Below are 225,771 nucleotides of genomic sequence, written 5' to 3'. Positions count from 1 at the left end.
TCCGTTCGCAGTTCCTGCAAAACATTAAAGAAGCGTATGACAAAGATGCAGCACTGAAAAACCTGCTTCTGGATCCATACTTCCAAAACATTGTAGAATCCTACCAAGGTGCGTGGCGTGAAGTGGTAGCTGCTGCGGTAACTCAAGGCGTTCCGGTTCCTGGGTTCTCCAGTGCCTTGTCCTACTACGATAGCTACCGTACAGAGCGTTTGCCTGCGAACCTGCTGCAAGCACAACGTGACTACTTCGGTGCTCATACGTTCAAACGTCTAGACAAAGAAGGCAGCTTCCACCACAACTGGATGGAATAGTAGTGTATAACGCAAGTCCGTGAGATTAGGCTAAATTGTCCTGAATCAAGGACTTTGGCTGGAACAGAAGCTTGGAAAGGGGACTTGGAGAGTCGGTACATATACCGATGAGCTCCAGGTCTCTTTTTTTACGTATACTTAAGCTGGTCCTACATCGAGATTCGTTAGAATTTTAAAATCGCCTATATTTCCAAAATAGGCTGATTTGAGTTCTTTAAAATCGTTTGAAGTACATGGACGTGCTTCGATATGATCTGGAAGTGTTTGCGGATGTTTGGAGGGAAGCCAGTCATACTATGGCCTTCCCCCGTCCGCAGGGCTGTGTTATGATAGGACAAAAGTGCTCACGAATTGCTTGAATTAAAGGAGTGTACACCTTGAGCAAGTCTAACAATATTATTCTCATCGGCATGATGGGAACTGGCAAATCAACCGTCGCTGACATGCTCGCGCGCGAGTTAGGTTACCGACTGATTGATGTGGACGCCGCGGTGGAAAAAGAGGAAGGCTGTACGATTCCTGAGTTGTTCACAGGCAAGGGAGAAACGTATTTCCGCGATGCCGAGAGTCGCATGTTGTGCTCGGTGTTAGAGAAAAAGGCGCAGGTGATTGCGACCGGAGGCGGTGTGGTACTACGTTCGGACAACTGTGATGTCATGTCGAAGAACGGCTGGGTGGTTGCCCTGACAGCTGATCCTGCAGTGATAGTAGAACGCGTCAGCGGCTGTGATAACCGTCCGCTCTTGGCAGGCAATGCGGAGGAACGCATTCAGACCATTATGCAGGAACGGAAGGACGCATATCGGTTTGCGCATTACACGGTGGATACAACCGAGTTATCCGCTTCTGAAGTGACTCGTTTAATTTTAGCGCATTACCGCGTCTAAGCTTGTAATTATTTCATTTTCTCGTCAGTGAGAGTAGGGATAGAACGTACAAATGAGTGTAGGGTCGATGCGTGGAGAGGGATACATTTCGTATGTGGAAGAAGATATGTTGAAGGATTTAAAGTGGTGAATGGGGATGTATGATCGTGAGAGATCGATGTGAAAAACGGGCCGATTGGCCCGTTTGACTGATGGTAAGAATCAGGGTGCATGATGCATGGTGGTTATCGAGAACTGCTGATTGCAGCTAGCTATCCTAACCATATAACCTCGATCCTGATGTTACTTAGTTTTCCTCTTGCCATTGCAGCATGCCGCCAACCATATTGGTGCAGCCATCATATCCGAGCTGCTGTAAGTACTCACAGGCACGTTCGCTACGGTATCCACTGCGGCAGATCAAAACAATTTCACCGGACTTTTGAATTTCGGACAGTCTGTCCGGAATCTGTCCAAGCGGGATGTGTTTCGCTCCCTCGATCATGCCTTGTGCGACTTCATCGTCCTCACGGACGTCTATCATCTGCAGCTTCTCTCCCGCCAGTAAACGGCGGCGTAGCTCAGAAGTTTCAATTTCAGCAATTTGTGTCATATTCAGGTCCTCTTTTCTGTATGGACTTAACGCCTATAATGATACCCAAGCGATGTATGGAATGTCAATTTGGCAGTACAGCATTACCGCATGGATCCTGAGCCAAATACGTAACAGGATCATCTAACGAAGCACATTATAATCAATGAAGGAGAATTTCATCCATGGACGTTATCGTTAAACCGACCCCATCCCTGAACGGGGAAATTGGAGCTTTGTCTTCCAAAAACTACACCACACGCTACTTGCTAGCTGCTGCTCTGGCAGAAGGCACGAGTACGATCCATTACCCGGCTCACAGTGAAGATAGTGACGCTATGCGCAGATGTATTCGCGATCTTGGAGCAGTGCTTGAAGAAGATGACAGCAAAATTGTTATCCAGGGCTTTGGCAGCCATCCACATGATGTGCGTGAATTAAATGTAGGAAATGCGGGTGCAGTGTTGCGTTTCCTAATGGGGGTAACGGCACTTTGTCCTGAGGTGACGTTTGTAAATACGTACCCGGATTCTCTTGGCAAACGCCCACATGATGACCTGATCGATGCGCTTGGTCAGCTCGGTGTTGAGGTACAGCACGAACAAGGACGCTTGCCAATCACGATCAAAGGTGGTCAGGCTAAGGGCGGACATATCCGTGTATCCGGTTCTGTCAGCTCCCAGTATTTGAGCGCGTTGCTGTTTGTAACTCCGCTTCTGGCCGAAGACAGCACAATTGAAGTATTGAATGACTTGAAATCCAAAGTGGTTATTGGTCAGACGCTGGAAGTACTGGAACAAGCGGGTATCGTCATTCATGCGAGTGATGATTACATGTCCTTCCGCGTACCTGGCGGCCAAGCCTATAAACCGCAAACATATACGGTTCAAGGAGACTATCCGGGTTCAGCAGCTGTCCTCGCGGCTGCGGCGGTCACTCAATCCGATGTTAAAATTTTGCGATTGATGGAACAGAGTAAACAAGGTGAGCGTGCTATTGTTGACGTTCTGCGCATGATGGAAGTGCCGTTGACGCATGAGAACGATGTGGTTCACGTGCAAGGTAACGGTACTTTGAAAGCCGTGGAATTCGATGGAGATGCCGCGACAGACGCGGTTTTGGCCATGGTAGCGGCAGCAGTGTTTGCGGAAGGCACCTCACGGTTCTATAATGTAGAGAACTTACGTTACAAGGAATGTGACCGAATTACGGATTATTTGAACGAACTGCGGAAGGCAGGAGCCAACGTAGAAGAACGTCAGGCCGAGATTATCGTACATGGTCGTCCGGAAGGCGTTGAAGGCGGCGTTGAGATTAACGCTCACTACGATCATCGCGTAATTATGGCACTGACCGTTGTCGGTCTGCGTTCCAAAGAACCGCTTCGTATTCGGGATGCACACCATGTAGCCAAGTCTTATCCGCAATATTTCGATCATTTGCAGGCGCTTGGCGCCTCGGTTCAATGGGTAAAAGAGTAAAATAACACGTTAAGCAGAAAAGGATGGTGCTTGAACATGGAATTTAACAATCCTACTCGTGAAGAAATTGGACAACTTTTGCGCAAGGCAGGCAACATCGCAGTCGTCGGCTTATCGGACAAATCAGATCGCACTTCCTATATGGTAGCGGAAGCCATGCAAAGCAGAGGTTATCGCATCATCCCGGTAAATCCGCAGGTACAAGGTGAGATTCTCGGGGAGACGGTATATGCGACTCTTGCAGATATCCCTGAGCCGGTAGATATCGTGAATGTATTCCGCCGTGATGAATATTGTGCCGATGTGGCTCGTGAAGCTGCGGCGATCAAAGCGAATGTATTGTGGCTTCAGCTTGGTATCCATAGTGATGAAGCCGTACAGATTGCTGCTGAGAACGGCATGACAGCGGTAACGAATCGTTGTATCAAGGTAGAGGATTCCATCGTTCTGCGCGGTGCTGGACGCGGTTAAATCTCAATCACTTAAAATCCCGTTAACCTCGAGTTGACGGGATTTTTCTGTTACATACTTGGAATATAGAATAAATTACCAACAGGTTACTGTTTTGCTTTGACAAAACGTTGCGTAAAGCTTACCATCTAGGATAGAAAGGAGAGGTCGCCATGAATTGGCTCGGATCCTTGCAGCAGCTCGGACGAGCGGTAATGCTGCCTACAATGGTCCTGCCCGCCGCCGCAATTTTGCTGAGTGTTGGCAGTTTGCCCTGGGACGCCTGGGGATTGAAAGTTGTTGGTGAAGTGTCTACCGTGGCCGGACACGGTATTTTTTATTTTTTGCCGTATTTGTTCGCTGTCGGTGTAGCGCTGGGACTCTCCAACCAGGCCGGACAAGCGGGACTCGCTGCTCTGGCTGGTATTGTGATATATGATCAGGTGACTCGCAATTTCGGGGATGGCACCGTTCAACCTGCTTCCTTAATCGGAATTATTCTCGGTGCACTTGCCGGGGTGACGCATAATCGCTTCAAAAGTATTAAACTGCCCGAAATCTTACAATTTTTCGGTGGTTCAAGGTTTGTTTTGCTCATCGTAGGGCTGTGCTCGGCACTGTTCTCTTTCTTTATGTTATGGATCGCACCCATTCTACAACATGCATTGAACGCCATCGCCACCTGGGAATACAGTCTCGGCGGTTTTGGGCTGTTTATATATGGGGTCTTGTACAGGGTGCTGGTGGCATTCGGCCTGCATCATCTGCTTAACAATGTGTTCTGGTTCCAACTGGGGACGTATGAAACAGCAGACGGCAATATTGTGCAAGGGGATTTGCCGCGATTTTTTGCGGGTGATCCGACAGCAGGGTATTTTATGGCCGGGTTATTCCCGATCATGATGTTTGCGATTCCAGCGATTGCCTTTGCGATTATTCAGGAGGCAAGGGAAGACCTGAAGCCGAAAATCAAAAAAACATTTCTCACTTCCGCACTTGTTTGTTTTCTGACAGGGGTATCGGAGCAGATTGAGTTTGCCTTTTTGTTTGCGGCACCTTATCTGTTCATCGTGCATGCAGTCATGTCAGGACTTGCGATGTGGATCAGTTATTGGCTTGATATACGTCATGGATTCTCCTACTCGGCTGGCATTATTGACTACATACTCAATTTCCATCTATCGGAAAATGCTTGGAAGCTCATACCGATTGGCATACTATATGGGTTGGTCTATTATTTCCTGTTTAGGTGGGCGATTCGTACGTTCAAGATTCCAACTCCAGGACGCGAAGAGGGGTCCATGCTGGAAGATTGGGTAGGTAACATTCCTTATCAAGCTCCTCTCATTTTGGAAGCATTGGGCGGGAAAGAAAACATTGTACAGGTAGAGGCCTGTATTACACGACTTCGACTCACCGTGCATAATGATCGGTTAATCGATACAGGTGCAATGAAGAGTATGGGGTCGGCAGGGCTCATTAAGCTGGGTGGCGGTAACGTACAAGTGGTATTCGGCACCTATTCGGAATTAATCCGGGAAGAGATTGCGAAGCTGCTCGAACGGGATCTGCAACAAGTTCTGTTCTGTGCTCCTGTGCAGGGCAAAATGCTGCCAATTGAAGAGGTGCCGGATCAGATATTTGCAGCCAAGCTTGTGGGTGATGGAGTAGCCTTTGTTCCGGAAAAAGGAGAGCTGGTCTCACCCGTATATGGAACGATTATGCACATGTATCCGACGATGCACGCACTGGGCATATCAACCCGGGAGGGACTTGAGGTTCTGTTGCATATCGGTATTGACACATCCCAACTGAAAGGCCACTTTGAAGCCTTTGTTCAGGAAGGGGATACGGTGGAGCCGGGTCAGTTGTTAATCAAGTTTGACCTGGCTGTATTGCGAGCGGAGGCGGCATCGCTGACGACACCGATGGTTATCACGAATCCCGATCGTGTCAAATCATGGAGCTTTGCTCCATTTAAGCAAGTTAAGAAAGGTCAGGCATCCGTTATGTCCGTGGTGCTCTATGACAGGAACGTTGGAGGGGTAGAATGAAGATACAAGGCATCAACGGAGCTGCAGGCATAGCCATCGGCAAAGCATTTGTCCTGCCCAGTTGGGAATGGGATCTGCCGGATCAAAAGATGGATTCGGTGGATCTCGCCCAAGAGTTCGAACGGCTGTACGAGGGCATACGGACATCCAAGGATGAGATTGAATATATCAAGAACGAGTTCAAGGAAGTGGTCGGTCCTGAAGAGTCCAGCATCTTTGATGCGCATCTGGCCATTCTGGAAGATCCGGTATTCATGAACGAAATTCGAGGCATTATTGAACGGCAGTACAAAGCGGCAGAAGTAGCCGTCAAAGAGGCTATTGATCATTTTGTCACCATGTTTGATCTGCTCGAAGACGAGTATATGAAGGAGCGGGCCATTGACATCAAGGACGTGGGGAACCGTCTATTAAAGCATCTGCTGGGTGCACCGGAAATTACGCTTCCATCGGATACCCAGCCTTATATACTCGTGGCCAAAGAGCTGTCTCCCTCTCAATTGGCGCATTTGAATCCAAGCCACGTGCTGGGCATTGTGACACTTATCGGAGGCAAAACATCACATTCGGCAATTATGGCTCGTGCTCTTGGCATTCCTCTCGTTTCCGGTTTGGAAGCGAGTCTTGGCATGCCGGTGGAGACCGGAGATATGCTGGTTGTCGACGGAGATAATGGCCTCGTATTTACGGAGCCGGATCGGAAGACAATTGAACGGTACACGATGATTCGTAGCAAACAATTGAAGAAAAAAGAACAGCTGCAGGTACTTGCAACAGTGGATGCCGTAACCAAAGATGGTTCCGTGCTGCATCTGGCTTCTAACATCAGTTCCGTCAAGGAATTGGATATGGCGCTGAAACATGGGGCAAAAGGTGTGGGGTTGTTCCGGACAGAGTTCCTATACATGGACCGTGCTACGTTCCCGGGTGAGCAGGAACAGTATGAGGTCTATCGTCTTGTTGCTGAGAAAACTGCTGGTCAGTCTGTCGTTATTCGTACGCTCGATATCGGTGGTGACAAGCAGCTGGACTATTTTGAACTGCCAGAAGAAGATAATCCATTTTTGGGATATCGTGCGATTCGGATCAGTCTGGACCGCAAAGATCTGTTCAAAACACAGCTCACAGCCATTCTTCGGGCCAGTGCTGCGTGCAATGTCAAAATTATGTATCCGATGATCTCTTCGGTAGAAGAACTTCAGGAGGCCAATGAAATCCTGCGTGAAGCGATGTCTGATCTGGACGAGCGCAAATTGCCGTACGATCCGCATATTCAGGTGGGCATCATGATTGAGGTTCCGGCAGCGGTGATGATCGCCGATTTGCTTGCCGAAGAAGCTGATTTCTTCAGCATAGGTACCAATGATCTAGTACAATATGTACTGGCTGTCGATCGAATGAATGAGCAGATCGCACATATGTACCATCCGTATCACCCGGCTGTACTTCGCATGCTTCGCGCAACAGTCGATGCGGCACATACGGCAGGCATTGATGTCAGTGTTTGCGGAGAGATGGCAGGAGATGAGCGTTCGATTCCCCTATGGCTGGAGCTGGGGATTAGCAATCTGAGTATGTCTCCACAATCCTTGCTGCGTGTGAAGCACAGGGTATTGAATACGACGGCTGCGGCTGCCAAAGAGGCAGCCCATGATTGCTTCACTCTGCGGACAAGTGCAGACATCGAAGAGCGCCTACAAGTCTTCAATGATTCGATGGGCAGTCCAGATGAACAGAGTGGATCGAATGCATCTTGAATGGAATATTTTCAAATAAATACCTTTAAGTGAAAATATTAACTTTTGTACAATTTTGGAAAAAAGTCTTATTTTAACGATAAAAACCCCACGCCATTGGCGCGGGGGTTTGTTTTATTTTTCAGCAAGTGCATCGCAGAATGTTTTGCCATATGGCGGAAGGTCAGGTGGACGACGAGCTGAAATGATGTGTCCATCCACAACAACGGCTTCATCTTTCCAGATGGCTCCGGCATTTTCCATATCATCCCGGATACCCGGTGTAGATGTGACCGTAACCCCGTCCAGTATTTTGGCGGATATCAGTACCCAGCCTGCGTGACAGATCTGTCCAATCGGCTTACGATCCGCATGCATTTCCTTGACGAGCTCAAGTACTTTGGGGTAGCGACGAAGCTTGTCTGGTGCCCAGCCCCCGGGTACAAGAATACCATCATAGTTTGAACTATCCAATTCATCAAAACTGTATTCCGCTTCGGCAGGAACACCATATTTACCAATGTAGGTTTTGCCTTTTTTCTCTCCGGCGAGATGCACCTCAGCACCTTCTTCACGGACACGATGCACCGGATACCACAGTTCTAGATCTTCGAATTCTTCATCGACCAGGGCGATGACTTTTTTGCCTGTTAATCTCATCATCATCTCTCCTTTTGCGGTAATTAGCACATAGCGTCTTTATTGTAACAGATTCTCATGGTGACTTCATCGTCATGCAATCTCGCCAGAAGGGAAGCGATTACAACTCTATGAATGCCTACATTCGACAACCTTCTTCTGGAGACGGTGGTAATTTGTGCAACCTATGGTTTATAGCAGGATTTGAGCGGAAATAGGTCGAATGGTATCTATATAAGAGTATAGAACGAATGAGGTGATGACTGTGCGTAAGACGTGCAGATGCGGACATGTAATGGAATTGGAATTAAGAACGGTGGTATATGCCAAAAAGGTGGAGATTCGTAACGTACCTGTATTTGCTTGTACAGATTGTGTTTCCTATGAGGTACTTCAGCCGGTCAAGCCGGATTTGAAAGAGTGCATCAGTACACTCGGCGAACAGCCAGCGAAACAGGATGTATCGTTTGGAGCGCGTAATGAACTTGCGGACCTCTTCCATGAACAATTGTTGGCCTGGCCGGACGCTTCGGATCGTGAGATGGAGCATCGGATGCAACGTGCTGTGGAGGAGAGAATTAACCTTCTGCTGGATATTATGGGCTATGCTCAGAAATCTAATGATCAAGAATGGATCGAGACAACACAGCGCAGATTAGGTCAATTATCCGGCTTTGTATGGCAGGCGCACTTCTCGAATGCTGTCTAATTTTGACGTGCAAAATGCTTGTTTTCATGAAAATTGGCTTTTTCGCCCGCTTTTTGTTAAGATATCGTAGAGTGAAAACGCTCAACATAGCGGTAATCCTGGTAAAGGGGGATGTATATCAAATGGCTGACATGACTAAAATGACAAGTATTGAACAGCTAAACTCCGCAGTGGAGGCTACCGAGGATCAACCCTTGCTTCTGTTTAAGCACAGTACACGCTGCCCGATCAGCGCGAATGCTTATCAGGAGATGAACGATTATTTGCAAAATAGTCCAAGTGAACAAGTGAAATACGGTATCATTTATGTAGTGGAAGATCGCCCTGTGTCCAATGAAGCAGCGGACAAGCTGGGTGTTAAGCACGAATCTCCGCAGGCGATTCTAGTCAAAAAGGGAATTCCTGTATGGCATACTTCCCACTCGAATATTACTTCAACCACAATCACGAATGCACTGCGTGAGTCCTAAAGCCTATTTTAATTGATTAATGCATAAATTTGTCGTAATATAAATCTTAATGAAAATGGTATGAAAATTTACTGGTAATGGAGAGAAGTACTGTGACGGTAACCATTTATGATGTGGCACGTGAGGCCGGTGTCTCTATGGCAACGGTATCACGGGTTGTTAATAATAACCCTAATGTTAAGCCACAGACACGCAAAAAAGTATATGAAGCCATCGATCGGTTGGGATATCGTCCGAATGCGGTAGCCAGAGGCTTGGCGAGCAAGAAGACAACCACGGTCGGGGTCGTTATTCCGGACATTTCGAACTCAACCTTTGCAGAGATTGCCCGCGGAATTGAAGATATTGCGAATATGTATCACTACAACATTATTTTGTGTAACGCGGATAAGAAGAAAGAAAAAGAAATTCGTGTAATTAACACGTTGCTCGAGAAACAAGTGGACGGTCTGCTCTTCATGGGTGGAACTGTGACGGACGAGCATATTCAGGCGTTCCAATCAGCGGCTGTGCCGATTGTTCTCTGTGCAACAAGTGACGAGAAGGGCACGTACCCTTCTGTAGATATCGATCATGAAGCAGCGGCATTTGACGCTGTAAATACGTTGATCCGTCATGGACACAAGGAAATCGCAATGATCAGTGGTACACTGCAAGATCCTGCCAACGGTTATGCTCGTTTCCAAGGGTACAAGAAAGCGCTTGAAGCAGCAGGTATGGAATATCAGGAGGATCTCGTACGCATTGGTAACTATCGTTATGAGTCTGGTGTGGAAGCGATGAAGTATTTCCTCGGTTTGAAGAAAAAACCATCGGCAATCTTTGCTGCAACAGATGAGATGGCAATTGGTGCTATTCACAGCATTCAGGATGAAGGTCTGAAGGTACCGGATGACTTCTCCATCATCAGTGTGGATAACATTCGTATGGCTTCCATGGTCCGCCCTCAGTTGACTACTGTAGCTCAACCGATGTATGACCTGGGCGCTGTAGCGATGCGTTTGCTGACCAAGCTTATGAAGAAAGAAAATGTGGAAAACCCACGGGTTATTTTGCCGCATGAAACGATTCTTCGTCTGTCTGTAAGCCATGCAGACGTAGTTTAAATACAGGCTTGGATGATTCATCGTCATTTCCGATTGAAATGGAAATGGTTTAAGAAAGGGAGAAGGCATTCTCTCTACATAGTGGAATGACGGAAGCTCCGGAAACGGAGCTTTTGTGCTGAATGGGTTTTGGACGTAGACTAAAAACATACTTGGAGGGAAACGAGTCCAGGTTTGCATGCAGAATGCTATATAGGAGGTCATAACATGCGTGAAACGATCGGTATCATTGGTGCAATGGATGAGGAAGTAGAACTTCTCTTAGCTGGTATGAAGCAACTAGAGACCGTAAAACAAACCGGTATTACCTATGTCGCAGGTGAATGGCTGGGTAAACAGATTGTGGTCTGCAAATCAGGCGTGGGTAAAGTAAATGCAGCTGTGACGACACAGATTTTAATTGATCGTTTTCAGGTTAACCGTATTATTTTCACGGGTGTTGCGGGTGCAGTTAATCCGGAGTTGAACATTGGAGATATGGTCATCTCGTCCGAATGTGTACAGCATGATATGGATGTGACTCCACTTGGATTTGAGCGCGGGGTTATTCCTTACCAGGAGACGTCCGCCTTTCCGGCGGAAGCATCCCTTATTGCGTTAGCTGAAGAAGCCTGCAAAGCGCAAGGAGCGAACTATCTGATCGGCAAAGTGCTGTCAGGAGATCAATTCATTGCAAACAAGGATACGGTGAAAATGCTGTATACCGAAATGAATGGGGCATGTGCGGAGATGGAGGGAGCTGCCGTAGCGCAAGTAAGCTTCATGAACCGTGTTCCGTTCGTTATACTTCGCGCAATGTCTGACAAAGCAGATGGATCAGCACATGTGAACTTTGCCGAGTTTACTGTGGAGTCTTCCCAGCGCTCTCACCGTATTGTGGAACATATGCTGGAACATATGTAACCCCATAAGGTATACGCATGTTGAGCATGGTATAGGCTTAAAAACAACAAAAACCGCTTCCTCCTTTCAGATCATCCATGATGAACCTGTTCGCGAAGAGGCGGTTTTTCTATGTATACGCATTCGGAAATCATCCATGTGAGTTCGTGATTAGTACATAAACCGATGGCGGAATCGAACGCGGTCGAACTGTTCTTCCGATTCCAAGGGTACTTGGCTGCCAATGCGGACCATGAGGCAGTTCGCTGGATGTGAACAAATCTCGGGATCATCGGTGGCGTACCAAGTCATGTCTACGGTTTGCATCAATTTTTCCATCATCTTGCGGTAATCCCATACGGAAAGGGCACTGCCCTTCAAATCCCAATGCCAGTAATATTCCGTTGTGAATATGATATATTTCTCCATCTGTCCATTTTCAAACGCGGTGAGCAGCATTTCGCGCCCGATCCCGAGAGAGCGATAGGAATCCGCAACCTCAATGGCGCCCAGCTCAATTAGATCGGTCATATTGCCTTCCGACCAACGTTCGCATTCATCTGCATAATGGAAAGTCACATAACCGACAATGGTTTCATTCTCCCGTGCAATGATGATTCGACCTTCAGGCAAAGCGGCAATTTCGGCCAATGCCTCCTGTTGTTCCGAAGGGCGCCGGAAGGCATCCAGATCGGAATGAAATTCAAGCTGCGTAATCGTCTCGGCCTGAACTGGTCCCTCAATGATGATTCGGTGGCCGGACTTGAAGATGGAACGCATATGATGCTCCTTAATATGCTCCATAGTTCATGCTCCTCTCTCCCCCTACTTATAGCAAAAAACCAAAAATTTGAAAAGCCATAGACGATGATTGAAAAGATTTGCTATAATTGCGTAGACAAAAAATGTTCACAATTCAACTGCAGTTTGGGTTCATCGGTTTGGCCTGGGCAAGTACATGATGAGAAGTTCTCTCTACTAATGTAAGCGCTAACTGGAAGTTCAGTCAACACAAAGGCAATCAGAAGTGACCCATATTGGGAATCGAAATGTCGAGTTGAAGGAGGCTGGCAAGCATGAGTCAAGCACATGGTGAGATGCTGCAAACGGTTGTGTCTGAATCTAATCTGGGCGATTACACGGAGGCCCGAAGCCGGTTTGATTGGGAATCGGTTGAAAAGCACTTTACGTGGCACGCCAGCGGGAAAGTCAACATGGCGCATGAAGCGATAGATCGTCATGTGCTGGAAGGAAGAGGCGGGAGAACGGCGCTATTATACAGTGATGCTTCGCGTGAAGAGGCATACACGTTTGCTGACTTGAGTGAGCAGTCGAGTCGCTTCGGTAACGTCCTGCGTAAATATGGCATTGCTAAAAGTGATCGGGTATTTATTTTTATGCCACGCAGTCCTGAGCTCTATTTTAGTCTGTTGGGCATATTGAAGGTTGGGGCTGTTGCAGGTCCGCTATTTGAAGCCTTTATGGAAACTGCGGTGAAAGACCGACTGGAGGATAGCGGAGCTGTAGCCCTGGTGACGACCCCTCAATTGCTGGGACGAATCAAACGTTCCGAGTTGCCGGAACTGAAGCATATCTTTGTTGTGGGTGGTGGTCCACAGACGGAAGAAGGACTCATCGACTTTGATGCAGAGATGTCGGCAGCTTCGGATGATATGGAAGTGGAGTGGCTGACTCGCGAAGACGGTCTGCTGATTCACTATACATCCGGCTCTACAGGTAAACCGAAAGGTGTATATCATGTGCAGAATGCGATGATTCAGCATTATTACACCGGCAAGGTTGTACTCGATTTGCGCGAGGATGACGTATACTGGTGCACAGCTGATCCGGGTTGGGTCACAGGTACATCCTACGGGATCTTTGCACCCTGGTTGAATGGGGTGACCAACGTTATTCGTGGAGGACGTTTCAGTCCGCAAGACTGGTACAGCACCATTGAGAAAAATAAAGTTAGCGTATGGTACAGTGCGCCGACGGCTTTCCGAATGTTGATGGGGGCGGGCGAAGAGACCATTGCCCAGCATGATCTGAGCAGTCTCCGTCACGTCATGTCTGTTGGCGAACCGCTTAATCCCGAGGTGGTCCGTTGGGGCTGGAAAGCCTATGGACAGCGAATTCATGATACATGGTGGATGACGGAGACGGGTGGACAGTTAATCTGTAACTACCCGGGCATGCCAATTAAACCAGGTTCCATGGGTCGTCCATTACCGGGGATTGAAGCCGCCATTATTGACGATCGAGGACAGGAACTGCCGCCTTACAGTATGGGTAACCTGGCTATTCGTACTTCCTGGCCGTCCATGATGGCGAAGATCTGGAATAATCCGGCCAAATACGAGGAGTACTTCCGACTTTCTGGCTGGTATGTATCCGGTGATTCCGCTTATATGGACGAAGATGGCTACTTTTGGTTCCAGGGCCGGATTGATGATGTCATTAACTCTTCAGGCGAACGCATTGGCCCCTTTGAAGTGGAGAGCAAGCTCGTAGAGCACCCTGCGGTAGCAGAGGCGGGCGTTATCGGCAAACCGGATGTAACTCGCGGAGAGATCATTAAGGCCTTTGTGGCACTGCGTGAGGGGTATGAGCCGACACCGGAGCTGAAGGAAGAGATCTATCGATTTGTAAAAGAAGGCTTGTCTGCTCATGCCGCTCCGCGTGAGATTGAGTTCAAGGATAAACTGCCCAAGACCCGCTCCGGCAAGATTATGCGCCGTGTGTTGAAAGCTTGGGAGTTGGATCTGCCGACAGGCGATCTATCGACCATTGAAGACTAAAGTATAAACCAGCAGATGCTACGTGTCTGCTTGCCCCATGATTCCAATAAAAAGCCTGATCCGTGTCTCACTTACGGATCAGGCTTTTTTACTTTGGATTATGCACGAATAACAAAACCCCATCCTCATGATGCGAGAATGGGGTTAAGAGTGGAGCTATGGTAACTCTGTATTACGGTTGGAAATGCACGGCTCCGGACGGCTCGGATTCGCCTATGCTGTTGCTGGCGGATACCTTGAACCATCCACTGGTGGATGCAGGCACTCCGTAGTCCATGGAGGTACCTGAAGTTGTGCCAATTTTGGTGTAAGGGGCTGTCCCTGTTTCACTAAAATATACAGCATAACTTTGAACGCCATCCGATTCCGGATTGGAGGCCCACTGAATGCGCAGTCCTTGGGAAAGCGCCGACACGGTCACTTGGCCCGGCGTAGCCGGAGCCGTAGATGCGGTATTCTCATTCTGAGAGTCTTCCGGTGTAACGACTGTTCCCGGAACATTAATCGGTTCATTTATTTCTTCATCTGCAGGAGGCTCTACCATTCCCGCACTGCTAACTGCTGCGCTAGGAGCAGACTCACGACCCGCTACATCTACTGCTGTGACGTAGAACGCAAAGTTTCCACCCTGTGCATATGCGGTAAATGATCTGGACTCACCTGTCAGGACAACCTGCCCCTGATTCTGGAATCCGGCGCCATTTACTGAGCGATACAGGCGATAACCAACCACATCACTTTCTGGTGTTGCATTAAACGTAATCACGGCGTTTCCATTGGCAACGGAAATTCTCACATTGCCTGGTGCATCCGGTGCTTTGCCGTTATCGGTTCTTGGATCGATCTGTGTCGGCATGTCTGCATCGGCATCTTCCGGCAGGTAATATGCAAGTGATTCGTGACGACTCATGCGTGAGAATGCACTTTGCAGTTCCTTGATGAGATCAGAGATCGGTTTCTTGCGCTTAACGACCGTTTTCTCTTTTGTCATATCTCCAGGTGTTTCATCACGCGGAATGTAGTTGACACCATTGTAAGTGATATATTTGGCTTTTGCGACGCCATCATCGCTATCCTTCGGCACAAACTTGCTATTGAAAATATCAGTGACAAATCTGTCAGTCAGAGATGTTGGCAATTTGCCGCTATAAGCGGATACGGTTCGTGTCTCGATCCCGGATGGTTTCTTGAACGAATCGGTTACGAACATCTCTTTGTCAGTAGCGATGACTTGATTCATGATTTGCGTCCACAGCTGCTGTGCACGTTTCTTCTGTGATCTTGTCTCCAGCGTGTTTACCGGCTGTTTGTATCCAACCCATACACCCAACGTGACATCCGGTGTATAGCCTTCAAACCAAACATCGGCGTAGTTTTGAGTTGAACCCGTTTTGCCTACGATAGGCACACTCTTGGAGTACTTGTAATTTTCACGAACTTTATCGGCTGTACCTTCCGTAATAACGGTGCGAAGCATATCTGTCATCAGGTAAGCCGTCTGTTCTGAGAAAGCTTGAACAGGTTCTGCATCGTGTTTATATACGATATTCCCTTTTGAGTCTACAATTTTGCTAATCATATAGGAATCATTGTACACACCATTGTTGGCAATGGCTCCATAGGCATTGGTGAGCTCTTCAACGGTAACACCGTACTGAAGTCCTCCAAGTACACCAGTCTGGGCTTGGTAGTCAATCGGTTGGATGGTGGTAATCCCAAGCTTCTTGGCGAAGGCCCATGATTTGTCGATACCAACATCTTCGTTGAACAGCTTCAGCGCAGGAACATTCAGCGAGTAGTTGAGTGCTCTACGGGCAGTCACAAGTCCCTGGTAGCGATTGTTGGCATTTTTCGGAATATGGAATCCAGTCTGGCCGTCCTTCAGAATTATCGGTGAATCATCAATAATGGAAGCTGGTTGAACAAGCCCTTCATCCAGTGCAGGCAGATAAGCAGCAATAGGTTTCATAGTTGAACCTGGCTGACGCACCATCTGGGTTGCATAGTTCATCTGTTCATCCTGGAAATCACGGCCTTCAATCATGCCGAGAATGGCGCCTGTTTTGTGATTGATCAACATGGCAGCAGTCTGTTCTTTTCCCTTCACGGGATCGTCAGCAGCGAAATTACTGTCATCTTCGGCAATAGTACGCATCGTTTTGTAGATACTCTTGTTGATCGTCGTGTAGATACGATATCCACCTGTACGCAATTGCTGCTGAGCTTCTTCCAGCAGGACACTGCTTTCTTTTTGCGGTGTAGCTGTATCCGTATCCTTGGCTGTATCCGCTTTGGCATCCGTGCCTTCAGCTTTATCCGAATTGAGTTGCATTAGAATCTGTGCAGCTTGACGCTCTGTTTCCATCATAAGGTATGGATAAGTATTGTAAGCTTTGATGGTTTTGGGTGCGAGTGAACTCTTGATGTCAAAAGCAAGAGCTTCGTCATACTCGGATTGATTAATTTTGCCCAGTTCCAGCATACGGCGCAAGACCAGATGCTGACGATTGATTGCACGCTCAAAATTGTCCTCAACAAAGTCACCTTTTCCATTAAAGGCAGAATAAGAGGAGGGGAGCTGAGGCAATCCTGCCAGATAAGCAGCCTGAGCTGTGTTTAATGTGCTCAAATCATTAATATTGAACAGTCCTTTGGCAGCTGCCTTGACTCCATATACATTATATCCACTGGAGCCGTTACCAAAAGGAACCTTGTTCAGATACGCTGTCATAATTTCGTCTTTGGTCAGGAAACGTTCGAGTCGGAGCGAAAGTAATATTTCTTTCACTTTCCGGTCCTCGGTTCGATCCAGATTGAGGAATACACGCCGGGCCAATTGCTGAGTCAGTGTGCTACCGCCAGTTTGAACAGATTCTTTTAACACTTTCTGTTTCACGGCACGGAGCGTTCCGCTCATGTCTACACCTTTATGTTCGTAAAAATGATTGTCTTCAATCGAAATGACTGCATCAATAACGTTCTGCGGAATCTGGTCAAAGGTGACCGGACGCCTGTCTTCTTCTGTTCGTAATTGACCGATCGGGCTGCCGTCGGCAAAGTAAGCAAAGCCTGTGATGGAGTTTTCGCTGACTTTTTGTTCAATCAGCGCCCTTGAACGGACAGGTTCGTCTTTCACAATGGAACTGACGTATCCCATCAGAGCACCGCCTACAAATAGTACCCCCATGAATCCCAGGACAACCATCCATTTGACGAAACTACCCAGTCTGCGGGCGAAGCTGCGCTTGCGGGCAGGCTGTTCATCGGGCTTTTTCTTATTAACATCAACCATTCAGTGTCTTCCTCCTTTTAACAGCACTTATTATAGCATAAAAAGGCTGGTTTGCATGCCTGAGAAATACAAGCAATGGTCGAAAATTGCCATACTTTCTTGGTTTATGATATATATCATGCGGAATTGAATTACATATCATGAGAAGTCATGGAGAATTTCAGTAAAACGTGGAAGTCTTGAGCATTCGAGTATGGATAAAATAGATGACTATTTATAGGAAGGAGGCCATTCCATGCATTTGATACAGGGGGCATGAACTCCATTTTTTTGTTCTTTGTTTCTCTTATAATAAAAAAAACAGCTGCCGAGAAAATCTCGGACAGCTGTTTTAATGAAATTCCAACGATTAACGGTTGTAGAACTCGACGATTTGTTTTTCGTCGATGTCTTGGGACAATTCCGAACGCTCAGGCAAACGAATAAATTTACCTTCCAGAGCAGTATCGTTGAATTCTACGTATGCCGGAAGATGCGAACGGTTTTCCAAAGCTTCCTTAACGGAAGAAAGACCGCGGCTTCTTTCACGCAGGCTGATAACGTCGCCAGTGCTTACTTGGTAAGAAGCGATGTCAACTTTTTTGCCGTTTACAGTTACGTGACCGTGGGATACCAACTGACGCGAACCAGCGCGGGAGTTAGCGAATCCAAGGCGATATACGAGGTTATCAAGGCGGCTCTCAAGCAAGAACATGAAGTTTTCACCCGCGATACCTTGCATTTTTTGCGCTTTAGCAAAGAGAGTGCGGAATTGCTTCTCGCCCAAACCGTACATGTGACGCAGTTTTTGTTTTTCTTGCAATTGCATACCGTAGTTGCTCATTTTTCTCCGTTGGTTAGCTCCGTGCTGACCTGGAGGGAAAGGACGTTTCAATTCTTTGCCTGTTCCGCTCAGGGAAATGCCGAGGCGACGGCTCAATTTAAATTTAGGACCAGTGTAACGTGCCATGTTTAAAGTAGCTCCTTTTTAGTTAAAGTTCATATAGGGCTCTGTTTGCGCTCCAATTTGTTGATGCGGGCTAAGCCACGCATAAGACGATCAGAAAAGTTCAGCCGCTGTCCTGAAAGCAACAAAAAGAATGAGGGTGACACAACCGGTAATGCCCAAATTTAAAGACCCATTAGTAGTCTTCATCAACAATTTATTTTACAGTTTACTAGAACCAAAGTCAAGCGTGTGATAAAAGCAAAAAAACGTCTAAATTTGTCGATAGGTCCTTAGGCCCAAAATAATGGGACAATTTTCTGAAATATGGATGCAAAAATGCTTTAAAGAGAGTAAAATAGATTGTATCTTAACTTTAAATGATCTTGTACATTAAGGTTATCGCATAGGATTTGCAGGTTTGCGATAACGTCTGCAGATTAATGCATCCGAGTGGATGCAAAAACGGTGCAAAGGAGCGCCTGACATGTTAGAACATCTAAGAAGTAAACCAGCCAGCTTGGATTCGCGAAGTTCGGGCGATTCCGCATCTTCTGCCGCTCCTCACGAAGCGCATGTATTCTGGATGCAAAAAATGGACATCACACCTTTTGATTTTTCATATTTGGAAACCCTGCTGCAGCAAGCATACACCGACTGGCACGCCCAACGGCGGCCGCACTCGGACAGATCATCGATAATATACAACGTATGGAATACAGAAGGGATCTGTATGGGGCAAGGCAATGAAGGGGCTCCATTGCTCGATGTACATTCGACTGTGATGCAATGCCTTGAAACGGGACAGGCCCAGTCGTTACGTGGAACCACTGAAAATGGAGAGTACCATCTAATGGCTGAACCTTTATTCTCCAGGACAAATAAGGATATGTTTGCTGTCTTCACTGCTGTAACCTACGAGCAACATCGAGATGACACGTCTGAAGCCGTTGTTCGATCGGAGGCATTGCATTATCGTACCTGCTTTTACCGAAGATTTGAATACATATTTATGACGGATCTATTACATGCTCATGAACAAACGGCACGTGAAGAACACCGAAGGTCGATTCTCTTCCAAATCGTTCAACGGATGCATGACAAAATGGATGTGGACGCGATATTGGATGAAGTCTTCGACAGCATTGACTACTTATATCCAACAACTCGTATGACATTGTATATGTCTCAGGATCAGAGCAGCCTCAACCCACGTATCAAACCGTTGCTTGTAAATGAACGGGGAGAAGACATCTGTGTACAATCGTTCATGGAGGGCAAGCTCATAGTTGTTCGATCGGATGAAGGTGAACATCGCATTCTGGAGGTTGGCCTTCCTCTAAAAGGTAAACAAGGGATCTATGGTGTATTTCATATTGAGATGAATGAGGAGTTAATGGAAGATTCCGATCTCCAACTCATTACGATGATGGCGGATACAGCAGGAACTGCCTTTGAAAATGCCAAACTGCACGAGCAATCGAATATGTTGATCCAGGAACTTCGTCTAATCAACGATCTGACACAACGTTTGAACAAAAGCCTACAGCTGATGGAGATCTATCAATTCTCCGAGCAGGAGTTAAAGGACATCTTTCAGGCTGAATCATGTTGTATTCTTCAACTGAATGACAGTACGGATCACTTTGAAGTGATGTCTTCCAATGTGAATGAGTTAGGTCGCAAATCGTTTCCAATGGATTATGGAATCGCAGGGTTACTGTATCAAACCGAAGAACCGCTCATTCTATCCAATTATGCGAAATACGATAGAGTGTCATCGGTCTTCATGGATCTTACTGGTTCTATGTCATTGATTGCTTCACCCCTTCGGGTGAATGGTGAAGTGAAGGGTGCCATTTTGCTGGGACATCCCAAAAAGCAGTATTTTTCGTATGACAATTACCGTCTGTTGCAGATGTTGTCCATTCATATTGGACTTGCTCTCTCCAATGCAACGCTTCACGCCGAGGTACGACGTTTGGCTAACCTGGATATGCTGACAGGACTGTATGTGAGGCATTATCTGGATAGTGTGATCCATGAACGTCAGGCTCATGAATTCTGTGGTTCACTCATTGTCGTGGATATTGACCAGTTTAAACAGGTGAATGATACGTTTGGGCACCAAACAGGTGATCAGGTATTAAAACAGGTGAGCGACATTGTGACGAGTTCCGTCCGGCCTGAGGATATCTGTGCCAGATGGGGTGGAGAAGAACTGGCTATTTATATGCCTCAGATTGGTGCTCGTCAGGCACTGGAATATGCAGAAATCATTCGTACCAGAGTCGCTGAGGAGACAAGGCCTTCCGTGACCGTATCCAGCGGTATTGCCGAATGGAACTGGATGGATGAGAAGGTTAGTGTGGAATCGTTATTTTACCGGGCTGATATGGCCTTGTATGATGCGAAGCATGGTGGTCGAAATCGGATCGTCATGGAAGAACAGGAAGTTACACGTTAAGAGAGGACTATTCCGATTGCGGAGTCGTCCTCTCTTTATTTTTTTGATAAGGCGATGCCAAAGGAAGGAAGTATAAGCAAATAAGGGAGGGGCAGGCTATGGAGAAAGTTTGATGGAAAGGTGGAATAGAACATGTTGAACCGTCGGTATATACGTGGGCTATTGTTGTTTCTGAGCATTGTTGTGTTGTGTGCTCCTGGTTGTGGATTGTTAGAGCGAGATCGAACCCCCGAGGAATTATTTTCACTGGCTTTATCCGGAATTGCAGGCAAAGAAAAGCTGAGTTTTGACGGGGAAGCGGGATTACGACGCGAAAGCAGCGGGCTGTTCGAAAATCAGTTTAAATTTGAAGGCAAGCTGGAGAATCATGATCGTTTGACCTTGCAAACGAGGCTGCCTGGAGCTGTGACTGCTGCCGGAGCGGGAATAAAAGGAGTAAATGCCGCTGCTGTTAACAATAACGGGCAACCGAGCGGATTCAGTGCATCATTTGAACGAAAACAAGGACAGTGGATGGCTTTAACTGCCCAACATGAGCCCCTGCGTGGTTCGTTGTCCCGTTTTAATCCTATCGCTCAAATGGAAAGTATCGATCGTATGGAAAAAACGATAAAGTCCGAGTACGGTTCAGGCCGTCGAACAAAAATACTGCGAATTGAACTCGCGCCAAAAGACGCCAAAACTTGGGCACTCGCGCAGCTTAACGACGAGATGAATGCGATTCGGGCGGAGTATATGCACAAGGCTGCTACGGTTAAGGGAGGTAGTCAGGAGAAACTGGAGAAGGATTTGAACAAAGTGTGGGAGCAAGGGGAAACATCAATGCAAGAGATGATGAAACAGGCCGAGGTACAGACGGTGTATCATCTAACCGTAGATCGGAAAACTAGCTTGCCCTTGCGACTTTCCTCGGAAAGCCAGGTGAGCTATAAGGACATGAACAGCAAAAGAAATAAAGAAGCTCTTGTCACAGATGTAAACTTCAGGGCCTATGAATAGATAAGTTGTGGGGCTGCCTGCTGACGGGATCGTTGCAGCGTGCTACAATAGTATCGTAATTTACCGTTGTTCAATTCAGGGGATGGCGGATGACAGGAGGAGTTTACAAGATGAAGGACCCAAGAATTCAGAAGCTCGCAGCCAATCTGGTGGGCTACTCTGTAGATGTACAGCCCGGCGAGAATGTGCTGGTTGAGATGATTGGCACAGAACGGGATCTGATTAATGCAATTATTGAAGAAGTAGGCAAAAAAGGCGGTAACGTCTTTGTACAGCTGACTGACAAAACAGTACAGCGTGCCATGCTCAAAAATGCGACAGAAGAAATGGTGAAAACCTGGGCAGAGATCGATCTGAACCGGATGAAGCAAATGGATTGTTACATTGGCATCCGTGCAGGGGAGAATGTGAATGATCTGTCCGATGTACCGGAAGAGAAAATGAAAATGTACAATTCACTTTATTCCCATCCGGTACATAGCGAGCAACGGGTAAAACATACAAAATGGGTTGTGCTTCGTTACCCGAATGCAAGTATGGCACAGCTGGCGAATACAAGCACAGAAGCGTTTGAAAATTTCTACTTCGACGTATGTAATCTGGATTACGCTAAAATGGACAAAGCACAGGATTCATTGGCTAATCTGATGAAACGTACGGACAAAGTGCGCATCACTGGACCGGGAACAGACCTGAGCTTCTCCATTAAAGATATCGGTGCAGAGAAATGTTCTGGCCAAAAAAATATTCCGGATGGCGAAGTGTACAGTGCCCCTGTACGTAATTCCGTGAACGGAACGATTAGTTATAACGCGCCAACGTTGTATAACGGCATTACTTTTGAAAATATTAAATTCACGTTTAAAGACGGTAAAATTGTTGAAGCAACAAGCAACGATACAGACCGCATCAATGAAATTCTGAATTCAGATGAGGGCGCTCGTCATATCGGAGAATTCGCAATTGGATTTAATCCACATATCCTGCACCCAATGAAGGACATTCTGTTTGATGAAAAAATTGCAGGCAGCTTGCACTTTACGCCAGGCCAGGCATATGAAGAAACAGATAACGGAAACCGTTCCTCCATTCACTGGGATCTGGTGTTGATCCAGCGTCCAGACTACGGTGGTGGCGAAATTTATTTTGATGATGTATTGATCCGTAAAGACGGGATTTTCGTTATTCCTGAGCTGGAATGCCTCAATCCGGATCGTCTGAAGTAGGAACAGTATTTTGCTGTTGCTAGGAAAGCGGATTCACGGTATCATGTAGTGGTAATTAATAGATGATACCAAAAGTGAAAAGACGGAGGGATTCCTATGTCGAGTAATAACGCAGCGGTAGTGGAAATTGCTCAAACAGCGAGCAAGTTTACTTCTTCAATCGTGCTTCATTCAGAGAACAAGTATATCGATGTAAAAAGTATTCTCGGACTGTTTACAACGCTGATCAGCACGCACAGCTATGAACTGCATGTTCATGGCCCGGATGCAGCTGAAGCCAAAGCAGCTATGTCAGAAGTATTTGCCAAACATGGACTGAACGTAAGTATCGCATCCGAGTAATGGCACTAAGAAGCATCTCTGCCTATTATGGCAGAGGTGCTTTTTTTGCATGAGATAATTCAGGTGTAAGGCAAGACCTCCGTAAAATAGGGGGATTAGGCAGGAATAAAGCTCTTCAAGATCTATGGTTATTTTGGTCAGGTTCTTGTATTAGCTCCTGATTTCGTCTAATATTAGAGGTAGAACGTCTTTACGCGATTTTTGGGACATAGGGGGGAAAAATGCATGACTTCATCTGATCTGCAGGACCAGTTGCACTTGAAAGCGATCAGTCTTCTTCAAGAAGATGCAGATAAAATACAGAAGCTTATTGAAGTACAGATGGAGAATCTGGCTACCCGCTACTGCCCTCTCTATGAGGAAGTATTGGATACACAGATGTATGGGTTCTCCAAGGAAGTCGATTTTGCTGTTCGTGCAGGGCTTCTTCCAGAAGGTGCTGGTAAGCAGCTGGTAAGCGCGCTTGAGCGGAATCTGGCGATTCTATATGAAGCTTTGAACAAGAAGAATGAGCAATAGCCTGCAATAGCGTGGGTCAGAATAGAAGGCATGCAGGTGTTTGCATGCTTTTTTTGTGCGCCTGGATCGGAACAGCTCATCTGATGTGGTTCAGGCAGAGGCAGAAAAGAAAAAAGCAGTCTGGAAATGCGATTTCCAGGCTGCCTTTTACGCGCTAATTTTTTTGACTATCAATTAGGATGATCGGAGTACTGTTATACCAAGAAGAACGATACACCCAAAATAACATACACAACCATTAGGAGCAGACCTTCGTACCAGTTGGTTGAACCGTCCTGGGTGATGGACTTGGCGATAAATACGGCTACGCCTATGGCGACCAGCTCAATCGTTGTAAATACAATGTCCATCGTTCTGCCAGTGAAGAAACTGACAAAAACAAGTACAGGAGCAACGAAGAGTGCGATTTGCAAACTGCTGCCAACTGCGATCTCCACGGCGGCACCGATTTTGTTTTTCATGGCAAGCATGATGGCTGCACTATGCTCTGCGGCGTTACCGATAATGGCTACGAGGAACGCACCGACGAACAGTTCGCTGAGTCCGAATTGTTCAGTAAACACCTCAAGGGTACCAACGAGCCATTCACTGACGAAGGCAACCATGACGGTCGCAAGAACGAGATAGAGAATTGATTTTTTCTTGGACCACTCGGGTGCATGTTCATGCGGCAATTCTTCATCTTCATCCACTGTGACATCTGCGAGATAGTTCTTGTGTGTAACCATGGAGAATACCAACCACGCTATGTAGGCAAGGATCAGCAAACCTGCGACAATGAGACTGAGTGTGTTCGTATCCTTCTGTGTGATGGAATGGGTATTCAGGAAGACGGCTGGGATAAACAGGGCAATGATGGCTACAATCATCAGGGAGCCGTTTAAACCGGCAAGCGATACGTTATAATTCTGAATTTTGAACTTGAGTCCTCCGGCAAAGATACTTAGACCTAGCACCAGCAGCAGGTTACCGATAATGGAGCCTGTCAAACTGGCCTTAACCATGTCGAACAATCCTTCTTTGACGAGGAAAATGGCGATGATCAATTCGGCGGCATTGCCGAATGTAGCATTCAAAAAACCGCCTAACCGCTGTCCAGCATAATGGGCTACATTTTCGGTGGCTTTGCCTAAAAAACCGGCCACAAAAATAACCGAAATGGCTGAAATGACGAATTGCAGAATCGAATCCCATTTCAAGTAGTGGGCGACGGCGCTGAGTGCAAAGGTGGCAATCAGCAAAATGGATGAAATTCGGTTTCTCACAACAAACACCTCGGTAACGTATTATTTTGTTTTAAACGATATGACTAAACACTTATGAGATTATTTTCATATTTCAATATAACCAAATCGTGGTAGGTTGTAAACGCATCTTTTTGAGTTTAATTTGCTTTTTGGGGTGGAAAGGATTTAAAATACGAGTAACGAAGTGAAGGAGGATGTGGCATGGCAGAACAACTTCAACTAGAGGGCGGAAACATCCGGATTGCCGATGACGTAGTGGCGAAAATTGCCGGAATGGCTGCGATGGAGACACCCGGAATTGCCGCAATGTCTGGAGGATTGTCAGAGGGCTGGGCCAAGCGCCTGAGCGGTAAAAACGTACAGAAAGGCGTAGGCGTGGAAGTCGGCCAGCTGGAAGCAGCCATTGATCTGCGCATCATCGTCCTGTACGAGACACCGATTCATGAAGTTTCCCGCATGCTCCAGCAGAATGTAAGAGAAGCGGTAGAGACCATGACCGGGTTACGTGTTGTTGAAGTCAATGTAAAGGTAGAAGGCGTATCTTTCAGAGGCGACGATCTGTAAACTTGAGCAATCCGTGATGGAAGAACAGCGGTATGTTGACCTGGTTCTTCATCTAGATAGACAACAGCNACGATCTGTAAACTTGAGCAATCCGTGATGGAAGAACAGCGGTATGTTGACCTGGTTCTTCATCTAGATAGACAACAGCAAAAAGACTTGGCATCGAATTCGATGCCAAGTCTTTTTCTGTTTCCAATTCATTTTGTTTCAATACCATTCGTATCACGTTTGCTTCGCATTACCGAATTCGACGAATAGATTCACGTGAACGAAGTGCGGGAGAGGTACGGGATGTCTGAACCGTCACCGACTTCGTTTTCTCTTCCTTGATGACGTCCAAATTATTGGTACGCGAAATGCTAAGCAGAATTCCCATGGCCACCATCATCACAAAGAGTGAGGTGCCGCCATAACTGATGAACGGAAGGGTAACCCCTGTCACCGGAATGGTCTGGGTCACACCCCCAATATTGATAAAAGCCTGGATTGCAATTAATCCCATAATACCAATCCCAACCAGCGTCCCAAATGGATCGGGACAGCGAAGGGAGACGATAATGCCTCGCCAAATGAAGTATAGGTAGACCAACAGAAACAGGGCAGTTCCAACAAAGCCAAGCTCTTCCCCAATGACGGAGAAAATAAAGTCATTATAAGCATTTGGCAAATAATGCAGCTTCATCGTACCTTGTCCGATCCCGGAGCCGGTGATGCCTCCATCTCCAATTGCAACAAGGGAGCGATAGAGGTTAAGGCTTCCGCCTGTCGTATCGGATAATGGATCAAGGAACGCCTGTATCCGCCCGATTTTGTAGTTCTGTGTAGCTTCCGTAGCTGTAGTGCTGGCAGTATCTGAAGAAGACATGGAAGAAAACAGGGCATTCGCTCCAAGTGCTAATGCTGCTCCCAGCACAACCAACAGGATGGAAGCCAGAATATGTTTCATGCTAGCGCCACCTGCGTAGATGACAAGACCGCAAGTAGCCACAAGAATGAAGCATGTACCAAAGTCGGGTTGCAGCATGATTAACCCGGCAATGAACCCAACAATAACCAATACCGGAATATATCCTGTCTTAAGATCCCTGAACCGTTCACCTTTTTTGGTAATCAGTGCAGCGAGGTACAGAATAATAGCGATTTTGGCAAACTCGGCGGGCTGAATACTGAATCCAAAGATGCGAATCCAGCTTCGTGCACCATTCAACATCGCGCCTGAAACCAAAACGACCAATAGCAATACCGTCGTGAACAAGAAAAATGGTGCATAAAGTTTTTTGTATTTGTTAAATCGGATATTCATGGCAAAAAACATGCCCACTAAACCGATAACCGCCCACATAAGTTGTTTTTTCGTGAAGAACAGGGCATCATTGTTAAAACTTTTATTTGCAATTGCAATGCTGGAACTGGAGCTGAACACCATCACCAGTCCGAAGCCCACCAACAATAAAGTGAGGATTAGCAGTTGGAAATCCGGCGTGCCTCTCTTCGTTTTCGTTTGGGCCGTTTGTTGTTTCATGGTTCGGCCCAGCCTAAGCTTCCAGCAGTTCTTTAAGCTGCTGTAATTTTTGGGCCGCCAGCTTCACGACTGGCTGCGGTACGGTAGAGTCATAATCCAGACCATGTGGAAAGGTTGCTTTTCCAAGATAAACAGCTTCAACTGCGAGAACCGTATCCGGTTTTTCGAGTTTGCCGTCTATCGCACGGGTATTAATACGTACAAAGTATTCCGATTTGGTTTGTTCATCTTCAATTTTGTAGTCATATGTAGCACGATAATATTCCCATTGCCACCGGACAAATCCGACTTTCTCGGCGCTCTCATCCAGGTATGCCAAGTCGCTCTTCAAGCCATCCAAGCCTGTATTCTCAAAAATCATAAGCGTCTGATCCTCCTCATAAGCTTCCGAGAGTATAAATCTCGTTCTTTTCTCTATTTTATGATAGTATGTTTCCCCTTCCCGTGCAAGCTTTCAAGCGGTCATTCGTATCGGTTTTCTTCCAATTCTGCTACAATATACAGCAATAGGTTTCAAGAGGAAGGTTCGGGCTTGATGAAAGTCCCGTATAGAGAGCGAAAGGATGGAGAGACATGACAAATAATATATGGTGGAATGACCTGCAAATCCACATGGTAGAATGGCGTCGTCATCTTCATCGGAATCCTGAGGTTTCCTTTCATGAGGAGAAGACATCCTCTTTTGTAGCGGGTATGCTGGAGAGCTTTGGCGTTGAAGTGAAACGGCACGTTGGCGGACACGGGGTTATAGGTAGTCTTCGTGGGGACGAGCCAGGGCCTGTCGTAATGCTTCGTGCAGATATGGATGCACTTCCGATCCAGGACGAGAAGGACGTTGAATATGCATCACAACAAGCAGGAGCCATGCATGCCTGTGGTCATGATGGTCACATATCCATTTTGCTAGGCACGGCATTGTACTTCAGCCGTCATAAACATGAGATCAAGGGTGAGATTCGCTTTTTGTTCCAACCTGCAGAAGAATTGCTTCCAGGTGGGGCTCTCAAGGTCATTGCAGACGGAGGACTGGAAGGGGTAGATGTCATCTATGGTATTCATCTATGGACCCCGCTTCCTGTAGGCGTGGCAGCAAGTACTCCGGGGCCGATGATGGCAGCGGCAGATGACTTTTATATTGAGATCAAAGGAAAAGGTGGACATGGCGGCATGCCGCAATCCACAGTGGACAGCCTCGTGGCAGGTTCCGCCCTAGTAATGCAATTGCAGACGGTTGTCAGTCGCTCAGTAGATCCTTTGCGTCCCGCAGTATTGACAATTGGCACGATGCAGGCAGGGTCAGCACAGAATATCATCGCCGAGTTATGCAAAATGACGGGTACGGTGAGAACCTTTGATGAAGAGACACGCAGTATGATGAAGGAACGTGTGCATACGATCGTGGCTCAGACCGGAGAGATCTATGGTGCTGAGACGAAGTTGAATTATATTATGGGATATCCTCCAGTCGTGAATGATGAGCAGGAAACGGCGCGTTTCTTCAAGGAAGCGGTAGATGTATTTGGTGCAGACCAGGTACAGAAGTCACCGATGTTGATGCCAGCTGAAGATTTCGCTTATTACCTGCAACAGATTCCTGGCTGCTTTATGTTTGTCGGAGCAGGCAACCCGGAGAAGAATGCCATCTATCCGCATCACCATCCAAAGTTTGACTTTGATGAGGATGCCATGCAAAATGCTGTAAAACTATTTATAGCAATGGCTAAAGGATATACAGCCGAATGATTTGATTATAGTTGGGCATCCTATTCATACCAAGGTATGGGCAGGGTGCTTTTTTTGTTAGGTCTTTATAAAGCTAAAATTAAGGTCGAACTGTTGTATTATACAGGTTCAATTTCGGAAGAAACCGAAACTGGACTTTTTGTGATGCCTGTTATTCAGAAAAACATATAGACATTTTTAAATTAGGGAGGAAGCGGAATGGAGAAAACGGGCGCCTGTATTGTGCAGCGTGATTTTACAGTATTGCTTGAAGTGGGTCATCCCGGATTTGATCAGGCCAGAGCTCAATTAGGGATGTATGCGGAACTGGTGAAGACACCTGCGGCTTTTCATACATATCGTATTACTGCATTATCACTGTGGAATGCGGCTGCACTCGGATGGAGTGCTGATCAAGTGATAGCAAGTCTGGAATCAGTGTCTCGTTGGAATGTTCCTGCGGCCCTGATTCAAGATATTCAGAGAATTATCTATCAATATGGGAAGCTGCAATTGAAGCCAGAGGCAGTTCATGGGAGAATGCGTCTCGTGAGCGAAGACGAACGATTGCTGGATGAATTAAGCAGTATGAAAACCATCTCGGCTTTTCGGATGGAGCGTGTCGATCCCCATGAGCTTTTACTTGGCGGTGAGCAACGCGGATTGCTGAAACGGGAGTTGACCCGCTTGGGTTATCCAGTGCTGGATTATGCGGGATATCGAGAAGGAACAAGTCTTCCGTTTGAATGGAAAGCGAATACTCAAAGTGACAGTTCGGACAGCTTCCAGTTGCGACCGTACCAACGAGATGCTGTGGATGCTTTTGAAGGTAGCGAAGGCATGGGAGGAAGTGGCCTGCTTGTTCTCCCTTGCGGTGCAGGCAAAACAGTTATTGGGATGGCGGTATTGGAACGTTTGCAATGTGAATGCCTTATCTTGACCTCAAACACCACATCCGTACGGCAATGGATTCAGGAATTGCAGGACAAAACAACGATAACGAGTGAACAAATTGGTGAGTATTCCGGTCAGAAAAAACAGGTTAAACCTGTGACTGTGGCTACTTATCAAATTCTTACACATCGAAAATCGAAAGATGCTGATTTTACTCATATCAAATTGCTCAGTGAACGTCAGTGGGGGCTCATCATTTATGATGAGGTCCATCTGCTGCCAGCACCTGTATTTCGGGCTACTGCAGATATTCAGGCTACGAGAAGACTGGGATTGACAGCAACATTGGTGCGTGAGGATGGCTGTGAACAGGATGTATTTTCACTAATTGGTCCAAAATTATATGACATGCCATGGAAAGAATTGGAGCAGCAAGGATGGATAGCTAATGTACAGTGCCAGGAGATACGCATCCCGTTTACTCCGGAACTACGATCCAACTATTTAGAAGCAGAGGTGAAGCATCAATTTCGCCTTGCAGCCGAAAATCCGGCCAAATTAGCTGTGATCAGACGGATATTGGACCATCATGAGGGGATGCCAGCGCTTGTCATCGGACAGTATTTGGATCAGCTCGAGAGCATTGCCCGGGAAATTGAAGCGCCGCTTATATCGGGTACAATGTCCCAACAAGAACGAGTGAAATGGTTTGCAGCGTTCCGACGTGGAGAAATCAAAACAATTGTAGTATCCAAAGTTGCCAATTTTGCCGTAGATCTGCCGGATGCTGCTGTTGCACTTGAAATATCCGGAAGTTTCGGTTCAAGGCAGGAAGAAGCCCAGCGATTGGGTCGGATCTTAAGGCCGAAGTCCGGAGAAAATAAAGCTTATTTCTATGCCTTGGTATCCGAGGACAGTAAGGAACAGGAGTTTGCATTACGTCGTCAGATGTTCCTGGTCGAACAAGGATATGAGTACAAAATCATTCATGAATTGCAATGAAAAAGGGTGTACACCTTTACTTAAAATAATGGGAAAGGCATGATAAGCAATGCATACACAAGGTAATCTGGATATAAAATCATTAAAAGAGCTTTCATGCGTTGAAAGAACGGTACTCGGTGTGATTTTCTGCAAATTTGCCGGACAACCCTTTTCCAACATGTTGACATCAGCAGAGTGGGCTATGGATGGTCTTAGCAGAGCTGAAGCAGTAACCGCGTTTATAGCGCTTCGGCATAAAGGCTGGATCAAAGCTGTGCGCAAGTCTTGGGGAGAACGCCTGTATTACATACCAGAATCACTACTTTCTTTGTTAACTATTGCCTATGTGGCACGGGTCGAACAGTTCGTTCAGCAGAAAGTGCATGTATTACAGGATGAAATGACACAAGCTAAGTCCATATCCATTAGTGAAGTCCAACACGTGAAGATTATTCGAGAGGCTAAGCCAGATATTGCTGCAGAGCTTCTGCATGTATTGGCTTGGATGGTAAGAGAAGGTCAAGCCCAAGGAGGACTTCCATTAACAAGTAAGGGAACGATCCACAAGAAAATAGTGCAGCGATTAAGCCGAATGACAGTTCTGGGCCCTGAAGACTTTGCCGAACTAGGTATTTGCTACGATCATGAAGATGTGTACCCGGTCCATGTGGCCCTTGTGATTGATTTGCTGCTCAGTCTGGGTTTGATTGAACAGACGCATAATCGGATGAATGTGTCACCTGACCGTCTTTCTCACTGGTTAACGATGCCGTGGTCTTCAATGCACCGAGAAATTTATAGCGTATGCATGGACCGATATGGTATAGCGGAGCCTAAACTTCAGCATTTTCGTCAGCAATTGCTAATGTTTGCTTCACGGGGAAATGAATGGTTGAGTATTCCAGCAGGAACTTTAGACCACGATGGGCAGGAAGATGTAATTGAAAGCAGAGAGAGTGGAGGTTTTTCAAGATTAAACTTCTTAAAACATATCCGGGGGTGGCTCAATGTTCTGGCAGGTTTAGGATATGGGGAGGTGGGTGAGTCAGCAGCAAGAGAGCTTTTTTTTCGCTGGCAGATTGATCCTGAAATCTTACTGAACTTGGCGAATGATGAAGCGGAACATGCCGAAAAGAATACCATTTTTGTGCAGCCTGACTTTGAAATTATGGTCCCGCCAGATGTAACCCCCAAGGTCCGCTGGAATCTGGACATTGGTGCAGAACTTATGAGTCGTGATCGAATGTCCATATATCGGATTACGAAGGAACGAATCGTTGTAGCATCCGAGATCGGTCTTACAGCGGATGTAATGATAAACTTCCTTAAACGCTATGCTGGCTCGGGAGTACCTGAGCATGTGGAGCTAGCAATCCAGCAGTGGGGACAGGAGGCAGAGAGACTTCACATGGATGCTGGACAGAACGTTAATCAGGATGAAGCAACGGATGAAGTCAAGAAAAAGGATACATGGATATATGAATCGAGAAGTGAATTACTTGAGAAGTTGAACCGCACAGAGTTGGAAGTCATTGCAGATGAATCCATTGTCGGAGCAGATGAGTTCAAAGACGAACTTAAGGTACCGAAGGAACTCTTTTATATTCGTGGGAGAGTTGGGCTCATTCAAGACGACTCCAAACTTCACACGTATGAACAGGATCATTCCATCACGGAACAATCGGGTCTTTATCCCGGATACGGAGAGATTCCGGAGATGTGGCATAACGAGTGGCGAGGGTATCATGTGTCTACGGCTCGTCAGATTGCTGCAAAAGCCATTGAATGGCAGACAAAACTGGGTCTGAAGCTGGACAGCAGTATCATTTATGTTATCCCCGATCAGATTCAGGGTCATGAAGATTGGACTCTAACGGGCTGGTACATATCTGATGGTGGAACAGATCCCGCAGAACGCCGTACTTTTTCGCCTAACGAATGGAACCAGATTCGCCTTATTATTCCGAACCATGCATAAACTTGATCGACTTTGCCAAAGCAGATCGCCTGTTCCCTTTATTTCTATTTGCAGGAAAAACTCTTCTTAACTTTTCGGGGATATGATATGATGAAGTAGTCTACGTTAAGTAGAACTTTATATATAGATAGGATGAATTTCATGAGCGTAGCGGAAATGAACACGGTCGATATGGCCCAAGTGTTAACGGGCGCATATGAACTGGGCGACATGATTAACCAATCAGCCGAAGTATCGGATTATTTATATTGGAAGCAGCAAGTGGAGACGAACCCTGAAATTCAGGCGGGAATACGCAAGCTGGACGCCAAAAAGGAACTATTCGAAGAAACCCAGCGTTTTGGGCATTTTCACCCGGACTATCACGCCGCAAAAGATCAGGTTCAGGCTTTAGAGCTTGAATTGGAACATTTCGAGGCGGTAGCCCGCTTCAAACAGGCGGAGAAGGCATTGGACGATATGTTGTTCCAGATGTCGGAGACGATTGCATTCGCCGTGTCAACGACCATTAAGGTACCGAGCAATGATCCGAATCCGAAGGGCGGCTGCGGTAGCGGAGGCAAGTGTGGTTGTAGCTAAGATTTGATCAGAAAAAAATTCATGACAGACCGGACCTTTCCAAGGCTCCGGTCTCCATTATAGAAAGGCGGGGAAAATGATGTTTGCGGAAAGGACAGGATTCATTATTTGGGTCAGTGATTTGAAAGCGGCTCGTAATCTCGAAAAATATGGTACCGTTCATTACATCTCCCGCCGTATGCATTATGTCGTCATGTATGTTAATGCAGAGCGGGCTGAAGATACGATGAAAAATGTGAACAGACTTTCCTATGTGCGCAAGGTCGAACGTTCCTACCGGAATGAGATCAAAACAGAGTATGCTAGCAAAACGATGGACAAAACGAGTTTTTACGGGATATAACAAAATGGTTTGGAAATGTACAGTGAACTTGTTGCCACTGTATATTTCCAAACGATTAACCAGAGGGGCCCTTCGGGGCCGCTCTTTTATTGAATTATGCATAAACTGGATTTTGTGAAAAATACTGAAGTTACGCCTTGAGATTGCGGGACTTATGTTGTAATATATTGGGTAAACAAATAGATAGAAAGTCCTATCTGGTGGAGAGTGATTCCCATGCGTGATAAGGTGATGCAACGTTGGAGCACGTACGAGCCTTTTTTCGTGGCTCTTGGAGACAAAAAAGTGGCCGACATCGTCATTACCAATCATGCCAAGATGCGGTATGCAGACCGTATTGAGCCGGCACGTAATGATGATGACCATATTGCGGCATGGTTATGGGAGTGTCTGAAGCAGGACCGTATTACACCATACTACCGTAATGAGCAGGATGTTTACCTGATTGACGAAGATCTGGTCGTGGTTGCTGAATTTTCTGAACTTGAAGGGGAATATGATATCGCTGGCAATCCGCTTCATAAGATGATTGTTGTTACGTTTCTGGGAAAAATGTCCGAGACAATTGAACTGCGGGATTTAAAATCGTATTATTCTTGGCTAAGACATTCAAGACGAATGACTCTTGTCAAGAACAGTCGTAAGCATAAGTAAGTTTGGAATAATCCATATTTTCGAATTGATAGATTCAGGTTACATCGCATGCAGACAAGCTGCATGCTTTTTTTGTTGGAAATCATGAAATCGGCTACAATGGGGTAAGCGTACAGAAGAGGGGCGAAGATATGAATTTTCATCAATTGCATATTTTTTATACCGTAGCAGAGAAGGGAAGTTTTTCAGCGGCTGCGCAAGCACTACATATGACACAACCTGCGGTGACGATGCAGATTCAATCGCTTGAGGATTATTTTGGGACCAAGCTGCTGCATCGTTCTACCAAGAAAATAGAATTATCCGAGGCGGGTCGGACATTACTGCCTCACGCCAAACGCAGTGTAGAGTTGGTCAGACAAACAGATGAAGCGATGTCTGCGTTTACACAGATGCTCCAAGGCAGATTGCAGCTCGGGGCAAGTTTGACGATTGGTGAGTATGTGTTGCCACGAATGCTGGGCCCTTTTGCTCGCCAATACCCGGATATTTCGATCGTTATGAAAGTGATGAATACTACGCAAATTATGGACGATATCCTAAAACATCAGCTTAACTTTGGACTGATTGAAGCGCCAGTTCACCACCCGGATATGATTGTAGAGCCGGTCATGCAGGATGAATTGAAGCTGGTTGTCCCGGCAGGACATGCACTGGCAGATCGTGGTGAAGTAGAGCTGGAAGATGTGCTGAGCTACGCATTTGTACTGCGGGAGAAAGGCTCAGGCACCCGTCAGGTGATGGAAGATCAGTTGCAGAAGAGAAATATAGATCCGCAGGACATGAATGTGGTGATGGAACTTGGCAGTACAGGTGCTGTGAAATCCGCCGTGGAAGCGGGTGTGGGTATCACGATGTTATCCCCGTCGTCGGTTCAGCATGAACTAGCTCTTGGACTGGTTCATATCGTGGATATTCGTGGGCTTGAGTTCAAACGACAATTCTATGCTATACATCTGAAATCTTCATTACTTCCCTTATCGGCAGTAGCTTTCCTGAATTATTTACGTCAGCATGAGCAGACAACATCAGAAGGACGAGCGGAATAAGAGGATTATATAATGTGAAAATTAGTTCAGCTAATCATTTGATATAAGAAGGAGCTGTTATTCATGCATCAATCTAACGGACGTTGTGATCTTCATACGCATAGCCAAGCGTCGGACGGAATGCAGCCACCTGCCGAGAATGTAAAGCTTGCCAAACAAAGAGGACTGTCTGCGGTTGCGCTGACGGATCACGATACTGTAGCGGGGGTAGCCGAGGCACAGCGGGCTGGCCGTGAGTATGGAATTGACGTTGTGGCAGGGGTAGAGATAAGTACCCGAGCGGATGGCAAGGATATTCATGTGCTGGGGTATTATGTGAATACAGAAGATGAGAAATTTCTGGAACGACTGCGCGGGCTTCGAGAAGCGAGGGAAGAACGCAATCATCTGATCATCGCCAAACTGCAGGAGCTTGGACTTGAAATCAGTTGGCAGGAGGTCATTGATGGCTTGGGCCGACCACTGGAACCAGATGAAAGCATCGGTAGACCTCATATGGCCGATGTGTTGGTACGGAAAGGTTATGCAGCTGATATGAGGGATGCGTTCAATCGTTATCTGGCTGAAGGTCAACCGGGCTATGTGTCGGTTCCCCGAGTTGCACCGGAAGATGCATGTCAGTGGATTAAAGATGCAGGTGGTGCTGCTGTTATTGCTCATCCTGGTTTATACGCAGACGATGAATTGGTTCGTCGTATTCTGGTGGACGCCCAACCTGACGGTATTGAAGTGGTTCATTCGGATCATGGACCAGAAGAGGAACTCAGATATGCGGAGTTGGCACGGGAATTTGGGCTCATTCAAACAGGTGGTTCAGATTACCATGGTGTAAGACAAGGGGTAGTATTCCATGGGGATCTAGGTAGCAAAACGGTAACCATTGATGTACTCGATAAACTCCGGGCTGCAGCCGGGAAGTCTTGATTCGGAAACTCTCTTCATTTGTTGCATGAGACTGGGGGAGAAGAGATCGGTTGTCATCGTGCTAAAATTGAATATGAAATAAAGAAGGACATAGAGATGGGGTGAGTGTTAGTCGCTATCCATGTCTTTATGTCCTTTTTGATTGCATATAATTAGGCTAGGTGATGGAATAATTCACCCATGTGCCGCGAGCAGCTCCAAGACGTTCAAATAACTGCTGTGCCCGCTCGTTGGTTGCTGCTGTGATCCAGGACATGTAAGCACATCCAATCACCAGTTTAAGTCCATGGTTTTTTGAGAAACAAAGAAAATCCCCCCCCCGAACAGTCTATTGTTCTGGGGGATTTTACGTTGTTTTACAGGATTGAAGCAAACAACTTATCCATTTTTGATCGTGGATGGCAAACTTTTAACCAGCTCTTCGTTCGGCGTCACAAACAGGGTCTTCTGGTGGTCATAAATGACAAAGCCTGGTTTGGAGCCACTTGGTTTGCGGACATGTCGGATAAAGGTGTAATCCACCGGAACGCTGCTGGATTCTTTGGCCTGACTGAAGTAAGCCGCGAGTTGTGCAGCTTCCTCCAGGGTTGCTTCGCCAAAATCAGTGCTGCGAATGACGACATGTGAACCCGGGATGTCTTTGGTGTGCAACCAAGTGTCATTGGAAGAAGCCAGACGGTTGGTGACGTACTCATTTTGCAGATTGTTTTTACCTACGAGAAGTTCAATTCCCTCTGAAGAAGTAAACTGATGCACGGTAGGGCGGTCGTTTTTCTTTTTCTTTTTGCCTTTTTTGTTGCGGTCACGAAGATAACCCTGTTGCACAAGCTCATCGCGAATTTCCTCGATGTCGTTCATGGATGCGATAGACAGTTGCTGGAGCAGATTGTCGAGATAGTCAATCTCGTCTTTCGTTTTTCCAAGTTGCTCATGAATAACAGCCAGACTGTTCTTGTATTTGTTATATCGTTTGAAATAACGTTGAGCGTTGTCAGACGGTGTAAGTAATGGGTCAAGCTGAATGGTAATGTTCGCTTGATCTTCATCATAGAAGTTCACAAGCTCCACACTTTTGTCCCCTTTACTAACCTGATGCAGGGAGGCAAACAGCAGCTCACCCCATAATCTGAATTTATCCGCATCGTCAGCTTCCAGCAGATCCTTGTTCAGGTTGTCGAGCTTTTTGATGTTTTTGCTGCGCTCATTTTGCAGGAAACGAAGCAGATCGCTCACTCTTTGCTTGACAGTGTCCCGCTCGGCCTTGTCTCCGAAATAATCCTCCATACACTTGCTCATCGTGTCATAGGTTTTCTCTGCGTCCTGAATGCTCTGAAGCTGAACGGCCGAGAAAATCATTTTGCCTTTGGCGTTCTGCCCAGTCACAGGTGTATAACTATTATCTCTTACTGGTCCCATGACGGACTCAAAAGCAGTCCAAAGTGCATCGGCTTCGATTCGAACCTCACCTTCACTTGCAGCTTGATCGTCACCTTTAATAGCAGACACCCGAGAGGTAATCTCCCCTGCAATCAGGGGACTAAGACCGCTGAATGAATTTACCAGCCAGCGAGAAGCTTCTTCTTCAGCAGCAGTATAGCTATTTTGGAATTCAGTGCTGCTCACTTCTAGTGGATTGCTTTTATGTTGCTCTGGTGGTTCGGTGTACGAAAATCCAGGCATAATGACCCGGTAGCTACTGATGGACGGGGTTACGTGATGAATTCCATCCAGAATCGTTCCTGTTATCGGATCGACCAAAACAATATTACTGTGACGCCCCATCAGTTCAATGATGATCCGTTTGACCGAAACATCACCCAGTTCATCACGTTGACGCACGTCAATATGAATAATCCGCTCCATGCCAATCTGACGGATCTCCTCGATGATCGCTCCCTCACAGTGTTTGCGCAGCAGCATGCAAAACATTGGAGCTTCAGTAGGGTTAATAAACGTCTTTTCGGTAAAATGCACACGCGGATAAGTCGGGCTAGCCGAAATAAGCAATTTGCTATTTCCACGCTGAGCACGGAGGGTCAGTACAACATCATGCCCGTTAGGTTGATGTATTTTGCTGATGCGTCCGCCCTTGCAGCCTTGCAGTTCATGTACGATAGCTCGTGTTACGATGCCGTCCAATGCCATTTTTTTCAACGTCCTCTCTATCTATAACTGAAATGAACACCGGGATATGTAAAAAGAACCCGTTGCAGATTCGTATTCGTTTACATAGCAAAAACTCGGATTGCAACTGCGTGTATGACCGCAGACCTTTATTTTAGCTTATTCTGCCCATCAGGGAAAGGATTCGCCATCGGGTGCTAATTAGGGTCCTGTCCGAATACATATAGAGCAGGTAGTTTGTCCGGCATCGCGTACAACCTGTTGATTAGCATAGCCGGTGAAGTAGGTGTGACGTTTTACAGAGGAAATACAGACTGGGAGGGAATTTTGAAGCATGGAACATACCAAGTGGCACCAACTAAGCGTTGAAGAGCTTCGTAACACTCTTGGCGTCAGTCTTGAGGAAGGGTTAACCGAAGAAACTGCAACAGAAAAGAGGAAGGCCGCCGGTTCGAATGAGCTGAGCGAAGGAAAGCGCATATCTCCAATTACATTATTGCTTAATCAATTTAAGGACTTCATGGTTCTGGTGTTGATGGGGGCCACACTGGTGTCCGGATTGCTTGGAGAATACTTGGATGCTGTAACGATTGTTGCCATCATCGTCCTTAATGCCATTCTTGGATTCGTACAAGAATTCCGGGCGGAGCGTTCTCTTCGTGCATTGAAACAATTGTCGGCTCCACTGGCCAAAGTGTTAAGGTCGGGTCAGGAAGCTCATCTTGCAGCCAAACTTCTGGTGCCAGGGGATATCGTGCTTGTGGAGAGTGGTGATCGTATTCCTGCCGATGTGCGCTGGCTGTCCACAAATAGCCTCGATGTGGAGGAATCTGCGCTCACTGGTGAATCAGTTCCTGTAAGCAAACATTGCCGTCCCATAGCAGCGGATGACGTACCGCTAGGAGATCAGAAGAACATTGGATTCATGGGGACGATGGTCACTCGCGGTACAGCCAAGGGCGTTGTGATCCGGACAGGCATGGATACCGAGATGGGCAAAATCGCCGACCTGATCCAGAATACGGAGGAACAGGAAACACCGCTGCAACACAGGCTGGAACAGCTGGGTAAAATTTTGATTTTTGTGGCGCTCGGATTAACAGTCATGGTTGTTGTTGCAGGAATTCTGCATGGACAACCGGCAGTAGGCATGTTTCTGGCAGGGGTCAGTCTTGCAGTTGCCGCCATACCAGAGGGTTTACCAGCGATTGTAACGATTGCGCTTGCCCTGGGTGTACAGCGTATGATCAAGCGAAAAGCGATTGTGCGCAAGCTTCCTTCCGTCGAAACCCTTGGTTGTGCCTCGGTCATCTGTTCGGATAAAACGGGCACGTTGACCCAGAACAAGATGACGGTTACGGACGTGTGGCTGGAGGGACGCAGCATCAAGGTCACCGGGGATGGTTATGCACCGGAAGGACAGATGCTGGAGAATGGTCGTACCTTGGAACTGAAGAGTGACCAGACATTGCGGAGAATGCTTCAGATCAGCGCACTATGTAACAATGCCAGTATTATCGAGAGTGTTGCAGATGAGATGCGGAATAAAAAGAAAGGCAAAGAGACAAATAAGGATAGTAAGAAAGAAGCGAAGAAAAGTACAAAGAAAGATCATGTTAATGAAACGGTCAAGGAAGACAGCGTGGTATGGGAGCTGAAAGGCGACCCTACGGAAGGGGCACTCGTAACACTGGCCTCCAAAATGGGGCTTACCCCAGCTGGTCTCAAAGAGTTATATGCACGTGAGCAGGAATTTCCGTTCGATTCTGATCGGAAGCGGATGTCCGTTCTGGTTCATCATCAGGGTGGGCGCACGATCTACACTAAAGGTGCACCGGATGTGCTGATTGGGCAATGCAGCTACATTTTGTGGGAAGGCAATGTTGTACCTTTCACAGGAACGCTGCGGCAGAAAGTCATGGCGGCGAACGAGAATATGGCGGGTTCTGCACTGCGGGTTCTCGGGATGGCTTACCGCGATGTACGGCCAGATGAAAAAGTAGAGAATGAACATGCTGCCGAGAGCCAACTCGTCTTTGTCGGGCTTGCAGGCATGATTGATCCACCGCGGCGTGAGGCACGGGATGCAATTGCGACTTGTCGCAGAGCAGGCATACGTACCGTTATGATTACCGGTGATCATGGCACAACCGCAGAGGCTATCGCCCAGCAGTTGGGTATCCTTCCACGAGGTGGGGCTTCACTTAGCGGCCAGCAATTGGCGGGCATGACGGATGAGCAACTGGATAAACAGGTGGAGGGCATTTACGTGTTCTCACGAGTATCACCTGAGCACAAACTGCGGATTGTAAAATCATTGCAGCGCAAAGGACATGTCGTAGCGATGACTGGAGATGGCGTGAACGACGCACCAGCCATTAAAGCAGCAGACATCGGTATTGCGATGGGAATTACCGGCACGGATGTGACGAAGGAAGCATCGGCGTTAATTCTGAGTGACGATAATTTCTCTACTATAGTAGCTGCAATTGAAGAAGGACGTAATATTTATGAGAACATCCGCAAGTTTATCCGGTATTTGCTGGCATCCAATGTTGGCGAGATTTTAACGATGTTTTTCGCGATGATGATGGGATTACCTTTGCCACTCGTGCCGATCCAGATTCTGTGGGTCAACCTGGTGACGGATGGATTGCCAGCAATGGCGCTCGGTGTGGATCAGCCGGAAAAAGATCTGATGGAACACAAGCCGCGTGGTTCCAAAGAAAATATTTTTGCCAGACGACTGGGCTGGAAAATTGTCAGTCGGGGTGTGTTGATCGGGCTTTGTACACTTGGGGCCTTCTGGCTTACCCTACAGGCGGCGCCAGATCAACCAGGTCAGCTCATTAAAGCTCAATCTGTTGCCTTTGCAACGCTCGTTTTGGCACAGCTCATTCATGTATTTGACTGCCGTAGTTCCCGTTCCATTTTCCACCGGAATCCATTGCAGAATAAATATTTGGTGTTTGCCGTCATTTCATCTATCGTGCTAATGCTGGCGGTCATGTATGTAGAGCCGTTGCAGCCTATCTTCAAAACCGTACCCCTGGGTATGCGTGAATGGGCCATTTCCATCGTTGCCGCAGGTATTCCAACCTTCCTTATGGGAGTGGGCAGTGTGTGGGGAGGTCATCGCAACCGTCGCCGCATGGGCCCTGGGCGCTTCGTACCGAAAAGTACAAAGTTTTCGGCATAAAATCAATAGCAATTGCTTATCGTTTTCGTTATGCTATCCTCAAAATGATTCGAGGCGAGATTCCTCGGCATTTTGCAGGATAGCTTTTTTTATTGGGAATGTTGGATATGAATATCCAGGGTATCCTGTAGAGAGAAGCAAGAATAACGCTTTGGCAGCAGACTGCCAAAAGGAGTGGGCAAGGTTATGGAATTTACAAAAATGCACGGACTCGGCAACGATTTTATTGTTGTGTTTGGAGAACAACAGCTTCCGGCTGATGCCGCAGAATTGGCTGTAAAATGGTGCAACCGTTTCTTCGGCATCGGTGCGGATGGCCTGGTTTATATACTTCCTTCAGAGAAGGCGGATTTTCAGATGCGCATCATGAACTCGGACGGCTCGGAAGCAGAGCAATGTGGCAATGCCATACGCTGTGTATCCAAATATGTATATGATCACGGCCATGTGACCCAAGAACAGATTACGATAGAAACCATCGGTGCGGGTGTACAACCAGTAAGCTTGAACATTCGTGATGGTAAAGTGGAAACCGTTCGTGTGGATATGGGAGAGCCTATCCTGAATGGACTTCAGGTTCCAACCACCGTGGATGCCAATCCGGTGGTGGATCATTCCATCGAAGCAAATGGACAGGAGTTCAAATTTACGGCAGTCTCCATGGGTAATCCTCATGCAGTCATTTATGTGGATGATGCTGTGAATTTTGATCTCTCGACATGGGGGCCACTACTTGAGGTTCATCCCATGTTTCCGAAAAAAATCAATGTAGAGTTCGCAACGGTTCGCGATCGCGGCTATGTGGACATGCGTGTGTGGGAACGCGGTGCTGGACCAACACTTGCCTGTGGAACCGGAGCTTGCGCAACACTAGTATCATCCGTTCTGAACGGACATACGGATCGTACAGCGGTGATCAGCCTCAAGGGTGGCGATCTTCATATTGAGTGGAACGAAGCCGACAACCACGTGTACATGACGGGACCTGCTGAAGTTGTTTTCAAGGGAGTCACTTCGTAAAGAATACGTTTAAATGAGGAGGCCTTAGGGCCTCTTTTTTTGCAATTATATGAATTCCTACTAGTCTAGAGGGTTATAGAAACTGAATTTCACGAAAAACCTGTGTTTTTCTTCGTTTTCAGATGTTTTTTGTGTTACATTAGTATGAAATGATCAGTCAGGCGGGGGGAAAAGGGATGAAGGCGGATTTACGCAGTGTAATGCAGGAACGGGTCCTCATAGGGGATGGGGCGATGGGAACTTTCCTGTATCAGATGGGATTCCCGGTAGGGATTTCTTATGAAGAGTTGAACTTGATATCACCTGAAGTGGTGGCAGATGTGCATCGTCGTTACCGCGATGCAGGTACGGAAATTCATGAAACCAATACGTACTCTGCCAATTACGATAAGTTGTCCAAGTTTGGTCTGGAGTCCAAGGTCGAGGATGTCAACCGTGCCGGTGTGCGTATCGCCAAAGAAGTAGCTGGCGCAAACGGTTATGTTCTTGGCGCGGTTGGCTCCATTCGTGGAGGAAAGCGGACGAACGTATCAACAAGTGAATTGAAGCGTTTCTATCAGCAACAGATTTTTGCACTGCTCGATGAAGGAGTCGACGGTATTCTGCTCGAAACCTTCTATGATATCGAGGAGATGGATATCGCCCTCCTGCAGGCTCGCAAGCTGAGTGATCTGCCCGTGATTGGACAGTTCGCTGTTGAGGATGTAGGGCACACACTGGATGGATATACGATGCCAGAAGCTTTCCGAATCATGCGTGAGCAAGGGGCAGACGTCATTGGTTTTAACTGCCGTTCCGGTCCAAACGGAATTATGCGGGCGATGGAGACGGTGTCAGGCCGTATCGGTGTCCCAATGTCTGTTTATCCGAATGCGGGTGCAGCGGATTACGTCGATGGTCAGTTCCGTTATGGAGCGTCCCCGGAATACTTCGGACAGACGGCAGTGCAATTCGCTGATCTGGGCGCACGTATCATCGGAGGTTGCTGTGGTACGACACCTGATCATATTGCGGCAATTGCCCAGGCTCTTGTTGAATACACACCTGTTCCAATATTGGAACCTGACCCATCCGAGTCGAAACCGCGTATTATCCTGCATGAGAATGTAGATGAACGGTCTGGACGGGGTGGGCAGCCTACGATTGTGGATCTAGTCAAACAACGCCATACGGTCATCGTCGAACTTGACCCACCACGTGATCTCGACATTGCGAAGTTTATGAAAGGTGCCGAGACATTGAAAGCGGCTGGTGCAGATGCGTTAACATTGGCTGATAATTCCCTAGCGGTTACCCGGATGAGTAATATGGCTCTCGGCCATCTTGTTCAGGATCGTACAGGTTTGCGCCCGCTGGTGCATATTGCATGTCGAGACCGGAATCTGATCGGGACACAATCGCACATGATGGGATTTGATGCTCTAGGCATTAATCATGTACTCGCTGTAACAGGTGACCCTGCACGATTTGGAGACTTGCCCGGATCAAGCTCGGTATATGATCTAACTTCTTTTGAAATTATACGTATGATCAAGCAGTTGAACGACGGCGTATCCTTCTCCGGTAAACCGCTCAAGCAGAAGGCGGGATTTGTTATCGGTGCCGCATTTAACCCAAATGTGAAACATCTGGATAAGGCTGTACAGCGGCTTGAGAAAAAGATTGCTTCCGGAGCCGATTATATTATGACGCAGCCGATATACGATCCTGAACTAATCGTAGCCATGCATGAAGCGACCAAGCATCTGGAAGTGCCGATCTTTGTAGGGGTAATGCCCTTAGCCAGCGGACGAAATGCCGAATATCTACATAATGAGGTTCCGGGTATTCATCTGTCGGATGAAGTGCGTTCCCGGATGGCTGGTCTTGAAGGCGAAGAAGGTCGAGCGATGGGTGTGAAGATCGCTAAGGAGCTTCTGGATGTAGCAACAAAACATTTCAAAGGAATCTATTTAATGACTCCATTTATGTTCTATAGTATGACGGCCGAACTGACCCAATATGTGTGGGAGAAGTCGGAGCATCAATGTCCTACTTGTTTCAACCCTAATAATCAATTACAATAGTGTAACGGATGTGATGCCGATGTCATTCAGTATGACCGGATACGGTCAATCCGCCTTTCATTTTGGAGGCTATAAGGTACAATTGGAAATCAAGTCTGTCAATCATCGTTATTGCGAAGTGATGATGCGTCTCCCAAGAGAATGGACGTGTTATGAAGACGGATTGAGAAAAAAGGTACAGAGCCGCTTAAAACGTGGGCGGATTGATGTTTATGTAATGAAAGAAAAAGATGAAGACCAGGCTCTTCCCGCTGTTCTGAATGAGCAGGCGGTCAGGGCCTATCTTCAGGCCGCAGAGCAATTGGAGAGCCGCTATGGTATGCAGGGCAAACCGAGTATTATGGATATGCTGGCACTTCCAGATGTCATGGTTCATTCGGATGGGACGAGTTCGCTTCCGGAAGAGCAGAAAGACGAATGGGAGCGTGTCCTGCAGCAGGGGTTGGAAGAGGCTTTATCCGGTCTGGAGCAGATGCGCGCCCGCGAGGGTCTTCATCTGGCCAGTGATCTGGAACGACGTGTCAGTCGTCTGGAATCACTGCATACCGAGATGCTTGCTCTTGCGCCGACTGTGGTGAGTGATCATCGCAACAAGTTAAGACAAAGGCTTACGGAAATGCAGGAAGAAGGCTCTTTCCCTTTTGACGAGCATAAATTGGGTATGGAAATTGCTATGTTTGCCGATCGTTCTAACATAGAGGAAGAGCTTACGCGTCTACTGAGTCACTTTGGACAGAGCAGGGAGCTGCTGAAAAGTGATGAGCCAGTAGGCCGCAAGTTGGACTTTCTTATTCAGGAGATGAATAGGGAAGTCAATACGATTGGATCAAAAGCCAACCATTTGGCTCTGGTGAACCGTGTTGTCGAGATGAAGGCGGAACTGGAGAAAATTCGTGAGCAAGCGGCGAATATCGAATGAACGGTCATATTTCGGCAAAAGAGTCGCATGTATAGGGGGAAGAACCTGATTATGGCAATCAAACTCATTAACATTGGATTCGGTAACATCGTATCGGCGAACCGGATTATATCCATCGTGAGTCCGGAATCGGCGCCGATCAAGAGAATTATACAAGAGGCAAGAGACCGTCATATGCTGATAGACGCAACATACGGAAGACGTACTCGTGCCGTTATTATTACGGATAGCGATCATGTCATTCTGTCTGCAGTTCAGCCAGAAACGGTCGCCCATCGTCTTTCTTCGAAAGATGATGACAACGACGAATAAAATGGAGTGTAATATGTCTAAGGGATTACTGGTAGTGTTGTCCGGCCCATCAGGGGTCGGGAAGGGTACAGTATGCAGCGCTTTGCGCAAACGGGTGCCGGAATTGATTTATTCTGTATCGGCAACGACTCGTCAGCCACGTCTGGGTGAGGAACATGGCGTCAATTATTTCTTTAGAAGCCATGAAGAATTCCTGAACATGATTGCTGAAGATCAATTGTTGGAACACGCAGAATATGTAGGGAATTATTACGGAACACCGCGTGATTTTGTGGAGAAAACGATTAACGAGGGCCGGGACATCATTCTTGAGATTGAAGTTCAAGGCGCGTTGAAAGTGAAAGAAAAGTTCCCGGAAGGGATCTTTGTATTTCTGTTGCCTCCTTCATTGGACGAGCTTAAAGATCGCATTCAGGGCCGTGGTACGGAAAGTCAGGCGACGATTGATCATCGGATGTCCGTCGCGGTAGATGAGATCAGTCTGCTGGAGCAGTACGATTACGCTGTCGTTAATGATGAAATTGATTTGGCGTGTAAACGAATAGAAAGCATCATTATCGCCGAACATTGTAAGATCAATAAATAATCCAATTGCCGCCGCAAAATGCGATAATCAGTGGAGCTGCTGTCATAGTATATATGTAGAGCAGCTCCAGTCTGGTTAGTGTATCCAGCGGTGCACCATGATTCCGTCAGGCGGCGAATTGTGATTATACTAATGCAAAGAGGTGTTTTGTAAATATGCTGTATCCTTCTATTGATGAAATGATGAACAAAGTCGACAGCAAGTATTCCCTTGTTGTTGCCGCTTCCCGCCGGGCAAGACAGCTTCGTGAAGGTGAGAAAACGGATTTGAGAAATGCCAGATCCCATAAACAGGTTGGCGTTGCACTTGAAGAAATTTATGGTGATCTGCTCGTTGTCATCAAAGGACAGGACGAAGAGGAAGAAGAGTAAGCCGCCTGCGGCTGCTCTTCAACTGCATACGGCGCAAGCCGGATTTATTTGACAACCGCGAGGTTGTTATTTTTTTCTCTATTCATCATTATAAACGTCGTATATCGGGGGGATAACCATGTTGAACGGTAAAAAAATCGTGCTTGGTGTGACTGGCGGCATAGCCGCATACAAAGCGGCTACATTATGCAGCAGGCTGGTGCAAAAAGGAGCGGACGTTCATGTCATTATGACGAATTCCGCGAAACAGTTTATTACCGAATTAACGCTGCAAACCTTGACCCGAAATGTGGTATATAGTGATACATTTGATGAGCGGGAGCCTTCGGTCGTCTCGCATATCCATCTGGCTGATATGGCCGATCTTGTTTTGGTTGCTCCGGCAACAGCCAATGTGATTGCCAAAATGGCACATGGGATGGCTGATGATATGCTCTCTACAACCTTGCTTGCAACCACTGCACCGGTGATGATTGCGCCAGCGATGAATGTACATATGTATGATCATCCGGCTGTGCAGCATAATATGTGCCTGTTAACGGAGCGCGGAACTATGATGATTGAACCGGGTGAAGGTCAACTGGCGTGCGGGTACGTGGGCAAAGGACGTTTGGAAGAACCAGAGACAATTGTCGATGTGGTGGAACGATTTTTTGAACAGCAGGAGTCTGCCAAACGGGAACGTAACGAACAGCTTTCCTTGTTGAGCGGGAAGAAGGTTGTGGTCACTGCAGGAGGTACCATTGAACGCATTGATCCGGTGAGATATATTACCAATGATTCCTCTGGAAAAATGGGTTTTGCCATTGCAGCGACAGCGCGTGATCTGGGGGCAGATGTGACTTTGGTTATGGGGAATACCCAGGTTCAGCCGCCAGCCAATGTAAAGGTGATCCCGGTACAGTCTGCGCAGGATATGTATGATGCGGTAGCAGGTGAGTGGGATGATGCAGATATCGTGGTTAAGGCCGCGGCTGTTGCGGATTATCGCCCCAAGGAAGTGTACACGGAGAAAATCAAGAAGAAAGGCGATACATTATCGCTTGAACTTATTAAAAATATAGATATTCTTGAAACGCTGGGCAAGCAGAAGAGCCATCAATTTTTGATTGGTTTTGCTGCGGAGACAAATTCATTAGAAATGTATGCACGTGAGAAACTGGAACGGAAAAACTGTGATCTGATCGTAGCCAATGATGTCACGCAGACGGGTGCCGGATTTGGAACAGATACCAACGCGGTGCACATCTATGACCGTGAAGGTTTGGTGGAAGAGCTTCAGGTGGTGGCCAAGGAAGAGGTGGCCCGCCGGTTGCTTTCGATTGCGGCGGAGCGCATTGCCGGGAGGAATTAATATGGAGATCGCCAAGGTTATTGTCGATGTTCCTGTGAAGGAAACGGACCGGCCGTTTGATTATCTGGTGCCGGAATCCATGCGTGAATGGATTGAGATTGGCAGCAGGGTAGGTGTACCTTTTGGTCATCGGACGGTGCAAGGTTTCGTAATTGATCTGGTGCCTCGCACGGGTACGGAGACTTTCAAACTCAAACCGATTCAGGAATTGCTGGATATCGTTCCACCGTTGTCTGAAGATTTGGTGGAATTAGCCGAGTGGATGAGTGAACGTTATGCCAGCAACCGTATTTTGTCTTTGCAGGTGATGGTACCGACTGCGCTGAAAGGGAAAGCAGAACGGTATATCTCACTTGGAGATGCTCTGGATGGACAAATGGCAGGTTCTGCGTCAGGCGAAGAAGTTCTTTTTGTATGGGGAGAAGAATCGACTTCAGAAAAAGTGCAGCAAGATATTATTCGTTTTGTGAAGAGTCGTGGGCAGGTTCCCCTGCAACAATTGAGTCGTAAATACCCCAATCATGCTGCGCTGATCAAGAAGTTGTTGCTCAGTGGTGTCCTGCTGGAAAGTCAGGCAATTAAGGACAAGCTGAATAAAAAAACGATGAAATCCATTAATCTAGCTGTGGATGCAGCGGCTGCGGAAGAGGCATTGACTTCATTCCCGGCAAAGGCGCAACGGCAGAAAGAAGTTTTGGCTTTCTTGCTGGAAATGAAAGAACTGTTGCCGATGGCGATGAAAGAATTGTTGTCCACACTTCAGGTATCAGCGGCTACAGTCAAAGGGCTTGAGGAGAAGGGGTTAGTTGTGACGGAGGACGTCGAAGTCTTTCGTGACCCTTATCAGGGACGTAAGTTTCGTGCGACCGAGCCACTGAATCTGACCGACGAGCAGCAGCTAGTCTATAACAATATCAATGGTCGATTACAGGAAAGGCGCCATGGCGTCTTTTTGCTTCATGGTGTAACAGGCAGTGGCAAGACGGAAGTATACCTCCAGACCATTCAGCGCTGTATTGAACAGGATCGGCAGGCAATTGTACTTGTACCCGAGATTGCATTGACACCGCAGATGGTAGAGCGTTTTAAAGGACGTTTTGGTGATCAGGTTGCTGTGATGCACAGTCGTTTGTCTGGTGGAGAGCGTTATGATGAGTGGCGCAAAATTAGGGAAGGCCAGGTGAAAGTTGCCATTGGCGCCCGTTCAGCAGTCTTTGCTCCGTTTAGTCGTCTTGGTCTGATCATTATGGACGAGGAGCACGAGACTTCATATAAACAGGAAGAAACCCCGAAATATCATGCCCGTGATGTAGCGGTAAAAAGAGCACAGCAGCACCAGGCGGTCGTTGTCCTGGGTTCAGCGACACCTTCGCTGGAAAGTTACTATGCTGCTCGTTCGCAGAGCAATGATGATTTTGCACCACTTTTGTTGGAGATGCCTACCCGCGCACTTGGAAATAAGCTGCCGGAGGTACGAATTGTTGATATGCGTGAAGAGTTGAAGGACGGAAATCGCTCGATGTTCAGCCGTGCCTTGCATAAAGGGCTGGAAGAGCGGTTGGAGCGTGGGGAACAGACCGTGCTTTTGCTGAATCGACGTGGCTATTCTACCTTTGTGATGTGTCGCAGTTGTGGATACGTTGCAGGCTGTCCCGAGTGTGATATTTCATTAACCTATCATCAGCGCTCAAACAATCTTCGTTGTCATTATTGTGGTTATGCGGAAGCAGCACCAGAAGTGTGTCCGGATTGCGGCAGTGAGCATATTCGATATTTCGGTACAGGTACACAGCGGGTAGAGGAAGAATTGGCTAAGCTGTTCCCGGGTATTCGTGTTATTCGAATGGACGTGGATACAACGAGCGAAAAAGGTTCGCATGAGAAGTTATTGAAGCAGTTTCGTGAGAAAAAGGCTGACGTATTGCTGGGCACCCAGATGGTTGCCAAAGGGCTTGATTTTCCTGATGTCACTCTGGTTGGTGTCATCACCGCAGACTCCGCACTCAATTTGCCTGATTTCAGGGCTGCCGAAAAAACATTTCAGCTGCTCACCCAGGTGGCCGGCCGTGCTGGTCGACATCAACTGCCAGGCGAGGTATTCGTACAGTCCTATACACCAGAGCACTATTCGATTGGGCATGCGAGCCAGCATGACTATGTTTCGTTTGTCCGTGAGGAATTATTGCATCGGCGCAATTTGCAGTATCCGCCTTACTGTCGCCTGATTTTGGTGACTTTCTCACATGAGCAGCTTCCGGTACTGATCCGGTTGGCTGAGAACTACACACGAATACTGAAAGAAAAGGCAAATGCTGCTGGCTGGTTAGGTAGTTTGGACCGTTTCAGTAATGATGCCTTTGATGTGCTTGGCCCGGTAGCATCACCGATTCCTCGGATCAAGAATAGATACAGATTCCAATGTATGATAAAATGGCGGGGGGATGTCGACGCCATTGGACTGGCGCTCGCGACCGCCCGGCGCATGGACGACGATGTTCAGGCGCAGAAGCTGCAAATTAGTCTGGATGTAGACCCGCAAATGTTAATGTGAGCATTTGTAGTAAAATGCGGATGTAAACAAGCGGTATAAACATAGATTAAAAACAACATGAATGATGGCTCGATCTTAAAATCAGTTTTTGATACCTGCTACATAGCAGAAAATCAGTACTTATTTTTGAAATGAGCTTGATGTCCTGAAATTATGATGAGGATTAGGAAGGTGCTTACAACATGTCTATTCGTATTATCGTGAAAGAACCGGATGAGGTACTACACAAAAGAGCTAAAGAAGTAACCAAAGTTACACCCAATGTACAGAAACTGCTGGATGATATGGCAGATACGATGTATGACGCAGAAGGCGTAGGTTTGGCTGCGCCACAGGTTGGTATTTTGAAACGCCTGATTGTGATCGATTGCGGAGATGAACAGGGGCTGATCAAGATGATCAATCCGGAGATTATTTCGAGCGAGGGAGAGCAATTTGGACCCGAAGGATGCTTGAGTATTCCTGGCATTAACGGTGATGTGCGTCGTTTTGAGACAGTTACAGTCAAAGGGCTGGACCGTGAAGGCAAGGAACTGATTATTACGGGCAGCGGATTGTTGTCACGTGCATTCCAACATGAGATTGACCACTTGGATGGTGTACTCTTTACGGATATTGCTGAAAAGGTATACGAAATTGCAGCCGATCAAACCGGGCCGCGTCGTAACTAAGGAGTGATTGATTTGAATATTGTTTTTATGGGAACGCCTGAATTTGCAGTTCCGTCTCTCGATATGCTTATAGCCGAGGGATATAACGTGGTTGGGGTAGTAACACAGCCAGATAAACCACAGGGCCGTAAAAAGGTACTTACACCAACACCAGTCAAGGCTGCGGCAGAACGCCACGGCCTGCCTGTATTTCAACCAGTGAAACTGCGTGCTCCAGAAGCTGTAGCCCAATTGGCTGAATGGAAACCGGACCTGATTGTGACTGCGGCATTTGGGCAGATTCTGCCCAAAGCTGTGCTGGATATGCCCGTTCGTGGATGTGTGAACGTGCATGGCTCTCTTTTGCCAAAATATCGCGGTGGTGCCCCGATTCAACGCTCCATTATTAATGGAGAGCCAGTGACGGGAGTTACACTGATGTTTATGGCGGAAGGCTTGGATACGGGAGATATGATCTCACGTGTGGAAGTAGCGATTACGGATGAAGATACGTCAGGGTCCATGTTTGTAAAGCTCAGTGAAGCAGGCTCCAAATTGCTTCAGGAAGAAATGCCGCGGCTGGTAGCAGGCGAAACAACGGCTGTCCCACAGGATGAAGCCGAGGCTTCGTATGCTCGTAATCTGACTCGGGATGACGAGAAGATGGACTGGAATCGCACGTCGCGTGAATTGTTTAATCAAATTCGCGGTCTTGTGCCGTTCTCGGGTGCATTTACGATGTGGGATGAGCAGGTCTTCAAGGTCTGGGCAGCAGCAAATCCGAAGCAGGCGGATGTACTCTCTTCTTCGGATGCTGGACAAGCTGAGCCGGGAACGGTATTACAATTGGGCAGAAATGGCATTGAAGTTCGCACAGGTGACGGTTCTCTCTGGCTTACTGAGGTTCAGCCCGCAGGCAAAAAAGTGATGCAAGCTGCTGACTTTGCCCGTGGTGGCACTCTGAAACCAGGAACGGTGCTGCAATGAGCGGAAATACACCGGGCCGTCCGTCAGGAAATGGTCATAAAGTCGCAGGAAATACGTCCGGGCGTGGAGGAAATAAACCACGTCCCAACCAGGGGAGATCGGGTCGAGCAGGAAATGCATCTGCGTCCCCAGCTTCGGTCAACGGTACATCACGCTCGGAGCGGCCTAAAACATCTGCTCGTGCACTCGCTGTAAAGGTACTCAGCGCCGTTGAGCAAGAGGGAGCTTACAGCAACCTTGAGCTGAATAGGCGTCTGAAAGAGGCCGAGCTGAGTCCGGCAGATGCCGGACTAGCTACAGAGTTGGTATATGGTACGATCGCAAGACGGAATACCCTTGATTATTTTCTGGAACGCTATGTAGCCAAAGGTGTATCCAAGTTGCAACCTTGGGTTCGTAGCCTGCTGCGCATCAGCGTGTACCAGATGTTATATCTGGACCGTATTCCGGAACACGCGGTGGTGAGTGAAGCCGTCAACTTGGCTAAGAAATTAGGTCATCAGGGCATCTCCGGTATGGTGAATGGCGTTCTACGGAACATGATTCGCAATCGTGATGAACTGCGCATTCCCGAACATTTGCCTGCAGCTAAACGTATCTCACTGGAACATTCACACCCGCTGTGGATGGTCGAACGCTGGATCAGCCAATATGGCGAAGAGACAGCGGAAGCGATTTGCCGTGCAAATAATGAACCGCCAGCGGTTAGTGTTCGTGTGAACACAACAATGACTACACGTGAGAAATTAATGCTGGAGATGGAGAGCATGGGTGCTATCGTGGAACCTTCCCGGCTTAGTCCGGACGGTATTCTCGTTCGCAGTGGTGGCAATATGGCACTTACGACCTGGTATCGGGATGGCTTGCTGTCCGTTCAGGATGAAAGTTCCATGCTTGTAGCCGAGGCAGTTGGGCCTGAAGATGGTCAGACTGTACTGGACTGCTGTGCAGCTCCTGGCGGAAAGACAGCCCATATGGCGGAGAAAATGCAGGACCGTGGACGAATTGTGGCCAATGATGTACATGCCCACAAACGTCAGTTGATCATGGATCAGGCAGATCGTCTGGGACTTAGCTGTATTGATGCTGTAACAGGAGATGCACTTGATTTGGATGAGCGTTATCCTGAGGCGTCATTTGACCGCATTTTGCTGGATGCGCCATGTTCTGGTCTAGGTGTTATTCGCCGCAAGCCGGATGTCAAATGGACGAAAACTGCTGAAGATATCCACGATATCTCCAATCTGCAACGTGAACTGCTGGATCGGGTTGCACCGCTATTAAAGCCGGGGGGTATTCTGGTGTACAGTACGTGTACAATCGAGCCTGCGGAGAACGAGCATAGAGTCGCTGACTTTTTGGACCGGCATCCGGAATACAAGGCGGCTGAAGAGTCTGCCTGGTCTGGTCTGGAGACAGCAGAGTGGAAGGTTGTGAACGGTGGTGTGCAGATCCTGCCACAGTACGCTCACAGTGACGGATTTTTCATTGCCAGGTTGACAAGGATAGCGGATTAACAGTTTAATAGAGCACTGAAGGATAGCCGCCGAGGGGAACTTCGGCGGATTTCTTTGTGATTAGACTGAAGGTGTTCAACATCAGTAAAATGTGATGATAGGGTGCGATGCAGGCACTGAGGTGTTATAATGCATGAAGTACAGGCATCAAGGGTATACATGGATGTAAAGTGGTCTTTGTGATAGAATAGGAAGAATGAAAAGAAAAGAAGGAATAGGTGTTGACAACAAAATGAAACCTTTTATATATGATTATTCCCTGGAGGAGCTGCAACAGTGGGCTGTTGAGAACGGGGAGCCGGCTTTTCGCGGTGGTCAGATCTTCGACTGGATTTATGTGAAACGTGTCAATGATTTCAGTGAAATGACGAACTTGTCCAAAGCGCTGCGTGAAAAACTGACTGAACAATTTGAATTCGTTACACTTACTGAAATTACGAAGTTTGAATCCAAGGATGGAACTGTGAAATTCCTGTTCGGTCTGCACGATGATCATGCGATTGAAACAGTTATTATGAAGCACAACTATGGTAACAGCATCTGTGTAACAACACAGGTTGGCTGCCGGATTGGCTGCACGTTCTGTGCATCCACGCTGGGTGGACTGAAACGTAACCTTACAGCTGGCGAAATTGTCGCTCAGGTTGTGCAAGCCCAGAAAATTTTGGACGAACGCGGTGAGCGGGTCAGCAGCATCGTAATCATGGGTTCAGGTGAACCTTTTGAGAACTATGAAGCAACAATGACGTTCCTGCGTATCATGATTCACGAAAAAGGGCTGAATATTGGTCAGCGCCATATCACGGTGTCCACAAGTGGAATCGTACCAAACATTTACAAGTTTGCAGATGAAGATACACAGATTAACCTGGCGATTTCCATCCATGCTCCAAATGATGCATTGCGTTCCAAATTGATGCCGGTAAACCGCCGTTTTCCTTTTGACGATGTAATGGAGTCATTGCGTTATTACTTGGCGAAAACGGGCCGCAGAATTACGTTTGAGTATGCACTTATCGGTGGTGTGAATGATCAGCCGGAACATGCGGCAGAACTGGCAAGCGTGCTTAAGAACATGTTGTGCCACGTGAACCTGATTCCGGTCAACCATGTACCTGAGCGCAAGTACGTAAGAACATCCAGAAGCGATATTTTCAATTTCCAGAAGATTCTCTCGGAGCAGGGTGTTAATGTAACCATTCGTCGTGAACAGGGACATGATATTGCTGCCGCTTGCGGTCAGCTTCGTGCAAAGCATATGGAGTTGAGGTGAGAACGTTTTGATCAAAACAGTTCATGTGAGCCATATCGGACGGGTGCGTTCGGTGAATGAAGATTCATCCTGGATTCGAAATCTCGATACAGGTTATATTCTGGGTATTGTTGCCGATGGTATGGGCGGACATCTTGCAGGAGATACGGCAAGCCGTCTGGCGGTAGAGACGTTGGTGCAGGATCTGGGAACGCTTGAGCCGGGTCTTTCACATGCGTCTTTGTCAGCCGCATTGAGCGATGCTATTTTGCATGCCAACGAAGTGATCTTCCGTACTGCCTCCTCGGATGATAATTACCACAACATGGGAACTACCGTGGTTGCGGCGTTATTAAATGATACGGAAGGCGTTATTGGTCACATCGGTGATAGCAGAGCATACAAAATTGCAAACAAACATGTGATCCAGTTGACCGAGGACCATACACTGGTCAATGAATTGTTCAAAAATGGTCAGATCAGCAAAGAAGATGTCTCTCATCATCCGCGTCGAAATGTGCTGACACGTGCTCTTGGGACAGATGCTGAAGTGAAGGTGGATCTGGATACCGTCAAGCTGGAAGAAGGCGAAGTTCTTCTCCTGTGCAGTGATGGGCTTAGTAATCTGGTCAGCAATGAGCAGATCATTCAGGTCGCAGGTAATCTGGAACTGGCATTGGAAGATCGTGCGGATCGCCTGCTTCAGCTGGCTTTGCTTGCTGGAGGAGATGACAATATTACGGTGGCATTATTCGAACTGCAAAAGGAAGGTTCCGTGATATCGGAAACGGGGTGTGAGTCATGATTGGGCACCAGCTAGGCGGACGCTATGAAGTGATCGAGCGTGTCGGCGGTGGCGGCATGGCTCTTGTGTATAAGGCCCAGGACCTGTTGCTCAACCGGAACGTTGCCATCAAAGTGTTACGGCAGCAATTTGTGCATGACGAAGAGTTTATCCGCCGTTTCCGCAGAGAAGCACAATCAGCAGCTTCGCTGTCACATCCTAACGTAGTTAGTGTTTATGATGTCGGACAGGAAGATGATGTTCATTATATTGTCATGGAATATGTCGAAGGTAAAAACCTGAATGAAATTATCAAAGAGCGGGCGCCTTTGCAGGTGGACGAAGCAGTTCGGATCGCCTCCCAGATTGCAGACGCTCTCGATCATGCACATCATAATCAGATCATTCATCGGGATATTAAACCGCATAATATATTGATTGGTCGTAATGGCCGTGTGAAAGTAACGGATTTCGGGATTGCCCGTGCGGTTACGTCCACAACGATTACACAGACCGGCTCAGTAGTCGGTTCTGTACATTACTTCTCACCTGAGCATGCCAAAGGCATCGTGACTGGTGAGAAGTCGGACTTATATTCTCTTGGTATAGTACTCTATCAAATGCTGACTGGTCAGCTTCCGTTCCTGGGAGAGAGTCCAATTAGCGTTGCTTTGAAGCATTTGCAGGAAGAGTTTGATGAACCTCGCAAATTTAATCCGCTTATCCCGCAAAGCGTGGAGAACGTTATTCTTAAATCCATGCGCAAAAATCCGCAGGAGCGTTACCAATCTGCTAAAGAAATGCAGACGGATCTGGAAACCTGCCTGATGCCGGAAAGACGTAATGAAACGAAAATTGATTTTCCGGATGAGGATGATATCGATCAGACCCGTGTTATGCCGGCGATCAAGCCGGAGCCACGTGGAGTTACATCCACAGGTGCTATACCCGTGATGGAGTCTGACCAAGATAACAACAAGGGCAAAACCAAAACAAAGAACTGGAAGAAGCCAGCGCTACTGATCTCGTTGACAGTGCTTATTCTTATCGCGATGGTTGGAGTTGTATGGTACGTGAAAGGCATGCTTGTTGTGCCTGATGTTAAGGTGCCCAATGTCATTGGCCAAACCGAAGAAAAGGCTCGTCAAATGTTGCAGGATCAAGGGCTTGTGGTCAGTGATAATGTCATCCGGGAGTACAAGGAGGATGTGGACCCAGGTATTGTATTTGACCAGACCCGAAATGAAGGCGATGTGGTCAAAGAAGGCTCTGAGGTCCAGCTGAGTGTTGGGGCGGAAAAAGAGTTGTTGAAGATGATTGATCTCAAAGATCTTTCATACGATGAGGCGGTCAAACAACTCACCGAACTGGATATCAAAGAGGATCAGATCCAGCGAAAAGATGAATATTCAAATGATAAATCCGCGGGGACGGTACTATCCCAAACTCCTGGGGTGAATGTAGAATACGATCCGGCAGAGGTTCAGATTGTTCTGACCGTGAGCAAAGGCTCCGAAACAATAAAAATGCCGGACTTGAAAAACCGTACTCGAAGTGAGGCAGAGAGTATGCTCAAATCCGCCGGTTTAATCCTTGCTCAGGTTCAGGAAGAGTCGAGCTACACCGTAGATGAAGGCAAAGTGACACAGCAATGGCCTGTAGAAGCCGGTGCAGACGTGAATCCTGGTGACAAAATTACCATTTTCATTAGTACAGGTTATCCGCCAGAGGCATTGAACTACGCCTATAACATTAACGTTTCGCCAAAAGAAGAAGGTAAGAACAGCAAAATTCGAATTACTTTCGAGGATGCTCGTGGTAAAAGTCAGGAATGGGGGACCCGGACAATCAAGTCTGCCCAAACGCTGACAATTCCGCTTATTCTGGCTCCAAACGTCGATGGTGTTGTCTCTGTCTACCGGGATGGCCAGTTCCTGGATACGTATCTGGTGTCCTACAGTGATGCCAAGAACGGAACGGTAGTTGTGCCTACCATTGAGCCTGAGAAGGGTGCAGAGCCGCCTCCAACAACGGAGGAGCCTGAACAAGGCGGTGGTAGTGATGAAGGCACCGTGGATACACAACAGGAAGGTGAACCGGATACACCTGTTGAGGGTGAAGGGGAGCATGACGAAGCAGATACTTCTGCGATGAAGAACGGAAATGGTCTCGCCAAAGGAAAAGATAAGAAAAAGGAAGTCGTTAACGCATCAAGCCGTCCATAAGGGCGGCTTATTGCCGACGTTCAGGGTAAATGTACTGTAAATTAAAGGAGGGCGACGGAGCTATGCCAGAAGGTATCATCGTTAAAGCGCTAAGCGGTTACTATTATGTCATGCCACTGGAAGACAGCGGGGTGCCTTCGGTTGAAGGCTCCGCCGTTCAATGTCGGGCCAGAGGTATCTTCAGAAAACGGGGTACTTCACCACTTGTGGGTGACCGTGTCAGCTATATGCTGACAGAGAATGGAGAAGGAACAGTAGATGAGATTCGCAAACGTGAAACGGAGTTAATTCGTCCACCTGTTGCCAATGTAAGTCTGGCTGTTCTGTTATTTTCCGTTAAGGAACCGGACATGAATCTCAATCTGTTGGACAAATTCCTGGTACATATCGAACAAGCTGGACTGGATGCACTGATTGTGCTCACGAAGCAGGACCTGGCTGATCCAGAAAATGATGCCCGTGATACAGTGGCTGAAGTAAAAGCTATGTACGAGCAAATTGGATATGAAGTTATCTCTACCAGTTCACGAACCGGTGAAGGCAATGAACTGCTCAAGGAGCGTCTTGCCGGCAAGATTAGCGTATTCTCCGGGCAATCCGGTGTAGGTAAATCTTCGATGCTGAATGCCTTGATGCCAGGTCTAACCCTGGAGACCAGTGCAATCAGCATGCGCCTTGGCCGAGGGAAACACACCACCAGGCACGTGGAGCTCATACCTCTGGATAATGGTGGCTTTGTCGCCGATACGCCGGGATTCAGCCAACTGGACTTCCTAGAGATTGGTGTGGAGGAGTTATCCACTTGTTTCCGGGAGTTCGCTCAATATGCGGATCAATGTAAGTTCCGAGGTTGTACCCATACGCACGAACCAGGTTGCCGGGTGCTTGCAGCCAAGGCGGAGGGAATGATCTCCGAAAGCCGTTATCAGCATTACGAACAATTCCTTACAGAAATGAAAGACAAAAAGCGGAGGTATTAATATGATTAAAATTGCCCCATCTATTTTATCTGCGGATTTTGCCCGTCTCGGCGCGGAAGTGGCGGAAGCCCAAGCTGCTGGCGGAGACTGGATTCATGTTGATGTCATGGACGGTCATTTCGTCCCTAATATTACGCTTGGACCTGCGATTGTAAAAGCGATCGCTCCACATACAAGCTTGCCTCTTGATGTGCATTTGATGATTGAGAATCCAGAGCGTTATGTGGAGGAATTTGCGAAAGCTGGCGCGGCTGTTATTACGGTTCATGCCGAGGCTTGTGTGCATCTGCACCGCGTTATTCATCTGATCAAGGAACAGGGAGTTAAGGCAGGAGTTGCTCTTAATCCGGGAACTCCGGCTAGTGCTATTCAGGAAGTGCTGGACGATGTGGATATGGTGCTTGTCATGACCGTAAATCCCGGTTTTGGTGGACAGGCTTTCATCTCTGGCACGATGAACAAAATCAAGCAAATTCGTAGCTGGCTTAACGAAAAAGGACGTCATGACGTGCATATTGAAGTGGATGGCGGTATTGCTGCCGACACGGCTCCGCTTGTGGTTGAAGCTGGCGCGGATGTGCTTGTTGCGGGAAGTGCTGTATTTGGACGTGAAGATCGCGCTGCCGCGATTGCCGAAATTCGCAGTAGTTACGGAGGCTGAGCATGAACCTCAAGGAGACGCTGTGGACAATGGCTGCGAGTCTCGTTACGGGACTGGTGCTTGCAATGTTTGCGGTTATTCAATCCCCATACAATGCGATTACGTCATTGATCGGGGTTGGTGTTGTCATTATGTACTTCCGCAAATTTGACCGTACAGGACTTCGGGTTACTTTTGTGATATTCAGCATACTGTATTACTTATTGAGTGTATTCATGATCGCTGTCTATCAATATATCCCTACCCAAACCTAAATGACCTGATAACAGGCTCGTCATTGTGGAATAGGGACAGAGGGTTCCGCATAAATATGGTTACATGAGCAGGTTTCTCATGTAGCCTTTTTTGTCGTGTTTAAGGCAAGGAAGGCCTGGAGCATAGGATACGGCGGATGCATGAGCATGATGGGGAGGGTGAAGTATGAAATTTTACACATTCAAACTGCCGAAGTTTTTGGGAGGGTTTGTAAAGGCGATTCTTAATACGTTTCAAAAGAACTGACATGATTAAAAGGTTCCATTGGCGAATACCGCCGCTTTGGCTACAGGATCATCTGGAATTCGGACCTGCGAAGCGCCATGCGGCGGCCATTCACATGCTGATGTGTGTATTCATGATTTTATTTCTGAATACCAAAAAAGCACCTGCAAGGAACAAGGTGCTTTTTGCTTACCCGATTTATAGTAGCTTTGCGTGATTATACGCGAGTCACTTTACCGGCTTTCAGTGCACGGGTGCTTACGTATACACGTTTTGGTTTACCGTTCACGAGAATGCGGACCTTCTGAACGTTTACGCCCCAAGAACGACGGTTACGGTTGTTAGCGTGGGATACGTGGTTACCGGTGCCCGGTTTCTTACCTGTCACATAACATTTGCGAGACATAGATTACACCTCCTATCCTAAAATAACCAGTTGCCCTAAGGAGACACGAATGCCATTCCAAACGGGCTAAATTGTTCTTCCTGACCGCAATGGTCAGGTTCCAGTAGCTAATGGCGTTGTTCAAACCGGCATAGCCGGATCATTTCCATTACTAAACCTGCATAAAACAATACTTGAATATAATATCATATTGAAAAAAGCTTCGTCAACTGATCCAAAAACTTTATTTATTTCTCCTGTCTAATATAGTACAATGTTGAATAGTCCATAATACAGCGGTGAACAGGCTGTTGCCGCGGGGAAGCCGGAGAAAAAACCGGCCTTAAAGGTCGGTGGTCTGCTTTTTTGGCAACGCTGTGAGCTGCGGCATTCCATCATTGGCACCAGTCTCCATGCGGCATTCATGCCGGCTCTTGATACCGGTGCATATCCGTATGCCCCGAGTTAGGGGTTACAGAGCAATTGCAGGATATCGGTTGCCCGGCCGCCCAGACCGTTAATCCGGCTGACATTATGTATTATTATGCCTGTGCCGGACAAGGTATGGACGAAGAATAACGCGATAAGCGTTTGCGCATGAACAGACCAGATAACATCTTGGTGCAAGATGTTCGTGTATCAAGCTAGGAAGGGGAATTCTCACTTGAGTATACGTTCTTTAAATGGAACAGATTTCACCGCAATGGTACTTGCCGGAGCGGAACAACTTGGACAGCATGCAGAGCACGTCAATTCCCTGAATGTTTTCCCTGTGCCGGATGGTGACACGGGAACGAACATGAATTTGACAATGAGTGCAGGAGTGGCAGAGATTAAACGTAAGAGTTCTGCCTCCATCGGAGAAGCTGCCGGTATTTTATCAAAAGGCCTGCTTATGGGTGCACGGGGGAATTCCGGAGTAATATTATCGCAATTGTTCCGCGGATTCAGTCGTTCAGCTGCTCCTTACGAGGAACTGAATACACTCCAGTTCGCCGCAGCCCTGCAGAACGGTGTGGACGCAGCTTATAAAGCCGTAGTGAAGCCCGTTGAAGGGACCATTCTTACCGTAGCCAAGGAAGCGGCGAAACATGCCAGCTACTACGCAAGACGGACGAATGATATAACTGAATTAATGAATGAAGTATTGTTAAAAGCAAAAGAAGCACTGGCAATGACTCCGGAATTGCTGCCTGTATTGAAACAGGTCGGTGTTGTGGATTCGGGCGGTCAGGGGCTTGTATATATTTACGAAGGCTTTATGGACGTTCTGCTGCAAACGGATGGGGCAAGTCGTACATCCTTCCAGAGAGACGTGCAACCAACCGTAGCGGCATCTGCATTGAAACCAGCTGCACCGTCAGAAGTGGTTTCTGCGAAGCCTGCACAGCAGGTAATCGTGCCGGAGATGCCAATGTCTGCCCAAGCACGACTGGAAACGGAAGATATTGAGTTCCTATATGACATGGAGTTCTTTATTAACCGTGAGCTTGGAGAGAACGCAGGTGTTGCATTTGATGACGAAGCATTCCGGAAAGCGTTGTCAGTTAACGGGGACTCCATCATTATTATTGCTGACGATGAAGTGATTAAGGTTCATGTGCATTCCAAGACACCTGGGGATGTATTAAATCTGGCTCTCCGTTATGGAGAAATCACACAAATTCACATTCTCAATATGCGTGAGCAGCATCGTGATCTGCTGACTGCAGGTATGGACATTGCGCCTTCGCCTGAGCTGTTCGCAGAGATTCCTCCTGAAGCGACGCGTAGCGTGGAAAAAGCTGTGCTCCCAGCAGACGAGATGGCACCATATGGTTTCATCGCGGTATCTTCTGGTGAAGGCATTGCGGAGATTTTCCAGAGTCTCGGCGTGGATGTTGTTCTGTCTGGTGGACAGACGATGAATCCGAGCACTGAAGATTTTGTGAAAGCGGTGCGTTCGATCGCGGCAGAACAGGTATTTATTTTGCCGAACAACTCCAATATTGTACTTGCTGCGCAGCAGGCTCGCGAGTTGCTTGAAGATGAGCGTCGAATTATTGTGATTCCGAGCAAGACGATCCCTCAGGGCATGGCAGCGGCTTTTGCTTTCCAGGAGGATGAATCTGCGGAAACCAATCGTGACCATATGCTTGAGGCGATTAGCCGGGTACAGTCCGGTCAAGTGACTCATGCGGTCAGAGATACACAATATGACGAGCTTGATATCAAAGCTGGACACTATATCGGTATCCATAATTCCAAGATCGTGGCAACGGATGAAAGCATGCTGCACGCATGTGAAGGCCTGCTGCAACAGATGATGGAGAGCGGAGATGAAGTAGTGACCATCCTTGAAGGGGACGAGGCCACCCCTGAGATTACCGCTGCGCTTGTCGCATGGCTTGAAGAACAATATCCTGATGCTGAGGTAGAGGTGCATCTTGGAGGACAGCCGGTTTATTATTATTTGTTCTCTGTAGAGTCCTAATAGAGGTTGTTCAAAAAGTTCCCAGTTAACTTTTTGAACATGCACTAATAGCACTTAAGCAAAGAGGAGGAAATCTGATGAGCCACAAGGTTGCGATCGTAACCGATAGCACGGCAGATATACCGGAAGAACTGATCCATAAATACGGGATTTATGTTGTTCCGCTGCGTGTTTTGTTCGGGGAGGAAGCTTATGCAGACGGCGTTGATCTGACTTCGGAACAGTTCTATGCAAAATTGGAGAAGGTATCCGTGCTGCCTACAACCTCACAGCCTTCTCCCACCGATTTTATGAATATCTATAACACATTGTTGGATGAGGACCCAGAGCGGCCCATTGTATCGATTCATTTGTCTTCCGGCATGAGTGGTACCTATCAATCGGCACTGCTTGGCAAATCGTTGCTGGAACGTGAGGGAGACATAACGGTACTGGATTCGAAGTCTGCATCCTATGGATATGGTTTATTGGTCGTACAGGCTGCCGAGCTTGCTGAACAAGGCAAGTCCGCTGCGGAGATCGCTGCGGCTGTAGCAGCCATGCAGCAGAGCCGCAAGCTGTTCTTTCTTGTAGATACATTAGAGTATCTGCAGAAAGGCGGTCGGATAGGCAAGGCTGCGGCCATCTTGGGAACACTGTTGAATATTAAACCGATCTTGTCCATTGATGAGGAAGGCGTTATTTACGCAGTGGAGAAAGTCAGAGGTCACAAAAAAGCCATGGCACGCATTATTGAGCTGTTTCAGCAGGATCTGGCGGGTCAACGTGTTAATCTTGCGGTAGGTCATACCGCAGACCCTGGATCGGCGATCGCTTGTGCAGAGCAATTACGCGGGCATTTTACACTGAATGAAGTGGTATATACCAATATTGGGGCCGTCATTGGCAGCCATGTTGGGCCAGGCGTAATTGCCATCTTTATGTGGCCTGTTCCGGAATGAGGGATTAGACATGAAATGGGAAGAAATATCGGTAAAACAAATTAGCGGCGTGAGTGCTCTCAAAGAGGGAGAGCTTCACGCCTTTGGCATCTCTACTGTAAAAGACTTGCTTGAATATTACCCGTTTCGTTATGAGGATTATCGGCTGCGTTCGCTCAGTGAAGTGAAGGACGGGGATAAAATTACGGTACAGGGTAAAGTGATGGGTATCCCGGTGTTGCAACGTTATGGCAAAAAGTCACGTCTTACCTGTAAAGTGATGACGGAAGAATGGATGATCTCAGCCACCTGGTTCAATCGGCATTTTCTGAAGGAGCAGCTTACGCCCAATCGGGAGATTGTCATTACAGGGAAATGGGAACAGAAACGTATGCAGATGACCGTAACGGATTCGGAATTCCCGGATAAAGGGGAAGGGCGTTCGGGCACGCTGCAGCCTGTGTACTCCGTAACCGGCAAGCTTACGCAGTCCTGGATGCGCAAAACGATTAATCAGGGGTTAGTCCAATTCGGGGAAATGATCCCCGAAATTCTGCCTCAATCACTCATGAAGAAATATGGATTCATGGCTCGCAAACAGGCGATTGCCGGGATTCACCGTCCGCAGGATAACCGGGAAGGCCAGCAGGCCAGACAACGGATGGTGTATGAGGAGTTATTTTTGTTTCAACTCAAGATGCAGGCCTATCGTGCATTGAACCGGGATCGTATGGATGGTGTAGTACACACAACGGATAATACGACGATTCGGGAGTTCGTTCGCAGTTTGCCATTTGAACTGACGGATGCGCAGAAGAAGGTAGAGCTTGAAATTCTGCATGATATGCGTTCACCGTATTCGATGAACCGGTTGCTGCAGGGAGATGTAGGCTCAGGTAAAACGGTTATTGCAGCGATTGCGCTGTATACGACCGTTCGTTCCGGTTTTCAGGGGGCTCTGATGGTCCCTACGGAGATTCTGGCAGAACAGCATATGCGCTCACTGCAAAAGCTGTTTGAACCCTTTGGCGTAACTGTGGGTCTGTTAACGGGCAGTGTGAATGGACGGAAGCGCAAAGATCTGATTGCATCCTTGCAGATGGGGATGATCGATATCGTTGTCGGTACACACGCTCTGATCCAGGAGGATGTATTTTTCCGCGATCTGGGTCTTGTCGTTACGGATGAACAGCATCGCTTCGGTGTGAATCAGCGCAGCGTTTTGCGGCGTAAAGGCTATAACCCGGATGTGTTAACGATGACGGCGACGCCGATACCGCGAACACTGGCGATTACGGCTTTTGGTGATATTGAGGTATCGACCATCTCGGAACGTCCAAAGGGACGGATTCCAATCTCAACGTACTGGGTCAAGCACGACATGATGGACCGGGTACTTGGTTTTATTTCGCGAGAAGTGGACCAGGGACGTCAGGCCTATCTGATCTGTCCGCTCATTGAAGAGTCGGAGAAGCTAGATGTACAGAATGCGATTGACCTGCATATCCAGATGCAGCAGAACTTTCCGAAGTACCGTGTAGGTCTGCTGCATGGACGGATGACAGCTGGCGAGAAAGAAGAGATGATGCGGGACTTCTATAGCAACGAAATTCAGCTCCTGGTCTCCACAACGGTTGTGGAGGTCGGGGTCGATGTGCCTAACGCAACGCTGATGGTTATTATGGATGCGGACCGCTTCGGTCTGTCGCAGCTGCATCAGCTTCGTGGCCGGGTGGGTCGGGGCGCTCATGCCTCCTATTGTGTGCTTATTGCTGATCCCAAGACAGAAGTTGGGCAGGAGCGCATGAAGGTCATGACGGAAACTGAAGATGGATTCGAAGTATCCCGTCGAGATCTGGATCTGCGGGGACCGGGGGATTTCTTTGGCACCAAGCAAAGTGGATTACCCGAGTTCCGTCTTGCCGACATGGTTGCGGATTTTGCCGTATTGGAGCAGGCCCGAGATGATGTGTCCAGCCTGATTGCGGATGCGAACTTCTGGACGTCTGTTGACTACGCTCCTTTACGTGACTTTTTACAGCAGCAGCAAGTATTCCAGGGTGATCTGATCGATTAATCGGGGCTGTAGATGTGTGGTTTTCCACATTTTCCGTGGGAAAATGTCAAGTGTACAGGCCCTCCTGTCATATGAATAAGAAGTGAGTTCATTATTCAGGAGGTGCTGTACGTTTTGGGTTACCAACAATATGGAATCAGTCCGCAGCTGGTGGAGCGGATCAAAACAAAGATGAAAAATCCCGCTGTCAAAGAGCGTATCAAAAAGTTGATAGATGGGGTCACCAAGTCTGATTTGCAGGATAAGGCCAAGGTGAGAAGGTTGGTCAAGTCGTCAGCGCTCATTTTGAATGAGAATTTTTCTACGACTCAGGAGGAACAATTTGTTGCTTTTGTTCTTGCGCAGAAGATTGATCCAAACAATACGTTTCATTTGATTAAGTTGTGGGGCATGTTTAGGTAGGGATTCGATGGAATGTTGGGTGGTATAAAATGAACTACTGGGTGTTACACGTGGCCACTCCGAGTGCAGTACCATCTTCCAATCGCTGTTATCCCCGGATTTTTTTGAATTACCCTTTGAAAGGGTAAAATCCGGTGATAAAGGCGAGCGCTTCGCTTCTCCAGATTGGTTCTGCACTCTCCGTTACTGTGTAACTGGAAGTTCATTTTATAAAAACCAAATTACATCGAATGTGAATGTGTATGAAGTAATTATAGTGGATGGGCGGTTCATAAGTCAGCAAGATGACTTATGAACCGCCCTTTTGTTTGTTTAAGGCAGTGAGAGCCATATGGTATTGTGAATATTAAGGAGGATTTATGGATTTATGCAGAAATGGAGTGCTAGAAATCGTCAATCAATGGTAGATAAATATGGAGTACTGAGGCATGTCCGAGGGAATTAGAGGATAATTGACGATATAGAAATATATTCCAACATATGGTACCATGAGCTTTGCTCCTTTAAAAATGGAATGTATTGAACAGGTGATTACATAGAGAAGCGAAGAACTGCTTTACAGGAGGTTAAATATGATTGATCCACTTTTCCAAACTCAAACAGAGTCACAATTAAATTTATTAAGTGAAATCAGTACAATATCTGCAACAATGAAAATTGATTTTTGGTTACGTGGCGGATGGGCAATTGATTTTTTACTAGGTAAGGTCACCCGTCTACATGACGATATAGACTTGATAACTTGGATACAATACCGAGATCAGTTAGAGTCGGCTCTTGTCGAAGCTGGATATGAACAGGTTACCGTCAAAGAAGAATTTCGAGGTAGGCAATCCGATTTCCAGAAGGATGGCGTAGACATCACTTTTTGCTATATAACCACATCGGAGGATAGAAGCATTATTATGAACGGCTTACCTGAGTGGGTCTGGCGGTTTGATTCCTTGTTACCACAACGTTTTATGTTGAACGGAATATCAGCTTATGTCTTGAACCCTAGGCAGCTCTTGGAAGAGAAAGAGGTTTACGAACAGATTGGCAGGATACCACGGCCAAAAGACGTAGAAAGCAAAAAGGTTTTACATCGTATCATAGCAGAGTTAAATTGACTGTTCGAACCAAAGGTTTAGTTCTAACTTTCAGAAAACCACTCCATTTTGTGAGGAGTGGTTTCTTCTTTATATTTGCCGGGGAAAAGTTGCTTATGAAACACCTATTTGCAGATTCTAAACGGATTTTATTTGAATTATCATCTAAATTGTTCTATGAGCTGTCGATAGGAGCTGCTTGATAAATAGTTCTCCATGAATTGTAGATCCAGATTTTTCAACTTAATGACCTCGCTGATTGCTTTGACGCGATCTGAATTCTTTTGTTCATAACTGGAGTTCAGCTGCAATCCTAAGGTGACCACGGGAATCAGCATTCCAGAAAACTCCTCATATCTTTTTAATTCCCAGACTACAGGGCTTAATTCAAGGTATTCGTCCTACACGGTGTTGGCAATTTCAATAATGACACTATAAATGTTAGTCGGGCAAAAGCCCATTTCTCTCTATCGTTATTTATCATAAAGGTTGGTAAGCGCTTTGTAGAAACCTAATTTTTGTTGAATAGAAGGGAGGGATTTGTTTCGGGCAAATAATCTATAAATAAGTTGGCGATTTTATCAACATCACAGTTTTGTTTGACCAAGATATCAATATCATTCGGCCGGAAATTGTTACAACCTTGAATCAAAGAAGCTGTTGAACCAGCTATAATCCAATCCAGATCTGTATAAACTGAAACTCGGTCAGAGATAACTTTCAAAACCTGCTGGATTGTTGTTATCATTTTATCCTCCGTTGATTGCTGAACTAGTTATAAATAATCCTTATTAACAAAATCTTTTGCAGGTCCTCTAGTGTCATCCCATCACTCTTTATTCTTAACAAAAAAAGGGCTCGTAGCTATTAAGGATGCAATAAATACTAAAATTAAAATGGCATTAGAAGGTACTGTTTCGTATATGTAGTTTTCAACTATTAGTACGAGGATCGAAATACTTAAAATCACTCTCAGCCCATGAGCAGACGAGCGATTAGGGTTTTGGGTACGTTTCGAGATAAAGTAAATGATGTACCACAAACCACTAAAAAGCAGGAGTAAGCCTAACAGTAGCATTACAAACATTTAAATACACCTTTCTTAAATAAATTTCAGTTAATTAATTAGCATAAAGTTCCAATTAATTATAACACAGTGGATTTCTGGAAGTAGAGTTTTATGTGTAGGAAAGTGAAGCTTTGTTGGCAGGGAAGAGAAAGGTTTGGAGAAAAATGAATTCCGTATTGTCTGTTCAATAGGTTAGCGACTTTAGTCATCTTATTTTCACAGGATCGACTTTGCTTTCCTCCTATTGGAGCGGTAAACTGTTGCATACAAGCTTATATGGAAATCAAAGTGAGGAAAACGCTGCTGCGATGAGGGGCGTTTATTTTTGACGGATGTGGAGGAAGTCAGATTGACGGAGATGTTTACGATGCTGCTGGGGCTGTTTGAACGGGCGGCACTGCTGATTATATTTTTATTCTTTCTATCGAGGATACCGCGGTTTAGACAGATTTTGCAAAAGGGAAAATTGAGATGGCAGGAGTACATTGCGGTTACGTTGTTATTCTGTGCATTTGCCATCTTTGGTACGTATACCGGTATTAATGTGGAAGGCTCGCTGGTGAATGTGCGCATTATTGCGATCATGTCTGGCGGCATTCTGTTTGGAGCGCCTGTGGGCATCATTACGGGGATTGTCTCCGGGGTGCATCGGTATTTGATCGATATGGATGGTGTCACGGCGATTCCGTGTCTGATTACGAGTATCCTTGCAGGTCTGGTCTCCGGGTATATACATAAGTATACGCCTAAGTCGAAGCGTTGGATGATCGGTATTGCGGCGGGAATGATCTGTGAGGCGCTTACGATGCTGCTTATCCTGCTGTATTCCTATCCCGATCCTCTGGGTGCCGATATTGTCTCGAAGATTGCGCTGCCGATGATATTGGGTGAGGTGAACATTGGACTGATTGTGCTGCTGGTGCAGAGTGTAGAAGGGGAAAAGGAAATGATTGCAGCTCGTCAGGCTAAGCTGGCGCTGGAGATTGCTAACAAGACCTTGCCGTACTTCCGTTCCATTGATGAAGACTCTCTGCGGAAGATCTGTCGGATTATTCAGGAGGATATTCAGGCGGATGCGGTTGCGATTACGGATACTCGAAATGTACTGGCTTATGTGGGATTTGGTGAGGAACGATATCACATCGGTAATGAAATTATTAGTGAGATGACGAAGAAGACAATCTCCAGCGGAGAGATTACGATCAGCAATGATGTCATTGACGAGAAAACGCCAGATATCCACTCCCTGCTCATCATTCCGCTCAAAGAGCGGGGCGAAGTGACGGGTGCCCTGAAAATCTATTACCGCAAAGCGTACAAGATTACGTATCCGTTGCAAACGATGGCTGTGGGCCTGTCCCAGATTATTTCCACCCAGATGGAAGTATCACGTGTGGAGGAGATCAAGGCTGCCGCCAATAAAGCGGAGCTTCGTGCATTACAGACCACAATTCATCCTCATTTTCTATTCAATGCGCTGAACGCGATTGCCTCATCGATTCGAACCAAGCCGGATCGGGCGCGCGAGCTGATTGTGAATCTGTCTGGATATATGCGTTATAACCTGGAGCTATCGGATGAGCTTATTGATATCCACAAAGAGCTGGAGCAAGTCCGCAATTATGTGGAAATCGAGAAGGCGCGCTTCGGCAGCAGGCTTAACGTGATCTATGATATTGATGAGGTGGCTGTGCACATTCCAAGTCTGGTCATTCAGCCGCTTGTGGAAAATGCCATTATTCACGGTATTCTCAAGGTAAAGGGACCCGGGACCGTACGGATTCGGGTACAGGACTATCCTGACTTTGTGCGAATTGGGGTCAGTGACACAGGAGCAGGCATTGGAGCCGACATTATTGAGCGTGTATACCATGACCGGATGCCAGCCAACCAGATCGGGTTGTACAACGTGCATCGGCGGGTGAAGCTCATTTATGGACAAGGGTTAACGATTACTCGGCTGGATCAAGGAACTGATATTTTATTTGATGTACCCAAAGGAGATGTAGTGACAAGGTGATGAACTGTTAATGAGAGCTCTTATTGTTGAAGATGAAATTCCGGCCAGTGAGGAACTGAATTACTTGATACAGGAACATAGCCAAATTGAAGTGGTGGATTGTTTGGAAGATGGACTGGATGTGCTGAAGTTTCTGCAGGAGCAGGAAGTCGACGTTATTTTTCTGGATATAAATATCCCTTCGCTGGATGGCATGATGCTGGCACATCATATTGGGAAGTTTGCGAGCAAGCCATATATCGTATTCACAACGGCGTACAAGGAACATGCCGCTGAAGCGTTTGAGCTGGAGGCGTTTGACTATATTCTGAAGCCCTATGATGAGAAACGAATTGCCACGATGCTGCATAAACTCGAAACGGCGTTCAAACGAGATCATGAGCAGGACGAACGTGAACGTGGCAGTGATGATGGACCGATTCACAATACGGCTCAAACAAACGATGAATGGTCTGCATCAAATCTGCAGGCGCGGGAATCCAATGCCCAGACGCGACGACGCATCAATCTGCTGCGCAATGACAATATTATTGTGACTGACACCGCCGATATTTATTATGCGGAAGCTCAAGAGAAAGTGACAAAGGTGTATACCAAAAACGGTGAGTTTACGATGCCGGTCAGCATTTCGGATTTTCACGGTCGATTGCCGCAGGAAACCTTTTTCCGCTGCCATCGTTCTTACGTGGTGAATTTGTCTCAAATTCGTGAAATTGTGCCCTGGTTTAACAATACGTACCTGCTTCGTTTACGTGATCTGGAGGCTGAAGTGCCCGTTAGCCGGGGCAAAGTCAAAGAATTCAGGCAGCTCATGCGCATCTAGAGGCATTTCATTCCGCATCTGATGCAACTCATGCTCAAATCGGTGTAATGAATCCCCTTTCATGTATGATTAGCTTGTGAACGCATTCATATATATGACATCGGCAAAGGGGAGATCACGATGAAAGCAGCTATTTCATCCGCACCTAATTCAGCATCTACAACTATGAAAATGAACCGCTGGCTTATTGTACTGGGTACCATTATTGTACAAATGGGTCTCGGAACCATCTACACCTGGAGTTTATTTAATCAACCGTTGTCTGATCGTTTCGGATGGGACGTCAGCTCGGTCGCGATAACTTTTTCGATTACCAGCTTTGCTTTGGCATTTGCCACACTATTTGCAGGTCGACTGCAAGAACGATGGGGGCTTCGTCGCCTGATTCGGGTAGCCGGAGTTGTGCTGGGTCTGGGACTCGTGCTCAGTTCTCAAGTGAGTTCGTTGACACTGCTCTATATTCTGGCCGGATTTGTGGTTGGATTCGCGGATGGTACGGCGTACATTACTTCCCTGTCCAACCTGATCAAGTGGTTCCCTGAACGAAAAGGTCTGATCTCAGGTATTTCGGTCGGGGCCTTTGGTACAGGCAGTCTGTTGTTCAAATACGTGAACTCGGCATTAATCGGTGCTGTTGGTCCTGCTCAAGCTTTTATGTACTGGGGCATTATTGTACTGGTATTAATTGTAGGCGGCTCGTTCCTAATCCGTGAAGCGGTTGTACGTGAACAAGCTCCGGCTGCAAGCAGCACGGACGGTGGGAAGCAACAAGTAACACGTCATGATTATACGGTCAAAGAAATGCTGCGTACGAAAGAAGCTTATATGCTGTTCGTTATTTTCTTCACGGCATGTATGAGTGGACTGTATCTGATTGGTATTGTGAAAGACATCGGTGTTCAGTTGGCAGGTCTTAATGTGGCTACAGCTGCGAATGCGGTGGCGATGGTTGCCATCTTTAACACCGCTGGACGTATCATTCTGGGCGCGCTGTCGGATAAAGTAGGACGGATGAAAGTTATTGCCGGAGCACTGCTGGTTACGGCTGTTGCCGTAATGACGCTGAGTCTGGTACCGCTGAGCTTTGGCATCTTCTTCGCCTGTGTGGCCGCTATCGCGTTCTGCTTTGGTGGGAATATCACGGTCTTCCCGGCGATTGTGGCAGATTACTTTGGACTGAAAAATCAGAGCAAAAACTACGGCGTGATCTATCAGGGATTTGGATTTGGTGCCCTGGCTGGATCGTTTATCAGCGCCCTGCTGGGTGGATTCCATCTTACCTTTATTGTGATCGCTGTACTGTGTGCCGTCTCGCTCTTGCTGGCGTTGATTATTACGCCTCCGGGTCAAGGACGTCGTACACGCCAACGGGAACAGCAGATGAATCTTAACCCTTCATCCCGGGCAAGCTGATCGTAGTGGGGATTAGTTCTATTTTATAAAAAGCAAGCTGGCGGTCTCTACGGAGGCCGCTTTTTTGGTACCGGCTCAACCTGAGAGGGATGAGACTTCTGTACATGAAGTGGTTGTGTGCAATGCATACTTTGCTTCTGGTATACTCTAGGTGAAATAAAAAGAGCAAGTCCTTATTAGCCATTTGGAGGAGGTATGTACGTCATGAATTTCTTGAAATATGCACCATCTGATTTTGCTGATTATTATGCACTTGTGTCCAATATTGAAGTCATGCAACAGATTACCGAACGTGCTCTGCCTGAGCATGAAGCTACGGCGGAATTTGAATCCATGCTGAACTATAATCTCGGCAACAATTGTGGCTATTATCGGATATCTGGTGAAGATGGGGTAGGCATGGCCTACGCGAAACTGATCCCGGATGAATCCGATCCGTCCCGGGCGGAGATGGGTTACATGATTCTGCCGGAGCATTGGGGGAAAGGACATGGGACTTCCATCGCAGCTCGGCTGATTATTCAGGCACAGGCAGCGGGAATTGGTGTACTCTATGCGGTTATCGATCCGTCCAATGCGGCATCACGTCGAATATTGCTCAGACAGAACTTTGTATCCACATGGGTTGGGGATTATCATGGGTTACCCGGCGAGATTCTGGAGCTGAATCTTCAGGTGAAGCGGTAAGGGATCAGGCTTGCGGGTAATACATACTATACCGGGCATTTTGCATCACTTCGATGGGAAACTGTCATTCAGATGCGTGTGAAATGCTCATACAGAGATTTGGAGGAGATGGAGATGAGCAATGCTGCAATGGAACGTCTGAACCAGTTGCTGCCGGAATGGCTGGAGACCAGCCGTCTGCACACTGGACAGGGGAAAGTCGCTTCTTATATTCCCGAGTTGTTCAAGGCTTCACAGGATGAACTGGGTATACATATCATGAACGCCGAAGGCAATCATGTATCAGCCGGAGACTGTGGTGTCCCGTTTACGATGCAAAGTATCTCCAAGGTATTTACACTCATTCTGGCCCTGATGGATCATGGGGAGGAAGCGGTCTTCTTTAATGTAGGAAAAGAACCTACCGGGGATGATTATGATTCCATGATCAAGCTCGAACTGGTCGAACCGGGCATTCCGTTTAATCCATTGATCAATGCGGGCGCGATTACGGTATCGTCCCTGATTGCTGGGGATTGTAAAGAGGAGAAGTCACGGCGCATTTTGGAATTTTTTCGCAAGCTGGCTAATAATGATCGGCTGGACTATAACGAGTCGGTATACCAGTCCGAATCGGAGACAGGCCATCTGAACCGCTCGCTTGGTTATTTTCTGAAGCACAATGGTGTGCTCAAGGATGACGTCGAAGATGTGCTTGCCGTCTATTTCCGCCATTGCTCCATCGAGGTGACTTGTGCGGACCTAGCCCGTATGGCACTGGTGCTTGCTTATGATGGGACAGATCCCATCACCGGGATTGAGCTTATTCCTCGTCGTTATGTACAGATCGCCAAGACATTCATGACTACCTGCGGTATGTATAATGCATCAGGCGAATTCGCGATTCAGGTCGGGTTGCCTGCCAAGAGTGGAGTGTCGGGTGGGATTCTGACTCTGGTTCCAGGCCAGTTTGGCATCGGTCTTGTAGGTCCGGCTCTGAATCGGAAAGGAAACAGTATTGCAGGTGTGCATCTGCTTGAGCGTCTTTCCAAGGAATTTGACTGGAGTTTCTTCTAATTAAGTCATCTCTATACCCTTCCAAGTAGCCGATGAAACACCAATCCGTCCTTTTGCTTCTTTGGAACGACATGGTCTAATAGGAATGGGCTTATCGGCTGCTTCAGTCTTGGTTCAGAATGTGTAGGAAAAGGGTCCTGCATAGCAATGGCCATGCTGCATCTATTCCGGTATACCCGCAACCCCAGACCGCATCATTCATTCGCGAGTACCACATCCGTAATAAGATTCATCTGAATGTCCCGGGTTCCGCTCTCCATCAGCAGCTTAAGGGTACGAGCAGGGGAGTCCAATCGAAGCACCTGTCCGGTAAAACAGATATCATCATGTTCATGGAACAGGGTGATGGTGACTGCATCCCCAAGCAGCATGGAGTTACTAAGTAAACGGGACATTTCTTCCGCTGCCTGGGCATCCAGGGATGGACGGGTACGGGGAGCAAGCTGCTCCTGATGAATGATGTAGGCTTCCCGATGTTCGGGAAGCATCATGCGCGATGACTCAAAAATCCCGTTTTGCTGTAATTTTTTACTCATTTATAGTGACCTCCAATTTTATGAGAACGGTCCTGTGCCTGCGCGGACGAGCAGAGCGAGGAGGCCCGCATGATCGCGGTTTCTCCGAACTTTCGCTTGATGTCATCCGTGGCACGTTCCAGTTCTCTTTTGCGTTCGCGGTCATCGAACCAGGACAGCTGTACCTCGGAATCAGGCACGAGCCCAGTCAATGACACGCTGATGCGGCGAATGGGTAATCCGTCCCAATGGCGCAGAAACAGAGCTGTTGCCGCATCGTACACTTCATCCGTGATATTGGTTGGTTCATTGACCTTCATCTGGCGGGAGAAGCCGGTTGGACGATCGTAATCCTGCCCCCGGCATCCTACAGAGACGACATGGCCCATGAGCGATTTGTCCCGGGAACGCCGGCTGACCAGCTCTGCCAGTTCGAGCAGCACCACCTTGATATCTGCCCACGATTCATAGTCCCGAGGCAATGTCATTTGATGTCCAATGCCCTGCTGCTGGTGAGCATATGTCCCGGGTTTTACTGGAGAATCATCGATTCCGCGGGCAATACGCCACAATACCTCACCATTTACACCCCAACGTTCTCTAAGCCGGGACAATGGAGTCTGCGCCAAATCACCGATCGTATGAATCCCCATCTTATAGAGATGCTGCCCCATCCGGGAACCGACCATAAACATGTCTCGAACAGGTTTATTCCACAACGTTGTCTGCATGTCCTTGCGGGGCAGTGTATAGATGCCTCCTGGGACTTTTTTGGCATACAGATCACAGGCCATCTTGCTGACAACCTTGGTGTCGCTGATGCCGACGCGGATATAGACGCCAGTCTCATCCATGACCCTGTCCTGGATGCTGCGGGCAATCGTTTCAGGACTGCCGAACAGATCTAAACTTCCGGTGACATCGAGAAACTGTTCGTCAATGCTATACGGTTCAACCAGATCGGTATAGGACTGAAGAATACGGGTAATGTGTAGGGAAACACGAATATATTCGGCCATCCGGGGACGAATGACGACAACATCGGGGCATTTGGCAAGAGCCTCACCCAGCCGTTCTGCTGTAGTAATTCCATAGGACTTGGCAAGTGGGCAGGCTGCCAGAATAATGCCTGAACGGCGTGCAGGATCTCCCGCAACAACAAGCGGACGGTCTCTGTATTCAGGATGTGCAGACTTCTCCACACTGGCATAAAATGACTGGCAATCGGCCAGCATAATGACACGTCCGTCTTTGCGGGGCATAGTACTTCTCTCCTTTTATTCATGATTCGGCTGCTTCTGTACAGCGATGGGGTTCATTCAGCCAACGTTATTTTACAGTTTATTTACAGTATGGAACAAGTGTTCCTATTTTATAAGCATATCCGACAATGCCAGATGCGGCAACCGGAATTATTTTGCAATTTGGACACAAATATTGGATGGACCTAATAGAGTCAAAATTTAGGAAATAAGATGTATTTTTTTACATTTCATGTAAGAGATCCGTGACTTCCGGGTGATGACCGGGTGTTCATTGGGCTTTATGTAAAAGTAATATAAATGGGCACAGTCCTATAGGGGGGGACTGATGTCCTTTTTTCATTTTCTGCACTTTTCAGAAAACCTTGATAGGGCGCGGGTTTTCGAGGATACGTTATCGGACTATAGTATCAATTTTGTAATCTTTATGGTTAATACTGTAAAAATGTCCGCAACTTTAAAATATCATTAGCGTTTAATGGGGTAAGCGTTCAAGCGGAAACAGATCTCGCAATCCGCGTTGCATATAACAATAACGGGTAGAGATGTGCAAGGCTGGAAGAACTTCAAAGGACGGTTAAAGTGACATATATTCGTGCCCATGGAACATAAGAGCAAGAAGGGCTCCTGAATGCTAGTTGATGGCGCATTTTACGAATTATGGGCAGAATGTTGCAGTTCACGTTTGCTTCCATCAGCCTAGTTACAAATGCAGACACTTAGAGCTATAGTGAGAACTACACCGCTGACATCTCTACCCAAAGCGGACATCCGATGCGGCATTTCCCGTAGACCTTCATGTCATTTAAGATCCGCAGATGAAGCAGGATGCATACTAGAGAGGTGAGCAATTAAGAGCCATGAGCAGACGAAGACGAAGACGCTGGTTGCTAACGATGTTTGCAGGAGCGGCCGTAGTGACAGGCGGAATATTTGCCGGCTGGCACTATATGCAACCCCAGCTCGTTACGTACACAGCGGATAATGGCACGGAGATGAAATTCAAGACCGATGGAGACCGGTTCATGGAATATGGACCCGATGGTGCATGGCGGGAGATGTTCGTGAAAGGTGTGAACCTGGGCGCAACATCACCAGGACATTACCCAGGCGAGTTTCCGTTGACCAAAGAGGATTACTTAAAGTGGTTCCAGCAGATTGAGGATCTGGGGGCCAATGTCATCCGGGTGTACACGGTACATGAGCCGATTTTTTACAACGCATTGGTTGAGTATAACCGTGGCCGGGAGCAACCGTTATATTTTATACAGGGCATATGGTCGCCGGAAGAAGAGTTGATCGAGAAGCAGGATGCCTATGCTGACCATATTGAGCAGACGTTCAAGCAGGAGATTGAAAAGGCGGTATCGGCTGTATATGGGGATGCGGACATTCCCGATAAACCGGGAGAGTCAAGCGGCAAATACAAGACGAATGCCGGGAAATATCTAATGGCTTGGCATGTGGGGACCGAGTGGGACCCTTCGATGGTGAACAACACGAATGAGAGTCACCCCGATGTGCCGCAGTACAAAGGCGCTCATTTTTCCGGGACGCAGGATGCATCACCGTTCGAGAATTGGCTGGCAGAGCTGCTGGACTATACTGCCGTGTTGGAGAAGAAATATGGATGGGAGCATCCGATGACCTTCACCAATTGGGTTACCACCGATGTGCTGGATCATCCGGGTGAGCCGCTGTTTGAAGAGGATTTGGTGAGTGTGGATGCGCGACATATTCAACCGGAAGAGTGGCAGGGCGGATATTTTGCAGCATACCATGTGTACCCTTATTACCCGGACTTGTTCCATACGGACCAGACACTCCAGACGATCAAGGATGAGAACGGCGAGTACAACACGTACAAAAGTTATCTGCGCAAGCTCAAAGCCGAGTTTTCCGATATGCCTGTAATGATTACAGAGTACGGTGTACCGTCTTCGCTTGGAATCTCCCATCTGGGTATGGGAGGTCGGGATCAGGGCGGACATAACGAGGCCGAGCAGGGCGAGATCGACGCATCGCTGACTCAAGATATTTATGATGAAGGGTATGCGGGAGCGATTTTGTTCATGTGGCAGGATGAGTGGTTCAAAAAAACCTGGAACACGATGCCGCTCGAAATTCCTGCTGATCGGCGGGCCTACTGGCTGAACGTGCTGACGAATGAGAAGATGTTCGGTCTGCTCGCTATGGACCCCGGTAAGCAGGAACAGCTGACCATCGACGGGAGGCTGGATGACTGGAATGCGCTGAAGAAGGAAGAGGTCACCGTCTGGCAAGGTAAGGTAGACGGCATCAAGGAAATGAAAATGACCCATGATGAAGCCTACCTGTACATTGGCATGACGCTCGATCAACCTTTTGATCCAGACCAGACCTTGCTGCGCATCGGAACGGATACGCTGGATGGTGGGAATCAGCCGGGTACGAGACTTCCGGATCGAACGCTGAGTGATGGACTCGAAACAGTGATTACATTGGGGCAGGATGATGAATCACAAGTGGAGATCGCCAAGGACTATGACTTTAACCAGCGCCTCTACGGCAAGGACGGTTACGGGATGCTGCCCGAGGAGCAAGAGAATGCAGCAGATCCATTCCATCCATGGAACCTGGCGGTCAGCTTACGGATGACCCCACCGGATACCCGGTCCGCCCAACCGTTCATGAATGAGAAGGTTGGCACATTGAAACGGGGAACAACAGCTCCAGATCAATCCGATACCGATTCGTTAACCGCCTGGCAGTATAACGGTAATCAGGTCGAGATACGTATTCCATGGATGCTGCTTGGATTCGGTGACCCAAGTTCACTGCAAGCGATCAAGTATGGAGCGCTGAAAGGTGGGCGGGAATTCGAAACCGTCGCAGTCAAAGGTGTGACCCTGATTCCGTGGCTAATGGATCGTTCTACTGGAAATATTTCTTGGCCTGGTGGTGAACAGAAGACACTGGATGTGAAGACATTGCCTATATACAGCTGGCAGCCCTGGGAGCAGGTACAGTACAGTGAGCGACTGAAACTGAGCTACGAGGAAATGAAGAAACGGTATGAACAAATTCCAAGTTTTCAGACCGAATAAATGAGTATAAAGGAGGACCTTTTCACATGTTTCCGAATTTGGCTTTGGCTTATCTATTTCTATACATCTGTACGGCGCTCGTCGCTGTGGGGGTAATCCTGCTGTTTGCCATGAAAATGTCCCACAACGGCAAACGGCGCAAGATTGAGTTTTATAAATTAAAGCAGCGTGACTACTTTACGTATCTGCAGACGGCGTTGACAGAGGACAGTCCCTTGAGATTGCCACCTGGGAAGCTGGCCCCACTTGAGCGTCGGGTCATCCAGAGCAAACTTATTGAATGGATTGATCAGTTCAAGGGCGAGTATCGCAATAAATTGATTGTACTCTGCCGTGAATCCGGATTTGTTGAGCATGATCTGAAGGAACTGAGTCGTATTCGTTATGGACGCCAGATTGATGCGGCTTATCGCTTGGGCGGTATGCGTTGTCCAGAGGCCGTTCCAGGATTGATGGAATTGCTTAAGGATGAAAAGCCTGGCCCGATGGCCATTATGATTGGCCGTTCCATTGCAAGATGTACCACCCGTCAGGGTGAACTGAAAGACATGCTCGCGCTGCTGTTGACCAAAGGAAAATCGATTCATCATCTGGCAGCAGATATTTTGCTCGAAACCAGTCTGGATACAAGCAGAATTCTGATTGAACTACTGGAAGATCGCAATCCTGATTTTGTCAAAGTGGGATTGGTTGCGATGTGGGGACAAGCTGTGCCGGAAGTGATGCCTGCACTCGACAGACTCGTTGGCGCAGAACATCAGGATGTACGGGCAGAAGCAGTGAAGCTGTATCTTAGCGCAAGTCCAGCACTTCAGGACGAAACCATTCTGAAGCTCATGCAGGATTCGGACCCGGAGGTACGTGCCGAAGTGGTGCAGGCGCTCGGTTCGAAACATGCGGCAGGCAGCATTCCACTGCTGCGCAAAGCGCTGCGTGATGAAGATTGGGGAGTACGCTATAACAGTGCGGAGAGCCTGGGCAAGCTGGGTGAACCGGGATTTGAAGCCTTGTGTCAGGCCGCTGTGGAGGGCACAGGTGCTGAACGGGAAATTGCAATGCAGCAGATTGAGAGTACGATGCAGCACTCAGGAACAGACCACAAAGCCGTTGACCAGATGATTGCACATAACAAAAAAAGGCTGCTGTATGATCGGTACTTCGGTCCCGTACGTGGGAACCGGATAACAAGCAAGAAACGTACAGGTGTGGCTGCGGTAGGAGGGGATTACACTGCTTAGAGATCTACTATTAATCTACGGCATGGTCGCAATCTATTATGTCGTTGCCGTAAATACGCTTTACTTTTCCATTCTGGCCTTATCATTCCGTAACATTTGGACGATCTTCAGGCGATCGCATTATTCCAAATACAATACGTTGTCAGGCTCGGAGCTGGTACCATCGGTTTCCTTGCTGGTTCCCGCATATAACGAGGAACTGACGATTATTGAAAATGTGAACTGCCTGATGACGCTGAATTATCCAACATATGAAGTCATCGTGGTGAATGATGGTTCGAGCGATACCACCTTAAAGGTGTTGCTGGAAGAATATCGTCTAAAGCCGGTACCCAACACGAAGATTCGGGGCAAGATTTCCTGTCAGAAAATTCGCGGGATCTACCACAATCCGGAATTCCCCGACCTGTATGTCATTGACAAGGAGAATGGTGGTAAGGCCGATTCCCTCAATGCCGGAATTAACCTGTCTCATTATCCGTTGATTTCTTCCATCGATGCTGACTCTTTGCTGGAGAAGGATGCCCTGATTCGTATGGCTCGCATGTATATGGAGAATCCGGAAGAGACGGTTGCTATTGGCGGGGATGTACGGATAGCTAACGGCTGCAAAATCGAGAATGGGGCAGTGCAGGACGTTTCACTGCCTCGCAAGATTTGGCCGATGTTCCAGTCTATCGAGTATCTCAAAGCTTTTCTCGGCGGACGGATCGGCTGGAGTCACATGAATGGTCTGATTATCGTTTCTGGTGCCTTCGGCATGTTCCGCAAGGATGCGGTTATCGCGGTTGGGGGATACCGGGACGGTTATCCGGGTGAAGACATGAACATTATCATCAAGCTTCACCGTTATATGCTGGAGAACAAATTGAAATACCGCGTAGCTTTCTGCCCTGAAGCCGTGTGCTGGACACAGGCACCGGATTCCTATCGGATCTTGTCCAGTCAGCGCAAGCGCTGGGGACGTGGAAATCTGAAGAACATGATCGAGAATCGCGGCATGTTGTTCAACCCGAAATATAAAGTCATGGGCATGCTGACCATGCCGTACAACATCCTTTTTGAAGCGCTGAATCCGTATTTCCGCATTACCGGACTTCTCGCTCTCACGGGATATGTACTGATGGATATGACCCAGTGGCCGATACTTGTGCTCTTTGGATCGCTTAACATTGTGAGTGGTTATCTGCTCAGTGTGGGAGCCCTTGTGCTCGAGGAAATTGCATTCAAGCGGTATAACAAGCTATCGGATCTGGTCAAAATGCTGTTCTACTCCGCTCTAAAATTCGTCGGCTATCATCAGCTCGGCGTGCTGTGGAGATTGCAGGGGCATATCCAGTTCATGCAAAACAACAACTCATGGGGTACCATGACACGCCAGAGCTGGTCCGAGGAAGAAAAAACAAGCGAGGCGGCTTAAGCACAGCGTAATCAAAGTAATACAGCAGAAACAATATAGATAACCGAGGGAGAAGGGTGGAAAAGAACATGCCAAATACGGCGACATTGCAGCGTGAGGCTGCCGTTAATGTGTACCGCAGTGTAGAACAGGGATTGAAAGAAACGGGTGCCGAAACATGCGGCTTAATGTTCATCCATTGTGCAGGGCAGTCTCAGCCGGAGCAGCAGGTCAGGACACATCTGGAACAGACCAGTGAGTCTGCATTTCAGGTTTGGAAGGATGGAGCCACACAGGCGATTGCTGTCCTGCTGCCAGGGTTGACACTGGATGAGGTTCATTATGAAGGGCTTCGCATCAAGCATGAATTGCAGGAGACGGTACCTGGTGCCGATCCACAAATCACGCTGGCAAGTTTCCCGGCAGGTGAACGTCCTTCAAAGGCAACCATTCAACATATGGCTGAGTCCGCCAAGCTGGTAGACCCGTCGGAGATTCATATCTACACGCTGGACAAGACGGCAGACGAGCCGGAACGAATTTTGATTGTGGATAACGATCCGACGGTACGCGAGTTTCTGCAATTGCGTCTGAAGATGCAGGGGTACGAAACCTATGAAGCGGTGGATGGACTGGCTGCACTGGAATTGATTGAGAAAATCACACCTGACCTGGTACTGACCGAATTGAACCTATATGGCATTGATGGCCTGCCGTTCATTCAACATATCCAGAACCTGGATGTGGCTCAGCCGCCCAAAATCGTCGTATTGACGGAACAGCGTGTGGAACAAACGATCAGTCAATGCTTCCGCAGCGGAGTCGATGATTATATGACCAAACCGTTCTCACCTGTGGAACTGGATGCCCGAATCAGGCGTTGCCTGCATTAAACGCAACCACATAGCAAAGCGAAGAGAAACAGCTATCCTTCATTAATCTTTATTAGACAAACAAGTACATCTACAGACAAACATCTATCAAATGGATTCGTCAATCAACCAAACAAATACACTGCCCGGAGGGAATATCATGGAGAATCAACAATTCCACACATTACTGAATGCGATCGAAAATAAAGAAGCGGTGCTCGGCGTGGTCGGGCTCGGTTACGTAGGATTACCACTTGCGGTGGAAATGGTCAATCAGGGTTTCACGGTAATCGGGATTGATCTGGATGCATCCAAAGTGGAGAGCATCTATCAGGGAGATTCCTATATTCACGATATTTCGTCCGATGAATTGAAAAAAGTGATGCAAAGCGGCCGCTTCCAGCCTACAACGGATTACAGCATGCTGCGCGTGATCGACGCGTTGAGCATCTGTGTACCTACACCACTTAGTGAAAATCAGGACCCAGATACGTCTTATATCGAGACAGTGGTGGATCAGATTAAACTGCACATGAAACCAGGCATGCTAATTACACTGGAGAGCACTACTTATCCGGGTACAACGGAAGAACTGATCCAGGATGAGCTAGACAAAATCGGACACGAAGCAGGTAAAGACTACTTCTTGTGCTTCTCGCCTGAACGTGTGGACCCGTCCAACGGACGATTCACTACTTTTAATACACCAAAAGTAATCGGGGGCACAACTGAAGCTTGCCTCAAGCTGGGAACAGCGTTGTACAGTAAATACGTTGAAACGGTTGTACCTGTATCTTCACCAAAAGTGGCAGAAATGTCCAAACTGCTGGAAAATACGTTCCGCAGCGTCAACATTGCCTTTGTTAATGAAATGGCCATGATGTGTGACCGTATGGGCATCGATATCTGGGAAGTTATCGACGCAGCTGCGACGAAGCCGTTTGGATTCATGCCTTTCTATCCGGGCCCTGGCATCGGCGGTCACTGCATCCCGCTTGATCCGATGTACCTGTCCTGGAAGGCTAAAGGATTCCGTTTCTACAGCAAGTTCATTGAGCTGGCGCAATCCACCAATGACAATATGCCATATTATGTACTGAACAAAACATCAACCATTCTGAATGAGTACGCGAAATCGGTACGTAAATCCAACATTCTGTTGCTCGGTATGTCGTACAAGCCAAATATTGCCGATTTGCGTGAATCTCCAGGACTGGAAATCTATGAACAGTTCAAGGAAGGTGGAGCCAATGTCAGCTATTATGATCCACATGCTGAATCGTTCCGGGACAAACATGGCGAGACGGTTTATAGCGAAGCGTTCAATCTGGAGCAGTTCAAGAAGTACGATTGCATCGTGCTGATCACCAACCACAGCGATTTGCCTTACTTTGATATTGCCGAGATGGGTGTGCCAATTCTGGATACACGTAATGCGTTCAAAACGTATTCACATCCGCACATTTACAAGATTGGTCATTCGGTACAGCACCCTGTGCTTGAGCCAAGTGAAGCGTTGCTCGTCTGAGGAATATAACGAACAAGTGGGGCAAACTGTCGGTGAAGGCAAAATGGGCCATCTTGGCCCTGCTGTTCTGCCTGCTTCTTCTGCCCTGGCTACTCAAATGGTTTTCACATGAGGAACACAAAGCGACCTGGCTGTGGGACGCTTCCATTATTGCAGAGCAGACGCCTGAGATTATCTCCTTCTCCAAAGCGCAGGGTGTAGACACCATTTTCCTGCAAATTCAGGATGAGGTACCCGATGCGACATACCGCAAATTCATCGCGGCTGCGCGGCAGGCTGAGATCGAAGTACATGCCCTTAACGGTCATGCCGACTGGGCCTATACGGAGAAGCAGGAAGAGGGACTTGCGTTTATTGAAAAAGTACGGGCATATAATGCAGCTTCCGCCAAAAATGAACGCTTTGAGGGAATTCAGCTGGATGTTGAGCCTTATCAGCTAAAACGCTGGGAGAACGAGCAGAATAGCGTTATTGCGGAGTGGAGCGACAACATGAAGGCATGGACCAAAGCTGGTAAGGATGCCGGACTCTACATGAGCGCCGCGATCCCTTTCTGGCTGGATGTACGCGAATCGGCAGAAGGCGGAGGTACATTCAGCCGCTGGGTGATTGATCACTTTGATGCGGTAGCCATCATGGCCTATCGGGATAGTGGTCAGCAGATGTATGATCTGTCCAAGGAAGAGCTGGATGAAGCGGATGAGCTTGGCAAGAAGGTATGGGTTGGAGCCGAACTGGCTGATACGCATGAGGGTGATCATCTAACCTTTTTCAGCAAATCTATCACCAATATGGACGAAGAAATGAAGAAAGTGTTTGATCTCGGTGCTTCTCATTCCTCTTTTGCAGGTGTCGCAGTGCATCATTATGAAGCATGGTATGCAAAGGAAAACGGAATTCCGCTGGCTCGAAAGAGCGAGGAGAAGAAGTAGCGGCTGTATATATTAGGTATATGCAGTTTAAGAAAGAGCACTGTAATATGTAATGAGGAAAAGGCAAGTCTCCGATCAAGGAGGCTTGCCTTTTTTGCTATTCGTTAGCATGCGGCTGGCGACAAATCAGCTTTTATTGTTCTCGGCGGTTCGATATCTGTTGGGTGGCAGACCCACCTGCTTTTTGAACGCTTTGGAGAAAGAAAACAGATCAGGGTAACCCACCGAATGCGCTACTTCAGTTAACGTTAACGGGGTCTGAACAAGCAGCCGTTTGGCCTGATTCATTTTGAGACGTTGAATATACTGGACAGGAGACAGGCCGTAGGCTTTACGGAATTGTTTGGCAAAATGGGTCCGATCCACGCCAGCGTGAGAAGATACACCTTCCACGGTAATGCCGCCGGCAAAGTGAATATCCATGTACTCCTTGCCCTTTTGCAGCCAGGGTGTGGCAGAGTCTGGTTGAAGCACTCGGGTAGCAGGGGATTTGGCAATCCGGTCAAACAATCCGAGAAAACGGGTAAGTCGTCCCAGGTCGCTTGCGCCTCCCTGAGGTTTGCGAACCTCTTCCATAAAAGCACGCATGCCACTTGCCGTCTCTGGAGTAAGTACGCCTGAGCGATGCGGTGCGTCCGGAGTAAGCCCGATTCGTGCCAAAAGTTCAGCCGCATGTTTTCCATCAAAGGCAATGAAAATTTTGTGCAAAGATTCTTTTGGGTCAGACCAGTACTCATGGGTAACCTGTGGATACAGGCAGAAAGCATCACGGGCACGCAGGGAGTAACGATGTCCGTTCTGTATGAAAGTTCCCTCGCCCTCCAGAACAAAAATCAAATAATGAAAAGGGGTCGTTCGCGGGCCGATATGATAGTTGCTCTTGGCTATATTACGACCGATTCGAATCGGCCATGCTCCCCCGGCTTTCTCGAATTCAGACGGAGTAAAAAAAATAATATCCAAAAACTCGTGGTGGTCCTCCTTCATGCTCTCGATCATCAGGAACACCTCTTTAATATAAGTATAGTTTGTAATCTCTGAAAGTTTCTCTTATAACCTATTATACAGGTGGGTTTTGTAAATATTCAAGATCGAGAAGACCTATTCCTGTGAATTCACCACAAAATGACAAAATAAAATTACCGCGAAATGACATTGCTCACAGACAAATCAATTGTTATGATGTCCATACCTATTAAACCAAGTTAATTAATCGGCATTTGGGAGTGTACGTACTTATAAAATGATTAGAAATTAGGCGTACTTAAAAATAAGGTTTAACGAGTGCGAACGTAGTGAAGGGGACGAAATCGATTCTGAAGAAGCAACGCGTTCACCTTTATCTCCGGATTTTCCCCTTTGAAAAGGGAATCAAAAAAATCTGGAGATAACAGTGATCGAAAGAACGATTCGTAACCGGAACGGCCAATGTGCACAACACCGATCTTATTTTTAACATGAGACTTTATTTATAGAAGGGATTGACTTGCGTGAGCGAACAGGAAGAGATGAAGTTTGGTTGGTTTTTGCCTACAGCAGGAGACGGAAAATATGTAGGGGTTGCCCCGGAGCGTGAACCGAGCCTGGATTATTTGGTTCAAGTAGCGCAGACAGCGGAGACGGCAGGTTTTGAATTTGTATTGATTCCGACAGGTGGAGCCTGTCTGGATGCGTGGCTTGTGGGTTCGGCTGTCATGAGTCACACGAAAACACTGCGTCCGCTTGTGGCCATTCGCCCAGGTCTGGTCACCCCTGTATTGGCGGCACGAATGGGAGCGGCACTGGATCAACTGTCTGGCGGTCGTGCCATGATCAATGTGGTGACAGGCAGCTCGGTTCGGGATTTGGAGGAACTGGGAGATCCACTGGCTCATGCCCATGATGAACGTTATGAACGGGCGAGCGAGTACATGGAAGTGATGAAGCGTTCATGGACACAATCGGCCGGGCTCAATCTGACCGAGTTTGCTGGAAGTGGTGCTCAGTCGAATCAGGAAGCATCCGAAGACAAATCGGAGTTTAATGGTAAGTATTACAATTTCAAAGGTCCGGTAGGCATGCCTGAAACGGTGCAAAAGCCGTATCCGCCGTTCTACCTGGGTGGAAGTTCACCGATTGCCAAACGGGTCGCTGTTGAACACGCAGATACATTCCTCATGTGGGGCGAGCCTCATGACTGGATTCAGGAGCAGATCGAAGAAATTGAAGTCATTCGCGAACAGATCCAAGAGGAAACCGGACAAGATCGCCAGTTGCGTTACGGCATGCGGGCACAAGTACTCATCCGGGATACGGAAGAAGAAGCATGGTCGGCGGCTTGGGAGATTATTAGCAAAGTCCCACCAGAGGCCATCGAAAAAGCCAAAGCAGCCTTCGCAGAGACGGATGCAACCAACCAACGCAGACAGAATGAGCTGCGGGAGCTGTCCGAGAAACAGCAGTTCGTTGTAGGGCCAAACCTGTGGACAGGGTTATCCGTTGTTCGTTCAGGCGGAGCGATCCTCATTGTCGGTACAGCGGAACAGGTCGCAGAACGATTGATGGAATATGGAGATCTGGGCGTGACCACATTTATATTATCCGGGTACCCGCATTTGGAAGAAGCCGAAATTTTCGGACGCACGGTTATGCCCATCATTCGTGAGAAGTGGAAAACAAGACAGAAGAAGCATTCAGTTACTACCAACTAAGTTACTACCAACTAAGTTACTACCAATTCTAAGTAAGTGCCCCTTTTTTACACTTTAACGGAGAGGGCAGAACCGATCTGAAGAAGCGGAGCTAAAAGCTTTCTGAAAGAAAGCTACTTCGTAAGCATCATCTCGCCTGAAAGCTTTCTGGAAGAAAGCTACATCGGAAGCATACGCTATCCCGAGATTTTAACCATTTATAGAGATGATTCAAAGAAATTCGGTGATAACAGCGATCGGAAGATGGTACTGCACTCGGAGTGCCCAGTGTAAAATCATTGTTTAACTTATATAACATCCTTCAGGAGGCCTTTTTTCATGAGAAAAAAACAGAAATATATCCTTCCCCTTGTCAGTATGCTGGTGATGTCCATCCTGCTGTCTGCCTGCGGCGCCGAGGATAACGCGGCATCAGGAGGGAACGATTCCTCCGGTTCGGGCAAAGTAACGATCAGCTTCATGCACTGGCGTGGAGAGGATGTGGAAGCATTGAACAAGACGATTGATGCGTTTGAAAAGGAAAATCCGAACATCCATGTGGAAATGCAGACTCTTCCTTCGGACCAATATCAATCCACTGTACAATCCAAAATCAGTGATGGTTCAGTTGGAGATGTATTTGCTTCCTTCCCTGGTGCACAGTTCGAAGCCTTCACCAAAGCCGGATTGTTCACCGATCTGACCGGGTCATCGTTTCTGTCGGCCTACAATTCAAAGCTGATTGAAGCAGGCCAGCACGATGGCAAGCAATATGCAATTCCCTATCAACTCGTATACAACGATCCAATCTATAATGTGAAGCTGTTCGAAAAATATGGACTGACACCACCGACGGATTGGGAAGGCTTCTTGGCACTCTGCCAGACGCTGAAAGACAACGGCATTATTCCGATTGCATTTGCTGGAGCGGATATTGGTCCGGGCCAATTCATGAATACGATGGTGATGAACAATGCACCAAGTGACGACATTTTTACCAAAGTGGAAGCCGGAGAGGCCAAACTGACGGATGAGTTTTGGGTGAAAACATTAACCCAGATCAAAGAACTGAACGACAAAGGATACTTCCAGCAGGACGCACTGGGAACGAAAGACCCGGCAGCGGGAGCACTCTTTATCCAGGAGAAAGCAGCCATGCTGGCAAGCGGATCTTATCAGCTGGCTCAGAACAAACAGCAGAACCCGAATCTGGAGCAGAAGCTGCTTGCACCGATTACGGTGAGTGCCGATCAGGCGAAGTATGAAGGCGTTCATACCACGACATTTATGCTTGCGGTGAACAGCAAGTCCAAACACCCCGAAGAAGCGAAGAAGTTCATCGAATTTCTGAGCAATCCGGAAGTGGCTGGCGAATATGCGAACCAGACGGGACAGAATGTAACAGTGAATGATGTGAAGTACGATACACCTGAGCTCCAGGTTGCCGGAGATTGGGCGAGCAAAAAGACCGTGTTCCAGCCACGGTTCACTATCCTGAACGGAGATAATCAGAAAGCAGTAACCAACTCCATTCAGGCTGTACTGAGCGGCACTTCTCCTGAAGAAGCAGCGCAGCAGGCACAGGCGATCATTGATCAGCATATCGGGAAATAAACAATGAAGAACCGTATTCAGCTATCCCTGTTTTTGTTACCCGGGTTGCTGCTGTACGTTGCACTGTTCGTATTTCCTACATTGACGGGGCTGTTCTACTCCTTTACGGATTGGGACGGGGTATCCCCGTCGTATGCATTTGTAGGGCTGGATAATTACAAGGACAGTCTCAGCAGCATCGTATTTCGCAAAGCCTTTGGCAACAACGTCGAGTTCATGTTAACGGTTGTCATTGCGCAAACCTTTATTTCACTTGTTCTGGCGCTGCTCCTGGTACGTAACACCAAGACACGCATCGCACTCCGGGCGCTCTATTTTCTGCCTGCGATTCTGTCCTCTGTATCGGTGGGTCTGATCTGGGCATTTATGTACGATCCTTCGATCGGGCTGATTAACTATGGATTGAACGAGGCAGGTATGGGGAGCATGGCCCACAACTGGATTGGTGATCCGAAGATCGCCATCTACTCGATTGCAGCTGTACAAGTCTGGGCGCATGCCGGGCAGATGATGATCGTGTTTATCGCAGGTCTGCAAGGTATTCCGGCAGAGCTGTATGAAGCAGCACGTATGGATGGCGGCAGCAAATGGCAGGTATTCCGTACCGTGACCTGGCCGCTGCTGGCACCTTCGGCAACGATTGTTGTGGCCTATACGACGATTCAATCGTTCAAGGCGTTTGACCTCATTTTCACCATGACAGACGGAGGACCGAACTACGCTACTGAAATTTTGACGACATATATCTATCACACCGCCTTTGGCAGCTATTCATTTGGCCTCGCTTCTGCGGGTTCGATGATCTTCCTGGTTCTGCTCGCTTTGCTGACGTTATTGCAGTTCAAAGCGCTGCGTGCCGACCGGGTAAGCTATTAACGATTGGACGGATTGATATGTTCGTGAATAGGTGAGTCGTGAGTATTCTAATTGTTAAACGAATTATTGAACGAGTTCCGGATTTCATTACGTTGAAATGACTTTAGGGCAGAAAACTTGAATGAGAACGATGCCTGAGCAGACCTAAAAGACTTAAAGAAGAAGGGAGGGGGTTCCTATGGTTTTAAAATGGTTCAATCGACTGATCCTATTGGTGTACGCCCTGTTAATTCTTGTGCCGCTGTACTTTGTATTTGTGTCATCGTTCAAAACGAGCAGCAACTTCTTCATCAGTCCATTTAGCTGGCCGGACCCGTTTACGTGGGATAATCTCACTGGCATGTTTCGCAATCAGCCGATGTGGCAGTATTTCGGGAACAGTCTGGTCGTGACGCTGGGCACGGTTGCGATTGAGTTATTGCTCAGCAGCATGATTGCGTATGCCATTGTCCGCTGGGGTGGCAGCGTGGGCAAAATTGTGTTTGCTTTGTTTGTTGCAGGTCTAATCGTTCCTTCCCAAGTGAGCATGCTGCCGATCTATTCTCTGACGCGTACGCTCGGGTGGTCGGACAGTCTGACAGGACTCATTGTAGTATCAGCCGCGATGTTAATGCCGGTCTCCGTATTTATGCTGACGGGTTTTATGCGTATGCTGAATGCGGAAATACTGGAAGCTGGCAGTATGGATGGAGCAAGCGAGTGGAGGCTCTATACACGAATTGCGCTACCACTCGCTGCACCTTCTCTGGCAGCTACAGCCACGTTCCTGCTCGTGATGGTCTGGAATGACTTGCTCATTCCGATGCTAATGCTCAGCAGTAAGTCCAAGCTAACGTTACCACTCGCACTCATGCAGTTCCGCGGGGAATACGTGACGAACTATCCGATGATGCTCACCGGTGTGCTGGTAACAGCCATTCCGATGATCGTGCTGTTCATTCTGCTTCAGCGTTATTTTGTAGCAGGCCTGACAGCGGGTTCACTCAAGGGGTAAGGTATGGGAAGAAGATCAACGGATATGCGTATTTTACATTGATTTCTGGATCATTCTGCATAATAATGGTTTAGTGTCAGAATGACTACATAGAGATCAAGGGAGCTATAAGACATGAGCAAACTGGAAGTATTGCGGAATCCCAAGCAGCGCAAGCTGCTGTTCAGTGCCGGCATGAGCTGGCTGTTTGATGCAATGGAAGTCGGCATGATTTCCTTCATCGTGGCTGCACTCGCCAAGGAATGGAGTCTCAGTCCCGGACAAGTCGGGGTGCTTACGAGTATCAACTCCATCGGTATGGCGCTAGGTGCATTGCTTGCGGGGGCACTCGCGGACCGTTTCGGCCGAAAGGCAATTTTGATGTGGACCCTACTGGTATTTACAATTGCTAGTGGCCTGTCAGCATTGGCGACCGGATTCGCCGTATTGTGTGTACTACGTCTGATTGCAGGTATCGGCCTCGGCGGGGAGCTGCCCGTTGCATCTACGTTGGTATCGGAGTCGATGCCTACAGCAGAACGTGGACGTGCAGTTGTACTGTTGGAGAGTTTCTGGGCAGGTGGCTGGATTGTATCGGCACTCATTGCCAACTTTGTTATCCCGGAATATGGCTGGAGAATTGCTTTTGCCATTGGTGCCGTTCCAGCGTTCTATGCGCTGTATCTGCGCCGTGCCATTCAGGACCCGCCTCGTTACAAGAACAATACCAAGATTAAGAAAATCACGTTCCGCGAAAAGGTTGCGACCGTATGGTCAGCACCGCATCGCCGCACAACGTTGATGCTCTGGATCTTGTGGTTTACCGTCATTTTCTCTTATTATGGTATGTTCCTCTGGTTGCCGTCGGTTGTTATGGCAAAAGGCTTTACGCTGGTCAAAAGCTTCCAGTACGTGCTGATTATGACGATCGCACAGCTGCCAGGTTACTTCACAGCGGCGTACTTCATTGAGCGGTTTGGCCGCAAATTTGTACTTGTCGTTTATCTTACATTGACAGCAGTAAGTGCGATTGCTTTTGGACTGGCAACAACGGAAGCGACGATTCTGACCGCAGGTATCTGTCTTTCCTTTTTCAATCTGGGAGCTTGGGGCGGTCTATACGCGTATAGTCCGGAATTGTACCCCACTTCCGTTCGTTCAACAGGTGTGGGTCTTGCCACATCGGTAGGCCGGATTGGGGGCGTGCTTGCTCCATTAATGGTTGGTATGCTGGTTCAGCGTGAGGTTGCAATCAGCCTGATTTTCACGATTTTCTTCGTGACCATCCTTATTGGGGCAGCGGCTGTGCTGTTCCTGGGCCGGGAAACCAAGGGTCTGGAACTTGCAGAATAAATGTCAATAAATACAACGCAACTTTTGTGCGGGTCTGCCTGCCTACGCCTATAATGGGCTGGACAAGCGGCAGAAGGTTGATACAAGAAGAGGCATGACCATGGCGTGACCATGGGCTCATGCCTCTTTTTGCTGTGTGTGGAGTGGATTTTCGCCTGCGCCATCGGTCCGATAGACGTCACTTTTTCTATATCCTATAATGACACTCGGGATGTAGGGCCGTGAGGATTCAGGGGGAAGAAGTGGGATCTGGATTCAGAAAAGTGGAGGTTAATCTAATCATGAAGAACATTAATGAAATGGATCAAACGTATGAAATGATTGAAAAGAATATGATGAATGAGAAGAATAAAATGAATGAAAAGCAAATGATGAGTGGACAGAATAGCGTGTGTGAACGGATACGTGTGATAGAGAATGCCGGGATGAATGTGATGTACAGCTATAATGCCAACGATAGGATGAGTGAGATAAATGGGAGATATGATGTGATTGATCTTACTCCTGTTAGAGAGATGAAAGAAATGAACCAGATGAAGATGACGAGCTATATCTACAGCCTTGATGAAGAGTTTAGATTAGATAGCGGGGATGAGAGGCTTGATCTGCATGATTTGCACACAAGCACTGACCACATGGAACCTATTAACGTCAGCCGAAAAGTCACCCATCGCAGGGGGAGAAAGGCTGGCAAAAGAGCAGGACGAGTCAGTGTGCTTCTCGGTGCCTTCGCGATGGTTCTTGGACTTACGATGGCAGCTCCGTCTGCCGGGGCGCAGAAGCTGGAACAGGGCGTTCGCGGTGAACATGTGCTGCAATTGCAGGAGCAATTAAACGAACTGGGGTATTTCAAAGCTGGATTGACCGGATATTACGGTTCTATTACCAAAGGGGCTGTCCGTAAGTTTCAGCAGGCTCAGGGGTTGAGTGCGGATGGAATTGCAGGTCCAGCAACACTGAACAGACTGAACAAGAAGGCTGCAGCACAAGGTAATACGCTGCGCCAGCTCGCAAAGCTGATCCATGGGGAAGCGCGCGGAGAATCCTTTGAAGGACAGGTTGCTGTAGGCGCGGTTGTCTTGAACCGAGTGCATTCAAATGCATTCCCGTCATCAATTCCGAAAGTAATTTTCCAAAAAGGGCAGTTCACGGCCATAGACGATGGACAGTTTAATACAAAACCAACCCAGACTTCCTATCAGGCAGCTCGTAAAGCCTTGAATGGCACCGACCCGACACACGGAGCGCTCTATTATTATAATCCGAAAATTGCCACTTCGTTGTGGAGTAAGAGCAGACCAACGTTGCTGACGATTGGGCAGCATGATTTTACAAGGTGAGTTAGGTTAAGAGATAAATAATGTATTATATGAAATGAAAATGATGAACCTCGGCTGTACGCTGCTGAATGCAGACGTGCTACCGGGGTTTCTTTTATATTTTGGTTGTGCAGGCGAGGGGATTGGGGAAAGCTTCCGTATTATTATGTCCCTCTTTTTCAATTGACAGCGGTAGAAGAATATTGGAATGGTGTCTGAATATCATTGAAACCGAATACGAATTTACAAAGTATATATAAAGGAGGATATAATTAGTTGCTATTTATAAATTTGTACTCGGTTACATCCATAGAGGGGAGGATGAATATGCCATTTATTGGGGGAATCATTTTAATCTTTATCCTAGCATTTATTCTATGGGCATTAATGATCCCGCTATTCAATAAAATAGGTAGTAGAGTTCTGAAGAAATATAATAAATTCAAACAAGAGGAGAATGATGATGAAAAATTCAAAGACTTTTAGGGTAGGGGCGATCACGGTTGCCTTGGTTATTATTGTGGGAGTGTTACTGGTGACTTTCTTTTTAACACGAATTCCTAATGGATATGTTGGGGTCGTTTATTCACCCAATGGAGGCGTAAAAGATAGTACACTGAGTCAAGGATGGAAACTCGTTGGAGCGTTTGATAAAGTAACGAAATATCCGATCCGAATTCAAACGGTTGAATACAGAGATATTCAGATTGCCACTTCTGACGGGAAAAACATCACAATTGATTTTGCTTACAACTACCAAGTAGAACCAAGTAAAGTATCTTCTATTTTCAATACATTTGGGCCAATTAGCATTCAAGAAATTGAGGATACATATCTCAAAACACGTTTCCGTGACGCAGCTCGTAAAGGTATTTCCAAGTTTACAGTCATTGATGTTTATGGTGAGAAGTCATCCGAAGCAGGAGTGGATGTCCAACAACGTTTTTCTGATGACGTTAAAGAGTTAGGCTTTATTGTATCTAACGTTACCGTAGGTGTTCCTCAACCTGATGCTAAGACTCAGGAAGCAATCGATAAGCGTGTTGAAGCCTCTCAAGAACTGGAACGTAAAACGACTGAACTTGAGATCGCCAAGAAAGAAGCAGAACGTAAGCGCGTGGAAGCGCAAGGTAATGCAGACAAACTATTGATTGAAGCAGAGGGTCAAGCTAAAGCCAATAAAGAGCTCCAACAATCATTATCGAGTCAACTCGTTGAATATGAAACCATCAAGAAATGGGATGGAGCCCTTCCATATGTAAGTGGGTCAAATACGCCAATGATTCAATTACCGACTACTAAAGTAGAGCAAAATAGCGGCGCGGGGAGCGTATCTCCCTAATAGCAGTTTGAAATGCACGCCTTACTTTTTCAACAATTTAATCTGTTGAATTCTAATGAACAAGCCAGTCCAATCGTGGGCTGACTTGTTCATTTTTGAGTCTTTTCAAAGGAAACATGAGGGATTTAGTTAAGCCTAGACATTGGATTCACCTGTCCAATCCTGTACAATGAATAACGACAAAAACAACGGTAGATTAAGGATGGATCAGCACGATGAGAATTATTATATCACCAGCTAAAAAGATGAAGATCGATACCGATTTTATGGCGATCGCGCAGATGCCGCAGTTTATAAAAGAGTCAGAAAAGCTGTTGAGTCTGCTTCAAAAGTTATCCTATGACGAACTCAAAGCGATGTGGAAGTGTAACGATGCAATCGCCGAACAGAACGTGGAGCGGATTCGGAATATGAATATAAAAGCAAATCTTACCCCAGCCATCTATGCCTATGAGGGTATTCAGTATCAGTATATGGCGCCAGGTGTTTTTCAAAATGAGGAACTGGCGTATCTTCAGGAGCATTTACGCATATTATCCGGTTTTTATGGCATGTTACGGCCTTTGGATGGGGTTACCCCTTATCGTTTGGAGATGCAGGGCAAGCTGCAAGGTCCAGGTTTCAAGTCACTCTATCAATTCTGGGGCAGCAAATTGGCAGATCAGCTTCAATCGGAAAGCGACTGTATCCTGAATTTGGCTTCCAAAGAGTATAGCAAAAACATCACGCCTTTTCTGAGCGAGGAAACCCGGTTCATTACATGTGTATTCGGACAAATGGTCGATGGGAAGCTTGTTGAAAAGGCAACGCGGGCCAAAATGGCTAGAGGTGAGATGGTACGGTATATGGCAGAGCGTAAGATTACAGATGTGGAGGATATTAGAAACTTTGATCGGTTAGACTTTGTTTTTTCAGAAGAGAAGTCGGATGGGAGTAATTATGTATTCATATATTGATTAATAGCCAGCCATTAAAATATAACCGTTGAAAAGTTCGCTACGTTTGTGGCAACTATTAAGGTTTACAATAGAAAGATAAGATATCATTTTATGTTAGAAACGTGATTAAACTTAAACATCGATTCAACCTAGTTATAAACTATAAAACAGTACTAGCGGATTTCCCGCTAAAAGCTCACCTTGCTTCTTTCCTTCATGTACAATTTTCCTGAGGTGACCTTACTATGAAGGATAACATGCCAAACCTGATCGAAGATTTGTTTTACGGGAACCTGCGGTTGGACGAGTCGATTCATCCTGAGCATGCCGAGTATCAGAAGATCAATCGCCGGATCTCGGATTTTATGCAGAACTATAAGATACAGCATAGCGAGAATGAATATGATGCATTGGAAGGATTGGTAGACTTGATCGGGCAATCCACGTCCATGTACGTGGAAGCAGCGTTTGAGCAAGGTTTCCGTACAGGCGGTAGGTTGATGATCGAGGTTTTGTGCAGAGCATGAGCGCAAACGATTAGCCTTACCTAGAAGCGAGCAGGGCAGATCTCAACTTTCAAAACCAGGCCCACAAAAGTCAAAAACATAAGCAACTAGCACTGTGACTGCCCGATCATTCAAAAACCATAAATCCCCTAATCCATCACCAGCAATCAGACTGGAATGGAAAGGGGATTTTGTGTTTAATCCTGAACTTTTCAACTACAGCTGTCTAACTAATCTACCGCGCACCAATATTCGTACCTGATGGCGTACCCGAGCCGATTAGATCACTGCCTGTGGCAAGCTTCAAGAAGTTACCCAATACAGGGGCTCCATCCGCGCTGCGTGTCACCGAAGGTACGAGGGAGACAAAGTCGGCTGCGCTGGCGAGCAGGCCTTTGTCGTTGACGCTTTTTTTGTTTTTCCACCAGACGTTGGTGCTGCTGACGTCGGTTCCGCTGGTTTTGTCGCTGGCGCCGCCTTCGAAGGACAGGTTGTTGGTGAAGATATGTGTGCCTACATCAAAGGCAAAGTTACTTTGACCATTTTGCCAGGATGTATTGTTTTTCATCTGAATGGAACCTGGATTGCTGTTATAGGTGAAGCCGTGCTTTTTATTTTGAAAAGCAATGCTGTTCTCCACAATATGATTCACCGCAATTTTCTCGCCGCCCAGTTTGAAGCCGTTGCCGTCACTGTTGGTTGTGGATGTGCCGTCTGAAGTCTGCCCGTTGTGATGGGAGATGCTGTTGCGGATCGTTACGACGCCAATGGCGCCCGTATCTGTTTTGCTGTACAGATCCCAGCCATCGTCTACATTATAGGCAGCGATACAACCGTCGAACAGGTTGCCTGGGCCAACCGTCAATTTGGCGGCAAAGCCGTCCGCATCTTCTCCGTCATCCGGATCATAGTTATCATGGGAATAGGAGCGAATAATTTCATTATAGGCAGGCCATTCGCTGTTTGCCGCAGTCGAAGCATAACGCCCCAGTTGGATCCCGGTATCCCGGTTATGGTGAGCCTCGATCTGTTCCAGACGATTGTAGCTGCCCCCGATAAAGATACCGTTGTCGCCCGCACCCTTCACTTCAAGCCCTTTGACGAGCCAGTAGTCTCCGAACATTTGCAGCCCACGATTGGTGGAAGCGAAGGCTTGGGCCGAGAAATCAAAGACAGGCTTTTCCGATCCATATGCCACCAGATTTTTGCGTTGTCCCGATGTACCACTATTGCCTCGCTCAATCGTAACCGTTTCCGAGAAGCTGTAGGTGCCACCGCGCAGATATATTGTTTTACCCGGTGCGATTTGTGTCAGCGCGTTAGCCAGTGATGTAGGACTCGCAAGGGTTCCGGGATTGCTGGCCGAGCCGCCAGGAGCGACATATAGATCACCTGCAGCGAGTGTAGTACTGGAGGCAGCTACAGAATCAGAGGGATTTTGCAGTCCACTCTCGATCAATTCCGCCGCACCAGCCGATCCACCGCCGAGCAATAATAGAGGGAACGCGGCACTTAGGCAGATGTGAGTCATTTTCGATTTCAGCGAACGTTGAGATGATGCATGAACAGAAGTAATTGGGAATAATTTCATTAAGCAAACCTCCTTAGTAATTGGGAAATGAAGTCCTAAAGGACACAGGTTCATGGTAAATGTTGTAAACGTTATCATCAATAATCATTTGATCAGATGGACTCAACCTGCTGACAAGCCTTGAATAACTGGTCGGAAATGGAAATTTATATGAGTAGCGCATAATCTTGCGCTCAGTTCATGTCCCTCATTTAACAGGGGATCATCTGAAATGAACGTAGAAAGAGCCCCTTTTCCTAGCAAACATCATGATCCATATCTCCAATCTGCTGAAATCAACTTTATAAATATAAAAATAGAAGGGCCTCACGCGAACAGCTCACAGGCTGCTCAGGTTGGAACGCCAAATACCCCCGATAGCAAGCTGCACAAGCAGTCTTTGCTACCGAGGGTTAATTAACGAACCTATACGTTCCTATATAACATGTCCGTTACCTTAAAATATGCCTTAACCTATCAGCCAGTGCTTAATACGGATCTGCTTCATGGCTGCGCTTAGCGGCCTGTTCCACTGTGGGCTCATGCTTGGGCTGAACCGTAGCACTGTCATCCGTTGAGACGGACGATAATCCTTCCGCTACCCTGCGTCCATAATCAGCATCCGCTTGTGTGAAATGGGAGATCATGCGCTCGCGGATATCCGGTTTGCATGTGGCTAAGGCATCTACCAGATTGCTGATCAGCTCGTCTCGCTCCCAATCTTCAAACGAACGGTAGGTATCTCCGGCTTGTCCGAAGTCATTGGTACGCTCAATTTTTTCACGAACAAGACGCCCCTCAATCAGAGGTTCATGTTCCTTGCCGCGTGGAGTTGCCTCCTTCAAGCCACCCAACGAGGAAGGTTCATAGTTGACGTGTGGATTCTGACCTGGCGCCCGATCGACCTGATATTGCATCTGCCCGCCGCTCTGATTGGTGGCTACCCGCTTTTTCGGTGCATTAACTGGCAGTTGCAGATAGTTCGCACCCACCCGGTGACGCTGGGTATCCGAATAGGAGAAGGTGCGTCCTTGCAGCAGTTTATCATCCGAGAAATCCAGTCCATCCACCAGTACACCTGTGCCAAACGCTGCTTGTTCCACTTCATTGAAGTAATCCTCTGGATTGCGGTTTAGTGTCATTTTCCCAACCGGCAAAAATGGAAACTGCTCTGGCGGCCACAGCTTGGTTGGGTCCAGCGGATCGAAATCCAGTTCGGGATGCTCGCCGTCCTCCATAACCTGAACGCACAATTCCCATTCCGGATAGTCTCCTTGTTCAATGGCGTGATACAGGTCGAGTGTGGCGTGGTTAAAGTTCTGTCCCTGAATATCGCTAGCGTCCTTCTGGAGCAGGTTGCGTATGCCTTGATTGAGCGGCTCCCAGTGATATTTAATGAGCACGCCAGTGCCTTCCTGATTCACCCATTTGTATGTATTGACGCCCGACCCCTGCATTTGTCGATAGTTGGCCGGAATTCCCCAAGGGGAGAAGAGAAACGTAATCATATGGGTGGCTTCAGGACTGAGAGAAACGAAATCGAAAAACCGTTCCATATCCTGTGCATTGGTCAACGGGTCGGGCTTGAAGGCATGTACCATATCCGGAAACTTGAGCGGATCTCGTATGAAAAAGATTTTCAGATTGTTGCCCACCAGATCCCAGTTGCCGTCCTCGGTATAGAATTTTACAGCAAATCCGCGCGGGTCCCGAAGTGTCTCCGGTGAATGTCCACCGTGAATAACCGTAGAGAAGCGAACGAATACGGGCGTTTCTTTACCTTTTTCCTGAAACAGACGTGCGCGAGTATACTTCGATACCGGTTCATCCCCGGCCGTTCCATACGCCTGAAATACACCATGAGCGCCAGCTCCGCGGGCATGGACAACCCTTTCCGGGGTGCGTTCACGGTCAAAATGGGTGATCTTTTCGAGAAAATGATAGTTCTCCAGCGTAGTCGGTCCTCGACTGCCGACGGTTCGAACATTCTGATTGTCCGTGATGGGATGGCCTTGCCGATCCGTTAATGTCTCGGGTGCCTTGTCTGAGGAATGATCAGGTTGTGAAGAATGGTTATCCATAGAGACCACCTTTCCTTAAGTTGGATTTCTGTATATATTTTCCCTGTGGTCCGGTTCTATACATAAAATTTCGCAAAAAAAGCTTGTCACCCACCTCATGGCGTGGGATAATTAACTTTTGCCCTATGGACGGTTTTTAGATAAAAATGCACCACTTATAGAAGAATGGAGGCTGACTTAGGATTGTCTACACAACGTTATCCTTTTGCATATGATCCGGCAGAGCCCTTTGTAACCCGTTTAGGGGAATGGGTTGCCGATGTTTTTTACGATATTTTGCCTGAGTCCGGCTTCGAGGTACGAGATGAACAGATTTTTATGGCGTACCAGCTTGAACGGGCCTATGGAGATAAAAAGACCATTATGGCTGAGGCTGGTGTGGGAACAGGAAAGACATTAGTCTATCTGCTCTATGCGGTCTGTTATGCACGTTATACGGGGAAACCGGCGGTGATTGCCTGTGCAGATGAGTCCTTGATTGAACAGCTCGTGAAGCCGGGCGGAGATATTGCAAAGCTGGCTGCACATCTGGACTTGGAAGTAGACGCACGTCTGGGCAAGTCACCTGACCAATACGTCTGTCTGAATAAATTAAGTGCGATGAGATTTGCGGATGAGGATGCGCCTGTCATTGAAGAAGTGCATGAGAGCCTTCCGGATTTTGTGAATACGCCGGGTACGCTTCAGGCCTTCCATCCGTATGGTGACCGCAAACAGTATCCACATCTGAATGATCGCCAGTGGAATAAAATTAACTGGGACCCTTTTCAAGACTGCTTTGTTTGTCCCAAACGTCAACGCTGTGGTCTGACGCTATCTCGTGACCATTACCGTCGTTCCAAGGACATTATCATCTGTTCCCATGATTACTACATGGAGCATGTGTGGACCTATGAAGCGCGCAAACGCGAGGGCCAACTGCCCCTGCTGCCTGACCACAGTTCGGTTGTATTTGACGAAGGACATTTGCTGGAAGAAGCGGCCTTGAATGCACTGAGCTACAAACTGAAACACCGCATCTTCGAGGAACTGGTGACTCGTCTGCTTGAAGGCGAGATTCGTGAATCCCTCGCGGAGCGTGTGGATGAAGCGATTGAGAGCAGTGAACGATTGTTTGCGCTGCTGGATACGTATACGGTAGCCATTCCGGGATCGGAACGGAAAGAAGTGCGGGTAGAACCGCCGCTGCTGCGTGAGATTGAACGTCTGACCAGCGTATTGGATGCGATTGGCGAAGAATTGGTATTTGAGAGCGGATTGTTCTCGCTGGATGGCTATCAGATGCGTGTAGTGGAAGAACATCTGGACATGATTCAGTCTGCCCTTGCGTTGTTCCGTAAGGAAGATGGGTACATCTGCTGGGCTGAAGAGAGCGAAGACGAGACAACCTTATCGATCATGCCGCGTACCGTGAAGGAAATTCTGAACGAGCGTGTGTTCAATACAGGCATTCCAATTGTCTTCTCATCGGCAACGTTATCTGTGGACAGTTCATTCCGTTATGTGGCAGACAGTCTGGGGATTGATGATTTTGTATCGTTCTCCGTGGCTTCTCCATATGACTACGCGGACAAAATGCAGATGAAGATTACCGATGAAACCGTACCTGGTCACCCGGAAAATGAGAATCGGTTGCGTGACGCCGTGACGCTGCTTCAGGAGAGTGGGGGCCGTGCCCTGATTCTGTTCCGTACGATGGAGGAGCTGCGTGCATTCAAGCAGGACATCGTTCATGTCCCTGAGGCTCAAGGGTTACGTTTTATGTATGAGGGAGATCGGGAGATTAGTGACCTGATTGCCGCTTTCCAGGAGGATGAGGAAAGTGTGCTATGCTCCGTCAATCTGTGGGAAGGTCTGGACGTTCCAGGACCGTCATTATCCAATGTCATGATCTGGTCGCTCCCGTATCCACCACAGGACCCTGTATTTAATGCAAAACGCACAGCATCAGCGGCACCTTATGAAGAGATCGATCTTCCATACATGTTGCTGCGCGTGAAGCAAGGTCTGGGACGTTTGATTCGGACCAGCAGTGATTCGGGTACCGCCGCGATTCTCGATGAATCGTTGTACAGCAAAAAGGAAGCCAAAGACCGCATTGCGGCTCTGCTTCCCGAAGGTGTAGAATGGACAACCCTGACACACTAGTTCACATTCATATTTAGAATATTTAACTTAACTGGCTCCCTTTCAAGAATAAGTACTTGTACGCTGCGGATTCAACGTGCAGCTGTGATCAAGCGCTCATTTTGGAGGGGAGCCTTTAACTTGTGTAAGAGTTTTTCTTTGTTAAAAAATACCCATGCTTAAATACCGTTCCCCGGTATCGGGCGCAATGCAGAGCACTCGGTGACCCGGCCCCAGTTCCTTTGCGATGCGAAGGGAGGCCCACACCGAAGCGCCAGAGGAAGGGCCGAGCAGCAGCCCTTCCCGGGCAGCAAGCTGCCGCATCGTATCCAGTGCATCCTCATCGGACACCTGGATAATGGCATCCCACACGTCGGTATTCAGAATGTCCGGAATGAATCCCGGACTTGTACCGACGAGCTTGTGGGGTCCGGGCTCGCCACCGGACAGCACAGGTGAACCTTTCGGCTCTACCGCATAGATGCGAATGTTCGGCAGCTGCTTGCGCAGTTCTTCTCCCGTTCCGGTAATTGTACCGCCAGTTCCCGCTGTGGCAATGAAGGCGTCCAGCTTGCCTTCCATCTGCTGCATAATTTCGGGAGCCGTGGTGATCCGGTGGATGTCCGGGTTCGCCTGGTTCTCAAATTGCTGGGGAATGAAACTTCCTGGAATGTCGGCCTGAAGCTCTTTGGCCTTGCGAATCGCACCAGGCATCCGTTCCGCAGCAGGGGTAAGTACGACATCTGCACCATAGGCTTTCAGGATGTTGATGCGTTCCTTGGACATGTTGTCCGGCATGATCAGAATGGCCTTATATCCCTTGGCAGCAGCATTCATCGCAAGACCGATGCCGGTATTGCCGCTGGTCGGTTCGATAATGGTTGCGCCGGGAAGCAGCACTCCTGCCCGTTCAGCCTGAACGATCAGGTTATAGGCGGCACGGTCTTTGACGCTGCCGCTGGGGTTGAAATATTCCAGCTTAACGTATACGTCAGCGGAATCGCTGCCTGTAAGTCGGTTCAGTCTGACGGCAGGTGTCTGGCCGATCAGTTCGGTAACATCTGCGGCAATGCCTGTATGTGCGGGTTTTTGATTTTTAATTAAATGCGAATTCAAGTCCATGAAGTACAACTCCTTGATTGATAAGACATTGAAAGCAATTCCAATGAACAAGTCTGTCCGCCGTTAATGGCAGGCAGGCTTGTTGCTTATAGGAATCCATTTTCATTGCAAGTCTGAACGGAATGTACAGACATGTCTATTCCATCTTAATGAACGCAGCCTCCTGGGGTCAACCTGTTTCGATTAGGCAGAAGGGTGAGGATTCTGAGGAGTAAGCGAACTAAGTGGACTAAGAGTTGTGAATTCAAACGATGACGGGTACATTAAGCAGATGAATCAGCTATAACGGCTGGGTCAAGTCCATATCCAGATGCCGACTAAGCTCTTTTTTGACTTCATTCCGTGCGAACGTCCACAGCATATAGAAGCGCTGTAAATATCCTCTGCACAGATACTGGGTTTCGATTCCATCAACTTGCCGTTTCTCCTCCAGAACCTTGACGCCACGAGTTCTCATCTGTTTGCGAAGCGTCAGCATTTCCTTAAGTACATCATTTTGAATGCGGGTTAGAGACAGAATGTACACCTCTGGCATTTTGAGCTGCAACGTATCCAGTGTGCGAATATCCCGTTCAAGCACATCCAGCAGCAGAGTGCGTACAACCATGCTTTTAATCAATCGGTGGTCTTCATCCGCAGGGGATGGGGCGGAAGGGGATGATGACATACTTTCACTTCCTTAACCTTGAATTCGGACATGTTCTTATTTACAGAACGTATGTTCTTATATTATAATCAATATATGCAATGCTGATACACAATACAACCGAGAAATATTGGAAGTAGCCCATATTCGGTTTATGCTGAGGTTGTAGGCGATGAAATAGGGACAGGCCTTCTCCAAAATAAGGTATAATATTTGGGTTTTGCAGGAAACCTAAGGGCATAAAGAAAACGACTTAATGCATCAGAGAAAGAGATGAAGAGCTTTTGGTTGGTACTAGCGAAGGTTAGTAAGAGTTGTCAAAGTGTTGCAACAAAAAAGCCCCTGCCTTGGGAGGCGGGGCCAGATGATCTGCCGAACCAGACGGCAGAGTTGTATATGAGCATAAAGCGGTTAAGCCAGATACTGAGGCTTCTCATAAAGAGCCTCTTTTTCCAGAATCACTTTGTAAGGTCTTTCCTTACCCTTCAGTGAAGGGCCAATCGTAGTCAGCGGTACGGCCGGTTTGTGGAAACGATCTTCTTCCTTGGGTTCCGGAACCGGTCGTGATGATTCGGGCGCAGAACTGAGGCGTACCTTTTTCTCGCTGCCCCAGCGCTTGCTTATTTTTTTCGTTTCCGGTTTCATTCCGGTTCGCCTCCTAACAAATCGTTGATGGCGTTGAACAGATGACGATTCTCCAAATCCATCTGCTGAAATATCGCCTCATCCGCTTCAATATGTCCAATAATATGGACTGTGATTACATACCTCTTGGCTACAGGATAGCATAGCAGATACTCTTTCTCAAGGTAGTCGTCGTAGAGATTGATCTTGATTTTGTTCTCCCGGTAAGAATCAATAACCAGAATTCGCTTCGGATCATCAGGCTGTTTGTCGTCGTTGGCGGACAAGTTATATTTTCTCCCCGGTTCCCCAACATTACCACATAATTGTTCAATATGACCACTGTCATCTGTACGGTATATGGCAGTTCCACGCACGGCAAATGGAGGAAGGGATACAAATGCACTTCGAAGTGCATCGCTCATTCGCTCCAACATAACCGAATCTGCTTTGCGGGTACGCAGTAACTCCCTGAAGAATCGCAGCAGCTTGAGCAACTGTAATCGGGCTTCGCCCTCAGACCTTTTATGTTTCTCGATGATTTTTTCCACTTCGGGATCGCTCCATCGTCCCTGTTCTTCGATGCTGTATGCGATTTTGGAACAGGCCACCGAGACGGCTGGCGCCCATTTCCCGTCTGAACGAATTTCATAAACGAGTGGATTTAATCCCAGCAGGTCTGTAGGCATGCGTAAACCTTCGATCTTGGAAGCGTCTTTGATGTCCGTAATATCTTCAGGGAGAATGAAAAAAATACGCTTTCGTCCTAGCCGACCCATAAACAAACCCATTTCCAGCATTGTATTATCACGGACAGAGGCATAGTACTTCCCGCGAATTTTCGATATATCATCCGGATGAAAAATAAAAATGGCAAAGTCAGTCGTACGCACTTCTGTTTCCAAATCGTCCATGGTATAACTGCTTGGATTAAAAACTCCGGAGTACCAAGGGGTAACTTCGGCCGAGAAACGCAAGTTTTCGTGTACTGCGGCTGCAATCGGCTTCGCTTCCAGCGAGCAGCCAATAAAGACTCTTGGCTTTAACGTTTTCATTAATCCGCCTCGCTTAAACGGGTAGTGGGAATCAATTGTTATATTATACCATAAACAGCAGAGTAAGTCTGGAAACGTTTAGCTGGACCAAGATAAGCCGATTACATTTGCTATAGTGTATGTGCAAGAGGGAAATGATTCCTTTAAAATCCGCGGAAAAATAAAAAATGGACCCAAATTGTCACAGTTGGGTGACTGGATAGTTATATTTGGAAGCTTCAGTCATAGAATGAAGGAGCAGGTAGCACCATTAGTTAGAGAAGCTTGTCCTGGTGTGGCTGTTTGACGGCTTATGCAGGCCAGAGTGTGCTTTTTGCGCATATTTGAAGGGTCTGCTGTTTCGACCCAATCACATCGGTGTTATATAATAGAAGAACAAGCAAGTTAGCTTTGATGTTTAAACTAAATCTTTACACGGTAACGGAGAGTGTAGACCCGTCTGAAGAAACGAAGTGTTCGCCTTTATCACAGGATTTTTCCCTTAGAAAAAGGGAATCAAAAAAATCCGGGGATAACAGCGATCGGAAGAGGGTGCTACAATCGAAGTGATTAGTGGAAAGTATACGTTTAACCAAGCATAGCTAACCACCAACAGACAGAAAGGATCAGGATACCATGAGTTCCCGAAGGATAATCTCCCCAAGGACGATCTGGAAACGTTACGATCTCTCTTACACTTAGCGCCCCTTGTAGAGTACACCACCGTAAAGAAAAAAACGGCTGACTCTGCGAAAGAGGGGATTGGAATGAATAATATTCGAAGGACAAATACGATGATTTCTTCCAGGCTTGCCTTTTGCAGGGTACGGTCGGTGCAAACCAACCTTTACAAACTGCGAGGGAACCTGAATGAAGAGAACATCGTTAACCTTACAACAAGTTAAGACCGAGGCGGGAAAGTTCGCCATTATGCTGCTCGGAACATTTATTTTGGCATTTGCCTACTATCACATTAATTTTCAGAATCATTTATCGGAGGGCGGATTTGTCGGTCTGGCCCTGCTTGGAAAGTACGCGACAGGCTTATCACCTGCAATCGGCATGCTGCTGCTGGATATTCCAGTCATGATTCTGGCCTGGTTCCTCAAGGGCTGGAAATTCATGATTCAGGCGCTGCTGGGTGTGGCCGCATTCTCATTGTTCTATGACGGGTTTGAGCGGTACTCTACCCTGGTCATTCCGTTTCATGGTAATCTGTGGATTCCGGCAGTCCTGTCCGGTGTTATTACCGGCGTGGGAGCTGGCATGGTGCTACGATTCGGAGGAGCGACAGGTGGAGATGACATTCTGGCGGTGCTCATTAGCCGTTGGAAGGGCTGGAAGCTGGGAACGGTTTTCTTTGTCAGCGATGCGTTTGTACTCGGATTGTCGCTTTTCTTTCTACCGGTAAAAGAAACTTTATATACCATTCTGGCCGTATGGATTGCCAGTAAAGTGATTACGTACATGGTCAGTTTCCCGGCTCGCCGGACGGTTACCACTTCAGCTGTGAAACTGCCCGTGTCGACTGCAGCCAAAGTAGTCAGCGGTGCTTCACAACGAGTTCCAGTGGCTAGAGGGGTTTCGCATTAAACGTAACGACCACCCTATTCGAAATGAAATTTGTTTGAATAAGGTGGGCTTGCCTCATACCACACACAAAGCCCTTTTGCATGCTTGATGGGAATCATTCCATTAGCGGCGAAAGGGCTTTTTTGCTTGCCTAAAAAAATTAACGTAATACATTCACGATATATCCTATTTTAGAACAGATTCACTTAAGGCTTAATGGAAGAGGCAATTTGTCCATCTTCATTATGGATAATAGCCCGAATGTTCTGTTTTTCACTCTTTTCTTTGGCAGCATCCACAGCTTCGGCTTTGGTTCGGAACGTAGCCAGAGATTTGGATTGACCTTCTTCCTTGATGGCCCAGCCAGAGTCGGTAGGAACCACATGAATATTATCATGGCTTTTGGAAGAAGAGACAGGTTCGGAATGACGGCGTGGAGATGAAGATTTTCCATGTTCTGATTTGCTGTCTGATGAAGGTTGTTTCGTACCCTGCTTCGAATGCTTCGATGTGGGATGGTTCTCATCCCATTCTTCCGCTTTGGCAGTAGCGATCGCAATGGAGCGTCCTTCCTCATAACCGTCATCCAGCAGTGCATTGGCAATTTCAATGGCCTTATGTCTGACACGAGGCTCCAGATTTTTCATGGAAACGGGATAATCCTGTTTGTTCCACGGCATATTGATTCCCTCCTGTACAATATAAGTTATTTGTATATTACCCTGTACCCGGATGAATAAACGATTATTGTGGAGAACCTTGAAGCACACGCTGTAGTTTTGGTGCATTCTACTGTTTAGCTTCTCTGCCCTTTTCTATACTTTTATATGGATGAGGAGTATAATGCTTCCATACTTGAAATTACAATAGAAGCCCATTAGGAAAAAGAAAAAGATAAGGAGATTTACATATGTTTAGTTTGAGCCTAGCCATTCCTATGTTGTTTACGATGCTTATTCATGCCGCTGACAGTCTGTCCTATGCGCTGCGCCTTGGGGGATTACGTACTCGCAGAATCGCGCTGGCCTTGTCCCTGTCTGGAATTTTGCTGCTGGTGTCGCGTACCTCCAATATGGCCCAAGGGCCGATGGTAGGTAATCTCGTGGATACGGCAACGAATGGAGGGAATCCACACTTTGCAGCGCAATTGCACTGGCTAATGGGTGCGGCTACGATAGGAACAGCCCTGGCTATTCTAAGTTTTCCAACGATGGTTAAGCTCGCTTCCCGAATGGTCGTTCATTTTGAGGCGGCAGGATCGATTCCATCCATGATTCGAGGTCTGCTGAAGCGCAGCAAGTTCAAAAATGCGATGTATTACATTACCCCGCCATCATGGAAAATGGCAAAGCTATTGGTACACAATGGAATGCCCAGACGTCTAATGACGTTGAACAAAGCGGTGACAGCGATCTATACGACTGGAGTTCTGTCCAGTCTGTACGCTGCGTATCTTTATCCGGGGCAGGCTGTAGCTGCTTCGCAATCCACAGGACTCATTAATGGAGTAGCAACCATTCTGTTAACCATTCTGATTGATCCTCGCATTTCGTTGCTCAGTGACAAATCTCTGCGCGGTGAAATCCGGCTGGATCGAATGAATCAGATCTATGGCTGTATGCTTGTATCCCGTTTATTTGGCACATTGTTGGCTCAGTTGTTATTGATTCCATTTGCCTACTGGATCGGCTGGATTGTGAGTATGATGTAAGCTAATTCCAATCTATATACAACAAAAGAAAAATAAAAAGGGGACTTCCCATGCGTCATGAAGATGACGGGAAGTCCCTTTTTTAGTCTTACTTAATGTCTAACGAACGGAGCACAAGTTAATAGCTCCAGTTCCCTCAAGTCTGCGGTTTAACGAGTCGTAGAGACATTATGTCATCGCTTTACATGTGCTGCTTCAGGCTGTTCCGCGGTTTCACCGGAATAACGTGACTGAAATTCGTTAAAATTAGCATTCCAAGTGAATTGTCCTCTTAAGATGCGATCGATTCGCTAGCGCTTCTTAAATACGTACTTCAATGAACCATTACTTAATTAAACAGTACCGCGTATTCGGCATATCCTTCTTTTTCAAGATCTTCTTTGGGTACAAAACGAAGGGCTGCGGAATTGATACAATAACGCATTCCACCAGCTTCGGCAGGGCCATCATTGAACAGGTGACCCAGATGGGAATCCCCTTCACGACTTCTCACTTCGGTACGAATCATGAAGTGGCTGAGATCCGTTTTTTCCTTCACATTGTAGTCACGTAGTGGACGGGTGAAGCTTGGCCAGCCGCAGCCTGAATCGTATTTGTCGGTGGAACTGAACAGTGGCTCACCGGATACGATGTCAACGTAAATTCCGTCACCGTGGTGATCCCAGAACTCGTTATGGAACGCTGGTTCGGTTGCGTTGTTTTGGGTAACCTCATATTGCAGCGGCGTCAGACGCTCCTTCAGGCCGTCTTTATCCACTTTGCCGGACCAGTTGCGTTCGATAAAGTCTTCACGTCCAGAACCTTTACGGTACCGTTTGTAGTGCGCTGGGTTTTTGTGATGGTAACCTTGGTGATGCTCCTCTGCTTCATAGAACGTTTTCGCTGGCAAAATCGGTGTGAAGATTGGTTTGTCAAAACGTCCGCTTTGTGCCAAAGCTGCTTTGGAAGCTTCTGCGATCTGGCGTTGTTCTTCACTATGATAGAAGATGGCTGTCTGATAAGATGATCCACGGTCATGGAATTGTCCACCCGTATCTGTTGGGTCGATCTGTTGCCAGAACAATTCAATGAGTTTCTCATATGGGAAGATGGCAGGGTCGAATGTAATTTGAACGGCCTCTACGTGACCTGTCGTTTCCGAGCAGACCTCCTCATATGTTGGGTTCTCCGTATGTCCTCCTGTATATCCCGATACAATCTTATGAATACCGGGTAGTTCCTCGAAGGGGGATACCATACACCAGAAGCACCCGCCTGCAAAAGTTGCTTTTTCACTAGTATGTTGTTCCATGCTATAGTCACTCCATTTCTGATGAAGAATGATATTTTGGCTTACTCTTCTATTATATCCCGAATTGGCAAGCCAACCAAGCAGGATCGTAAAGAGGATGAGTCTGAAATGTTTCTGACTGTTTCGACTTAGACTTTTTTACGAGAGCGTAAGCGAAACAAGAGCAATATTATCGTCATGAACACGAGATAACCGGCAAGGATTAACAGGCTCACCCAGATTGATGATTCTGCTTGTGCACCCACATAGGCAAAAACAAAAATCGCAGGCAATTTGCCAATCGCTGTCGCAACTATGAACACCCAGAATGGGGTGTAGGTAATGCCCGCATAGATATTAACCGCCATTTGGGGCACGATGGGCAGCAGCCGCATAGACATGATACCCATGAAGGGATGAGCCTCCATCCATGTCGTAAATCGATTCAAACCTCGAATGCGTTCAAGATAGGTTCTGGCCTGATTTCGGAATATCGTTCTTGCTCCAGTGTATACCAGCAGTGCAGCAAATGTGGTTCCAAGCCAGCATATCCAGGCTGCTGTTGCAGTGCCGTAACTGTAGCCAAAGGCAATAATGACGATTTTGTACGGAATTACGGGTACAAGAGCAAACAACGTCGCCATGGCGAGTAAAAGTGGTATGGACTGATGCAGATCGGTCCAGGCCAGTAGTTCATATCTGTAAATAAACGTGACTCCGGCAACTAAAACATATAAGAGGAGCCATAACCATTTTCGCAAAATCCCAAACGCTCCTTTCAGACCAGGAAGGTCTTACCGTATCCCAACCCGTATTACTATCTCTCTAAAGTTTACCACGTTCAACCAAAGGATGGACAATTCGTGCCGGTTCTAGCTGCAATCACTGGCATGTTGCTGTCTGAAGGGTTACACTATAGGACGTAGAAATATAGAACTCATCTGAAGGTGGAATGATCATAATGGAAACAACCAAGCGAACCCGTGCTGCGATCATCGGACTCGGGGATATTGCACGTAAAGTATATTTGCCGCTGTTGACTGCCCACGCTAACGTGGAAATTACGGGGATTATGAACCGTTCTCCCGAGCCGGTGAAGGAAATACAGCATACCTATAGATTGAACAATGGAACAACGGACATAAAAGCATTGTTGTCCTGGGATCTGGATGCGGTGTTTGTACATACAGCGACAGAAGCTCATTTTGACATCGTTATGCAATGTTTGGAGCGCGGGCTGGCAGTATACGTGGACAAACCGCTGTCCTATACGTTAAGGGAGTCGGAAGAAATGACCGCATTTGCTGAAGCACAGGGTCTTCTTTTGGCGGTAGGTTTTAACCGGAGATTTGCACCGTTGTATCAAAATGCGAAGGAATGGATGCAGGCTGGACAGGGTTTTGAATCGCTGACAGTTACTAAACATCGGACAGGAATTCAGGATCGTTCCGCTGCAGAAACCATCTATGATGATCTCATTCATATCCTTGACCTGATGTTATGGTATTCGGATCACAATGTGCAGCTGCTCCATCAGTGGATACGTAAAAATGATCTGGACCGACTGTTGCATGCGGCTGGATCAGCCAAGCTGGGCAAAACGGCATTTGGCAGATTCGATATGGTACGCCAAGCAGGAGCGAATCTGGAGAAGCTTGAGCTGTATGGCGGGGGAAGATCGGTAGAAGTGCTGAACATGGAAATAGCGAAGTATGAGGAACGTGGTGCACAGGAACGCAAGGAAACCTTTGGCAGCTGGGAAAGTATTTTGACCCGAAGAGGATTCACAGGAGCAATTGATCAATTCTTGGCAAATCTTGAAACCCCGGATGACTGTGCCATCAGTGCAAGTCATGTCATGGACAGTCATGACCTGGCCGAACAGCTTATTCGCGGTTAATCTTGAAGAAGGTCGTGCGGGAGTGTGAATGAAGCCTTCCGCACCAATGATTCATTAAACGATATTGGAGGAAGTATAATACCATGGATGAATATGAAAAAGAACGCAACAAACAGATTGAGGAAGCTGTAATTGAGACGTATAAACAGGAAGAGGAAATGATGATTCTGGTATTTGCCCAGTGGTGTGTCAATCATGGACTGGATCCGGAAGAGATGTACCAGCAAGCCTACCCGGAACAACTGAGCAACGAGCGTTTGCAGCAGGTGCTGAAGCTAGTTGTATCCAAGGAGGAAGCCGGTGACATTCCGGACGACACTGTATTGGGCGTGTTATCCATGTTTGGCAATGAAGATCTGGCTATGGTTGTATCCGAGGCGATTGCCAAGCGCAAATAAGTTTCGGTTACGAATAATACGTATACGTATTAATGAAGCGATTACATCTGTTCCCGGTGAATGACGCGGAATTCCTTGGGCGACATTCCGAACCGGGAGCGGAATACCCGGTGGAAATACGTATAATTGTTAAAGCCGGAAGATTCGGCTACATGTTCGAGTGTCATTGGACTAAAAATGATCCGTTCCCTGGCCATGTTCAGTCGTACATCCAGTGTATATTGCATAATACTTTTACCAAACGCTTCTTTGAAGAGATGAACTCCCCTTGATACACTGATTCCAATATGGGTAGCTATATCTTCAAGCTTGAATAGAGAAGAAGCGTTTTCCTCGATGTAACTTTTAATCTCATATGCCACATAGTTGGTATTAGTAATCGTCGGATGCTCCGAGAGCATACGATCCACTTCAAGACAAAGAATTCGCATATAATAACTGGCGATTTCAGGATAAGGATTGGAAATACGGCGCTGCTCCAGTACGAGCTGACGAAACAGGGTAAGCAGGCTTTCGGTTAGCTGCACCTTGATCCGGTTCGGCCTCTTGTGATGTTTCCACCACTCATCCACCCAGTCCCCATTGAAGAAAATATGGTAATCACCACTCTCCACAAGTCGTTCGCCCATCGGATTTTGCTCTTTGTCTATTCTTAGTTCATACGGCTCATCTGGACTAAACAGAAGCAGATCACCCGCATCAACAAGCGACATCTCGCCGTCTACACGGGCTCGACAACGTCCGTCCGTCTGGAGCCTCAACAAGTAATTCTTTACTCCCTCAGGGTGCAAGCCTATATAAGGTTTGCGATGAAACGAGAAGCCTGCTGTAAGAACCTGGCAGGAATAATCAGTCGGCATTGGCATACTCCTTGCAATTTGAAAATTATGACCAGATAGTTCATGTTTCGATCATATTATTCATTTTAATTGAAGCCGAAACGGAATACCATAGTATTAAATTCAAGTGCAACACTTAAGCGTAAAACCTTCAATTACAAATATGCAAATTTACAGGTTCTCACCATTCATAAGGAGATGAACATCACTGTGGAGAAAATGAAAGCGGGCATTATTGGTTGCGGTAACATTAGCGCCATTTATCTTGAGAATTTTAAAGATAATCCTCTCATTGAAGTGGTGGCTGTTGCGGATTTGATCCGTGAACGGGCACAAGAACGAGCTGATGAATTCAATATCGCAAACGTTTACAATGTAGATGAGTTGCTGCAAGATAACGAAATTGAGCTTGTGCTAAACCTCACGGTTCCTGGCAGTCATGCCATGACTGATCTGGCTGTGCTTGAAGCAGGCAAACATGTGTATGCCGAGAAACCGTTGGCAATCTCTCTTGAGGATGGTCGCAAGGTAATCGAACTGGCTGAGGAAAAAGGATTGTATGTTGGTTCAGCACCGGATACATTCCTTGGATCAGGCATTCAGACTGCCCGCAAGGCTATTGAAGAAGGACTGATCGGTAAACCGATTGCGGCAACTTCATTCTTCATGGGTGGAGGGCCGGAAGCTTGGCATCCGAATCCGGAGTTCTTTTATGTCGCTGGTGGCGGACCGATGTTTGATATGGGGCCTTACTATTTGACCGCGCTGATCACCCTTCTTGGACCGATTCGCAGAATCAGTTCCTCAGCAGGTGTACAGATCACAGATCGCGTTATTGGTTCCGGGCCGAAGGAAGGTACACCTATTGAGGTACAGACGCCAACACACTTGGCAGGAACGATTGATTTTGAGGAAGGTGCCATTGCAACCATGATCACCAGCTTCGATATCCGGGGTACTTCGGATTTGCCACGGATTGAAATCTACGGTACCGAAGGTACGATGAGCATACCGGATCCCAACTTTTTTAACGGGGAAGTGAAGCTGCGCAGATTCGGTCAGGACACATGGGAGACTGTGACGCCTGCTTTTGAAAGCAGACAGAACGAGCGCGGAATCGGCGTTACCGAAATGGTTGAATCCATTCGAGCCGGACGCGAACACAAGGCCAGCGGTAAGCTCGCCTACCATGTGCTTGAAGCTATGCATGCGTTCCAGCGCTCCTCGCTTGAGGGCAAACACATCCAAATGGAGAGCACTTATCAAGCAGGAGCAAAAAACAATACAGATGAAAATCAGTCAGAGGCTGTACAGTCACACTAATTGATCTCGGATGAGGTGAACCGGTAAATGTTGAAGGTTGGATTACAGCTATATACGGTACGTGATGAACTGGAACGCGATTTCAAAGGTACACTCGCTAAGGTTGCAGAGCTTGGATATCAAGGCGTAGAGTTCCATAACTTTTACGGACATAGCCCGGAAGAAGTAAGGGCCATTCTGGATGAATTCGGTCTGGAGATTGTGGGTACCCATGTTCAGTACAATAGTCTGCTTGAGGATCTTGATGGCGTGATCGCTTATCACAAAGCCATCGGAAACAAAAACCTGATTGTTCCTTATCTGTCGGAAGAACAAAGGCAGTGGGATAACGTATTTGCTTCCCTGAATGATATTGGTGAGAAATGTGCAGCGCAGGATATGGTGTTAATGTATCACAATCATGATTTTGAATTTACAGAGCAGGTTGAGGGGCAGCCGGCGTTATACGCGATGTATGATACCGTAACCGCTTCCCATCTGCAAGTGGAGTTGGATTCGTGTTGGGCTCACGCCGCAGGATACCCGCCAACGGAAGTCATCGCGAAGTATGCGGGACGTCTGCCACTGGTCCACTGGAAAGACATGCGCCGTTCAGAAGGTCAAGTCCTTACAGTGGAATTCGGTCAAGGTGAGGTAGATCTGGGGGCTGTAGCTACAGCGTCAGATCAGGCGGGAGCCGAGTGGCTTGTTGTGGAGCAGGATGTATGTCAGAATCCTCCACTGCAAAGCATCGAGAGCAGTATGAACTGGATTAGAAAATATGCCGCTAATGGAGGACTTGTTCATGTCTAAAGTACTTAATATCGCCATCGTAGGTTGTGGCGGAATCGCCAAAGGTAAACATATGCCCAGCCTGTCCAAACAATCTCAGGGCCGTATGGTCGCTTTCTGCGACATTGTGAAAGAACGTGCGGAGGAGGCAGCAGCTGAATTCGGTGCTGAGGGAGCCAAAGTATATACGGATTATAACGAGATGCTGAAGGATGAAAGCATTGATGTGGTACACGTGTGTACACCAAACGACTCCCACTCCGTGATCACTGTCGCTTCTCTTGAGGCGGGCAAACATGTAATGTGTGAAAAGCCAATGGCGAAGACGTCTGCACAAGCGCAGGCTATGCTGGAAGCCGCACAACGTACAGGCAAAAAGTTGTCCATTGCGTATCAGAACCGATTCCGCAATGATAGCCAATACCTGAAACAAATGTGTGAAGAAGGCGAGCTGGGCGATATTTATTTCGGTAAGGCAATTGCACTTCGCCGCCGTGCTGTACCTACCTGGGGTGTGTTTCTTGATGAGGAAAAGCAGGGCGGAGGGCCGTTGATTGATATCGGTACACATGCGCTGGACCTGACTCTTTGGTTGATGGATAATTACAAACCGAAGAGTGTAATGGGCTCAACGTTCCACAAGCTGGGTCAACGTGAGAATGCGGCCAATGCTTTTGGTCCGTGGGACCCGGAACAATTCAAGGTAGAGGATTCTGCATTCGGCTTTGTGACGATGGAGAATGGGGCTACAATTATTATCGAGTCCAGCTGGGCACTGAATGTTGCTGAGTTCGGCGAAGCCAAATCACTGCTTTGCGGAACAGAAGGTGGCGCGGATATGAAGGATGGTCTGCGTATCAATGGCGAGAAACGCAGCCGTCTGTTTGAAACTAAGGTAGATCTGGATGCAGGTGGAGTTGCTTTTTATTCTGGTAGTGCAGAAAATGAAGCGGATCGTGAAGCTAGAATGTGGCTTGAAGCGATCATTGAAGACAAAGATCCAGTTGTAAAACCTGAACAAGCCATCGTGGTTACTCAGATCCTTGAAGCGATCTACGAGTCTGCTCAGACAGGCAAAGCGGTTTATTTCGACTAAACCGACCAGATATCATTTCCAATGAAATAACCAGTATTCTTACGTTTAATTTCAGGATAGAATAGCTCTTGATTTTCCACAATAACGATACAATCATGTGATCTGAACGGTATTTTTAGGCAGTTCATGGTTCATAAAACCAGCAAATAATATGATATTTAATCTAGGGAGGAATCGCACTTGAAACTCGGCGTATTTTTGGTACTATTCGGAGGACGTAAATTGGAGGATGCACTCGACTATGTTGCATCCAAGGGCTTGAAAGCAGTAGAAATCGGAACTGGTGGACATCCAGGTAATGCTCATTGTAAACCCGATGAGCTTCTGAGCAATCCGACAGCATTGAAAAACTTCAAAAATGCAGTAGAATCCCGTGGCCTGACTATCAGCGCATTGAGCTGTCACGGTAACCCGCTTCATCCACAAAAGGATATTGCAAAAGGATTCCACGATGATTTCGTTAAGACGGTAGAACTGGCTGAGAAACTGGAAGTGCCTGTTGTAAACACATTCTCCGGTTGTCCCGGAGACCATGAGGATGCCAAATATCCGAACTGGCCTGTTGCACCATGGCCGAATGACTTCCAGGAAGTACTTAAATGGCAATGGGACAACAAAGTTATCCCTTACTGGACAGAGTGGGGCAAGTTCGCTGCAGATCACAATGTGAAAGTGGGACTGGAGCTGCACGGTGGGTTCTCGGTGCATACACCAGCTACCTTGCTGAGACTGCGTGAAGCAGCAGGCGAAGTGATTGGCGCTAACTTGGACCCAAGCCACATGTGGTGGCAAGGTATTGATCCGGTGCAAGCAATCCACATTCTGGGACGTGAAGGCGCGATTCATCACTTCCATGCGAAAGACACAACTATTGATCCAATTAACGTGAACAAATATGGTGTAACAGATATGCAGGATTATACAAACATGCTTGATCGTGCTTGGCAATTCCGCTCGGTCGGTTATGGTCACGATAACAAAACTTGGGCTGATATTATTAGCGCTCTGCGTCTGGTTGGATATGATTATGTCGTAAGTATTGAACACGAAGATGGTCTGATGTCGGTAGAAGAAGGATTCTCTAAAGCTGTGCAAAATCTCCAACAAGTATTGATTGAAGAGCCGCTGGGAGATATGTGGTGGGTTTAGAGTTACACTAGGGGGAAATTGAATATGATTAACGTCACCATTTGGAATGAATTTGTCCATGAGAAAATTCACGATGAAGTAAGGGAAGTCTACCCAGACGGTTTGCATATGGCTTTGGCAAACGGACTGGGAGGCGAAGGCTTTGCCATTCGGACTGCAACACTGGATCAGCCTGAACATGGATTAACTGATGAGGTGCTGAATTCTACAGATGTGCTTATATGGTGGGGACATATGGCGCATGATCGTGTGAGCGACGAGATTACACAGAAGGTTGCACAGCGGGTCCTGGATGGTATGGGGTTGATTGTGCTGCACTCCGGTCACTTCTCCAAGCCATTCAAAGCGCTGATGGGCACAAGTTGTGACCTGAAATGGCGTGAAGCCAATGAGCAGGAGATTATCTGGTGTGTGAATCCGTCCCATCCGATTGCAGAGGGCATCAACAGCAAGATAATTCTGGAAAAAGAAGAAATGTACGGGGAATTCTTCGATATTCCAGTACCGGATGAGCTGGTGTTTGTAAGCAATTTCCAAGGTGGAGAGGTATTCCGGAGCGGATGTACATTCCTCCGCGGTTCAGGTAAAATCTTCTATTTCCGTCCAGGTCATGAAACATACCCGACCTTCTATAATCCGGAAATTTTAAAAGTGATCAGCAATGGAGTGAAGTGGGCATATCCTACGCGCAACGTTAAGCCTGAATTTGGCTTCAGCGAGCCTGTGAGATCCCTTGGTAACGTGCTGGTTTAAGCTGCAAATTGGCTGTATGAACGCATAAAATAAACGATATACCAGAGAACCCTTCTCCAAGTCAAGTATGACTGTGGCAGCGGGGTTCTTTTTGGGTAAGATAGCTACATGGGAGTTAGACGATATTTTCCCATGGTTCCGTTGTCCCATGTGATGTATACTGAGTTGTATCATCGAAGTTGAGTTATGCTCTAAAAATTTAACTTTTTAGCGGCAGACGTTTTCTTTGAGACTTAAATATGTTATTATGAAATATACTAACTAAACGTAAGTTGAGTGATCTCTAAAGAGGTGATTAATGTGGAAGGCCAAGATTTGCGGATGTGTCCGCGCTTTGAGACGGCGTTTTCTTTTCTGGGTAAGCGCTGGAACGGTCTGATTATTCAAACGTTGATGAGTGGTTCGAAGCGATTCAAGGATATCTCCAACCTGATACCATCCATGAGTGATAAGATGTTGTCAGAACGGATGAAAGATCTGGAAAGCGAAGGAATTCTGATCCGTCATGTCTATCCGGAGACGCCAGTTCGTATTGAATATGAACTGACAGAGAAAGGCAAGGCGCTACAGCCTGTTATGAATCAAATTCAAGACTGGGCAGAGCAGTGGGTTGAGTAGTAACAGCTTCCCCGGCTCAAACTAAGTGAACTGTTGGGATAAAGGCTCTTGGTTTCCAGTGGAAATCAGGAGTTTTTGTCTTCACGGTCCTGCACATGTTGTCGCGAGTTGTAGTATAATTGTAAATAAAATGGCCGCAGGCGGCCGGAGCGAGGAGGCCACTTGTCATGAGAGAAGAAAGCTTATCCCGTGAAGTACGCTACGGCAAGCAAGATATTGCAGAACTTGAGAGCGCATCCATCCAGGTACATCTAATCTACAAAAAAGCTGCGGAGCTATTTAAACGAACTTCATATTCCGCGTCGGTTAAGGATGATGTTGCAGGAGAGAAGACTCATTCCACGAATAGCAATGGTCAGGTAATGGCTCCGGCGGTACTGCAAAAATGGATTCAGACAGCAAGAGGCTGGAAATGTATCGGATGTGAACTGAGACAACCCGATTCCATCGGAGCACAGACTGAAGCCAACTTTCATGAAGAACGTGTGTATCTGGATGTGGGTGAAGGTCGTTTTGTTCAAGCGGAGATGCTGATTCAGGCGATTGTATGGTCACAATATGAGAAGATCCGCCTGTTCGCACCTTGGCTGGGTGATGACACCTTCTACACTGTACAGGAGCTGGATGTGATTGCCCGTTATATTGTACCTACCTATTTCTCCGAACGGCCGCTGCATGAGCAGGGCAAGGTATCCAAGGTACACCATTCATATGGTCAGATTCCGTTCTATCAGGAATATGTGGATGCACCTTCGTTCTGTGTACAGGTGGACGGTGGATTACTTGAAGGGCGTTTGCTGACAGGTGTTTATGTGTCGGAGGAACAGTTCTTTGGGCTCAATCCGTATCTGAAGGATGGAGACGGGGGCCGTACCTACATGCAGGCTTGTGTCCAGTAACCATGTTATTCAATAACCTTAAAGATAATTAGGAGCCAAAGGGCCTGCTTGCAGGCTCTTTGTGCTGTACAAACCAGTTATGGACGCTACTGGATGAAAAGTAACGGCATTGACACTTTTTTTGCATGAATTTTGTGCCATAATAGAGGTTATGGACAACAGGGTGAATGATTTTACGCAGGGTGGTGTTACCTACATGAAGAAGAGAATCCCCGGTTACATAGGTATATGTCTGCTTATTCTGGTTATATTAGCCGGTTGTAGCGAGACACAGCCTTCCGAACAGCCAATCGTCAAAGAGACCGAATCGCAGAATACGATCACTGTGGCAGTGGATGGCAGCACTTTTTTGCCTGACGCAACGAAGTCCATTAAGAGAGATTTTAGTGAAGGTCTGACGCTCAAGAAAGCACTGTTGAACAGTGGACTTGTCGATTTTACAGCAGATGGAAAGCGGATCCAATCCGTGGGGGAAGTTTCTCTGGACTCCTCACTTAGCTGGGCAGTCAAACTGAATGGCAAGGATATTGACCCGGAAAATTGGGACATGGAACTTCATGTCAAAGATGAAGTGATCATATATGTAAAAGCCGCTGACAGTGGGGGAGACGATGTTGTTTACCAAACAACATTACTCAAGGTGAGCGGTGGAAATATTATGCCAAATCTCAATCGTCAATATGCCGGGGTGTATGTTCAGGAATGTACTGTGCGTGATGTATTGAAGTCCAGTGGGATTGTAAGAATGTCGGAAAACAACAAGTTCGTCGTTTCCGTTGAAAATGTAATTCCCCGGATGAACCAACGCTGGATGATCATGGTGAATGATAAGGAACTGATGGAAAACGGTTTGGACATGAAATTGAATCCACGTGATGCAGTAAAGCTTGAGTTGACTACTGTATCTTAAGTATAACAAAAGCCCAATCTTCGTTATAGAAGATGGGCTTTTTTCATCTGCGTATCAAATGTTTACAAGATGGGGAAAGCGTCAAATTCGGCAAATCTCGTTAGGACACAATTCACAGTGACAGATGCCCTGGAGCATGTGCAGATCCTTGATGACAATCATGCCGTTGTCGTATTCAATGGCGTCTTTTTTACGCAGATCGCTTAACATGCGGTTGACACTTTCACGGGTCGCTCCAATCATATTGGACAGATCCGTGTGCGTTATTTTTTTATGAATCATGACATGCTCTCCATGGGGTTCGCCGTAGGAATTGGACAATCGAATTAGCGTGGAGCAGAGTGCACCTGGTTTCCCATATAACATCAGATCACGGAATTTGGTTTGGGTTAACCGGTGATGGATACCCATCCATTTCATAAAGTCGATCGCAAAGTCACAGTGTTGGCAGATCAGCATCTCCAGGTCTTTATGCTCCAGTACACCGATCTCACTATCCTCCAGCACTTCCGCCGAAAAGCTGTGTTTCGATCCGAAGAACGGATCAGCCTGCCCAATCATATCACCGGATTGATACATGTACATAATCAGTTCCTTGCCTTCATCCGTGGATTTGGTGATCTGAGCACGGCCCCGTTTCATATAATAAAGTTTGTCAGAGACATCTCCTTCCCAATACAGATGGGTTCCTTCCGGATAGGTTCTGTCCTTCATCGTTACGAGCAGATGGTTGAAATTGGCTTCCGAGAAACAGTTGGTATTTCCGCGTTTTTCCAGTACACTCAGTTGTTCTCTCATAAGTCTATCTCCCCTTTGTGTCCATCGGACGGCCTTCTGCAGCTTGGACTGGCCCCCGTGGTTCGCCGCAAACCGTTGCCGTCCTGATCAGGGTCATCTCTCGGCCGGAAAGGACGGTACAAATTGCGGTGGTTCAATTTTTAAGTTCAGTATATACCTTATCTTGCCGTTTGAGGGGCGTGGAAAGGGGGCAAAAATGGCGAAATTTCAAACATTGTGATTAAATTCACTTTCTGAAGGGGAGGATGAATCTGACAGCCCTATAATTTAAATAGGAAGTGTAAATGGCTAAGTGAGGGACACTAAAAAACTTAAATTAAATTTGTTATACTTTGTGAAAAAAATCACATAATTAACTCTTTCCCCATGATACGATGTGAATGTAAAGAAGAGAGACAAACCAATACGAACCTTTAGGAGGATGAGGGAGATGGCTGTAAAGAACGAAGTCGCCCCAGTAAAAGAACCGACAGCAGGTCAGTATATTCAAACGTTAATTGACAAAGCGAATAAAGCACATGCAGCATTCATGTCCATGGATCAGAAACAGATTGACCGCATCGTGCAAGCGATGGCGCTGGCAGGTCTCGACAAACATATGATGCTCGCCAAGATGGCCGTGGAAGAAACAGGCCGGGGTGTGTATGAGGATAAAATCACCAAAAATATATTTGCAACAGAGTATGTATATCATAGCATCAAATATGACAAAACAGTAGGGGTTATTGAAGATAATGAGTACGAAAGTTTCCAGAAAATTGCTGAGCCTGTCGGCATTATCATGGGGATTACCCCGGTAACGAATCCGACATCCACCACAATGTTCAAAGCACTGATTTCCATCAAAACGCGTAACCCGATCATCTTCGGTTTCCACCCATCTGCACAGAACTGTAGCCGGGAAGCTGCCAAAATTTTGCGAGATGCTGCAGTGAAGCATGGTGCTCCAGCGGATTGTATCCAGTGGATAGATGATCCTTCCATGGATCGTACAAACGCGCTGATGAATCATAACGATGTGGCGCTCATTCTGGCAACAGGCGGATCAGGCATGGTACGGGCGGCATACAGCTGTGGTAAACCGGCACTGGGCGTAGGGCCAGGGAACGTACCTTGCTTTATTGAGAAAAGCGCAGATATCAATCAAGCGGTAACGGATCTGATTTTGTCCAAATCGTTTGATAACGGCATGATTTGTGCTTCCGAGCAAGCAGTCATCATCGAAGAACCGATCTTCGATCAGGTGAAAAAGAAAATGATCGCGAACGGCTGTTACTTCGTCAACAAGGATGAGGCTGCGAAACTGACCGCAGGTGCGATTAATGCTGAGAAATGTGCGGTGAACCCGGCGATAGTTGGTCAATCTGCAGTCAGCATTGCGCAAATGTGCGGTATCGAGGTCCCTGCTAACACCAAAATTCTCGTAGCCGAGATTGAAGGGGTAGGTACAAAATTCCCGTTGTCGGCTGAAAAACTAAGCCCGGTACTGGCTTGTTACAAAGTGAAAACGGCAGCTGAAGGGATTGAGCGTGCAGCAGAAGTGGTTGCTTTTGGCGGCATGGGTCACTCCTCTGTTATTCATTCGACGAACGAAGAAGTCATTGGCAAATTCGCAGATCGTCTGCAAACAGGACGGATTATCGTGAATTCGCCATCCACACACGGTGCCATCGGTGACATCTACAACACCAACATGCCGTCACTGACGTTGGGCTGCGGATCGTATGGACGTAACTCGACTTCTTCCAACGTAACCGCTGTGAACTTAATCAACGTGAAAAGGGTGGCTCGCCGTACCGTGAATATGCAGTGGTTCAAAGTGCCGAACAAAGTCTACTTCGAAAAAGGTGCAACACAGTATCTTGCCAAAATGCCGGACATCACACGCGTAGCCATTATTACGGATGCGATGATGGTCAAACTCGGTTATGTGGAAAAAGTAGAGCACTATCTGCGTCAACGTCAAATGCCAGTAGCTATTGAAGTGTTCTCTGATGTCGAACCCGATCCATCGACAACAACGGTAGATCGCGGTACAGAAATGATGCGCCGCTTCCAGCCAGACTGCATTATCGCACTCGGTGGGGGATCACCGATGGATGCTGCAAAAGCGATGTGGCTGTTCTATGAATATCCTGACACAGACTTTAACGACTTGAAGCAGAAATTCATGGATATCCGCAAACGGATCTACAAATATCCACGTCTCGGCGTGAAAGCGAAATTCGTAGCGATTCCGACAACTTCGGGCACAGGTTCGGAAGTAACATCGTTCGCGGTTATTACAGATAAAAATCAAGGAAATACCAAATATCCGCTGGCAGACTACGAGTTGACACCAGACGTGGCGATCGTGGATCCTGAGTTTGTATATACTCTGCCTAAAACGGCTGTCGCAGACACAGGTATGGACGTACTGACGCATGCGATCGAAGCGTATGTCTCCGTTATGGCGAATGATTACACGGATGGACTCGCGATCAAAGCGATTCAACTGGTATTCCAATACCTCGAGCAATCGGCGCTGCAAGGTGACAAATTGGCTCGTGAGAAAATGCATAACGCTTCGACGATTGCCGGTATGGCTTTTGCCAACGCATTCCTGGGCATTAACCACAGCTTGGCGCACAAATGGGGCGGTCAGTACCACACTGCACATGGACGTACCAATGCGATCCTGATGCCGCACGTCATTCGCTACAATGCGAAAAAACCGACGAAGTTTGCATCGTTCCCGAAATATTCGCACTTTGTGGCAGATGAGCGTTATGCCGAAATTGCCCGCATTCTGGGATTGCCTGCACGTACGACAGAAGAAGGGGTTACCAGCCTCATCAATGCCATTCGCAAACTGAACAAAACATTGGGTATTGAAGAGTCGTTCCAGGAAATCGGATTCGATGCCAAAGACTTTGAGGCACATGTCGATTATCTGGCAGACCGCGCATTCGAGGACCAATGTACAACAGCCAATCCAAAACTGCCGCTGGTGACTGAACTGGCAGATGTGTACCGCAACGCTTTCTACGGCAAGTTTGAATAACAACTAAAGCAGCAGTATGATTCAGGCATATAGTCAGGGTTCCCCGTAAGGGGAGCCCCGATTGCCGTCTTTGCTGTAAAAAAAGGTATAACGTAATCCTTGCAGTTGTCTTTTTTAAAAGAGGTTACACGGAATCCGTGTTGTTACTTTTTGAACCAGGTATTCACACCATAACGAAGAGGGAAGAAAGAACTGAAGAAGCGAAGCGTTCTCTTTCAAGCACGATTTCATCCTTCTATGCTATATAGTTTGAATCATAAATGTACACGATAACGGAGAGGGCAGAAAAAACTGAAGAAGCGAAGCGCTCGCCTTTATCCCCGTATTTTACCCTTAAAAAATGGAATCAATAAAATTCGGGGGTAACAGCGATCGGAAGTTGTTCTGTCCGCGCAGTGGCTAAGTGTGAATTTGCAGGGTTCACCATGACACAGCACAGGTGGAGTGAGGATGGTCACAAACTTTGTGATAAAAATCACAGATGATGAAAGAACGAAGTCGTATACTGAAAATGTAAGAAAAACATTCATCCGCGGTTCCGGTTCCCAAGTAGAGAGAACATGTTCCGGCTTACATGTGAAAAATATCACATTAATCGCGGCTCTGGGCACAGATGAGACGAGTGAAGCATCCTGTCATGTGTCCGGAAATCCAAATTTGTGGAGGGATTACTATGTCGGTGATCGAAAAAGATGTCAAACAACAAACAGGTTGGAGAAACTTTACCAAAGGAACATGGACGAAATCCGTAGATGTGAATGATTTTCTAGTACGCAACTTATCACCTTACTATGGCGACGAAGCATTTCTTGCAGGTGCAACTCAGAATACAAAAGAGTTATGGGATATCGTATCCGATCTGACCAAAAAAGAGCGCGATAATGGCGGGGTACTCGATGTTGACGTAAACACGCCAGCAACGATTGTTTCTCACCAACCCGGTTATCTGGATAAATCCAAAGAGCAGATTGTTGGTGTTCAAACGGATGCTCCATTCAAACGTTCCATTCAGCCATTCGGTGGAATTCGCATGATGATTGATGCTTGTGAAGCTTATGGTTTTGAAATGCCTCAAGGCGTCATTGATATATTTACGAACATCCGCAAAACACATAATCAGGGCGTATTTGATGCTTATACATCCGAAATGCGTGCAGCACGTAAAGCAGGGATTATTACCGGTCTGCCTGATGCTTACGGCCGTGGCCGGATCATCGGTGACTATCGCCGGGTAGCTCTGTATGGCGTGGACTTCCTGATTCGAAATAAAAAAGGTGAGCTGAATGCACTTGAAGTCGATGTGATTGATGAAGATGTCATTCGCCTGCGTGAAGAACTGTCTGAGCAGATTCGTGCATTGCAAGAATTGAAACAACTGGGTGAGATGCACGGTTTCGATATTTCGTTGCCAGCCACAACCGCAAAAGAAGCGTTCCAATGGCTCTACTTCGGTTACCTGGCTGCGATCAAAGAGCAAAATGGTGCGGCAATGTCGCTCGGACGTGTTTCTTCGTTCCTTGATATTTACATTGAACGTGATTTGCAAGAAGGCTTGCTAACTGAAGAACAGGCTCAAGAACTGGTTGACCATTTTGTTATGAAACTTCGGATCGTCAAATTCCTGCGTACGCCAGATTATAATGAATTGTTCAGTGGAGACCCAACATGGGTAACTGAATCCATCGGTGGCATGTCCGTAAATGGAGAAACCCGTGTTACGAAAAACAGCTTCCGTTTCCTGCACACCCTGAACAACCTTGGTCCTGCACCTGAGCCGAACCTGACTGTACTTTGGTCCACAAAGCTTCCGGAGGCTTTCAAACAATACTGTACGAAAGTATCCATAGAAACGAGCTCCATCCAGTATGAAAATGATGATCTGATGCGTCCGATCTACGGAGACGATTATGGTATTGCTTGCTGCGTATCTGCGATGAAAATCGGGAAACAAATGCAGTTCTTCGGCGCTCGTGCGAACCTGGCAAAAGCATTGCTGTATGCAATCAACGGCGGTCGTGATGAGAAATCGGGAGCACAAGTTGGACCTGAATATCCGGCGATCACAAGCGAAGTGCTGGAGTACAATGAAGTTATGAAACGTTTCAAACCGATGATGGAATGGCTCGCCAAACTGTATATGAACTCACTCAACGTCATTCATTACATGCATGACAAATACAGCTATGAGCGTATTGAAATGGCCCTACATGACCGTGACATTGTACGTACGATGGCTTGTGGTATTGCTGGTCTCTCGGTTGCAGCAGACTCTCTGAGTGCCATCAAGTATGCGAAAGTCAAACCGATCCGCAACGAACAAGGCATCGCAATTGATTTTGAAATTGAAGGCGACTTCCCTTGTTACGGTAACAATGAAGACAGTGTCGATAGCATTGCAGTTGAACTGGTGGAAAGCTTCATGGGCATGATTCGCAAACACAAAGCGTATCGTAATGCGATCCCAACACAGTCTGTACTGACGATCACATCGAACGTAGTGTATGGCAAAAAAACAGGTACAACACCTGATGGCCGTAAAGCAGGCGAACCGTTTGCTCCAGGGGCGAACCCAATGCATGGTCGGGATAAAAAAGGTGCACTGGCATCCCTTGGCTCAGTAGCCAAACTGCCGTACGAACACAGCCTTGACGGGATCTCTAACACATTCTCCATCGTGCCTAAAGCACTCGGAAAAGAGTCAGACACACGTAAATCCAATCTGGTTGCCATGATGGACGGTTATTTTGGTCAAGGGGCACACCATCTGAACGTGAACGTATTTGATCGCCAGCAGTTGATTGACGCGATGGATCACCCGGAAAACTATCCGCAGTTGACTGTACGGGTATCCGGTTACGCGGTTAACTTCATCAAACTGACACGTGAGCAACAACTCGATGTCATTAACCGGACCTTCCACGGTTCGATGTAACACGGGCTTAACTTAACAGTTCATAGGAGATAGGAGTAGAACCTCCATATTAAACGCACAGCGGATGCGATACAGAAAGGAAGAGGCAGCATGGTTAATGGACATATTCATTCACTCGAAACTTTCGGGACGGTTGACGGCCCAGGCATCCGCTTCGTGCTTTTTATGCAGGGATGTCTGCTCAAATGCCAGTATTGTCACAATCCGGATACATGGGCACTGGATGGTGGCAGGGAAATGAGTGTGGAGGAGGTACTGGCTGAAATCGAGCCATACCTGTCCTACTATCGCAGTTCCGGCGGAGGACTTACGGTATCCGGTGGGGAGCCAACATTACAGGCTCATTTTGTAGCCGAAGTTTTCAAAGAAGCGAAACGCCGCTGGGGATTGCATACTACGCTGGACAGCAACGGTTTCAATGAACCGGATCGGATTCATGATTTGTTAGATAACACGGACCTGGTTTTGTTGGATCTGAAGCACATTAATGATGAGAAACATATCAAGCTGACAGGTAAATCCAACGAGAGAACATTGCGCACCGCACAATGGTTATCGGACAATGGACGAAAAATGTGGATTCGCCACGTGTATGTGCCAGGGATTCACAATGAGGAAGAAGACTTGCTCAATCTGGGGCGGTTTATTGGAACGCTAAACGGAGTCGAGAAGTTCGAAATCCTGCCTTATCATCAGATGGGTATTTACAAATGGCAGGCGCTGGGGAAAGCCTATCCGCTTGACGGTGTTCCTTCTCCGAGTGATGAGGAAGTAGAACGAGCGTATCGTTTGATTGAACAAGGTCGTACGGAAACAGCTGTCGTGGCATGTTCCAATAAGTAAACATTTATATACAGATCTTCCAACCAAGCAGTCTTTGCGAACATGTTTCGCAGGGGCTGTTTTTTTACTGTTATCAATTGTAAATGCAAGATTATTTGTCCAGTGAAGGATTTTATCCCTCTATTGATGAATTGTCATCCTTACGATGTAAGCTACAACTTTTTATAATCAGAGTGTAAAGCCAAATGCTCAATATCTTGAGGGGGGTCATACGAATGAAAAAAGGAATGACATTACTGCTTTCATTATTGCTTATCGCATCATGGACATTGGCAGGTTGTTCGAGCTCAACTAACGAACCACAACAGGGAGCAGGCAATACGCCTGCGGAGCCAAGCAAGGAACCGGTTGAGATGCTTCTCCGTCACACTCAGGTGGGTGCCGACAAACAAAAAAGGCTGGCCATTCTGCAGGACGTTGTGGCCAAAGTGGAGAGCGAAGTACCTAACCTGACCTTTACACTGGACGGAGTTGAATCCGATGTAAACCGTAAGGAGAAGCTTCGTGGTGAGATGGCAGCAGGAAATCCGCCGGATATCTTCGAATTGTTCGGTAGTCCGGACTCCAAAGTATATGCCAAGGAAGGCATGTTGTTAGATCTCACGCCGATCTTGCAAGAACTGGGCATTCAGGACCAATTCTCATCACTTGAACCATTTACCTATGAAGGCAAAGTGTACGGACTGCCTATTGGCGGATCGGGTGAAGGATTCTTCTACAATAAAGAGTACTTTACGCAAAAAGGTTGGAAAGCGCCTTCAACAATGGCTGAGCTGGATAATATGCTCGCTGAGATCAAGGCTGATGGCAAAGTGCCACTTGCTTCTGCTTCCAAAGCAGGCTGGGTTCCACTCATGTTAACAAACCATCTGTGGTCCCGTTACGCTGGACCTGATATTACGGCGAAGTTTGCTACAGGCGAAGCCAAGTGGACTGATCCAGGCGTTGTCGCAGGATTCGCGAAGCATAAGGAATGGGTGGATAAAGGTTACTTCAAAAAAGGCGAGCTTGGCTTTGAGTATGCAGAATATACAACTCAATTTACGAGTGGTGAAGCGATTCTGATGTACGACGGTACATGGAAATCGTCTGTATTCAAGGAAGGGCAGAGCGGTGAGTCACTCATTGGCAAGGTTGGTTTCTTCAATATGCCTCCAGTAGAGAACGGTGCAGGAGATCAAACAGCCCTGATGCGTGACGTCAATAACGGATACGGCTTCTCCGCAGCGGTTGCGGATGATCCTCAGAAGCTTGCGGCTGTTAAAGCCTTTATCAAAAACTTCTACAACGAAGATATGCAAGTTCGTGGACTCGTAGAAGACGGTGTGTTACCAGCAATGAAATTGGATGAAAAAGTGCTGACAGACAGCATTACTGACGATTTGATGAAAGAAATCGTAGCTGTTCTGAATGCATCGCAGACTTCATTCCCGGCTTTCGATGCACTCGTTCAAGCCGATGTAACGACAGAGATCAGTAACTTGCAAATTCAGAAGCTGGTTGGTGGACAGACGACACCAGAGAAAATGGCTGAAGAATTGCAGAAGGTTCAGGAAGAGGCTAATGCTTCAGTAGAATAAACGATCTTTAAGCGAAGAAGAGTACCTGCTAACACCATGCTGGTTTACCCCGGTTGGAACACTGCCGGGGTAAAACCCTTGGTCCTATCTAGAGAATTATACTGCTGAGGAATCTGCTCTATATACGAGCATAAGAAGTTGAAGTCACTGAAGGAGGTAGATCATGAATACTTCACTCCGCAGCCCGCTGATCTATACGTTGTTTGTGTTGCCGGCACTGATCTTGTTTATCATGTTTTTCCTGTATCCTATCGGCAGTTCACTCTATTACAGTCTGACCAGTTGGAACGGTGTATCCGCAGAGCCGCGTTTTGTGGGACTGTCCAACTATGCAAAAGCATTGACAGATGAACGTTTTTGGATTTCTACGCGCAATAACGGTTTCTTTATCGCATTTTCGGTTTTGATCCAGGTGCCTCTCATTGTGTTGTTTTCCCTGCTCATTGCAAACGTGAAGAGATTGAAGGGATTATACAAAACAGCCGTCTTTTTGCCGTCCATTATGTCAACGGCAGTCATCGGTATTCTGTGGGGATTCATCTACGAACCTAACATCGGCCTGTTGAATCAATTACTTGAAACGGTAGGAATCTCGCCGGTCTATTGGTTGTCTGATAACCGATTCGCAATGATATCCATTCTCGTAACCAATGCGTGGCAGTGGACGGGATTTTATATTGTCATGGTTTTGGCGGCCATTCTGGCTATTCCCAAGGATCTGGATGAAGCGGCAGCCATTGATGGAGCAACAGCCGTACAAAGAGCTTTCAAAATTACATTGCCACTTATCAGACCTATTATTTCCGTCGTCATCATGTTATCCATTGCCGGGGCGATGAAGGCAGCAGATATTGTTCTGGTTATGACCAAAGGTGGACCCGCAGGCTCTACCGAAGTGCTTGCTACGTATATGATCAAATATGCGATTACCAATTTCAAATACGGTTATGGCAATACGATTGCTGTTCTGATCTTTGCTCTGACGCTTGTGCTCACCGCGGTATATCAGTTGCTGGTGGCGAGACGCAACGAAAGGGTGGAATATTGATGGTAAAAAACATAAAAGGCAGTATACCTCATGTTTTGTTAATGTTGTATCTACTTGCGATTCTGTTTCCCTTTTTATTCGTAATTTTTTCTTCATTTAAGCAGGATAACAACGAAATTGCACTGAATCCGTTCGGTCTGCCTTCCACTTGGGTGTTTAATAACTACGTTGAGGCTTGGGTAAATGCCAAGATTGGAACGTATTTCTGGAACAGCATGTATATTTCGGTCTTGTCCTCAGTCGGAACCATTGTGCTTGGTGCTATGTTTGCTTTTGCTATAACGCGGATGAGACACCGCAAATGGAGCATGTTACTGTACAGTCTCATTCTGGCGGGCATGCTGATTCCAAATAATGCGCTCATGCTGCCAATTTATTTGCTTGTCCGCAAGCTCGGCATTTTGGATACTCATTTGGCGCTGATCATTCCTTATGTTGCGAATGCAATTCCGTTCACAATTATTATTTTGGCTGCTTTTATGCGGTCACTCCCTGGAGAAATTGAGGAAGCCGCGGTTATGGATGGGTTGAGGGCTCCGGGTATCTTTGCTAGAATAGTGATACCCCTTACAGTTCCAGCCATTGTTACGGTGTTTATCGTGAATTTCCTCGGCAACTGGAACGAATTTTTACTCGCCAACTATTTCTTATCCACCGATAAACTGCGTACATTGCCTGTCGGCATGGTCCAGTTTCGTGATCAGTATCAAATGAATTATGCCCAGATGTCAGCAGGCATTGTATACAGTGTTGTACCGGTTGTTGTAATCTACGCCATATTGCAGGAGAAAATCATTGAAGGCGTAACGGCAGGTAGTGTTAAAGGTTAATTAACGATGCGTTATATAGGGAGAACGGGAAATGAACTTGCGGATGAAGCTGGCCATGGCATTTCTGTTGCTCATCATTGTACCGATGTGCACGCTTGGAATCGGCATGTTCTTGGTCACATCACATACGATTGAGAAAAAATACAATCAGCAGTCTGAATATGCACTCCAGGCGATCAGCTATAATATCGAGAATGTTTTTCAGCAGATCAACAATGTCACGGACAACGGCATTGCCACATCGGTATTCCAGATGGCTTTGAACGCCAAAGATCCTAGCAAACAGGACCTTGGAATCGGTAATCAATTGTCGCTGAATGCCAGCCAGCGTAATTTCCGTTCCCTTTTATACAACTACCCGTTTATTAGTTATGCCTTCTTGTATGATTTGCGTCCGCGTTCGTCTCAGGATAACCAGATCGTTTCTATATTTACGAAAGAAAATTTTCAAGCGCTTCCTTTCCAACAATTTAAGGTTCATCCAATATTCAAAGAAATCCAGGAACTCAACGGCGTGCCCAAATGGCTGGCCCCTCTGGAATATCCTGAACTGACGGGCGTAGAGCCTGTCTTTACTCAGATTCGGTTGGTCAAGGAACTCAGTTATTTTCAGAATATTGGGGTCCTTGTCGTTCAGATTAAAAAAGGGGAGATGGACCGCATCTTCCGCCATCTGCAGATAAGTGATCCTGCACAGGATACTTCGTTCCTGCTCATCAATGAAGAGGGTCTGATCGTATACGATCCTTCCGGACGCTACAGCGGAGAGAAGATGGAGAATCTGGGTGTGCGTTCTGGAATTTACGGACCAGGGTTCAGCAGCACCAGAGCAGTGTTCGATGGCAGTGAAAGCATCATTTCACAATATCATCTGAAAAACTATAACTGGAGTCTGGTCAGTGTCACTTCATGGGAAGCATTATCGGCAGAGACGAATGTGTTTGCTGGCTGGTCGATTATTATCATTCTGCTGTGCCTGCTTGCTGCGATGGTTTTCAATGTGTTCTTCATGAACCGGATTACCGGCAATATTGCGGTACTCGTACGATTCATGAGGCGTGTAGATGACGGGGACTTTAATGCCCGGGTCGAAGGAAGTGGCTTTGACGAGATGCAGCTGCTTGCCCAAGGGTTCAACGAATTGCTGGATCGCATCGGCGGTCTGTTCCGACGTGTTCGTGCAGAGCAGGAACAGAAGGCCAAGGCAGAACTACGCGTGCTTCAAGCCCAGATCAAACCTCATTTTCTATTTAACACGCTGGAATCCATTAACGGACTAGCCATGAGGGGAGAAGGGCGTAAAGTAAGTGAAATGGTGACACGTCTTGGCAATATGCTGCGGATCAGTATCCAGGATCAGGAGGAGATCTCGCTTAGTGAGGAGTTAAGGCACTTGCAGAGTTATCTTGAGATCCAGCATTACAGGTTTAGTGATTTGTTCCGGTACGAGATTGACATTCCATCTCATCTCTACACCTCATCTATACTCAAGCTAACCCTCCAACCTCTTGTGGAAAATAGTATTCAGCATGGGTTCGAGGGAATCGAATATCAGGGTGTACTTCGGATCAGTGCATTTGTGGAAAGGAATAACTTGGTGCTTCGAGTTGAGGATAATGGTATCGGTATTCCCCAGGAAATGTTGGCTCGATTCGAATACATGGCAGAAGACCCGCCTGAATACATCATGGCTGAGGGAACGAAGCAGCTGTCTTCAATGGCAGAGCGTCGAGGGCTGGGTTTAAGAAGTGTTGCAGATCGGATAAGGATTCAATATGGGGCCGGATACGGGGTGTTTATATGTTCCTCTCCGGGACATGGCACTATCATTCAATGTATTATTCCACAATATGAGCAGGGGGAAGATGAATGAATCTAACCGCGTTGTTGGTTGACGATGAGCTGCCGATTTTGGAGAATTTGAGTTTTATCTTGCCATGGGAAGACATGGGCATTGAAATTGTAGGTACGGCCAGAAGCGGGTCCGAAGCACTGGATAAAGTTGCTGAATGTCACCCTGACATCATGTTATGTGATATTCGCATGCCCTCTATGGATGGTCTGGAACTAATTCAAATATTGCGGGAACAAGGTGAAACTTGCGAGATTATTTTGCTGACAGGATATCAGCAGTTTGAGTATGCTCGTACGGCCATTCGTTACAATGTCCATGAATACATATGCAAACCAATCGATTACCTGGATCTGGAACAGAAATTGCGTGAGCTTGCTAGTCAGATTCAGAAGAAACGGTTGGAAGTGGAGGCTGAACGCCACCGCAAATCGGAGATGGAAGTATGGGTAAGGCACAAACATATCATTGACCTGATGCGAAAAGAGGAAGATTCATTATATTCTTCCCCTCCTTCTTCCTCCGAACCACAGGCATCTTCGTTACAATATATCCTGCTACTTATCGATGTGTCAGGTTATTTTAAACATTCGATCGGATGGTCTGGGGCTCGGCACCAAAGCTGGCATGGAATGGTCCGTTCCAAACTTAGGGAGATTACAGACCGGATTTGTGAAGGAACTCTGCTGATTTCGGCCCGTAAGGGAGAATGGTGCATGTTGGTGGAGGCGTCAGATGAATGGAGACTGCGAGCAGATGCACTGGCTCAACAGGTCCAGTTGGAACTAGATACGACATTTGAGATAGGTTCAGGCATGAAGACAAGGGTCATTCAGGATGTTATGCCTGTGAAACTGAATGATCAGATGGCTGAGCGATACCGGCACTGTCAGCGATTACTAATCATGAATGATTCTAATCAGCGCAGCGATGCGCAGGAACAAGAATCTGCTGAGCACTCTATCATGTCATCCAAAGAACCTTCCAGCAGGACAACAATGTGGATTACAAAAGAGGATTTGGACTTGATCACCCGCTGGATCAGACAGGGAAATAAACAAGGATTGATAGACCTGCTAGTGAGGCTCAAACATCAGATGAGCGAGCATAAAAGTACGCTGGATGGCGTAGCCGAAAATAGTCTGCGTTTTCTGCTGGTACATATGCTTCGTGAATTGCGCGAAGTACATGTCATGGCTGAACAGGACGAAATGCACTTCTGGAGCGCATTGCATTCAGCAACCTCCATCAAGGAATTAATCGAACTGGCGGAGGCACTTGCTTATGTTTGTCATGATAAGAAAAGTGTACCTCGCCCCTCTGTGTCTGAGCTGATCAGTTCTGCGTGCGAGTATATGAACGCCAGATTGGAATGTGATCTGGGCATTGATGAGGTAGCTGATTGGCTGGGCATCAGTCCGGGCTACTTTTGCCAGCTGTTCAAAAATCAGATGGGTGTAACCTTTGTTGAATATATGACCCATAAGCGAATGGAGAGTGCGGCCTTATTATTGAGTACAACGGAATGGAGTATTACAGCCATTGGAGAAGCGACGGGGTATAAGGAACGGCGATATTTCTCCAAGGTGTTCCATAAACATTTTCACATGAAACCATCAGAATTCAGGTCAAACCAAAGAGCAGGTTCATAATGGGGAGGAAAGCATGCGTATGAATTCGATCGATCAGCTTTCGTTGGAACAGCGGGTAGGACAGATGTTTATGTGTGGATTCCATGGACAGCATGCTGATGAACAGATCAATCAACTGATCCGTGATTATCATGTTGGAGGCGTCATTTATTTCAGGCGGAATGTGGAAAGCGTAGACCAGTTAAAACGACTGTCTGCCGACTTGCAAGCGATCGCAGCTGAAGCCGGAGATTTACCTCTGATGATCTCCGTGGATCAAGAGGGTGGGATGGTGGCCCGGATTGACAAAGAGGGAGTGACCCAGGTACCTGGAAACATGGCGCTTGGAGCGACGGGGAATCCGGACTATACCCTTGAATGCGCACAGATTCTAGGTCAAGAGTTAAAAAGCATCGGTATCGATATGAACCTCGCTCCAGTGTTGGATGTGAATAATAACGTTCTTAATCCGGTCATCGGGGTGCGCTCCTATGGCGAGAATGCGGAGAGCGTAGCTTCTCACGGTGCAGCAGCCATCAAAGGATATCAATCCCAAGGCGTTGCTGCAACAGCCAAACATTTCCCTGGACATGGAGATACAGCGGTGGATTCACATCTCGGTATGGTCACTGTACCTCATGAACGTAACAGGCTGAATGAGGTGGAACTTCTGCCGTTCCATCGCGCTATTGAGGCCGGAGTGGATGCCATCATGACTGCTCACGTCGTCTTCCCGGCGATTGAACCGGAGCCGATTCCAGCTACATTGTCCCGTAAAGTGTTGACGGGGCTGTTACGCGAAGAAATGGGCTTTGACGGCATTATTATTACAGACTGTCTGGAAATGCATGCGATATCCAAGCCATATGGTATGGCCGAAGCAGCCATTCGTGCCGTGGAGGCAGGTGCTGATCTAATTCTGGTCAGTCACACACTGCAAGATCAAGTCTCTGCTGTGGAAGCCGTTGTGGAAGCCGTTCGCACTGGGCGAATTGAAGAAGCTACCATTAACCAGGCATTGGAACGTATTATTTCATGGAAGGCAGCGCGTTGTGGTCAGTGGGAGCATACGTTTGTCTCCATGGAAGAGGATGATACTGTATCGGATGGATCTGATGAGGATGGGATCACGTTCTCAACAAAAGAGAAAGATGAATCATCAAGGTCGCTGGCTTCCATCGAATCCAGGTTGGATGAGATTGCCTCCAATAGTATTACTGTAGTTCAGAATGATGGATTGCTTCCCTTAAACCCTGAAAAGAATGTGTATGTCATCTGGCCGGAGGTTGTGCAACGCACAGAAGTGGATGAACCATGGTCTCATACAGATTCGCTTGGCGTGGCGTTATCGCAGCTGAGAGCCGGAGTTCGGGAGCACAAAATAACGACACAGCCTTCTTATGATGAAGCGGACGAGATACTCAAGAATGTGTCGGAGGAAGATCAAATCATCGTATGTACTTACACTTCCGCAGGCCATCTTCCGAAAGGGCAACATCATTTGGTTCAAAAACTTAGTGAGAAGCATTCCCTGATTGTAGTCGCTCTGCGTAATCCATACGATCTATTGGAGATTCCGACGCCGGGAAGTTATGTATGTACGTACGAGAACACTCCTGCAGTGGTTCGCGCATTGTCCCTCGTTTTAACAGGTGAATTGCAGCCAACAGGACGCTTGCCCGTCAGTTTGCGTTAGCAAATTCGAAAACTCTATATCTCTAAATCTCTCTGTGGCATGGTGCTTATTCAACCATGTCTTGAGGGATTTTTTTATTGGAAAATGCGGCCGGTTTTAATACAGATTTCACTCCAAGTCGAAGGTGTGATAGATAACTATTTTCATAGTATTTTCGCTCTATTAAATGTTTACAATTCTTATCAAATATTTTTAGCAACTTTTCCCGGTACTAAGCGTCTAATAGTATGACTTTTTGAGGGGGATATTTATAAAATGGGAGCAGAAGGAGCCAAAGACAAAGAATGAATTTGAAGAAGAAATTATCCATACTTACCGCTTTAGCTGTATTCCAAGCGTTTGCAGCGATTCCAGCGAATGCACTAGCAGCCGATCAAAGTGATACAACAACAACAAATACAGCCAATGTAAAATCCGTGGAGGTTCTGAAGAAAGAACAAACAATCTCGGAATCGGATGTAAAGTCTGGGTCAGATACAAAACAGCCTGATAACAATGATAACAATGAAGTCGAAGGAACAAACCCTGTGACGAATGAACCTACCGGTACAGATGTTACTCCGATTGACCCTGTTACAGACCCTGCTGATGGAGAGGATGCGGAAGAGGAAACAACAGTTCCGACAGCTCCAGTTGAGGTTGAGCAACCATCTACAAGCGGTCAATCTGTAGCCGGAAGTAAAGGCGGAGATCTGACACTTTATATGAACAGCAACAAAATGGTGCAAGACGGCAAAACATATCTTGCCGGACAGCCGATGGCTGTTAAAAATGGAGTATCTTATGTAGCGATCCGCGCACTGGTTGATCGGGTTGGTTATGAAGTGAAATATGACAATACAACCAAAGAAACCATTATTATTAGTGGCGAAGATGAGCTTCGCTTCAAAACAAATAGTAGCATTTACACTGTTAACGGTGAATCCAGAACGATGAAAGGCCCTGCCTATCAACAAAAAAATACGTTCATGGTGCCACTGACGTCGATTACTCAGGCACTTAATATTACTTATAAAGTTAATCAGTCTGCCAAGACTGTTGTACTGAACCTGAATACCAAACCTGTAGCCAGCTTCACAGTACAAAAAGAGATCTTTGTAGGAGACACGGTGACATACAACACCAAATCCAGCTCTCCAAAGGGATTTGATATCGTAGACGAGCGCTGGACTGGCCGTCAGGATTCGTTTGACCAACCAGGTACATATACGGTAACGTATGCTGTCCAGGATTCGAGCGGACAATGGAGTGATTCGTACTCTGTTACGATTCAAGTTCAGAAACCGAATCTTCCCCCTGTAGCGATGTTTACGACAGACAAGGAAGAATACAAAATGGGTGAAAAGATCACGTACATTGATCAGAGCACTGATGATGAAAATGCTATTGTAAAAACTGAATGGGAAAACAATGCTCTGGCATTCTTTGTTCCGGGTCCAAAAACAGTAACAATTACCGTTACGGACAAACATGGTGCTAGTAACAGCTATACCAAGAATGTCAATATCACAAATGAAACTCTGTATACTATCTCTGATTTTAATCAGTTGTTCACGCCGGTAGGTGATAAGTTCAGCTTCAACGGCAGTGAAGTTCCTGCCATGGAGAAAGTTCCGTACACTTATTACGATGAGCAAAGTGTTCTGATTCGTAGTAACAGTCCGGAAACCGTTAATTCGGAAGGGATTGTGTACAAAGAGTCTTCAATCGGTCAGACCCGTTTCATGATTCACCATGTAAATAACACCGGTAAAAACGTGAAAATGTACGTTGTTGCTACGAATAATAATATGTACGCAGCAACATTAGAACAGCAAAATATGGGCTTCGCTGGTCCTTCACCATTCGCAACAGTAGCCGGAAGGTTATCGATTGAGCGTTGGTTCCAGTCCATGCAAGATGGCACTGGAAAATTGAATGTTGTGCTGCAGCCAGGCGAGAGCAAATTGATTCTTACTGAGCTCAATGCTCTTCCTATGAAGCAAGGGCAAGTAATTTCACTGTATTCTGATGTTTTCAGCGACTACAGGCTGGATTACAACATTATCATGATCGAAGAAAATAAAGATCCGATGGCTGTATGGTCCACACTGCCTGTTCTGGATCGTGACGGTGTGCACAACCGTGGTACGTACCCGAATGCAACACGTGTCATCACGTATGACCAAGAAGTAGGTTCGAAGCCCGCTCGTCTGCCACTTGGGGATAATGCAAGTGATCCGAATCTGGTCGGCACAGACCCTATGGCCTATACGGAAGCTTCTAACGCGGGTAACTTCGGCGTACTTTACAAAATTACACTGAACAATGTGGCTCCGCGCACGCTGATCTCATTCAACCCTCGTGGTGGTAGATACTCGGGTGTAGCACTTGTTAATGGTCAGGTTGTGCAGATTTCGAATGGCAGCAAATCGTTAAGTGCACCAAATGAACAAAGTGTACTCTACCGCACAGGTTCGTACGGCGAAGCTGTAACAATTGTGTTCTCGGCTGCACCAGGAAGCAATTTGCCGGTTAACCTGCTGTTCACACCGCTTCCGACAGAGAAGTAATTGTTTCACCTGTTACCTAGGACGGACGGTTTGGTGTGAAGTTATATGGTATTATCCTGTCACCCCCAAAGTCGCCCGAAGGATTGATCATCTGAACCGTCAGAAGAACGAGTTGTCCCCAAGTCATGCAAATGACCGGGGGCAGCTCTTTTTTAGTCACGCTTGTAATTAGCGGTATCCAAGCGCTTTCGTTGACTATGAACTTCATTTAAGGCATTATTAGTAGTATATAAATCAAGCATAAGTATCAGCATTTGCATAATTTGATTCCACAGGCTAACGGGTACAATACCTAGACGAATAAAACCATTTCGATCTAAGTATTGCTAGAAATGAAGTTGCTCTTTGGGGGTTATGCAGAATGCTCAAATGACAGGAGGTGCTTTAGATCATGCTGTCGACAGAACAGATTATTACTACCATGTCCTCGCAGGGGCTCCGCATTACGGATCAGCGGAAGACACTGGCCCGGTTATTTGCCGAATCCCCTGGGTATTTGACACCCAAGGACGTCTATGAATATATGGGTAAGACTTACAGCGGACTGAGTTTTGACACGGTGTACCGGAATTTGCGTGTCATGCAAGAATTGGGTGTGCTGGAGCAGGTCATCTTTGAAGATGGGGTGAAGTTCAGAGCACATTGCAGCGAGGATCACCATCACCACCATATGATTTGTTTGAAATGCCAAAAGACATATCCAATCGTTTTTTGCCCAATGCAGCTTGCAGATGCGCCTGAGCAATTCCAGGTTGTCGATCATAAATTTGAAGTTTTCGGGTACTGTAAGGACTGTGCTGAACATGTGCCAGCCAAAGTGTCATCTGGTCATCAGCACACTCACGGGAAGCACTGACGATGAAGTTATCCCGCAGACTGGTTCAGGCTCCCATTCGGGTGTATCGTAGCTATATCTCTCCTTTGAAGCCGCCGACATGTCGTTTCTATCCTACTTGTTCGGCTTACGCGATGGAGGCGATTGAGGTGCACGGTGCGTTCAAAGGATCACTGCTTGCGGCAAAGCGTATTGCGAAATGCCATCCATTTCATCCAGGCGGAGTGGATCTGGTGCCGCCCAAGGCTGAAAAGACTGTGATGGTATCGGATTAACAATCCAATGGTCGATTTTACCGGTTTGAGTTGAATCAAGATTACTGTCCACTTGACAAAGGAGGCAGTATTTCAGTATATTTTTGGTATGTATATCTGATCCAAAAGTTTGGTTTTCAGTAGTTCTATATGATTTCCAGTGAAGGGATAAGTACAGACACACCCCCAGTGCAGAGAGCCGGATGAGCTGAGAACCGGTCTGGGAGGAGGATGGAATATGGTCCCGGAGGAACCTCTTTCGAGCGTGCAGACGTTGATTAGAACGGCTGTCGTAAGGCCGAGGCGTGATCCAGCGTTAATGGGCGGTCGAAGGACCGGCAGAGCCTGTGGTTTGTGAAAAGCACGGGGAATTTGGGTGGTAACACGTGAGAGCAACTCTCGTCCCATACAGGGACGGGAGTTTTTTGTGTTCTTTTTTAGGCAAATGCAATGAAAAAGCACGACTATATGAAGGAGGAGAAGTCATCTATGGCTGATCAAAAAACATTTTATCTGACAACACCGATTTATTATCCGAGTGACAAACTGCATATCGGGCACGCTTACACGACTGTAGCGGGTGACGCTATGGTTCGTTACAAACGTCTGCGTGGCTATGCAGTTCGTTATTTAACAGGAACCGATGAACACGGACAGAAGATTGAACGCAAGGCACAGGAGAAAGGACAGTCACCGCAGGCTTTTGTAGACGACATCGTGGTTGGCATCAAGGAACTGTGGAACAAACTGGATATTTCCAATGACGACTTCATTCGTACGACGGAGGAGCGCCACAAAACAGTGGTACAGGATATCTTTGACCGTTTGCTGAAACAAGGGGATATCTACAAGGGTGAGTACGAAGGTTGGTACAGTATCCCGGATGAGACGTATTACACGGAAACCCAACTGGTTGATGTGGAGAAGAATGACAAAGGCGAAATTATCTCGGCCAAAAGTCCGGATAGCGGACATCCGGTTGAGCTGGTAAAAGAAGAATCCTACTTCTTCCGGATGAGCAAGTATGCGGATCGTTTGCTGAGATATTATGAAGAGAATCCGGGTTTTATTCAGCCGGAGTCCCGCAAAAATGAAATGATCAACAACTTCATCAAGCCAGGTTTGGAAGATTTGGCCGTATCCCGGACAACTTTCGAATGGGGTGTCAAAGTTAAAGGCGATCCCAAACACGTTGTATACGTATGGATTGATGCGTTGTCCAACTACATTACAGCTCTGGGCTATGGTTCATCCGACGAATCGCTTTACAACAAATTCTGGCCTGCGGACGTGCATCTGGTAGGGAAAGAAATTGTTCGTTTCCATACGATTTACTGGCCGATTATGCTGATGGCATTGGACCTACCTTTACCGAAGAAAGTATTCGCACACGGTTGGCTGTTGATGAAAGACGGCAAAATGTCAAAATCAAAAGGCAATGTCGTTGATCCGGTAACTCTGATTGACCGTTATGGTCTGGATGCACTGCGTTATTACCTGCTGCGTGAAGTTCCATTTGGTTCAGATGGTACATTTACTCCAGAAAGCTTTGTAGAACGTGTGAACTCCGACCTGGCCAATGACCTTGGAAACCTGTTGAACCGTACGGTAGCCATGGTGGACAAATATTTCGAAGGCAAAGCGCCTGAGTTTACTTCTGGTGTGACCGAATTTGATGCATCTCTTGAAGAAGCGGGTCTTGCTGCTGTGGAGAAAGTGGAGCAGGCTATGGAAAACTTGCAATTTTCCGTAGCGTTGACAGCGATCAGTCAGTTTGTTAGCCGCAGTAACAAATACATTGACGAGACTCAGCCTTGGGCTCTGGCTCGTGATGAAGCAAAACGCAATGAATTGGCATCGGTAATGTCGCATCTGATTGAAAGCTTGCGGATTGCTTCTATCCTCTTGCAGCCGTTCCTGACACGTGCTCCGCGCAAGATTTGGGAACAACTCGGCATTCAGGAAGGTGAACTGACGGCTTGGGATACAGCGAAGCAATGGGGTGTTATTCCAACTGGCAACGCATTGCAGAAGGGTGACCCGATCTTCCCACGTCTGGACTCTGAACAGGAGATTGCTTATATTGCTGAAGCGATGACTGGAGGCAAAAAAGCTGAAGCGCAGCCTGAGGCAGCTCAAGCTGATGCTGGAGGCTCTTCTGAAGCCGCTCAACCCGTCACAGCACCAGAAGGTAAAGAAGAGATCAGTATTGACGATTTCGCCAAAGTGGAACTGCGTGTCGCTCAAGTAATTGCTTGTGAACCGGTCAAGAAAGCCGATAAATTGCTGAAGTTGCAGTTGGATCTTGGCTATGAGCAACGTCAGGTTGTATCGGGAATCGCGAAGTTTTATTCACCTGAAGATATGGTTGGACGCAAAGTCATCTGTGTGACGAACCTCAAACCTGTGAAATTGCGCGGTGAACTGTCCCAGGGCATGATCCTGGCCGCATCTCATGGCGACCAGCTTACTCTGGCAACGGTACCGGATAATATGCCTAATGGTGCACAAGTAAAATAATACTTTGAGGGTGCAACAAGGTTTTGATTTATATAGTTGTAATAGAAGGTGGCTCGATGAGAATCGGGTCACTTTTTATTTTGGGATGAAATCAGATCTGATAGGAAGAAAACAAGCATATACTGTTATGAACTCCGTGCTCAAGGAAAGAATGGATAGGACAGAGCGGCTTGACAAGTTCGAGCAGGTTACCTATAATTCTTTCAGTAATGTTTACGATTAAGAGATGCGGAGTGAATACTAGTGAAACTTTATTATGGAAGAAATCTAGACCAGTTAAAACGGACTCTAGTGACAGGTAGAAGAATGCATATGAAATTGTTGCTCAGCGGTCTGCTTGTTCTTAGTTTGCTCATATTGTCGGCATGCGGTCAGAATAATTCGGATAGTGCCAAGCTGGTGGAAGGTAAAGTGAATGTGATCACGAGCTTCTATCCTGTCTATGCGTTTACTTCCACTATTGGCGGGGAAGATGCAAATGTCATTAATTTGCTGCCCACAGGTGTTGAACCACATGACTGGACGCCGAAGAGCCAAGATATTGTGAATACATCCAAAGCCGAGTTGTTTCTATACAATGGTGCAGGTCTAGAAGGATGGGTCCCCAACTTCCTGAAGTCACTGAATAGCGATACCAAGGTGAAGTCAGTTGCAGTAAGTGAAGGGGTTACTCTATTGACTGCTGAAGGTGATGATGGACACGGTCATGGTGAAGAACAGGTGGATGAACATAGCGACGAACATGCTGATGAAGCTAATGCAGAGGACATCGCAGACCATCATGTGGACCCTCATACGTGGGTAAGTCCAAAATCGGCAATGGTAATGGCTGAAAATATCAAAAACAGCCTGGTTGAAGTAGACCCTGCACATAAAGAAGGATATGAACAACGTTACGAAGAGCTGCGGACCAAGCTGGAAACACTGGATCAGCACTTTACGGATGAATTGTCTAAAGTACCCAACAAGGAAATTGTCGTATCACACCAAGCCTTTGGGTACCTTGCACGTGACTATGGGTTGACCCAGCATGCCATTATGGGACTTTCTCCCGATGCGGAGCCTACAGGACAAGATATTGTGAAGTTGGCCAAGTTGGTGAAGGATGAAGGGATTAAATACATTTTCTTCGAAGAGTTGGTATCTGACAAACTGGCGAAAACTCTTGCCAATGAAGCGGGTGTAGAGACCATGGTCCTGAATCCGGTAGAAGGTTTAACCAAAGAACAGGCTACCAACGGGGATGATTATTTCACTCTGATGGAGAAAAATTTGCAAAATCTGCTGATCGCATTAAAATAAGATAGACTGAAGGATTCGATTGCAATCCTTATATATAATGAAGGGCGGCTTTGCCATGCAGCAAATCATGCCATTGTGTCATGATCCAATCATAGAGATCGAGAAACTATCATTTTCCTACGGTGACCAGCGAGTAATTGAAAATCTCGATTTTATGGTCCAGGAAAGGGATTTTGTCGGAATTATCGGTTCAAACGGGGCGGGCAAAACGACATTGCTGCGGATGTTGGTTGGACTTTTGCCTCCAGCCGAGGGAGATATCAAGCTATTCGGACAGTCGATCCGCCGATTTAAGGATTGGGAACGGATTGGTTATGTTCCGCAAAAAAATGCGTTTAACCCATTGTTTCCTGCGACGGTAAGGGAAGTTGTGATGTCTGGCTTGTACAACAATAAGAATATGTTTCGCCGAATGTCGCGTAAATGTCAGCAGCAGTGCACAGATGCTATGCAGGTGATGCGGATTGAGGATTTGGCGAACAAACGGATTGGACAACTGTCAGGCGGACAGCAACAGCGTGTGTTTTTGGCACGGGCGCTTATTAATCACCCTGACCTCTTGATTCTGGATGAACCGACGGTGGGTATCGACGCTGAATCCCAGGCCAGTTTTTTCGAATTGATTACCCATATGCATGAACACCACCGGATGACATTCCTGATGGTATCACATGATATGGACCGGATGGAGAGTTATCTCGGTTCCAAAGCAGCGGTGACAAACGGAAAGATACATTTCCATGTCCGTCATTCCCATGAGGTGGAAGACTGCGCCGAGACTAATTTGCAGCATACCACCACCCAGGTACGTTAGACGCGAGTACGCAACCAGATTAGAGCAAGGCCGAAGGAGTCGTGTGTGTTTTGGAAATTTTAATGAGTGATTTTTTTCAGCGGGCGCTTGCGGGGGGATTGTTAATCGGCATCACCGCACCGTTGATCGGATTGTTTCTGGTGCTGCGGCGTTTATCCATGATCGGGGATACCCTGTCTCATGTGACTATAGCCGGGGTTGCACTCGGATTCCTGATTGAAGTGTATCCGATTGCGGTGGGGCTTATTTTCGCCGTGCTCGCATCCTTTGCGATCGAGAAACTGCGCAAGGCGTACAAAAGTTATGCCGAGTTATCGATCGCGATTATCATGTCCGGTGGGGTAGCGCTGGCTTCATTGTTCTTCACGCTGGGCAAAGGTTATAATACAGATGTTATGAGTTATCTGTTCGGCAGTATTTATACACTTGACTCCACAGATTTGAAGCTGGTCGGTGTGGTTACGTTGATCGTGGTCATCGTTGTAGCACTGTTACATAAGGAGTTTTTCCTGCTCAGCTTTGAAGAGGATGCCGCAGCGGTAACCGGATTGCCTGTGAAATTGCTTAACATGCTGATTACCGTGATGACAGCCCTTGTCATTAGTACGGCGATCAAAATCGTGGGTGCATTGCTGGTATCCGCACTGCTGACCATTCCGGTAGCTGTAAGCTTGCTGATGGCACGAAGTTTCAAATCGGCGATTATATTGTCCGTAGTCATTGGCGAAATTGCCGTGGTCATTGGGCTGGTTGTGGCCGGGATCTGGAACCTTGCACCAGGAGCAACAATTGTACTTTTGCTTATCATGATGCTGATTCTAACGATGATTGGAAAAAAAGGGTTCCGAGCCTGAGTCTGAACGAGAGCAAGTGAGCCCCCAGGGAAGGGAGATATCCGCTTCATGCCTGATGTTAATGTGTGGCTGGCTTTTGTAGCAGGATTAGCTTCGTTTATATCGCCATGCTGTCTACCGCTGTATCCATCGTATCTTTCCTACATTACGGGGATGACGGTACAACGGTTGAAGGATGAGCGCAATCAGCGTGAAGTTCGCTTCAAGACATTGACTCATACGCTGGCGTTTATTATGGGCTTCTCAGCTGTGTTTTATTCGCTCGGACTGGGAGCCGGATTGTTTGGCCAATTTTTCAATGATAACCGAGATCTCATTCGTCAATTATCCGCGATCTTAATCATGTTAATGGGTTTATTTTTGCTTGGTTTGTTCAAACCTCAGTTTCTAATGAAAGAGCGCAAAATGGATATGAAATGGAAACCAGCGGGGTACTTAGGCTCATTTATTTTTGGCATTGGTTTCTCGGCAGGATGGTCGCCTTGTATTGGGCCGATATTGACTGCTATCATCGCGATGGCTGCGAGCGAACCAACAACCTGGTTGGCTTTAATTACGGGTTACACGGCTGGATTTGCGTTACCGTTCTTCATTTTGGCCTTTTTCATCGGTTCTACACGCTGGATCTTGCGTTATTCCAATATCATGATGAAAGCTGGAGGCGCATTAATGTTGTTCCTCGGAGTGTTGTTGTTCACGGATCAGATGACGAAAATTACGATTTGGCTACAGCAAATTACACCAGACTGGATGATTATCTAGCACAGAGTAACGACGATTTTTATTTTACTCAAGGGTTATTTTAAATAAGAACAAAGCAGGCTACATGGAAACCAGAATGATTCTGGGCTCATGTAACCTGCTTTTTTAATCAATGGCTCTTTAATATTAGGTATCAGCTCTACGCTTAAGTGAAGTAATCAATGTTGGCCAGTGGGAAATGTTCAAAAATGCGTTCAGTAATAAACTCGCGCAGGGCATCCTGCTGATCATCTTTATACACATATTTGTACTGGCCCCAGCGGCCCCATTTCATTTTCCGTTTTTCGATATCCATCTCCAGTTTGGTTTTGGGGTATCGCTTCTCAATGGTGGCTTTTGCCGTTTTGGTAAAACGGTGCTGGATCATCTCAAAAGTTAGATCCTTGGTTGCTTCTTCGGGAAGTGTATCGGCAAGTTTTTGTAAAAGCTCGCTATATCCTTCTTCCCAGCCGTCGTACCACATAATTGGGGCAATAATGAATCCGAGCGGATATCCGGCATGAGCAATTTTGCCTGCGGCTTCAATTCGCTCTTCAAATCGTGAGGTGGCTGGCTCAAAATTTTTGATCACATAATCCGAATTCACACTGAAACGGATTCGAGTGTGTCCGTTATGCTTGATGTTTAATAAAGGATCAACATGATGATATTTGGTTACAAAGCGAAGTCGCCCGTGTTCCTCATCCGCCATAAAACGAATTAGGTCACCGAGATTTCCTGTAATATGCTCCAAACCTACGGGATCAGATGTACAGGCTGCTTCAAAACGAGTAAGTTCAGGTGCACGTTCCTCAATGTATCCCTTGGCAGCCTCAATGATTTCTTCGGTGTTTACATAGACACGGACATAGGGCTTGGCCCCAAGTGTCGTTTGAAGATAACAATAATGACAGTGGCCCATACAACCTGTGGAGATGGGAATGGCATATTCCGCCGAAGGCTTCGATTGGTCAAACTTGAGTGTTTTACGCACGCCGACGACAAGGGTGCGCTTGGCCATTCGGTATTTTTCCTGTTCCGTTTCACCAGGGAGATTGGTAATTCGATTATGGGATGTCGTCATCTGATATGGGATATCTCTAGAGGTAACCCATTCCATAATTCGTTTACCTTTCTCATATTCCAGCGCACCGGGTTCAAAATACACCAAATCGGGAATAAAGGGTTTAGTGCCTTTTGCTTTGCGAACGGGTGGCTGCGCTACACTTGTACTCACGAAATCACTCCTTTCAATACGGAACCTGCTTAGTTTGCCTCGTTTAGAGATAAGTCACCCTTGCCAATACTTGCGTGACGGTGAAGGAATTCAAGCCCCGAGAAGTGTTTTATGGACTGTAAATAGTGAATGAATTGTGCAGGACTTGCCAATGCGTATTGATAACATGTATCATTATAAGATAGTGACCAGGCAAGAATATTGCAGGTCAGAGAGAAGAGAGGGAAGCAGATGCCAACGCCCAGTATGGAAGATTATTTGGAGCGTATATACAAATTAATTGATGAAAAGGGCTATGCTCGTGTGTCTGATATAGCTGAAGGTTTGGAAGTACATCCTTCATCGGTGACGAAGATGATCCAAAAGCTGGACAAAGACGAGTACCTGATCTATGAGAAGTACCGCGGGCTGGTGCTTACGCCAAAAGGTAAAAAGATGGGCAAACGGTTGATGGAGCGCCATCATCTGCTTGAACAATTTTTGACGACGATAGGTGTTCAAGAAGAAAATATTTACCAGGATGTTGAAGGGATAGAACACCATTTGAGCTGGGATTCCATTACCTGCATCGAATCTTTGGTTGAATATTTCCGCCAGGATGAGACTCGACTGCGTGATCTCAAAAGTATTCAGGATGTCATGAGCAATACAGAATCTTAAGTTTTTAAGCCAGACTTAACTGAAAAATTACAATGAATATCCATTCAAAATCAGAGGATGCACCTGCCGCTAAAACGGTAGGGAGCGTCCTTTTGCATTTTTCTGACCAAAATTTGGCGATTATTCGCAACTTAACAATCATTAGGAGCGTCTATTAAACTAGCAGAATTTGCCGCGAATTTATAATTATTTTGGAGGATTGCACTGATGAAGCTTCGTAAAGGATTAATCCTGCTGCTCATTTTTGTTCTGGGTTTACAAACGTCAGGACTGACGGCGCAGGCAGCTAGTCAAAAGGAAATTGTTATTTATTTGGATGGACAGCGTTTGGAGTCTGATGTTTCACCTTACATTTTGCCCAAAGTAAATGTAACGATGGTTCCCTTGCGTGTTATTAGTGAAGGACTGGGTGCATCTGTGCTTTGGTCACAGGCTACCCGCACAGTTACGATCAAGAAATCCGATTCAGTCATTACGATGACGAGTGGACGCCAGCAGGCAACGGTGGATAGTGCTGTGGTTGATCTTGATGCATCGGTAGAACTGAAGCAAGGCCGCGTTATGGTACCGATTCGATTCGTCAGTGAGAACTTGGGAATTCAGGTCACCTGGAACCAGTCTGAGCAGACGATTAATCTGGCCACAGGCAATGCTCCCAATCCTATTCCAGTGACACCAGCAGAGCCTGGAGGCACGGGAACTACGCCAAACACAGATGAGATGCGAGGAGCCTGGATCTCGACTGTAAACGGAGACTGGCCTTCATCTAGTGCCAAAGGAAATGTAGAAAAACAAAAGTTGGAGTTCATTCAGCAGCTTGATACGTTGAAGGATATGGGGATCAATGCCGTATTTGTTCAAGTACGAGCCAATGGGGATGCGATCTATCCATCAGGTCTTGTGCCGTGGAATAGTGTACTGACAGGCACACAGGGGAAAGATCCTGGGTATGATCCACTTGCATTTATGATCGAGGAAGCTCATAAACGTGGCCTTGAGTTCCATGCTTGGTTCAACCCGTTCCGGGCTACCAACTCGGCAACGACAACTGGGCTTGCTGCCAATCATGTATCCAAGCTTCACCCGGACTGGATTGTTAACGCATCAGGCAAGCTGTATATTAATCCAGGCATACCGGAAGCGAGACAGCATATTATTGATTCCATCATGGAAGTGGTTAACCAGTATGATGTTGATGGCGTACATTTGGATGATTATTTCTATCCTTCCAATGTAACGTTTAATGATGATGCGGCTTTCAAAGCATACAACACATTGAATACGAGTGACCGCGCAGAATGGCGCCGGGACAATATCAATCAATTCGTCAAGCAGCTCGGAGAGAGCATTCACAAGGTGAAAGCTGGCGTTGAATACGGCATTAGCCCATTTGGTGTATGGCGTAACAAATCGGTTGATATGACAGGTTCTGATACAAAAGCCGGAGTAACCGCTTATGATAGCATGAATGCGGATGTGCGGACTTGGATCAAGCAGGAGTGGATTGACTATGTTGCACCCCAAGTGTACTGGAGCATGACACTAAGTGCTGCCAGATATGACAAGGTGGTTGACTGGTGGGCCAATGAAGTGGCAAATACCGATGTGAAATTGTATATTGGTCACTCTCCTTATAAGCTTGGTACACCAGAAATCGGGTGGCAGACATCCCAAGAAATCATTGATCAGCTTATATATAATGAGAAATATGATACGGTGAAAGGGGATATTTTCTTCAGCTCACAGTACCTGACGAAAAACCCGCTCGGCTTAATCGCCAAATTAAAAGCCTATTATGGACTGTAAAACATTTTAACGTAATATGACCAACCCCTGTTCTCATACAGTGGCAGTAGTAGCATGGACTGCCTGGAGAACGGGGGTTTTATTGTGTTGATTAACGGAGTATTTGAAGGTGGCGGCGTAAAGGGAATTTCACTTGCTGGCGCCGTAAAGGGTGCAGAGGATCACGGTGTTGAGTTCAATCGCGTAGCGGGCACGTCATCGGGTTCCATCGTTGCTGCTTTGCTGGCGGCTGGGTATTCGGCGGAAGAGATGAAAGGCATTATCGAGAATACGCCGTTTGCTTCGTTGCTGCGACGTTCTCCCATATTTGATACGAAGTGGATCGGACCCGCAGCGAGGCTATTCTTGAAGAAAGGACTATATTCTGGGGAAGCGCTGGAATGCTGGATTCGGGATATGCTGAAAAAAAAGGGGGTTAGGACGTTTGCTGATCTGCCTCCAGGTAAATTGCTAATCATTGCATCCGACATTTCCAATGGCACCATTTTGGTGCTTCCAGACGATATCAAACGATTCGGGATTGATCCTTCGAAACTGGAAGTAGCCAAGGCCGTACGCATGAGCTGCAGTATCCCCTATTTCTTCGACCCCGTTGCCATTCGCAGATCCCCGATTCTATCCAAAGGTTTACGTTTTGCGGACCAGTTTGTTTACATCGTGGATGGCGCATTACTGAGCAATTTTCCGCTCTGGCTGTTTGATGGAGAGCGTACAGAACGTGGAGGAGACATCATCCCTGTAGTCGGTTTTAAGATGGTTGGCAAAACCGAAGGAGAGCCAGCTAGAATCAGAGGGCCTCTAAGTATGCTTCAGGCATTGGTTGAAACGATGCTTACTGCTCATGATGAGCGATATATCGAACAGGTTAATCGATTCCGTACTGTAAAAATTCCTACCCTTGGAATTAAACCGACTGAATTTCACCTTTCTGTACAAGACAGTACAGCTTTATATCAATCTGGTGTTACCGCTGGTACTGAATTTTTCAGTGGGTGGAATACCAAGATATATGGTGAACAGCTGGACAAACAGAGAAGAGAGCTTAGAAAGAAACAGACGGAGATATCACCGCTGACTCCTGTATAAAAATGAAAAAGCAATTCTCCGCATGTTTGGAGAATTGCTTTTCTGTGTGTTTCGTCTGTATTAGCGTTTTAATGATACTTGGGAACGTCTTCATCACTTTTACCCTTTTGTCCCTGAATGACTTGGAAAGGATAATCCTTGCGTTTTTTGGAAGCACCGCTACTTTTTCGGGCACCAGACTGTGCATTAACTTTAGCCATGGTTTTAGCCGAGGGTTTAATCTTTGGTGATGATGTCTTGCGTGCCCAACGGCGGGGCGGATATTTATAGAGCAGGAACACAACTCCGAACACGACGAGGGGGATGATAATTTGGGATATACCTCCACTTCCCAGCCTAGCCAAGATTCCAATAGCAGCGAGTGCGATGAACGTCCAAAATATGATTGCCTGCTTCTTCATATCATTCACCCTTTCACAGGATCAAGTGTTGCAACAGGAACTTCCGACGTGGCCGAAACGTTTGCGAGTTTGGCATCCAATTCACGCATACGGTTAAACGAAGCGATGGATACTTCTACCTGTTCATTCGTTGGCTCTTTGGTTGTCAGCAATTGCAGCCACAGCCCCGGATATCCGAGATAACGAAGTACAGGGATGTCACGTACCGAGTTGGTCATCTTCAACAATTCGAATGAAATACCGAGTACTACTGGCAACAACAGCAACCGCTGTCCCATACGTTCCCAAAGGTTATCGTATGTGAAGAGCGAGTACAAAAATATGCCGATAATGACAGTTAACATAATAAAACTGCTTCCGCAACGATAATGCAGACGGCTATACTTCTGCACATTCTCTGGTGTAAGCTCTTCTCCGGCTTCATGAGCACTAATGACTTTATGTTCAGCACCATGGTATTGGAACAGACGTTTAATCATTGGTGTCTGAGAAATCAGCCACAGATAGGCAAGCAACAGAATCAGCTTAATTCCGCCTTCCAGTAAATTATGCAAAAACTGATTGTCGAATGCATTTTTAAATAGAAAATTTTCAATGACAACCGGCAACAATGTAAGCACAATTTTACCAAAGAGGAACGAAAGAATAGCTACTGCAGTAACGCCGATAATCATGCTAAGGCTCCAACCTGAGCCTTCTTTTTCTTTTTGCTTTGCTTTTTCTTCAGGTTCCAGTTCATCATCAGCATATGCGTCAGCAGAATAATTGAGATGTTTGCTTCCTTTGACGCTCGAATCTATAATGCTGACAATCCCGCGCAGTAGTGGAATCCGCCGCAATTTCATGACCCAGGACTTGTCTTGCTTGGGAACTTCCAGATACGTAATTTCGCCGTCTTTTCTTCGCACAGCTGTAACGTTGACATGTTTACCGCCAAACATTACGCCCTCAATGACAGCTTGCCCCCCGTAGCTGACAGGCTTGGATTGTTGAGGCAAATTATTCACCTTCCTATTCTGTTCTAGGCCTTCATGGTCGAAGGCAGTTTTATAACCCTATTGTATCGAATTTTGAGAGCAATTTCTAGTTTACGAGTCGATACAGGGTCGATGTTGTTAACTTTGTCCTGATTTGTACATACTACCCGGTAGAGTTAGGACGAAAATGGAGATTTATTCACAGTTTTGCAAACTGAACGTGAAGGAGAATATCGATGACAGAGCACACGAGCGAACAAACATCCCATAAGGAAAATCAGCGTGCTGACAAAGGAGAGCAAAAGGACCGGGGTAGACGTCCTACCCAGCGTCAAGGGCAGGCACATTATTTCACCAAGCCCTTCCCTTTTGCAGTGGAGCTAGGTTTTTTCGCAGGTTTTATCTGGGGAGGTTTGCATTGGTTATTCTATCTGCTTCATTTTACGACTGTGCCACTGGGATTTTTGGCTGAACCGTTTTTCAAGCACAATTTTATCTATACTGCAGCAGGGCATTTGACTGGGTGGCTGTTTTTTATTGTCTTTTCCGTTCTCACCTCTCTGATTTACACGTTCACTTTGAAAAAATGGAAAGGGCCGCTTCCAGGCATGGGTTACGGAATTTTTTGGTGGCTCATTATCTTTGTTCTGGTAGGTCCCAAACTGGATATGGTGAAGCCCTTAAACCGGTTAACCTGGGATTCAATCATTACAGAATTTTGTTTCTTTTTGTTATGGGGACTGTTTATTGGCTACACCGTAGCCATGGAGTTCACGGATGAACGAAAACGTGAGCCAGAGCAAGCGGGAGCATAGCCGCAAAAAAGCTTCTCAATCCGGCAATAGCTGTGTTAAAATAGCAGATGGTTATTTGCAGAAAGGGTGGAGCAGCTATGAAACGGATTGTTGTAATCAATGGCCCGAACCTGAACATGCTCGGAGTACGTGAACCCGGCATCTATGGAACGCTTAGTCTGAAGGATATTGAGGACAAAATTCGCAGACAGGCGGAGGAGCTGGGCGTCTCCATCGCTTTTTATCAATCCAATCACGAAGGGGACATCATTGATCGAATTCATGCAGCGATGGGCGATGCAGACGGAATCATGCTTAATGCCGGAGCGCTGACCCATTACAGCTATGCTGTGCGTGATGCCATCAATGCCGTAAAAGTTCCTACAGTAGAAGTACATCTATCCAACATTCATGCACGCGAAGCGTTCAGACATCATTCAGTTATTGCTGCAGAAACAATCGGGCAAATTGCCGGATTTGGCGAAGTAAGCTACGAACTGGGGCTGCTGGCTCTCGTGCGTCATCTGGACAAACAAACCTGAGCCGGGGACCCGGGAATGTGAGAGAAAGAAGGGTTACCGATGGAAAACAAACGAGTAAATAAGTTGCGTGAGGCCATGCATGAACATGAACTCACGGCTATGCTGATTACAAATCCGATTAACCGTCGTTATATGACGGGTTTTACAGGTTCAGCAGGATATGTACTGATTACGGAACAGGAAGCTTATCTGCTTACCGATTTCCGTTACATGACACAGGCGCCGCAACAAGCCAAAGGATTTACCGTTGTGGAACATGGACCAAAACCGTTGGAATCCGTACGCGAATTGCTTGCATCGGCGAATATCAAACAGGTTGGCTTTGAGCAGGATCATGTCACTTATGGCACGCATACTGCTTATGCCCAAGCGCTTCAGTCCATTGAATTGAAAGCTGTATCCGGTATAGTGGAGCAACTTCGCATGTTCAAGGACGAAGATGAGATCGCTGTAATGCAAAGAGCTGCGGATCTGGCAGATGCAACATTCAGTCACGTTTTGCAATTCGCAAAACCGGGTATGACTGAACGTGAAGTGGATTTGGAGATGGAGTTTTTCATGCGCAAACATGGAGCAACCTCCTCTTCATTCGACACCATTGTGGCATCGGGTGAACGTTCTGCTATGCCTCACGGTGTAGCAAGTGGCAAAGTCATCGGACAAAATGAGTTAATTACATTTGACTTTGGTGCGCTTTTGGATGGATACTGTTCAGATCTGACACGTACCATCGCAACGGGCACACCTGTACCTGAACTGCGTAAAATTTACGATATCGTACTGGAAGCCCAGTTACATACGCTGGCGAACCTGAAACCGGGCATGACCGGACGGGAAGCAGATGCATTGGCACGTGATATCATTGCAGGGCACGGATACGGAGAGCAATTCGGACACAGCACGGGCCACGGTCTGGGTATGGAAGTCCATGAGGCTCCTCGTTTGTCCAAGCTTAGCGACGATGTATTGAAACCGGGCATGGTGGTAACCGTTGAACCGGGTATCTACATTGACGGCCTTGGCGGCGTGCGTATCGAGGATGACGTGGTGATTACCGAGACAGGTATTCACATTTTGACGAATTCGGACAAGAAGTTCACCGTTATTGGCTAAATTACAGCCAACGGTGATATAAGACGATTTTTAATTTATGCTTTTGAATGAAGTAAACATGGAATTACACAATAACGGAGAGGGCAGAAAAAACCTGTAGAAGCGAAGCGCTCGCCTTTATCCCCGGATTTCTCCCTATTAGGATAGGGATTAAAAGAAATCTGGGGATAACAGCGATCGGAAGGTTGTTCTGCCATCGTAGTGGTCTGTGTAATATGACGGTTTGACTTGTTCAAACTTAAATTAACCCATCGTCTTATATCACCTACTTTTCAACCATATCAGGAGGGATTTTTTGTGATTTCAGTAAACGATTTTAAAACAGGCTTGACCGTACAAGTAGACAACGACATCTATACCGTACTTGATTTCCAACATGTTAAACCAGGTAAAGGTGCTGCCTTCGTACGCTCCAAACTGAAAAACTTGCGTAACGGTAACACCGTTGAGAAAACATTCCGTGCAGGTGAAACCATTGGCCGTGCCATCATTGAAAACCGTGGTGTATCCTACCTGTATGCTAGTGGTACAGAGCACACGTTCATGGACAACGAAACATATGATCAGTTCACACTCACAAGTGACCAACTGGAGTGGGAATTGAACTTCCTCAAAGAAAACATGAACGTAAAAATCGTTAGCTACCAAGGTGAAATCCTCGGAATTGACTTGCCTACAAGTGTAGAGTTGAAAGTTATCGAGACAGAGCCAAGCGTAAAAGGTAACACAGCACAAGGAGCTACTAAAAACGCTAAAGTTGAAACAGGCTTGAATGTACAAGTGCCATTGTTCATCAATGAAGGCGATGTCCTGCTGATCGATACTCGTGAAGGTAAATACTCTTCCCGCGCGTAACGTTCACATGGTGTAAGCTAAATAAAGCGTTAATTCAACCCTTTGCCGCTTCTGTGGCAAAGGGTTTTTTCGAAAAAAGATTAGCCTATCAGACGCTTTCGTAATATACTGGGTTAAAGTCATTTTTCGGAGAGAATAATGACGATGGACATCAATTATGCATACTGCACAAGGTAGGGAGTGGATTTGCGTTGTCATTGTACGTCATGAAATTTGGGGGCAGCTCGGTCGGAGATACAGAACGCATGAAGCGTGTAGCCGGACGTGTTGTAGAAAAAGCGGATGAAGGACATCAGTGTGTAGTCGTGGTTTCGGCCATGGGGGATACCACGGATGATTTGATTGATCAGGCGAAACAGCTGAACAGTGAACTGCCTGCACGTGAGATGGATATGCTTTTGACTACGGGAGAACAGATCTCGATTTCATTGTTATCTATGGCGATTCAGGCGCTGGGACGCAAAGCCATTTCATTTACAGGCTGGCAAGCGGGATTCCGAACAGAGTCGGTACACGGCAAAGCACGGATTAACGATATTCATCCGGAACGGGTGAACCAGGCGTTGGCAGAAGGCAACATTGTAATCGTTGCAGGCTTCCAGGGAATGACGGAAGACGGCGAGATTACGACGCTAGGCCGCGGCGGATCGGATACAACAGCAGTAGCTTTGGCAGCAGCCATCAAGGCTGACGCTTGTGAGATTTACACGGATGTAGACGGTATCTATTCCACCGATCCGCGTATCGTGAAGGTTGCACGCAAGCTTAAGGAAATTTCGTACGACGAGATGCTGGAACTGGCCAACCTGGGAGCAGCGGTATTGCATCCGCGTGCAGTTGAATACGCGAAGCATTCCGGTGTACCTTTGATTGTAAGATCCAGCTTTAACCATAATGAAGGAACGGTTGTGAAGGAGGAAGCAACAATGGAACAAGGTGTGGTAGTTAGTGGAATTGCCTATGACAAAAATGTGGCTCGCATCAGTATTCTGGGTGTACCAGACGTACCAGGAGTTCTTGCTGAAGTATTTGGTGCCCTTGCATCAGAACAGCTGGATGTCGACATTATCGTTCAGAGCGGTGTGATGGACGGTAAAGCAGACTTCTCGTTCTCTGTTGCGCTATCTGACCGGGAGAACGCACTGCGTGTCATTGAAGCTCTTCATAGCCGCCTGCCTTACCGTGAAGTTACTTCTGAAGAAAACCTGGTTAAAGTCTCGATCGTTGGTGCAGGCATGGTTAGCCATCCTGGTGTTGCTGCGAAGATGTTCAAAGTCATCTCGGGCGAAGGCGTTAGCATTAAGATGGTAAGCACTTCCGAAATCAAGGTATCTTGTGTAATTGATGGAGAGAAGCTTCATGACGTAATCAAGGCGCTGCATACAGCGTATGATTTGGATACAGCTGAGCAAGCCGTAATTGGCGGACCGCAAGTTCGTAGATAAAAAGAGAAAATGGCAAAGAAACACCAAAGGTGTACTGTGTATTCCCATTCGGGATCGCAGTACACCTTTTTAGATTGATCACAGTAACTTAAACAGCGGTTCCTTACGCGTTCCTCTGAATGGTTGCATTCGGTTCCCTTCACCCATCTCTGGAACGCAGTCCAGCAAGTTCAATTGGGTACAATACGTTACGTCATGCACCCTCCCTAACCTCTCCAACCTTCGGCCACCAGCGGATACTCTAATCAGATCGGGTAATTTGTCCTCGGCATGAGTAGCAGCCTGATGAAGAGCCAGCCCCAAATCGTTCAGCATAATGGGAAAAGGAGATTGTCGGTACAACTCCTCGATAATGCTGCCTGCACATAAACCATCTTCCAGCGCGAACTCATCCTGATCCCCGGCGCATAACAATAAGATATCCCTGCGCAGCTCGCACAGAACAGCCGCCACCGCTTTCACATTGAGAAATGAGCCTGCAAACACATGTCTAGCCTTGGAGGCCTTGATAAGGGCACGCGTACCATCTGTTGTAGTCAGAATAATGGTTTTCCCCGCAATATTCGGAGTCATATATTCATAGGGGGAATTGCCCACCTCGAATCCTGTAATTTTTTTATCAAAACGCTCCCCGCCACGAATGGCATCTTTCAAGTTCAATTGTTTCGCTTGAGGAACTGTTTCTACAGCAATGATGTCGGCTGCATCGTATGCCAGTGCCGTAACAATAGTACTGGTTGTTCGCAACACATCGATAACGACCACACATCGTCCTGCGATATCCATTTTTCGAACTTCATTCACATTGCCTACTACATCGACTCGCACTCCCCACAACTCCTTTCTATATTTGGGGATAGTTGGTTCTGTCCTTTTTTATCCCGGAATGTTTATCACCTGTCTGCAAGCACTATATGCACTTGGATCTAGACAGGTGCCTAGAACTGGAATAGTAGGCTGATCTATGATTTTTAACTCTCCTCCCTATTTTGAAGAAAATGATAGATTTCAGCGTCATAAATTCAATGTACACACATAAACTTGAGATATGAACAAGCACCAGGAACGCAATAAAACCGAATTCAAGGTTGGAGGGGCCTATTCATGATGGTGAACTGGAAGGATCTCTTTCCGGAACCGATTCGAACCATTCTGGGAAGAATGCCGCCCGCTTTATTAGATAAAGTGGAGGAAGTACGTATCCGTGAAGGAAGACCACTGGAAATCAATGCAGGAGACACCTATCACTTCCTCACACCCCAGGGCAGTCCGACTTCGAAGCCTGATGAAGCCTATATTCCCTTAAAAGAGGTAACACACAGGCTGCTGGATCTGATCAGCAATCATTCGCTTTATACATTGGAAGAGGAGCTGCGTAAAGGGTTCATCACCATTCCTGGCGGGCACAGAATCGGACTGGCTGGCCGGACGGTGTTAAGTGGAGGCCGGGTCGAATACCTGCGCGACATCAATGGATTTAATGTCAGGGTGGCCCGAGAGATTCACGGAGTCGCTGATCGGATTCTACCGTATCTGCTGGACATGAAAAGTGGACAGGTCATGCACACCTTAATTCTTTCACCTCCGCAGCAAGGCAAGACCACATTACTGCGGGATCTGGCAAGACAGATTAGCAGTGGTACCAAACTTACGGGTGTCAATGAACTTGTTCAGGGCATACGTCCACGTTTAAAGGTTGGCATCGTTGATGAGCGGTCCGAAATCGCTGGAAGTTATAAGGGCGTACCCGGATTTGACGTAGGACCTCGCACCGATGTCATGGACGGATGTCCAAAGGCTGAGGGCATGATGATGATGCTTCGCTCCATGTCTCCCGATGTCCTGATCGTGGACGAGATAGGCCGACCGGAAGATGCGGAGGCGGTCATGGAAGCACTCCATGCAGGCGTATCTGTCATCGCTACTGCGCATGGTCGTGATCTGGCCGAGCTTTCTTCCAGACCTGCACTGAGAACCCTGATCGTCGAGCAGATGTTTCAACGCTATGTACAGCTGCAACGGACGAGCCGGGGCATGACCTTTCGATTGGCCGATGGCAAAATGCGTGGTCTCCAGCAGGCGGAAGTGGGAGGTGAGGCCTTTGGTTAACATGCTCGGTGCCGTTATCATTCTGCTGGCCAGTACCCTCGCGGGATTCTACAAGGCAAGGCAGTATGCCTTGAGGCCAAGACAACTGCGAGAATTAATCGCTGCTCTCCAGCGGTTGATGACAGAGATTAACTACGGGCTGACCCCGTTACCTGATGCCATGGGGAAAATGGGAGCCCAGACAAAAGAGCCTGTTCGGACGCTGTTTCTCCACGCAGCCAAACAGATGGAACCACCTCATGGACACACTGCTCGTGAGAGTCTTCAGTCTGGTATAGCAGAGGCGTGGGGGAGATCAGCCATGAAGGCGGACGAGCGGGAAGTCATGCTGCAATTGAGCTTCAGCCTTGGCACCAGCGATCGTCAGGATCAGACCAAGCACATCTCGTTAGCCATTCAGCAACTTATGCATGAGGAATCCCGTGCCCAAGCCGATCAAATGAAATATGAACGAATGTGCCGCAGTCTCGGGATGCTTGTCGGAGCGTTAATCGTCATTCTGATCTTCTGAAATAGCCGGGATAGTGAGGTGCCAAGGTCATGAATTTAGAAGTGAACGCAATCTTTCAAATTGCGGGCATCGGAATCATCATTGCGATGATTCATACGGTGCTGAAACAAATGGGAAAGGAAGATATGGCTCACTGGGTGACCGTGATCGGATTTGTCGTTGTATTGTTCATGGTGGTCCGTATGCTGGACAGCCTGCTGCAAGAGATCAAATCGATATTTCTTTTTCAATGAAAACGGTCATGAAGCCGGGATGGTGGTGACCTGTGGAAATTATCCAAGTTGTAGGTCTGGCGCTCATCGCAACGGTGCTCATTCTAGTTATCAAAGAACAGAAGCCGATGTTCGCTTTTCTGATTGCGGCTGCAACCGGCATCGTGATCTTCATGCTGCTGATTGGCAAGATTGGCGCGGTAATCGAGGTGTTGAAACGGCTTGCCGAAAATTCAGGCATGGAGAGCATTTATCTGAAAACTGTACTGAAAATTATAGGCATAGCGTACATTGCTGAATTCGGAGCACAGATTGTCAGGGATGCAGGCCAGGAGAGCATTGCTTCCAAAATTGAACTTGCTGGCAAGGTGCTGATCCTTGTACTCGCGATACCGATCATCAGCATTATTATCGAAACCGTCATGAAGCTGATGCCGGTGTAGAGGGAGGCGTGCGGACTTCATATGAAAATGATGCATCATAAGCCGCAGTGGCGCCTTACCTTCGTGCTGACGCTGTGTTTTCTGTTTGCGATCATGGGACAGGTATTCGCAGGTTCTCCCTCGGGAGAGTGGATGCAGCAGCAGGCTGACCAGCTTCCCAAGGATCAGGTAGAAAAATATTGGGACCAACTCATGCAACAATACGGTGGTTTTTTCCCGGAAGGAAAAACACCTTCCTTTATGGATATGTTAATGCCCGGCAATGAAGGGTTCAGCCTGAAGTCGGTGTTTATAGCAATTGGAACCTTCATGCTGCATGAGATTTTATATAACGGCAAACTCCTAGTCACGATTGTGATGCTAAGTGTGCTGAGCATGATTCTGGAGACATTGCAGACTGCTTTCGAGAAAAATAACATTAGCAAAATCGCTTACTCCATCTGTTACATGGTCATTATTATCATCGCCATCAATAGCTTCAGTGTGGCGATTGGATACGCCAAGGATGCCATAGCCAGCATGATCAACTTTATGATGGCCATGGTGCCCCTGTTGTTTACGCTGCTGGCTTCAATGGGGAATGTCATTACCGTTTCTGTTACCCATCCGCTGATCATTTTCATGATTCATCTGGTCGGTACATTGATCCACCTGCTGGTGTTCCCGCTACTCTTTTTCTCAGCCGTATTACATCTCGTCAGTTCCTTGTCCGACAAGTACAAGCTTACACAGCTGGCAGATCTCTTACGGAACATTAGTGTGGCTCTGCTGGGTATACTGCTTACGATGTTCCTGGGCGTAATTTCGGTGCAGGGAGCATCGGGCTCCGTGGCAGATGGTGTCAGTCTGAAAGCGGCGAAGTACATCGCAGGCAACTTTGTCCCCATTGTCGGTAGAACGTTTGCGGATGCAACGGACACGGTTATCACAGCGTCACTGCTGGTGAAAAATGCAATCGGACTAACGGGTGTCATCATCATCTTGTTTCTATGTGCGTTTCCTGCACTTAAAATTCTGACGTTAGCCCTGATCTACAACATAACTGGCGCGATCATGCAACCGCTGGGGGATACGCCAATTGTAGGATGTCTGCAGGCGATAGGCAAAAGCATGCTTTACGTATTTGCGGCACTGGCAGCAGTCGGACTGATGTTTTTTCTGGCAATCACGATCCTGCTAACCGCAGGCAATCTGACCGTCATGATGAGATGAGGCATGCTCGATAGAAAGGGGCTGGAAGGATGGGGTGGCTGAGCAGCTGGCTCCGGGAATTGATCATGATCGTTCTGTTGGCGACTTTCGTGGATATGCTGTTGCCCAACCGATCCATGGAACGCTATGTCAAGCTTGTGCTGAGCCTTCTTATCCTGCTGACCCTGTTATCGCCCATAACGAAGCTTTTGAAAAGTGATCCGGTTGGCGAGCTTAAGCGAGCGATGACCGCCATGGATTCGCCATCTGATGGAAATGCAACACTTGAACAGATTTTGGCTCAGGGCAGGCGGCTGCAATCCAATGAACAGGAACAATCGCTGCAATGGACAGCCAAAGAGCTGGCTAACGTAATGAAAGGGCAAATCGAAGAAACAACTGGGGAGCGAGTGCAGTCTGTTGAGGTAAAGCTCGCCATGGATACAAGCAAGCTGGAGACGGATTTGGCCTCTTCGGTGGAACTTCCGGTGATCCAGTATGTTTTGGTGGAGATGTCAGGGGAGACAGCAGCTGGGAAAGTCAACTCCAATACAGCTCAACAGGAAGCAACGGCAACGACAAAACCGATATTCGACTCTGACCCGGAATCCCAAACCACTGAATCTCCTCCAGTTCAGGAGCCAATCGAGATTGGTCAGATTGAGGTGCCTGATGTACAGATCGAGGTGAACAGCGTTAGCAAAAGTGAAAGTAACATGGGTAACGGTAACTCTGGCGAACCCCAAAATGGACAGGTAGCAGACTCCACACCTGTGTCGGGTGAGCAGGCAGAGACAAACACTCAGCAAGGACAGACATCCTCCCGATCTGAACGAGCAGTACAAATTATTACGTTGTTGACAGAGAAGTGGGATATTGATGCAAACAAAGTACAGGTGAAAGAAAAGAAGAGCGCTTCAACGCTGTAAGAAGGAGGGTATCCGATGAGGCAATGGCTCAAAAAGATGGAAAGCTGGTTCGGCGGAGGAGAAGGTGGGCAACGGCGCAGTCAAACCTTTCGCTGGCTGATTATCCTTGGATTGATCGGAGTCGGAATTATGCTGTTCAACTCTTTCGTCAATGTCAAAAAGATTGATTCTGAAAATATCGGTCGTGAGCCTCCTGATCCGGCTACATCCATGGCATCCATACAGACGGATCCGACAGATCAGAATCCATTTCAGGCGATAGAGGTCGCATTTGAGGACAAGATCAAGGGTGTGCTGGAAAATATCGTAGGTGTGGGAACTGTTGATGTGATGGTTACCGTTGATTCTACAGAGGAACTTGTTGTACAGCGTAATGTGAAGGATTCGCAGCAGCTCACCGAAGAAACGGATGCAAGCGGGGGCAAGCGACATATGACGCAATATACCCGGGATGGCGAGATTATTACGTATGAAATATCAGGGGATCAGACACCGATTGTCACGAAAAAGCTCAAACCGCAGATCCGGGGCGTGCTTGTCGTTGCCAGAGGTGCAGAGAATAAGGTTGTGAAGGACCTGATTACAGATGCTGTGGAAAAAGGACTGAATGTTGCGGCCTACCGGATTTCGGTTGTTCCGCGTAAGCAGGATTAGTCCGAAACCATGAAACACAAGATTTGATGTCATAAGAATGAAGCCAATTCGAGGAGGAAGTTCTAATGAATAATAAACGTCAAACGGTATGGCTCGTATCCATGCTGAGTCTGATGGTCATTTTGTCCGCCTATTACCTGTTCACTGAAGATTCCGGTCCGGTTAATACACCTGTAGCTGAGAGCACGCAGGTGGATGGTATGAAACAGGGAGAAGCGAAGGAAACGGCTGGAATCCTTGATCCGACAGAAGGTCTGGTTGTGAATGAAGTGGTGAATGGCGGCGAAGTTACAGGGACTGAAGGAGATCAAACGGCAACTGAATCTGTGGATAATCCTGCGGTTGTAGATGGTAAAGAAGCTGGAGACACCGAGAAATCACCGGCTGCGGAATCCGGAGAGAAACAAGGTGAAGCAGGCAAAGACAGCGAGAAAGGGACCGACAAAGGCGCTGCAACCACTCCTGATGCAGGTTCCGGAACAGACAGCAGTGCAACGAAAACCGATGAGGACGTTCTCAAGGAGATGGAAGAACAGAATACCGCGGCGTCGGCGAGTAGCCAGTTCCAGAACTACCAGTGGCAGCGTGAGGAGAGCAACAATCGAAAGTATGAAGAACTTATGACCGTTGCGGGTGATCTGAGCAAAACACCAGAAGAAAATGCCAAAGCAACAGAGCAGCTTCGTACGCTGGAAGAAAAAGAAGCCAAAATCAATGGTATTGAAGAAACCTTGTCGCAGCAGTTTGCCAATGCCATCGTTCAAGAGGATGCCGATAAGTATAAAGTCGTTGTTCTCAGTGACAAACTGGATGTAAAACAAGCGGTTTCCATTGTGGATCTGGTTATGAAAGAACTGGCTGTATCCCAAAATAAAATCAGCGTGCAATACGTGACAGAACAGTAATCTAAAATATGGAAAAGTAGCCCCGAGAGCTGGATTAGATCTCGGGCTCTTTCCATTTTTAATGATTATGATATAATACATAAAGCCATATGACCGTCCTAGTGAGACTGGCATGATGCCGAAGGAGTGAATAATGGAAATGTTTAAATTGAGTGAGATCAAAGAGCTGATCAAACTGGTAGATGAAAGTTCCGTTCAAGAGTTGGAAATTGAAAATGAAGGATCACGGTTGTCGATTCGCAAACCGGGTAAAACCGAGTATGTTCAGGCAACTGCTATTCAACCGCAAATGATTGCTGCACCACAGGTGCAACCGGCTGCAGTTGTAGCTGAGGCTGCTCCGCAAGTCGATACTACAAGTCATTTACATAAAATTGTATCTCCGATGGTAGGTACTTTTTACAGAGCTTCCTCGCCGGAAGCAGGTCCTTTTGTAAGCGCTGGTGATAAAGTTGTTGAGAAAACAACGGTATGTATCATTGAGGCGATGAAGCTGATGAACGAGCTTGATGCAGACATCAAGGGAGAAATCGTTGAAGTGCTGGTTGAGAACGGACAGCTGGTTGAGTATGGACAACCCCTGTTCCTGGTAAAACCGGAATAACGGTTACAGCCGCATAACGTCAACTGCATGAGCTTCGAAGGAGGACAATAACGAAATGAAATTTCAAAAAATACTGATTGCGAACCGTGGCGAAATTGCGGTACGTATTATTCGTGCCTGTCGTGAAATCGGCATTTCGACGGTAGCAGTCTATTCGGAAGCGGATAAAGACTCCCTGCATGTTCGTCTTGCAGATGAAGCGTATTGTATCGGGCCTACACTTTCGAAAGACAGTTATCTAAACTTCACAAACCTGATGAGTGTAGCTACACTGACGGAATGTGATGCGATCCACCCAGGCTACGGATTCCTGGCAGAGAACGCTGATTTTGCAGAAATCTGTGGTTCCTGCAATATTACGTTCATCGGCCCATCTCCGGAAGCCATTACTAAAATGGGGGATAAGGCTGTTGCCAAACAGACGATGAAGGATGCAGGTGTACCTGTCATTCCGGGGTCCGACGGTTTGGTTGAAAATATGAATGAAGCCATTATGATTGCTAGAGATATTGGATATCCTGTCATTATCAAAGCTACCGCTGGTGGTGGAGGTAAAGGGATTCGTATTGCTGAAGATGAAGAAACACTGATCAAGCAAATAACAGCTGCCCAGCAGGAAGCACAGAAAGCTTTCGGTAATGCCGGAGTATATCTGGAGAAATTCCTGACAGGCATGAAGCACGTGGAGATTCAGATCATTGCAGACAAACATGGAAATGCAGTGCATCTGGGCGAGCGTGATTGTTCCGTTCAGCGTCGACGTCAAAAGCTGGTGGAAGAAGCACCTTGTCCAATCATCTCCGAAGATGTGCGTACATTGATGGGAGAAGCCGCAGTACGGGCGGCGCTTGCCGTGGATTACTCGGGAGCAGGTACACTTGAGTTCTTGCTCAGCCCTAACGGTGAATTCTATTTCATGGAAATGAATACACGTATTCAGGTTGAACACCCTGTAACAGAGATGGTCACAGGAGTGGATCTGATCCGCGAAATGATCTCGGTAGCTGAAGGCAATCCACTTTCTTTCCGTCAGGAAGATGTTGTGATCAATGGCTGGTCCATTGAGTGCCGTATTAACGCAGAAGATCCGGACCGCAACTTTATGCCGTCACCAGGCAAAATTGGTTTCTACCTTGCACCAGGAGGACCGGGTGTACGTGTAGATAGTGCAGCTTATCCGGGATACACGATCTCTCCTTATTACGACTCCATGATCGCTAAATTGATCGTATGGGGAGCAAACCGGGAAGAGGCCATCGCGAAGATGAAGCGTGCATTGGCTGAGTTCGCGATTGAAGGCATCTCCACAACGATTCCTTTTCATCAGAAATTGCTGGATCATCCAACGTTTGTTCGGGGTGACTTTGATATCAAATTTCTTGAGGAAAATGAGATTTAAAAGGTATATTGGGCTTGTTTGTCATAATGTAGCCCAAATGATATAGTATGTAATAATAAGAGCGCATGTCTCCTGCAGAGGATAAGCCGCCGCACATACGCGGATGAAGGTTGCAGGAGTTCCGGTAAAGCCGGACCGGAAGGGTTCTGAAGGCCAGATTGGCCTGAGTACCAGCGCCCTGACGGATGGCCGCAAACTTATTTCGCGAAAGGTGTGTTGAACAGTTATGAGTACACTGCCGACAGAATTTGAACGAACGGATATCGGTGAAATCCAGATCGCACCTGAAGTTATTGAAGTGATCGCTGGACTGGCTACAGTTGAAGTCAAAGGTGTTGCAGGCATGAGCGGCGGATTCGCTGGTGGATTTGCTGAATTGCTTGGTCGCAAAAACCTTTCCAAAGGCGTTAAGGTTGAAGTAGGTCAGCGTGAAGCTGCAGTGGATGTTTCCGTAATTATTGAATATGGTTACCGTCTGCCACAGGTGGCTACCGAAATTCAACAGAACGTGAAACGCTCCATCGAGAACATGACAGGATTGAATGTGAATGAAGTTAATGTGCACATTCATGATGTTCAGTTCAAGAGCACCGAGAAAGTGGAAGAAATCGACCTGAACAGTCAGCGCGTAAAATAAAAGAAGACAGATTCCCCCGGCATCACTGCCGGGGGTTATCCCGTCTTGGACAGGTCTTCATAAAAAGCAGAAGCTTACACCTGAGGATCATTTTTTTGCCAAAGGGCAGGTTAAGCCATGTTAGTGAGCAAGGGAGGCTGTGCAGTTCGTGGCTAAAATACTGGATCGGCTTCTGTTGTTTATATACAGCATAAGCGTTGGAGCAATATCGGCAGCAGTCATACTTCTTATCAGTGGTGTGCTGCCTTACGAATTGAATTACCAGCAGGAACAAAACGTCATTATTGCAGCAGTTGTTGCAGCAGCGATTTTGTTTATCCTGAGTTTGCGATTTTTCTACATCTCGGTTCGGCGTGATCGTGCTTCATTGCCGTCTGTAGATCAGCGTACTGAGTATGGTGATGTGCAGATTTCGATGGAAACGATTGAAAATCTCTGTCTGAAAGCGACTTCCCGATTCCGGGGAGTACGTGATGTCAAAGCTCGTATTCGTGTGGTTGAATCCGGACTGGAGATTATGATCCGTGCAGTAGTGGATGGCGAGACGCCAATCCCGACGCTGACAGCCGATCTGCAGAAGGCAATACATGATCATGTACAGGAGATTACGGGTATCCCGGTTTCTTTTGTCACCGTGTATATTGCCAACGTTACCCAGTCGCCTAACTACAAGAGTCGAGTGGAATGAGGTGAGTTTCACTGATGCTGTGGAGAGAGATTTGGGATAGTCACAGAGGCCGAATTACCGGGATTGTCGGCGGCATCTTTTTTGGATTTCTTTATGTATGGATCGGTTTTTGGGATATGTTGTTCTTTGCACTCTTGGTGTTCATCGGTTATACGTTAGGCAGACGAAGCGACTCGAAGCTGGGCTCGTTCATTCCCTGGAGGGAATGGGGGCAATGGCTTGGCGATCGCTGGCGTCCCTTTAAGTGAGCCACCTGAACCCTGCAATATGTTTCTTCCGAAAATAGAGCTGTAGTTTAGGTTGCCCGTTTTTTGGAGGAAACGATTGCAGGTTTTTTTGTGAAAAGGGATAACAATATAATAAGATCTCTGATTCCATCAAAGATTTTATATTTTAAAATAAGCATGATGACGCTCCACAGGGAGCGCTGCAGGAGGCAGGACATGAAAAGACGTTTGGCAAGGGAAATTGCAGTACAAAGTCTGTATCAGATGGAAATGAATGAAGTGGGCGCAGCTGAAGCCGTGAATATGCTGATTAATGAAGCCGCTGAAGACAATGAAACCGAAGTGGTTATTCATGATGCAGATGTAATGCGTACCTACGTGACCGAAATGGTACAGGGCGCATGGAACAATAAAGAAGCGATTGACGGATTATTGGTCGATTATTTGAAAGGCTGGCAGATTAGCCGTCTGTCACGTGTAGACCGCCAGATTTTACGGCTTTCCACGTATGAAATGGTGTTCCGTGATGATATTCCGGCAAAAGTATCCGTCAATGAAGCGATTGAATTGTCCAAATATTTTGGTACAGATGAATCCGGTAAGTTCGTTAACGGCGTACTTGGGCGCATGATTCAGGAAGTCAGCACCATCAAAGCAAAACTGTCTTAAGTTACAATTAACTACAGTGCGTGTTCAAAAAGACCGATTTTCAGTACCGAGAAGATGGGATGAAGCTAGAAATGGAGTAGCGGAGCGTAGGGAAAACTACGTGAGCAACGGACATTTCGGCTGAATTTCATATTCGATGCTGATGATGCCGATGCCGATGCCGATAGGCATCCTTCGTAATCAAAAGCGGACTTTTTGAACAACCTCTAAAAATATGTTCACATAAGGGAGAGAGAGTACAGTGACAGCATCTATTATTAACGGAAAAGAAGTATCCCAAGAAATGCGCGCAAGCATGACAACAGAAGTGAAACAGCTTAGCGAACAGGGGGTAGTACCTGGTCTGGCTGTTGTGCTCGTCGGTGAAGATCCGGCATCCCAAGTATATGTGCGTAACAAAGAAAAAGCATGTCATGACCTCGGTTTCTATTCCGAAGTTCATCGTTTGGATGCAAGCACGTCCCAAGAGGATTTGCTCGCGCTGGTGGACAAGCTGAACAAACAGGAATCCATTAACGGTATTTTGGTTCAGCTCCCATTGCCGAAACATATCGAAGAGAAAGCGGTGATTGATGCAATCGCCGTGGATAAGGATGTGGACGGATTCCATCCAGTTAATGTGGGGAACCTCGTCATTGGAGACGATAGTTTATTGCCATGTACCCCTGCGGGCGTAATTGAGCTGATCAAGCGTGCCGGTCTTGAAATGTCAGGCAAACATGCCGTAGTTATCGGACGCAGCAATATTGTCGGTAAACCGGTATCCTTGCTGCTACAACGTGAGAACGCAACGGTAACGATGTGTCATTCCCGTACAGCGAACATGAAAGAGATCACGCGTCAGGCAGACATTCTTGTGGTTGCTATCGGACGTGCAAACTTTGTGGATGCCGATTTCGTCAAACCGGGTGCCGTTGTAATTGATGTTGGGATGAACCGTCTAGATAACGGCAAACTGGCAGGGGATGTGGATTTCGAAAGCGTGAAGACAGTATCTGGTCCAATTACACCCGTTCCTGGTGGCGTTGGTCCAATGACGATTACCATGTTGATGCAAAATACACTGATCGCTGCCAAACGCGCTCACGGATTGGCGTAGGTTGAATCTGTGGCAGATCAAAAGATCTACTCCATCAAAGATCTGAACCGATACATCCGGATGAAACTGGAATCAGATCAGGTACTGTCGGATGTATGGCTGCGCGGAGAGATCTCCAATTTTACACATCACTCCAGCGGTCATATGTATTTTACATTGAAGGACAAGGACAGCCGAATTAAGTCCATTATGTTTGCTTCCCACAATCAACGATTGCCCTTTGTACCGAAGGAGGGTGCAAGGGTTATAGCTCGTGGTAATGTCTCGGTGTATGAGCGGGATGGACAATATCAGTTCTACGCTACACACATGCAACCGGACGGTATTGGAAGTCTGTACTTGGCCTATGAGCAGCTGAAAAAAAAGCTGGAGGACGAGGGACTGTTCTCTACATCACGGAAAAGACAGATTCCCCGTTTTCCACAGACGATTGGTGTGGTTACTTCACCTACAGGTGCAGCGGTAAGGGATATCATGATTACATTGCAACGCAGATATCCTTCTGCCCAAGTGATTCTGTATCCAGTACTCGTTCAAGGTAAAGGTGCGGCTCCTTCCATTGTGAAGGCCATCAACAACCTGAACCGAATGGGCGAAGCCGATGTGCTGATTGTCGGAAGAGGTGGCGGATCACTGGAGGAGTTATGGGCTTTTAATGAGGAGATCGTGGCAAGAGCGATTGTGGGTTCGGCCATTCCTGTGATTTCAGCGGTTGGGCATGAAACGGATTTTACAATTGCCGATTTTGCTGCTGATTTACGTGCGGCAACGCCTACGGCTGCTGCTGAACTGGCAGTACCCAATCGAGCTGAGTTGCTTGATCAGATCGCTCAGCGTCAGCGTCAGCTGCAGCACAGTTTACGTCAGCGTGCTGTTCATAATCGGGAGCGACTGGCCAGATTGCAACGATCGCCTGTGCTTGTGCATCCTAGACGTACCTTAATGCAGCATACGGAGCGACTGGATATGCTGCAGCAGCGTCTTCTGCGAACTGTAGATACACGTATGAAATGGACAACTGAGAAACAGGAGCGTTTGCGTGCAGCGCTACAACGGTTCAATCCTCGTGAACAGGTGAACGCAGCAAGACGTGAGAATGCATCAGCTCGGCGTCAGCTGGAGATTGCAATCCGATCTATTACGAGAGCGAAGCAGCAGCAGTGGAAATCATCTGTACGTCATCTCGATGCGCTTAGCCCGCTCAAAGTAATGTCACGTGGATACAGCCTTGTCTATGACGAACAGGAACAACGATTGATCAAATCGATGAAGGATGTACAACCTGGAGATTCGATAAAGATTAAATTAACAGACGGACAGCTGGACTGTCAGGTTTGGGGAATGAAGGAGGACGACAATACCCATGGCGAATGAACCGGAATTGAATTTTGAAGAGGCAATGGCGGCATTGGAAGACATCGTAGGTCAGCTTGAGCATGGTGATGTTCCACTGGAACAGGCCATCGATTTGTTTCAGCGCGGAATGAAACTTTCCCAACTTTGTGGTTTGAAGCTGGAACAAGTGGAACGTAAGATCGAGATGATCGTAGAAGAGGATGGGGAACTTCGCAAAAAACCGTTCGGCGCTGCCGTCGACGAAAGCGGTGAAGTCAATGAGTAATCGTCCTTCGTTTGAAACGTATCTTGAGGAAGTTACAGCTGAAGTGACGGGAGAGTTGAAGCAGACTCTTCCTGTGCACTGGGATGTACCTCAGTCACTGGTTGACGCGATGCAGTATTCACTTATGGCCGGGGGCAAACGCCTTCGTCCACTTCTGGTCGTTGCTGCGGCGGAAGCCTTCGGTGCACAGCGTACAGCTGCATTGCCGGTAGCCTGCGCCGTGGAGATGGTTCATACGTATTCGTTGATCCACGATGACTTGCCTGCCATGGATAATGACGACTATCGCAGGGGAAAATTAACGAACCACAAAGTATTTGGTGAAGCGACAGCAATATTGGCTGGCGATGCACTGTTAACGCATGCTTTTTATAGTATCGTTCAGTCTGGTCGTCGCAGCGGTGTGTCTGCAGATGCATTGTTGTCCATTGTGGAGGAGTTGTCCGAACTGGCTGGAGCAAGAGGTATGGTTGGCGGACAAGTGGCTGATATGGAAGGCGAGCAGGGCATGACAGATCTTGCCCAATTGCAATACATTCATCTGCACAAGACTGGAGATTTAATTGTGTTTTCCCTCATTGCCGGCGCTCGTATTGGTGGTGCGACAGAAGGACAGTTGGAGGCGCTGCGTGTATTTGGTAGAGACCTGGGGCTAGCTTTCCAGATTCAGGATGATATTCTGGATTTGACGGGTGACGAGCAGAAAATGGGCAAGAAAACGCAAAGTGATGTGAATCAGCAAAAGGTTACTTACCCTTATTTTATTGGTATGGATGCCTCTCTTCAAGAGGTGAAGTCCCTGACGCAATCTGCGAAAGATGCACTCGGCAGAGCGGAGTTACCAGACCCTTCCAGACTGATGGAGATCGCAGATTATCTGATGAGTCGAGATCATTAGTTTTGGTTGAGCGTCACTGTTTCAAATCACCCAGAATCGTGTAATCAATTTAATGTGCTTTTTCTGGGTTTCATGAAGAGGGTCTGTTCCAACTGGAGATAGAAATACATATTGAGGAAGATCATACGAACCTTGCTGGCGAAAATGCTCGTTATCTGGAGTATGGTGCCGTAAATTATGATTCTTGTTCTTTTATGTTATAATGTTTTAATGTCATTTAATAAACTGTGTATATATGGATTACACCAAATCAAACAATCTAGGAAAGCGGGGAGATTCTCGTGCTGCTTCCACAAATTAAACAACCCAGTGATCTAAAGTCGATGTCTCAGGATGATCTCGTTCTTTTGTCGGCAGAGATCCGGCAGTTTCTGATTGAGAAGCTGTCCGTTACAGGGGGCCATCTCGCACCCAACTTAGGAGTGGTTGAGCTCACGGTAGCCCTGCATTACTGCTATAACAGTCCAGTGGACAAAATGATCTTTGATGTAGGGCATCAGGCATACGTACACAAGGTGCTAACGGGGCGAATGGATCGCTTCGATACACTGCGTCAGCATAATGGCCTATGCGGATTTGTTAAACGTAACGAGAGTGAACATGATGTATGGGAAGCGGGCCACAGCAGTACATCATTATCTGCTGCGATGGGTATGGCGCTTGCCCGTGATCTCAAGGGTGAAGACAATCAGGTGATCGCGATGATCGGGGATGGAGCGCTTACAGGTGGTATGGCCTTTGAAGCTCTCAATCACATCGGTCATGAGCAGAAAAAACTGATGGTTATCCTCAATGATAATGAAATGTCCATTGCTCCGAATGTCGGGGCTATGCATAAATATTTGAGCAAAATTCGTTCCGATCGCCATTATTTGAAAGCCAAGGATGACGTGGAAGGAATGCTCAAGAAAATTCCTGCCATCGGGGATCGTTTGGCCAAATCGGCGAGCTGGATTAAAGATAGTGTCAAATACATGATGGTTCCAGGAGTTTTGTTCGAAGAGTTGGGCTTTACCTATTTAGGCCCCATTGATGGACACGACATTCCGAAATTGATTGAAACGTTCAAACAGGCGGATAATGTGGATGGACCTGTAATGGTTCATGTGCTGACAACCAAAGGTAAAGGCTATCAGCCAGCTGAGGCGGATTCACACAAATGGCACGGAATTTCTCCGTACAAAATTGAATCAGGTCAAGTGCTTAAAGCTGTAGGAAAACCGATGTACACGGAAGTGTTTGGTAAAACGTTGATTGATCTTGCCAAGCAGGATAAACGAATTGTAGCGGTAACACCAGCCATGCCAACAGGTTCAGGTCTCATTCCTTTCAGTAAGGAATTCCCTGATCGCATGATTGATGTGGGTATTGCCGAACAACATGCAGCAACCATGTGTGCAGCACTGGCAATGGAAGGCTTAAAACCTGTTTTTGCCGTCTATTCGACGTTTATGCAACGTGCGTATGATCAGATTGTACATGATATTTGTCGTCATAACGCCAATGTCATGTTCGCCATTGACCGTGCCGGATTTGTCGGTCCAGATGGTGAAACGCATCAAGGTGTGTACGATGTGGCGTTTATGCGTCATATTCCGAATATCGTTCTGATGATGCCTAAGGATGAGAATGAACTGCGCCATATGATGAAGACGGCGCTTGAATATAATGAAGGTCCAATTGCTTATCGTTATCCACGAAACAATGTTGTAGGCGTGCCTCTTGATGATGAACTCATTCCGATTCCAATCGGTACATGGGAACAGCTTCGTCCATCTGAAGGTTATGCTATCGTCGCTTCAGGATCAATGGTACAGCTTGCTGAAGAAGCTGCAGAGACGGTTAAAAGAGAAGGCATTACGGTTGGCGTAATTAACGCCCGCTTCCTTAAGCCGCTTGATGAGCAGATGCTGCGTGATCTGGCAGTTCGAGGCACGAAGTTAATTGTGCTTGAAGAAGCATCACAAGCAGGCAGTATGGGCAGTGCAGTTCTGGAGTTTTATGCAGAACAAGGGCTACACGATGTTCATGTGCAACTGATGGGCATTCCGGATCGATTCATTGAACATGGCAGTATTGAGGATCAAAGAGCTGAAGTGGGACTCACGGTTGAGAATGTGAGCTCAGAGCTGCGTAGTATGGCAGCCCAATCTTCATATGGTATGTCCAGAACTCGGTTCCCTTCATAGAATGGAACAATCAGAGGAACTGGAGCACATTATTGATTAATCAGGATTACTACATGATAGGAGAAAGACATGTCACTCCCGAAAGAACGAATTGATGTTCTGCTGGTTGAGCAAGGATATTACGAAAGTCGTGAGAAGGCAAAAGCTGCAATCATGGCTGGACTGGTATATGCAAACAATGAGCGGATTGAAAAAGCGGGCATGAAGATTCCACGGGAAGCCGAACTTAAAGTAAAGGGTTCAGTACATCCCTATGTCGGTAGAGGCGGATTAAAGCTTGAAAAAGCGATCCGTCACTTCGATCTCGATATGAATGGACTTGTGATGCTCGATATCGGTTCATCCACAGGTGGATTTACCGATTGTGCCTTACAACATGGTGCCTCTCATGTATATGCCATTGATGTAGGTTATAACCAGCTAGATTGGTCACTCCGTAACGATGAACGGGTTACTGTAATGGAAAGAACCAATTTCCGTTATGTGACTCCCGAAGATCTACATGGACCTGTGCCGAATTTTGCCAGTATCGATGTATCCTTTATTTCGCTTAGAATTATTTTGCCGCCGCTGCTGGCACTTCTAAAGCAACCGGCAGACATTGTGGCGTTAATTAAACCTCAGTTCGAAGCAGGCCGTGAGAAAGTCGGCAAGTCCGGCGTCGTTCGTGATACTAAGGTTCACAAGGACGTTTTGCAGACGATGCTTCGTTTCGCCAATGAGCTTGGATTAAAGCTAAAAGGTTTAACATTCTCGCCGATCACAGGCGGAGAAGGAAATATTGAATTTCTCGCTCACTGGCGTCTGGAAGAACCAGAGGCAACACAACAAGAGAACGTTGAGGCTTCACTTGATGCACTTGCAGATCAAGTTGCAATGGAAGCTGCCCATACATTTACAGGAAACTCATCATAAGATGAGTTTCTTTTCGCTGGAAAGGTGACATTCTAAAAGGAAATCGGTTGTCGAATCTCGAATATGTCTTCGAGGTGAGCGATGATGGATGGGCAATATGACACAATTGTTATTGGTGTACTTGCTGTCTGCTTGATTTTATGGCTGTTCTTTGGCTTTCGGAATTGGGTTAATCGTCCGATTCCAGTAAGCTTGTCGGGTATGCAACTGAATTTAGAAATTCAGGATTCACCGGCAGTGGATCTGCTTGAAGCGGAAGGATATGAAGTCATCGGAGGTAAAATGAAAATCCCTTTAGCCTTTGAAGCGGATGAATCCGTTTATTACAGCAGGCTTTTCATTGATTATGTAGCAGAGCGGGATGATGAGAGATATCTGGTGAAGACGTCCCGTCGCAGGCAACCTCTTGAACTTACTGGACCCTCCCTGCGAGATCGCTTCCTGTATTATTTATTGTTATATCCCGGTTGTGAAGGGTTGCTGTATGTGGACATGGAGGAATCGAATATCAAGGTAATCAGGCTCATGGATTATCAGGAAGACGTGTACGATGGAGATGATCTGGACTAAGGGTATTTATGAAACCTGAGAGTTGTTTATATAACGAATGACGAATTGCAGGATGACAAACTTTAAGGAAATAAGAATTAGCCGTTTTATGTAATACATTGAACTATTTTAACTGGAGGCATGTATGAAAGGACAACGACACATTAAGATACGTGAAATCATTAGTCAAAACGAAATTGAAACCCAGGATGATCTGGTTGAAGCATTGCGTAAATCCGGATTTCAGGTGACTCAAGCCACTGTATCACGGGATATTAAGGAGCTTCTTTTAATCAAGATCCCCATGGATGATGGACGATATAAATATTCACTGCCTACAGACCAACGATATAATCCGATTCAGAAACTGAAACGTGCCCTCGTGGACAACTTCTTACACATCGATCATACAAACAATCTGGTCGTGATGAAATGTTTGCCTGGCACAGCTAATTCCATTGCTGCCTTGCTCGATAATATTGAGTGGACGGAAGTGATGGGAACCATCTGTGGAGATGATACCATACTCATCATCTGCCGGACGGAAAGTAACAGCGTGACCGTAATCGAGCGGATTATGGGTTATATTTCTTAGAATATAATGGTTCAAAAACATAATTTCTGAGTGAGTCATCCGGAGGTGTTTTTGCAGATGTTAGTTACATTATCGATTCGTAATCTGGCTGTTGTAGAAGAAGTTGATGTTGTTTTCCACCCGGGCTTCCATGTATTGTCTGGTGAAACGGGAGCGGGTAAGTCAATCATTATTGATGCCTTGGGTCTAATTGCTGGTGGACGAAGCTCTGCCGATCTGATCCGCTATGGATGTGAGAAGGCCGAGATGGAGGCTCTGTTTGAAATGGAGCCAAGCCATCCGGTATGGGAAACGCTGGAGAAGCTTGGCATCCATTGTGAGCCGGAGGAGCATCTGGTGATTCGCCGTGAACTGAATACTCAAGGTAAAAGTACATCTCGTATTAATGGCCAATTGGTCAATTTGACGATGCTCCGTGAAGTCGGAGAAAAATTAATTAATATTCACGGACAGCATGAACATCAAAGTTTGTTGCGCGCAGAAAGCCATCTGGGGCTTCTGGATACATACGGGGCAGCAATCATCGGTCCAGTCAAAACGGAATATCAGGAACGCTACAGTAAGTTTATTACTGCGGAAAAAGAACTACGTGCACTTCAGGAGTCAAGTCAACGTGCGTATCAATTGCTGGACATGTACCGGTTTCAACTTGAAGAGATTGCAGCTGCTTCTCTAACACAGGGCGAGGATGAATTACTCGGAGAAGAACGGGTCAAACTATCCCATAGTGAGAAAATGATGGACAGTGTTGCTGGCGCATATGATCTGCTTAGCGGTCAACGTGGGTTAGAAGCAGTAAGTATTGCATTGTCACGGATTGAAGATATATCGGGATATGACAGCAAAGGGCTACAGCCTATAGTTGAACAGCTACAGTCTGCATTTTATCAGTTGGAAGACGCGACGTTTCAGTTGCGTGATTATCGGGAGAAAATTGAATTTAACCCGGGTAGATTGGAAGAAGTGGAACAGCGACTGAATCTGATTTCTGGCCTCAGACGGAAATACGGAGACAGTGTGGAACTTATTTTGAATTATTATGAACAGATTAGCCATGAAACCGATCAGCTGGAGAACAAGGATGAACGTCTGGAGAAGCTGCGTAATGAACGTGACAAATTGCTCAAATTAGTCATGGAGTCTGCCGAGGAACTTAGCCGTGTTCGTAAACAATGTGCCGAGGAACTTGCAGCGCAGGTGGAGAGTGAGCTGAAGGATCTGCAGATGGAGAGAACGACGTTACGAGTTCAGATTACGCCTTTTGAAGATGCAAAAGGGATTGAGTGGAATGGGCGTCGTATTCGTCTCACGCGTCAAGGTGCAGATAATGCGGAATTCTTGATTTCTCCGAATCCAGGTGAGCCTTTACGTCCGCTCGGCAAGATTGCTTCCGGTGGTGAGTTGTCCCGAATGATGCTCGCGATGAAGAGTATTTTCGCACGCCATGACCGGATTCCAGTTTTAATCTTTGATGAGGTGGATACAGGTGTGAGCGGAAGAGCAGCACAATCCATTGCGGAAAAATTATACCGTCTGTCTTCTACTTGCCAAGTTTTCTCTATTACTCACTTGCCACAGGTCGCTTGTATGGCCGATCATCAGTATCTCATCGAAAAGCATGTGTACGACGGACGCACGATGACACAAGTGGAATCGCTGTCAGACGAAGGCAGAGTGAAGGAATTGGCACGTATGCTGGGCGGTGTGGAAATTACAGAAAAAACGCTGCATCATGCACAGGAAATGCTGAATTTGGCGGAAGCCAAAAAAGGGTGAAACGAGCGGCTGGCGTAATGATTGACAGTAATAAAAGCCTGGGGGCGAGGTTATCTTATAGGTACGCAATTGGCGACCACCTTTCGTCAAGCGAAAGAAGCAAAGGGAGTGTGACAGCCATTGAATTCCCCCCTCAGGAAGAAATTGCTAGGTCTTTTATTTGCCTTCTTTCTATGTGTGATTAGCCAGGCCATTCAGCCTGTGCAAAGTTATGCTTCATTGCCTGATGAACTCCAGGTATTTGCAGGCAGGCAGGCAGACGTTCATCTCGCTGTACCGGCTGCTTCAAGCGCTGTCGTGGATCGTCCTGACATCGTCGGTTTTGATGGAAAGGAAACTGCGGTTCACGTAACGAAGCAACAACCTTTGCATCTTCATCCCCAACAAACGGGACGTGCCAAATTAACGTTGAAGTTGTGGGGCAAAATTCCGGTAAAAACGGTTAACGTAAACGTGATTCCGGATTTGCGTGTAGTACCCGGGGGACAAACCATTGGCGTCAAAGTAAAATCCGCAGGCATTCTCGTTGTAGGGCACCATCTGGTTCGTTCTGGACAAGATGAACGTGTATCCCCTGGAGAATCAGCAGGCATTAAGCTTGGAGATCTGATTACCCATATGGACGGTAAACGCCTTGATGGTGTATCGGGTGTAGCTGAAGCGGTTGAGCTTGCAGGCAAGAGCAAAAAAGGAATTGATGTCGTTTTAAAACGCGGTAAAGAAACGGTTAAAACCCGTTTGACACCTGCTTATGACGCTGAAGACAAAGCCTGGAGGCTGGGTTTGTACATTCGTGACTCCGCCGCAGGTGTAGGAACATTAACCTTCTACGCTCCGGATCAAGGCGTATATGGCGCTCTGGGACATGTCATTACGGATATGAACACGCAGACCTCCATCGTTGTCGGTAGTGGTCAGATTGTTCAGTCCAATGTAACGTCAATCTCTAAGAGTGAATCCGGTGATCCGGGTGAAAAACGAGCTCATTTCCTGAAAGAAAGCAAAATTTTGGGCAATATTGAACGTAATACGGCTTTTGGTATCTTTGGTAAAATGTCCGGAAATCCTGAACATAGTTTGTATTCAAAAGGGATTCCTGTTGCTTTCTCTCATGAAGTAAAAGAAGGTCCGGCAGAAATTCTCACAGTTGTTGAAGGTCAGCAGGTTGAGCGTTTCTCAATTGATATTGTTCACGTAGCAGACCAATCCGAACCGGCGACCAAAGGTCTGGTGCTTCGTATCACAGATCCGAAGCTGCTGGATAAGACCGGGGGCATTGTACAAGGCATGAGTGGCAGCCCCATTGTTCAAAACGGAAAACTGATTGGAGCTGTGACGCATGTGTTCGTCAATGATCCGAAATCAGGTTATGGCTGCTTCATTGAGTGGATGTTACAAGATGCAGGAGTCATGATGAAAAAGGAACATGCAAAAAACCTTAAGGCGGGTTAACCTCCTTAAGGTTTTTTTGTCGAATGCAAACATATAATATCGGATAATGAAATAAATTATTTATTATATAGCAATGAGAAAAAAAAATAAAGAAAAATAATTTTCGACAGAAGGAATTTCCTCTCCTATGTCGAAAATTTAACCTGTAAGGAAATGTACGAAACGATGTTTAAATTAAAGGAGGATACCGTTTTGCAAAAAATTGAGGTATTGCTGGCCGATGATAATCGTGAATTTACGAATTTGCTTGCCGAATATATATCCGAACAGGAAGATATGGAAGTAACCGGAATTGCTTACAATGGAGAAGAAGTGCTGCAGTTGCTGGAGCAGACTCGCGATGTACCGGATGTACTCATTCTGGATATTATTATGCCTCACCTGGATGGACTGGGTGTACTGGAGCGTCTGCGCAACCTGAATCTGTCTCCACAGCCCAAAGTCATTATGCTTACGGCTTTCGGACAAGAGAATATCACGCAGCGTGCCGTGCAACTCGGAGCTTCTTATTACATCCTGAAACCCTTTGACATGGAAGTACTCGCGAATCGTGTACGTCAACTGGTTGGCACGCAAACTACGATCTCCACAGGTGGTGGTGGCGGTTCATCGATGTTCATGAACAAGTCCAACGTGGTGCCGATGGGTAAACACAAAAATTTGGATGCAAGCATTACGTCCATCATACATGAAATCGGCGTTCCTGCGCATATTAAAGGATATCAGTATTTACGCGAAGCCATTACTATGGTGTATAACAATATCGAAATTTTGGGTGCTATCACGAAAACCTTGTACCCAGCGATTGCCGAAAAGTTCAAAACAACACCGTCTCGCGTCGAACGTGCCATCCGTCATGCCATTGAAGTGGCTTGGACACGTGGCAACATCGACAGCATCAGCCACCTGTTTGGCTATACAATCAATATCAGCAAGTCGAAACCGACGAACTCTGAGTTCATCGCGATGGTTGCTGACAAGCTGAGAATTGAGCATAAGGTGTCCTGAAAGGATCAGGAATAGTGATTATCTAAACAAATAAATTTAACTTATTTACACATAAGGAACACCACGTTTTTGTTGAGTTTTTCAAGACCAATAAAAACGTGGTGTTTTTTTGCGCGAAAAATATGTAAATCATTTTTAGAATAATGAAGCATCCTTTATTAAACAGGAGCGATTGGAATGAATCTTTATCAGATATATATTTGGAATGATGAAATTTTTTACAAACTTTTACTTGCAGTTAACGCTTTCTCAGCAAGAAAGTGGTACGATGTGACCACTGACAAGATACACATTATAGGTATAAAGGATGAATTATATGAGGAGAACGGCTTTTTTCAGTAAATACATAAATGAACTATACAATTCTTTGAAATATGTAAATAAATCATTTCAACAATCCATGCTTAGTTACAGGCAATTCACCGGACTGCAAAAAATTATGCGTAATAGAATGCTTACTACATATTTTCAACCAATCTTGAATCTGCAGAATGGGAGCTGTCTTGGATACGAGATATTAAACCGTCCTCCCATCTCTAATCTTTTTCCAAATGCAGAATCTTTTTATCAATTCATTGGTCATACGGATCAGGTGTTCACGTTTGAACGCTTCTGTCGTGAGATTTCGATTGAAAGATTCAGAGCCTCTTTAACGACAGAGCGTTATCCCGACAATACCGTCGTTTTTTTGAATATACATCCTCAGGTTTTAGCCGATACCACATACCGCAGTGGAGAAACAATCAGTCTATTGAACAGTTATGGTCTTTCCCCTGAGCAAGTGGTCTTCGAGTTAACCGAAAAACAGGCAGTCCAGGACTATGTAGAATTCGAACGCATTCTTTCGAATTATCGCTCACAGGGCTTTCGGATTGCCATTGATGATGCGGGTTCCGGATATAGCAGTCTGAAGGCGATTGTAAGTCTAAAACCAGATTTTATTAAATTGGACAGAGCACTGATTAGTCGAGTGGACACACATTCGGATCAGCAGCACATTGTAAGAATTCTTAAACAATTTGCTGTCGACTCGGGGACGAGTATCATCGCTGAAGGCATCGAGCGTTACGAGGAAATTCAATTTTTGCGATATGAAGGTATCGAATACGGTCAGGGTTACGCACTTGGAAGGCCTGACACAGTATTAAGGCCATCTCCATTATCTTTTCCATAGGGGATATTAAAGATTTAAAAGTAGATGGTATGGCTATGTATAAAGGAGGCGAATGGTATATTTACGCAAATAGGTGAGATAGCCGATACGATTCCTATAGTAGCGCCTGAAACAAAATGTGATATCGTCTACCATCTTTTTAAATCCAATCCCAATCTGGAAGGTGTAGCTGTTATGGGAGAACAAGGTGTGTCATTAATGATGCGTGCTCGTTTCTTCCAGCAGATTGGTACACAGTATGGCTATAATTTGTATATGGGACGCCCGGTGGAACTGGTTATGAACGCCCGGGCACTAGTCGTCGATTACGCTGAACAGATTACGGATGTAAGTGTTCTGGCTATGAATCGATCTGAAGAAGAGTTATACGATCTAGTTCTTATAACAGCTGAAGGCATTTTGAATGGAGCAGTTAGTATCCGACGTCTGCTGCTCGCTGTGGCTGATGTTCGTGCCGAGATGGCTATTTTTATGAATCCCTTGACAGGTCTTCCAGGTAACCGAATTATAGATGAACGATTGTATCAGTTACTTCAGCTTGATTATTTTAGTGTTCTATACATAGATTTGGATCACTTTAAATCCTACAATGATAGCTATGGGTTCAAAATGGGGGATCAGCTCATTCAAGCTACTGCTAATCTGCTCCGGAAACATTTTGTTTTTCCAGAGGCTTTTCTTGGCCATATCGGTGGAGACGATTTTATTGTGATATTAAATCATCATGAATTTAGACGCGTTTGTGAAGAAGTGATCACAGGTTTTGAGCAGATCAAGGGTACGTTTTACAATCAGGAGGACTTGGATAATCAATATGTTTTGGGCGAAGGGCGTTCTGGACTGAACCGACCTATATCGCTTGTTTCGGTGTCGATCGCTGTGGTCACGAACCACAGACAACAGTATGAAAACATTGATCAAATTGTGAGTGAGGCGACGCGGGTTAAAAAAGTATGTAAATCGGTGAATGGCAGCATTATTTGTGCAAATGAGGAGGTTGTATAAGCAGGTAATGTCAGGAAAAACATTAGATAAGGAAAAAAACGTTATTTACAGGTAGAAGAGACCTGTAAATAACGTTTTTTTTATTGGAGAATAGTTATCTATTATGTAAGCTATTAAACCCGAATGTCCAACGATGTATAGGATGGGGCAGGAGATGCATTTGATTGCGTCTCTTGGATTTTTCCAGGTTCTTTATCATTCTCCGTATCGTTGGAAATCTTCGATTTGTTTTCGGTCTTATTTTCTTTATTTACTTCCTTATCTTCATTTGCAGGAGATTGTGGAGTAGAATGGATAGCTTCTGTTGGTACCGGTTGGTTGATTTATTTTAATTTTTTCCCGATGGACTGATCAACCTTTCGGATTTGAGAATCAATCTCTTGAACCATCTCACGCTTCATTTGAAAAACAGTTTGTTCAGCGTTCTCCAGCATCATCGACTTGCCCATATCGTTTCCAGCGTCATTATCGAGAACGATCCGGTCGAAGCGGGTTTCCCCTTCTAGTGTTTGAATGGACCCGACCATGCGATCACGCAAACCTACCAGTTTGCCTAACTGATCATAAGTCTGGCTATGTTTGATTAGATGACCCATTACAAGAAGCAAATGAAGATACGCTTGCTAATAAGTTCACTTTCACTTCTTTGTTGCTTACTTGCTAATAATAATTGATAATGGTTATCAATAAGTGAAGGACTGTTTAGTCAATCTATTTAGACGGAGTTGGGTTAATGAAATGTGGAATAATTATTACATACTCTGGAACTATGCTGCTGTGAGTATTGCGGATATACGTTATATGGAGTTGGGGCCAACTGAGGAGCTAACATATAAATTTCCTGCGAGCACGTTTGTATTCACCATCCAGGGTAAAGCCTATGTAACCATAAACGACCAGAAGCATGAAGTAAGTCGTTTTTATGTTCTTCATGGTGGAAAGGGAAGCGTACTGCATATTGAAGCTGGACAATCCGGACTGAATCTGTTTTACCTTATGTACAAAGTAAGTCTGCCAAGTGGAGGAAGAACCGATTTGGGCAACATGATGGAGCGCATGAATCCATTTCAGTTAACCTATGGTTTTGCCCCCAATTCACCAGTTGTGCTGTATGAGCAAGTAAAACAGATACACACGTTTTGGAATCAAAAGAACCCCATACATCATTTTCAGGCAAAGAGCCTGTTTTACCCTTTTGTAGAGAAGGTATCAGCACAAATTCCTCATGCTGCAACTCGCTATTCCGTTACGGATCAGGTCAGTAAAGTCATTGAAATTGTGGAATCCTCTTATGCGGAGTCATTGACGTTGCATGTTTTGGCTGAGAAGGTCGGCAGCAGTCCCAGAAGTCTGTCCCGCAAGTTCAAGCAGGCCACGGGTTATAGCCCAATTGACTATTTGATTCAGTTCCGTTTGTTCAAGGCCAAGGAGATGCTGCTGTACACCGACGCTACATTAGATGAGATTGCAGCAGGTATCGGTTATCCGGACGGATATTATCTGGGACGTATGTTCAAAAAACATACAGGCCTTTCTCCACTTCAGTTCAAGGAGAAAACATCCGGTCCCCTAAAGTGGCCTGATCTGACATCGACCTTGGCTCGAAATGACATTTCCAGTGGAAGAGCTGGAAGGTATGTTTATAACGATGATGATAATCATTATCAATATAAACACGGAGGGTCATTGTACATGAATAGACAGACAAGAACGGGAATGCTGCTTAGTATTTTATTAAGTCTCACTTTACTGTTGAGTGCCTGCTCGACAGGGGCAACTAGTAATTCTGGGGGAGAAAATGCGGGAAGCAAAGGGGCTTCGAGTGCCACCAGCACAGTAACGGCAGATAGCCAATCGAACAATTCCGAGCCTCGGGTCATCTCGACGGTTAAAGGAGATATCACGGTCCCGGCTGAACCCAAGCGAATTGTAGTTGATTTATATTTGGGAAGTCTGATTGCTTTGGGAATCAAGCCAGTCGGTACACCGGAAATGAACTTGAAAAACCCCTATTTTACCAAATCTCTTGAGGGTGTAGAAAATATTGGTGAATACGAAACCATTTCTCTTGAAAAGGTATTGGAACTTCAACCAGACCTGATTGTCACAGGTGATCCTGATTTGTTTGATTCTTTTAGTAAAATTGCGCCTACGCTTGTTGTTCCTTATGGTGAGTTGAAAAATACCCATGAAGAGATCGCTTATTTCGGTAAAGCATTGAACAAAGAAAAAGAGGCCGAGTCATGGTTGGCCGATTACGACGGACGAATTGCGGACGCCAAGAAGCGTGTCAGTGAAGCAATCGAATCAGATGCAGAAGTATCAGTTATGCAATTTTACGATAAAGCACCATTAGCTTTTGGTGATAATTTTGGGCGTGGAGGTCAGGCTGTATACAGTGCTCTCGGATTGAATCCTCCAGCAGACAAAAAGGAGATATTAATGAAAGATCAGCTTGTTGAAGTTTCGTCCGAATCCATACCCGAATTTGCCGGTGATTACATTATTCTTACGGCAGAGAACCTGACTGTAGAGGAATTGAAATCTAAGCCAGTATGGAGTTCACTTGATGCCGTAAAGAATAATCGTGTGTTTATCTGGAGTCCGGATCGTTCATGGTACTTTGACCCTATTGCAACGTTGGATCAGACCGAGGAATTGGCAGCTTGGTTCACGAAGACAGCGGATCAAAAGTAAATCTTTCGGATCATTGGTTGGTGAAATTGAATCCTGGTCAAAATACAGTTGATAATGAAAATTATTATCATCTATAATGAGGGATAATAGTGAACCACTATAACGCTTCGGTTAAGGATGGTTTGCAGAATAATGATCTTGTACAAGGTCTTTATTCCTGGTGAGACTAGGATTGGAGAGTAATCGATGCAATTAAACGAACAGATGCATAGCTGGAATCACGCGGCTGTTAAAATTCTGGATATACGCCGGATCGTCATGGAGGCAGGGGAGATACAGGAATCCTATTTGCTTCCGGCAAACGCTTTTATATACAGCATTCGGGGTGCAGCACAACTTATATTGGATGGGAAAACACACGAAGCACAGCGATTCTGTATTCTGCATAGTGGTAAAGGGTCATCACTGGATATTCGGGTGAGCGAAAAGTTTGAATATTATTTGCTGTTCTACAGAGCATTCCTTGCGTTCCCAACTCATCGTAAAACATGGAGGTTATCACAACCTCCTCAGGTTCAGGTTGCTCCGTTCTCTTTGCAATATGGGTTTACGCCGAGCAATCCTCTTGCTATATTACGCTATTTTGGTGAACTGGAGAAAGCATGGGATCAGGCGAGCAGATTGGACTTGCTGCAAGTGAAAAGTTTGTTCTACCAATTCATTCATGAGCTGTTGTTTCAATTGGCAGAGCAGGAGGTCAGGACAGTGCTTCCAGACCCTATTGAGCAATCACTTCGCTACATTCAGCAACATTATAGGGAACAGGTGACTTTGGATTTTTTGGCTGAACAATTCAACTACAGCTCCCGTCATTTATCTATGCAGTTTAAACGAAAGACAGGACACAGCCCGATTGATTATCTCATTCAAACGAGACTGACCAAGGCCAAGAATCTGCTTGTGCGATCCGATGCAACCCTGCGCGAAATCGCGGCAGAAGTGGGATACACGGATGTGTATTATTTCAGCCGCATTTTCAAAAAACATGTGGGCCTATCTCCCACACTCTATCAGCGGAAAATAAGAGACCAGACCCTGGCAGAGGATCATCCATTACAATTCTCCGAATCGTCCATTGGCTGGAGATGGAAGCGAGGATATATTGATTATGAGAATCATTATCAATATATAGACGGAGGGTCTACATCAATGAAAAGAAGAAAAGCAAGCTCCAGCATGATTTTGGTTGCACTTTTAAGCATCACAATGCTTTTATCGGCATGCTCCGCTGGCACTGCAACAACAGCAGCTACGGGTGAAGGAACGAATACGAATTCATCTACGAGCACAGCCACATCTTCATCATCAGAATCAGGTAATCAAACGAACAATGAAAATGGAACACGCACGATCTCCACGGTTAAAGGTGATGTTGTTGTTCCGGCAAATCCTAAACGGGTGGTTGTACTTTATCTTCAAGGAGATGTTGTAGCGCTAGGAATTAAGCCTATTGCGACGTCTGACGTTTTTGATGGGGCTGCATATAAGAATGAGCTTGAAGGTGTAAATTCACTGGGCACCTGGTTTGAACCAAACCCTGAGGCTGTCATTGATCTGGACCCGGATTTGATCATTGTTCCCTCAGAAGAGACTTACACGCTATTGAAAGATATTGCACCAACGGTGTATGTCCCATATGAGAAAATGACAACGGAAGAAAGACTTCAGAGTATCGCTAGCATTTTCGGCAAAGAACAGGAAGCAGACGTTTTAATCGACAATCTTAACAGTAAAGTTGAAGAGAGCAAGAAAACACTTGCTGATGCAGGCATACTGGACAAAACGGCCTCCATCGTCGAGGGTGGACTGAAAGAGATGGTCATTGTAGAAAGTAAGCAGTACGGCCGAGGATCTCAGGCTATATACGAGTACTTGGAAATGAAAGCACCTGAAGCGGTCCAGAAAAAAATTGACGTCGTTTCCGACGCGGCAGGTTCGACCTTGTCCATGGAAGTTCTTCCTGAATATATGGGAGACTACGTATTTCGTTCAGTATATGAAGGCGCAGATAACCTTAACGATAACCCAATCTGGAATAGCATACCCGCTATCAAAGAAGGCCGTCTAATCGAAATTGACTTTGATTTCTTCTATTACTCGGATATCTATTCTATCAACAAGCAAATCGATTTCGTTGTCGAGCATCTATTGGCAGCTTCCAAAGTTAAGTAATCAACAAATAAATAACCGATAGTAGTTTTGTATAAGAAATGTTTGAATTTTAGCCATTGTAATTTGATAAGTTTCCCATTAGACTAGGAAAAGAGTGATAATGAGAATCGATATCAAATAGTCGAGTGCTTTGGACCGAACTGATGGAGGTAACTACATGGATCAGCATTTGGAATTATATGATGTAACAATTATCGGCGGGGGGCCTGCCGGCATGTATTCTGCATTTTACAGCGGGATGCGTGATATGAAGACCAAGTTGATTGAGGCGCGGGATAGATTGGGTGGTCGCATGCTCTTTTATCCAGAGAAAATGATCTGGGACGTTGGCGGCGTCACTCCAATTCTGTGTGAAAATTTGATTAAACAGCTGGAAGAACAGGCGAGAACATTTGAGCCAACGATTGTGTTTGAACAGCAAATTGAAGGATTCGAGCGTCAGCCTGATGGCACGATTCTGCTGACATCGAGTACAGGAGAACAACACTGGACACGTACCGTCATATTGGCGATCGGGTATGGTATATATAAAATGGCGAAGCTGGAGCTTGAAGGCGCTGACCGTTATGAGGTTACCAATCTTCACTATACAGTACAGGAGCTGGAGCCTTTCCGTGGCAAACGGGTACTGATCTCTGGTGGGGGTGACTCCGCTGTAGATTGGGCCAATGAGCTTGAAGCACTGGCAGAACAAGTGACGGTAGTGCATCGTCGTGACCGTTTTGGTGGATTGGAGCGTAATGTACTGCGGATGAGAGAATCCTCAGTAGATATTCGTACACCATACGCCGTTGATACCCTACATAGTCAAAGTGGGGAGATCATCGAACAGGTGACGATATCCCATGTTGAGACAGGTGAGAGTGAAGTCCTTGATGTGGATGCGATTATCGTTAACCACGGCATGAAGAGTGATTTTGGCCCGATCCGGGATTGGGGACTTGATCTTGGTGAATGGCATGTCACTACAACAGAGAAGCTGCAAACAAATATTCCAGGCGTCTTCGCTGCAGGAGACTTTGTAGATTACGGAAGTAAACTGTATCTGATTGCTGGTACATTTACGGATGCTGCCCTCGCGGTAAACAGTGCAAAACTGTATATGGATCCTGAGGCGGATAAAGTTGCCTATGTGTCTTCCCATAACAGCCGTTTCAAGGAGAAAAATAAAGCACTTGGTGTTGTGGAAGAATAGAATCTCTTCATATAATTCAACTCCAATTGTTCAAATCAAACGAAGTAGTTCTGGCTAATGCCGGAACTGCTTTTTTTTGTTTCCATTTTCGGTATGAACCTCCTCGAATTGCACAACATAGAACAGGCACCGGAATTGAACATGCATCATCAACTGTCTATAATGAGCCTTAGAAGTGAGGAGAAACATCAAGAAACGTCAAACAGATTAGAGTGGAGTGCACAATATGAAAAAAGAATCTCAACGTATATCCACATTTATTCATCGGTGGTTCAAAGGCCCTGAGAAAAAACGGATCAAATGGTCGGAAGTCTATCTCGCTGTTGCTGGAAAAATGCATCGACTATTGGTGGAGGGCCGGCGCGCACGTTCAGCGGCCAGAAGACTGCATCAGGATTTGCCCATTACCGCTTTAGGCCAGATGAAGCTGGAGCCGGGAGATATTTTATATACGCCAAGTTCAGAATCAACTTATTACGCTGGGCATATGGGGATTATTGGACTCGACGGTAAAGTGTATCACGTACACCCTTATGGACCTGTGTTTGCCGATTCCTTGGATTGGTACATCACCCGCTTTTATGAGGGAGATCGTTTCATTGTGTTTCGTTCCCATTTCAATCAGGCTGGTGTGAAGGCAGCGCAGTGGGTACAGGATCATTACAAGCAGGTGAAATTTTACCGATTGCAGACAAATCTGCGCAGCATTGAACGAAACTATTGTTCCAAGTTTATATATCAGGCGTACCAATTTACAACTGGACTTGATCTGTGGAGTCGAAAGTTTGTGAAGTTGAATCAGGGATATATCTATCCGTTTCGAATTGAGCGCTCACCTGAGCTGGAGGTTCTTGGAACGTTTTATAAATAAGGCAAGTTAACCGACGGAAGTTCCTTTCTCCTACAAGAGGTTTGAGGCAGGTTCTGTCGGTTTTTTTTGTATGTGTAGAGATCAAAAACAGGAAAAAGGCTCAAAACGTCGAATAGATTATGAGATAGGCATGCACAACTTGGAGTCGTATACATAACCAATGCAGGATCAATTTTTGCCCAAGCATAAGCAATTTACCCCTTAGAAGGCAAACAAGGAAGAGAGAGAAAGAGATGAAATGGCTGAACTTTGTACGCAGGTTCAAATCAAACTCAAACGTAGTAAACCTATCCGATTACACTCCTAGGAAGGAAAGGAGGCAATATTGTTCCATCTGTAGTAAAAAAGTGAAGTCCATCGTGCATTATGCGACTTCCCAGGGAAATGTTGCAGGTGTATGCAGTTCTTGTAAATCAGTGGCGGAACATCGAGGAATGTTACCCATTTAATAAGGAAGAGATACGCTCAGGAAATAACATTGCTTTGATTTATGAGCGTTTTTGTAGTACATTAGCAAATGTATTCGAAGGAGGATTCTAATGTACTCAGGTAGACAAGACGATACTTTATACATCATGACCTACACCTTAAACAGCGGTATCAAGGGTACGGTTCCACTGTCAAATAAGCAGATTATTGAGTGGCTGGATTGCTACAGAAATGAGAAGCGCTTCGTGACCGAAATCGGCAAGGAGTTTTTTGGATTGAATGCAGGATTGGTAGCAGATTTTAAAGTTCAGAATCATTTATCGGATTATCAGCAGACAATTATGCCTACACAGCAGCAGGATAACATGGAACGCTTGTCCAGCGCATATAAATCAACCGAGTTATTAATGAAGATTGATTGTAAATGTGGCACGGCATATGTTACGGAATCTCCATATAAGCGCACCAAATGGTATTGCACCAAGTGCAAAGAGATTGTATTTTTGGATGCCAAAAAAGGAATGGTAGAAACGTCGCGTGGCGACGCTTACTACATGACCAACAAATATTTTGTTTCCCGGGACTAGCGGGAGATGACGAATGGAAAGCATCGCTGTGAGGCGGTGCTTTTTTGTGTGCACAGAAAGAGCGCGTGACCGAGATATGGAGAAGTATATTAAGGGCATGCTGGTAAAAAGGAGTTATAATAAAAAAAGCCCACAGGGGCTTTTTTTGAAATCTCAGGAAACCTGTAGCAGCAGATACCGCCGATCAGAACCTATAGATTGATTATTGAATAACTAAGTCAGCTCAGCATTCAACTTTGTGAGGAGGAATGAAGCAGCAGCGACAGCGCGGCTCATAAGCTTCTGAATCGCCAATCATGACGACTGGTCCAAGCGTTACAGGCTCTCCATTAACGATACGCTGGGTGAAAGCCGCATCCGGGCTTCCGCATACGGCACAGAATGCCGACAGTTTCTCAATGTCATCAGCCATGGCGAGCAAACCGCCTACATATCCGAATTCCTTGCCACGGTAATCCATATTCAGTCCATCCACAATGACATGTTTGCCACAGTAGGCTAGCTCGGAGACCAGTTCCATGATGGCACTGCTGAAAAATTGCACTTCATCAAATGCAACAACATCAGCATCTTTGGTCTGAGTCAGGATCATTTCTACGGATTCCGGGGTCAATTGCCGGGGAATGGAATGGGCAGGCAGACGATAGCCGATACGGCTAACGATCTCGTCTTGGGCAAACCGATCATCTTCGGCAGGTTTGTAAGCAACGACCTTTTTACGGCCAAATTGAATTAATTTCTGACAACGGCGAATGAGTTCACCGGATTTTTCACTAAACATAGGTCCTGTAATTACGGTAATTCGTCCTGTTTGCACAGTTCTGCTACTCCTCTCACATGCGGGATTCAACAAAAAAAAGCGACCATTACAGAGTACCACAAAATCTTTAGTAAGAGCCAGAACTAATCTAAGCAGCTTTGTGTTACTATATGGATTGTTAAGCTGTTGGTTACGGCAGTGTAGTGCATAAGCCAGGAGCGATTGAAAAGAGGTGTTAACGATGAGTGAAGCATTATCCGAATTACAAGAGCGATATGAACGTTTGAAAGGGCAGTCAGTCCTTGACGAAGCTACGCAGGCGTTGTTTGCAGACTTGTTCGCTGAAGCGGAGCGGCTGCAAGCCAGTAATCTGACGTTGCGCAGAACGATTCTGAAGTCCTCTTCCAAAGAGTCGCGCATGTCTACCAAGCTGCGGGATGCATTATACGAATAACCCGGAGATTACTCCGGGTTCTCTTCTGTCTGCAATTTGCGGGGAAATAGAATACCTGCTGTAATTCTGGCAATCATGGCGAAGGTGAGCCCGATACCTGCAAACATATAGATGACCGTAAATGCCTTGCCGAATCCGGTCGATGGTACAAAATCCGGATGTCCCACCGTTGTTAGAGTTACTGCGCAGAAGTAGAGGGCATCAATCCAGTGCAGACCTTCAACACGAGTATAGAATAACGTGCCCGAGAGAAGTGTCGCCGCAGTTAATACAAACAGAGCCAGGAACTTCTGGTCCTTGAAGGCATGGAAAATGCCTTTAAGCAATCTTTTTAGTGTAATGATAAACGAGACCATGTTGATCCATCCTGTCTATGGAAGAGTGGGCATTGTGCATATTCAAGATACTAACTCTGAATTTATGCAAAATACCTGTTTGAATAAATAAGCATTATACCTGATCAAGTAACGCATATAAAGGCAGATGTAAGGTTGGGATGTTGAAATGTTGCGGAGCCAGAAGAAATGACAAAAAGCCCGGACTCAGGAAGTCGTACCGGGCGTCTCTGCTTTGTCGGCTGATGGTGTGTTTTTTGAACGAAAACGGGGTCCTACATAATTACGCTTGCGGTCACGGAACAGAATCCAGCCTCCCAGAAAACTCATGCCTGCGGCGAACAGGACAAGTCCTCCACCAAAGGAGAGCCATTGAAAACCTGGTGAGATCTGCTCGTTCCCATGCTCGGCATAATACAGGAAAAGGGCGTCCTTCATCATTAGAAAACCCTTCATTGCCATTAACCCGGGAATGACCAGAACAATAATCGCCACAAATCGTGCAAAGATCAGTCTAGTATTCATCACCATTAAACTCCTTCTGCCTGAGGTTGACGTAAAATAAAGGTTGCGCTTACAGGTCATACCTGATTCCATCATAGCTTGGTTTTCAGAAGCTGTCCATGCGTTTCAGGGTCAAATTTTGAGTTGACTGCTCAAGGGGAGTACAATGGAATACAGATAACGTCTATGAGAAAGAGAATCATTTGAATCATCATCTTACAAATATATTGAAATTGTATTGAAATTATATGGATAGAGGAGAACATTAAAGATGCCAATTACATGTGATGTTGCCATTCTTGGAGGAGGAACGGGAGGGTACGTTGCTGCCATCCGTGCCGCACAGTTAGGAAAACAGGTTGTTATTATCGAGAAGGATAAGCTAGGGGGCACCTGTCTGCATCGTGGCTGTATTCCGAGCAAGGCGTTGCTGCGAAGTGCGGAAGTGTACGCTGAGATACAAGAGAGCGAAATGTATGGGATTGAAACTGCTGGAGCAACACTTGTATTTCCGAAGGTTCAGGCGCGCAAGGATGCAATTGTGGAGCAGCTTCATCAAGGTGTGCAGTATTTAATGAAAAAAAATAAAATTCAGGTCGTACACGCTAAAGGGCGCGTAATCGGACCTTCCATTTTCTCCCCTCAGAGCGGTGCTTTGGCTGTCGAGTTTGAAGATGGCGAGATGGATACGGTTGTGCCAACCAACCTCATTATTGCTACCGGGTCTCGCCCACGGGTACTGCCAGGTCTTGAGCCAGACGGCCGATACATCATGAGCAGTGATGAGGCTTTGCGAATGGATGAATTACCAGCATCTCTGATCATTGTTGGTGGTGGCGTAATTGGCCTCGAATGGGCCTCCATGCTGAATGATTTTGGCGTCGAAATTACAGTTGTTGAAGCTGCTGCTCATGTATTGCCAGCAGAGGATGAAGATGTAGCCAAGGAAATGCAGAGATTGCTTGGGAAACGCGGTGTTCGCTTCCTAACAGGCGCTAGCGTTCTGACAGAGACATATAGCATACAGAAAGACGGTATTCAGATTGATGTCAAGCTGGGGGACGAGAAGCAAGAGACCCTGAAAGCGGACAAGATGCTGGTGTCGGTTGGTCGCCAGGCCAATGTCGAAAATATCGGACTCGAAAATACAGATATCAAACTCGAACGCGGGTTTATTGCCGTGAATCAACATCTTCAAACGGGTGAGGGACACATTTATGCAATCGGCGATGTCATCGGCGGATTACAGCTAGCACATGCAGCGAGTCATGAAGGCATTTTGGCAGTGAATCATCTGGCGGGTGAAACGGTACATGCCGTCGAATCACATCGAATCCCGCGCTGTGTCTATACTCGTCCGGAAGCAGCGAGTATCGGATTCACGGAGCGCGAGGCCAAAGAGCGTGGTTATGAAGTGAAGACAGGCAAGTTCCCGTTCCAGGCGATTGGAAAATCTTTGGTTCATGGAAGTCGGGATGGATTCGTGAAGGTAATCGCGGATGCTAAGACGAATGATATATTGGGAGTACATATGATCGGTACCCATGTGACGGAACTGATCGCTGAAGCCTCTTTGGCTCAAATGCTGGATGCCACACCTTGGGAAGTGGGACAGACGATCCATCCTCACCCTACTTTATCGGAAATCATGGGTGAAGCCATGTTGGCAGTAGACGGAAAATCGATTGGAATGTAAGCCGGACAGGCTTATGAGAAAGGTCCTTTCCTTTTTTGGGTAAATGGGATTATAATAAGGTTAAGCCAAGTCTTAGTACCAGGTTATAAGATCGGGTAGTAAGACGGGCATAGGCTCTGATTAAAAGGAGGTACCTCATATGAGTTCAAAAGGTACTGCAGACGCGGTCCATCGGCATGAACAGCTGGGACTTAGCGATGGTGAAGTATTGGATATGTACAAATACATGCTGCTCGCACGCAAGTTTGACGAGCGTTGCTTGCTCTTACAGCGGGCCGGCAAAATTAACTTTCACGTATCCGGTGTAGGACAGGAAGCTGCGCAAGTAGGCGCTGCATTCGGTCTGGACCGGGATCACGATTATTATTTACCGTATTACCGCGATTATGGCTTTGTACTGGCGGTCGGCATGACTCCACGTGAGCTGATGCTGTCTGCTTTTGCGAAGGCGGAAGATCCGAATAGTGGCGGCCGGCAAATGCCGGGTCACTTCGGTCACAAAAAGCTGCGGATTGTAACGGGCTCCAGTCCAGTTACGACACAGGTTCCGCACGCTGTAGGGTTTGCATTGGCTGCCAAAATGAAGAAGGAAGAGTTCGTTTCTTTTGTAACTTTTGGTGAAGGGTCAAGCAACCAAGGAGATTTCCACGAAGGTGCCAATTTCGCAGGTGTTCATAAACTTCCTGTGATCATTATGTGTGAGAACAATCAGTATGCCATCTCGGTGCCAATTCACAAGCAGCTGAGTGGGAAAATATCGGATCGTGCACTAGGTTACGGGTTCCCGGGACTGCGTGTAGACGGAAACGATGCGCTGGAAGTATATGGTGCAGTCAAAGAAGCTCGTCGCCGCGCAATCGCTGGTGAAGGACCTACACTTATTGAAGCGATGATGTATCGGTTGTCTCCACACTCCACTTCCGACAATGATCTGGCATACCGGACCAAGGAAGAGGTTGAAGAGAATTGGAAGAAGGACGGCGTGCTTCGCATGAAGAACTATCTGATCGATTGCGGCATCTGGGACGAAGCCCGGGATGCGGATCTGGCTTCCCAGCTTGCGCTGGAAATGAAAGAAGCGACTGAATACGCAGACAACGCGCCATATCCGAAACCTGAGGACACTCTGACGCACGTTTATGCGGACAGCGAAGAAGGGGGACGGTAAGTATGGCGGTTATGGAATATATTGATGCAATCCGTCTCGCGATGAAAGAAGAGATGGAGCGGGATGAAAATGTCTTTATCCTTGGTGAAGATGTCGGGGTTAAAGGCGGTGTGTTCACTACAACCAAAGGGTTGCAGGATCAGTTCGGCGAAATGCGTGTCATGGACACACCTTTGTCCGAATCAGCGATTGCAGGTGTAGCTATTGGCGCTGCGATGTACGGTATGAAACCTATTGCCGAGATGCAATATTCGGATTTCATGCTGCCTGCAACAAATCAGATTATTAGTGAAGCGGCCAAAATTCGCTATCGCTCCAACAATGACTGGAGTTGCCCGATTGTTATTCGTGCGCCAATTGGCGGCGGTATTTTTGGTGGGCTGTATCACTCCCAATGTCCGGAATCGATCTTTTTTGGCACACCAGGTCTGAAAATTATAGCTCCATACTCGGCATACGATGCGAAGGGACTGCTCAAAGCAGCCATTCGCGACCCGGACCCGGTTCTCTTTTTTGAAAATAAAAAATGTTACAAGCTGATCAAGGAAGATGTGCCGGAAGATGATTACATCGTTCCAATTGGTAAAGCCAACGTGCTTCGCGAAGGAGCAGATATTACAGTTATCGGGTATAGCCAGCCACTTCATTTTGTCATGCAGGCTGCCGAAGAGCTGGAGCGTGAGGAAGGCATTACTGCCCATGTACTGGATCTGCGCACATTGCAGCCACTTGATCGCGAAGCCATCATTGCATCCGCTCGTCTGACTGGCAAAGTGCTGATTGTGCATGAAGACAATAAAACTGGTGGTGTAGGAGCGGAAGTTGCGGCTATCATCAGTGAAGAATGTCTGTTCGAGCTGGATGCGCCGATTCAGCGTCTCTGCGGACCGGATGTACCGGCAATGCCGATTAGCCCAACATTGGAGAAATTCTATATGCTGAGCAAGGATAAAGCCAAGGAAGCGATGCGTACACTCGCCGAGTATTAAGTCGTGTAGTGAGATAGTTTAAAAGCAAAGTTTGGAGTGATATAACCAATGAGTATGAAATGGATCGAGGTCATTATGCCGCAGCTGGCGGAATCGCTGGTCTCGGCTACCATTGCCAAATGGTTGAAAAAACCGGGTGACCGGGTTGAACAATACGAACCGATCTGTGAAGTAATTACGGATAAAGTCAATGCAGAGATTCCATCAACCGTTGATGGAATTATGGGTGATTTGTTGGTCGAGGAAGGTACGACCATTGCGGTTGGCGAAGCCATCTGCCGCATGCAGGTAGCTGCTTCTGATGCGGAAGCAGCAGAACAAGTAACCCAAGCTTCGCAGCAACAGAATGGTGATCATGTTCATGCACAACAAAGTGCGAACTACGTACCTGCTGCTGGTGCAGCGAGTACAACAGGTCATGATCCCAATCAGCCGATGCGTAACCGCTATTCTCCTGCGGTTCAATCCCTTGCAGCTGAACATGGTCTGAACTTGCAGAGCATTCAGGGCACTGGAGCAGGTGGACGGATTACACGTAAGGATGTACTGGCTGTCATTGCACAGGGTGGAAACGCGGGCGCAACGTCTGCACAGTCTTCTACTGTAGCAGGACAGCAGGTCTCTTCAGCAGCACCTTCAGGTTCTCCTTTCAGCGGATTGAATCGGGGGAATGCAGACTTGGGCGCATCTGCCGGAGAAACAGTTCCAGCAGCTGACGCAGGCGTTCCTGTGAGACATTCCGGTATACATCTGACCGAAAGTCCGAAAATTCCGCAAATCGAAGTAGAGGGTGGCGGACAGGGAAGATCCGAATACTTCATCGACGTTACTCCAGTTCGTAATGCCATTGCTCGTAATATGCGTCAAAGCGTATCGGAAATTCCTCATGCGTGGACGATGATTGAAGTGGATGTGACGAATCTGGTGATGCTGCGCAACAAACTCAAGGATGAGTTCAAGCGCAAAGAAGGTATTAACCTGACGTATCTGTCCTTTATGATGAAGGGTGTCGTCAATGCCATTAAAGACTACCCAATCATGAACTCCGTCTGGGCTGTTGACAAAATTATTGTCAAACGGGATATCAACCTGTCGATGGCAGTGGGTACAGAAGACTCTGTACTTACACCTGTAATTAAACATGCTGATCAGCGCAACATCGCTGGCCTAGCTCGTGAAATTGATGAGCTGGCACGCAAAACTCGTGAAGGCACGTTGAAGCTGGACCATATGCAGGGCGGAACATTCACGGTTAACAATACCGGATCATTTGGGTCTATTCTGTCACAACCTATCATTAACTACCCGCAGGCAGCGATTCTTACCTTTGAGTCGATCGTCAAGAAACCTGTGGTCATTAATGACATGATTGCTGTCCGTTCCATGGCGAACCTTTGTCTCTCCCTGGACCATCGTATTCTGGATGGAGTCATTAGCGGACGGTTCCTGCAACGTGTAAAAGAGAATCTTGAAGGATACACCATGGAATCGAACGTGTATTAAGAGAGAGCAAGTGCATCATTTCAATGAGTTACAAATGATGCCAAGCGCTGAATAGATGGATAATGGGAAAGTGTATGTGCCAATGGCCGTGCACTTTTCCCGTTTTCTTCAATAGAATGCTCATCATTATACAATGAACATTGAAACAGAAGGGTGTGGGGGAATCATGAGCAAGCCGCTGGATGTTATGTACATACCGATGCTTGATTATGAAGAGGCTTGGAACCGCCAGAAAGCGATTGTGCAGCAACTGGATGAGGGAGAAGGAGCGGAACAGATGCTGTTGCTCCAGCATCCGCCGACGTATACGATCGGTTCACAGAATCACCCGGAGCACCTGCTTCTCAGTGAAGACGAACTGCGGGAGCAAGGCATCTCCTTGTTTCAAATTGACCGTGGCGGTGATATTACTTATCATGGCCCTGGCCAGTTGGTAGGTTACCCGTTACTTGTTCTTGGGCGGGATGAAGCCTTGGATTTGCATGGCTATTTACGTTGTCTGGAGCAGATGATTATTGATTATTTGGCTGATCAGGGTATTGAAGCGGGACGTAAAGAGTCTTACACAGGTGTATGGATCGGAGATTTAAAAATTGCCGCCATCGGTGTAAAGTTCAATCGGTGTAAACATCGGCGCGGCTTCGTGACGAGTCACGGATTTGCTTTTAATATCACCTCGGGAATTCAGCACGCAGGCTTTCAGGGTATTGTTCCTTGCGGGATTGAGCAGTATGGTGTGACCTCGTTGGAGGATATTACAGCCAAGACCTACACTGTAGAACAGGTTGCGCACGATATCGTTCCATATTTTAATCGGATTTTCCCGTATGAGATTGCCTGGATTACAGAAAAAGAAGCCCTTCCCCGTCTGTAAATCAGACAGTCAAAGGCTTCAGGTTTCTATCCGAACAATAAAGGTTCGAGCGCAATGAAAAGGGTGGACCCAATCATGGCGAGCAGCATGAGATAGATAATGATGCGGAACCATTTCTTTTTTTGCATGATGAGAGAACTCCTTTCAACAAATAAATAAACTGACCATAGTAATTGTATTGTACCGTATCGAAGAAAGGTAGGAAAGTCCTATGATAAAACAGCAACGTGTTATTGATCATTTTATGGAACTGGTGCAGATTGATAGTGAAACAACCCATGAACAAAATATATCAAAAGTGTTAAAAGAACAGTTTACTCAGCTGGGCCTCAGTGTATATGAGGACGACACCATGGAGAAAACTGGACATGGCGCTGGTAATCTCGTGGTTACCTGGGAAGCCGAGAATACTGAAGAAGCAGCACCAATCTTTTTCACATGTCATATGGATACCGTAACGCCTGGACAAGGAATTAAACCTGAGCTGGGTGAAGACGGTTGGATTCGCAGTGATGGCACGACAATTCTGGGTGCAGATGACAAGGCGGGGATTGCCGCTTTGTTTGAAGCGATTCGAGCTATTCAAGAGAACAACCTTCCACATGGAAAAATTCAATTTGTGATTACCGTAGGTGAAGAGTCGGGTCTGGTTGGTGCACGTGCAATGAATCCGAAGGATATTGAAGCCGAGTTCGGTTATGCCCTGGATTCCAACGGAGCCGTGGGTACAATCTGTGTGGCTGCTCCGGCCAGAGCGGAAATTCAGATGAAGATCTATGGGAAATCCGCACATGCGGGTGTGAATCCGGAAGACGGCATCAGTGCCATTCAAGTGGCGGCCAAAGCAATTGCAGCGATGAAGCTGGGACGAATTGATGATGAGACTACAGCGAACATCGGCAAATTCCAGGGTGGATCAGCACTAAACGTCGTCTGCGATTTTGTGCAGATTGAGGCTGAGGCCCGCAGTATTGTGCAGGAGAAGGTAGAACTTCAAGTGGCCCAGATGCGTGAAGCTTTGGAAACGACATGCCGCAAATATGGTGCAACCGCTGAATTCCGCAGTGAGATCCTGTATCCTGCATTTGGCTTCCATGATGAACACGAGGTTGTTCAGCTTGCACAGCGTGCCATTCGGAGCCTGGGGCTGGAGACTAGCACGTTTGCATCCGGTGGTGGCAGTGATGCCAACATCTTCAATGGGTTCAACATACCTACGGTCAACCTGGCTGTAGGCTATGAGGACATCCATACGACGAAAGAACGCATCCGCGCCGAGGATATTGTGAAACTATCTGAAGTGGTTGTGGCTATTATTCAGGAAACGGCTGCAAGTAAAAAGTAATCCAAAAAGACTGAGGGTGAAACTCCCCCATGCTTCAACTGAAAAGTCCGAATCCGGTACAAACCGAGTTCGGACTTTTTGGCAAAACCATGTTATATTTCATGGGTATTGCAGACCAAGAACAGTATCATTTACGTCCAGCGAGCATATCGATTAATTTGGCATCTGGACCCCACTCACGCATCCATTGTCTGAGTATGAGCTGGACTTGTCTGGCTTGTCCGACCACGTGTACGGATTGCGGTGTTAAATAACTGTTCATTGGTTGTCCCCCTAATTTGCTATATTTGTTTGAAATCGCTATAAGCTCACCATATGCCAAAAAACAGAGGTTTATACGTATAAAGAGAATCAAAATTCGAAGAAGTGGAGTTGAAGAACAGATGAACCCAACCAATCATAAGCATCCTGCCAATCCAAAACTTGACGAAGAGACCATATCGACAAAGCCCATCTTCGAGGGCAAAGTCATATCCCTTCAAGTCGACACAGTCAAGCTGCCTAACGGTCAGACTGCTACCCGTGAGATCATCCGTCATCCTGGAGCGGTGGCTGTCCTCGCGCTGAATGGAGATCGTATGCTCGTCGTTGATCAGTATCGTCAGGCCATGGGACGTACCGAAGTCGAGATTCCGGCAGGCAAACTGGACCCAGGAGAAGAACCTGAAGTGGCAGCAGCGCGTGAATTGCGCGAAGAAACCGGTTATGTAGCCAAATCACTGCGGCATCTGCGTTCATTTTACACTTCGCCAGGATTTGCGGATGAGATCATCCATTTGTATATCGCGGAGGAGCTCGAAGCAGGGGAGATGGCTTTAGACGAAGATGAATTTCTTGAAGTATCCGAGATTACAATTGAAGAGGCTTATCAGTTGATGGATCAGAATCGGATCAGTGATGCCAAAACGATGCTGGCTGTGTATGCATGGGATCTTTACAGAACAACAGGACGGTTTTAATGATGAATGAGCAACAGGTAGCGTCTGCAGGGTGGGAGCCTTGTTATGCAGACCTCCATATTCACATTGGACGAACTTCGCGCGGAGAAGCTGTTAAAATCAGTGGCAGCCGTGATCTGACCTTCGAGAACATTGCTAGAGAAGCCTCGGATCGCAAAGGAATTCATCTACTCGGTGTCATTGATTGTCACTCTCCGGTTGTACAGATGGACATCGAACAGTTGCTTGAGAACGGCACGATGTCCGAGCTTGAGGGAGGGGGCATTGCGTATCAGGACACAGCCATCCTGCTGGGTACAGAAATAGAGCTGCGCGAGCCGGGGATGCGGGAGTTCCATATGCTGGCTTACTTCCGTGATCTGAAAACCATGAAGTCCTTCACGGACTGGATGAAACGTTATATGAAAAATGTAAACCTGAGTTCACAGCGGGTATATGTACCCGCGCTTGAGATGCAGGCCGAGATAAAGGCGCGTGGTGGGCTTATTGTGCCAGCGCATGCGTTTACCCCGCATAAAGGCATATATGGCAGCACAGCCCCTCGTATGGCTGATGTGCTGGATACGAGTCTGATCGATGCCGTTGAGCTCGGGCTAAGCTCTGATTCTTCCATGGCCAGTTATATTCGGGAACTGGATCAGGTCCCCTTTCTGACCAACTCGGATGCTCATTCTCTGGGCAAGATTGGACGAGAGTACAATGAGTTGCAACTCGCAAAGCCTTCCTTTGACGAATTTAGTATGGCACTTAAAGGACAAGCAGATAGAAACATTACAGCCAATTACGGTTTGAATCCAAGACTCGGCAAATACCATCGTACCTATTGTGCATCCTGCGGTAGCATTATGGACGAGCATGCGATGTCGGCGGAACGTTGTCCATATTGTGGTAGTTTGAAGCTTGTGCAGGGTGTACTCGATCGTATAATGGCAATCGCTGATCGGGAGAGTCCGCATGTTCCAGCAAACCGACCTGCTTATCACTATCAGGTACCTTTGGAATTTATCCCGGGTTTGGGAAAAGCCAAACTGCGCCAGCTGCTGGACCGCTTTGGTACGGAAATGAACGTATTACATCGTACAAGCGAGGATGAACTTGCAGAGGTCGTTGGACCAGTTCTTGCAGGTCTTATCGTTGCTGCGCGGAATGGTCAACTGGAATTGTCATCTGGTGGTGGGGGCACTTACGGAAAGGTGTCCAGCAAGGAAAGTTCAGAGTAGAGAAGTTTGCGGTAGGGTCATAAAGTGAAGTTAGCATCATTGGTACGGGAATGGCATTTTGTCATGAAGAAGAAATTGGAATCTGGACAAGAAGTCATACGTGTGCATTCCGGTTCATAAGAATGACTATGAGGATTTCACTCGACATCCTTGCAGCATGATAACCGGAAAGGGGACTCGTACCTGTATGCGTTCTGCCTACTTCACATTCAAAGGCCAAACCTCTTTATATGTATTCGTGGCTGTCTTGTTTCTGGTGGGTGTCATTTTTGGCGCCCTGATGGTTAATGCCCTATCCCTTGAACAACGCCAGGATTTGGAGGGATACCTCGGTAACTTCTTCATGACGGTACAGCACAGCGGACAGGTGATTGAGACCGGAACCTATTGGGACATTGCCATGCTTCATCTAAAGTGGGTTGGCCTGATCTTCATTCTGGGTTTATCGGTCATCGGCCTGCCGGGCATATTGGTTCTGGATTTTCTGAAAGGAGTGCTCATTGGTTTTACAGTGGGTTACCTTGTCGGACAGTATTCATGGAAAGGGCTGTTATTTGCCCTGGTTTCCGTTGCGCCTCATAATTTATTCGTGATTCCGGTACTGCTCATTTGCAGTGTGTCGGCCATGACCTTTTCCTTATACATTATTCGGAACCGTGTTCTGATGCAGCGGACGCCAGGTCGTCAGAAGCCTTTTGCTTCATATATGGTGTTAACTCTCGTTATGGCAGCACTGCTGCTAGGGGTTGCGTCATTTGAAACATGGGTTACACCTGCGATGATGCGCTGGGTCACACCGATGCTACTACCAGCTTAGCTTTGCGCGTGATAGTGTAAAATGTTGACTTTAATTATGTACTCCCCCTATAATGAAAGAAGTGGGTTAAGTTGCAGTGTGCAGTGATTTCCTAGGGGGAGGGAGAAAATGGAAGCACGGATCGATAAAATTAAGCAGCAACTACAGTCCCAAGGATATAAATTAACGCCCCAGCGGGAAGCCACCGTAAGAGTACTTCTTGAGAATGAAGAAGATCATCTGAGCGCAGAAGACGTATTCATGCTCGTGAAAGAAAAGGCTCCCGAAATCGGTCTGGCAACCGTGTACCGTACCCTCGAACTGCTGAGTGAGCTGCATGTTGTAGAGAAAATCAACTTCGGCGACGGTGTAGCGCGTTATGATCTACGCGGAGATACATCCAAGCATCACCATCATCACTTAATCTGTGTTCAATGCGGAAGTATGGATGAAATACGTGAAGACTGGCTTGGACCGCTTGAAGAGCGACTGGAGCGGGAATTTAACTTTTCGGTAGTAGATCACCGATTGGATTTCCATGGGATTTGTTACCGTTGCAAAGCTAAAAATGACCAGAAGCCCAAAGACGAAGAATAACATAGCATATCTTCAAGCTCTCACCGGCGGTTTTGACGGGAGAGCTTTTTTGGTCCAGCGTGTGATGTGAGGTTTACCCTGAAGGTCATATTCTTGTGTTCGGTAACATACCCTGATTCTAGACGAGTCGGATTCGAACCAGAAAGGGGTACAACCCATGATTATATCGCTGCGGAGAGGACTCCGTTTTATTCGATTTATCGTATTTTTTGCTGCATTAGTTTATCTGTTCTATCATGTCCTGGATTTGTTCAACGGATGGATCTCACCTGTGGACCAATATCAGATGCCAACAGGAAATGCGGTTAAAGTATTTCAGGAAACGGTTTGGCCAAGTAACGGGGAAGGACGTCCTACAATGGCAGAGCGTCTCCGTTTATTTTATTGGTACGGAGAGTAGCTGGACAGCCAGGGATGCAAATACGGAAGCAGGTTGCCCGTGTGGCAGTCCTGTCAGATGAGGAGCGTTGTGCATGAAGCAGACGATACACGCCTATGCCTTATACTTGGAAGAGGATAAAGGGATGTCGAGCAGCACGCTGGAATCGTATCTTCGGGACGTGGACAAGTTCATCGAATTTGCGGATAAAGAATACGGTATCCGGGAAGCGGAGCAGGTGCGCCGGACACATGTTATCCTGTTTGTAGGTCAGCAGAAACAGGCAGGACGTGCGAATGCAACCATTGCCCGCAGCGTCGTATCCCTGCGCTCCTATTTTCATTTTTTGATGCGGCGTGGTGACATATTACAGGACCCTACGTTTGATGTGGAGGCTCCAAAAGCAGACAAGACACCACCGCAGGTGTTAACCATCCAAGAGATCGAATTGCTGCTCGCATCCCCCGATACCCGTTCACCGCAAGGGGTGCGTGACCGGGCCATGCTGGAGCTATTGTATGCGACAGGCATTCGTGTATCTGAACTGATTGCACTGGATGTGCGGGACGTACAGCCAGGCATGCGCTTTATCCGCTGTGGAGGTGCCGGTAAAGAACGAATTTTGCCAATAGGTGCGCCTGCAGCAGAGTGGGCAAGTGTTTATGTGAATGAGTACCGCAACCTGCTAATTAAAAATGATACGGACGAGCAGGCTCTCTTTGTCAACGTATCCGGTAGAAGATTAACCCGGCAGGGCTTCTGGAAGCTGCTCAAAAAAGCAGCGATGGATGCGGGAATATCGGGTGAAATTACACCACATACGCTGCGTCATTCCTTTGCCGCTCACCTGATTGCCAGTGGGGCAGATACCCGCGCGGTGCAGGACATGCTCGGTCATGTGGAGCAGCCTGGGCAACAATATGGACATCATGGCCGCAAAACGATGAAAGAGATTTATGAATCTCATCATCCGCGGGCAAAATAGTTTCTACTTGGATATAAATCTGCAAAAAAAAAGCGGAACAATAGTCTGATTTAGGATAAAATAAATTGAACACATTTAAACGCCGTTATACATAAGCGAATGCATCATTTCAGTGTGTAGTTTTGATTGATGCCATTTGCGGATACAGACGGATCGTTTCAACTCAAGGGGGAACATCTTATGACAGCATTAAACCAACAGATGATTTTGGAAGCGGCATCTTACATCCAAAGCAAAAGTTCCATTAAACCGGAAGTCGGTTTGATTTTAGGTTCAGGACTTGGCATTTTAGCAGAATTGATTGAAGATGGCGTCAGCATCGCCTATCAGGATATTCCGCATTTTCCGGTGTCCACAGTAGAGGGACATGAAGGTGAATTGCTGGTGGGAACCATCAAAGGCCGTCCGGTCGTCATGATGAAAGGTCGTTTCCACATGTACGAAGGATATGGCCCGGAACTTACTGCCTTCCCGGTGCGTGTTATGAAAGAACTGGGTGTAACTTCCTTGCTCGTAACGAACGCTGCAGGTGGAGTGAATACCTCTTATGAGGCTGGTGACCTGATGCTGATCTCGGATCATCTGAATCTCACAGGCAAGAATCCATTAATCGGACCGAATGACTCCGCGCTGGGTGTGCGTTTCCCAGATCTGTCCGAAGCGTACAGCCGCCGTCTGCGTGCGCTCGCGAAGGATACAGCCGCGTCACAAGGTTTTGATGTACGTGAAGGGGTATACGCAGGTATGCTTGGTCCAAACTACGAGACACCAGCTGAGATCGTGATGCTGCGTACGTTGGGTGCGGATGCTGTCGGCATGTCTACCGTTTCTGAGGTTATCGTAGCACGCCACGCCGGCCTGGAAGTGCTCGGTATTTCTTGTATCAGCAACATGGCTGCCGGCATTCTGGACCAGCCGTTGTCGCATGATGAGGTTATGGAGACGACAGAACGTGTTCGTGAATCGTTCCTGGCCCTTGTGCTGGCTGTTATTCCACAAATGTAACTGACCATTAAGAAAAGGCGATCTACCCTAATGTGATTCATTGGGGCAGGTTGCCTTTTTTATTTCCTTAACGGCTGTTCACTCATCCAGTAGTTCAGGCTCGTTTTTTGGTGTTTCACATGGATTACATAAAAAGTTCGGGAAATCATTCTTTACATGGAATAATTTACTTCAATCGGGCCGACAATGATTAGCAGTACATGCATGCATGGAACATGCAGTAAGCAAGTCATTTGAGGAGGTAACCTTAGTGAAGAAACGAATAATGGCATCGTTCATGACCCTTTGTATCCTGCTGTCCCTGATGGCATCAACCGCGCTGGCTGAAGAAACTCCCAAAGCAGCGGGGGGAACAGATTTGGCCCCGTCGGCACGCTCCGCCATTTTGATGGATGCAGATACGGGCACGGTCATTTTTGAGAAAAACAGTCATGATCAGCTGCCTCCGGCGAGCATTACGAAGATTATGACCATGCTGCTCACCATTGAAGCGGTCGATTCTGGCAAGTTGAAGCTGACGGATAAAGTGAGAACGAGTGAATATGCTGCATCCATGGGTGGATCACAGATTTTTCTGGAACCTGGGGAAGAGATGTCGGTCGACGATATGTTAAAAGGGATTGCTATGGCCTCTGGTAATGATGCTTCTGTAGCAATGGCTGAGAAAATTGCTGGCTCAGAGGAAGCCTTTGTACAACTGATGAATGAACGGGCAAAGGAGCTCGGCATGAAGGATACTCATTTTGCCAACTGTAACGGCCTTCCGGTAGATAATCATTATTCTTCCGCGCATGACATTGCGGTCATGAGCCGTGAACTGCTGAAGCATCCCGGAATTACGAAATATACTGGTGCATATCAGGACTACCTTCGTAAAGATAGCGAGAAGCCATTCTGGCTGGTGAATACGAACAAGTTAGTTCGTTTCTACTCCGGTGCGGATGGGTTGAAAACAGGATATACTTCCGAAGCCAAGTTTTGTCTCTCGGCTACAGCGATGAAGGATGGTCTGCGTGTCGTTTCCGTAGTGCTGGGCGAACCCAATACCAAAACACGCAACAGCGAAGTGTCCTCGATGTTTGACTATGCTTTTGGGCAATACACGATGAAACCTCTGTACAAGTCAGGGGACCTGCTGGGCAGTCTGAAAATTGAAAAAGGTGAAGTTGCTGAAGTGCCGCTGAATGCAACACAAAATTATAGTGTGCTGATGCGTAAAGGTGCAAAATCGGATGAGATCCGTCATGAATTGCTGATGGCCAAAGAAGTAAAAGCTCCGGTCAAAGCAGGTCAGAGTGTAGGTAAACTAGTCGTCTACCAGGGCAATGAAGTTATCAAGGAATTCGACATTCAGGCTCCGCAGGATGTGGACAAGGCTGGCTGGTGGAAGCTGTTCAAACGCACAACCTCCAATCTGTTCGATTAAACGGCGATTTATGCAGGTTGCGTACATCCTTTGAACATATTTTGTAGTTAAATAGGGGTTTTCTTCTAGTTTTGTCGGGGGGCAGGAAAAGCCTTCGGGAACGTAGAAATCCTTGTTCAAGACAGGGAGGAGAGTGAGCAAACGTGAACTTGCATGTGGAAATGGAACATCACCGCGGGATTCTGATTGTGCGATTATCCGGGGAGCTGGATCACCATACAGCTGACATGGTACGGATGCAGATGGATGAAGCCATCCAGCGCAGACAATGCGAGCATCTGGTACTCAGCCTGAAAGATCTGCAATTTATGGACAGTTCGGGTCTGGGTGTCATTTTGGGAAGATACAAGCTCATTAAGAATAAAGGCGGCAAGATGGTTGTCTGTGATGTCAATCCGCCAGTGTATCGTTTGCTGGAAATGTCGGGTTTGTTCAAGATTATGCCGATTTACGAAAATGAGGGAACTGCTCTCTCGGGTCTGGAGGTCGTCTCATGAATGAAGGAACGGGGACAAATTTCATGAATCTGCAATTCGCGGCCAAGTCGGAGAACGAATCGTTCGCACGGGTGACGGTTGCTGCCTTCATCTCCCAGCTTGATCCTACGATGGACGAGCTTAGCGATCTGAAGACAGTCATTTCGGAAGCCGTAACGAACAGCATCATCCACGGTTATAACAACAATCCGGAAGGTGTCGTGTCCATTCAAGCCGAGATTCGCGATGACATGATCACCATCATTGTGGAAGACCGCGGTGAAGGCATCGAAGATCTTGAACTGGCCAAACAGCCGTTGTATACGTCCAAACCCGAACTTGAGCGCTCGGGCATGGGCTTCACCATTATGGAAAACTTCATGGATGAATTCGAAGTCAGCAGTGAGCCCGGCAGAGGCACCTCCATCAAGATGAAGAAAAGGATTGAATCCAAGAAAGCATTGTATAATTAGGGGTTGGTGGTCTTATGGATGCTGAAGTGAAACAGTCTTCACAGACCTATTTGGACGATGCCGAGGTCAAACGGCTGATTGCGCTCAGTCAGTCGGGTGACCATGTCGCACGGGATACGCTGGTGAACTGCAACATCAGACTCGTCTGGTCCGTCGTACAACGTTTTATGAACAGGGGATATGAGCCGGAAGATCTGTTCCAGATTGGTTGTATCGGGCTGCTCAAATCGGTGGATAAATTCGATCTCAGTTATGATGTAAAATTCTCCACCTATGCTGTCCCGATGATTATCGGAGAAATTCAGCGCTTCCTGCGGGACGACGGCACCCTTAAGGTCAGTCGTTCACTGAAGGAGATGGCGAATAAAGTCCGCAAGAAAAGGGATGAGTTGTCCAAAAACCTGGACCGTCTGCCCACGATCAAGGAAGTGGCTGAAGAGCTGGGGGTAACCCCGGAGGAAGTTGTTTTTGCGCAGGAAGCGAACAAACCGCCTACCTCTATACATGAGACGGTTTTTGAGAATGACGGTGATCCGATTACACTAATGGACCAGATCGCCGACGAGTCTCAGGAACGGTGGTTTGACAAACTGGCGCTAAACGAAGCAATTGGCGGTCTCAGTGAGAGGGAACGGCTGATTGTATACCTCCGGTATTACCGGGATCAGACCCAGTCCGAGGTCGCCAGTAGGCTGGGTATATCCCAGGTGCAGGTGTCGCGGCTGGAGAAAAAAATACTTCAATCCATCCGCGACCAGATCGCACAGTGATTTTGGTTTGCAGGCAACAATATTGGTGTTAAAACACCAATATACGACAACTAACAACCTTCTATCGCGCGTTAATATGCGAAGAAGGTTATTTGTCGTTAGCCTGGATGGGTTTGGGACGATTCGACTGCAACAATAATATCAATCCAATGATACATGCGGTTCCCAGCCATTGAAATAAACCAAAAGGCTCATGTAACCAAATAACAGTGGTGCCAACGGCAGCAAGAGGCTCCGCACTTCCCATTAAACTTGTTTCTTTGGCTGTCAGGCTTTTTAAACTTTCGATATAGAACCAGAATGCAATCATTGTCCCTAAAATAATGGTAAAGGCCAAATATCCGTAGGTTTCCAAACGCAAGCTGGCAAAGTCCATTTTCCATGGTGGGTGGATGAGACTTAGTGCAGCCCCTCCGATAATCATTGCCCAGCCGACTACGACGAGTGAATCAAACTTTTCAATCAGTTTCACGGCGTAGAGGGTATAGAAGGCAGCGGCAACTCCGGATAACAATCCCCACAAAACTGCGGGTAAAGGCACAGACAATTGGGAGAGAGAACCATTAGTCAGTAGAAGAAAACACCCGCTCAGAGCCAGAATCGCTGATATAACATCCTTTCTGGTCAGAACAGCCTGTTTTCGCCAGATCATATAGACCATGATCATGACTGGTGACAGATATTGAAGTAGTGTCGCCACTGCGGAGTTGCCATGTTGAATAGACGCCATGCACGTATATTGAACAGCGAGCATCCCGAATAATCCGAAAGTGATTAGCTGCAAGGCTGTTTTTTTCTGCTTCCACATATCGAAAATTTGCGAGCGCCTTGTAGTAAAGGATTGAACCGTCAGCAGCAGTATACCCGCAATCAGCAGTCGTACCGTTACAAACCAGTTGACTTCGATTCCGTATTGTTGAAACAGTTTTTGTGAAACCGTTCCACCAATGCCCCAGCATATCGCTCCTGTAAGAACGAAGAAGAGGCCTGATTTTCTGGATCTTTGAATAGATATTTTCATGAATAGCGTCCTCACCTTAAATATAAGAATAGTGCTATATTAAAACGTGATAGGCTATAATAATATCAATATCGCACAGATAAATATCATTATATTGAGATGAGAAAATATGCTTAAAGTAGAATTCAGGATTGATCAAAACGGGAAGGAACTAACGGAGCATCGTACAGTTACTCTGCCTGTTGCGTGTTATGAAACCACAATTGTACGCAATGTTCACGGGCATATTCCTTTGCACTGGCATGATGAATTGCAGTTTGTTTTGGTTGTCCAGGGCGAAGCTCTTTTTTATGTAAATGATCAAAAGATCGTTGTGCCACAAGGCGACGGGCTGTTTATCAACAGTGGTTATATGCACATGGCAGAGGAACGGGGGGAGAAGGATAATTGTATTTATCTTTGTCTAAATGTCTCTCCGCAATTTGTTGTACCATCCGAGTTATATTTGAAGTACGTTCATCCTTATATCTCAGCAACCAATTTACCTTATCTTCATATCAAAAGGGAAGTTCCCTGGGGAGCTCAAGTCCTGAACGCCATTCGGCATGTTAAAAAGGACCTGGCTGAGCAGGCTCCATTTTACGAAATGAATGTGGCTTCAAGCCTTTTAACGATATGGAAACATCTGATTACAAGCGGATACGCGCTGGAATATGATCCATCCAAAATCATTAGAAGCAGGCGAATAAAGGACATGGTTGAATGGATTCACCTGCACTCCGCTGAACCAATCAAATTGGAGGATATTGCGAGGGCGGGTCAGTTAAGTCGCTCGGAAACCTGCCGTTATTTCAAGCAAATGCTGAAGACAACCCCTATGCAGTATGTAATCGATTATCGCATCCAAAAGAGCGTGGAGCTGTTGCAACTCCAGGAACGCAGTATAACCGAAATTGCTTATGAAGTTGGATTTAATAGCACAAGCTATTTTATTAATCAGTTTCGCAAAATCATGCAAATCACCCCGTTGAAGTTCAGAAGAGAAATGGAGTTGAGGAATAAGGAGGGTTATTGAGCAGTGAAAATGAAGGTATTGTTATCCGCGCTGCTGATAATCACGGCTATTGTTTTTGTACATGCGTTATTTCCCCAAAGATACCTGATCCCCAAGTTTCTTATCAGACAATTCATAAGATCTTCTCTTCTCAGTAAGTCGCTATAATAGCGGCTTTTTTTTGTTTGTTTAACAAAAGGATTGTGAAAAAATAAAGTCCAAATTCACCATCTATTATTTCTCTTACTACAGCCTTCCAGCATATTTATTTCAGTCCTTTGGAAAAAAGGGACCCATGCAGCGGAGGGATGGAATCGGACAAAGGAGCGAAGCGTGAGGGTTCGTCTAAGGATACACACAAGCAACGCAGGCGGCAGATTAGACCTGAAGAAGCGAAGCGTTCGCCTTTGTCTCCGAATTTCTACACTAGTAGAAATCAATCAAGAAAATTTGGAGACAACAGCGATCGGAAGGTTGGTCTGCAGCTGGAGTGCCTGCGTGTAGTTCTCTTACTAACCTGAGAGCAACAGCGACCGATGGCCGATCCATCCCGAAGCGCCCTCAGTGTCTACAAAACCTTTTTCCAACCAGAATGTAATAAATTTGCACATTCTTCAAATACTAACCTAAATTACGCAGTAAAGGAGTGTTCCGGATGTCCCTGACACCCACTCCAACGGTCTATGTTCGATTGCGCAGCCGTATTCGTATCCAAAGGGGCCGAAGTGTCAAGCTTGGAGATGTAGCTCACTTGCTCACCTCTCCCGAAGAAAAGGAAGGAAGGCTGCTTGAACTTGAATTGCTGCGCCCCGGACCGGAGGATGGCAATCTGATCCTCATTGATATATTGCAGATCATACCTCAGATCCGTCGGGCCTTACCAGATGTCACCGTTGAATTGATCGGATCGGGTCATACGCTTGTTGAGGTAGTTGCGGGAAGTGGCAAACCTTCCAAATCCCTGTTTATCCTGGTGTGGCTGCTGCTTTTCTTTGGATCAGCGTTGACCATTATGAATTTTCATGCTGACGTAAACATGCAGGAAGTTCAGATTCGAATTGTAGAGATGATTACAGGCCGCCGGGATGAGCATCCGTATCTGTTTCAGGTGGCGTATTCAATCGGGATAGGATTTGGCATGGCCGTGTTCTTTAATCATTTATTCAAGAAAAAGTGGAATGAAGAACCTACCCCTTTGGAGGTGGAAATGTTCCTATATCAGCAAAATGTAGACAAGTATGTGGTGATTGAAGAAACCGAACGTATGCATGAAGAGGAACGCAGGGAGATGAATGCGGATGAGCGTTCTTAACGGAGCAATCAGCATTGTGCTGGGTATTGCGGGGGGGATCGCGGTCGGAAGTGGTGTGATTGCGCTTATTCTCGTGCTTGATATGATCCCAAGACTAGCTCAGCTTACGCGAACCTATGACAAAACCCATTGGTATGAAGGGGCCTTGATCGGAGGTTCGCTGCTCGGTACCGTTGCGGATTTTTGGCACTGGAAGGTGCATGGAGCGGTGTTGCTGAGCCCGATCATCGGACTGTTTTGCGGTGTGTTCATCGGTCTGCTTGCTGCGGCACTCACAGAAGTGTTGAATGTACTGCCAGTGCTGGCGAAACGACTGGGCATGAAATCGTATCTATTTGGATTGCTGCTTGCCATGATTTTGGGGAAGATGACAGGCTCCCTGTTTGACTTTTTTGTATACCAGCGTTGAAACGTTTGGCCTAAGGAGGATGGGAAATGGACGTAAGATCAGACAACGACGGGCATAACTCCAGCGAAGCAACATCCGAAGAGATGATGCATAAATCTCCTTATGAGATTCAGGAGGAAGAAGAAAAGAAGGCTTACGAAAAAAAGAAGCAAAATGAAATGTCTGACAGTATCGAGGAATCAGTAGAATATTGGCAGGAAAACGACGATATTTCCCCTCGCATGAGTGATAACAGATATACGCTTCAACAAGTGTTGGGACTTGGGGAGTCCTTTGATGTGAATATGAGGGAAATGGTCTTGGGCGGCAAACACGTTGGATTACTGCTGCTGACTGGATTTGCGAAGGATGAAATTTTGCTCGAAGTGTTAAAAAGATTAACGTATCTTACACCGGAGCAAGTGTCTGGACATGCACTGAAGTCGTATTTCGAATGCTACATTCCTCATATTCAAGTTGAGCGAGTGGAGAAAATGAGTGCTGTCATTAACAAGGTCCTCACAGGTATGAGTGCCATGTTCGTCGAAGGGGATCGTTCCGTTATTGTTATGGATACCCGTAGCTATCCGGTACGCTCACCAGAGGAACCTTCGCTGGAGAGAGTGGTCCGTGGTTCTAGAGACGGGTTTACAGAGACACTTCTGACCAACGTGGCGTTAGTACGCCGAAGAATACGGGACCCTGGATTAAAGTTTGAAATTATGCAGGTCGGACGCAGATCGCAAACGGATGTCTGTGTTGTATATATTGATGATATCGTGGACAAGGTTCAGGTAGATTCCGTTCGCGAAAAAATCAAACGAGTAAATATCGACGGTATCCCTGCTGCCGATAAGCAGCTTGAAGAAGCGATTATTAACAAGGGTTGGCACCCGTATCCGTTGGTTCGGTATTCGGAACGACCGGATGTGACAGCTTCCCATCTGATGGACGGACGGGTGGTTGTATTTGTAGATACTTCACCCAGTGTGATGATTCTGCCCACGACCTTTTTTGACCTATGTGAGCATGCGGAAGAGAACAGACAGACCGCCTTTATGGGAACCTATCTGCGTTGGGTACGATTTGGAGGTATTCTGATTTCACTTTTCCTGTTGCCGTTGTGGTTGCTGATGGTTATTGACCCTGCCATTAAGCCAGCAGGAATGGAGTTCATCGGCCCTCACGAGAATGCACAGCTTCCGCTGATTCTGCAGTTCCTGCTTATTGAATTCGGGGTGGATTTATTGCGGATGGCAGCAGTTCATACCCCGACGCCACTCGCTTCGGCTATGGGTTTGATTGCGGCCATTTTGGTCGGAGATATCGCCGTGAAAACAGGTTATTTTGTGAATGAAGTTGTACTTTACATGGCGATTGCTGCCATTGGTATGTTTGCAACACCCAGTTATGAGCTTGGTTTGGCGAATAGGTTGGTCAGGTTGTTTTTGCTCGTTGCTGTGGCGATATTCAAGGTTCCCGGCTTCGTTGTCGGGACGACGTTCATTATTGTGGCGCTCACCTTGCATCGCTCCTACAACTCTTCGTATCTCTGGCCATTCATACCGTTTAATGCAAAGGCTTTGGGTAACTTTTTATTCCGTTTGCCACTGTTGGAGAATAAAAAACGTCCTTCGATCAACAAAACGCGTGACAATACCAAAATGGACAGTGATCCGGACGGGGAATTGCAAAAAAGTAAAAAACACAAATGATCTGCCGAAAAATCCATTCTTCTCATTCACTAATTTGATATACTGGTGTAAAATCATTGGAATAACAGCTGTTCCAGTATATAAAAAGTGAGGAATGCAGATATGTATTTACATGGTACAAGTAAAATAAATGCACAGGGACATCTGGAAATTGGCGGAGTCGATACTACCGTCATGAAAGAACAATTTGGAACTCCCCTGTATGTTGTGGACGAGCAATTAGTTCGTGAGCGTTGTAGAGAGTACATGGAAGCGTTCCGTGCTTCAGGCCTGGGTTTCCAAGTTGCTTATGCAAGTAAAGCATTCTGCGTAATGGCCATGTGTGCCCTTGCTGCGGAAGAAGGACTTTCCTTAGATGTAGTATCCGATGGTGAATTGTTCACGGCACTACAAGCCGGTTTCCCGGCAGAGCGTATTCACTTCCACGGCAACAACAAAACATTGGAAGAGATCGAAATGGCGCTTGATGCAGAAATTGGCTGCTTCGTTGTAGATAACTTCAATGAACTGCATCTGTTGCAGGCTGTAGCATCGGACAAAAATCGTAAAGTAAACATTTTGCTTCGTGTGACGCCTGGTGTTGAGGCCCATACACATGAATATATTTCCACAGGTCAAACAGATTCCAAATTTGGATTCGATATCGGCAATGGTACAGCATTTGAAGCGATTGACTTGGCTTCCAAGCAGTCTAACCTGGTATTGCTCGGTGTGCATTCCCACATCGGTTCCCAGATCTTCGAAGTTGAAGGTTTCCAGATGGCTGTTCAACGTGTTGCTGAATTTGCAGCAAGTGTATATGAACGTCTTAATGTTGCTTTCAAAGTGGTTAACCTGGGTGGTGGATTCGGAATCCGTTATATCGATGGAGATACACCGCTTGAAGTTTCACAATACGTGAAAGCGATCACGGATGCGGTAAAAAATCATTTTGCTCAAATCGGCTATGCCGTGCCTGAGATCTGGGTTGAACCAGGCCGCAGCATCGTAGGTGAAGCCGGAACAACACTTTACACAGTTGGAACAAGCAAAGATATTCCAGGGGTTCGTAAATACGTAGCTGTGGATGGTGGAATGACAGACAATCCACGTCCAGCGCTGTATGAGTCCAAATATGAAGCTGTATTGGCAAACCGTGCAAATGAGGCAGCTCAGGAAACGGTATCTGTTGCTGGTAAATGTTGTGAGAGCGGCGATATGCTGATCTGGGATTTGGACCTGCCCAAAGTGCAAAGCGGCGATCTGCTCGCAGTAGCCTGCACAGGTGCTTACAACTACTCCATGGCAAGCAACTATAACCGGATTCGTCGTCCGGCAGTTGTATTTGTCAAAGACGGTCAAGGGGATGTTGTCGTACGCCGTGAGACGTATCAGGACATTATCCAGAATGATCTGGTACCTGAGCGTATTGCAAAACAGCCAGTTACCCGTTAATTTAAGTTCAAATAGCGGAGTTCTATATGAAGAAGACAAAAAAGGACACTCTTTTTTGTCTTCTTTTGCATGTTTAGGGCCGGATTTTGAAAAAAATCTTGCTGATTATTTTGCGATCAATCCATTTTCGGTGTACACTAAGAAAAGTGCTATAAAGCTTGGCCCAGGGTCATGCGTTCTGGCACCATTAACGATGGTCATTACGAAAGGAGTCATTTACATATGGCGAAACAAGCGAAAATCAAAATGGCAAACGGCGGAGAAGTTGTAATCGATTTGTTCGATCAAGAAGCTCCAAACACAGTAGCAAACTTTGAAAAACTGGCTAACTCCGGTTTCTACAACGGTCTTGTATTCCACCGTGTTATTCCGGGCTTTGTAGCTCAAGGCGGATGCCCTAACGGTTCCGGTGCAGGCGGCCCAGGTTACACAATCAACTGTGAAATCAACCCGAACAAACATGAGCGTGGAACATTGGCTATGGCACATGCAGGCCGTAACACAGGCGGAAGTCAGTTCTACATCTGCTACCAACCGCAACCACATTTGGATGGACAACATACTGTATTTGGTAAAGTAACCAAAGGTATGGAGTTCGTAGACGCTTTCGAAGGTCGCGACAAAATGGAAACTGTTGAAGTAGTAGAAGCTTAATCAATAACTGTATGTAAACCGTTTCGCAATTAGCGAAGCGGTTTTTGTTTACACTTAAGCTTATTAAAAGTTAGTATGTGACAAAAAGGAACAAAAAACAATTGATTTTTTGACGTTAAAGTGCTAACATCCAATTAATAACGCAACGAATCCTTCAGGGCAGGGTGCAATTCCCTACCGGCGGTGATGCAGTATGTGAGGATATCTATCCAGCATTGATGCAAAGTCCGTGACCCGTCTGCCTGTGGCAGATGGCTGATCTGGTGTAATTCCAGAACCGACAGTATAGTCTGGATGGGAGAAGGAGAGGGTGCAGTCTTTAGGGGCCGCATTCCGCAGGAGTGTTGCTGTACAGTTTTTGACGAATTCATTTCCTGTGCAGGGAGAAATCCGGTTACTTCCGGAAATCTTCATACATATGCCACATCATAGAAGCTCTTTACCTGTAATTGAAGTTCATTAAGGTATGTGTCTGCTTTCACTTGCCTGAAATGAAGTTTTGGGCGATGTGTTGTTGGCGATGTATCAATAGTACTGCTGGTGACACATGTCTCTCATCATCCCCATCGAACGGTTTGTTCGACGGGGATTTTTTATTGGATATGGAACATGCCTCTCTGTTGGAAGGGAGGTCTATAACTTAAGATTTTAACCGTGGGGTGAACGGACTTGGAAATGATTAATGATGAATTTTATATGGCGCTGGCACTGGATATGGCAGAACGGGCACAAGGACAGACCGGAATCAATCCGGTAGTCGGTTGTGTCGTTGTAAAAGAAGGACGTATCGTGGGCCTCGGAAGTCATCTCAAACGGGGAACGGGTCATGCAGAGGTTCATGCGCTGAACATGGCGGGCAGTGATGCTGAAGGCAGTACAGTATACGTTACGCTTGAACCCTGTAGCCATTATGGCAAGACTCCACCATGCAGTGAACGTCTCATTCATGAGAAAGTGAAACGTGTCGTCGTATGCTGCGAAGATCCGAATCCGCAAGTCTCCGGCAGAGGGATCAGCATGCTGCGTCAACAAGGGATCGAAGTTGAAGTTGGAGTGCTGCGTGAGCGCGGAAGACGGATGAACGAGAAATTCATCAAATACATTACAACAGGTCTCCCCTTTGTAACTTTGAAGACGGCCTCTACTCTGGATGGCAAAATCGCTACGCGTAGCGGTGACAGCAAATGGATCTCTAACGAGTCAGCTCGCGAGATTGTTCACGCGCTTCGTCATCGCCATCAAGGGATTATGGTTGGTGTGGAAACGGTCATTGCAGACAATCCCGAACTCACGACTCGCTTGCAAGTGGAAGGGATCAGCCCGGTACGAATTGTGGTCGATTCCAAGCTGCGTCTGCCTGTAGGAGCCAAAATGGTCAAGGATGGCCTTGCACCAACTTGGGTGCTTACAACGGATGAGGCGAGCCCTGAAGCGGCTGAGCGGCTGGAAGCCTATGGGGTGGAGATTATACGTTGTGGTCCAGGACCACGTGTTGATCTGTTGAGTGCACTCAGCAAGCTTGGTGAGCGTGAAATTGGTTCGATTCTGCTTGAAGGCGGGGGCACTCTGAATGGCGCCATGCTGGAAGCACGGTTGGTAGATCGACTGCTCATGTTCATTGCTCCGAAAATTGTTGGAGGATACGAAACACCAGGCAGTTTCCGCTTCGAGGGTGTAGAGCGCATGAGTCAGGCAATTCAATTGCATCAGCTGGAAATTGAGCAAGTTGGAGATAATATTAGCATTGGCGGAATTCCGGTTTGGCCTGAATAAATGAATTAACGATAACGAAATAAATAAAGGAGGCGGTAGCATGTTTACCGGTTTGGTGGAAGAAGTCGGTCAGATCCGGCGTATAGGTCGGAAAGGCGAAGCGATGGTCCTGAATATCGGAGCTTCCGCCATCATGAACGACTTGAAGATTGGCGATAGTGTAGCTGTGAACGGGGTATGCTTAACTGCGACAACCCTGGAGGGTGGCGGATTTACTGCCGATGTGATGCCCGAGACATATCGACATACCAATCTTAGTCAATTGCAATCAGGGAGCAAAGTTAATCTGGAGCGAGCCATGCTGTCAGGTGGTCGTTTTGGCGGGCATATCGTTCAGGGCCATGTCGATGGCACTGGGGTCATTGGAAGCATTACACGTGACCAGAATGCAATTGTTTTCGAGATCAAACCTGATGATACGCAACTGTTCAAATATCTGATACCCAAAGGGTCTGTAACCCTGGACGGAATTAGTCTGACCGTTGTGCATACTTCACAGAGTGCATTCACTGTATCCATTATTCCACACACCATTGGTGAGACGGTATTAAATGTGAAAAAGACGGGTGATACCATCAATATTGAATGTGATATTTTGGGCAAATATGTGGATCATCTACTGCACTATGGTAAGGGACATCAGGAGACAGGTGCGGGTAAGCCGAGAAGTATCAGTGAGGATTTCCTCGCTAATCACGGATTTGCTTAACAAATCGTAATTGATTAACTACAAATATAAATTGAAATAGAAACTGGAGGGGGACCTATGTCAGAGAAATCCATTTTGAATTCTATTGAGGAAGCCATCTACGATCTCATGCAGGGTAAACCGGTTATTGTGGTGGATGATGAGGATCGGGAGAATGAAGGCGACTTTATCGCTTTGGCGGAAAAGGCTACACCTGAAGTAATCAATTTCATGATTACCGAAGGCAGAGGTCTGGTGTGTGTTCCCATTACGCAGCAACGTGCCGATGAACTCAACCTGAAACCTATGGTCCAGCAAAATACGGACTTTCATGGGACGGCTTTTACCGTCTCTGTAGATCATAAAGATACCACAACGGGCATCTCGGCTCATGAACGCTCCATTACAGTCAAGGGGCTGATTAATCCCGAAGCGAAAAGCGGAGATTTCCGCAAGCCGGGCCATATGTTCCCACTCATCGCCAAAGACGGCGGAGTGCTAAGACGCGCGGGACATACGGAAGCGGCTGTAGACCTCGCCATTATGTGCGGTTCCTATCCGGCAGGTGTAATCTGTGAAGTGATCAAGGAAGATGGCACGATGGCCAGACTTCCGGATCTGCAGGAGATAGCCCGCAAGCATGATCTGAAGCTGATCAGCATTCAGGACATGATTCGGTACCGGAATGAAAAGGAACAGTTGGTTAAACGTGAAGTAGCTGTACGTATGCCAACAGACTTTGGTGAATTCCAGGCGGTGGCCTACACCAATGCGGTGGACAACAAGGAGCACGTCGCCTTAGTTAAAGGTGAAATTGACGGATCGAAACCTGTATTGGTTCGCGTACACTCCGAATGTCTCACAGGGGATGTATTCCATTCTCATCGATGCGACTGTGGTCCACAATTCGATGCAGCATTGAAACAAATTCATGACGAAGGCAATGGCGTTCTGCTCTATATGAGACAGGAAGGACGAGGCATTGGACTGATCAACAAACTCAAAGCCTACAAACTGCAAGAGGAAGGTCTGGACACCGTGGATGCCAATCTGAAGCTTGGGTTTGCTGCCGATCTTCGAGATTACGGTATTGGTGCCCAAATTCTTAAGGATCTTGGTGTTCGTCAAATTCGCTTGTTAACCAACAATCCACGCAAAATTAAAGGGCTTGAAGGGTACGGACTTGAAGTGGTGGAACGAGTTGCCATTCAGATGGAAGAAAACGAGGATAATACGGTCTACTTGCACACGAAGCAGGCGAAACTCGGCCATATGCTAAAGTTCGACGATATCGAGCAGAATGAAGAAAAAAACTGAGTAGCTTTTCTGAGGTTAAACAGGGTGAACTAGTTTCCAAAAATCAGCTGCGTACATGATATAATACAATTAGGGAGATGACTTGAATGCCACACTTTTTTGAAGGACATTTGGTATCAGAAGGATTAAAATATGGAGTAGTCGTAGGACGTTTTAACGAGTTCATTACAAGCAAATTGCTCAGCGGTGCACTGGATGCTTTCAAACGTCACGGTGTACAAGATGATGAAGTGGATGTAGCGTGGGTTCCAGGAGCCTTTGAAATCCCGTTGATTGCACAAAAAATGGCTGAAAGTGGCAAATACGACGCTGTCATTACGTTGGGGACGGTTATCCGTGGTTCAACAACACATTATGATTATGTGTGCAATGAGATGGCTAAGGGTGTAGCCGCAATTAACCTGAAAACAGGCGTACCTACAATCTTCGGCCTGGTTACAACAGAGAATATTGAACAAGCCATTGAGCGCGCTGGAACAAAGGCAGGAAACAAAGGCTGGGATTCAGCTACTGCCGCTATTGAAATGGCGAACTTGACGAAACAGCTAAAATAGTGCTTATTTAATATAGTGCCCTGCTCTGCGCAGACGAAAACGGGAGACCGAATTCGGCGGCTTAGCGGGGGTTTTTATTTTTCTGGCGGGAGGATTCGTCTAGTGACGGTAGTTACATACAAACTGGAGACTTTTGAAGGGCCTTTGGATCTGCTGCTTCATCTGATCGATAAGGCAGAGATTCATATCCAGGATATTCCCATCAGCGATATTACCGATCAATATATGGCGTATCTGCATTCGATGCAGGAGCTGGAGCTGGATATTACGAGTGAATTTCTGGTAATGGCGGCAACACTTCTGTCGATCAAGAGCAAACTATTACTGCCCAAACCACCGGTAATCGAGGATTTTGAGGATTATGCATATATGGAAGATGAAGATTATGATCCACGTGCAGAACTGATTGCGCGTCTGATTGAATATCGCAAATACAAGGGGATTGCGCGTCACTTGCACGAACGGGAGTGGGAACGCAGCCTTATTTTCTCCAAAGAACCCGAGGATTTGCGGCCTTATATGCCTGTAGAAGCACAATCGAATCCGGTCGAGGGTTTGCATACCTCGGATCTGATTGCAGCCTTTCAGAAGGCGCTACGCAAGGCGGAGAAGCGGACAACCGTAACTCGGATCCAGCGGGATGAAATCTCGGTTAAGGATCGTATTCGGGATGTCATCGGGGCTTTGGAAAGTATGGGACCGGGAGGCAGACTGTTATTTTCCAAGCTGCTGGATAACCAAATTTATCGGCATGAGATTGTCGTAACTTTTTTGGCGGTGCTGGAGCTGATGAAGATGAAGCAGATTGTCTGTTATCAGGAGCGGATGTTTGAGGATATCGTTATGGAGTGGAGAGGGGAAACAAAGAATCATGGATTTTCCGAAATTGAAATCGATTATTGAAGGCCTGCTGTTTTTGTCCGGAGAAGAAGGTCTGAGCATCAAACAAATCGCCGAAATCGTGGATCAGCGAACCGAACTGGTGTCGGATGCGATTGAGGAAATGATCGCTGAATTTGCCAAGCAGGGACGAGGCGTACAAGTTCTTAAAATTGCAGGGGTAGTCCAACTGGGTACATTACCGGAACATGCGGCTTATTTTGAGAAATTGGCTTATTCACCTGCACGTACGTCTCTATCCCAGGCAGCTTTGGAGACGCTCGCTATCGTGGCGTACCGTCAGCCTATCACGCGGGTAGAGATTGAGGAGATCCGTGGCGTAAAATCCGAACGTGCTATCCATACACTTGTGAACAAGGATCTCATTCAGGAAGTGGGACGGGCTGAGGCCATTGGACGCCCAATTTTATATGGCACTACCAAGTCCTTCCTGGACTACTTTGGTTTGGCTTCGCTCAAAGATCTGCCGGAGCCAGGGTTGTTTGAAGATTCCGAGAACCTGGAGGAAGAAACACAGCTGCTTTTTGAAAAATTGGATGTGCAGCATGTGGACCTGGATAGTACAAATCTCGAAGATGATGCAAATTCAAACGATATTAATAACGAAGATGATCCTTTAAATTCATAACTTTGCAGTCTGGATCGATTCAAAACCGGTGCCCTTTCGGGGTGCCGGTTTTTTTGGTGTGGTATGTGGAATGGATTGTAAGGGAGCGTTCAAAGATTAAATGGAATTTTCAGGTCAGACGTGAATTTTTTCCTATATAGAGTGTCATACTAGACGTGAAAAGAATTGAGGGCTTGGAGGTAAGGCCTGTGTGGATTTGGCTTGGAGGAATCGGCTTGTTGATCGCACTGCTTCTTGTCGCAGTCCTCATCTCGTATGTTCATGTGCATTTTACATTTAGGAAACACAATCACGATGATTATGCCAAGATTACGGTTCGTCTGCTATATGGCATTGTGCGTATTAACTATGAAATTCCTAGTATTGTCTTTCGTAATATGAAGGAAGGTTTTCTGGTGAAAACGGAGCAGCGAATGAATCATTCAAGGGGAGAAGCCCAGAGCAGCGAGCGTGTTAACAAACGTAAAGTCAAAAAATGGGCTAAGGACGTAAAAATCATGCTCAGGGCAACGGAAGCATTAAAGCTCTGGATCAAGCAAACGCTCACTCGTGTACATATGACTCATTTGTCCTGGTCCACTCGCATTGGCGTCGGCGATGCAGCATATACGGCTGTTCTCATAGGTTGGGTGTGGAGCATCAAGTCGATCATCATTGGATACCTCTCTTATCAAATCCGTTTTGAACAAACGCCACAGTTACAAGTTGTGCCGGTGTGGGAAGACGAGATGGAGTTCCAAACCGAGCTGGATTGGAAACTAAAGATCCGGATTACAGCAGTCATGATCGCAGGACTTACATTGTTAACCCGAGTGCTTCAAGTAGAGGGAGGATGGCGGATGTGGTTCAGACTCTTAAAAGAGCAACGACGCAGACGCAAGATGAAGAAACAACACAGTAAATCGCAAATATGAGTGTATGTATTGTCCCCAATTATGCTGAAATTTTCCACAGTTTAATTGCAACTGCCGGGTTATACTTTGCCGAGTCAGCGGTTTGAAGTATTGAGGTTTAGTTAAAAGGCTGGCTTACATAAGTCCCTTCAAGTTTGGGGATGATATGGTTAGATCAAACCTAGCTTAAATTGAAACTGGAGGGAATTTAAATGTCAGATCATCCAATTCAAGGCTTAATGGAAACCGCAATGGAAAATATCAAGGCCATGGTGGATGTCAATACAATCGTGGGCGATGCGGTCGAAACACCTGATGGTACTGTGATTTTGCCGATCAGTAAAGTAGGATTCGGATTCGCTGCGGGTGGCAGTGATTTTCATGTAAGTGATGGAAGTAGCAAAGGTGGAAGTGGCGGAAGCAGCGGTAGTACGACTGAACATGCCAGCTCCGCATCGGTTGCCTCACCATTTGGAGGCGGAAGCGGGGGCGGCGTATCCATTCGTCCAATCGCATTCCTGGTAGTTGGCAAACAAGGCGTTCACATCGTTCCGCTTGATAACTCAACACATCTGTTTGAGAAATTGATTGATTCCACACCGTATGTGATGGATAGAATTCAGGACATGTTCCGCAATCGTAATACAACACAACCGACAGCGTCTGGCATTCCTGTCACACCTGATCCTTCTACGTACAGCTAATTAATGATTCGGTTGAGA

208 protein-coding genes, 1 pseudogene and 1 riboswitch are annotated in these 225,771 nt (G+C 46.8%); of the genes and pseudogenes, 172 read left to right on the top strand and 37 right to left on the bottom strand.

The features are described from left to right. A pseudogene (locus tag CS562_RS22525) lies at window positions 1-311 on the top strand (NADP-dependent phosphogluconate dehydrogenase); the annotation flags it as partial. A 377-nt stretch (window positions 312-688) separates the two neighbouring features. Further along, entirely contained in the window at window positions 689-1,198 is a 510-nt protein-coding gene (locus tag CS562_RS22520) for a shikimate kinase (protein WP_256222175.1), read from the top strand. A gap of 286 nt (window positions 1,199-1,484) precedes the next feature. Here the strand turns inward: CS562_RS22520 and CS562_RS22515 are convergent, their stop codons facing one another. Further along, a complete protein-coding gene (locus tag CS562_RS22515) occupies window positions 1,485-1,790 on the bottom strand; it encodes a rhodanese-like domain-containing protein (RefSeq protein WP_076288204.1) in 306 nt (101 codons plus the stop codon). A gap of 164 nt (window positions 1,791-1,954) precedes the next feature. Between CS562_RS22515 and aroA the strand changes: the two genes are divergently transcribed. From aroA to ptsP, 4 genes are all read left to right on the top strand, one after another. Beyond that, window positions 1,955-3,250, top strand: coding sequence for a 3-phosphoshikimate 1-carboxyvinyltransferase (gene aroA / locus CS562_RS22510; protein ID WP_099858265.1), 1,296 nt, complete (start codon window positions 1,955-1,957; stop codon window positions 3,248-3,250). A gap of 36 nt (window positions 3,251-3,286) precedes the next feature. Continuing rightward, the gene (locus CS562_RS22505) at window positions 3,287-3,721 is read left to right on the top strand and encodes a CoA-binding protein (protein WP_053784277.1); all 435 of its coding nucleotides are present in this window, start codon (window positions 3,287-3,289) and stop codon (window positions 3,719-3,721) included. 152 nt (window positions 3,722-3,873) lie between these two features. Further along, window positions 3,874-5,754 carry a glucose PTS transporter subunit IIA gene (locus CS562_RS22500; protein WP_063565571.1) on the top strand — a complete coding sequence of 627 codons (1,881 nt, stop codon included), beginning with the start codon at window positions 3,874-3,876 and terminating at the stop codon, window positions 5,752-5,754. Continuing rightward, entirely contained in the window at window positions 5,751-7,511 is a 1,761-nt protein-coding gene (gene ptsP, locus CS562_RS22495; protein WP_076288206.1) for a phosphoenolpyruvate--protein phosphotransferase, read from the top strand. The genes CS562_RS22500 and ptsP overlap by 4 nt, the downstream gene beginning before the upstream one ends. Before the next feature lie 114 nt (window positions 7,512-7,625). Here ptsP and CS562_RS22490 read toward each other — a convergent pair whose 3' ends face one another. Beyond that, window positions 7,626-8,153, bottom strand: a complete 528-nt coding sequence (locus tag CS562_RS22490) for a type 1 glutamine amidotransferase domain-containing protein (protein WP_099858264.1) — start codon at window positions 8,151-8,153, stop codon at window positions 7,626-7,628. 271 nt (window positions 8,154-8,424) lie between these two features. Between CS562_RS22490 and CS562_RS22485 the strand changes: the two genes are divergently transcribed. From CS562_RS22485 to CS562_RS22470, 4 genes are all read left to right on the top strand, one after another. After that, a complete protein-coding gene (locus tag CS562_RS22485; protein ID WP_083678798.1) occupies window positions 8,425-8,838 on the top strand; it encodes a hypothetical protein in 414 nt (137 codons plus the stop codon). Window positions 8,839-8,960: 122 nt separating this feature from the next. After that, a complete protein-coding gene (gene ytxJ / locus CS562_RS22480) occupies window positions 8,961-9,308 on the top strand; it encodes a bacillithiol system redox-active protein YtxJ (RefSeq protein WP_076288209.1) in 348 nt (115 codons plus the stop codon). Window positions 9,309-9,400: 92 nt separating this feature from the next. Next, entirely contained in the window at window positions 9,401-10,414 is a 1,014-nt protein-coding gene (ccpA, locus tag CS562_RS22475; protein WP_024631149.1) for a catabolite control protein A, read from the top strand. A gap of 207 nt (window positions 10,415-10,621) precedes the next feature. Next, entirely contained in the window at window positions 10,622-11,317 is a 696-nt protein-coding gene (locus CS562_RS22470; protein ID WP_099858263.1) for a 5'-methylthioadenosine/adenosylhomocysteine nucleosidase, read from the top strand. Between the two features lie 150 nt (window positions 11,318-11,467). Here the strand turns inward: CS562_RS22470 and CS562_RS22465 are convergent, their stop codons facing one another. Further along, window positions 11,468-12,100: a GNAT family N-acetyltransferase gene (locus CS562_RS22465; protein ID WP_076288211.1), complete on the bottom strand. Its 633-nt coding sequence runs from the start codon at window positions 12,098-12,100 to the stop codon at window positions 11,468-11,470. A gap of 272 nt (window positions 12,101-12,372) precedes the next feature. On the opposite strand from CS562_RS22465, the gene acsA reads away from it, so the two are divergent. Continuing rightward, window positions 12,373-14,097: an acetate--CoA ligase gene (gene acsA / locus CS562_RS22460; protein ID WP_099858262.1), complete on the top strand. Its 1,725-nt coding sequence runs from the start codon at window positions 12,373-12,375 to the stop codon at window positions 14,095-14,097. 172 nt (window positions 14,098-14,269) lie between these two features. Here the strand turns inward: acsA and CS562_RS22455 are convergent, their stop codons facing one another. Then, window positions 14,270-17,389: a transglycosylase domain-containing protein gene (locus CS562_RS22455; protein WP_099858261.1), complete on the bottom strand. Its 3,120-nt coding sequence runs from the start codon at window positions 17,387-17,389 to the stop codon at window positions 14,270-14,272. Between the two features lie 349 nt (window positions 17,390-17,738). Then, window positions 17,739-18,338, bottom strand: coding sequence for a 30S ribosomal protein S4 (gene rpsD / locus CS562_RS22450; RefSeq protein WP_076288214.1), 600 nt, complete (start codon window positions 18,336-18,338; stop codon window positions 17,739-17,741). A gap of 463 nt (window positions 18,339-18,801) precedes the next feature. Here rpsD and CS562_RS22445 point away from each other — a divergent pair, with 463 nt between their 5' ends. From CS562_RS22445 to CS562_RS22425, 5 genes are all read left to right on the top strand, one after another. Then, window positions 18,802-20,781, top strand: a complete 1,980-nt coding sequence (locus CS562_RS22445) for a sensor domain-containing diguanylate cyclase (protein ID WP_099858260.1) — start codon at window positions 18,802-18,804, stop codon at window positions 20,779-20,781. Window positions 20,782-20,913: 132 nt separating this feature from the next. Continuing rightward, window positions 20,914-21,780 carry a hypothetical protein gene (locus CS562_RS22440; RefSeq protein ID WP_099858259.1) on the top strand — a complete coding sequence of 289 codons (867 nt, stop codon included), beginning with the start codon at window positions 20,914-20,916 and terminating at the stop codon, window positions 21,778-21,780. 110 nt (window positions 21,781-21,890) lie between these two features. Beyond that, a complete protein-coding gene (locus CS562_RS22435) occupies window positions 21,891-23,006 on the top strand; it encodes an aminopeptidase (protein ID WP_076288217.1) in 1,116 nt (371 codons plus the stop codon). Between the two features lie 96 nt (window positions 23,007-23,102). Further along, window positions 23,103-23,348 (top strand): HPr family phosphocarrier protein, encoded by a 246-nt coding sequence (locus CS562_RS22430; RefSeq protein WP_024631140.1) that lies wholly within the window; start codon window positions 23,103-23,105, stop codon window positions 23,346-23,348. Between the two features lie 225 nt (window positions 23,349-23,573). Continuing rightward, window positions 23,574-23,867, top strand: a complete 294-nt coding sequence (locus tag CS562_RS22425; protein WP_024631139.1) for an Fpa/YlaN family protein — start codon at window positions 23,574-23,576, stop codon at window positions 23,865-23,867. Window positions 23,868-24,061: 194 nt separating this feature from the next. Here the strand turns inward: CS562_RS22425 and cax are convergent, their stop codons facing one another. Continuing rightward, complete coding sequence (gene cax / locus CS562_RS22420) at window positions 24,062-25,132, bottom strand: calcium/proton exchanger (RefSeq protein WP_099858258.1); 1,071 nt, start codon at window positions 25,130-25,132, stop codon at window positions 24,062-24,064. 183 nt (window positions 25,133-25,315) lie between these two features. Between cax and CS562_RS22415 the strand changes: the two genes are divergently transcribed. Beyond that, entirely contained in the window at window positions 25,316-25,678 is a 363-nt protein-coding gene (locus CS562_RS22415) for an Asp23/Gls24 family envelope stress response protein (RefSeq protein WP_024631137.1), read from the top strand. 238 nt (window positions 25,679-25,916) lie between these two features. On the opposite strand, the gene ftsW is transcribed toward CS562_RS22415, so the two are convergent. Together ftsW and CS562_RS22405 are read right to left on the bottom strand one after the other, a co-directional pair. Beyond that, complete coding sequence (gene ftsW / locus CS562_RS22410; protein WP_099858257.1) at window positions 25,917-27,200, bottom strand: putative lipid II flippase FtsW; 1,284 nt, start codon at window positions 27,198-27,200, stop codon at window positions 25,917-25,919. A gap of 13 nt (window positions 27,201-27,213) precedes the next feature. Then, entirely contained in the window at window positions 27,214-27,561 is a 348-nt protein-coding gene (locus CS562_RS22405) for a YugN family protein (protein WP_053784292.1), read from the bottom strand. 212 nt (window positions 27,562-27,773) lie between these two features. On the opposite strand from CS562_RS22405, the gene CS562_RS22400 reads away from it, so the two are divergent. The 8 genes from CS562_RS22400 (at window position 27,774) to CS562_RS22365 (ending at window position 36,327) form a co-directional block, all read left to right on the top strand. Beyond that, window positions 27,774-28,943 carry a M20 family metallopeptidase gene (locus CS562_RS22400; protein WP_076288219.1) on the top strand — a complete coding sequence of 390 codons (1,170 nt, stop codon included), beginning with the start codon at window positions 27,774-27,776 and terminating at the stop codon, window positions 28,941-28,943. Between the two features lie 198 nt (window positions 28,944-29,141). Next, entirely contained in the window at window positions 29,142-30,818 is a 1,677-nt protein-coding gene (locus CS562_RS22395; RefSeq protein ID WP_099858256.1) for a DNA repair helicase XPB, read from the top strand. A 160-nt stretch (window positions 30,819-30,978) separates the two neighbouring features. Further along, the gene (locus CS562_RS22390; protein WP_180287203.1) at window positions 30,979-32,778 is read left to right on the top strand and encodes a helicase-associated domain-containing protein; all 1,800 of its coding nucleotides are present in this window, start codon (window positions 30,979-30,981) and stop codon (window positions 32,776-32,778) included. 141 nt (window positions 32,779-32,919) lie between these two features. Further along, the gene (locus tag CS562_RS22385) at window positions 32,920-33,357 is read left to right on the top strand and encodes a YlbF/YmcA family competence regulator (RefSeq protein ID WP_076288222.1); all 438 of its coding nucleotides are present in this window, start codon (window positions 32,920-32,922) and stop codon (window positions 33,355-33,357) included. A gap of 79 nt (window positions 33,358-33,436) precedes the next feature. Continuing rightward, the gene (locus CS562_RS22380) at window positions 33,437-33,700 is read left to right on the top strand and encodes a YlbG family protein (RefSeq protein WP_063565591.1); all 264 of its coding nucleotides are present in this window, start codon (window positions 33,437-33,439) and stop codon (window positions 33,698-33,700) included. A 216-nt stretch (window positions 33,701-33,916) separates the two neighbouring features. After that, window positions 33,917-34,354 (top strand): hypothetical protein, encoded by a 438-nt coding sequence (locus tag CS562_RS22375; RefSeq protein WP_063565592.1) that lies wholly within the window; start codon window positions 33,917-33,919, stop codon window positions 34,352-34,354. A gap of 131 nt (window positions 34,355-34,485) precedes the next feature. Next, window positions 34,486-35,403: a selenium metabolism-associated LysR family transcriptional regulator gene (locus tag CS562_RS22370; protein ID WP_076288223.1), complete on the top strand. Its 918-nt coding sequence runs from the start codon at window positions 34,486-34,488 to the stop codon at window positions 35,401-35,403. Between the two features lie 63 nt (window positions 35,404-35,466). Further along, a complete protein-coding gene (locus CS562_RS22365) occupies window positions 35,467-36,327 on the top strand; it encodes a PHP domain-containing protein (protein ID WP_099858254.1) in 861 nt (286 codons plus the stop codon). Between the two features lie 378 nt (window positions 36,328-36,705). Here CS562_RS22365 and CS562_RS22355 read toward each other — a convergent pair whose 3' ends face one another. Continuing rightward, a complete protein-coding gene (locus CS562_RS22355; RefSeq protein WP_099858253.1) occupies window positions 36,706-38,472 on the bottom strand; it encodes an Rqc2 family fibronectin-binding protein in 1,767 nt (588 codons plus the stop codon). Window positions 38,473-38,785: 313 nt separating this feature from the next. Here CS562_RS22355 and CS562_RS22350 point away from each other — a divergent pair, with 313 nt between their 5' ends. The 19 genes from CS562_RS22350 (at window position 38,786) to spoVM (ending at window position 60,386) form a co-directional block, all read left to right on the top strand. Further along, complete coding sequence (locus CS562_RS22350) at window positions 38,786-41,650, top strand: calcium-translocating P-type ATPase, SERCA-type (RefSeq protein ID WP_099858252.1); 2,865 nt, start codon at window positions 38,786-38,788, stop codon at window positions 41,648-41,650. 186 nt (window positions 41,651-41,836) lie between these two features. Further along, the gene (dapF, locus tag CS562_RS22345; RefSeq protein ID WP_076288227.1) at window positions 41,837-42,670 is read left to right on the top strand and encodes a diaminopimelate epimerase; all 834 of its coding nucleotides are present in this window, start codon (window positions 41,837-41,839) and stop codon (window positions 42,668-42,670) included. A gap of 176 nt (window positions 42,671-42,846) precedes the next feature. Continuing rightward, the gene (locus CS562_RS22340; RefSeq protein ID WP_099858251.1) at window positions 42,847-44,736 is read left to right on the top strand and encodes a bifunctional homocysteine S-methyltransferase/methylenetetrahydrofolate reductase; all 1,890 of its coding nucleotides are present in this window, start codon (window positions 42,847-42,849) and stop codon (window positions 44,734-44,736) included. Window positions 44,737-44,755: 19 nt separating this feature from the next. Continuing rightward, window positions 44,756-45,655, top strand: a complete 900-nt coding sequence (locus CS562_RS22335; protein WP_076288229.1) for a YicC/YloC family endoribonuclease — start codon at window positions 44,756-44,758, stop codon at window positions 45,653-45,655. A gap of 51 nt (window positions 45,656-45,706) precedes the next feature. Next, on the top strand, window positions 45,707-45,967 hold the full coding sequence (gene remA / locus CS562_RS22330; RefSeq protein WP_006209218.1) for an extracellular matrix/biofilm regulator RemA: 261 nt from the start codon (window positions 45,707-45,709) through the stop codon (window positions 45,965-45,967). Window positions 45,968-45,980: 13 nt separating this feature from the next. After that, a complete protein-coding gene (gene gmk / locus CS562_RS22325) occupies window positions 45,981-46,553 on the top strand; it encodes a guanylate kinase (RefSeq protein ID WP_024631121.1) in 573 nt (190 codons plus the stop codon). A gap of 155 nt (window positions 46,554-46,708) precedes the next feature. Beyond that, window positions 46,709-46,924, top strand: coding sequence for a DNA-directed RNA polymerase subunit omega (gene rpoZ / locus CS562_RS22320; protein WP_024631120.1), 216 nt, complete (start codon window positions 46,709-46,711; stop codon window positions 46,922-46,924). A gap of 118 nt (window positions 46,925-47,042) precedes the next feature. Further along, the gene (gene coaBC, locus CS562_RS22315; protein ID WP_076288230.1) at window positions 47,043-48,278 is read left to right on the top strand and encodes a bifunctional phosphopantothenoylcysteine decarboxylase/phosphopantothenate--cysteine ligase CoaBC; all 1,236 of its coding nucleotides are present in this window, start codon (window positions 47,043-47,045) and stop codon (window positions 48,276-48,278) included. 1 nt (window position 48,279) lies between these two features. Then, entirely contained in the window at window positions 48,280-50,829 is a 2,550-nt protein-coding gene (priA, locus tag CS562_RS22310) for a primosomal protein N' (protein ID WP_076288231.1), read from the top strand. A 182-nt stretch (window positions 50,830-51,011) separates the two neighbouring features. After that, the gene (def, locus tag CS562_RS22305) at window positions 51,012-51,500 is read left to right on the top strand and encodes a peptide deformylase (RefSeq protein WP_024631117.1); all 489 of its coding nucleotides are present in this window, start codon (window positions 51,012-51,014) and stop codon (window positions 51,498-51,500) included. Window positions 51,501-51,512: 12 nt separating this feature from the next. Next, window positions 51,513-52,466: a methionyl-tRNA formyltransferase gene (gene fmt, locus CS562_RS22300; RefSeq protein ID WP_076288232.1), complete on the top strand. Its 954-nt coding sequence runs from the start codon at window positions 51,513-51,515 to the stop codon at window positions 52,464-52,466. After that, the gene (gene rsmB / locus CS562_RS22295; protein ID WP_099858250.1) at window positions 52,463-53,983 is read left to right on the top strand and encodes a 16S rRNA (cytosine(967)-C(5))-methyltransferase RsmB; all 1,521 of its coding nucleotides are present in this window, start codon (window positions 52,463-52,465) and stop codon (window positions 53,981-53,983) included. Before fmt ends, rsmB begins: the two co-directional genes overlap by 4 nt. A gap of 232 nt (window positions 53,984-54,215) precedes the next feature. Beyond that, on the top strand, window positions 54,216-55,256 hold the full coding sequence (rlmN, locus tag CS562_RS22290) for a dual-specificity RNA methyltransferase RlmN (RefSeq protein WP_090901040.1): 1,041 nt from the start codon (window positions 54,216-54,218) through the stop codon (window positions 55,254-55,256). A 7-nt stretch (window positions 55,257-55,263) separates the two neighbouring features. Beyond that, entirely contained in the window at window positions 55,264-56,040 is a 777-nt protein-coding gene (locus CS562_RS22285; RefSeq protein ID WP_063565604.1) for a Stp1/IreP family PP2C-type Ser/Thr phosphatase, read from the top strand. Beyond that, window positions 56,037-58,244: a Stk1 family PASTA domain-containing Ser/Thr kinase gene (gene pknB, locus CS562_RS22280; protein WP_099858249.1), complete on the top strand. Its 2,208-nt coding sequence runs from the start codon at window positions 56,037-56,039 to the stop codon at window positions 58,242-58,244. Before CS562_RS22285 ends, pknB begins: the two co-directional genes overlap by 4 nt. Window positions 58,245-58,306: 62 nt before the next feature. Then, window positions 58,307-59,224 (top strand): ribosome small subunit-dependent GTPase A, encoded by a 918-nt coding sequence (gene rsgA, locus CS562_RS22275; RefSeq protein ID WP_076288235.1) that lies wholly within the window; start codon window positions 58,307-58,309, stop codon window positions 59,222-59,224. Between the two features lies 1 nt (window position 59,225). Beyond that, a complete protein-coding gene (gene rpe / locus CS562_RS22270) occupies window positions 59,226-59,885 on the top strand; it encodes a ribulose-phosphate 3-epimerase (RefSeq protein WP_053784310.1) in 660 nt (219 codons plus the stop codon). 2 nt (window positions 59,886-59,887) lie between these two features. Continuing rightward, complete coding sequence (locus CS562_RS22265) at window positions 59,888-60,139, top strand: hypothetical protein (protein WP_024631109.1); 252 nt, start codon at window positions 59,888-59,890, stop codon at window positions 60,137-60,139. A 166-nt stretch (window positions 60,140-60,305) separates the two neighbouring features. Continuing rightward, window positions 60,306-60,386: a stage V sporulation protein SpoVM gene (spoVM, locus tag CS562_RS22260; RefSeq protein ID WP_019424875.1), complete on the top strand. Its 81-nt coding sequence runs from the start codon at window positions 60,306-60,308 to the stop codon at window positions 60,384-60,386. Window positions 60,387-60,582: 196 nt separating this feature from the next. On the opposite strand, the gene rpmB is transcribed toward spoVM, so the two are convergent. Beyond that, a complete protein-coding gene (rpmB, locus tag CS562_RS22250; RefSeq protein WP_024631107.1) occupies window positions 60,583-60,771 on the bottom strand; it encodes a 50S ribosomal protein L28 in 189 nt (62 codons plus the stop codon). 643 nt (window positions 60,772-61,414) lie between these two features. Between rpmB and CS562_RS22245 the strand changes: the two genes are divergently transcribed. The 5 genes from CS562_RS22245 (at window position 61,415) to CS562_RS22225 (ending at window position 67,731) form a co-directional block, all read left to right on the top strand. Then, window positions 61,415-63,223 carry a DAK2 domain-containing protein gene (locus CS562_RS22245; RefSeq protein WP_099858248.1) on the top strand — a complete coding sequence of 603 codons (1,809 nt, stop codon included), beginning with the start codon at window positions 61,415-61,417 and terminating at the stop codon, window positions 63,221-63,223. 77 nt (window positions 63,224-63,300) lie between these two features. Further along, the gene (locus CS562_RS22240) at window positions 63,301-64,164 is read left to right on the top strand and encodes a DegV family protein (protein ID WP_099858247.1); all 864 of its coding nucleotides are present in this window, start codon (window positions 63,301-63,303) and stop codon (window positions 64,162-64,164) included. 10 nt (window positions 64,165-64,174) lie between these two features. Further along, the gene (recG, locus tag CS562_RS22235; RefSeq protein WP_099858246.1) at window positions 64,175-66,220 is read left to right on the top strand and encodes an ATP-dependent DNA helicase RecG; all 2,046 of its coding nucleotides are present in this window, start codon (window positions 64,175-64,177) and stop codon (window positions 66,218-66,220) included. A gap of 114 nt (window positions 66,221-66,334) precedes the next feature. Then, entirely contained in the window at window positions 66,335-66,622 is a 288-nt protein-coding gene (locus tag CS562_RS22230; protein ID WP_099858245.1) for a stage VI sporulation protein F, read from the top strand. Window positions 66,623-67,194: 572 nt separating this feature from the next. Then, entirely contained in the window at window positions 67,195-67,731 is a 537-nt protein-coding gene (locus CS562_RS22225) for a nucleotidyltransferase domain-containing protein (RefSeq protein ID WP_099858244.1), read from the top strand. A 140-nt stretch (window positions 67,732-67,871) separates the two neighbouring features. Here CS562_RS22225 and CS562_RS33050 read toward each other — a convergent pair whose 3' ends face one another. Beyond that, window positions 67,872-68,048 (bottom strand): hypothetical protein, encoded by a 177-nt coding sequence (locus CS562_RS33050; protein ID WP_180287202.1) that lies wholly within the window; start codon window positions 68,046-68,048, stop codon window positions 67,872-67,874. Window positions 68,049-68,221: 173 nt separating this feature from the next. Further along, entirely contained in the window at window positions 68,222-68,458 is a 237-nt protein-coding gene (locus CS562_RS22220) for a hypothetical protein (protein ID WP_099858243.1), read from the bottom strand. A gap of 688 nt (window positions 68,459-69,146) precedes the next feature. On the opposite strand from CS562_RS22220, the gene CS562_RS22210 reads away from it, so the two are divergent. The 5 genes from CS562_RS22210 (at window position 69,147) to glsA (ending at window position 74,778) form a co-directional block, all read left to right on the top strand. Continuing rightward, a complete protein-coding gene (locus tag CS562_RS22210) occupies window positions 69,147-70,799 on the top strand; it encodes a sensor histidine kinase (RefSeq protein ID WP_099858274.1) in 1,653 nt (550 codons plus the stop codon). Window positions 70,800-70,809: 10 nt separating this feature from the next. Then, window positions 70,810-71,622 (top strand): LytR/AlgR family response regulator transcription factor, encoded by an 813-nt coding sequence (locus CS562_RS22205; RefSeq protein WP_099858241.1) that lies wholly within the window; start codon window positions 70,810-70,812, stop codon window positions 71,620-71,622. A 120-nt stretch (window positions 71,623-71,742) separates the two neighbouring features. Then, entirely contained in the window at window positions 71,743-73,035 is a 1,293-nt protein-coding gene (locus CS562_RS22200; protein WP_175383106.1) for an L-lactate MFS transporter, read from the top strand. Between the two features lie 204 nt (window positions 73,036-73,239). Then, window positions 73,240-73,722 carry a GNAT family N-acetyltransferase gene (locus CS562_RS22195; protein ID WP_175383105.1) on the top strand — a complete coding sequence of 161 codons (483 nt, stop codon included), beginning with the start codon at window positions 73,240-73,242 and terminating at the stop codon, window positions 73,720-73,722. Between the two features lie 114 nt (window positions 73,723-73,836). Continuing rightward, window positions 73,837-74,778, top strand: coding sequence for a glutaminase A (gene glsA / locus CS562_RS22190; protein WP_076288241.1), 942 nt, complete (start codon window positions 73,837-73,839; stop codon window positions 74,776-74,778). Window positions 74,779-74,972: 194 nt separating this feature from the next. On the opposite strand, the gene CS562_RS22185 is transcribed toward glsA, so the two are convergent. Together CS562_RS22185 and CS562_RS22180 are read right to left on the bottom strand one after the other, a co-directional pair. Further along, on the bottom strand, window positions 74,973-75,314 hold the full coding sequence (locus CS562_RS22185) for a YolD-like family protein (protein WP_099858240.1): 342 nt from the start codon (window positions 75,312-75,314) through the stop codon (window positions 74,973-74,975). After that, a complete protein-coding gene (locus tag CS562_RS22180; RefSeq protein ID WP_099858239.1) occupies window positions 75,311-76,555 on the bottom strand; it encodes a DNA polymerase IV in 1,245 nt (414 codons plus the stop codon). The genes CS562_RS22185 and CS562_RS22180 overlap by 4 nt, the downstream gene beginning before the upstream one ends. An 860-nt stretch (window positions 76,556-77,415) precedes the next feature. Here CS562_RS22180 and CS562_RS22175 point away from each other — a divergent pair. The 6 genes from CS562_RS22175 to CS562_RS22150 all read left to right on the top strand — a co-directional run bounded on the left by CS562_RS22175 (window position 77,416) and on the right by CS562_RS22150 (window position 85,610). Beyond that, window positions 77,416-79,641, top strand: coding sequence for a hypothetical protein (locus tag CS562_RS22175; protein WP_099858238.1), 2,226 nt, complete (start codon window positions 77,416-77,418; stop codon window positions 79,639-79,641). Window positions 79,642-79,667: 26 nt separating this feature from the next. After that, window positions 79,668-80,879 (top strand): HEAT repeat domain-containing protein, encoded by a 1,212-nt coding sequence (locus tag CS562_RS22170; protein WP_099858237.1) that lies wholly within the window; start codon window positions 79,668-79,670, stop codon window positions 80,877-80,879. 22 nt (window positions 80,880-80,901) lie between these two features. Continuing rightward, a complete protein-coding gene (locus CS562_RS22165; protein ID WP_175383103.1) occupies window positions 80,902-82,299 on the top strand; it encodes a glycosyltransferase family 2 protein in 1,398 nt (465 codons plus the stop codon). 68 nt (window positions 82,300-82,367) lie between these two features. Continuing rightward, entirely contained in the window at window positions 82,368-83,171 is an 804-nt protein-coding gene (locus CS562_RS22160; RefSeq protein ID WP_076288246.1) for a response regulator, read from the top strand. A 139-nt stretch (window positions 83,172-83,310) separates the two neighbouring features. Continuing rightward, window positions 83,311-84,678, top strand: coding sequence for a nucleotide sugar dehydrogenase (locus CS562_RS22155; RefSeq protein WP_099858236.1), 1,368 nt, complete (start codon window positions 83,311-83,313; stop codon window positions 84,676-84,678). A gap of 32 nt (window positions 84,679-84,710) precedes the next feature. After that, window positions 84,711-85,610, top strand: coding sequence for an NUDIX hydrolase (locus tag CS562_RS22150; RefSeq protein ID WP_257219580.1), 900 nt, complete (start codon window positions 84,711-84,713; stop codon window positions 85,608-85,610). A 126-nt stretch (window positions 85,611-85,736) separates the two neighbouring features. Here CS562_RS22150 and CS562_RS22145 read toward each other — a convergent pair whose 3' ends face one another. Next, window positions 85,737-86,609, bottom strand: a complete 873-nt coding sequence (locus CS562_RS22145; protein ID WP_063565624.1) for a helix-turn-helix transcriptional regulator — start codon at window positions 86,607-86,609, stop codon at window positions 85,737-85,739. A gap of 509 nt (window positions 86,610-87,118) precedes the next feature. Here CS562_RS22145 and CS562_RS22140 point away from each other — a divergent pair. The 10 genes from CS562_RS22140 to CS562_RS22095 all read left to right on the top strand — a co-directional run bounded on the left by CS562_RS22140 (window position 87,119) and on the right by CS562_RS22095 (window position 97,221). Next, window positions 87,119-88,300, top strand: a complete 1,182-nt coding sequence (locus tag CS562_RS22140) for an LLM class flavin-dependent oxidoreductase (protein ID WP_099858273.1) — start codon at window positions 87,119-87,121, stop codon at window positions 88,298-88,300. A gap of 318 nt (window positions 88,301-88,618) precedes the next feature. Continuing rightward, the gene (locus CS562_RS22135; protein WP_099858234.1) at window positions 88,619-89,893 is read left to right on the top strand and encodes an ABC transporter substrate-binding protein; all 1,275 of its coding nucleotides are present in this window, start codon (window positions 88,619-88,621) and stop codon (window positions 89,891-89,893) included. 3 nt (window positions 89,894-89,896) lie between these two features. Then, complete coding sequence (locus tag CS562_RS22130) at window positions 89,897-90,769, top strand: carbohydrate ABC transporter permease (RefSeq protein ID WP_175383100.1); 873 nt, start codon at window positions 89,897-89,899, stop codon at window positions 90,767-90,769. Window positions 90,770-90,947: 178 nt separating this feature from the next. Next, the gene (locus CS562_RS22125) at window positions 90,948-91,763 is read left to right on the top strand and encodes a carbohydrate ABC transporter permease (RefSeq protein ID WP_063565626.1); all 816 of its coding nucleotides are present in this window, start codon (window positions 90,948-90,950) and stop codon (window positions 91,761-91,763) included. 114 nt (window positions 91,764-91,877) lie between these two features. Further along, window positions 91,878-93,095 carry an MFS transporter gene (locus CS562_RS22120; protein WP_076288250.1) on the top strand — a complete coding sequence of 406 codons (1,218 nt, stop codon included), beginning with the start codon at window positions 91,878-91,880 and terminating at the stop codon, window positions 93,093-93,095. Window positions 93,096-93,376: 281 nt separating this feature from the next. Beyond that, window positions 93,377-94,435, top strand: a complete 1,059-nt coding sequence (locus tag CS562_RS33570; RefSeq protein ID WP_257219579.1) for a cell wall hydrolase — start codon at window positions 93,377-93,379, stop codon at window positions 94,433-94,435. Between the two features lie 306 nt (window positions 94,436-94,741). After that, window positions 94,742-94,900: a hypothetical protein gene (locus CS562_RS33045; RefSeq protein WP_180287201.1), complete on the top strand. Its 159-nt coding sequence runs from the start codon at window positions 94,742-94,744 to the stop codon at window positions 94,898-94,900. Continuing rightward, the gene (locus CS562_RS22105; RefSeq protein WP_099858232.1) at window positions 94,878-95,756 is read left to right on the top strand and encodes a prohibitin family protein; all 879 of its coding nucleotides are present in this window, start codon (window positions 94,878-94,880) and stop codon (window positions 95,754-95,756) included. The genes CS562_RS33045 and CS562_RS22105 overlap by 23 nt, the downstream gene beginning before the upstream one ends. Window positions 95,757-95,971: 215 nt before the next feature. Beyond that, on the top strand, window positions 95,972-96,712 hold the full coding sequence (yaaA, locus tag CS562_RS22100) for a peroxide stress protein YaaA (protein ID WP_099858231.1): 741 nt from the start codon (window positions 95,972-95,974) through the stop codon (window positions 96,710-96,712). A 227-nt stretch (window positions 96,713-96,939) separates the two neighbouring features. Further along, window positions 96,940-97,221: a DUF6809 family protein gene (locus CS562_RS22095; RefSeq protein ID WP_099858230.1), complete on the top strand. Its 282-nt coding sequence runs from the start codon at window positions 96,940-96,942 to the stop codon at window positions 97,219-97,221. Between the two features lie 214 nt (window positions 97,222-97,435). Here CS562_RS22095 and CS562_RS22090 read toward each other — a convergent pair whose 3' ends face one another. Both CS562_RS22090 and CS562_RS22080 read right to left on the bottom strand, forming a co-directional pair. Then, the gene (locus CS562_RS22090; RefSeq protein ID WP_099858229.1) at window positions 97,436-98,791 is read right to left on the bottom strand and encodes a right-handed parallel beta-helix repeat-containing protein; all 1,356 of its coding nucleotides are present in this window, start codon (window positions 98,789-98,791) and stop codon (window positions 97,436-97,438) included. A 467-nt stretch (window positions 98,792-99,258) separates the two neighbouring features. Then, window positions 99,259-100,851 carry a catalase gene (locus CS562_RS22080; protein ID WP_099858227.1) on the bottom strand — a complete coding sequence of 531 codons (1,593 nt, stop codon included), beginning with the start codon at window positions 100,849-100,851 and terminating at the stop codon, window positions 99,259-99,261. Between the two features lie 183 nt (window positions 100,852-101,034). On the opposite strand from CS562_RS22080, the gene CS562_RS22075 reads away from it, so the two are divergent. Continuing rightward, window positions 101,035-102,999 carry an ATP-dependent DNA helicase gene (locus CS562_RS22075; protein WP_257219578.1) on the top strand — a complete coding sequence of 655 codons (1,965 nt, stop codon included), beginning with the start codon at window positions 101,035-101,037 and terminating at the stop codon, window positions 102,997-102,999. 141 nt (window positions 103,000-103,140) lie between these two features. Here the strand turns inward: CS562_RS22075 and cysK are convergent, their stop codons facing one another. The 4 genes from cysK to CS562_RS22055 form a co-directional block, all read right to left on the bottom strand. Beyond that, the gene (cysK, locus tag CS562_RS22070; RefSeq protein ID WP_218966747.1) at window positions 103,141-104,100 is read right to left on the bottom strand and encodes a cysteine synthase A; all 960 of its coding nucleotides are present in this window, start codon (window positions 104,098-104,100) and stop codon (window positions 103,141-103,143) included. Between the two features lie 280 nt (window positions 104,101-104,380). Then, window positions 104,381-104,767, bottom strand: a complete 387-nt coding sequence (locus tag CS562_RS22065; protein WP_064636668.1) for a YhjD family protein — start codon at window positions 104,765-104,767, stop codon at window positions 104,381-104,383. A 390-nt stretch (window positions 104,768-105,157) separates the two neighbouring features. Continuing rightward, on the bottom strand, window positions 105,158-105,391 hold the full coding sequence (locus CS562_RS22060) for a hypothetical protein (protein ID WP_064636670.1): 234 nt from the start codon (window positions 105,389-105,391) through the stop codon (window positions 105,158-105,160). Further along, the gene (locus CS562_RS22055) at window positions 105,388-106,425 is read right to left on the bottom strand and encodes a nucleotide-binding protein (RefSeq protein WP_099858225.1); all 1,038 of its coding nucleotides are present in this window, start codon (window positions 106,423-106,425) and stop codon (window positions 105,388-105,390) included. The genes CS562_RS22060 and CS562_RS22055 overlap by 4 nt, the downstream gene beginning before the upstream one ends. Window positions 106,426-107,274: 849 nt before the next feature. Here CS562_RS22055 and CS562_RS22050 point away from each other — a divergent pair. Beyond that, window positions 107,275-107,997 carry a YitT family protein gene (locus CS562_RS22050; protein ID WP_076291835.1) on the top strand — a complete coding sequence of 241 codons (723 nt, stop codon included), beginning with the start codon at window positions 107,275-107,277 and terminating at the stop codon, window positions 107,995-107,997. 185 nt (window positions 107,998-108,182) lie between these two features. Here CS562_RS22050 and CS562_RS22045 read toward each other — a convergent pair whose 3' ends face one another. Continuing rightward, window positions 108,183-108,656, bottom strand: a complete 474-nt coding sequence (locus tag CS562_RS22045; protein ID WP_099858224.1) for a DUF2188 domain-containing protein — start codon at window positions 108,654-108,656, stop codon at window positions 108,183-108,185. A 230-nt stretch (window positions 108,657-108,886) separates the two neighbouring features. On the opposite strand from CS562_RS22045, the gene CS562_RS22040 reads away from it, so the two are divergent. Next, entirely contained in the window at window positions 108,887-109,687 is an 801-nt protein-coding gene (locus CS562_RS22040; RefSeq protein ID WP_099858223.1) for a lipid II flippase Amj family protein, read from the top strand. A 328-nt stretch (window positions 109,688-110,015) separates the two neighbouring features. Here the strand turns inward: CS562_RS22040 and msrA are convergent, their stop codons facing one another. Then, window positions 110,016-110,978, bottom strand: a complete 963-nt coding sequence (msrA, locus tag CS562_RS22035; protein WP_076291838.1) for a peptide-methionine (S)-S-oxide reductase MsrA — start codon at window positions 110,976-110,978, stop codon at window positions 110,016-110,018. 128 nt (window positions 110,979-111,106) lie between these two features. Further along, window positions 111,107-111,718 carry a TVP38/TMEM64 family protein gene (locus tag CS562_RS22030; protein ID WP_099858222.1) on the bottom strand — a complete coding sequence of 204 codons (612 nt, stop codon included), beginning with the start codon at window positions 111,716-111,718 and terminating at the stop codon, window positions 111,107-111,109. A gap of 200 nt (window positions 111,719-111,918) precedes the next feature. On the opposite strand from CS562_RS22030, the gene CS562_RS22025 reads away from it, so the two are divergent. Next, window positions 111,919-112,857: a Gfo/Idh/MocA family protein gene (locus CS562_RS22025; RefSeq protein WP_099858221.1), complete on the top strand. Its 939-nt coding sequence runs from the start codon at window positions 111,919-111,921 to the stop codon at window positions 112,855-112,857. Between the two features lie 83 nt (window positions 112,858-112,940). Then, on the top strand, window positions 112,941-113,255 hold the full coding sequence (locus CS562_RS22020) for a hypothetical protein (protein WP_099858220.1): 315 nt from the start codon (window positions 112,941-112,943) through the stop codon (window positions 113,253-113,255). Window positions 113,256-113,296: 41 nt separating this feature from the next. Here CS562_RS22020 and CS562_RS22015 read toward each other — a convergent pair whose 3' ends face one another. Further along, window positions 113,297-114,115 carry an AraC family transcriptional regulator gene (locus tag CS562_RS22015; RefSeq protein WP_099858219.1) on the bottom strand — a complete coding sequence of 273 codons (819 nt, stop codon included), beginning with the start codon at window positions 114,113-114,115 and terminating at the stop codon, window positions 113,297-113,299. 189 nt (window positions 114,116-114,304) lie between these two features. Between CS562_RS22015 and CS562_RS22010 the strand changes: the two genes are divergently transcribed. The 8 genes from CS562_RS22010 to CS562_RS21975 all read left to right on the top strand — a co-directional run bounded on the left by CS562_RS22010 (window position 114,305) and on the right by CS562_RS21975 (window position 121,613). Then, window positions 114,305-115,417: a Gfo/Idh/MocA family protein gene (locus CS562_RS22010; protein ID WP_099858218.1), complete on the top strand. Its 1,113-nt coding sequence runs from the start codon at window positions 114,305-114,307 to the stop codon at window positions 115,415-115,417. Between the two features lie 27 nt (window positions 115,418-115,444). After that, entirely contained in the window at window positions 115,445-116,209 is a 765-nt protein-coding gene (locus CS562_RS22005) for a sugar phosphate isomerase/epimerase family protein (RefSeq protein ID WP_076291844.1), read from the top strand. Then, entirely contained in the window at window positions 116,202-117,284 is a 1,083-nt protein-coding gene (locus CS562_RS22000) for a Gfo/Idh/MocA family protein (RefSeq protein ID WP_076291845.1), read from the top strand. Before CS562_RS22005 ends, CS562_RS22000 begins: the two co-directional genes overlap by 8 nt. A gap of 180 nt (window positions 117,285-117,464) precedes the next feature. After that, window positions 117,465-118,433, top strand: a complete 969-nt coding sequence (locus CS562_RS21995) for a sugar phosphate isomerase/epimerase family protein (RefSeq protein ID WP_024631039.1) — start codon at window positions 117,465-117,467, stop codon at window positions 118,431-118,433. 24 nt (window positions 118,434-118,457) lie between these two features. Next, the gene (locus CS562_RS21990; protein ID WP_099858217.1) at window positions 118,458-119,186 is read left to right on the top strand and encodes a ThuA domain-containing protein; all 729 of its coding nucleotides are present in this window, start codon (window positions 118,458-118,460) and stop codon (window positions 119,184-119,186) included. A 321-nt stretch (window positions 119,187-119,507) separates the two neighbouring features. After that, a complete protein-coding gene (locus tag CS562_RS21985; RefSeq protein WP_148661829.1) occupies window positions 119,508-119,804 on the top strand; it encodes a winged helix-turn-helix transcriptional regulator in 297 nt (98 codons plus the stop codon). 167 nt (window positions 119,805-119,971) lie between these two features. Further along, on the top strand, window positions 119,972-120,703 hold the full coding sequence (locus CS562_RS21980; RefSeq protein WP_076291847.1) for a hypothetical protein: 732 nt from the start codon (window positions 119,972-119,974) through the stop codon (window positions 120,701-120,703). Window positions 120,704-120,899: 196 nt separating this feature from the next. After that, a complete protein-coding gene (locus tag CS562_RS21975) occupies window positions 120,900-121,613 on the top strand; it encodes a hypothetical protein (protein WP_063565665.1) in 714 nt (237 codons plus the stop codon). An 81-nt stretch (window positions 121,614-121,694) separates the two neighbouring features. Here CS562_RS21975 and CS562_RS21970 read toward each other — a convergent pair whose 3' ends face one another. After that, entirely contained in the window at window positions 121,695-122,411 is a 717-nt protein-coding gene (locus tag CS562_RS21970; protein ID WP_076291848.1) for a Crp/Fnr family transcriptional regulator, read from the bottom strand. 430 nt (window positions 122,412-122,841) lie between these two features. Here CS562_RS21970 and adhE point away from each other — a divergent pair, with 430 nt between their 5' ends. The 17 genes from adhE to CS562_RS21885 all read left to right on the top strand — a co-directional run bounded on the left by adhE (window position 122,842) and on the right by CS562_RS21885 (window position 147,759). Next, window positions 122,842-125,454 carry a bifunctional acetaldehyde-CoA/alcohol dehydrogenase gene (adhE, locus tag CS562_RS21965; RefSeq protein ID WP_076291849.1) on the top strand — a complete coding sequence of 871 codons (2,613 nt, stop codon included), beginning with the start codon at window positions 122,842-122,844 and terminating at the stop codon, window positions 125,452-125,454. Between the two features lie 673 nt (window positions 125,455-126,127). Continuing rightward, window positions 126,128-128,386, top strand: a complete 2,259-nt coding sequence (gene pflB / locus CS562_RS21960) for a formate C-acetyltransferase (protein WP_076291850.1) — start codon at window positions 126,128-126,130, stop codon at window positions 128,384-128,386. A 90-nt stretch (window positions 128,387-128,476) separates the two neighbouring features. Continuing rightward, window positions 128,477-129,229 (top strand): pyruvate formate-lyase-activating protein, encoded by a 753-nt coding sequence (gene pflA, locus CS562_RS21955; protein ID WP_099858216.1) that lies wholly within the window; start codon window positions 128,477-128,479, stop codon window positions 129,227-129,229. A 215-nt stretch (window positions 129,230-129,444) separates the two neighbouring features. Then, entirely contained in the window at window positions 129,445-130,809 is a 1,365-nt protein-coding gene (locus CS562_RS21950; protein WP_099858215.1) for an extracellular solute-binding protein, read from the top strand. A gap of 163 nt (window positions 130,810-130,972) precedes the next feature. After that, window positions 130,973-131,857, top strand: a complete 885-nt coding sequence (locus CS562_RS21945; RefSeq protein WP_076291853.1) for a carbohydrate ABC transporter permease — start codon at window positions 130,973-130,975, stop codon at window positions 131,855-131,857. Then, window positions 131,857-132,687: a carbohydrate ABC transporter permease gene (locus CS562_RS21940; protein WP_063565672.1), complete on the top strand. Its 831-nt coding sequence runs from the start codon at window positions 131,857-131,859 to the stop codon at window positions 132,685-132,687. Before CS562_RS21945 ends, CS562_RS21940 begins: the two co-directional genes overlap by 1 nt. 31 nt (window positions 132,688-132,718) lie before the next feature. Then, the gene (locus CS562_RS21935; protein ID WP_076291854.1) at window positions 132,719-134,560 is read left to right on the top strand and encodes a cache domain-containing sensor histidine kinase; all 1,842 of its coding nucleotides are present in this window, start codon (window positions 132,719-132,721) and stop codon (window positions 134,558-134,560) included. Then, window positions 134,557-136,191, top strand: coding sequence for a response regulator (locus tag CS562_RS21930; protein WP_099858214.1), 1,635 nt, complete (start codon window positions 134,557-134,559; stop codon window positions 136,189-136,191). The genes CS562_RS21935 and CS562_RS21930 overlap by 4 nt, the downstream gene beginning before the upstream one ends. A 13-nt stretch (window positions 136,192-136,204) precedes the next feature. Further along, entirely contained in the window at window positions 136,205-137,866 is a 1,662-nt protein-coding gene (gene nagZ, locus CS562_RS21925; protein WP_099858213.1) for a beta-N-acetylhexosaminidase, read from the top strand. Between the two features lie 284 nt (window positions 137,867-138,150). Beyond that, on the top strand, window positions 138,151-140,418 hold the full coding sequence (locus tag CS562_RS21920; protein ID WP_099858212.1) for a stalk domain-containing protein: 2,268 nt from the start codon (window positions 138,151-138,153) through the stop codon (window positions 140,416-140,418). 391 nt (window positions 140,419-140,809) lie between these two features. After that, a complete protein-coding gene (locus tag CS562_RS21915; protein ID WP_063565677.1) occupies window positions 140,810-141,274 on the top strand; it encodes a Fur family transcriptional regulator in 465 nt (154 codons plus the stop codon). A gap of 2 nt (window positions 141,275-141,276) precedes the next feature. After that, window positions 141,277-141,528, top strand: coding sequence for a membrane protein insertion efficiency factor YidD (yidD, locus tag CS562_RS21910; protein WP_076291858.1), 252 nt, complete (start codon window positions 141,277-141,279; stop codon window positions 141,526-141,528). Between the two features lie 429 nt (window positions 141,529-141,957). Next, window positions 141,958-144,027 (top strand): methionine--tRNA ligase, encoded by a 2,070-nt coding sequence (gene metG / locus CS562_RS21905; RefSeq protein WP_257219577.1) that lies wholly within the window; start codon window positions 141,958-141,960, stop codon window positions 144,025-144,027. 312 nt (window positions 144,028-144,339) lie between these two features. After that, on the top strand, window positions 144,340-145,329 hold the full coding sequence (locus tag CS562_RS21900) for a metal ABC transporter solute-binding protein, Zn/Mn family (protein WP_256716936.1): 990 nt from the start codon (window positions 144,340-144,342) through the stop codon (window positions 145,327-145,329). 55 nt (window positions 145,330-145,384) lie between these two features. Next, window positions 145,385-146,143: a metal ABC transporter ATP-binding protein gene (locus CS562_RS21895; protein WP_076291860.1), complete on the top strand. Its 759-nt coding sequence runs from the start codon at window positions 145,385-145,387 to the stop codon at window positions 146,141-146,143. Window positions 146,144-146,193: 50 nt separating this feature from the next. Next, window positions 146,194-146,997: a metal ABC transporter permease gene (locus tag CS562_RS21890; protein WP_024631018.1), complete on the top strand. Its 804-nt coding sequence runs from the start codon at window positions 146,194-146,196 to the stop codon at window positions 146,995-146,997. Between the two features lie 48 nt (window positions 146,998-147,045). Next, entirely contained in the window at window positions 147,046-147,759 is a 714-nt protein-coding gene (locus CS562_RS21885; RefSeq protein WP_099858211.1) for a cytochrome c biogenesis CcdA family protein, read from the top strand. A 145-nt stretch (window positions 147,760-147,904) separates the two neighbouring features. On the opposite strand, the gene splB is transcribed toward CS562_RS21885, so the two are convergent. After that, window positions 147,905-148,975, bottom strand: coding sequence for a spore photoproduct lyase (gene splB / locus CS562_RS21880; RefSeq protein ID WP_076291862.1), 1,071 nt, complete (start codon window positions 148,973-148,975; stop codon window positions 147,905-147,907). 231 nt (window positions 148,976-149,206) lie between these two features. Between splB and mntR the strand changes: the two genes are divergently transcribed. From mntR to CS562_RS21865, 3 genes are all read left to right on the top strand, one after another. Continuing rightward, window positions 149,207-149,635 (top strand): transcriptional regulator MntR, encoded by a 429-nt coding sequence (gene mntR / locus CS562_RS21875; RefSeq protein ID WP_076291863.1) that lies wholly within the window; start codon window positions 149,207-149,209, stop codon window positions 149,633-149,635. Window positions 149,636-149,842: 207 nt separating this feature from the next. Further along, complete coding sequence (locus tag CS562_RS21870; RefSeq protein ID WP_099858210.1) at window positions 149,843-151,441, top strand: family 10 glycosylhydrolase; 1,599 nt, start codon at window positions 149,843-149,845, stop codon at window positions 151,439-151,441. An 84-nt stretch (window positions 151,442-151,525) separates the two neighbouring features. Then, the gene (locus CS562_RS21865; protein ID WP_099858209.1) at window positions 151,526-152,527 is read left to right on the top strand and encodes a patatin-like phospholipase family protein; all 1,002 of its coding nucleotides are present in this window, start codon (window positions 151,526-151,528) and stop codon (window positions 152,525-152,527) included. A gap of 68 nt (window positions 152,528-152,595) precedes the next feature. On the opposite strand, the gene CS562_RS21860 is transcribed toward CS562_RS21865, so the two are convergent. Both CS562_RS21860 and CS562_RS21855 read right to left on the bottom strand, forming a co-directional pair. After that, window positions 152,596-152,928: a hypothetical protein gene (locus tag CS562_RS21860; protein WP_076291866.1), complete on the bottom strand. Its 333-nt coding sequence runs from the start codon at window positions 152,926-152,928 to the stop codon at window positions 152,596-152,598. 5 nt (window positions 152,929-152,933) lie between these two features. Next, entirely contained in the window at window positions 152,934-153,926 is a 993-nt protein-coding gene (locus CS562_RS21855) for a DUF1385 domain-containing protein (protein WP_063565687.1), read from the bottom strand. Window positions 153,927-154,141: 215 nt separating this feature from the next. On the opposite strand from CS562_RS21855, the gene CS562_RS21850 reads away from it, so the two are divergent. The 5 genes from CS562_RS21850 to CS562_RS21830 all read left to right on the top strand — a co-directional run bounded on the left by CS562_RS21850 (window position 154,142) and on the right by CS562_RS21830 (window position 158,654). After that, window positions 154,142-154,720, top strand: coding sequence for a YqhR family membrane protein (locus tag CS562_RS21850; RefSeq protein WP_076291867.1), 579 nt, complete (start codon window positions 154,142-154,144; stop codon window positions 154,718-154,720). 77 nt (window positions 154,721-154,797) lie between these two features. Next, window positions 154,798-155,241: a type II 3-dehydroquinate dehydratase gene (gene aroQ, locus CS562_RS21845; RefSeq protein WP_076291868.1), complete on the top strand. Its 444-nt coding sequence runs from the start codon at window positions 154,798-154,800 to the stop codon at window positions 155,239-155,241. A gap of 39 nt (window positions 155,242-155,280) precedes the next feature. After that, window positions 155,281-156,354 (top strand): M24 family metallopeptidase, encoded by a 1,074-nt coding sequence (locus CS562_RS21840; protein WP_099858208.1) that lies wholly within the window; start codon window positions 155,281-155,283, stop codon window positions 156,352-156,354. A 297-nt stretch (window positions 156,355-156,651) separates the two neighbouring features. Then, window positions 156,652-157,209, top strand: coding sequence for an elongation factor P (gene efp, locus CS562_RS21835; RefSeq protein ID WP_024631007.1), 558 nt, complete (start codon window positions 156,652-156,654; stop codon window positions 157,207-157,209). A 191-nt stretch (window positions 157,210-157,400) separates the two neighbouring features. Beyond that, window positions 157,401-158,654 carry an aspartate kinase gene (locus CS562_RS21830; protein ID WP_099858207.1) on the top strand — a complete coding sequence of 418 codons (1,254 nt, stop codon included), beginning with the start codon at window positions 157,401-157,403 and terminating at the stop codon, window positions 158,652-158,654. A gap of 78 nt (window positions 158,655-158,732) precedes the next feature. On the opposite strand, the gene CS562_RS21825 is transcribed toward CS562_RS21830, so the two are convergent. After that, on the bottom strand, window positions 158,733-159,482 hold the full coding sequence (locus CS562_RS21825; RefSeq protein ID WP_076291871.1) for a 2-phosphosulfolactate phosphatase: 750 nt from the start codon (window positions 159,480-159,482) through the stop codon (window positions 158,733-158,735). A gap of 276 nt (window positions 159,483-159,758) precedes the next feature. On the opposite strand from CS562_RS21825, the gene spoIIIAA reads away from it, so the two are divergent. The 27 genes from spoIIIAA (at window position 159,759) to CS562_RS21690 (ending at window position 184,113) form a co-directional block, all read left to right on the top strand. Further along, the gene (spoIIIAA, locus tag CS562_RS21820) at window positions 159,759-160,763 is read left to right on the top strand and encodes a stage III sporulation protein AA (RefSeq protein ID WP_076291872.1); all 1,005 of its coding nucleotides are present in this window, start codon (window positions 159,759-159,761) and stop codon (window positions 160,761-160,763) included. Further along, window positions 160,756-161,274 (top strand): stage III sporulation protein SpoIIIAB, encoded by a 519-nt coding sequence (gene spoIIIAB, locus CS562_RS21815; protein ID WP_076291873.1) that lies wholly within the window; start codon window positions 160,756-160,758, stop codon window positions 161,272-161,274. The genes spoIIIAA and spoIIIAB overlap by 8 nt, the downstream gene beginning before the upstream one ends. 29 nt (window positions 161,275-161,303) lie before the next feature. Continuing rightward, complete coding sequence (gene spoIIIAC / locus CS562_RS21810; protein WP_017687585.1) at window positions 161,304-161,507, top strand: stage III sporulation protein AC; 204 nt, start codon at window positions 161,304-161,306, stop codon at window positions 161,505-161,507. Window positions 161,508-161,539: 32 nt separating this feature from the next. Then, the gene (spoIIIAD, locus tag CS562_RS21805) at window positions 161,540-161,929 is read left to right on the top strand and encodes a stage III sporulation protein AD (protein WP_017687586.1); all 390 of its coding nucleotides are present in this window, start codon (window positions 161,540-161,542) and stop codon (window positions 161,927-161,929) included. A 21-nt stretch (window positions 161,930-161,950) separates the two neighbouring features. Further along, window positions 161,951-163,141 (top strand): stage III sporulation protein AE, encoded by a 1,191-nt coding sequence (gene spoIIIAE / locus CS562_RS21800; RefSeq protein ID WP_076291874.1) that lies wholly within the window; start codon window positions 161,951-161,953, stop codon window positions 163,139-163,141. Between the two features lie 29 nt (window positions 163,142-163,170). Next, entirely contained in the window at window positions 163,171-164,049 is an 879-nt protein-coding gene (gene spoIIIAF / locus CS562_RS21795) for a stage III sporulation protein AF (RefSeq protein WP_099858206.1), read from the top strand. A gap of 15 nt (window positions 164,050-164,064) precedes the next feature. Beyond that, window positions 164,065-164,703 carry a stage III sporulation protein AG gene (gene spoIIIAG / locus CS562_RS21790; RefSeq protein WP_076291876.1) on the top strand — a complete coding sequence of 213 codons (639 nt, stop codon included), beginning with the start codon at window positions 164,065-164,067 and terminating at the stop codon, window positions 164,701-164,703. 65 nt (window positions 164,704-164,768) lie between these two features. Beyond that, the gene (locus CS562_RS21785) at window positions 164,769-165,608 is read left to right on the top strand and encodes a SpoIIIAH-like family protein (RefSeq protein ID WP_099858205.1); all 840 of its coding nucleotides are present in this window, start codon (window positions 164,769-164,771) and stop codon (window positions 165,606-165,608) included. Window positions 165,609-165,747: 139 nt separating this feature from the next. Further along, a complete protein-coding gene (accB, locus tag CS562_RS21780; protein ID WP_076291928.1) occupies window positions 165,748-166,212 on the top strand; it encodes an acetyl-CoA carboxylase biotin carboxyl carrier protein in 465 nt (154 codons plus the stop codon). A 55-nt stretch (window positions 166,213-166,267) separates the two neighbouring features. Then, window positions 166,268-167,611 (top strand): acetyl-CoA carboxylase biotin carboxylase subunit, encoded by a 1,344-nt coding sequence (gene accC / locus CS562_RS21775; protein ID WP_099858204.1) that lies wholly within the window; start codon window positions 166,268-166,270, stop codon window positions 167,609-167,611. Window positions 167,612-167,837: 226 nt separating this feature from the next. Further along, window positions 167,838-168,248, top strand: a complete 411-nt coding sequence (locus tag CS562_RS21770; RefSeq protein WP_024630996.1) for an Asp23/Gls24 family envelope stress response protein — start codon at window positions 167,838-167,840, stop codon at window positions 168,246-168,248. Between the two features lie 148 nt (window positions 168,249-168,396). After that, window positions 168,397-168,936 carry an alkaline shock response membrane anchor protein AmaP gene (gene amaP / locus CS562_RS21765; RefSeq protein ID WP_076291879.1) on the top strand — a complete coding sequence of 180 codons (540 nt, stop codon included), beginning with the start codon at window positions 168,397-168,399 and terminating at the stop codon, window positions 168,934-168,936. 14 nt (window positions 168,937-168,950) lie between these two features. Next, entirely contained in the window at window positions 168,951-169,184 is a 234-nt protein-coding gene (locus tag CS562_RS21760; RefSeq protein WP_053784412.1) for a DUF2273 domain-containing protein, read from the top strand. A gap of 195 nt (window positions 169,185-169,379) precedes the next feature. Continuing rightward, window positions 169,380-169,832 (top strand): transcription antitermination factor NusB, encoded by a 453-nt coding sequence (gene nusB / locus CS562_RS21755; RefSeq protein ID WP_063565701.1) that lies wholly within the window; start codon window positions 169,380-169,382, stop codon window positions 169,830-169,832. Window positions 169,833-170,073: 241 nt separating this feature from the next. Continuing rightward, window positions 170,074-170,931 (top strand): bifunctional methylenetetrahydrofolate dehydrogenase/methenyltetrahydrofolate cyclohydrolase FolD, encoded by an 858-nt coding sequence (gene folD, locus CS562_RS21750; RefSeq protein WP_099858203.1) that lies wholly within the window; start codon window positions 170,074-170,076, stop codon window positions 170,929-170,931. 9 nt (window positions 170,932-170,940) lie between these two features. Beyond that, window positions 170,941-172,305 carry an exodeoxyribonuclease VII large subunit gene (gene xseA, locus CS562_RS21745; protein ID WP_076291881.1) on the top strand — a complete coding sequence of 455 codons (1,365 nt, stop codon included), beginning with the start codon at window positions 170,941-170,943 and terminating at the stop codon, window positions 172,303-172,305. Further along, window positions 172,295-172,552 carry an exodeoxyribonuclease VII small subunit gene (gene xseB / locus CS562_RS21740; RefSeq protein ID WP_063565703.1) on the top strand — a complete coding sequence of 86 codons (258 nt, stop codon included), beginning with the start codon at window positions 172,295-172,297 and terminating at the stop codon, window positions 172,550-172,552. Before xseA ends, xseB begins: the two co-directional genes overlap by 11 nt. Continuing rightward, entirely contained in the window at window positions 172,545-173,450 is a 906-nt protein-coding gene (locus tag CS562_RS21735; protein WP_076291882.1) for a polyprenyl synthetase family protein, read from the top strand. Before xseB ends, CS562_RS21735 begins: the two co-directional genes overlap by 8 nt. Before the next feature lie 281 nt (window positions 173,451-173,731). Continuing rightward, the gene (gene dxs / locus CS562_RS21730; protein ID WP_076291883.1) at window positions 173,732-175,639 is read left to right on the top strand and encodes a 1-deoxy-D-xylulose-5-phosphate synthase; all 1,908 of its coding nucleotides are present in this window, start codon (window positions 173,732-173,734) and stop codon (window positions 175,637-175,639) included. A gap of 69 nt (window positions 175,640-175,708) precedes the next feature. Continuing rightward, window positions 175,709-176,554, top strand: a complete 846-nt coding sequence (locus CS562_RS21725; RefSeq protein ID WP_076291884.1) for a TlyA family RNA methyltransferase — start codon at window positions 175,709-175,711, stop codon at window positions 176,552-176,554. Window positions 176,555-176,638: 84 nt separating this feature from the next. After that, complete coding sequence (locus CS562_RS21720; protein WP_076291885.1) at window positions 176,639-177,124, top strand: hypothetical protein; 486 nt, start codon at window positions 176,639-176,641, stop codon at window positions 177,122-177,124. Between the two features lie 124 nt (window positions 177,125-177,248). Beyond that, window positions 177,249-177,698: a transcriptional regulator AhrC/ArgR gene (ahrC, locus tag CS562_RS21715; protein ID WP_063565708.1), complete on the top strand. Its 450-nt coding sequence runs from the start codon at window positions 177,249-177,251 to the stop codon at window positions 177,696-177,698. A gap of 57 nt (window positions 177,699-177,755) precedes the next feature. Next, complete coding sequence (recN, locus tag CS562_RS21710; RefSeq protein WP_076291886.1) at window positions 177,756-179,474, top strand: DNA repair protein RecN; 1,719 nt, start codon at window positions 177,756-177,758, stop codon at window positions 179,472-179,474. 120 nt (window positions 179,475-179,594) lie between these two features. Next, window positions 179,595-180,926: a SpoIVB peptidase gene (gene spoIVB / locus CS562_RS21705; RefSeq protein ID WP_076291887.1), complete on the top strand. Its 1,332-nt coding sequence runs from the start codon at window positions 179,595-179,597 to the stop codon at window positions 180,924-180,926. Between the two features lie 192 nt (window positions 180,927-181,118). Continuing rightward, entirely contained in the window at window positions 181,119-181,934 is an 816-nt protein-coding gene (gene spo0A / locus CS562_RS21700; protein WP_076291888.1) for a sporulation transcription factor Spo0A, read from the top strand. A 316-nt stretch (window positions 181,935-182,250) separates the two neighbouring features. Further along, window positions 182,251-183,108, top strand: coding sequence for an EAL domain-containing protein (locus CS562_RS21695; RefSeq protein WP_099858202.1), 858 nt, complete (start codon window positions 182,251-182,253; stop codon window positions 183,106-183,108). Window positions 183,109-183,282: 174 nt separating this feature from the next. Next, entirely contained in the window at window positions 183,283-184,113 is an 831-nt protein-coding gene (locus tag CS562_RS21690; protein WP_257219576.1) for a GGDEF domain-containing protein, read from the top strand. A gap of 323 nt (window positions 184,114-184,436) precedes the next feature. Here the strand turns inward: CS562_RS21690 and CS562_RS21685 are convergent, their stop codons facing one another. Then, window positions 184,437-184,721, bottom strand: a complete 285-nt coding sequence (locus CS562_RS21685; RefSeq protein WP_099858201.1) for a hypothetical protein — start codon at window positions 184,719-184,721, stop codon at window positions 184,437-184,439. Window positions 184,722-184,851: 130 nt separating this feature from the next. Here CS562_RS21685 and CS562_RS21680 point away from each other — a divergent pair, with 130 nt between their 5' ends. The 5 genes from CS562_RS21680 to CS562_RS21660 all read left to right on the top strand — a co-directional run bounded on the left by CS562_RS21680 (window position 184,852) and on the right by CS562_RS21660 (window position 192,064). Further along, window positions 184,852-186,810 (top strand): AraC family transcriptional regulator, encoded by a 1,959-nt coding sequence (locus CS562_RS21680; protein WP_076291891.1) that lies wholly within the window; start codon window positions 184,852-184,854, stop codon window positions 186,808-186,810. Window positions 186,811-186,996: 186 nt separating this feature from the next. Next, complete coding sequence (locus tag CS562_RS21675; protein ID WP_076291892.1) at window positions 186,997-188,982, top strand: AraC family transcriptional regulator; 1,986 nt, start codon at window positions 186,997-186,999, stop codon at window positions 188,980-188,982. Between the two features lie 157 nt (window positions 188,983-189,139). Further along, window positions 189,140-190,177, top strand: a complete 1,038-nt coding sequence (locus CS562_RS21670; protein WP_076291893.1) for an NAD(P)/FAD-dependent oxidoreductase — start codon at window positions 189,140-189,142, stop codon at window positions 190,175-190,177. A 226-nt stretch (window positions 190,178-190,403) separates the two neighbouring features. Next, entirely contained in the window at window positions 190,404-191,048 is a 645-nt protein-coding gene (locus tag CS562_RS21665; RefSeq protein ID WP_099858200.1) for a hypothetical protein, read from the top strand. 539 nt (window positions 191,049-191,587) lie between these two features. After that, complete coding sequence (locus CS562_RS21660) at window positions 191,588-192,064, top strand: hypothetical protein (RefSeq protein ID WP_024630975.1); 477 nt, start codon at window positions 191,588-191,590, stop codon at window positions 192,062-192,064. Between the two features lie 223 nt (window positions 192,065-192,287). Here the strand turns inward: CS562_RS21660 and CS562_RS21655 are convergent, their stop codons facing one another. Next, the gene (locus tag CS562_RS21655; protein ID WP_024630974.1) at window positions 192,288-192,881 is read right to left on the bottom strand and encodes a thymidine kinase; all 594 of its coding nucleotides are present in this window, start codon (window positions 192,879-192,881) and stop codon (window positions 192,288-192,290) included. A 184-nt stretch (window positions 192,882-193,065) separates the two neighbouring features. Between CS562_RS21655 and CS562_RS21650 the strand changes: the two genes are divergently transcribed. Next, window positions 193,066-193,278 carry a hypothetical protein gene (locus tag CS562_RS21650; RefSeq protein ID WP_076291895.1) on the top strand — a complete coding sequence of 71 codons (213 nt, stop codon included), beginning with the start codon at window positions 193,066-193,068 and terminating at the stop codon, window positions 193,276-193,278. 8 nt (window positions 193,279-193,286) lie between these two features. On the opposite strand, the gene CS562_RS21645 is transcribed toward CS562_RS21650, so the two are convergent. Further along, window positions 193,287-193,634, bottom strand: coding sequence for a potassium channel family protein (locus tag CS562_RS21645; RefSeq protein WP_024630972.1), 348 nt, complete (start codon window positions 193,632-193,634; stop codon window positions 193,287-193,289). A gap of 186 nt (window positions 193,635-193,820) precedes the next feature. After that, complete coding sequence (locus tag CS562_RS21640) at window positions 193,821-194,144, bottom strand: DUF2627 domain-containing protein (protein WP_076291896.1); 324 nt, start codon at window positions 194,142-194,144, stop codon at window positions 193,821-193,823. A gap of 244 nt (window positions 194,145-194,388) precedes the next feature. On the opposite strand from CS562_RS21640, the gene lpdA reads away from it, so the two are divergent. From lpdA to lipB, 5 genes are all read left to right on the top strand, one after another. Then, complete coding sequence (lpdA, locus tag CS562_RS21635; protein ID WP_099858199.1) at window positions 194,389-195,813, top strand: dihydrolipoyl dehydrogenase; 1,425 nt, start codon at window positions 194,389-194,391, stop codon at window positions 195,811-195,813. A gap of 139 nt (window positions 195,814-195,952) precedes the next feature. After that, the gene (locus CS562_RS21630) at window positions 195,953-196,981 is read left to right on the top strand and encodes a thiamine pyrophosphate-dependent dehydrogenase E1 component subunit alpha (protein ID WP_099858198.1); all 1,029 of its coding nucleotides are present in this window, start codon (window positions 195,953-195,955) and stop codon (window positions 196,979-196,981) included. 2 nt (window positions 196,982-196,983) lie between these two features. Beyond that, window positions 196,984-197,970: an alpha-ketoacid dehydrogenase subunit beta gene (locus CS562_RS21625; protein ID WP_024630968.1), complete on the top strand. Its 987-nt coding sequence runs from the start codon at window positions 196,984-196,986 to the stop codon at window positions 197,968-197,970. 48 nt (window positions 197,971-198,018) lie between these two features. After that, window positions 198,019-199,473 (top strand): dihydrolipoamide acetyltransferase family protein, encoded by a 1,455-nt coding sequence (locus CS562_RS21620; protein ID WP_076291898.1) that lies wholly within the window; start codon window positions 198,019-198,021, stop codon window positions 199,471-199,473. Window positions 199,474-199,639: 166 nt separating this feature from the next. Then, window positions 199,640-200,347, top strand: coding sequence for a lipoyl(octanoyl) transferase LipB (lipB, locus tag CS562_RS21615; protein WP_099858197.1), 708 nt, complete (start codon window positions 199,640-199,642; stop codon window positions 200,345-200,347). 26 nt (window positions 200,348-200,373) lie between these two features. Here the strand turns inward: lipB and prli42 are convergent, their stop codons facing one another. Beyond that, complete coding sequence (prli42, locus tag CS562_RS21610) at window positions 200,374-200,475, bottom strand: stressosome-associated protein Prli42 (protein WP_090810668.1); 102 nt, start codon at window positions 200,473-200,475, stop codon at window positions 200,374-200,376. An 83-nt stretch (window positions 200,476-200,558) separates the two neighbouring features. On the opposite strand from prli42, the gene CS562_RS21605 reads away from it, so the two are divergent. After that, window positions 200,559-201,692, top strand: coding sequence for a tripeptidase T (locus CS562_RS21605; protein WP_076291900.1), 1,134 nt, complete (start codon window positions 200,559-200,561; stop codon window positions 201,690-201,692). 127 nt (window positions 201,693-201,819) lie between these two features. Here CS562_RS21605 and CS562_RS21600 read toward each other — a convergent pair whose 3' ends face one another. Beyond that, complete coding sequence (locus tag CS562_RS21600; RefSeq protein WP_099858196.1) at window positions 201,820-201,954, bottom strand: Z-ring formation inhibitor MciZ; 135 nt, start codon at window positions 201,952-201,954, stop codon at window positions 201,820-201,822. Between the two features lie 121 nt (window positions 201,955-202,075). Between CS562_RS21600 and CS562_RS21595 the strand changes: the two genes are divergently transcribed. From CS562_RS21595 to sigF, 11 genes are all read left to right on the top strand, one after another. Next, on the top strand, window positions 202,076-202,651 hold the full coding sequence (locus CS562_RS21595; RefSeq protein WP_099858195.1) for an NUDIX domain-containing protein: 576 nt from the start codon (window positions 202,076-202,078) through the stop codon (window positions 202,649-202,651). Continuing rightward, a complete protein-coding gene (locus CS562_RS21590; RefSeq protein ID WP_373561758.1) occupies window positions 202,651-203,871 on the top strand; it encodes an endonuclease Q family protein in 1,221 nt (406 codons plus the stop codon). Before CS562_RS21595 ends, CS562_RS21590 begins: the two co-directional genes overlap by 1 nt. Before the next feature lie 187 nt (window positions 203,872-204,058). Beyond that, window positions 204,059-204,688: a stage II sporulation protein M gene (spoIIM, locus tag CS562_RS21585; RefSeq protein WP_076291903.1), complete on the top strand. Its 630-nt coding sequence runs from the start codon at window positions 204,059-204,061 to the stop codon at window positions 204,686-204,688. 108 nt (window positions 204,689-204,796) lie between these two features. Further along, complete coding sequence (gene fur / locus CS562_RS21580) at window positions 204,797-205,264, top strand: ferric iron uptake transcriptional regulator (protein WP_024630961.1); 468 nt, start codon at window positions 204,797-204,799, stop codon at window positions 205,262-205,264. A gap of 157 nt (window positions 205,265-205,421) precedes the next feature. Continuing rightward, window positions 205,422-205,664, top strand: a complete 243-nt coding sequence (locus CS562_RS21575; RefSeq protein WP_024630960.1) for a DUF4227 family protein — start codon at window positions 205,422-205,424, stop codon at window positions 205,662-205,664. 73 nt (window positions 205,665-205,737) lie between these two features. After that, window positions 205,738-206,628, top strand: coding sequence for a tyrosine recombinase (locus CS562_RS21570; RefSeq protein ID WP_076291904.1), 891 nt, complete (start codon window positions 205,738-205,740; stop codon window positions 206,626-206,628). A gap of 180 nt (window positions 206,629-206,808) precedes the next feature. Beyond that, on the top strand, window positions 206,809-207,633 hold the full coding sequence (locus CS562_RS21565) for a purine-nucleoside phosphorylase (protein ID WP_076291905.1): 825 nt from the start codon (window positions 206,809-206,811) through the stop codon (window positions 207,631-207,633). A 304-nt stretch (window positions 207,634-207,937) separates the two neighbouring features. Continuing rightward, entirely contained in the window at window positions 207,938-209,059 is a 1,122-nt protein-coding gene (locus CS562_RS21560) for a D-alanyl-D-alanine carboxypeptidase family protein (RefSeq protein WP_246318228.1), read from the top strand. A gap of 143 nt (window positions 209,060-209,202) precedes the next feature. After that, a complete protein-coding gene (gene spoIIAA / locus CS562_RS21555; protein ID WP_036663380.1) occupies window positions 209,203-209,556 on the top strand; it encodes an anti-sigma F factor antagonist in 354 nt (117 codons plus the stop codon). Beyond that, window positions 209,553-210,008 (top strand): anti-sigma F factor, encoded by a 456-nt coding sequence (spoIIAB, locus tag CS562_RS21550; RefSeq protein ID WP_062324397.1) that lies wholly within the window; start codon window positions 209,553-209,555, stop codon window positions 210,006-210,008. Before spoIIAA ends, spoIIAB begins: the two co-directional genes overlap by 4 nt. 14 nt (window positions 210,009-210,022) lie before the next feature. Continuing rightward, complete coding sequence (gene sigF, locus CS562_RS21545) at window positions 210,023-210,778, top strand: RNA polymerase sporulation sigma factor SigF (RefSeq protein WP_076291907.1); 756 nt, start codon at window positions 210,023-210,025, stop codon at window positions 210,776-210,778. Between the two features lie 88 nt (window positions 210,779-210,866). Here the strand turns inward: sigF and CS562_RS21540 are convergent, their stop codons facing one another. Further along, window positions 210,867-211,799 (bottom strand): DMT family transporter, encoded by a 933-nt coding sequence (locus CS562_RS21540; protein WP_099858194.1) that lies wholly within the window; start codon window positions 211,797-211,799, stop codon window positions 210,867-210,869. A gap of 109 nt (window positions 211,800-211,908) precedes the next feature. Between CS562_RS21540 and CS562_RS21535 the strand changes: the two genes are divergently transcribed. From CS562_RS21535 to ytfJ, 14 genes are all read left to right on the top strand, one after another. Next, entirely contained in the window at window positions 211,909-212,814 is a 906-nt protein-coding gene (locus CS562_RS21535) for an AraC family transcriptional regulator (protein ID WP_099858193.1), read from the top strand. Window positions 212,815-213,448: 634 nt separating this feature from the next. Further along, window positions 213,449-214,105: a stage V sporulation protein AA gene (locus tag CS562_RS21530; protein ID WP_076291910.1), complete on the top strand. Its 657-nt coding sequence runs from the start codon at window positions 213,449-213,451 to the stop codon at window positions 214,103-214,105. Then, on the top strand, window positions 214,086-214,514 hold the full coding sequence (locus CS562_RS21525) for a stage V sporulation protein AB (protein WP_076291911.1): 429 nt from the start codon (window positions 214,086-214,088) through the stop codon (window positions 214,512-214,514). Before CS562_RS21530 ends, CS562_RS21525 begins: the two co-directional genes overlap by 20 nt. Before the next feature lie 83 nt (window positions 214,515-214,597). Further along, window positions 214,598-216,208: a spore germination protein gene (locus tag CS562_RS21520; protein WP_099858268.1), complete on the top strand. Its 1,611-nt coding sequence runs from the start codon at window positions 214,598-214,600 to the stop codon at window positions 216,206-216,208. Between the two features lie 102 nt (window positions 216,209-216,310). Further along, window positions 216,311-217,642, top strand: a complete 1,332-nt coding sequence (gene lysA, locus CS562_RS21515) for a diaminopimelate decarboxylase (protein ID WP_099858192.1) — start codon at window positions 216,311-216,313, stop codon at window positions 217,640-217,642. 222 nt (window positions 217,643-217,864) lie between these two features. After that, window positions 217,865-218,296 (top strand): peptidylprolyl isomerase, encoded by a 432-nt coding sequence (locus tag CS562_RS21510; protein ID WP_024630947.1) that lies wholly within the window; start codon window positions 217,865-217,867, stop codon window positions 218,294-218,296. A gap of 146 nt (window positions 218,297-218,442) precedes the next feature. Then, window positions 218,443-218,606: riboswitch (FMN riboswitch) on the top strand. Window positions 218,607-218,965: 359 nt separating this feature from the next. Then, complete coding sequence (gene ribD / locus CS562_RS21505) at window positions 218,966-220,069, top strand: bifunctional diaminohydroxyphosphoribosylaminopyrimidine deaminase/5-amino-6-(5-phosphoribosylamino)uracil reductase RibD (RefSeq protein ID WP_076291914.1); 1,104 nt, start codon at window positions 218,966-218,968, stop codon at window positions 220,067-220,069. Window positions 220,070-220,109: 40 nt separating this feature from the next. Continuing rightward, entirely contained in the window at window positions 220,110-220,778 is a 669-nt protein-coding gene (gene ribE, locus CS562_RS21500; RefSeq protein ID WP_099858191.1) for a riboflavin synthase, read from the top strand. A gap of 57 nt (window positions 220,779-220,835) precedes the next feature. Next, complete coding sequence (locus CS562_RS21495) at window positions 220,836-222,074, top strand: bifunctional 3,4-dihydroxy-2-butanone-4-phosphate synthase/GTP cyclohydrolase II (RefSeq protein ID WP_076291916.1); 1,239 nt, start codon at window positions 220,836-220,838, stop codon at window positions 222,072-222,074. An 86-nt stretch (window positions 222,075-222,160) separates the two neighbouring features. Next, window positions 222,161-222,628 (top strand): 6,7-dimethyl-8-ribityllumazine synthase, encoded by a 468-nt coding sequence (ribH, locus tag CS562_RS21490; RefSeq protein ID WP_063565743.1) that lies wholly within the window; start codon window positions 222,161-222,163, stop codon window positions 222,626-222,628. Between the two features lie 102 nt (window positions 222,629-222,730). Then, on the top strand, window positions 222,731-223,531 hold the full coding sequence (locus CS562_RS21485) for a segregation and condensation protein A (RefSeq protein ID WP_024630942.1): 801 nt from the start codon (window positions 222,731-222,733) through the stop codon (window positions 223,529-223,531). After that, complete coding sequence (gene scpB, locus CS562_RS21480; RefSeq protein WP_099858190.1) at window positions 223,500-224,156, top strand: SMC-Scp complex subunit ScpB; 657 nt, start codon at window positions 223,500-223,502, stop codon at window positions 224,154-224,156. The genes CS562_RS21485 and scpB overlap by 32 nt, the downstream gene beginning before the upstream one ends. Before the next feature lie 188 nt (window positions 224,157-224,344). Further along, window positions 224,345-225,070, top strand: coding sequence for a DUF2953 domain-containing protein (locus CS562_RS21475; protein WP_083679128.1), 726 nt, complete (start codon window positions 224,345-224,347; stop codon window positions 225,068-225,070). Window positions 225,071-225,261: 191 nt separating this feature from the next. Then, complete coding sequence (gene ytfJ / locus CS562_RS21470) at window positions 225,262-225,753, top strand: GerW family sporulation protein (protein ID WP_076291919.1); 492 nt, start codon at window positions 225,262-225,264, stop codon at window positions 225,751-225,753. Window positions 225,754-225,771: the final 18 nt, after the last annotated feature.

Origin of the sequence: Paenibacillus sp. LK1 (assembly GCF_002750415.1) — a bacterium.
GTDB lineage: Bacteria > Bacillota > Bacilli > Paenibacillales > Paenibacillaceae > Paenibacillus > Paenibacillus taichungensis.
The sequence above is the reverse complement of the archived record's forward strand: the minus strand, read 5'-3'. Positions and strand labels throughout refer to the sequence as shown.

Excerpts from the sequence above, each read along its gene's own strand:
- CS562_RS21935 (WP_076291854.1), top strand. The coding sequence starts at position 132,719 with ATGAACTTGCGGATGAAGCTGGCCATGGCATTTCTGTTGCTCATCATT.
- CS562_RS22490 (WP_099858264.1), bottom strand. The coding sequence starts at position 8,153 with ATGATGAGATTAACAGGCAAAAAAGTCATCGCCCTGGTCGATGAAGAA.
- CS562_RS22125 (WP_063565626.1), top strand. The coding sequence starts at position 90,948 with ATGGTTTTAAAATGGTTCAATCGACTGATCCTATTGGTGTACGCCCTG.
- CS562_RS21735 (WP_076291882.1), top strand. The coding sequence starts at position 172,545 with ATGAGTAATCGTCCTTCGTTTGAAACGTATCTTGAGGAAGTTACAGCT.
- spoIIAB (WP_062324397.1), top strand. The coding sequence starts at position 209,553 with ATGAATGAAGGAACGGGGACAAATTTCATGAATCTGCAATTCGCGGCC.
- CS562_RS22430 (WP_024631140.1), top strand. The coding sequence starts at position 23,103 with ATGTCGAGTAATAACGCAGCGGTAGTGGAAATTGCTCAAACAGCGAGC.
- cysK (WP_218966747.1), bottom strand. The coding sequence starts at position 104,100 with ATGGACTTGAATTCGCATTTAATTAAAAATCAAAAACCCGCACATACA.
- CS562_RS21570 (WP_076291904.1), top strand. The coding sequence starts at position 205,738 with ATGAAGCAGACGATACACGCCTATGCCTTATACTTGGAAGAGGATAAA.
- CS562_RS22195 (WP_175383105.1), top strand. The coding sequence starts at position 73,240 with ATGAATTTCTTGAAATATGCACCATCTGATTTTGCTGATTATTATGCA.
- CS562_RS21620 (WP_076291898.1), top strand. The coding sequence starts at position 198,019 with ATGAGTATGAAATGGATCGAGGTCATTATGCCGCAGCTGGCGGAATCG.
- gmk (WP_024631121.1), top strand. The coding sequence starts at position 45,981 with ATGTCTAAGGGATTACTGGTAGTGTTGTCCGGCCCATCAGGGGTCGGG.
- spoIIIAF (WP_099858206.1), top strand. The coding sequence starts at position 163,171 with ATGGGGTGGCTGAGCAGCTGGCTCCGGGAATTGATCATGATCGTTCTG.
- CS562_RS21540 (WP_099858194.1), bottom strand. The coding sequence starts at position 211,799 with ATGAAAATATCTATTCAAAGATCCAGAAAATCAGGCCTCTTCTTCGTT.
- CS562_RS22170 (WP_099858237.1), top strand. The coding sequence starts at position 79,668 with ATGTTTCCGAATTTGGCTTTGGCTTATCTATTTCTATACATCTGTACG.
- CS562_RS21495 (WP_076291916.1), top strand. The coding sequence starts at position 220,836 with ATGTCAGAGAAATCCATTTTGAATTCTATTGAGGAAGCCATCTACGAT.
- spoIIIAE (WP_076291874.1), top strand. The coding sequence starts at position 161,951 with ATGAAAATGATGCATCATAAGCCGCAGTGGCGCCTTACCTTCGTGCTG.
- CS562_RS22060 (WP_064636670.1), bottom strand. The coding sequence starts at position 105,391 with ATGAAACCGGAAACGAAAAAAATAAGCAAGCGCTGGGGCAGCGAGAAA.
- CS562_RS21525 (WP_076291911.1), top strand. The coding sequence starts at position 214,086 with ATGCGGATGAGCGTTCTTAACGGAGCAATCAGCATTGTGCTGGGTATT.
- CS562_RS21900 (WP_256716936.1), top strand. The coding sequence starts at position 144,340 with ATGAAATTGTTGCTCAGCGGTCTGCTTGTTCTTAGTTTGCTCATATTG.
- CS562_RS33045 (WP_180287201.1), top strand. The coding sequence starts at position 94,742 with ATGCCATTTATTGGGGGAATCATTTTAATCTTTATCCTAGCATTTATT.
- yidD (WP_076291858.1), top strand. The coding sequence starts at position 141,277 with ATGAAGTTATCCCGCAGACTGGTTCAGGCTCCCATTCGGGTGTATCGT.
- CS562_RS22355 (WP_099858253.1), bottom strand. The coding sequence starts at position 38,472 with ATGGCATTGGACGGCATCGTAACACGAGCTATCGTACATGAACTGCAA.
- CS562_RS22120 (WP_076288250.1), top strand. The coding sequence starts at position 91,878 with ATGAGCAAACTGGAAGTATTGCGGAATCCCAAGCAGCGCAAGCTGCTG.
- priA (WP_076288231.1), top strand. The coding sequence starts at position 48,280 with ATGGAGATCGCCAAGGTTATTGTCGATGTTCCTGTGAAGGAAACGGAC.
- CS562_RS22145 (WP_063565624.1), bottom strand. The coding sequence starts at position 86,609 with ATGATCGAGAGCATGAAGGAGGACCACCACGAGTTTTTGGATATTATT.
- CS562_RS22370 (WP_076288223.1), top strand. The coding sequence starts at position 34,486 with ATGAATTTTCATCAATTGCATATTTTTTATACCGTAGCAGAGAAGGGA.
- CS562_RS22225 (WP_099858244.1), top strand. The coding sequence starts at position 67,195 with ATGATTGATCCACTTTTCCAAACTCAAACAGAGTCACAATTAAATTTA.
- ribH (WP_063565743.1), top strand. The coding sequence starts at position 222,161 with ATGCCACACTTTTTTGAAGGACATTTGGTATCAGAAGGATTAAAATAT.
- CS562_RS21625 (WP_024630968.1), top strand. The coding sequence starts at position 196,984 with ATGGCGGTTATGGAATATATTGATGCAATCCGTCTCGCGATGAAAGAA.
- CS562_RS22050 (WP_076291835.1), top strand. The coding sequence starts at position 107,275 with ATGAAGAGAACATCGTTAACCTTACAACAAGTTAAGACCGAGGCGGGA.
- CS562_RS22265 (WP_024631109.1), top strand. The coding sequence starts at position 59,888 with ATGAACCTCAAGGAGACGCTGTGGACAATGGCTGCGAGTCTCGTTACG.
- CS562_RS21530 (WP_076291910.1), top strand. The coding sequence starts at position 213,449 with ATGTCCCTGACACCCACTCCAACGGTCTATGTTCGATTGCGCAGCCGT.
- CS562_RS21600 (WP_099858196.1), bottom strand. The coding sequence starts at position 201,954 with ATGAACAGTTATTTAACACCGCAATCCGTACACGTGGTCGGACAAGCC.
- ahrC (WP_063565708.1), top strand. The coding sequence starts at position 177,249 with ATGAAAGGACAACGACACATTAAGATACGTGAAATCATTAGTCAAAAC.
- CS562_RS22005 (WP_076291844.1), top strand. The coding sequence starts at position 115,445 with ATGTTGAAGGTTGGATTACAGCTATATACGGTACGTGATGAACTGGAA.
- CS562_RS22155 (WP_099858236.1), top strand. The coding sequence starts at position 83,311 with ATGGAGAATCAACAATTCCACACATTACTGAATGCGATCGAAAATAAA.
- CS562_RS22365 (WP_099858254.1), top strand. The coding sequence starts at position 35,467 with ATGCATCAATCTAACGGACGTTGTGATCTTCATACGCATAGCCAAGCG.
- CS562_RS33050 (WP_180287202.1), bottom strand. The coding sequence starts at position 68,048 with ATGCTGATTCCCGTGGTCACCTTAGGATTGCAGCTGAACTCCAGTTAT.
- CS562_RS21670 (WP_076291893.1), top strand. The coding sequence starts at position 189,140 with ATGGATCAGCATTTGGAATTATATGATGTAACAATTATCGGCGGGGGG.
- CS562_RS21885 (WP_099858211.1), top strand. The coding sequence starts at position 147,046 with ATGCCTGATGTTAATGTGTGGCTGGCTTTTGTAGCAGGATTAGCTTCG.
- CS562_RS22165 (WP_175383103.1), top strand. The coding sequence starts at position 80,902 with ATGGTCGCAATCTATTATGTCGTTGCCGTAAATACGCTTTACTTTTCC.
- nusB (WP_063565701.1), top strand. The coding sequence starts at position 169,380 with ATGAAAAGACGTTTGGCAAGGGAAATTGCAGTACAAAGTCTGTATCAG.
- CS562_RS22465 (WP_076288211.1), bottom strand. The coding sequence starts at position 12,100 with ATGGAGCATATTAAGGAGCATCATATGCGTTCCATCTTCAAGTCCGGC.
- CS562_RS22380 (WP_063565591.1), top strand. The coding sequence starts at position 33,437 with ATGTTTGCGGAAAGGACAGGATTCATTATTTGGGTCAGTGATTTGAAA.
- remA (WP_006209218.1), top strand. The coding sequence starts at position 45,707 with ATGGCAATCAAACTCATTAACATTGGATTCGGTAACATCGTATCGGCG.
- CS562_RS21970 (WP_076291848.1), bottom strand. The coding sequence starts at position 122,411 with ATGAGAGAACAACTGAGTGTACTGGAAAAACGCGGAAATACCAACTGT.
- CS562_RS22185 (WP_099858240.1), bottom strand. The coding sequence starts at position 75,314 with ATGAGTAAAAAATTACAGCAAAACGGGATTTTTGAGTCATCGCGCATG.
- CS562_RS21985 (WP_148661829.1), top strand. The coding sequence starts at position 119,508 with ATGTGTCCGCGCTTTGAGACGGCGTTTTCTTTTCTGGGTAAGCGCTGG.
- CS562_RS22350 (WP_099858252.1), top strand. The coding sequence starts at position 38,786 with ATGGAACATACCAAGTGGCACCAACTAAGCGTTGAAGAGCTTCGTAAC.
- CS562_RS22025 (WP_099858221.1), top strand. The coding sequence starts at position 111,919 with ATGGAAACAACCAAGCGAACCCGTGCTGCGATCATCGGACTCGGGGAT.
- mntR (WP_076291863.1), top strand. The coding sequence starts at position 149,207 with ATGCCAACGCCCAGTATGGAAGATTATTTGGAGCGTATATACAAATTA.
- CS562_RS21595 (WP_099858195.1), top strand. The coding sequence starts at position 202,076 with ATGAACCCAACCAATCATAAGCATCCTGCCAATCCAAAACTTGACGAA.
- CS562_RS21630 (WP_099858198.1), top strand. The coding sequence starts at position 195,953 with ATGAGTTCAAAAGGTACTGCAGACGCGGTCCATCGGCATGAACAGCTG.
- xseB (WP_063565703.1), top strand. The coding sequence starts at position 172,295 with ATGGCGAATGAACCGGAATTGAATTTTGAAGAGGCAATGGCGGCATTG.
- dapF (WP_076288227.1), top strand. The coding sequence starts at position 41,837 with ATGGAATTTACAAAAATGCACGGACTCGGCAACGATTTTATTGTTGTG.
- CS562_RS22180 (WP_099858239.1), bottom strand. The coding sequence starts at position 76,555 with ATGCCCCGCAAAGACGGACGTGTCATTATGCTGGCCGATTGCCAGTCA.
- CS562_RS22055 (WP_099858225.1), bottom strand. The coding sequence starts at position 106,425 with ATGAAAACGTTAAAGCCAAGAGTCTTTATTGGCTGCTCGCTGGAAGCG.
- fur (WP_024630961.1), top strand. The coding sequence starts at position 204,797 with ATGGAAGCACGGATCGATAAAATTAAGCAGCAACTACAGTCCCAAGGA.
- CS562_RS22175 (WP_099858238.1), top strand. The coding sequence starts at position 77,416 with ATGAGCAGACGAAGACGAAGACGCTGGTTGCTAACGATGTTTGCAGGA.
- recN (WP_076291886.1), top strand. The coding sequence starts at position 177,756 with ATGTTAGTTACATTATCGATTCGTAATCTGGCTGTTGTAGAAGAAGTT.
- recG (WP_099858246.1), top strand. The coding sequence starts at position 64,175 with ATGAAATGGGAAGAAATATCGGTAAAACAAATTAGCGGCGTGAGTGCT.
- CS562_RS22015 (WP_099858219.1), bottom strand. The coding sequence starts at position 114,115 with ATGCCGACTGATTATTCCTGCCAGGTTCTTACAGCAGGCTTCTCGTTT.
- lipB (WP_099858197.1), top strand. The coding sequence starts at position 199,640 with ATGAGCAAGCCGCTGGATGTTATGTACATACCGATGCTTGATTATGAA.
- CS562_RS22425 (WP_024631139.1), top strand. The coding sequence starts at position 23,574 with ATGACTTCATCTGATCTGCAGGACCAGTTGCACTTGAAAGCGATCAGT.
- CS562_RS22435 (WP_076288217.1), top strand. The coding sequence starts at position 21,891 with ATGAAGGACCCAAGAATTCAGAAGCTCGCAGCCAATCTGGTGGGCTAC.
- spoIIIAG (WP_076291876.1), top strand. The coding sequence starts at position 164,065 with ATGAGGCAATGGCTCAAAAAGATGGAAAGCTGGTTCGGCGGAGGAGAA.
- CS562_RS21950 (WP_099858215.1), top strand. The coding sequence starts at position 129,445 with ATGAAAAAAGGAATGACATTACTGCTTTCATTATTGCTTATCGCATCA.
- def (WP_024631117.1), top strand. The coding sequence starts at position 51,012 with ATGTCTATTCGTATTATCGTGAAAGAACCGGATGAGGTACTACACAAA.
- accC (WP_099858204.1), top strand. The coding sequence starts at position 166,268 with ATGAAATTTCAAAAAATACTGATTGCGAACCGTGGCGAAATTGCGGTA.
- CS562_RS21860 (WP_076291866.1), bottom strand. The coding sequence starts at position 152,928 with ATGAAGAAGCAGGCAATCATATTTTGGACGTTCATCGCACTCGCTGCT.
- CS562_RS22040 (WP_099858223.1), top strand. The coding sequence starts at position 108,887 with ATGTTTAGTTTGAGCCTAGCCATTCCTATGTTGTTTACGATGCTTATT.
- CS562_RS21770 (WP_024630996.1), top strand. The coding sequence starts at position 167,838 with ATGAGTACACTGCCGACAGAATTTGAACGAACGGATATCGGTGAAATC.
- rpmB (WP_024631107.1), bottom strand. The coding sequence starts at position 60,771 with ATGTCTCGCAAATGTTATGTGACAGGTAAGAAACCGGGCACCGGTAAC.
- CS562_RS22090 (WP_099858229.1), bottom strand. The coding sequence starts at position 98,791 with ATGAAATTATTCCCAATTACTTCTGTTCATGCATCATCTCAACGTTCG.
- CS562_RS22080 (WP_099858227.1), bottom strand. The coding sequence starts at position 100,851 with ATGGATAACCATTCTTCACAACCTGATCATTCCTCAGACAAGGCACCC.
- CS562_RS21640 (WP_076291896.1), bottom strand. The coding sequence starts at position 194,144 with ATGGTGATGAATACTAGACTGATCTTTGCACGATTTGTGGCGATTATT.
- CS562_RS22205 (WP_099858241.1), top strand. The coding sequence starts at position 70,810 with ATGAGAGCTCTTATTGTTGAAGATGAAATTCCGGCCAGTGAGGAACTG.
- scpB (WP_099858190.1), top strand. The coding sequence starts at position 223,500 with ATGGATTTTCCGAAATTGAAATCGATTATTGAAGGCCTGCTGTTTTTG.
- CS562_RS22135 (WP_099858234.1), top strand. The coding sequence starts at position 88,619 with ATGAGAAAAAAACAGAAATATATCCTTCCCCTTGTCAGTATGCTGGTG.
- ytfJ (WP_076291919.1), top strand. The coding sequence starts at position 225,262 with ATGTCAGATCATCCAATTCAAGGCTTAATGGAAACCGCAATGGAAAAT.
- prli42 (WP_090810668.1), bottom strand. The coding sequence starts at position 200,475 with ATGCAAAAAAAGAAATGGTTCCGCATCATTATCTATCTCATGCTGCTC.
- CS562_RS21975 (WP_063565665.1), top strand. The coding sequence starts at position 120,900 with ATGAAGAAGAGAATCCCCGGTTACATAGGTATATGTCTGCTTATTCTG.
- CS562_RS21690 (WP_257219576.1), top strand. The coding sequence starts at position 183,283 with ATGGGAGAACAAGGTGTGTCATTAATGATGCGTGCTCGTTTCTTCCAG.
- CS562_RS21665 (WP_099858200.1), top strand. The coding sequence starts at position 190,404 with ATGAAAAAAGAATCTCAACGTATATCCACATTTATTCATCGGTGGTTC.
- CS562_RS22385 (WP_076288222.1), top strand. The coding sequence starts at position 32,920 with ATGAGCGTAGCGGAAATGAACACGGTCGATATGGCCCAAGTGTTAACG.
- CS562_RS21680 (WP_076291891.1), top strand. The coding sequence starts at position 184,852 with ATGTGGAATAATTATTACATACTCTGGAACTATGCTGCTGTGAGTATT.
- CS562_RS22390 (WP_180287203.1), top strand. The coding sequence starts at position 30,979 with ATGTTGACATCAGCAGAGTGGGCTATGGATGGTCTTAGCAGAGCTGAA.
- CS562_RS22095 (WP_099858230.1), top strand. The coding sequence starts at position 96,940 with ATGAAGGATAACATGCCAAACCTGATCGAAGATTTGTTTTACGGGAAC.
- CS562_RS21760 (WP_053784412.1), top strand. The coding sequence starts at position 168,951 with ATGCTGTGGAGAGAGATTTGGGATAGTCACAGAGGCCGAATTACCGGG.
- CS562_RS22500 (WP_063565571.1), top strand. The coding sequence starts at position 3,874 with ATGAATTGGCTCGGATCCTTGCAGCAGCTCGGACGAGCGGTAATGCTG.
- CS562_RS21645 (WP_024630972.1), bottom strand. The coding sequence starts at position 193,634 with ATGGTCTCGTTTATCATTACACTAAAAAGATTGCTTAAAGGCATTTTC.
- CS562_RS22335 (WP_076288229.1), top strand. The coding sequence starts at position 44,756 with ATGTCATTCAGTATGACCGGATACGGTCAATCCGCCTTTCATTTTGGA.
- sigF (WP_076291907.1), top strand. The coding sequence starts at position 210,023 with ATGGATGCTGAAGTGAAACAGTCTTCACAGACCTATTTGGACGATGCC.
- aroA (WP_099858265.1), top strand. The coding sequence starts at position 1,955 with ATGGACGTTATCGTTAAACCGACCCCATCCCTGAACGGGGAAATTGGA.
- CS562_RS21605 (WP_076291900.1), top strand. The coding sequence starts at position 200,559 with ATGATAAAACAGCAACGTGTTATTGATCATTTTATGGAACTGGTGCAG.
- CS562_RS22130 (WP_175383100.1), top strand. The coding sequence starts at position 89,897 with ATGAAGAACCGTATTCAGCTATCCCTGTTTTTGTTACCCGGGTTGCTG.
- CS562_RS21695 (WP_099858202.1), top strand. The coding sequence starts at position 182,251 with ATGAGGAGAACGGCTTTTTTCAGTAAATACATAAATGAACTATACAAT.
- CS562_RS21590 (WP_373561758.1), top strand. The coding sequence starts at position 202,651 with ATGATGAATGAGCAACAGGTAGCGTCTGCAGGGTGGGAGCCTTGTTAT.
- CS562_RS22065 (WP_064636668.1), bottom strand. The coding sequence starts at position 104,767 with ATGTCATCATCCCCTTCCGCCCCATCCCCTGCGGATGAAGACCACCGA.
- CS562_RS33570 (WP_257219579.1), top strand. The coding sequence starts at position 93,377 with ATGAAGAACATTAATGAAATGGATCAAACGTATGAAATGATTGAAAAG.
- rsgA (WP_076288235.1), top strand. The coding sequence starts at position 58,307 with ATGCCAGAAGGTATCATCGTTAAAGCGCTAAGCGGTTACTATTATGTC.
- CS562_RS22400 (WP_076288219.1), top strand. The coding sequence starts at position 27,774 with ATGACAAATAATATATGGTGGAATGACCTGCAAATCCACATGGTAGAA.
- ytxJ (WP_076288209.1), top strand. The coding sequence starts at position 8,961 with ATGGCTGACATGACTAAAATGACAAGTATTGAACAGCTAAACTCCGCA.
- CS562_RS22505 (WP_053784277.1), top strand. The coding sequence starts at position 3,287 with ATGGAATTTAACAATCCTACTCGTGAAGAAATTGGACAACTTTTGCGC.
- CS562_RS22395 (WP_099858256.1), top strand. The coding sequence starts at position 29,142 with ATGGAGAAAACGGGCGCCTGTATTGTGCAGCGTGATTTTACAGTATTG.
- nagZ (WP_099858213.1), top strand. The coding sequence starts at position 136,205 with ATGCGTATGAATTCGATCGATCAGCTTTCGTTGGAACAGCGGGTAGGA.
- CS562_RS22375 (WP_063565592.1), top strand. The coding sequence starts at position 33,917 with ATGCGTGATAAGGTGATGCAACGTTGGAGCACGTACGAGCCTTTTTTC.
- CS562_RS21915 (WP_063565677.1), top strand. The coding sequence starts at position 140,810 with ATGCTGTCGACAGAACAGATTATTACTACCATGTCCTCGCAGGGGCTC.
- spoIIM (WP_076291903.1), top strand. The coding sequence starts at position 204,059 with ATGCGTTCTGCCTACTTCACATTCAAAGGCCAAACCTCTTTATATGTA.
- CS562_RS22200 (WP_175383106.1), top strand. The coding sequence starts at position 71,743 with ATGAAAGCAGCTATTTCATCCGCACCTAATTCAGCATCTACAACTATG.
- CS562_RS22440 (WP_099858259.1), top strand. The coding sequence starts at position 20,914 with ATGTTGAACCGTCGGTATATACGTGGGCTATTGTTGTTTCTGAGCATT.
- CS562_RS22470 (WP_099858263.1), top strand. The coding sequence starts at position 10,622 with ATGCGTGAAACGATCGGTATCATTGGTGCAATGGATGAGGAAGTAGAA.
- CS562_RS22140 (WP_099858273.1), top strand. The coding sequence starts at position 87,119 with ATGAAGTTTGGTTGGTTTTTGCCTACAGCAGGAGACGGAAAATATGTA.
- CS562_RS21940 (WP_063565672.1), top strand. The coding sequence starts at position 131,857 with ATGGTAAAAAACATAAAAGGCAGTATACCTCATGTTTTGTTAATGTTG.
- CS562_RS22210 (WP_099858274.1), top strand. The coding sequence starts at position 69,147 with ATGCTGCTGGGGCTGTTTGAACGGGCGGCACTGCTGATTATATTTTTA.
- ribE (WP_099858191.1), top strand. The coding sequence starts at position 220,110 with ATGTTTACCGGTTTGGTGGAAGAAGTCGGTCAGATCCGGCGTATAGGT.
- CS562_RS22220 (WP_099858243.1), bottom strand. The coding sequence starts at position 68,458 with ATGATAACAACAATCCAGCAGGTTTTGAAAGTTATCTCTGACCGAGTT.
- pflB (WP_076291850.1), top strand. The coding sequence starts at position 126,128 with ATGTCGGTGATCGAAAAAGATGTCAAACAACAAACAGGTTGGAGAAAC.
- coaBC (WP_076288230.1), top strand. The coding sequence starts at position 47,043 with ATGTTGAACGGTAAAAAAATCGTGCTTGGTGTGACTGGCGGCATAGCC.
- CS562_RS22000 (WP_076291845.1), top strand. The coding sequence starts at position 116,202 with ATGTCTAAAGTACTTAATATCGCCATCGTAGGTTGTGGCGGAATCGCC.
- aroQ (WP_076291868.1), top strand. The coding sequence starts at position 154,798 with ATGAAACGGATTGTTGTAATCAATGGCCCGAACCTGAACATGCTCGGA.
- spoIIIAC (WP_017687585.1), top strand. The coding sequence starts at position 161,304 with ATGAATTTAGAAGTGAACGCAATCTTTCAAATTGCGGGCATCGGAATC.
- CS562_RS21650 (WP_076291895.1), top strand. The coding sequence starts at position 193,066 with ATGAGTGAAGCATTATCCGAATTACAAGAGCGATATGAACGTTTGAAA.
- accB (WP_076291928.1), top strand. The coding sequence starts at position 165,748 with ATGTTTAAATTGAGTGAGATCAAAGAGCTGATCAAACTGGTAGATGAA.
- msrA (WP_076291838.1), bottom strand. The coding sequence starts at position 110,978 with ATGGAACAACATACTAGTGAAAAAGCAACTTTTGCAGGCGGGTGCTTC.
- CS562_RS21520 (WP_099858268.1), top strand. The coding sequence starts at position 214,598 with ATGATGCATAAATCTCCTTATGAGATTCAGGAGGAAGAAGAAAAGAAG.
- CS562_RS22105 (WP_099858232.1), top strand. The coding sequence starts at position 94,878 with ATGAAAAATTCAAAGACTTTTAGGGTAGGGGCGATCACGGTTGCCTTG.
- CS562_RS22485 (WP_083678798.1), top strand. The coding sequence starts at position 8,425 with ATGGAATTGGAATTAAGAACGGTGGTATATGCCAAAAAGGTGGAGATT.
- CS562_RS21920 (WP_099858212.1), top strand. The coding sequence starts at position 138,151 with ATGAATTTGAAGAAGAAATTATCCATACTTACCGCTTTAGCTGTATTC.
- CS562_RS21675 (WP_076291892.1), top strand. The coding sequence starts at position 186,997 with ATGCAATTAAACGAACAGATGCATAGCTGGAATCACGCGGCTGTTAAA.
- CS562_RS22045 (WP_099858224.1), bottom strand. The coding sequence starts at position 108,656 with ATGCCGTGGAACAAACAGGATTATCCCGTTTCCATGAAAAATCTGGAG.
- CS562_RS21535 (WP_099858193.1), top strand. The coding sequence starts at position 211,909 with ATGCTTAAAGTAGAATTCAGGATTGATCAAAACGGGAAGGAACTAACG.
- CS562_RS21930 (WP_099858214.1), top strand. The coding sequence starts at position 134,557 with ATGAATCTAACCGCGTTGTTGGTTGACGATGAGCTGCCGATTTTGGAG.
- CS562_RS21575 (WP_024630960.1), top strand. The coding sequence starts at position 205,422 with ATGATTATATCGCTGCGGAGAGGACTCCGTTTTATTCGATTTATCGTA.
- CS562_RS21895 (WP_076291860.1), top strand. The coding sequence starts at position 145,385 with ATGCAGCAAATCATGCCATTGTGTCATGATCCAATCATAGAGATCGAG.
- CS562_RS21565 (WP_076291905.1), top strand. The coding sequence starts at position 206,809 with ATGACAGCATTAAACCAACAGATGATTTTGGAAGCGGCATCTTACATC.
- CS562_RS22240 (WP_099858247.1), top strand. The coding sequence starts at position 63,301 with ATGAGCCACAAGGTTGCGATCGTAACCGATAGCACGGCAGATATACCG.
- pknB (WP_099858249.1), top strand. The coding sequence starts at position 56,037 with ATGATTGGGCACCAGCTAGGCGGACGCTATGAAGTGATCGAGCGTGTC.
- CS562_RS22415 (WP_024631137.1), top strand. The coding sequence starts at position 25,316 with ATGGCAGAACAACTTCAACTAGAGGGCGGAAACATCCGGATTGCCGAT.
- lpdA (WP_099858199.1), top strand. The coding sequence starts at position 194,389 with ATGCCAATTACATGTGATGTTGCCATTCTTGGAGGAGGAACGGGAGGG.
- CS562_RS21785 (WP_099858205.1), top strand. The coding sequence starts at position 164,769 with ATGAATAATAAACGTCAAACGGTATGGCTCGTATCCATGCTGAGTCTG.
- yaaA (WP_099858231.1), top strand. The coding sequence starts at position 95,972 with ATGAGAATTATTATATCACCAGCTAAAAAGATGAAGATCGATACCGAT.
- adhE (WP_076291849.1), top strand. The coding sequence starts at position 122,842 with ATGGCTGTAAAGAACGAAGTCGCCCCAGTAAAAGAACCGACAGCAGGT.
- rpsD (WP_076288214.1), bottom strand. The coding sequence starts at position 18,338 with ATGGCACGTTACACTGGTCCTAAATTTAAATTGAGCCGTCGCCTCGGC.
- CS562_RS21560 (WP_246318228.1), top strand. The coding sequence starts at position 207,938 with ATGGCATCAACCGCGCTGGCTGAAGAAACTCCCAAAGCAGCGGGGGGA.
- CS562_RS21980 (WP_076291847.1), top strand. The coding sequence starts at position 119,972 with ATGAGAGAAGAAAGCTTATCCCGTGAAGTACGCTACGGCAAGCAAGAT.
- CS562_RS22445 (WP_099858260.1), top strand. The coding sequence starts at position 18,802 with ATGTTAGAACATCTAAGAAGTAAACCAGCCAGCTTGGATTCGCGAAGT.
- CS562_RS22515 (WP_076288204.1), bottom strand. The coding sequence starts at position 1,790 with ATGACACAAATTGCTGAAATTGAAACTTCTGAGCTACGCCGCCGTTTA.
- metG (WP_257219577.1), top strand. The coding sequence starts at position 141,958 with ATGAAAAAGCACGACTATATGAAGGAGGAGAAGTCATCTATGGCTGAT.
- spoVM (WP_019424875.1), top strand. The coding sequence starts at position 60,306 with ATGAAATTTTACACATTCAAACTGCCGAAGTTTTTGGGAGGGTTTGTA.
- CS562_RS22405 (WP_053784292.1), bottom strand. The coding sequence starts at position 27,561 with ATGATTTTTGAGAATACAGGCTTGGATGGCTTGAAGAGCGACTTGGCA.
- ftsW (WP_099858257.1), bottom strand. The coding sequence starts at position 27,200 with ATGAAACAACAAACGGCCCAAACGAAAACGAAGAGAGGCACGCCGGAT.
- CS562_RS21870 (WP_099858210.1), top strand. The coding sequence starts at position 149,843 with ATGAAGCTTCGTAAAGGATTAATCCTGCTGCTCATTTTTGTTCTGGGT.
- CS562_RS22340 (WP_099858251.1), top strand. The coding sequence starts at position 42,847 with ATGAAGGCGGATTTACGCAGTGTAATGCAGGAACGGGTCCTCATAGGG.
- acsA (WP_099858262.1), top strand. The coding sequence starts at position 12,373 with ATGAGTCAAGCACATGGTGAGATGCTGCAAACGGTTGTGTCTGAATCT.
- spoIIIAA (WP_076291872.1), top strand. The coding sequence starts at position 159,759 with ATGATGGTGAACTGGAAGGATCTCTTTCCGGAACCGATTCGAACCATT.
- CS562_RS21660 (WP_024630975.1), top strand. The coding sequence starts at position 191,588 with ATGTACTCAGGTAGACAAGACGATACTTTATACATCATGACCTACACC.
- CS562_RS22020 (WP_099858220.1), top strand. The coding sequence starts at position 112,941 with ATGGATGAATATGAAAAAGAACGCAACAAACAGATTGAGGAAGCTGTA.
- rsmB (WP_099858250.1), top strand. The coding sequence starts at position 52,463 with ATGAGCGGAAATACACCGGGCCGTCCGTCAGGAAATGGTCATAAAGTC.
- pflA (WP_099858216.1), top strand. The coding sequence starts at position 128,477 with ATGGTTAATGGACATATTCATTCACTCGAAACTTTCGGGACGGTTGAC.
- CS562_RS21510 (WP_024630947.1), top strand. The coding sequence starts at position 217,865 with ATGGCGAAACAAGCGAAAATCAAAATGGCAAACGGCGGAGAAGTTGTA.
- CS562_RS21725 (WP_076291884.1), top strand. The coding sequence starts at position 175,709 with ATGTCACTCCCGAAAGAACGAATTGATGTTCTGCTGGTTGAGCAAGGA.
- CS562_RS21990 (WP_099858217.1), top strand. The coding sequence starts at position 118,458 with ATGATTAACGTCACCATTTGGAATGAATTTGTCCATGAGAAAATTCAC.
- CS562_RS21720 (WP_076291885.1), top strand. The coding sequence starts at position 176,639 with ATGGATGGGCAATATGACACAATTGTTATTGGTGTACTTGCTGTCTGC.
- glsA (WP_076288241.1), top strand. The coding sequence starts at position 73,837 with ATGAGCAATGCTGCAATGGAACGTCTGAACCAGTTGCTGCCGGAATGG.
- CS562_RS22455 (WP_099858261.1), bottom strand. The coding sequence starts at position 17,389 with ATGGTTGATGTTAATAAGAAAAAGCCCGATGAACAGCCTGCCCGCAAG.
- CS562_RS21840 (WP_099858208.1), top strand. The coding sequence starts at position 155,281 with ATGGAAAACAAACGAGTAAATAAGTTGCGTGAGGCCATGCATGAACAT.
- rpe (WP_053784310.1), top strand. The coding sequence starts at position 59,226 with ATGATTAAAATTGCCCCATCTATTTTATCTGCGGATTTTGCCCGTCTC.
- lysA (WP_099858192.1), top strand. The coding sequence starts at position 216,311 with ATGTATTTACATGGTACAAGTAAAATAAATGCACAGGGACATCTGGAA.
- CS562_RS21945 (WP_076291853.1), top strand. The coding sequence starts at position 130,973 with ATGAATACTTCACTCCGCAGCCCGCTGATCTATACGTTGTTTGTGTTG.
- ptsP (WP_076288206.1), top strand. The coding sequence starts at position 5,751 with ATGAAGATACAAGGCATCAACGGAGCTGCAGGCATAGCCATCGGCAAA.
- CS562_RS22160 (WP_076288246.1), top strand. The coding sequence starts at position 82,368 with ATGCCAAATACGGCGACATTGCAGCGTGAGGCTGCCGTTAATGTGTAC.
- CS562_RS21850 (WP_076291867.1), top strand. The coding sequence starts at position 154,142 with ATGACAGAGCACACGAGCGAACAAACATCCCATAAGGAAAATCAGCGT.
- rpoZ (WP_024631120.1), top strand. The coding sequence starts at position 46,709 with ATGCTGTATCCTTCTATTGATGAAATGATGAACAAAGTCGACAGCAAG.
- rlmN (WP_090901040.1), top strand. The coding sequence starts at position 54,216 with ATGAAACCTTTTATATATGATTATTCCCTGGAGGAGCTGCAACAGTGG.